Genomic DNA, 228,643 nt, shown 5'->3' with positions numbered 1-228,643 from the left:
GGCAGGCCATCAGGACTTGTCGGCGTTGGCGCTCGCGGAATGGGGTCATCGGGACGTTCCTTTTGAACGCGCACGCGAATTGCTTGATGGCCTGCTCGACTGGCGTGCTCTCAAGCCGTGGTCGTACCGCAAAGCGCTTGGCTATCTGTTGCGGTCACAAGAGGATTTCCGCGAAGTTTTCCAGCTTCGAAAGTTCGCCTCCAAACATGCTGACTGGAAGCCATTTCTTGCACATCTTCTGGGCTTTGATGCCAAGCTTATCGCTGACCATTATGCGAAAGAGTACGAACTTGCCAAGAAGCAGGAGATAGCGCAAACCATAAAAAATGAACTGGGAGGTTCGGTCGAGGACATCAGCAAAATTGAAGGCATTCTTCTGCTTAAGCAAAAGGACGCAGAGAAGAAACAGGTGCTGCTGGATGCTTTCGATTTTCGTGCCCAGGACAAGGATCGCACCAAGAAGGTGGTTGATGAAGTCGATGAGCGAATCGCTGCGCTGAATTCGGAACGCTACTCCTTAAGTCAAAACAGGAAGAAGGTGCAGGCATCGTTGCAGGAAGATCAAATCCTTTTCAGTCCCGATGAGGCGCAGAGGTTGTTTGGCGAAGCCGGCGTGCTGTTCCAAGGGCAGATCAAGAAGGATTTTCAGCAGTTGATCGCTTTCAATAGGGCCATCACAGATGAGCGCCGTGGCTATCTCAAAGAAGAATTTGCGGAAATCGAAGGAGAGTTGAAACGGGTGAACGCAGAGTTGAATGTGCTGGGGAAGAAGCGTTCGGAAATGCTCTCCTTTCTGAGCGGAACGGATGTTTTCACCAAGTACAAACAACTATCGGATGAGATGGTGACGTTACGCGCGGACATCACATCATTGGAGCACCAGAAAGGCCATTTGCATCGGCTTCAGGAGTTGCGTACAGAAATTCGGTCCCTAGCGGAAGAGCGTGACCATTTGCAGGCACGGATTGAAGCCGACGTGGACAAGCAAAACTCCGATCAGGCAAGCCTGTTCTCCACGATCCGCGTTTTCTTCAGCGAGATTGTTGAAGAAGTCATTGATCGCAAGGCGCTGTTGAGTGTGGCGATCAACCAAGCAGGTCATCTGGACTTCAAAGCGGAAATTCTCGATGGATCGGGTAATGCCACCAGTGCTGACTTGGGGCATACATACCGCAAGCTGCTGTGCGTTGCCTTCGACATGGCCGTGCTGCGAGCGCACTTGGGCGAGAAGTTTCCGCGCTTTGTCTATCACGACGGAGTGTTGGAGTCGCTGGACGACCGAAAGAAAGAGAACTTGCTGACAGTTGTGCGTCGCTATGCAGATTTAGGGTTGCAGCCGGTCATCACGCTGATTGACTCCGATTTGCCAGTACGAGCAGAAGATGATGCCCCTGTTTTTACAGCGGGTGAAATCGTCGCCACGCTACATGATGAGGGGGATCACGGCCGAATCTTCAAGATGAGAGGTTGGTAATTCAATCCTCATTGGTTCACGTGATCATTCAGGGCATCCTCCTGGCATTCAACGTGATGGCTTGTGCGCGTTAGAGCGTGTTCTGAACTTTGAGCGCCGCAATATTAATGAGGCTAGGGTGCTGTGATGCCCCGCAAGGCGATGCCGCGTTGGGCGCTGGTTTGGAAGTAGGAGCCATACACGTGCAAGCTTGGCTCTCAAACGGCACGCCAACGATGGGCTTGGCCGGCCGGATTTTGAAGGATAGGCGGTGACGCGATGAAGCTAAATAAGGCTTGGTGGGAGCATCTTGCGCCGAAGTCGATGATTGGACGGCGGCGCGAGGTTGAGCAGCTGCTTGAAGACTTCGTGCGGTCCTCCGAATACGGGCGGGAATGGGCGCGGGTGGCTGCGAATCCCCACGGCGTGTTTAGGCTCAAGCCAGGCCAACTGATACCCGTGGTGCGCATGATTTTCATGGGCGACCGTCCGGGATTCATCTCTCCGTTCCGGAAGCTCATGGATGGGCACAGAACCGTGGACCGCAAGCCAGAGTACGGTCTCGGCGCCCTAGGCGAAGGCGAGTTAGCTATTCAGCCTACGATTTCGGTGGAAGTCGTTACTGACCCTGCGTACCTGGCTGCGGCCATGCGCGGAGCTACGCAGATTGACGAAAGCACCATCAGGAGCCCTAGCCTTGTATTTTCGGTGCCCGCGCACTTCCTGCTGTCGCCCAAGCACTACCCCGAACGCGCATATGTCCTCTACCAGCACATCTTCGGCGCTGGTGCGTCGTACCCCGACGACGGGTCCTTTTATGTGGGTGTGTCCACCCGTAGCTGGCAAAAGCGCTGGTCCGAGCACCGTCGTGCGATTGAGACGGGCAGTCCATTGCTTTTCCATCGCCGATTTCGAGAAGAGCAAGAGGGTGGGCGTCTCACGTACGTGCACCACAAGGTGATGGCTATCACCGACGATGTGGAGCAGCTCTACGAGGCGGAAGAGTTCCTGGTGGAAGGGCATTGGGATGACGAACGCCGGCTCAACATGGTGCCGGGCGGAAAGAGCGGCCTGCGCTACCTGCGCGAAAACGGATTGCTTTCAAAAGGCGTCGTTCCTCTGCCCGATGACCGCGACAAGATTCTGCGCAAGTGGCTGAATGACCATCCCCGCTTGGGATTACCGGCGCCATGGGTCGCCGAAAAGTGGAAGGACAACGACTGGGCGATAGCGCAGATTTGCGGGCGGGACGGGCGCTTATCCGTGGTCCAAGTCAAGGCAATACGCGAGCTCGCCAACAACCACACGCCCGAGGAAATTTACGTGCGCATCGGGGCGAAAGACGTGGACCAAGTGAAAAGAGTCTTGGATGGAAAAACCTACGCACGAATAGCCTGATCTCCCAAGTGCTATACCCAGCCACCACGGTTCTCGCTGGCGGCTTTTCCGATGCTTAAAGCGTTCAATACAATCAGCCAATTAGAGCGTTTTCTGAACTTTAAGCGCCGCAATAGCAGTGAGGCTAGAGTGCGGTGTTGCGCCGCAAGCCCTACCCGACGGACGTCAGCGGCGAAGAATGGCTTCGCTGGCTATCACCTGCTGGCAGTGCAACTTACGCCGGCCGAAGAGCACGCGCGTGCCCAAGTCGACCTCCTCTGCGCCGCAGTGCAGCAGGCCACGGGACACACAGTCGAGCTGGCATGGCCCGACCGAAGCTCACCGGAGAGAAAGCGCGAGAGGCCGCAAAGGAACATGACATCACACTGCAGATCGTGAAGCTGCCTAAAGCGAAGAAAGGCTTCGTACTGCTGCCCAGGCGCTGGGTGGTCTAGCGTAGCTTTGGTTGGCCGGCGCGCTTTCGACGACTGTCTCGGAACTATGAACGGCTGCCCGAGATGCTCAGCGGACTGCCGCTTCCTCGTCTTTGCCGTGCGCATGCTGCCCAATGCCGCACGACTGCTGGCTTCTGCCAGTAGTTCATAACAGGCTCTAGCTCGTGTAGAGCCGCCATTACTTTGCGTAGTTGAGTGCTCATACCTCCAGAAATCTTATAAAGTGTTACAAACACGTTTGCTTCGGTCCCGCCGAGCAAGTCTTCCAAGATGGTCACAAGGACGGTCTATGGCCGCAAAGGATGAGCAAATGATTGGTCGTGGGTCTGAATGGCGTCGCTGGGAACCGCACATCCATGCGCCAGGAACCGTCCTAAACAATCAGTTCGGCGGCGACTCCCCTTGGGATGCCTATCTCAAAAAACTTGAGACAGTCACGCCGAAAATTGAGGCGTTGGCGGTGACCGACTATTATCTTACTGACACTTACGAAGAGGTAATAAGGCAAAAGGCGGCTGGCCGTTTACAAGATGTACAACTCATTTTCCCCAACGTCGAATTGCGTTTAGATGTCGCTGCAAAGTCTGGCTTCGTCAACGTGCATCTCCTAGTCAGCCCTGAAGATCCGAACCACGTCGCAGAACTGCACCGCATCCTTCAGCGCCTTCAGTTCCAGGCGCATGGCGATACCTTCAACTGCACCCGCCTGGATCTGATTTCCCTCGGCAGAAAAGCCGACACTAGCATCCTCGATGATCGCGCTGCGCTTTCGCATGGCGCCACGCAGTTCAAGGTGAATTTTGACCAGCTTCGCCGCGTTATGCGAGAGAGCGATTGGGCGAAGACCAACATCCTCATCGCGGTTGCAGGCGCGACGGGCGACGGAACTTCGGGGTTACGCCAAGCCGCAGACGCAACCATGCGTCAGGAGATCGAAAAGTTCGCCCACATCATCTTCTCAAGTAGTACAGCACAGCGCGAATTCTGGTCTGGCCGTAAGGGCGTGACGCTCGACCAACTCAAGGAGCGTTATGGCGGCTGCAAGCCCTGTCTCCACGGCAGCGATGCCCACGACCAGAAAACCGTAGGCCAGCCGGTCGAAGAGCGTTATTCGTGGATCAAGGGCGGTCTAGAGTTCGACGCCCTGCGCCAGGCTTGTATCGACCCCGAAGGTCGTGCTTATGTCGGCAGCGAATCGCCGTCCACGGCCATGCCTTCCCAAGTAATCTCGAACATAGTTATCGGAGATGCCAGTTGGGCATCAACTCCGGACATACCACTTAATCCTGGGCTCGTCGCAATCATCGGCGCGCGCGGCTCAGGCAAGACCGCGCTTGCTGACATGATTGCCGCAGGCTGTGACGCAATCACACCAGCCGCTTGGAGTGCGAGCGCAAATATCAGCCCGTCATTTCTCGTCCGTGCCCGCCAGTTGCTTGGCCATGCGACTGCAACGCTGACATGGGGTGGAGGTGCTTCAGTCACACGCTTCCTCGACGGTCGCGATGCAAACGGTCATCTAGCCTTTCCCCGAGCGCGCTACTTGTCGCAGCAATTCGTAGAGGAGCTTTGCTCCTCTGCTGGCGTCTCCGATGGACTCATCGCGGAGATAGAGCGTGTGATCTTTGATGCCCACCCGCAAGATGATCTTGACGGCGCTATCGACTTTGCCGAATTGAGGGATTTTCGCACCGCCCGTTTCCAGCAGGCCCGAGAACGCGAGGCTGAGGCAATCGCCGATTTATCCGAGCGCATTGCCACGGAGATTGAAAAGGAAGCTGCTGCCACAGGCCTAGCGCTGCAAGTCACGCAGAAGACCGGCCAGATCAAAAGCTACAACGAAGATCTCGCCAAGCTTGTCGTAAAGGGAACTGAGGCGCAGGCCAATCGCCACACCCAGCTCGGACAGGCCGTGCAGACGTTGCGCGGAACGATCCAAGCCTACGGCAATCAGCGCCGGACATTCGTTGCGCTGCAGGATGAGGTCGTAAGCACTCGCAATACCAAGGCCCCCGAGCTGCTGCGCCAAGCCAAGGAGCGACACGTTCACAGCGGCCTCAATCAGCAGCAATGGGATGATTTTCTGCTGATCTACAAAGGCGATGTCGATACGAGTTTGACCAGCTATGTCACATGGTCCGATCAGCAAATCGCTGCACTCACAGGTCCGGCCATTTCGGCCAGCGACCCAAACACGCCGCTGTTCGCAGACACTGCTGACCTCTCTAAATTAACCCTCAATACGCTGTTGGCTGAAATGGCCCGGCTGGAGGTGCTGGTAAGCGCCGACAATGTCATTCGTGGTCAGTACTCCACCCTGTCAAAGCGCATCGCCCAAGAGAACGCCGCGCTCCTTAGCCTTCAAACACGCCTAGCCGACGCTCAAGGTGCTGGCGCGCGTCGTAAGGAACTCCAGAGCGAGCGGGAAGCGGCTTATGGCCGAGTATTTCAGGCGATCATCAACGAGCAGAATTCGCTAGCTGATCTTTATGGACCCCTGATGGCGCGCTTGAATGCGTCCACCGGCACACTTCGCAAGCTCGGGTTCTCGGTTCGCCGCGTCGTTGACGTTGCCGCCTGGGGAACTGTAGCTGAAGAAGACCTTCTCGACCGACGGAAGGCAGGGCCATTCCAAGGCCGCGGCGCGTTAATCGCTCTGGCGGACACAACCCTACGATCAGCCTGGGAAACAGGTTCGGCTGCCGACGTGCAGGCAGCGATGACGAATTTCATTTCGCAATACATGCGCGACCTTCTGAGCCAGGCCCCCTTTGGCCAGAATCAACAAGCAGAGTTTCGTAGCTGGTTGAAGCAGTTCGCTCACTGGCTTTTCGCCACCGACCACATCTCGGTGCGATACGAAATAGTCTATGACGGAATGGATATCCGAAAGCTGTCGCCTGGAACACGGGGCATCGTACTGCTTCTTCTCTACTTGGCACTGGACGATGCTGACGATCGGCCACTTATCATCGATCAGCCAGAGGAGAACTTGGACCCCAAATCTGTGTTCGAGGAGTTGGTCGCTTTGTTTGTCGCGGCTAAGGCCAAACGCCAGGTGATCATGGTCACGCACAATGCCAATCTCGTCATCAACACCGATGCGGACCAGATCATTGTCGCCGACGCTGGCCCTCATCCTGCTGGTGGGTTGCCCCCACTCAAATACACATCTGGCGGCCTTGAGAACACTGCTATTCGCAAGGCGGTTTGCGACATCCTGGAGGGCGGCGAAGAGGCCTTCCGCGAACGCGCACGTCGATTGAGGGTCAGGCTGGATCGCTAACTACTGCAGCACTGAACGCTCGATGCGTAGATTGATTGCCCGATGTTTGGGAACGAGCATCGGTTTTTCTCACCTTGATGCGTTGCACCGGTATGGACGCAAATTGCACTTGGGTGCGATCCCATCGACCAACGGAAGGATGCAATAGCTCCGATGACGGCCTCCGCTCCTATAGACACTACTGGCCTGCTCACCATATTGGGAGTCATCGCCGCCGTGTGGGCGCTTATCTCTCCCACTAACCGGCTCCGGCTTCGCTTCTGCACGACATGGGTGGATTGGGTCGTGGGTGGATCGGTGTTTTTTCTTGTCCACTACCTGATGTACGCCCCGGTCTTGGAGCAACTTGGGCTGTACTACAGCGTAGGGCCTTGGAAATGGGGGCTCGACAGTTCGAGTGCGGTGTATCTGCTGCTGCTCTCGGTGGCCCTGTACTTCTTTTGGCGAACACGCTTTCCGACGCTGGCCCGGGGGCGAGTGCACGTCTTTCGTGAATTGATCGAAAACTTGCACCTCACCAAGCGCTATGACGAACTGGTATTGCTGGTCGAACCCCAACTGCCCACTCTTATTTCCCTAACCCGGCAACAGTCTTGGCTGGTGCGCTGGATCGACAACGGGGGTAATTCCAAGGATGAACTGGCGGCACTCTTGCGCGGGGAGCCCCCCAAACCTTCTTCAGCATGGCGCAAGCATTGGCGCCGTTCTCTGCACACATTGAAATCCAGATGTGCAGAGCGAGACCAGGCCAGCTTACAAGCCCGGGAGATCCTGTTGAATCTGGTCACCTCGCCTGAATTAACCGTTCACCTGGCGCAGGCACACCCACATTTCTGCCTCAAGCTTCTGGAAGCGGACGAAGCGATACGTTCTGACTTTATTGCGCAGTACATCGACGCGCTGCTGGACGCCACGGGAAGCCGCCTCTACGTTGAGCTGAAGAACAATCAGAATCTCAATGGCGGAAGCCGTCTTTACCTGCCGGAAAGCAATCGGCTGCTTCGCTTCTTCTTCGCAGATGCAGCGACGGCGGTGACGAACGGCCTGGAAGCTGCCATAGGCGAGTCCGTATGCCGCCGATTGGACGAAGACAAGCATTTGGCCAGAAAACTCAACGAACCGCTGGGCTCCTACCAAGAGGTGGGGCGGTTTCGCTGTCCGATCAATTCAGGCATCACTCTCTTTGAAATCATGGTGCACGAAGGCATCCACCAAGGGTTGCAAGACCATATGTGGCTGCACTACTTCGGGCACTTCGCCGAGAAGATCCTCAAGCAGATGCCTGGCGTCCCCGACGAAGAGGCCTATCTGGAGTGGCCAACGCCGTTTCACTACCTTCTCGGCCGCCTGGTTGGCGTCGCTACGGATTGGGCTGAGCAGTGCGCGCGCATAGATGACTCCGAAATTCCACAGGCAACCCGTTGTGCCGTTGATTTCGATCGCTACTACATCTCCAAGCAAGCCACCAAGGTAATCGGGGCGATGCTGCAAGGCATCATTCCGAGTGAGAAGCTGTCGGCGTCATTCAAGAAACATCTGCTGGAAATCGCCATTCGCAGCTATGTAAAGCTACAGAGCGATCCGAGGATGGCCGATGTAGCAGCGTCATTCCTGAAGGCCGTGATCGTTGGATCGGATTTGCCTACAAAGGACGCTTACCGGCAGGAGCTTAGTAATGTATTCGGAAATCTGGATCACGTTCTGCGGGACAACGCGTCCACCTTCAAATCTGCGCTGGACGCCTCGCTGCCTTGACGCTTCGCCGCACAGGGGCGGTCATCGCGGCTGACTCACTTATTCGGCATGCCGGACGTTGGCAGTGGCTACGACTTGATTAAGGCCATAGCCCCTTCGTTCATCGCCCTCGTCAATGAGCCGCATCATGGCTTCGCGCAGTTCGCTCGACACAGGTGTGCCGACGTCCGTGTCGCGAAAGTAGCGCATCACAGTGCCCGCGACGATGTCGGCCAGCTGCACGCCGATGGCCTCATGCGACTGCGCAAACTCGATGCTGGCTTCCTCCTCGAACCGGTAGTCAGACTGCGGGGTGTAGGGCAGATCCACGGAGTGGCTCAGGTTTTCGGCCGTCATTTTTCCCTGGCGCAGAATGTTCTCCACCTCCAATTGCTGGTCGTGTACCAAGCGGATGCCGGCCAAGCGCCTGCTGTAATAGCGATTCATCCTGGCGTAGATGCTCGTGAATGACGTCAGGTTCGGCAACATCCAGACCTGTTTCGCATGTTTGTTAAGGTCGGGGGGCGGAAGAAACCGCGACCAAGCCTCGCCACCGTTAACACGTTGCTCGTCGTATTCGGCTTCAGCCTCCTGCACCATGTGGGCAATGCCTTCCGCGATTTGCACGGCCGATCCGGTATAGCCCAGATCTGTGGCCATGTCGCGCAGCACGGCGAATGAGGCGCGGAGCGTCCCGTCACCCGGCGCCAGGCACGAGGCGACGAACGTATCGAGGACGCGTTCGGACGCGTGAAAGTACAGGAAGTCTGCCACCGTGTTCTTGATGAAGTGGAACTTCACCGACTCGGTATAGCCAAGGCATGCTGGCAAGAGTTGGAACGAGGTGATGCTGGTGCAGATAAAGAAGCGCTTGTCGACCACCTCGATGAAAAGCGGAGCGCGTTGATCGAGCAATCCATTGATGACTTCGGCCGAGAATCTTGGCTTGGCTGTCAGCGACTTGGACTTGAGTTCGCCAGCAGGAATGCGGTGACGGCCTCGCAGCTCATTGATGCGATCTTCCCAGTCATGACCGTCCTCAAGACTAATGCCGGCTAGGGCAAAGTAAGGCTGGCCCTTGAAATCGTAAGCATTGCCGCTGTTGATCATGTCCCCGCTGTGGCCGCTTTCATCGATATAGACGGTGGTCATTTTTCGATGCTATCCCTGGAATGATTCATCTTCGAATGTATAGCGCATTCTGAGCGCGCGCTCGACCTAATGTTAAGGGGCGGGCGCGTTTGCGCCTTTCCTGGGGCTGGCGGCCTTTGGTGTCTTCCTGCCACTTCTGCAGAACGTCAATGTCCCGTAGCAGTTGGAAGAACGACTCTTTGATCACAGTGTGCCAAATGGCCTGCTGATCCGTTGATTCATGGCGTCTCCGGCCCAGAAGCATGGCCGGTCGCGCTGTCGTGCTGCGCATCGAGCCTAGCTGCGCGAGTCTCGCCCCTGACGGGCTTCCATCGTTCCCTCGCTCCGCTCGGCTGACGCCTTCGGCCCGGATTGCTAGATCCGGGCCTGCGCGCTTGCGCTTGCGTGCGGTCTGCACATCGCTGCGGCCGTTGCCGTGTCCAGCCGTCTCTCCTGACTCCATCACCTTGCTCGCGACTGTAGCCCGTGGCCGCGTGCCATCAAGGCGCGCCAGGCCGTGTCCTCGGCTACGCCTGCGGGCCGCACCTACCTGACGCTTGTCTCCTTGACGGCCCACGTCCGTGGGCTCCTGACCGTCGCGGGCGATGAACTCAGGAAAGACGGTGGCAACAGGGCCAACCGGGTTCCTCGTGCCAACCGCACCGAACAGCCGAAAGGCTGGGCTCCGAATCTAGGAATCCGGTGTGCGGTTTGAACAGAAAACCTTTTTTTGTCAGGAGAAAGACCATGCAACTCGCATCCCGTTTCGCTTCCCGTTCCCCTTCGCTGCGCAGCGATTACCCGCTGACCGATGACCAAATTCATCGCGTGGCCCCGTCCATCTTCGCGGACGCGCCCCACGAAAGCCGTTCGCAGCGGTACGCCTACATCCCCACCGCCGCCGTGCTGGCCGAGCTTCGCAAAGAAGGTTTCCAGCCTTTCATGGTGACGCAAACCCGCGTGCGCGACGAAGGCAAGCGCGAGCACACCAAACACATGCTGCGCCTGCGGCACGCCAGCCAGATCAACGGCACGGAAGCCAATGAAATCGTGTTGCTGAATTCGCACGATGGCACGAGCAGCTATCAGATGCTGGCCGGAATGTTCCGCTTCGTTTGCAGCAATGGCCTCGTTTGCGGCGACACCGTGGCCGATGTGCGCGTCCCCCACAAAGGCGACGTTTCCGGGCACGTCATTGAAGGTGCTTACGAAGTCTTGCGCGGCTTCGACCGGGTGAAGGATTCCCGCGATGCCATGCGCGCTATCACGCTGGACGAAGGCGAAGCCGAAGTGTTCGCCCGTTCCGCGCTGGCCCTCAAGTATGACCCTACCGACAACAAGCCCGCGCCCATCACTGAATCTCAAATCCTGATGCCGCGCCGGTTCGACGACCGCCGCCCGGACTTGTGGAGCGTGTTCAACCGCACGCAAGAAAACTTGACCAAAGGCGGATTGCATGGCCGCAGCGCCAACGGACGCCGCCAGCAAACGCGCCCGGTGCAGGGCATTGATTCCGATGTGCGCCTGAATCGCGCCCTCTGGATGCTGGCCGATGGCCTGCGCCAGTTGAAAGCCTGACCGTTCCCCCCGCCGGAGGGGCGGTTCCCCTCCATTCCCTTGTTTCACTCGATTGGAGATTCACCATGAACGCCGTTACCACTTCCGAAGCCCGCGCCATCCAAGCCCCCGCGCTGGAAACCGCCGACCCGACCAAGAACCTGATTCTGGTTCCGCTGTCGCGGCTGGTGTTGCGTCCCACTGGCCGCAACGTGCGCAAGACCCCGCGCATGTCGATTCCCGAACTCGCTGCCAGCGTCCAGCGTGTCGGCCTGCTGCAAAACCTCATCGTGATTGCCGCCGCTGACGGTGAGCATTACGAAGTCGTGGCAGGTGGCCGTCGCCTCGCTGCGTTGAAGCTGCTGGCGAAGAAACACCGCATCAGCAGGGAATGGGAAGTGCCTTGCCTGCTGGTGGCCGATGGCACCGCTCGCACCGCCAGTCTCACCGAGAACGTGCAGCGTGAAGCCATGCACCCCGCCGACCAGTTCGAGGCATTCGCCGCGCTGGTGATGGAGGGCCGCAGCATCGAGGACATTGCAGCGGATTTCAGCGTCACGCCGCTGGTGGTGCAGCGCCGCTTGAAGCTGGCCAACGTCTCGCCGCGCCTGCTGGCGGACTACCGCGCCGATGCCGTCGCGCTCGATCAGTTGATGGCCCTTGCCATCACCGACGACCACGCCGCACAGGAAAGCGCCTTCTACGACGCGCCGACATGGCAGCGCCAGCCGTCCGCGCTACGCGACCGTCTGACCGAGCGTGAAATCGACGCCCATCGGCATCCGCTGGTGCGCTTCGTCGGGCTGGACACCTACGACGCCGCAGGCGGAGGCATTCGCCGCGACCTGTTCGCAGAAGGCGATGCGGGCGTGTATCTGACCGATGCCGCGCTGCTGGAACGGCTGGCGCAAGACAAGCTGGCAGGCATCGCCGCCGAGGTAAAGGCCGAGGGATGGGCATGGGTTGATGGCTCGCCCGGTATGACCCATGCCGACCTGCACACCTTCCAACGCGCCCCGAGGGAACGACGCGAAGCGCACAAGCGCGAAGCCGCACGCATCGAGAAGCTGCAAGCCAAGCTGCACGAACTGGCCGAAGCCGTGGATGCCGCGCTGGACGCCGAAGACGAGGAAAAGGTCGATTCCCTGCAGGAGGAAGGCGAACGCCTGGGCGAGCAGTTGCAGGCACTGGAAGATGGCTTGCTGGACTACGGCGCGAACGTGAAGGCCGCAGCCGGGGCCATCGTCACCATCGACCGCAATGGCGAGGCCATCATTCATCGCGGCCTGATGCGTGAAGCCGAAGCCAAGGCACTGCGCACGCTGGAACGGCTGCGGCAGGGTTTTGGCAGCGAAGGCGAAGCCGGGAACGACGACGAAGACGAGGAAGCCGACGATGCGCCCAAGACTGCCGCCATGTCCGACCGGCTGGCGCAGCGGTTGAGCGCCCACCGCACGGCGGCGCTGCAAATCGAAGTCGCCCGGCATCCGCAAGCCGCGCTGGCTGCCGTGGTGCATGGCATGGTGCAGAGCGTTTTGCAGGAACACCGTTACGGCCACGACCTGCCGCTGGGCGTGAGCCTGAAAGTGCAAGACCGGCTGGAAGGCATGGCCCCGGACTGGCCCGAATCGCCCGCCGCTGTGGCGCTGCGCGAACTGCAACAGGTGGCGGGTGAAGTCTTGCCGCAGGACAGCGCCGAACTGTTCGCCGTGCTGCTGGCGAAGTCGCAAGATGAACTGGTGCGGCTGCTGGCCGTGTGCGTGGCTTCGACGGTGGACGTGGTAACCCCTCGCGCCACGCAGCACCAGCCCGGCGCGGAACTGGCGCAGGCCGTGGGGCTGGATATGGCGGCATGGTGGCAGCCGACCGCCGAGGGCTATTTCCAGCATGTGCCGAAGGCCGCGATTCTGGACGCCGTGGGCGCGTTCGCCCCGGCCCACGTCACCCGGCTGGCGAAGTTGAAGAAGGGCGACATTGCCAGCGAAGCCGAACGGCTTTCCGATGGCACTGGCTGGATGCCCGCCATCTTCCGGGCCAATGCCCCGCAGCAGGACGCGCAGGACGTGGTGGCGGATAAAGAAGACGAAGCGCCAGAGGACGCCGCCGCCGTGGCGGATGAGCAGCCGCAGGCCGAGCCATTGGCCGCGTGACCCTGCACCGAAGATAGCGCCCCGGTTCCGGCCGGGGCGCTTCGTTCCGAGGATTCCACCATGAGCCGCAACATCACGAGCCGCCCACGCATGGCGGCGACCTATGCCCCCGACACGGTGCGCGCCCGCCGCTGGCATGGCGATGGCGACGTGCGCGGCTACCGCGCGCCTCGCGGCTGGACGGCCCGCGCCGACCTGACCGACTTGCACCCCATCACAGGCCGCGCCTTACCGTATGCCGTGTGGTGGATCATCGAGACGAAGGAATAACCCCCAATTCGCGCCAGCCCCAGACCGTTCCGGCCTGGGGCTGGTGGTCAAAAATCCGGGCGCGGCGGTGGCCGCGCCCGGTGTCAAAGCCCAAGAGCCAAAATCGCCACGCCGCCGCCTTCGACTAGGCGGCGGCGTGGCCGCGTGCAAGTCTACTTGTCCGCGAGGAACGACCAAGGCCAGCAATGCGGTGGCGCTGCGCGCCGCGATATGCAGGAAGCGCCCCGCCGCAATGGCGGGACGCGGGACTGCTACGCCGTGGCCTGCTGCGACAGGTTGCACGAAAGCGTGCCGTCCTCGATGCTGGCGGTTCAGCACAACCACGTCACGAAGGACGGTTCACGGACACACCGACCGGCCTTGCTATGGAGCTTCCACACCACGCCTCAAGCTCGCCGTCCAAGGCTGCGGCAGGGGCGCTTCCGCCTGGTCATATTGACCTGGGCCGCGTCAGGGCGCGAGCCGGTGCAGCCGTCATGCGGGGATGCCGAGTCGGCCATCTCTCCTTGGCGGGACGGTCGGCCCCTGCGTCCTTGTCTCGTTGTGAATCCTGGCGATGGCACGGCTGTGCCTTGGGCTTCATGGCCGCAACCTTCCAGCGAAAACAATTTCCCCTGCGCTGCGCGCATTCCTCGCGGGACAAATTCTTTTCGCTTCCAGGCCCTCCACGTTGTTGCGGCCGCAAGCGGTGCGGCCAGCCCATCCCCCGCCGGACGGATCACAACAAGGACGCGATGGGCGCGACCTTGGTTAACCCGCAGGAGAAATCATCATGGCAAACATCGGCACCTTCACCGCAGAGAAAGACGGCTTCACCGGCACGCTCCGCACCCTGACCTTGAACGTCAAGGTCAAGCTGGTTCCCAACGACAAGGGTGACAACGAAAGCGCCCCGACTTCCGCGTACAGACGGCGGGCCACGACATCGGCGCGGGGTGGCGCAAGGTCAGCAAGGCCGAACGGCCCTACGTGTCCGTGACCCTGGACGATCCTTCGTTCCCGGCGACGGTCTATGCCCGCCTGATCGAAGGCGAGGACGGCACGCACGACCTGATCTGGTCGCGCAGCAAGCCCCAGGCGGCCTGACGGCCGCTCGCAGCGCCGCACGCACGGGCGTCGGCAATCACTCCGCGCCTGGTACGTCCAGGGCCGGTATTGCATCGGTGACAGCCGGATGGCTCGAAGCCCGTGACAGCATGCACAGGATGGCGTGTCGGCGCTGCACGCGCCGCCGGGCTTTCGGGCTGCGCCCCGTGCCGGCACGCCGTCACGGCCATGCGGCGTCAATCCCTCACGCCTTCGCGCCTGCGGCGCTGCGCGCCGCCGCTTGCAGGGCAATCCGCGCGATACGCCTACGGCGCGTCGCGCTCCTTCAATACAGCCTCCAGTTCCTGCCGCACCTGCGCCAGAAGCTGATCGGTCTTGCGCGTGCTGTCGCCGGCATAGGCCAGCGTCAGCAGCGTGAGCGGATGCACGTCCATGACCTCGCACAGCTCGGTCAGCTTGTGCATGGTCGGGCTTTTCAGGTCGCGCTCCAGCAAACTCAGGTAGGTACGGCTGGAGACGTCGGAGAACGCTTCCTGGCTCAAGCCGCGCGCTTTCCTGACCGTCCGTATTGCCGTTGCCAATGAGTGTTTCGCTGCCACCTATGGTTTTCCTTAGAAAACCAAGATGACATCCGATTGCGCACTATAGGGCTACAAACTATAGTGCGCATTTTGTGCCATCCTACGCTTTCGTGCCTTTACGGAAATCCGCATCTGCGGATGGCTCCAAATTCAGGGAATCGGATCCGTGTCTTTCCCGCTTTCTACAATTCCGCTTGTGCGCTTCCGTTCTTCTACGGATGCGATGGATTGCGTATCGGTGCTTGCACACGGATGCACGGACACGGTTCGGCGGTTCTGCGTTTCGGCACAAAAGCGCATCTGCGCGTCCTCGGTTTCGTGGGGATTCCGACCATGACTCTGCCGCTTGTCACCGCCGATGAACACGCCCGGCTGCTGGCCCACGGCGCGGCGCGCGCTGCCGGCCAGCACCTCGACCCGCTGCCCGTGGTGCGGCTATTCACCCCGGACGCGCACGCGACATGGCTGCTGGTGTCGCTCGATCCTGCGGATGGCGACACGGCTTACGGTCTGATCGACCTCGGCATCGGGATGCCGGCGCTGGGCACGATCAAGCTGTCGGACCTGGCCGGCATCGTCGGCCCGCGCAAGCTGCCGGTGCGGCGGGATCGGTATTTCCAAGCAGCACGCCCGCTGTCGGAGTACGTCCGGCTGGCCCAGGAGAACGGCTCGATCACGGACTGAGCGAACCATGCGCGGCCTGCCGCGACAGGTCGGCGCAGCCCGTCCAGCCGGGGCGCATTGTGACTATTTCGGTCTTAGTCGAGACCGTGCGGGTCTGATTCCGCACTCTTGCACCGAAGCGGTGCGACTGTGTTGGAAACAGTCATGGTCTTCGGCGCGGACTTCGGCACGGTGTCTGATGCTGACCGTCAATTCCTGGCGGTGCAGCCGTCGTATTAAGACGATTTTCGCAATGCACCGGAGCCGATCAGTCTTGACGCTAGCAGCAACACCTTATCCGACCATGATGACGCTTTGATGTTGAAACGATAGCTCCCCGTACATCGAAAACCGTGTCGACGTTCCTGCTGACCTTCAGGAGGCACCGTCATGGCCGAGCCGAGCGTTGAACACTGGTATCCGACTGCCGCGTATCTCTACACGCTGCACCTTGATGACCCCGCGCTGGCCTGGGAGTACCTGCGCCGCCATCCCGACTACCGGCGTGACTGGCTGCGCTGGCGCCGCCGACCGGATGTGGCGCACCGCTGGGGCCTGCGCCTGCTGGAAGACCCGGCACTGGACGCGCGCGACGCGCACCCCGCCTGGTTTCCCGACCACGATGCGGTGGTGCAGCTTTATCCCGATACCGACCCGCCGCCCGATGCCTGTGCCTTCGAGTTCTGGCGCATCCCCGGCCGCAAGCAACTGATCCACGATGGCAAGCGCCTGGTGCTGGTGTCGCGCTGGCCCGGCCGCTACATGCGGCTCGCGCTGGTGCCAGGCCTGGAAGACGGCATGGCCTACCTCTACGCCACGCGCGCTTGCACCACGCCCTGCGCACGCTATCGAGCGCTTGCGGCCGGACTGGACGCCCTGGCCGTGGCGACAGCTGCCGCGCCTGCTGCGGCGGCCCGCTCCCGGCCCACGCCCGCCGCGCTGTTGGAACTGCACACGCTTCAGGCGCTCGACGCGACCCTGGCGGGCGCGTCCTTGCGCAAGGTGGCCGAAGGGTTGTTCGGCGCGGAGGCCATCGCGGCCGACTGGCACAAGGACAGCGCCTTGCGCGCTCGCGTGCGGCGGCTGGTGCGCCGTGGCGATGCGCTGATGCGCGGCGGCTACCGCCGCCTGGCACAGCTTCCGCCGTTCCCGCTGCACTAGCGGAGATAAGAAGGGGGACGTTTCGCGTCCCTTGCAGAACGTCCCTTAGCAAGAAGCCTAGCTTTCTTGAAAGTGCCTCCATCCGGCCGCGTGGTGTGGCCGGGCTTGATGGAGGACCACCCCATGCGACCTGCTCCCTTGCGGCCTGCTGCCGCCGCCGTCGCTGCACCCGTGCAGCCCCAACGCTACCTGACCAACGACGAGGCCGCCGAGTATCTGCGCCTCAGCCCTCGCACGCTGGAGAAGCAGCGCGTGATCGGCGGCGGACCGAAGTTCCGCAAGTTCGGCCGGCGCGTCATGTATGCGGTGGCCGACCTCGATGCCTGGGCCGATTCGCGCAGCTACGAGGCCACGTCCGATCCTGAATACGCCGAGAACCATTCGGCCGACAGCCGTGCGCGCTGATCGGCGCATCGCCGGTGGCCATCGCCATGTCCAGCCCGCCAGGGCAAGCCTTGCCGCAGCGCGAACAGCTCGACCTGTTCCGCGCGCTGCCGGGCGACATGGCGCCGCGCGACAGCCAGGACTTGATGGCCTTTCCGTTCTTCTCGCTCGCCAAGTCGCGGCGCACCGCGCCGATCGACTTCCGAGCGGGCGGCATCACCATCCGGGTGGAGGGCACCGCCGAACATGGCATCGCCACCATCTGGGATGCCGACGTGTTGATTTGGGCCGCCTCGCAGATCGTGGAAGCGCGCGACGCGGGCATTCGCCCGTCGCGCTGGATACGCGCCACGCCCTACGAGATCCTGCGCTTTATTGGACGAGGGACATCTCTCAACGACTACCTGCGCCTGAAAGCCGCGCTGGATCGCCTGCAATCGACCAGCGTGGCCACGTCCATCCGCGAAACCACAGGAAGGCGCTTGCATCGCTTCTCGTGGATCAACGAGTGGAAGGAACTGGCCGACGCCAGCGGCGTGCCGCTGGGCCTCGAATTGATCCTGCCGGATTGGTTCTATGCCGGCGTGGTGGACGCCGCTTTGGTGCTGACCATCGACCCCGCGTACTTCCGCCTCAAAGGCGGCATCGAACGCTGGCTGTACCGCCTCGTGCGCAAGCACGGCGGCAAGCAGCCGGACGGCTGGCAGTTCGACTTCCGGCACCTGCACCGCAAGTCGGGCAGCGCGGCGCGCTTCTCGGACTTCGCCTACGACCTGCGCGTCCTGGTGGCGCGGCAGTCGCTGCCCGGCTACGTCCTCGGCATCGATGCGATGCCGGAGGAAGGATTGGAACTGCTGACCTTTCGGCCCGTGCTGCATACGGCACGGGGATAACTGCGGCAAAGCCTGTGGACGGCCTCGTGCTATCAGGAGTACCGGGTATCGTGCTATCAGGAGTACGCCTATCGTGCTATCAGGAGTACGAAAACGCCGGAAAGCCAATAACGGCGCGGGTTTGCGCCCTCTCTAACTTACCTAACTATAAATCTCTAACTTTTAGTAGAAGCGCGCCGATTCGGTGGACAACCACCGAACGGCACGGCGAACAGCGTTTCGCACGGCAGGCAAAGCCTGGCTTTCCAGCATGGAGGGCCACGCAATGATCGTCGCGCTGCTCAACCAAAAAGGCGGCGTCGGCAAGACCACGCTCGCCACGCACATCGCCGGCGAACTGGCGATGCGCGGGCAGTCGGTCATCCTGCTGGATGCCGACCCGCAGGGTTCATCGCTGGACTGGACGCAACGCAGAAGCCAGCAAGGCTTGCCACGGCTGTTCAGCGCCGTGGGCCTGGCCCGAGAAACGCTGCATCAGGAAGCGCCAGAACTCGCCCGCCGCGCAGATCACGTCATCATCGACGGGCCGCCCAGGATCGCCGCCTTGGCGCGCTCCGCGCTGCTGGCGGCCGAGCGCGTGCTGATCCCGGTGCAGCCCAGCCCCTACGACCTCTGGGCCAGTGCCGAGATGGTGGCGCTGATCCGTGAAGCACAGGTGTTCCGGCCTGCGCTGCGCGCGGCCTTCGTCATCAACCGCCGCGTCAGCACCACGGTGATCGGCCGGGAGGCGCGGCAGTCGCTGGCCGAACAGCCGCTGCCGGCGCTGCGCTCGGAAGTGCGTCAGCGCATCGTGTTCGCCGACAGCGTGGCCGCTGGCCGGCTCGCACGCGAGACGGCGCCCGACAGCGCCGCCGCGCGCGAGATCGCCGCACTGGTGGACGAGCTGCTGCGGTGGCCGACATGACAGCGAAGCCACCACGCAGCAAGCGCGTCGGCATCGGCGCACGTCCGCCTGCGAATCCGCACGCCGAAGCGTGGATTCGCCAGGGCGCCGCCGATGCGCTCAACAAGGGCGACCTCTACACCGCACGCCTCACGCTCGATGTGACGCCCGCGATGCGTGCTCGCATCAAGGTGTCGGCCTTCACGCGAGGCGTGACGGTGGCCGAACTGCTGCGCGCTTTGCTGGAGCGGGAGTTTCCCGAGCACCGCATGGAGAACACACCATGAACGCATCCACTGCACCCACCGCGAACGCGGCCACGGCTGCCGCATCGCCTCCGGCCGCGCCGTCGCTCGCGGTACTCGCCGGCCAGGACGGCAACGTGCCGCTGACGCGCGTATCGCTGGCCTACATCGAACTGCGCTTCAAGCTTTACCTGCGCTTCGGCGAACCGGCGCGCACGCTGCAGCTCGACCGCTGGCGGCGCTGCGCGGTGTTCCTGCCACGTGCGATGTTCTGCCGCGTGCGCTGGCAGGCCAACGACTACGGCACGATCCGCTGGCAGCTCATGGTGATGCAGGCTGGCACGCCGCTGGATGCCTTGCAGCGCATCCCCGGCGTGCGGCCTAGCGCGCGCCTGCTGCTGCATGCTGAAGGCGAGAACTCGGTGCGCGCCGTGCTGGAACGCATCGACGCCATCGAGGCGCTGGGCATCGCCCCGTCTGCCGTCTCGCCCGCGCACTGGCGCACGCTGGGCAACCGGCTCGCGGCGCGCCTGCCGCTGCCCGAATACACCGCCGAGCGGCACGCCGCCTGGCTCGCCGGGAAGGTGCTGCCATGACGACCGTTTCCACTTCGTCCGCGTCGCCGCGTCCTCGCTCGCGCCTGCGCGCTCGCATCGTGCTCGCGGGCCTGACCGCCTGCGGCCTCGCTGCGCTGGCCTGGGCGGCTTTCGTGTCGCCGCTGCCGCGCCTGACGTACAACCCATCCGACAGCGTGGCGGTCGGCTGGTATCGCATCGAACCGTTCGACCCGCGCACCGCCTCGCTGCCACGTCCGTTGTCCGTGGACAGCATCGTGCTGGTGCCGCTGCCAGCCGAGGCTGCCGCACTGGCTGCGCAGCGCGGCTACCTGCCGACGCGCGTTCTGCTGCTCAAACGTGTAGGCGCAGTCGCACCGCAACACGTTTGCATCGTCGCTGGTCAGGTACGCATCGACGGCGTGCCTTCGGCCGCCGTGCTGGCTGCCGACCGGCTGGGCCGGCCGCTGCCATCCTGGCCGCAATGCCGCCGCCTTGCGCCTGGCGAACTGTTCCTGTTGAGCGTGACGAATCCGGCATCGTTCGACAGCCGCTATTTCGGGCCGGTCAGCGCATCCACCGTGATCGGCGTCGCGCATCCGGTCTGGCTGGAGGCACGCCCATAATGGCCGCTGATTCGCTGCACGTTGTCGCGCAACCCATCGTGCCATCGGGCGTGTCGTTCCGACTGCTGCTGCCGTGTCGTCGCGCGTGCAGTGCGAGCGCATCTGCGCTGCACTTCGCGCAACACCCGGCGCAGCCATCCAACGTGCAGGCGTCTTGCCTTGAACACGCCCGGCCTATGGCCGTCGCCGCGTTCGCCGGCGGGCTGGCTGCGGGTGCAGCAGCGCCGCCAGGCCGCCGACGCCCGGAGCGACAGCGAGGGGCGAAGGCGGAAGGCAAGACAAAAGGGTTCGGCACTCTGCCGCCCGCAAAGCCAGTCTGCACATGGGGGTGGCGCGGCACGGAGCGGCTTCGCCGTCGTGCCGCGTGGGGCGCGAGGCCCGCGCCAATGCAGGCATGCCCGCGTGCTTCGCACGACAGGACACGCCAGAGCTTGCGGGGAGCGCAGCCATGACCGACCGCCGCGACGACGATTTCCGGGTGCGCCCCAGTGCCCCGAAGAACCGGGGCAAAGGCCAGGGCCAGAGCTTCGTTTCCAAGGTGCTCAAGCAGGCTGGCAAGGCCAGCGGCGGCAAGTCCTCGATGCGCCATTCCGTAGCCGGGGCCAGCGGCGCACGCGCTGGCCAGCGTCCCGGCTCGCGCCTGGGGCGCGGCCATACGGCGGCGCGCTTCGCTGGGGCGAAGCTGACGCCCATGTCTCGGCGCGTGACGATCAAGACCCTGCTGGTCAATCAACGCAATGCCAGCCCGCAATCGCTCGCCAAGCATCTGCGCTACATCGAGCGCGACGGCGCCGGCCGCGATGGCGATCCTGGGCGGGCCTACGGGCCGCAGACCGACGAAGCCGACCTTGACGCTTTCAAAGAGAGGGCCGCCGACGACCGGCATCATTTCCGCTTCATCGTCTCACCGGAAGACGGCGCCGAGCTGGACGACCTGCGCACCTACACCCGGCATTTTGTGAACCGCATGGAAGCCGACCTGGGCACACGGCTGGATTGGGTGGCAGTCGATCACTGGAACACCGACAACCCGCACACGCATTTGATCGTCCGCGGGCGTGACGACACGGGCAAAGACCTCATCATCGCGGGCGACTACATCGCCCACGGCTTCCGGCATCGGGCCGCCGAACTGGCGACCGAATGGCTGGGGCCGCGCACCGAACTGGAGATCCAGCAGACCTTGCAGCGCGAAGTGGAACAGGAGCGGTGGACGAGCCTCGACCGCACGTTGCAACGCGAGGCCGGCGAGGATGGTTGGGTGCAGATCGAACGCTTCAACGAACCCCGGCTGCAACGCCAACGCCTGCTGCTGATCGGCCGGCTGCAACGCTTGCAGCGGCTTGGCCTGGCCGACGAGGTGCAGCCCGGCATCTGGGCCGTGCATGCGGACGCGGAGAAGACCTTGCACGCCTTGGGCGAGCGTGGCGACATCATCCGTAGCATGCAGCGGGCGATGAGCGGCCAGCCGCGAGAACTGGCGGTGTTCGAGCCGGGCGATAGCCGCACCATCATCGGCCGCGTTGCGGCGAAAGGGCTGGTCGACGAGCTGCACGACCGTGGCTATCTGGTCATTGATGGCGTGGACGGCAAGGCCCACTACGTTGCCTTGAGCGCCCGCGACGAGTTGGCGAACTATCCCACCGGAGCCGTGATGGAGGTACGCGGTTCTGCCGAGGTGCGGGCGGCCGACAAGAACATTGCCGCGCTAGCGAGCGATGGCCTGTACCGCACCGATCATCACCTGGCGATCGAACAGGGTCGGGCCAAGGCCGGCCGCGATCCACAGGAAGTCGTCGCGGCCCATATCCGCCGGCTGGAAGCCCTGCGCCGCGCCGGCATCGTGGAGCGCGTGGCCGAAGGGCTATGGAAGGTGCCGGACGACCTGGCCGAGCGTGGCCGCCAGTACGACGCGCAACGCCTGGGCGGCCTGGCGGTGGAGCTGAAATCGCACCTACCCATCGAGCGACAGGCCCGCGTGATCGGGGCTACCTGGCTCGATCAGCAGTTGATCGGTGGAGGCAGGGGGCTGGGACACCTGGGTTTTGGGGCCGAGGTCAAGGACGCGTTGCGCAAGCGCGCCGACTTCCTCAAAGAACAGGGGCTAGTCCAGCGGCGGGGGCAGCGCGTAATCCTCGCCCGCAACCTGCTGGGGACGCTGCGTAATCGGGAACTTGCGCAGGCCGCCAAGGACATTGCCGCAGAAACCGGCTTGGAGCATCGCTCTGTGACGGACGGGCAGCGCGTGGCTGGCATCTACCGGCGCCCCATCATGCTCGCCAGCGGGCGCTATGCGATGTTGGACGATGGCATGGGATTCAGCTTGGTGCCGTGGAAGCCGGTGATCGAACAGCGGCTTGGGCTGCAGCTCGCCGCGACGGTGCGCGGCGGCGCCGTGTCGTGGGAAATTGGAAGGCTGCAAGGGCTACAAATGTAGTGTAGGCGCCTTCGTGCGCCGCTATGCCCTAAACCATGGCGACCCCCTTGTAGCTAGGGAGGCTCATACCTTCGGCGCATCGCTAGTTGACACGAGACGCCCCGGTGCGATAATGCCTACTTAGACGACACCTGTTGTTTATCTTGGCTAGGCCCTAGGACACCATGAAAAAAAACTCTACTTGCACCACCAAGGGCGCAGGGAAAGCACTGTCCGAGGATGCTCGAATCGAGCGCACTCGAACGCAGCTAACGGAAGCAGTGCTTGCCCTTGCCAGCGAACGCGATATCACGACAGCTTCGGTCGCCGAACTGACCCGTCGAGCAGGCATCAATAGAGCGACGTTCTACGATCACGCAAGTTCACCAGTCGAGTTCCTGACTGGTGTGCTGTCCGCTGATCTCGATGATCTGCGTGATGAAGCAATGGAGATTGCACCAATCTCTCTTGTGCGCGATCGCAGTCGTCGAGTTCTTCGCAAGATGATCGATCACGTCCTTCGTTACGAGAATGTATATGGAGAAGGGCACGCATCCTCTACATACGCACTTCGCGTAGTCCTTGCGGAGCACGTCGAGAAATCCGTGCATGTCATATTGCAGGGGGGAGTTGGCAATCCTCCTGACAAGAGCCGCGAAGCGCTTTCAATTTACGCAGCGTTCCTCGCTCATGGTGTCGCTGGAGCCTTTGACTCCTGGCTAAAACAGCCGTCTCCCCGCGACGCCGAAAAATTCATCTTCCTTATCGAAGCACTGTACCCCTCTTGGTACTGGGAAGGTTCGCTTTCGTGACATCGAAAAGAAAGTTGGAATTTATGTCCATCAAAATTACCGGAGAAATCATCATGAAGGCTGCCGTACTCAACGCTAACGATGGGGTGTTTTCCGTCGAGGACATAGAGATAGACCACCCTAAGGGGCGCGAAGTGTTGGTGGAAGTCAAGGCCTCTGGCCTATGCCACTCGGATCTGCACTTGGCAGAACATGATTATGGCTATCCCTTGCCGGCAGTCCTCGGTCACGAGCTTGCAGGAGTCGTCAAAGAAATTGGCCCTGATGTCAGGGAGTTCGCAGTCGGCGATCACGTTGTTGGATCGTTGATTCAGTATTGCGGGCATTGTGAGGCTTGCCTCGATGGTCGTACCTATCAGTGTGCGCACCCGGAAGAGACCTTGCGCGGCATCAACGAGGAACAGCGCCTTACCCGCGATGGAAAGCCGGTTACTCCGATGTTTGGCACGGCGGCCTTCGCGGAATACTCGTTGGTTCACGAGAACCAATTGGCAAAAGTTCCGAAGGAACTGCCGTTCCCGCAGGCGTCAATTCTCGGTTGTGCCTGCGTGACTGGTGCAGGTGCCGCCATCAATACGGCGGCAGTCAAACCGGGCGACACCGTGGCTGTGATCGGCGTCGGGGGCGTCGGCCTGAATGTCATATCAGGCGCAAAGCTGGCCGGCGCGGAGCGAATCATTGCTATTGACACCCAGCCTCTTAAAGAATCGCTTGCGCGCCAGTTCGGCGCAACAGATTTCGTTCTCGCAACCGATGGCGATCCCGTTGAAACAGTGCGCGCACTGACCAATGGTGGGGTCGATCACGCGTTCGAGGTGATTGGACTCAAGTCGACCACCGAGCAATCCATCAAGATGCTCCGCAAAGGCGGCGGTGCCTACTTGATCGGAATGCACAAGCCCAACTCGCCAATCAATGTTGATGCCTTGATGGATCTCTTGGTCAATCAAGTGTCCATCCAGGGCGTGTATATGGGATCAACAAACATCAAGCGCGACATCCCAATGTATGCCTCTCTCTATTTGCAAGGACGATTCAATCTCGACGACCTGATTTCCCGAGAAATAAGCATCAATGAAATCAATGATGCTTATCAAGAGTTAAAGCGCGGCGTCGTTGCACGCAGTGTTATCACTCGTTTTTGATACCAACTTTCCTTTGAGAAGAAATGCCATGACTAACAAATACAAAATCCTAGTCGATGGAAAGCTTGTGGATGGACCATCCAGTATCGACGTGATTAATCCGGCGAGTGGAAAAGTTTTCGCAACTTGTGCACGCGCGGATGAACAGCTACTCAATCAGGCTGTAAGTGCAGCCAAACGGGCCTTTTCGAGCTGGTCGACGTTGAAACAGGAGGAAAGGAAGATCTACTTGAACAAGCTGGCTGATGCGCTGCAAGCGCGTCAACAAGAGCTCACGGAACTACTCACACGCGAACAGGGCAAGCCCCTTTCTCAAGCCGGCTACGAAGTCGCAGGGTCGATAGCGATTCTGCGCTTCTATGCGAGCTTCGACTTGCCCCTCCATATCCGCAAAGAAGCCGAAGACGGCAGGATTCTTGAGCAGCGGATCCCCTTGGGCGTTGTTGCGGCCATAACGCCTTGGAATTTCCCCCTGGCACTGCTTTTCATCAAAATCGGACCGGCGCTCAGCGCAGGCAATACAATGGTCGCAAAGCCTGCCCCGACTACACCGTTGACTACGGCGTTGTTGGGTGAGATCGCCGCCAACATCCTTCCTCCTGGGGTGCTGAATGTAATTGTGGATGCCAATGATCTTGGCAGCCTGCTCACCAGTCACCCGGACGTGGCAAAGGTCGCTTTCACCGGCTCGACCGCGACGGGCAAGCGAGTAATGGAAAGCGCCGCGGCGACGGTGAAGCGATTAACGTTGGAGCTGGGCGGTAACGATGCGGCCATCATTCTCGATGATGCCGACGTGAAGGAAGTTGCCCCCAAGGTCTTCAACGCAGCGATGCTCAACGCTGGTCAAGTTTGCTTGGCCGCCAAGCGCATCTATGCCCCTCGTTCGCTGCATGATGCGCTGTGCAGCGAGCTTGCCAAGTTGGCTAATGAGGCCGTCGTCGGCGACGGGTTCAATCCGGACACGCAGATTGGCCCACTGCAAAATCGGCAGCAATTCGAGAAGGTTCTGGCGCTCATTGAAGATGCGCGTAGCCACGGAACGGTGATTGCGGGAGGCGCGGCCTTGCCGCGGGATGGATTTTTCATTCAACCCACTGTAGTGCGCGATCTTCACGACGATGTCCGCTTGGTGCGGGAAGAACAGTTTGGCCCTGTCATCCCCATCCTGTCCTATGAAACGGAAGATGAGGTCGTCCGGCGCGTCAACGATTCGGAGTATGGCTTGGGGTGCACGATCTGGACCAGCAATGCGGAACGAGGCGCCCGACTCGCCTTGCGTGTTGAGTCGGGCACGGTTTGGGTAAACAAGCACTTTGACATCCCGCTCGACGTTCCGTATGGGGGCGCCAAGGAATCGGGTATCGGCCTCGAATCGGGAATTGAAGGGATTGAAGCTTTTACCCAGGTGAAAATCATCAATATCGCGAACAAAATCGCGTCCTGAATGCCGTTTCGGCGCAGGGATGATGGTTTGCGACTCCCTAAATCTGATTGGCTCCTCTTAAGGCCCCATTGCAGCTATGCATCCGCTGAGATCGGTGTATAGATTGCAGCGAATCCTAAGCGAGGTTTCCTGTTTTAGAGAGTCAACCCGAAATAACGTATCGGCCTGCAGGTTTGCACCTGCCGTTAGGAATGTAGATGAAAGAAAACGAAATCAGGCACCGTATCGTTATTGTGGGCGGTGGCGTTGCTGGTATGGAAATTGCCACTGCACTGGCTCGAAAGGGAAAGAATCGCAGAAATTTTCCCTCAGTCACGCTCGTGGATCGTGAGTGGGCACATGTATGGAAGCCGATGCTACACACGATTGCAGCTGGCACGCGCGACATTTCACAACAGCAAACGCCGTATATCGCTCATGGCAGTTACGTTGGATTCTCCTTTGAGCCGGGAGATTTGCTTGGAATCGATCGCGAAGCGCGCGCGATCCGGCTCGCTGCACTCTATGCGCCTGACGGACGACTATTGATCCCTGAACGTGGATTGGCTTACGACACCTTAGTGTTATCACTTGGCAGTCAAGCCAACGACTTTGGTACGCCAGGAGTGGAAGCCCACTGCCGCAAGATAGATTCCCGTCAGCAGGCAGAGGCTTTCAATCAGGAAATCAGATTTCGCATCCTCCAATGCCTCGCGCAAGACTTGCAACTGTCAATTGGCATCGTAGGGGGCGGCGCAACTGGCGTAGAACTGGCAGCAGAATTAGTACAGCTCACCGAATCCTCCGTCGCATACGGCGCAAGCGATCTGGCATCACGACTAGCGATCACGCTGATAGAAAGCGGGCCACGTCTCTTGCCCGCATTTCCCGAAGACATTTCCGTCTCCACTCGTGCGCGTCTGGAAGCACTCGGGGTTCGTGTCGTGACTAATGCGCATGTCAAGTCTGTCGATGACCAAGGCTTTGCAATGGATGACGGGACAAGACTGGAAGCTTCTCTGAAAGTGTGGGCGGCAGGAGTAAAAGCTCCGGATTTTCTGTGGGGTTTAGGTGGACTTGAATCCAATCGAGCCAACCAAGTTCTAGTCGAGCCATCGCTGCAATCTACTGTGGATTCCAATATCTATGCGCTCGGCGATTGTGCAAGTTTGACGCTTACCGGTGCCATTCGTGCCTTGCCACCTACGGCTCAGATCGCCCATCAGCAGGCCTTGCACTTGATTCGCTATCTCCCTATTGCAATTCTGCATAAGGCCAGTATTCCACCATTCCAGCCCCAAGTCCTTGGCTCTCTAGTTTCGCTAGGAGAATACGGAGCTTTCGGGTCTTTGGGGAAGTTCGGCTTCTTCAAGGGGACGACTATACGCGGACGACTAGCTCAGTTCGGCCACGTCATGTTGTACCGGAGCCATCAAGCGCGGCTCCACGGAATCCTGCGCGGTAGCCTTCTATGGTTCGTTGATAGATTAAATGCCCGTCTGCGCGCTCCGATACGCCTGGACTAAGTAGTCATGTGTCTCAGGGCTCCCTTTGGGAATTGAGTTAACAGAAGCAATATCGAGTCAATATTTCAGGAGCGCATCATGAAGTTCAATCGTTTAGGAAATACCGGATTGTTCGTATCAGAGCTTGGCCTTGGCACTATGACATTCGGCGAAAACCGGGACTACCCGCTGCTCGGTGGAGTGGGGCAACAGGAAGCCAACGCGTTTGTTTCGCACGCCCTTGAGAGCGGAGTTAATCTCTTTGATACAGCCGATGGGTATTCCCTCGGAAGTTCTGAGCAAATCCTTGGGAAAGCTCTTCGCAATTCTGGCGTGCAACGCGAAAGCTATCTGATCGCTACCAAAGCATTTTTGGCGATGGGTAGTGGGCCAAACGATGCAGGTTCTTCGCGGGGCCATCTGCTCAATGCTGCAAAAGGAAGCCTTAAACGGCTGGGGGTTGACTATATTGACATTTATCAACTGCATGGATTTGATCCGGCCACACCGATCGAAGAATCATTGCGAGCGATTGATGATCTCGTCCGTCAAGGCCTTGTCCGCTATGTGGGCGTATCGAATTGGGCTGCATGGCAAATTGCTAAAGCACTTGGAATTTCGGAGCGTTTAGGACTCACTCGCTTCTCATCGCTTCAAGCCTACTACTCGGTAGTCGGGCGAGATTTAGAGCAGGAAATTGCTCCCATGTTGCTGAGTGAAGGCGTCGGGCTGATCGTGTGGAGTCCGCTCGCGGGCGGGTTCCTCAGTGGGAAAAGGCAGCGGGACATGCCTGAACCCGAAGGTAGCCGCCGATCAGCAATGCAATTTCCCCCGATAGATGGGACGCGTGGTTTTGAAACGCTGGACGTGCTTCGTTCTATTGCCGACGCACATGACGCGTCAGTAGCCCAGATTTCACTTGCATGGCTGCTAAGCCAGAGGGCGGTTTCGTCTGTTCTGATCGGGGCAAAACGCATGGATCAATTGGAAGATAACCTCAAAGCAGCTGAGTTGCAGTTGACGCAACATGAGTTGAATTTAATCGCTAGAGTTAGCGGCTTGCCCGCCAATTACCCCAGATGGATGCTCGATTTCCAAGGGGCTGAGAGAAATAGCCTCCTCGTTCAATCCAATTGGTGAGATTTTGCATTAAATCGGGATGCACTGCCAGAGCATCGAAAGCGTCACAATCGACTGCTGGCTGAGTGGAACTTTGCGACAGTGGTTGGAGCCATTTTCGTAAATTGGATAAAAGGTGAATCGGCGATATGGAAATACGACACCTTCGCTGTTTCCTGGCTGTCGCCGAAGAGCTCCACTTCGCCCGTGCTGCGGAGCGACTGCACATTGAGCAATCACCCCTTTCACGAGCCATCAAGGAGCTAGAGGAGGACTTGGGCGCACAGCTCTTTGTTCGCACGACGCGCAGAACCCGTCTCACCCGCGCCGGCATGCTGTTTTTGGAGCACGTCCCCCGTGTCTTCGCTGCCTTGGAGCAGGCGCGCGGCAGTGTGCGAGCCGCTGTCAATGGTTTTCACAGTCAGTTGCGGGTAGCGCTTTCGGATGGCATTCCACCGTCTCGGTTTTCGACCTTCCTGGCGTTGTGCCGCCAGGAAGAACCGGAGATCGAGATACGTCTATCCGAGGTTCCACTGGCACAGCAGATCAAAGGGCTGCACGACGATTTGTATGACGTAGGTTTCGCGAGATCAGATGAAGTCGGCGACGGAATCATCGCCGAAGCAATCTGGAAGGATCCCTTGATGGTGGCAGTGCCTGCCCGTCATCCTCTGCTAACGTACAAGCGCATTCCATTGGAAGAAATACTGCGTTATCCGCTGGTACTTGGCGATCTTCATGCGTGCGAAGGCTGCTCGCGGCAGATTGAACGGGTGCTGCGGAAAGTTGATCAAGAGCCATTGATTGCTGAACGGGTTGCATCCATTGACCTGATGATGGCGCTGGTGGCGGCGGGTTTCGCCTTGGGCCTGGCTGGGGCTTCGCAGATCGCTACCAGCCGCGAATCGGGCGTCGTGGCCCGTCCGCTAGCATCTCGCGTTCCACCGTTGACGACATATCTGCTGCGCCCGGCAGGCGATCCCTCGGAAACCCTGGCTCGCTTCATCGACCGTGTGCAGGCCATCGAATCGCCCGAAGGCAGCAGGCCCCTGCCGGGCCTTGATGCCGACACCCCGGAGGAACCCGAGCCATGATGAAGAGCATCCCCTTCCTGCTGGTCGCGGTGCTGACCGCCTGCGGTCAATCGGAGACGCCCAAGCAGGCTGACGTGCCGACCGTGGAGGAACTGGCTGCCGATCCGGCACGGTTAAAAGAGTTGCGCCAGCAGTGCAAGGCCGATCGCGCCAGACTGGGCGACGTGTTGTGCAACCGGGTAGCCGAGGCCACACGCAAGCGGTTCTATGGCGATGGCACGGTGCCCTATACGCCGCCGGAGAGTCCGCCCAAGTTTTGATCGTAGGCACTTCACTACGACTCTTCCGATTTCTTGCTCGACACGCCGCAACGCGCCATCGCTTGCGGCGTTTTTACTGCCTGCGCTCGTGCGCGAAATCTCACTTTTTTATCGACCTTTCTCCCGATAACGGTCTTTGACCGGCACCGACCCAGCACCGATTCTCGCGTCATGCGGCACGTCCTTGTGCCGCGTGTGAACGAGGAATCAGCGCAGAGGAAATCGGAGGCCAGTCAATGCAAGCTCAGGGCGTGTTGTTCGGACAGATCGCGGTTGTTTTCAGCATCGTGATCGCCGGTGTGTGGAGTGCAACGCAATGGACAGCCGCCGCGCTGGCCTACCAACTACGCCTTGGCTCGCCCTGGTTCGATTTCTTCGGTACGCCGGTCTATCACCCGTGGCGGCTGTTCGAGTGGTGGTTCTTCTTCGATGCCTACGCGCCGCACGTCTTCGACGTAGGCGGCGCCATTGCGGGCGGCAGCGGCCTGGTCGCCGTAGTGGTCGCCATCGCCATGTCGGTGTGGCGCTCGCGGCAATCGCGGCTGGTGACGACCTACGGCTCGGCACGATGGGCCAACACCGCCGACATTCGCAAGGCCGGGCTGATGCAGTCGGTCGGCGTCTTTCTCGGTCTGCATGACGGACAGTACCTGCGTCATGAAGGCCCGGAACACGTCCTGACGTTCGCGCCCACGCGCTCGGGCAAAGGCGTGGGCCTGGTGGTGCCGACCTTGCTGTCCTGGCCTGCATCGGCAGTGATCCACGACATCAAGGGTGAGAACTGGCAGATCACCGCCGGCTGGCGCTCGCGCTTCTCGCATTGCCTGCTGTTCAACCCCACCGATGCTAGTTCGGCCGCGTACAACCCGCTGCTGGAAGTGCGGCGCGGCGCGCATGAAGTGCGCGACGTGCAGAACATCGCCGACATTCTCGTTGACCCCGAAGGCGCACTGGAGAAGCGCAATCACTGGGAGAAGACTTCGCACGCGCTGCTGGTCGGCGCCATTCTGCATGTGCTCTACGCGGGCGAGGACAAGACGCTGCGTGGCGTCGCCAACTTCCTCAGCGACCCGGCGTGCCCGTTCGAGCTGACGCTGCATCGGATGATGACGACGAAGCACCTGGGCGATGCACCGCACCCGGTTGTCGCGTCCGCCGCGCGTGAAGTGCTCAACAAGAGCGACAACGAGCGGTCTGGCGTGCTCTCCACCGCGATGAGCTTCCTGGGCTTGTACCGCGACCCCACGGTGGCCGAAGTCACTTCACGCTGCGACTGGCGTATCGCCGACCTGATTGCGTCCGAGCATCCCGTTTCGCTGTACCTGATGGTGCCGCCTTCGGACATAAGCCGCACCAAGCCGTTGATCCGGCTCATCTTGAACCAGATCGGGCGACGCCTCACCGAATCGCTCGATGGCAGCGATGGCATCGAACGCCGTCACAAGCTGTTGTTGATGCTTGATGAGTTTCCGGCGCTGGGCCGTCTGGACTTCTTCGAGACGGCCCTGGCCTTCATGGCGGGCTACGGCATCCGCAGCTTCCTCATCGCGCAGTCGCTCAACCAGATCGACAAAGCGTATGGGCAGAACCATTCGATTCTGGACAACTGCCATGTCCGGGTGACGTTCGCTACCAACGACGAACGCACGGCCAAACGCATTTCCGAAACGCTGGGCACCGCCACCGAACTGCGCGCGCAGCGCAACTACGCCGGCCACCGGCTCGCGCCGTGGCTCGGGCATCTCATGGTGTCGCGGCAGGAGACGGCCCGACCGCTGCTGACGCCGGGCGAAGTGATGCAACTCCCACCCGATGAATCGGTGGTGATGGTGTCCAGCGTCGCGCCGATCAAGGCCAAGAAGCTGCGCTACTACGCCGACGCCAATTTCAAGCAGCGCGAGTTGCCGCCGCCCGCGCTGGCGGCCGGGCAGTACGCCGACCTGCCACCGGCCCGCGCCGACGACTGGAGCGGCCTGGCGATCCCGGCCGTGCCCGCCGCATCAGCCACGGCCTCCGCCGATGACCTGGGCGGCACCGACGACGGCGGTCCGCGCCGCCAACCCGAACTCTCCGAATCCTTCGCCTACGCCCCCGAGCTGGATGCGCCCGATGACCTGGCGCTGCTCGATGACGACGACGACCTGCCGCTGCCGCTTCCAGGCCAGCTTGACCCGGCCATGCAGCGCACGGCGCGGCTGGCCTCCCTCGACCCCAACGACGGAATCGACTTATGAGCCAATACCGCCTCAATCTTTTTATCCAACACGAGCACGCCAAGCGGCTGGAAGAACTGGCCACCAAGAAAGGCGTCTCGAAATCCAGCATCGTCGCGGCGGCGCTCGCGTCCTGGCTGTCGCCGGACGCGAGCGACCAGCGCGAAGCCGCCATTGCCAAGCGGCTGGATCGCCTGTCGCGGCAGGCCGAACGCCTGGAGCGCGACCAGAACATCCAGATCGAAACGCTGGCGCTGTTCATCCGCTACTTCCTGACCGTCAGCACGCCGGTGCCCGAGGCGCATCAGGACGCGGCCCGTGCCCACGGCAAGGCGCGTTTCGAGCAGTTCATCGAGCAACTCGGCAGGCACCTGCTGCGCGGCCGCAGTCTGGTGCGCGACGTGGTGGAAGAACTGCACCCGGACACCGCGCGCATGGATGACGCGGCGGCGCTGGCCGAAGCCCATGAACGTGCTGCGGAGCGTGCCTCATGAGCGCCATTCCACAGATCCCACCCGAACCACGCTCGTCGGCCACCACTTCACAGGATCGCCGCATCCAGATGCTGCGCACGGCAATGGGGCCGTTGATCGCCGCCGCGCTGGAAGACCCTGACGTGGTGGAAATCATGCTCAACCCCGATCACACCCTATGGGTCGATCGGCTGTCGTCAGGCCGCGCACCGCTAGGCGTGGAACTGTCCGAGGCCGATGGCGAACGCATCATTCGTCTTGTCGCGGCCCACGTCGGCGCGGAAGTCCATCGCGGTCAGCCGCTCTTGACCGCCGAATTGCCCGAGACGGGCGAACGCTTCGAGGGCATCTTGCCGCCGGCAGCGCCGGGGCCGGCGTTCGCGCTGCGCAAGCGGGCCGTGAGCATCATCGGCTTGAATCGCTATGTGGCCGACGGCATCCTGACTGCCGGCCAGGCGGACTTCCTGCGCCGCGCCGTGCGCGAGCGCCAGAACATCCTGATCGCCGGCGGCACCAGCACTGGCAAGACCACGCTCGCCAACGCGCTGCTGGCCGAGATCGCCGCCACGGGCGACCGCGTGCTGGTGCTCGAAGACACCATCGAGCTGCAATGCGCCGCCCGCGACCATGTGCCGCTGCGCACGCGCGCAGGCGTGGTGTCGATGCAGGAGCTGGTGCGCGCCACGATGCGCCTGCGCCCCGACCGCGTGATCGTCGGCGAGGTGCGCGGCGGCGAGGCGCTTGATCTCATCAAGGTGTGGGGCACCGGCCACCCCGGCGGCATCGCCACGATTCACGCCGGTTCCGCCTTGGGCGCGCTGCTGCGCCTGGAGCAACTGATTCTCGAAGTGGCGGTGAATCCGCCGCGCGCGTTGATCGTCGAGGCCATCAACGTCGTCATCCACATCGCCGGGCGTGGCCGTAAGCGCCACGTCGAAAGCATCGCACGTGTCGTCGGTTTCGACGGCGCGGGCTATCGCATGGCGGATGCGCTGGAAACGCCGTTTCCCGAGCTGCCGCCAGTTCCTTCCCCGTCCCCTGAACCCTCTGGAGAACTGCCATGACGCAGATGCACATTCATGCTTTCCGCATTTCGGTAAATCCGGCTTCGGCCTTCGCACGCCTGCGGCGCCTGGCCGCGCCGGCGCAGCACGGCCTGCTGCTGGCCGCCGTCATGCTGATGACAGCTGGCACCGCGCAGGCCGCCGGTTCATCGATGCCCTGGGAGGGGCCACTGACCTCCATCCTCGAATCCATCCAGGGGCCGGTGGCACGCATCGTCGCGGTCATCATCATCATTTCCACCGGCCTGGCGCTGGCCTTCGGCGATACCAGCGGCGGGTTCCGCAAGCTGATCCAGATCGTGTTCGGTCTGTCCATCGCGTTCGCGGCGTCCTCGTTTTTCTTGTCGTTCTTCTCGTTCTCCGGCGGGGCGGTCGTATGAGCACCGCCAATGAAGGGGCGCCGGGCTTCGCGTCTGGCTTCGAGATCCCGCTGCATCGCTCGCTGACCGAGCCGATCCTGCTGGGCGGTGCGCCGCGCACGGTGGCGATCGCCAACGGCACGCTGGCTGCCGCCGTCGGGCTGGGCCTGCAACTGTGGATTCCCGGTGTAGTGCTCTGGATCGTCGGCCATTCGCTGGCGGTCTGGGGGGCGCGCGTCGATCCGCAGTTCATGCAGGTCTTCGCCCGGCACATCAAGCACAAACCGCTGCTGGACGTGTAGGGGGACGCCGCCATGCTGAACCTTGCCGAATACCGCCAGCGCCCAGCCTTGCTTGCCGACTGGCTGCCTTGGGCCGGCCTGATCGCGCCGGGCATCGTCTTGAACAAGGACGGCAGTTTCCAGCGCACGGCGCGCTTTCGTGGGCCTGATCTGGACAGCGCGACGCAGGGCGAACTGATCGCCACGTCGGCGCGGCTCAACAACGCGCTGCGCCGGCTAGGTTCGGGCTGGGCCTTGTTCATTGAGGCCGAGCGCCGACCGGCGGCGGACTACCCACACTCCGACTTTCCCGAACCGCTGTCCTGGCTCGTGGACGAGGAACGCCGCGCCGCCTTCGAGGAATTGGGGCATCACTTCGAGAGCGCCTATCACCTGACGCTGGCTTACCTGCCGCCCGAGGAATCCCGCGCCCGCGCGGCCAAGCTGCTCTATGAGAACTCGCCGGGCGACGGCGTGGACTGGCGCGGCCGGCTCGATGCCTTCGTAGCGGAAACCGATCGTGTCTTCGACTTGCTCGATGGCGTGATGCCGGAAATCGCCTGGCTCGATGACGCCGAGACGCTGACCTACCTGCACGCCACGGTGTCCACGCGGCGCTACCGCGTGGGCGTACCCGAAGTACCGTTCCATATCGACGCACTGCTGGCCGACTCCGCGCTGGTCGGTGGCCTGGCGCCGACGCTGGGTGACCAACACCTGCGCGTGGTGTCGGTGCGGGGCTTTCCGACTTCCACCTGGCCGGGCCTGCTGGACGACCTCAACCGCCTGGGCTTCGCCTACCGCTGGAGCACGCGCTTTCTCTGCCTCGACAAAGCCGAAGCGGAAAAGGAACTCGGCCGCCTGCGCCGCCAATGGTTCGCCAAGCGCAAGAACGTCATCGCGCTGCTGCGCGAGACGATCTTTCAGCAGGAATCGCCCCTGGTGGATACCGACGCCAGCAACAAGGCTGCCGACGCAGATGCCGCCATGCAGGAGCTGGGTGGCGATCAGGTGGCCTTCGGTCACTTCACTGCAACGGTGACGGTACTCGACGCCGACCCGGCCGCGGCCGACGAAAAGCTGCGCATGGTGGAGCGCGTCATCCAGGGCCGGGGTTTCGTGACCATCCCCGAGACTTTGAACGCCGTGGATGCGTGGCTGTCGTCCATCCCCGGCAACGCCTACGCGAACGTGCGCCAGCCCATCGTCTCGACGCTGAATCTGGCGCACATGATGCCGCTGTCCGCCGTATGGGCCGGGCCGGAGAAGAACGACCATCTGGACGGCCCGCCGTTGATCGTCACCCGCACCGATGGCGCCACGCCGTTCCGGCTGGTGACGCACATCGGCGACGTGGGGCACACGTTGGTCGCTGGGCCGACCGGCATGGGCAAGTCGGTGTTGCTTGCCATTCTGGTGCAGCAATTCCGCCGCTATCGCGGCTCGCGCGTGTTCGCCTTCGATATGGGCCGCTCGATGCGCGCCACCATCCTGGGCCTGGGCGGCGAGCACTACGACCTGGGTGCCGATGGCGGCATTGCCTTCCAGCCGCTCGCGCGTATCGACCGGGAAAGCTATCGCTCCTGGGCGGCGGAATGGGTGGAGGGCCGCCTGCTGCACGAAGGTGTCACGGTCGGCCCCGACGAGAAGGCGGTCATCTGGTCGGCTCTGGGGAGCCTGGCCGGCGCACCGGTGGAACAACGCACGCTCACCGGGCTGTCCGTGCTGCTGCAATCGAACGCGCTGCGGCAGGCACTCGCGCCCTACGTGCTCGGCGGCGCGCACGGCAAGCTGCTGGACGCGGACACCGATCGCCTCGGCCTCGGGGACGTGCAGGGCTTCGAGATGGAAGAACTGATGCACAGCCCCGCCGCCGTGCAAGCGGTGCTGCGCTACCTGTTCGCCCGCTTCGATGAGCGTTTCGACGGTGCGCCGACGCTGCTGATTCTGGATGAGGCGTGGCTGTTCCTCGATGAGCCGTCTTTCGCCGCGCGCATTCGCCAATGGTTGAAGACGCTGCGCAAGAAAAACGTGTCCGTGATCTTCGCCACGCAGAGTCTGGCAGACATTAAGGACTCGACCATCGCGCCCGCGATCATCGAAAGCTGCGCCAGCCGGATTTTCTTACCCAATCCGCAGGCCACTGAGCCGCAGATTCGCACGATCTACGAGGGCTTCGGCCTCAACAGCCGGCAAATCGAAATCGTCGCCACCGCCCAGCCCAAGCGCGACTACTACTACCAATCGCGCCTGGGCAATCGCCTGTTCGACCTCGACCTGGGGCCGGTCGCGCTCGCCTTCGCGGGCGCATCCACTCCGCAAGACCAACGCGACATGGATCGCGTGCTGACGCAGGCCGGCGCTCCCGGCTTCGCCGGCGCGTGGCTGCGCCATCGCGGCCTCGATTGGGCCGCCGACCTGCTGCCGTCCTCACCGGCGGCGACTTCTTTCCTCGCTTCTCAACCGCTGGAGGTTTCGCCATGAAGACCCGTGCCCTTTCCGTATCCCTGGCCGCTGTGCTGTCGGTGACACTGCTGACCGCGCAGCCCGCATCGGCGGTCACGTTCATCGACCCCGCCAACCTTGTGCAGAACACGCTGACGGCAATCCGCACGATGGAGCAGATCAACAACCAGATCAATCAGCTGCAGAACGAAGCGCAGATGTTGATAAACCAGGCCCGCAATCTGACGAGCCTCGATTTCAACATCGTCAACCGCCTGCGCTCCACGCTCGCTACCACCGAACGCCTGATCGCCGAGGCGCAGGGACTGGCCTACGACGTGCAGAGCATGGATGCCACGTTTGCCCGTCTGTACCCGGAGCAGTACGCCGCCACCGTCAGCGGCGACCGCATGGCGCAGGACGCCCGCGAGCGTTGGAAGAACACCCTCGACGGCCTGCACACCGCGATGCGGATGCAGGCGCAGGTATCGCAGAACCTGACGCAAGACGAAAGCGCACTGGCCGACCTCGTGAGCCAGAGCCAGTCGGCCACCGGCGCCTTGCAGGCGCAACAGGCGACCAACCAGCTTCTTGCCTTGCAGGCCAAGCAGTCCATCCAGTCCCAGCAGCTCCAGATCACGCAAGACCGCGCGGCGTCGCTGGAACTGGCGCGGCAGGCGGCGGCCACCGAGCGCGCCCGCGAAGTGCGGCGGCGCTTCCTCGGCAGCGGCACGCCGTACACGCCGCAGTCCATCAATTTCTACAACAACTGACGGAGGCGGCCATGCGATGCGCTCCCGTCCTGTCGGTTTCGCTGCTGGCCCTGCTGCTGACCGCTTGCGGCCAGCACTCGGCCGAGAACCTGGCCGACGCTTTGACCGTAGATCCTGCGCGGCTCAAGGCGTTGCGTACGCAGTGCGCGGATGGCCGTCAGGCCGTGGGTGAAGACGACTGCCGCGCCGCCGCGGAAGCCTTCCGGCGGCGCTTCTTCTCCGGCCAGGCCGGGCCTGACGAATACCGGACGCTGGCCGAGCTGCCGCCGATTCCGGCGAGCTTCGATGAACCCATTGAAGAGGACACCCCATGAACGACGTGACCATCATCGACCGCTTCCTCGATACGTTCTCGCGTTACATCGACTCGGGGTTCGGCCTGCTGCAAGGCGAAGTGGCGTTTCTCACCGCCACGCTGATCGTCATCGACATGACGATCGCGGGCCTGTATTGGGCCATGAGCCACGCCACCGGCCAGGGCGAGGACGTGATCGCCAAGCTGCTGCGCAAGGTGCTCTACGTCGGTGCCTTCGCCTACATCATCGGCAACTTCAACTGGCTGGCTGGCATCGTCTTTCGCTCGTTCGCCGGGCTTGGCCTGACGGCCACCGGCTCGACCATGACGATGGACAACTTCCTGCAACCGGGGCGGCTGGCCAAGACCGGCATCGACGCCGGTGCGCCGATCCTCGACCAGATTGGCGACATGGCGGGCTTCCCCGAAGTGTTCGTGAACATCGACCCCATCGTGGTGATGTTCCTCGCCTGGCTCACCGTCATCCTGTGTTTCTTCGTGCTGGCGATCCAGCTTTTCATCACGCTGATCGAGTTCAAGCTGACCACGCTCGCGGGCTTCGTGCTGGTGCCGTTCGCCTTGTGGAACAAGACCTCGTTTCTTGCCGAAAAGGTGCTCGGCAACGTGGTGTCGTCGGGCATCAAGGTCTTGGTGCTGGCCGTCATCGTCGGCATTGGCTCGGGCCTGTTCGCGGAGTTCCAGGTTCATCCCGACGAGCCTTCCATCGACCACGCCCTTGTCGTGATGCTGGCCTCGCTCGCGTTGCTGGCGCTGGGCATCTTCGGCCCCGGCATCGCCACGGGTCTGGTGTCCGGTGCGCCGCAGCTTGGCGCAGGCGCGATGGCCGGTGCCGCTGTCGGTGCCGCCGGCACGGCCGTTGCCATCGGTGCCGCCGCAACCGGCGTGGGCGGTGCCGTGGTCGCCGGCGCACGCATGGCGCCTGCGGCCGCCAAGCTGGCCGGGGCCGGTGCGCGTGCCGCCACTTCGGCCGCCGGCAGCGCACGCTCGGCATTCCAGGCCGGTTCCGCCGCTGCAGGCGGCGGGGCCAAGGGCGCGATGGCCGGCTTGGGCAATGTCGCCAAGACCGGCGCGCAGGCTGCCGGGCGTAGCGCCGCATCCGGTGCGTCCGGCGCTGCGCAGAAGATGACTAGCTCTTTCCGCGCTGGATGGAACGGCACAGAGGCCGGTGGCGGCGCTGCGCCCGGTACGGCTGGCTCCGGCCAGGCGTCCGCTGGCGATGCCGCCAGCTCGCAGAAGCAAGAGCAGCCCGCATGGGCCAAGCGGATGCACCGCCGCCAGCAGATCACCCATGCCGCGACCACTGCCGCCCACACGCTGCGCGGTGGCGATGGCGGCGGCTCCGGGCAAGGCCCGAGCCTGCGCGGCTCCGACGACTAAAGCGATTCACAAGGAGAACTGACCATGCGATTCAAACGACCGCAGGTGCGCTATGCCGATACGCCGCAGCCTGCCACTCCGTATCAAGCCGCCGCCCAGGTGTGGGACGAGCGCATCGGCTCATCGCGCGTACAGGCCAAGAACTGGCGGCTGATGGCCTTCGGCTGCCTCACGCTCGCGCTGCTGATGGCCGGCGGTTTGGTGTGGCGCTCGGCGCAGTCCATCGTGACCCCATACGTCATCGAAGTCGATCAGTCCGGCCAGGTGCGTACCGTGGGCGAGGCCGCCACGCCGTACCGGCCTGCCGATGCGCAGATCGCGCATCACCTGGCGCGCTTCGTGACGCTGGTGCGCTCGCTGTCCATCGATCCCATCGTGGTGCGGCAGAACTGGCTCGATGCCTATGACTACACCACCGACAGGGGCGCAGCCGTGCTCAACGACTACGCGAGTAAGAACGATCCATTCGCCCGTGTCGGCCGCGAGTCGGTGACGGTGCAGATCACCAGTGTTACCCGCGCCAGCGATGCCTCGTTCAACGTCCGTTGGACGGAACAGCGGTTCGTCAACGGCGCACCCGCCGGCACCGAACGCTGGAACGCCGTGCTTTCAACCGTTTTGCAAACCCCGCGCACCGAACAGCGCCTGCGCAAGAACCCGCTGGGGATCTACGTCAACGGCCTATCGTGGAGCCGCGAACTGGATTCTTCCGAAGGAGCCAAGCCATGAACCTGCCTTTACGCTTTTACGCTTTCGCGCTGATGCTTGCGGCCCTGTCGGGCTGCGCCTCGCAGGGCAAGCCGCCGCCGACCATCTCGCTCGATGAGCCGGTGCAGGCGCAGCCGCTGCCTGAGCCGCCCAAGCCGGTCGAAGTCGTCGCCGTGCCCGAGCCGCTGGCGCTGCCGGCACAGTTGAAGCCGCTGCCGGAGGTGGACGAGGCAGCGACCGTGCCGGAGCCGACCGACGAGAAGGTGCGCGTCTCGCGCGCCAATGCAGAAGCGCGCATCGCGCCGACCCGCGAGGGCTACGTCAATGCGATCCAAGTGTGGCCGTACAGCGACGGAGCGTTGTATCAGGTCTATGCGGCACCGGGGCGCGTCACCGTGGTTTCGCTCCAGCCTGGCGAGGAACTGGTGACGGTCGCCGCTGGCGACACCGTGCGCTGGATTGTCGGCGACACGTCCAGCGGCAGCGGCGAGGCGCTGCGCGTCAATGTGCTGCTCAAGCCCACTCGCTCGGGCCTGAAGACCAATCTGGTCATCACCACCAGCCGCAGGACGTACCTGCTGGAACTGACTTCCACGGAAAAGGCATGGATGGCGTCGGTGTCATGGGACTACCCGAAAGACCGGATGCTGGCCTTGCAGCGCCAGTCGCAGGCGGCCAGTGCCGCCGCGCCGGTCGATACCGGCCTAGCGCTGGAGAAGATCCGTTTCCGCTACGCGATCAGCGGCAGCAATCCGCCGTGGAAGCCGCAGCGAGCCTTCGACGATGGCGAGAAAGTCTATATCCAGTTCCCGCCGGGTATCGCCCAAGGCGAACTGCCGCCGCTGTTCGTCATCGGCGCGCAGGGTGACGGCCAGCTCGTCAACTACCGCTTCCGCTCGCCGTACTACATCGTGGATCGACTCTTTGGCGCGGCCGAACTGCGCCTGGGCGGCGATGGTGGTGACGTGGTGCGGATCGAGCGCACCGACGGCGTTGCGCGGAGGAACTGACCATGAGCCAGGACGACACTCCCGACCTCGCCGCGCCACAGGCGGCGGGCAAGATCACACCCGAAGCGGTGGCGCTGCGCGCCCAGCCGCGCCCGGTCACGCGCCTGAACCGGCGCACGCTGGCCATCATCGCCGGCGGCCTGTCGGTCGCCGTGCTCGGCGCATTGATGTGGTCGCTGCAACCGCAGCGGCGCGGTGCTGGCGAGCAGACCGAGCTTTACAACGTCGATCGGGTCTCCAAGTCCGAAGGGCTGGATGCGCTGCCGGCGGACTACTCCAAGCTGCCGCGGGCCTTGCCGCCCACGGTGCCCGAACTGGGGCCGCCGCTGCCGGGTGATCTTGGCCCGGCCATCGTCAAGTCGCAGCAGCCGGTGACGGCCACCTATGCGGCCCCTGGCAACGACCCGAACGATGCGCTGCGCAAGGAAGCCGAAGCGGCTGCGGCATCGTCCGTGTTCTTCCGCTCTGGCACGCACAAGGCCGCGCCGGTGGCGCAGTCGCAGGCTACCGCTGCGCTGGGCTTCGCCGCTAATGCGGCGTTCGACCCGATGGCGGCCGGGCCGGCCTCCGCGGCGGCGCAGCCCGCCGACCCGACGACGGTACAGAACCGGCAAGACCAGAAAGAGGCGTTCCAAAAAGCTGGAACCACGGAAACCCGTAATTCCGGCAACCTGACCCTGCCGGCTTCGCCGTATCAGGTCATGGCCGGAACGGTCATCGCCGGTGCGCTGGTGACGGGTATCAAGTCCGACTTGCCGGGCGATGTGATCGCTACGGTGACGGAGCCTGTCTATGACACGGCCACCGGGCGCTTCCTGCTGATCCCGCAAGGTTCGCGCATCCTGGGCCGCTACAACAGCCAGGTCAGCTACGGACAAAGCCGCGTGCAGGTGGTGTGGAACCGGATCATCCTGCCCGACACGTCTTCGCTGACGCTCGACAACCTGGTCGGAGCCGACCCAGCTGGCTATGCCGGGCTGGAAGATGACGTGGACTACCATTGGGGCCGCATCTTCGCTGGCGCGGCGCTGACCACTCTGCTGGGCGTCGGCGCCGAGCTGGCCGCGCCCGAGAACCGCCAGGACGGCGACCGCATCATCATCGCCGGGCGCGACAGCGCGCAGGACAGCATCAATCAGGTCGGCCAGGAGATGACCCGGCGCAACATGAACATCCAGCCGACGCTGACCGAGCGGCCGGGCCTACCGGTTCGCGTCATCGCCAACCGCGATCTGGTGCTGCGGCCTTATCAGCCGTTGTTCTTCAACAAGGGGATTTCACGATGACGACGCGCAACCTGCGGCTCGGGCCGCTCCCAAAAACGGAATCCACGAAGCTGACCTTTGCCTGCCCGGCCAGCCTGAAAGCAGACCTCGACCGCTACGCCGCAGTACACGCGCAGGCGTATGGCGAGGCGGTCGATGCCGTGACGCTGATCCCGCACATGCTGGAGGCGTTCATCGCGGGCGATCGGGGATTCAGGAAAGGAGGGACGAACAAGGCGCCGCTGCCGAAGCCGAGTTGACGATGCGGGCGCATCCACCATCAGCTCACAAGCGAAAGCGCAGCCCACCGGCTGCGCTTTCGTTTTGAGAGGCCGCATGCGACAAGCCACGGCACTGATGACAGTGCGACCTTGCCCGCTGCGCCGCCCTTGGGCTTGCTACCGCGAAGCGCCTATGCGGCACCTAACCAGAAAAGCATCAAGAGCACTCGATGGCCGAAATCTGGCCTAACTTGTTGCTCCGTAAGACCTTTCGCACCGCCGCGTGCTCTCATCAAAGGCTTGACAGCGGACATTTTTTATGCCTGCCGCAGTGCGCGCGTCGCCCGCAGTGCGGTGTCTACGAGATGCGCCAGATCGGATGCGCCCAAGGCGCGCGTCGCCAGCCTGGCGTGCGTTTGTTTGCCCATCTCCGCTTCCGCGAGATCGCCTGTGACCTGGCCGTCGGTGCGTCGTGCAGATGCTATGCTTTGTGCACGATGGCGAGCGACGCCAGGAGCCAGTGGGGGCCCGGATGAGTTGCGACAGCGCCGCATCCAACGTACGCGGGACAATTCCGATGGTTGGTGTGGTCGCCCCCAAGCCTAGCGAGCTGGCGGTGCTGACTGCGGCGGAGCTGCGCCTGTTCTCCGAGTTCGGCCGCACGCGGACGGTGCGTGCCGGCGACGTGCTGTTCCGGCGCGGCGACGGCGGCAGCGCCATGTTCGTGATCAGCAGCGGCGTGATCGATCTGGATTTCGGCGAGGACCTGGTGGTCAAGCATCTCGGACATGGCGAGTTCTTCGGCGAACTCGGGCTGTTGATCGGCAGCCACATGCGCAGCGCCGATGCGATCGCCGCCAGCGACGGCGTGCTGGTGGAACTGGACCACGACGACTTCCAGCGCCTGGTGGAGCGCGACCCGGGCCTGGTCGCCTACTTCCTGCGCCGTACCATCATGCGCGTGGTGATGAACGAGCAGACCCTGATCCGCCAGTTGCGCCGCCGCAACCACGATCTGGAAGCGGCGCTGGACAATCTCTACGCCACCACCCACCAGCTCAGCCAGACCGAAGAACTGGTGCGCACCGACGAGCTGACCGGCCTGCACAACCGCCGCGGCCTGATCCTGCGCCTGCAGGAGTGCCGCCGCGACGGCCGCTCGCCGGGACCGGGCCTGCTGCTGATCGACTGCGACCGCTTCAAGCACATCAACGACGAACACGGCCACCTGGTCGGCGACCGCGTGCTGCAGAACGTCGCCAACATCCTGCGTTCCGTCGCCGGCGAGGACGACATCGCCTGCCGTCTGGGCGGCGACGAGTTCTGCCTGCTGGTGGCGACCGGCAACGCGGAAGACCTGCGCCGCATCGGCGAGTTCGTGATCGCCACGGTGCAGAACCTGCTCGGCGTGCCGCATCCCTCGCCGCATATCTGTCCGGTCAGCATCGGCATCAGCCGGGTCGATCCGCAGTCCGACTGGAACGACTGGTACGCCAATGCCGACGCCGCGTTGTACGAGGCCAAGCGTCTCGGCGGCAACCGGCTGTACTGGCACGACGTCGCCTCCGCCCCCTACTGACGCGCGCGCGTCCTCGAGCCGCCATGAACGACGCCCACCAGCCCCAGCCCGAGGTCCCGCAGCTCCGCACCCTGCTGCTGACCGACCTGTGCGATTCGGTGGCGCTGGTGGAGCGGCTCGGCGACGCCAACGCCGCCGAACTGTTCAAGCTGCACGACTCGCTGGTGCTGGAACTGCAGCAGCGTTGGCGCGGGCGCCTGATCGACCGCTCCGACGGCCTGCTGCTGCTGTTCGAACGCCCGATCGACGGCCTCGGCTTCGCCCTGGACTACAGCCGCGGCCTGCACGCGCTGGGCGCGCAGCGCAAGCTGGAGCTGAAGGTGCGCGCCGGCCTGCACGTCGGCGAGGTGCTGACCTGGCGCAACAGCGATGCCGCCGTGCAGGTCGGCGCCAAGCCGCTGGAAGTGGAGGGCCTGGCCAAGCCGACCGCGGCGCGGCTGATGACCCTGGCGCGGCCCGGGCAGATCCTGCTGTCGGCGGTGGCCGAGTCGCTGACCCACCGCGCCGCGCGCGAACTGGGCGAGCGCGGCGAACGCCTGCTGTGGAAGTCGCACGGCCGCTGGCGCTTCAAGGGCGTGCCGACGCCGCAGGAGATCTACGAAGTCGGCGAAATCGGCAACACCCCCCTGCGCGCGCCGAAGCCGACGCCGAAGGCGTGGCGCGACATCCCGCTGTGGCGCCGCCCGGCGGCGCTGGTGGCGGAGGCGATGCTGACCCTGACGGTGGTCGCCGCGCTGCTGTTCTTCGGCCGTCCGGAGCCGGCGATCGCGTTCGCCGAACGCGACTGGATCGTGGTCGGCGACCTGCGCAACCTCACCGGCAACGCGACGCTCGACGCCTCGCTCGACCAGGCGTTCCGGATCAGCCTGGAGCAATCGCGCTACGTCAACCTGCTCAGCGATCTCAAGGTGCGCGACACCCTGGGCCGGATGAAGCGCAGCCCCGACAGCAAGATCGACCGCGCGCTCGCCTCGGAGATCGCGCTGCGCGACGGCGCGCGCGCGGTGATCCTGCCGACCGTCGCCGAAGTGGGCGGGCGCATCCGCGTCACCGTGGAAGTGGTCGATCCGGCGACGCAGGCGACGGTGTATACCGAGACCCAGACCGGGCGCGGGCTCGAATCGGTGCTGGCGTCGGTGGACACGGTCAGCGGCCAGTTGCGGCGCCAACTCGGCGAAGCCATCCAATCGGTCGATCAGGCGTCCAAGCCGTTGCCGCAGGTGACGACGTCCAACCTGGACGCGTTGCGTTCCTATGCATTGGGCATGGAGGCGACCGCGACGGGCAGCTGGAAACAGGCGGAGCAGAATTTCCGCGTGGCGATCGAGCTGGATCCGCAGTTTGCGCTGGCCTATATCGGTATCGCCCGCGTGCTTGCGGCGACGTCCGACCGCGCCGCGGCGGTGCCGTATCTGCAGAAGGCACAGGAGTACGCGGCCCGGTTGCCGGCGCGCGACCGGCTCTATCTTGCGGCATGGGCAGACGAACTCAAGGACAGTCCAGCTGCACTGGGCGGGTGGCAGCAGTTGGTGCATCTGTATCCCGACAGCTTCGCCGGGCACGGCAATGCGTTCTGGCACCTGTTCCAGGCCAACCGCTTTGCCGACGCATTGCCGCATGCCGTTGCCGCCGACACCGCGCAGGATCCGTATCGGTCGATCGCCATCGACGACATCGGCCGCATCTATCTGGTGCAGGGAAAGCTGGAGCAGGCCAAGGCCCAGTTCACCCAGATCGCACTGCAGGACAAGAGCGGTCCCGGCCGGCGCCTGGCCAACGTGCTGGCGCTGCAGGGCAACTACGCCGAGGCCGAGGCGCGGCTGCGCGCCATTCCCAAGAGCGACTATGCCAACGACGACATGGTGCCGCGCCTGGACCTGATCGCGCTGAAGGTGGACCAGGGCAAGTGGGACGAGGTCGCCGCCGAGCTGGACGATGCGCTCAAGGCCAGCCGCGCGGCCAACGATTTCACCCAGGCCCAGTTCGGCTTCTTGCAGCTATCGATCCAGGCGTTGACGCAGCAGTCCGGCAAGGTGCTGCCGCGGCTGCGGCAATGGCAGAACGCCCAACTGCAAAGACAGGAGCGGGCGCTTCCTGGCGAGCCGTATGCCAGCGATCGCGCCGCGCTGATCCTTGCCGCCGCCTATCTGGCGCAGCGCCTCGGCGATGACGCGTTGTCGGTGCGTGCGCTGAAGGTCGCTGGCCCGTGGGTGGAGGTCTCGGCGGATCCTGCCCTGGGCAAGCTGCTGCGCATCGTGCAGGCCGGGCAGTACCGCTTGCGCGGCGACTACGCGCAGGCGCTCGCCTTGCTGGCGCCGCGCGAGGACGACCTGCTGCAGGCACGGGTGGCGCTGTATCACACCCTGCGGGCGGCCGGCGAGCATCGCCAGGCGCTGGCGCAGGCGGATTGGATCGGCGCGCATCGAGGCCTTGCCTATGGCGAGGCCTCGGTGTCGCAGTCCTTGCAGACCTTGAATGTCGCCGACACGCGCATGGCCGATCGCTGGGCGGCGCAAGCCCTGTCGGATCTGGACAGGACCCCGGATGCGCGGCGACGGCTCGACGCGCTGTTCGCCGCCTGGCCCAGCGCCGCGATGCCGGCTTACTTGAGGGAGACGGTCGAGGCGACCTTGCCGGCTTCGAAACAGAAAATGACGTGATGGTTGCCGTCCACCGTCAGGTGGCTGACCAGCTCCTTGCGCGCCTTGGCGATTTCTTCCTTCGACGCCAGCTCCTGCGAGGTCATGCAGAAGAACGGCGCGCCCTGCTTGGGCGGCGCCGGGTCCGCAGCCAGGGCATGGTCGGCCGGCTCGTAGCCGAGGCTGGCCAGCGCGGCGACCGGATTGTCCTGGAAGCTGGCGCGGAAAGCGTCGTCGGTGCTGAGCAGCTCCAGCAGGCGATCGGCGATGTCGGCGGGCAACGGGTCGTGAGGGGCGCTAGTCATGGCAATGTCATCTCGCAGGGAAGGGGGGTGTTCGGCGTAGCGCGTCAGGCGCAGCCACTATATCTATCGGCATAATCCCCTGCCAGGTTGAGTAGGTCTTTCCGCATGCGCGTGCGCCGCTGTTTTCATCTGTTCCTCGAGCCGCGCGAGGTCAGCCGCTTCGATATGGCTTCGCTGCTGGCCGGAGGCAATGGCCTGGCGCGCGAACGCCAATGGGTGGCCCTGGCCCCGCATCTGGAGCAGGAATTGGAAGTCGATGCACTGGAGCGCGAGCTGCTGGGCGCGCTCAGTGCAGGCGATTGGACTGACGTGCAGGCCTTGCCGCCGCATTGCGCCGGCGCCAGCGCGCGCCTGCTCGAGGTCGGCCTGCTGCTGCGCGACGACGATGCGCCAGGTGGTTTCGGCGAGCGCGATGCCGCCATGCGCGACGCCTATTGGTGGGGTCCCGCCGCGCTGGCGCACCGGTTCGGGCGTTGGCAGGGCAGCGACAGCGTCGTGGCGATGGAGGCCAATGGGCTGACCACGATCGCCGGCCTGTGCGAAAAGCTCGGCCCGCCGCCTGCGGAGGTGGGCGCGCGCTGCGCGCCGGCCGCGCGCCTGCCGCTGCCGCGCGAGCAGGAAGATGACTTCGATGCGCTGCTCGCACGGCGCGCCACCTGCCGCAATTTCGATACCGCACGGCCGTTGCCGCTGGCCGCGTTCGCGCAGCTGATGCAGCGCGTGTTCGCGGCACGCACCAGAGTGGAGGCCGACGGCATGGCCGCGTTCCTGAAGAAGAACGTGCCCTCTGGCGGCGGCCTGCATGCCACCGAGGCCTATCTGATCGTGCAGCGCGTGGAGGGTCTCGCGCCGGGCCTGTATCACTATCATCCGGTCGATCATGCCTTGGAGCCGTTGCCCGCCCCGGATACCGCATTGGATGCGTTGGCACGGACCGCAGTGGCCGGCCAGCACTGGTTCGCCGATGCGCCGGTGCTGGTGGTGATGGCGCCGCGTTACGCGCGCATGAACTGGAAGTATCGCCACCATCCCAAGGCCTACCGCGCCTTGCTGCTGGATATCGGGCACCTGTCGCAGCTGCTGTACCTGTGCGCGACGCAGGCGCAGTGGGGCGCGTTCGTGACCTCGGCGATCAACGAGGTGGATATCGAGCGCGCGTTCGGCATGGACCCGTTGCGCGAAGGGCCGCTTGCGGTCTGCGGCTTCGGTTGGCGCGCGCCGGCGTTGACCACCGCCGAGTTCGATCCGGCCGGCGCGGTCTGGCAGGCGAGCGCCTGATACGGGTCCGCGTGTGGCGGACGGCGACATGGGGATGTTGCTGCGAGTGCGAATGACATGGCGGTCGCACTGCTGCCGCCGTGCCTAGGCGACTCTTGCCTGTCGCCTGTCGCCTGTCGCCTGTCGCCTGTCGCCTCGCGCTCAGTGCGCCTCGCTGCGCGGCGCTCCGGTCGCGGCCACCGTCGCCTCGTCGGGCGCGGTCGATGTTGCCGGCTTATCGCGATGCTCGAGCAAATCCAATCGCTTGCCGCCGGGCAGCCGATAGTCCAGCTGCTGCTCCAACGCATCCAGCGCGGCGACCTGCACGCAGAGCGCGTCGGCCCTGGCTTCCAGCGCCTTGCCGCGGGCGTCCATGCGCCGCTCCAGGTCCTTCTCCATCGCCGCGGTGCGTTTTTCGATGGCGTCGGCGCGACCGGTGAATACCGCGAACATCACCCCGCGGGTCAGCGCGCTGGCCATTTCCTCGGCGGCGGCACTGACGTCGGCTTCGAACGCCTTGTCGAACAACTCCTGCTGCCAACGGCCCCGGCCGAGCGTGCGGTCCAGATGGGCGAGGGCGGCGTCGCGATGCACCTCCAGCTTGCGCGCCTTGCTGCGGCTGCCGGTGATGGCTTCGACCACGCCGCCGAAGGCGTCGAAGGTGATGCCGACCGTCTCGCGGGCGATGCCGGCGACCTCGGGCATCAGCGCCTGCGCGCCGCGTTCCATCTGCCGCAGGCGTTGCGCATCGGCGTTGCCGAGCGCTTGCGCGACGCCGTCCACCTGCAGCCGTCCGTCGTGCAGGAACACCGTCTTCGGCATGCCGTCGCTACGGGTCAGCATGACGCCGGTACGGTCGACGATGACGTCGTAGGGCGTGGAGAAGCCGCATTGCTGCGAAGAGAACTGCGGGCCGGCGGCGGCGCTCGCGGCGGCGCCGAGCAGGCAGAGCGTGCACACGGAGGGCAATAGACGCATGGCGGCGGTTCCTTTGAACGTGGCAGCAGCATCGGCGCTGGGCCGTGCCGTGTCGTCTGCGGGAAGTCAGGGTGCGGGAAGTCATGCCTGCCCGGCGCGCCGTGCCTGCAAGGAGCGCGTGGAATCAGCCCGATGCTGCGGGCATCCGCCATTGCGCGTGCAGCGGACCATCCCGGCCAGCGACCGGATCGCGAGGCGGCAATGGCAGTTGCGCGATGCGGCGGATCATCTCGGGCGTGGGCGGCTGCCGGCAGATGTCCCAGTCCTGGCCGTCGGGATACGCGCCGACGACCAGGAAATCGGCGCTGGAGGCGATGCAGCAATGGCCGGTGCCCGCCGGCAGCAGCAAGGCGTCGCCGGCCGCCAGCGTGGTCTCCGGCCCGCCCGGGCCGCCGACGACAAGCCGCGCGCTGCCGCGGGCGACGCCCAGGACCTCATGCGCGGTGGAGTGATAGTGGTGATAGTCGTAGATGCCGTCGCGCCATTGCGGCGGCCAGCCGTGCTCGGCGAAGCGGCGTTCGAAGCCCTCGGCACCGCCGTCGGGATCGACCTCGCGGTACAGCAGCACCGGCAGGGACGGATGATTGGGTACCCAGTCGTGCGGCGGCAGAAGCCAGTGTTCCAGGTGCATCGTCGGATCCTCGCGGCATGCAACAACGGCGCAGCGGCGCTGAACGCCACGAGCATGCTAACCAGGCCGTGTCGCGGTCGCGTCATCGCCCGGCGCGGCGATGGCGCGGCTCACAATCTCCTCACTATTTGCGCGCAGAATGTGGCAATCGGATTGCACGACGTGGAGCGCCGGCGGATGAACGATTTACGCATCGACCAGATCGACGGCGCCTTGTCCGCGCTGGACCAGGCCGACCCGCACCTCAAGGCGGCCCTGTGGCAGTGGGCGTATCTGGAGATGCTGCACGAAACCCTGAGCGCGATGCATCAGTTGTCGCACCGGGTCGGCGTGGCCGAACTGGTCGCCGACGCCTGGTTGGCGCCGGTGGACGTGATCGCGCTGGAACAGCCGTTCCTGGATCGCGCCACGCTGGCCGACCCGCGCGTGCAGGCGTTCGCGTTGGCGCTGGGCGAGGCGTCCTCGCGGCAGTCGCGCGCCGCGTTGTGGCGCAGCGGCTACGCCAGCGCGGTGCAGGCCACGCTGCAGGGCATGCAGGCGTTGGCGGGCAAGCATCGGATCGATGCGCAGGTCGCGGCGCAGTTGTCGCCAGCCTAGTGGTGCCGCGCGCCGACGCGGCGCACAGCCAGTCGTGGTCGCCACCAGCAGGTTGCACCATCAGCCGCTCCCAACCCGTGCTCGATGCATCGCTAACGCACTGGACACGTCGCGTTCACCCTGCGGCAACGCCGCCGCCGACAGCCTTGTGCGCATGGCCGACCCCCACCGCCATCCGTCTCCGCAATCGCATCCCGCGCAGCAGACGCCGCAGGCGCCAGGCGCCACTCCCGCCGATGCGCCAGGCATCTCCGAGGCAGGAGCCTGGTGGCGGCAATTGCGCGCCAGCAGGGCATTGCGCGTGTTGGGCGCCCTGCTGCTGGCGGCATTGCTGATCGCTGCCCTGCTGGTCTGGCATGCGCATGCTTGATCGCGCCCCTTCCTGCTCCCGCGGAGTGTCGCCCATGGCCTTTTTCGTCGTCCGTGACCACGTGCGCCTCCACAGTGTGCGGACGCATCCACCAGGCGGGCACGAGGCCGCGACGCATGCCTGGGTCGCCGCCGAGGTCGCGCGGCTGATGCGCTTGCCGCTAGGCGAGACAACGATGGGCCGCGGCTTCTACGTGCCCGACGACACCTTGACCGCCGAACAGGCGCTGCAACTGGGCGTGCGCGATGCCAGCGGCCTGCTCGGCGGCGTGGTGCCGCATGCGTTCGTCGCCACCAAGGCGATCAGCCATCCGCTGGTCGCGCCCGACGCGGCCGCGCCGCAGGGCTGGAGCCGCGCGCTCGGCGCCGCACTGGGCGAGGCGACGGTGCCCGGCTATACCGCGTTCGCCGTTGCCGACGCGCGCGAGGCGTATGCGCGCCTGCGCCGCGGCGGCCAGGTGCGATTGAAGCTGCCCCATGGCATCGGCGGACAGGGCCAATCGCTGCTGCACGATGCGCACGCGCTGGATACGGCCCTGGAGGCGGTGGCGCCCGCGGATCTGGTGCAGCAGGGCGTCGTGCTGGAGCGGCAACTGGACCGCTCGACCACCTTCAGCGTCGGCGAGGTGGAGTGCGCCGGAATGACCATCGCCTACTACGGCACCCAGTCCGTCACCCGCGACGGTGCCGGTCGCGAGACCTATGGCGGTTCGCAGCTGTTCGTGATCCGCGGCACGCTGGACGCCCTGCTCGAACGCGAGCTGCCGCCACCGCAGCGCGAGGCGGTCTTGAAGGCGCGCCACTACGACCGCTGCGTTGCCGAGGCCTATCCCGATTTCTACGCATCGCGCCGCAACTACGACGTGATCGATGGCGTCGCGCAGGACGGCACCCGCATGTGCGGCGTGCTCGAGCAGTCCTGGCGCATCGGCGGCGCGACGCCGGCGGAACTGGCCGCGGTCGATGCATTCCAGCGCGAACCGGCGCTGCACGCGGTGATTGCGACCACCGTCGAACGCTATGGCGACGCCGCGCTGCCGGCCGGCGCGCAGGCGTATTACGCGGGCGAGGATCCGCGTGTCGGCCGGCTGACCAAGTACCGCTACGTGAACGTTGCAGACTGACGATGGAAACCAAACTCTCCAGCATCGATATCGCGGTGGATGGCGACGCATTGAGCGGCACGCTGTTGACCCCGACCAACGGCATGCCCGGGGTGCTGTTCGTGCACGGCTGGGGCGGCAACCAGCATCACAACCTGGTACGCGCACGCGAAGCGGTCGGCCTGGGTTGCGTCTGCCTGACCTTCGATCTGCGCGGCCACGAAGGCATGGCGTCGATGCGCGAGACGGTGACACGCGCGCAGAATCTGGACGACATCAAGGCCGCCTACGACCGCCTGGTGGCGTCGCCGCAGGTGGACCCGGAGTCGATCGCGGTGGTGGGCCTGAGCTACGGCGGCTACCTCGCCTCGCTGCTGACCCTGGAGCGGCCGGTGGAATGGCTGGCGCTGCGGTCGCCGGCGCTGTACAAGGACGCGCACTGGGACGGACCGAAGGTGGCGCTGAACCAGGATCCGGACCTGATGCCGTACCGGCGCCGCACGGTGGTGCCGGCGGACAACATCGCCCTGGCCGCGTGCCAGCGCTTCCGTGGCGACGTGCTGCTGGTGGAGGCCGAGCAGGACGTGATCGTGCCCGGCCAGGTGCTCAAGAACTACGCCGCGGCGTTTTCCAATGCGCGTTCGCTGACCTCGCGGGTGATCAAGGGCGCCGATCATGCGCTGACCCAAAAGGAGCACCAGCTCGAATACACCCGTTACCTGATCGACTGGCTGACCGAGATGGTGGTCGGGCGCCGCGTGGCGCTGGCCAAGAACGTGGTCGAGCGGCGCAAGCAGAGCCTCAAGCACACCCAGGGCGATGCGGCGACCTCGCCCGGACAGGGTTCGAAGGAGTTCCACGGCCAGATCGAGGCCAAGGAGCGCACGTCCGACGCGACGCCATCGCGATAACGAGCGCAGGCGCGGCGCAGTGGCGCCGTAACGGATACGCGACAGCAACGTGCAGGCGTTGCTGCCCGCAGCGCGCTACCGCCACCTCCAGGCCGTCCGCCGCCGTCAGTGGCTGCTGGCGGATTGCTCCAGGTGGTGCCAGGCGTGGCGTACCAGCCAGCGCGCTTCGTCCCACGGCACCGACAGCGATGGCGCCAACAGGTGGTAGGACTCCTGCAGCACGCGATACAGCTGCGCCTCGGTGGCGCGCGGATACGCCAGATAGACGTCGTAGCCCATCTTCAGCAGCAACGAATAATCGGAAAAGCCATGCTGGCCGAGACGTCCACTGGCATGGGCATCCTGCCAGTAGGCCATTTCGGCATTCAGATCGATGGCGGGACGCGTGCGGGCAGGACGAGCGAGAGCGGAAGCGGTCTGCATGGGTAGGGCTCCTCTCGGGTACTACCCCCTGTCGGTCCGATCCTAGCGGATATTTCCGGCAGATTCCGCAACACGGCGGCAGATTGCGGACGAATCGCTGAATCGATCAGGCTGGTGAGCGCCAGCAACGCTTTGGAAGCGTTTGCAGTGCGGCGATACGCAGCGCGCAGCGACCGTCCTGGCGCATTGCGCTGTGGCTTCCATGCCGGATGCGACGCGCACTGGCGTCGCACGCCCTGCATATATCCGATTCGCCGCCATGCGCTGGCTGGCCAGGCGCTGCGGAGGCGTGCGCCTGGAACTGCGCGCTGCACCGCCGCGGTGATTCCGGCAACGATGCAGCGCCCGGGTTGCGACGGCAGCACACGCTGGACATGCGCCAGCCGGTCCACGGCGTCTACTACCGCAACACCGCGGTCCCGGCGCATCGCATCGTTCCTGGACCATCTGGCCGACGCGCTGGGGCCGACGCCGTTCGCTGCGTGACGCATGCGTGCGCGCGCGCGCATCGGTGAGCGGGGCGAGACGATCGCCGATGCGGGGTTCGTTGGCAGCGTGTGCCACGATGCCGTGAAGATGCGCAGCCGGAATCGGTCACGCATGCACATCGTGCAGACGCCGCCGCCAATAACCTGACTACATCCGAACGACGCCGTGTGCCGCGCCCATGCGCGAAACCGCGGCCGCGGTTCGCCGCCGTGCCGAGCACCGGCACTGGACATCCGTTTGTATATGTAACTATGATTGTTACATGAAACGAAACACACAGCTTTCCGATGTGCTGCACCTGCTGGTCCACATGGCCCAGCACGGCGAGCCGATGACGTCCGAGCAGATGGCGGCCTGCCTGCAAAGCCACGCGGTGGTGGTGCGGCGCTTGCTGGCGCGGCTGCGCGACGCGCAACTGGTCGACTCCAGCCGCGGCCATGGCGGCGGCTGGCAGCTAGCGCGCACGCCGGAGGCGATCAGCCTTTACGACGTGTATGTCGCCTTGGGCGAGCCGCTCTTGCTCGGCCACGGCGTGCGCGGCCCGCATCCGGGGTGCGCGATCGAGCGCGCGGTCAACGACGCGCTCGACGACGGCTATCGGCAGGCACAGGCGGCGCTGGCCGCGCAGCTGCAGGCATTGACGCTGCGCAAGCTGGGCCAGCGCGTGCAACGCAAACTCAAACAGGAGCAGAAGACCCATGCAGCATGATGCCGTGATCGTCGGGGGCAGTTTCGCCGGCCTGTCTGCCGCACTGATGCTGGCGCGTGGGCATCGCAAGGTGCTGGTGGTCGATGCGGGCTTGCCGCGCAACCGCTACGCCCCGCACTCGCATGGCCTGCTGGCGCTGGACGGCATGCCGGGCAGCGCGGTGCTGGCGCAGGCCAGGGCACAGCTGCTGGCCTATCCGACCGTCGAATGGTGGGAAGGCCAGGTCGAAGATGCGAAGGCGCTGCCCGGCGGCTGGGAGGTGGCCTTGGCAGATGGCCGGCAGGCGCACGCGCGCGGTCTGGTGCTGGCGACCGGCGTCGCCGATCAGTTGCCGGAACTGCCTGGCGTGGCGGAGCGCTGGGGGCATAGCGTCATGCACTGCCCGTACTGCCACGGCTACGAACTGGGCCGGCAGGCGCGCATCGGCGTGCTCGGCAACGGCACCACGGGCTCGGCGGAGCAGGCGCTGATGCTGGCCGACTGGGGCCAGGTGACGCTGTTCGCGCAGGGCATGCCGCTGGACGACGCCGAGCTGATGGCCAAGCTGGCCAGGCGTGGCGTGCAGGTGGAGACGCGCCAGGCGGTCGCACTGGAAGGCGAGGGCACCGCGATCGACGGCATGCGCGTGGCCGATGGCGAGCGCGTGGCGATCCAGGCGCTGTTCCTGGCCGCACCGATGGCCATGGCCACGCCGCTGGCCGAGCGCCTGGGTTGCGCCTTCGACGACGGGCCGCTCGGGCCGTATCTGCGCGTGGACGAGAAAAAGTCGACCAGCCTGCCGCGGGTGTATGCGGCCGGCGACGCCGCGCGCATGTTCGGCAACGCGACCCTGGCCTCGGCCGACGGCGTGCTCGCCGGCATCGGTCTGCATCACACGCTGATCGCCGAAGACAGCCAGTTGGATACGGCGAGCAGCGGATAAAAAAAGGCCGTCCGCGAACGGACGGCCTGCGCCTGCCGGTGCCGCCGCGATCGCCGCGACGGCCTCAGCCCTTCACGCACAGCACCTGGCGCAGCGTGTGCACCACTTCCACCAGGTCGCGCTGCGCGGCCATCACCGCATCGATCGACTTGTAGGCCGCCGGCGATTCGTCGATGACCGCCGCGTCCTTGCGGCACTCCACGTGCGCGGTGGCCTCGCGGTGCTGGGCCAGGGTGATCTGCTGGCGTGCGGCGGTACGGCTCAGCACCCGGCCGGCGCCGTGGCTGCAGCTGTGGAAGCTGTCGCCATTGCCTAGCCCGCGCACGATGAAGCTCTTCGCGCCCATGCTTCCGGGGATGATGCCCAACTCGCCGGCACGTGCGCTGACCGCACCCTTGCGCGTGACCAGCAGTTCCTCGCCGGCGTGCGTCTCCTTCTGCACGTAGTTGTGGTGGCAGTTCACTGCCAGCTTTTCCAGCTGGAACTTCGGCAAGCGGTGGCGCATCTCCGCCAGCACCCGCGCCATCATCGCCTCGCGGTTCTCGCGGGCGTAGTCCTGCGCCCACGACACCGCTTCCACGTAGTCGTCGAACAACGGCTCGCCTTGCATGAAGAACGCCAGGTCCTTGTCCGGCAGGTGGAAGCCGAGCACGCGGTGCGCCAGCTGCTCGCGCGCCTGTTCGATGAAGTAGCTGCCGATCAGGTTACCGGTGCCGCGCGAGCCGCTGTGCAGCATCACCCACACCGCATCGCTTTCGTCCAGGCACACCTCGATGAAGTGGTTGCCGCCGCCGAGCGTGCCGATCTGGCAATTCAGCTTGTCGGTGCGGATCCGGCGATGCCTGGCCTTGATCATGTCCAGGCGCTCGACCAACCCCGACTGCGCGATGCGCGTGGCGATGCTGTCGGGCAGCTTGCGGTGCTCGCCGCCGCGGCCGTTGCCGACCGGCACGCTGCGCTCGATGCTCGAGCGCAACTGCGCCAGGTTGTCGGGCAGGTCGGATGCGCGCAGCGTGGTACGCACCGCGGCCATGCCGCAGCCGATGTCCACGCCGACCGCCGCCGGGATGATCGCGCCTCGGGTCGGGATCACCGAGCCCACGGTCGCGCCCTTGCCCAGGTGCACGTCGGGCATCACCGCCACCCACGGCCCGACGAACGGGATCGCGGCGATGTTGCGCAGCTGTTCGTGGGCCTGCGCTTCCAGCGGCACGCCGCGCACCCAGCCCTTGATCGGGGTGGTGCCCTCGGCATGCAGCAATTCGTAGTTTTGCGTACTCATGGTGTCATTCCTTCGAAGCCGTGCGCGGCGATTCCCTCCGCCGCGCAAGGCGGTGTCACTTCATCGTCACCAACTGCTTCAGCACGCCATCCAGGCCGCCGAACACGGTGAGCTTGTCGATCTTCTCGGTGACCTTCTCCAGCGCCTCCAGCTCCTTCAGCCGCATCAGCACCGGGTTGTCCTCGATCAGCTTGGCGGTGTTGAGCAGCGAACGCGTGGCGTTGGCCTCCTCGCGCCGGCGGATCACGTTGGCCTGCGCCGACTTCTCCGCCTGCACCACCGCGTTGAGGATCTCCTTCATCTCGCCGGGCAGGATCACATCCTTGACGCCCACGCCCAGCACCTCGATGCCGAAGCCGGCGACCTGCTCGCGCACGTAGCCGAAGATGTCCGCGTCCAGCGAGGCCTTGTCGCCAAGCAGCTCGTCCAGCGTCTTGGCCGAAACCGCGCGGCGCAAACCGTACTGCAGCTCGCGATACAGCTGGTCGCCGTACTTGGCCACCCGCGTCCGCGCCGCAACCGGGTCGGCGACGCGCATGCTCGCGGCAAGGTTGACGCGCAGGCTGACCTTGTCGCGGGTCAACAGCTCCTGCCCGGAAACCTCCACCGACTGGATTCGCAGCTCGATCACCTCCGCAACGATGTTCTTGCGGAAGTTCCAGAACGCGTAGTGGCCCGGCGTCAACGTCTGCTGCAGGCGTCCATCGACGAACACCAGTCCCGCCGACTCGGCCGGAACGTCCAGCGCGACCGCAAAGCGCGACAGCATGCCGAGCTGGCGCAGGCGCTGGGCGACATCCGACGGCACCGCCAGGCTCTCGCCCAGCGGCAGGCGCATCACGTCCACCGAAACCAGCCCACGCCAGTACAGCCGGCGCGTGCCGGGCGGCAGCACGTCCTCGAGCTTGCCCTGCTTGAACACCAGGCCCACCTCGTCGCTGCCCAGGTCGGCCAGCACGAACAGTTCGTGCAACTGTGCTCCCAGGCGCGCGATCAGCGCGTCGACGTCGTTGCCGGCGTAGTCGGGTACGGCGATATTGAAGGTCTTCACCTCGATACGCCGCGCTGGGTCGAACAGGCGGTAGACGCCGGGCGCGAGCACGCGCTCGAAACGCCGGTTGCGATACATCAGGCCGCGCTCGCTATCGCCGATCACGACCCGCTTGATCCAGAACATGGCACGTTCTCCTTGTGTGTGGCTCTGGTGATCCGGTCCTGTGAATGAAGTCGCCGCGCCGGACCGACGAGCGCGAGGACGTCGCGTTGCGCACGCCGTCGGCGACGCAACGCTGGAATGGATGCAAGTGCGCGCACGGCGTCGCTGCGGCGGCCGACGGGCGCTGTCGGTGCGGAGGCCGGCGCAGGCGAGCGCATCGCGTTGCATTGCGATGCGATCGTTTGCGCCGGCACGCACGTCCAGGGCGGCGCGGCGGCGGCAGCGACGCTGCGGTGCACGCGGTACGCAGCGCCGGTGGCGATGCGTGCAGCGCGTCCCGCGCGGCGCGACTTGCTGGGCTTGCGCCCGGTATTGCACATGACGTGAAAGGTCATGGTTCTCGGAGCGGGAATCGAACCCGCGACAGTCGGATTAAGGTTCCGATGCTCTACCAGCTGAGCTATCCAAAGCGACGTGCCGGAGTCGAACCGGCGACCAGTGGACGCGCCACCGCTCTACCTCTGAGCTAACGTCTGGTGGAAACTGCACATCCCGGCCGCAGGCATACGCGACGGCAGTGCCGTGCGCACCGGACGGGAATCGCATCCCGTACCGCTAGCGACCATTAAGTACAGTTTCCCGATTGACGCCTCTTTCGAAGCGGCAATTCCTGCGTCGATCCTTTCCCCGCCGCCCGCGTCCGGCACCTGGACGCAGCGCTTGCGCGCCTCGCGAGCGAAACTTCCCTGTTTCCGGGCAGTCCATGCCCGGGTGCCTGGGTTTGGGATCGACAAAATACGTTGCGAACGCACAAAGCAAACGCCCCCGGTGCGGTGTCCGAGGGCGTTCGCGTTCCTCGGAGATCGATGCAACCGATCTCCGCAGGGGAAGATCAGTCGATCAGGGGGTATGGCCCAGCCGCAGCGCGTCGCCGCACAGCGCACGTGGCGACGCTGCGCGCGTTTCGCGCTGCAGGTTGGGCACAAGGGCGTTGAAGTGGCGGGGATTCATGGTCGTCGGTTGGGTTGTTGCCGAACACGTCGGCTGATGGGCGCGCACATTACCTGCGTTATTTTCATTGCGCAAGAGGTTTCTGCAATTATTTTCATTATCTCGGCATCGCACCGGCGGACGTGCCGAAGCGATGCCATCGCGATCGATCAACGTCGCGGCAGATATGCCGGCACCGTGCGCAGCAAGCGTTCCACCAACGCCGGCGCCATGAACGCGTAGTCGTCGGGAATCCCGAGACACACCACGCGCTTGCCGCGCAGGTGGCGCTTGAACGTCGCCGACAGCTTGCTGCGGTGCCGGCGTTCCATCACAAAGATCAGATCGGCCCAGGCGAGCAGTTCGGGCGTCAGTGGCGTGTCGGCGTCGGCCTGGATGCCGGCCGATGCGGTCTCGATGCCCGGCCAATCGGCGAACACCTGCTCGGCGGTTGGGCTGCGCAGCCGGTTGCGGGCGCACACGAACAGGACGTTGCGGATGGGCGACATGGCCTGCGCCGCGATGCTGGGATACGCGATGGTAAACGTCCAATGACGCAAGCGGCGACATGTTGCCGCTTGCGTGCATCGTCAGCGTGGGCTCTGCACGCAGGAGGCTGGGTGGCATGGCCAGCATCCAGACTGGCTGGATCGATCGACTGGGGCCGTTGTGGCGTGCGCCGTCGTGTCGCCGCGCCTGCGGGATAAGACGTCACTCGGAAATGCGCCCGACCATGGCGAATCGCTCGCTGCGATGCGCTCGCCCTGCCGATGAAGATGTCGCCTCGAAAGACAACGCGGCGGTCGCGAACCGCCGCATGCTCACTCCACGCCGGCCTGCTCCTCGAGCATCGCGCGCAGCGCCGCTTCGATGCCGATCTCGCCCTCGCGCGACTCCGCATGCGTGTCGCCGCCCTGCGCGAAATCGATCCAGCCGGCGTTGAAGCCGTCCAGCATCTGCATGCGCGGCAACGGATGCTGCATGCCCTGGGCACGGAACAGGTCTTCCCAGGTGTCGCGCGGCACGGTCTGGGCGGTCACGTCGCGGCCGAGCAGGCGGCCGAATGCGGTGGCGATGTCGTCCGGGCTGGTCCGCTGCGGGCCTTCCAGTTGCACGATGCGATGCCCTTCCCATTGCTCCTGCAGCATGACGGCGGCGGTGCGGCCCACGTCATGGATCGAGACCATCGCGATGGCGCGCGACGCCGGCTGCAGATAGCTGGCGATGGCGCCGCTGCGGGCGGCGTCGATGTCCCAGCGTGCGTTCTCCATGAACCAGGCCGCGCGCAGGAAGGCCGTCGGCATCTGCAGCGTGGCGAACTGTTGCTCCATGATGCGCAGCTGGTTGAGCAGGTTGGGGCGCTCTGCGTCGGCACCGACGGTGGACAGTGCCACCACCTTTTCCGGTCGTGCCTGTTCCAGCGCTTCGCGCAGCGCGGCGATGATGCGGCGCGCGGCCGGAAACCCCGGTTCGGGGTCGAAGGCCGGCGGCAGCAGGATGAAGACGCCTTCGGTGCCGCTGAAGGCGCGGACCAGGGCCGGCACGTCGGTCAGTTCGGCCAGTGCCACCGTGCAGCCTTGTGCGGCCCATCGCTCGCCCTTTGCGGCATCGCGCAACACGGCACGCACTTGGTGGCCCGCCGCTAATAGGCTGCGTGCCAGCGTGCCACCGACCTGCCCGGTGATTCCGGTGATTGCGTACATGTGCGTTCCTTTCGTGGGTGCCCGCCGCGGTAGCAGACGTGGCACGCATTCTGGGCGTCGTCGGCGCCGCTTCCGATATCATCGGTGTCAGTTCATTGATGACGCAGGGTCAGTAATCCCATGAGCGGAATCTGGCATGACCTTTGACGAACGCCTGGCCAACGGCATCGGCGTGCTGTGCGCCATCGTCGACAGCGGCAGCTTCGCCGCCGCATCCGAGCGGCTGGACATGACGCCTTCCGGGGTCAGTCGTGCGGTTGCGCGGCTGGAGGCACGGCTGGGCATCCGCTTGTTCGATCGCACCACGCGCGCGATCGCGCTCACCGACGAGGGCCGTCGCTTCCACGGCGAAGTGGCGCCCTTGCTGGCGGCGCTGGAAGAGGCGGCCGCCTCGGCGCAGCAAGGAGCGAACGTCGTGCGCGGCCGATTGCGGGTCAACGTCGATCCGTTCTTCTCGCGCCTGGTGCTGGGCCCGCGGCTTGGCACCTTCCTGCAGGCGCATCCGGACCTGAAACTGGAGCTGATCACGCGCGACGAACCCGGCGACATGGTGGCCGACGGCTACGACCTGGTGCTGCGCTTCGGCCATCCGCCGCCGTCGACGCTGGTGGCGCGCAAGCTGATGGACTGCCGCGTCGTCACCATCGCCGCACCCGCTTATATTCAGCGCCATGGCCGGCCGGCATCGCCGCAGGAACTGCAGGATCGGCGCCACACCTGCATCCTGTTCCGCGACGCGCACACCGGGCGGCCCTTCACCTGGGAGTTCGTGCGCGGCAGGAAACGCATCGAACTGGACATGGCGGGGCAGCTGACCGTCAACGATGCCGGCTCGCTCTACAGCGTGTGCCTTGCCGGCTACGGCGTGGCGCAGGTGTTCGATCTGGGCCTGCGGCCGATGCTCGACGACGGCCGGCTGATCGACCTGTTCCCCGACTGGCCCGACGAGCGATTCCCGCTGTATGCGCTGTACGCATCGCGCCAGCACCTGCCGGCGAAGGTACGCGCCTTCCTCGATTTCGTGCTGGCGCTGCTGCACTAGGCAACGGCGCTTGGCGATGTTGGCCGTGCGTCGGCGCGGCGACGTGCCGGCCCGACGCGAAACCCGTGCAATGCGCTCACGCCGCACGCCCCGTTGTGGTGGAGGTTGCATGCTGCGGGCCTTGCGCATTCCCCCTGCGGCAAGAGCGCTAGACTCCGCTGGCGGCCGACAGGCGCGCCCCCTCATTCGACATCGCCGCCATGCCCTTCCTCGAACTTCCCACGCACCGCCTGCACTACCGCGTCGACGGCAGCGAAGGCCGTCCCTGGCTGACCTTCTGCAACTCGCTGGGCACCGATCTGCACATGTGGGACGGGCAGATCGATGCGTTGGCGCCGTACTACCGGGTGCTGCGCTACGACCGCCGCGGCCATGGCGCCTCGAGCGCGGTGCCGGGACCGTACCGGGTCGAGGACCTGGCCGGGGATGTGCTGGCGTTGCTCGATGCGCTGTCGGTCGAGCGCACGCACTTCTGCGGCCTGTCGATCGGCGGGTTGACCGGGCAATGGCTGGGATTGCATGCCGGCGAGCGCCTGCAGACGCTGACCGTATGCGCGACCGCGGCCAGGATCGGTACCGAGGACAGCTGGCGGGCGCGCATCGCGCAAGTTCGCGCCGAGGGACTGGCGGGGCTGCTGGACGGCACCCGCGAGCGCTGGTTCACGCCGGCCTTCGCCGCCATGCAGCCGGCGGCGGTCGAGGCGATCCTGGCGACGTTCCTGGGTACCGATGCGCAGGCCTACCTGGCCTGCTGCGAGGCGGTGGCCGGCGCCGATTTCCGCGGTGCGCTGGGCGGGATCGCCACGCCGCTGCTGGCGCTGGCCGGGCACGACGATCCGGTGTGCCCGCCCGACGGCCTGCAGGCGATCGCCACGCAGGCGATGCGCGGAAGCCTCGCCCAGGTGCACGGCCGGCACCTGTGCAACCTGGAGTCGCCGCACGCCTTCAACGACGCGTTGCTGCGCTTCCTGCTGCAATAACGGGCTCGGGCTGCAGAGACAGTCGCCGCATGGTCGTGACCCCGCAGCACAGCTTCTCAAATCCCTAATCCCTAATCCCTAATCCCTAATCCCTAATCCCGGCTCTCGTCCAGCTGCACCACCAGCTTGCCGAAGTTGCCGCCGCCGAGCATGTCGATGAAGGCCTGCGGCGCGTTCTCCAGCCCATGCACGACGTGTTCGCGGTAGCGCACGCGGCCGTCGGCCAGCCACGCGCCCATCTCGCGCAGGAACTCCGGGTAGAGCTTGACGAAATCGCCGACGATGAAGCCGCGCACGGTCAGCCGCTGGCGCAGCACCTGGTTCATCAGCGCCGGCACGCGGTCCGGTGCCGCCGGCAATTCGCCGCGCGTGTTGTAGGTGGCGATGGTGCCGCACACCGGCACCCGCGCGAAGTCGTTGAGCAACGGCAGCACCGCATCGAACACGTGCCCGCCGACGTTCTCGAAGTAGACGTCGATGCCATCCTTCGCGGCGCCACGCAGCTGCTCGGCGAAATCCGGGGCGCGATGGTCCAACGCTACGTCCAGGCCCAGTTCCTCGCGCAGGTAGCGGCATTTTTCGGCGCCGCCGGCGATGGCGATCACCTTCGCGCCGCGCAACCTGGCGATCTGCGCCACGGTGGCGCCGACCGGGCCGGTGGCGGCGGCGACCGCCACGGTCTCGCCGCTCTGCGGCTTGCCGATCTCGTGCAGGCCGGCGTAGGCGGTGAAGCCGGGCATGCCGTAGACACCGAGCGCGGTGCTCGGCGGCAGCGGCGACTGCGGATCGAGCTTGCGCCTCAGACCGGCGCCGTCGGCCACCAGGTGCGTCTGCCAGCCGCCGCTCTGCACCAGCACCAGGTCGCCGGGCTTGAGGTCGGGATGGTGCGATTCCAGCACTTCGGCGACGGTGCTGCCGACCATCACCTGGTCCAGCTGCACGGGCGGCGCGTAGGACGGCGCATCGCTCATGCGCCCGCGCATGTACGGATCCAGCGACAGCCAGCGGTTGCGCAGCAGCACCTGGCCAGGGCCGGGCACGGCCAGCGGCGCCTGTTCGAGACGGAAATTCTGCGCGCTCGGCGCACCCTGCGGACGCGAGGCGAGCACTACGCGGGTGGTGTGGGAAACGGAACTCATGGGGTTTCCTTGCTGGCGGCATCCAGTTGCGCGACGTCGTCGGCCGACAGCTGCAGGCGGGCGGCGGCCAGCAGTTGCTGCAACTGCTCGACACTGGTCGCGCTGGCGATCGGCGCGGTGATGCCGGGACGCGCGATCAGCCACGCCAGGGCCACCTGGGTCGGCGTGGCCGAATGCTTGCCGGCGACGTCGTCGAGCGCGACCAGGATGCGCAGGCCGCGTGCGTTGAGGTAGCGCGCGATCACGCTGTCGCCGCGCGCCGGGCTCTTGGCGGCATCGGCGGAACTGCGGTACTTGCCACTGAGGAAACCGCGGGCCAGCGCGTAGTAGCAGATCACGCCCAGGCCCTGTTCGCGCACCAGCGGCTCCAGGCCGTTTTCGTAGCCGCCGCGGTCGTACAGGTTGTACTCGGGCTGCAGCGTCTCGTAGCGCGGCAGTCCGTACTGCGCCGAGACCTTCAGCGCCTCGGCCAGGCGGTCGGCGCTGTAGTTGGAGGCGCCGATCGCGCGCACCTTGCCTTGCTCGATCAGCCGTCCGAACGCGGCCAGTGAGGCTTCCAGCGGCACCGATTCGTCGTCCTCGTGCGCCTGGTACAGGTCGATCACGTCGGTCTGCAGGCGTTGCAGCGACTCCTCCACCGCCGCGGCGATGTTGTCGGCGGCCAGGCCCGGGCGCTCGGCCCACTTGCCGACCTTGGTCGCGATCAGCACCTTGTCGCGCTTGCCGCTGCGCTTGAGCCACTGGCCGATGATGGTTTCCGATTCGCCGCCGCGGTTGCCGGGCACCCACGCCGCATACGCATCGGCGGTGTCGATCAGGTTGCAGCCCGCCTCGACGAAGGCATCGAGCAGCGCGAAGGAGGTCTTGGCGTCGGCGCTCCAGCCGAACACATTGCCGCCGAAGGCGAGCGGTGCCGCGTGCAGGCCGGAACGGCCGAGTTCGCGCGTGTGCAGCATGGGGGGATGCTCCGCTGTGAGGAAGAGCGACAGGATAGTCGCCCAAGGTTTCGGGATCGGGGCGATGGTGGCGAAAACAGCGTTCCGCTGGCGTGATTCGCGCTAACGCGAAGGCAACATTCAGGCATGCGCGCATGCGTGCTAGGCTCGCGCCACATCTCCAGCGGACGCACGCCCATGACTCTTCGAACGACGCTTGCCTGTGCTTGTACCCTGGCCATTGCCGCGGCGCTGGCGATCCCGGCCGCGCAGGCGATCAAGCCTGCCGACAGCGCCACCCTGCCGGCGCCGGATGCCGCGCTGCAGGCGGCGATCAATGGCAGCTGGCGCGACCGCACCTATGTCGCGCGCGACGCCTACCGGCATCCGGGGCAGACCCTGGCGTTCTTCGGCATCAAGCCGACGCAGACGGTGATCGAGATCACTCCCGGCGGCGGCTGGTATTCGGAAATCCTGGCGCCGTACCTGCGCGAACGCGGCCAGTACATCGCCGCGGTGGTGGATCCGGCGGCGGTGCCCGAAGGCCGCGGCCGCGACTACCAGCAGAAGGCGCGCACGGGGCTGGAACAGAAGTTCGCCGCCGCGCCGGCGCAGTACGGCAAGGCCAAGCTGGTCGGCTATTCGCCGACCGCGCCGGTGTTCGGCCCGGCCGCATCGGCCGACCTGGTGCTGACCTTCCGCAACGTGCACAACTGGCGCACCTCCGGCCAGGCGGAAGGCATGTTCAAGGGCTTCTACCAGGTGCTCAAGCCCGGCGGCGTGCTCGGCGTGGTCGAACACCGCGCCAAGGCCGACGTGCCGGCTGACGACAAGAGCGGCTACGTCGGCCAGGCGCAGGTGATCGCGATGGCCGAGGCGGCCGGCTTCAAGCTGGCCGGCAAGAGCGAGGTCAACGCCAACCCGCGCGACACCAAGGACTATCCGGGCGGCGTGTGGACGCTGCCGCCGAGCAACAGCCACGAGGCCGCCGACGAGGCCAAGTACAAGGCGATCGGCGAGAGCGACCGGATGACGCTGAAGTTCGTCAAGTCCTGAGCGACGGCCGCGGTCGGCGGGAAAAGGGATCCGGCGTGGGAGAATGTCCCCGCGCCGCATGTGCCGTCGATGTGCGGCCAATCCCGAATCCCTTCATCCGCAATCCTCGCTTTAATGCTGATCGCGTTCAACAAGCCGTTCAATGTGCTGTGCCAGTTCACCGACCGCAGCGAACCGCCGCGGCGCACGCTGGCCGGGTTCGGCCTGCCCGCCGACGTGTACGCGGCGGGCAGGCTGGACTACGACAGCGAGGGCCTGCTGCTGCTGACCGACGACGGCGCGTTGGCGCACCGCTACACCGATCCGCGGCACAAGCAACCGAAAACGTATTGGGTGCAGGTGGAAGGCGCGCCGCAGCCCGAGCAGCTGCAGCGCCTGCGCGACGGCGTGGTGTTGAACGACGGGCCGACCGCGCCGGCCCAGGCCAGCGTGCTGGAGACGGCGCCGGAACTGTGGCCGCGCGACCCGCCGGTGCGGTTCCGCAAGACGGTGCCAGACGCATGGCTGCAGATCGTGCTGCGCGAAGGGCGCAACCGCCAGGTCCGGCGCATGACCGCGGCCGTCGGTTTGCCGACCCTGCGCCTGGTGCGCGCGGCGATCGGCACGCACCGGCTGGATGGGCTGGCGCCGGGTGCATGGCGCAGGCTGTAGCGCTGCCGGTTGCCGCGTACTGTTGGGTGAACGCCATGGTGGCCCGCCGCATGCGCAATGCATGCGGAATGTTGGCGTAGCAGCCGCTCTGGATGGCGTTGGACTATCGGTTGCGACGGGCGAAGCGCTTTGTCCGGATCGACGAGCGGTGCCGTGACCGGTGGAGTCGACGCATCGGCTGCGCCGGTGTTGCGCGGTTGTGGGTGGCTCGGCCATCGGCCGCGACCGGTGACGCGATGGGGCTGCCGGACGGAACTGGTCGCGGCTGAAGCCGCTCCTACAGGTGCACGGTGCGGTCTGCTGTACGCAGCTTTCTGCGGGCCGCTCGCATGCTGGGCTGCCTGGGAACGCGCATAAAAAAAGCGACCGGGTTTTCGCCCGGTCGCCATGTTCGTTATCGCGCTACGGCGATACCGCAGAATCTAGTCTTCGCTGCCTTCCTGTGCGGCCGCGGCGCGACGCGACACCCGGCTCGCCGCCGTACGGCGTGCGCCGGCATTGCCGCGCTTGCTGGCTTCGATGCGCTGCGAATCGCCTTCGATCGCGCCGTTGCGGTCGCGCTGGCGCTTGCGGTAGATCGCGTAGCCGAGCAGGCCGGCGCCCAGCGCCGCGGCGGCGATCGCGATGACCGGGTTGCGCCGCACCACGGTGCGCGCGACCTTGGTGCCGGTCTTCACCGCACCCATCGCCGCGCCGGTCTTGAGCGCGCCCATCGCGGCGCCGGACTGCAGCCACCTGTTCGCCTGCGGGCCGATGTGGCGCAGGCTGTCGCCGGCATGGCTGGCGAGATCGAGTGCGCGGTCGGTAATGATGGTCAGCTTGCTCATGGGCGTCCCTACTGGCAGGAATAAGGACTGCAGTGTCCCTTGCGCCCCGTATAGATGGCGTTAGCGCATCGCCGCGGAATCGTCTGGCGGCTGAACATGGCCGGTGCAGGACGGCGGGAGCGGGCGCGCCGCGCTGGCGGGCGGCGTCCGAAGTGGCCAGCCCGGGCAGGTGCCGAGGGCGGCCGGTGACGGGCACGATGATGCTGGTCGCGTGTCACGCACCCCGTCTGGATGACGCGCGTGTTCGCCCGCCGCAGGCCAGGCGTGCCGGTCCGGCCGTCGTCCACGTTCGGCGCAGCCGCCAATCCCGTGCGCAGCGCCGCCTCAGGTGCCGCGCGGTTTGGCGCGATGGCTGGCGGTGGCGGTCCATGGGTCGTCCGGCCACGGATGGCGCGGGTAGCGGCCCTTCATCTCCTTCTTCACTTCCGGATAGGTGCTGGACCAGAAGTTGCGCAGGTCCTGAGTGACCTGCAGCGGGCGCCCGCCGGGCGAGAGCAGGTGCAGCACCAGCGGCACGCGGCCGTCGGCGATGCGCGGGGTGTCGGCCAGGCCGAACAGTTCCTGCAGCTTCACCGCCAGCACCGGCGGCAACGGCTGGCCGTCGTGGTCGAGCGCGTAGTCGATGCGCCGTTCCATGCCCGAGGGCACCGTGATCCGGGTCGGCGCATGCCGATCGAGCGCCTGCCGCCGGTCCCATGGCAGCAGCGATTTGAGCGCTTCGCCCAGCTCGTCCTCGCCGAGCGCGTCGAGCCGGGTCTTGCCGGCGAAGGCCGGGCGCAGCCAACGGTCCAGGTCGTCCAGCAGCGCCGCGTCGCCGAGATCGGGCAGGGCCAGCTCGGGCATCCACACGCGCAGTCCGGTTGCGCGTGCGCGCCACTGCGTCAGCGCCTCGCTCCAGGGCAGCGCCGCCAGCCCGAGTTCGCGCACCGCCTCGGTCAGCGCCGCCGCCGCATGCGCCGGATCGACGCGGCCGGCGGGGCGGCTGTCGAGCACGATGCGGTCGAAGCGGGTTTCGCGCAGCGCGCTCAGCGCGCGCCGCTCGGCGTCCCAGCGCACCACGTCCTGCTGCACGAAGCGCTGCGGGAAATCGGCGCGCAGCCGCGTCTCGTCCACCGGCGCGGCACGCAGCAGCAGCGCGTCCTTGGCCTCGTAGCGCAGTTCGGTGGCGACCAGCCACGGCTCGCCGCGCAGGTCGCTGTTGTCGAACAGGCGCGCGCTGCGGCCGTTGGCCAGCAGGTAGCGCAGGGGATCGGCGGGATGGCGGGTGGCGATGCGGTCGGGGAAGGCGTGGGCGAGCAGGTCGCCGAGCGCGTGCGCTTCCACGCTGTCCGGCGGCGCGGTGTCGTTGCGCAGGCGCCGCCGCCATTGTTTGGCGGCCGCATCGATCGCGGCCAGGCCGCCGCGGTTGGCGTCGTGCGGGGCGCGGCCGCGGCGGAACGCGGCCAGTGCGCGCCAGCGCGCCGCCAGCGCGTCGCCGCCCTGGCGCAGCGGATCGCGCGCCTCGACCAGCGCGGCCAGGTCGCAGGCCAGTGCCTGCGCGCGCGCGTCCGGCGCGGCCAGCAGCATCGCCGCCAGGCGCGGATGCGTGCCCAGCGCAAGCATGCGCCGGCCGCTCGCGGTGATCGCATGGTTCTCGCTCAAGGCGCCGAGCCGGTGCAGCAGTTCGCGCGCGGCGGCCAGCGCGCCGGCCGGCGGCGGATCGACGAAGCGCAGCGCGTCGCTGCCCCAGGCCGCCAGTTCCAGCGCCAATCCGGCCAGTTCCACCTGCAGCATTTCCGCGCGTCGCTGCGCCTCCAGGCGCTGCGACTGCGGCCACAGCCGGTACGCCCAGCCCGAAGCGACGCGGCCGGCGCGGCCGGCACGCTGGTCGGCCGAGGCCTGGGCGATGGCGGTCACGTCCAGACGCGAGAAACCGCTGTTGGGGTCGTAGTGCGGCTCGCGCGCCAGCCCGGCGTCGATCACCACGCGCACGCCGGGCAGGGTGACCGAGGATTCGGCCACGTTGGTGGTCAGCACCACGCGGCGGCGGCCCTGCGGATCGGGCTGCAGCACCTTGGCCTGCTGCTCGACCGGCAACTCGCCATGCAACGGCAAGATGTCCACGCCGCCACTCCCTTCTCCCCCCGGGAGAAGGTGGCGCGCAGCGCCGGATGAGGGTACGGCAGAGGCGGTGCTTGAGGGCACCCCCAAACCCATCCCAGACCCCTCCAGCGCCGCCTGCACCCGCGCGATCTCGCGCTGCCCGGGCAGAAACACCAGCACGTCGCCGGGATGCTGCTGCAGCGCGTGTTCCACCGCGCGGCGGCTCTGCGCCTCCAGCGATTCCTCGCGCCGCGCCGGAAAATGCGCGATCTCCACCGGATAGCTGCGGCCGGCGCTGGACAACCTGGGCGCCTCCAGAAACTGCGCCAGGCGTTCGCCGTCCAGCGTCGCCGACATCACCACGATGCGCAGGTCCTCGCGCACCTGCGCCTGCACGTCCAGCGCCAGCGCCAGGCCCAGGTCGGCGGCCAGGTGGCGTTCGTGGAATTCGTCGAACAGCAGCGCGCCGACGCCGTCGAGCATCGGGTCGTCCTGGATCATCCGGGTCAGGATGCCTTCGGTGACCACCTCGATGCGGGTGCGCGCGGACACCTTGTTCTCGAAGCGGATGCGGTAGCCCACGGTCTCGCCCGGCGCCTCGCCGCGCTGCCGGGCCATGAACGTGGCGGCGCTGCGCGCGGCGACCCGGCGCGGCTCCAGCATCACGATGCGGCGGCCCTGCAGCCACGGCGCCTCCAGCAGCGCCGGCGGCACCTGGGTGGTCTTGCCGGCGCCGGGCGGGGCCTCCAGCACCAGCCGCGGATGCGCGGCGAGGCTGTCGCGGATCTGCGGCAGCAGCGGATCGATCGGAAAAACGGGAGAGGCCATCGGCCAAGGATACGGATCGGCCCGCCGCGTGTAGAGTGCAGTGCCGCTTACAATCGGCGGCCGTCCCCACCGCCTGCCGCTCCATGTCCCTGATCGATATCGGCGCCAACCTCACCCACGACTCCTTCGATCGCGACCGCGACGCGGTGCTGCAGCGCGCCCGCGATGCCGGCGTGACGCAGATGGTGGTCACCGGCGCCAGCCGCGAGCACTCGCCGCTGGCGCTGCAGTTGGCGCAGCGGCACCCCGGCTTCCTGTACGCCACCGCCGGCGTGCACCCGCACCATGCGTTGGAATACACCGCCGAATGCGATGCGGAGATGCGCGCGCTGCATGCGCATCCGCAGGTGGTGGCGGTGGGCGAATGCGGGCTGGACTATTTCCGCGATCTCGCTCCGCGCCCGGCGCAGCACCGCGCGTTCGAACGCCAGCTGCAGCTGGCCGCCGAGACCGGCAAGCCGCTGTTCCTGCACCAGCGCGACGCGCACGCCGACTTCCTGGCGCTGATGCGTCAGTTCGACGGCAAGCTCGGCCCGGCGGTGGTGCACTGCTTCACCGGTACCCGCGAGGAACTGTTCGACTACCTGGACCGCGACTGGCACATCGGCATCACCGGCTGGCTGTGCGACGAGCGCCGCGGCGCGCACCTGCGCGAGCTGGTCGGCAACATCCCGGCCTCGCGGCTGATGATCGAGACCGACGCGCCGTATCTGCTGCCGCGCACGCTCAAGCCGCTGCCCAAGGACCGCCGCAACGAGCCGGCGTTCCTGGCCCACATCGTCGAGGAACTGGCGCGCGACCGCGGCGAGGCCCTGGCCACGACCGCCGCGGCGAGCACCGCCACCGCCCGCGCGTTCTTCGCCCTGCCCGCCGCCGCCTGACGCCGGTGGCGGTGCCGGCCGTCCCACGCTGGACTTGTTAGTACAATCGCCCGGCACCGATCCGGCTGCACCGTCTACGGAAAGCCCTGCATGCCTGTTCGCCCGTTCTCGATCGTGGTGCTCTGTTCCGGCGCGTTGCTGGCCCTGGCCGGCTGCGGCAAGCCCGCCGAACCGGAGCCCGATGCAGACGCCTCGGCGCTGGCGGTCACCCTGGTGCGCGCCGAGCCGCGTTCGATCCAGCGCACCGTGCTGGTGTCCGGCCCGGTCTCGGCGTACGAGGAAATGCAGCTGGGCGTGGAGATCAGCGGCGCGCGCGTGACCGCGCTCAACGTCGACGTCGGCCAGGCGGTGCGCCGCGGCCAGGTGCTGCTGGAACTGGACCATCGCACCCTGGACAGCGACCTGCAGCAGGCCCGCGCCGGCCTGGCCGAGGCCGACGCCAGCGTGGCGCTGGCGCAGGCCAACCTGTCGCGCGCGGAGAAGCTGGTCAAGGGCAAGTACATCAGCGCCTCGCAGCTGGACGAGCTGCGCGCCGCGCGCACCCAGGCCGAGGCGCAGCGCAACACCGCGCGCGCCGCGCGCGATGCGGCGCAGCTGCGTCGCGACTTCGCCGAACTGCGCGCGCCCGCCGACGGCATCGTCTCCAAGCGGCTGGTGCAGCCCGGGCAGGTGGTCGCGTCCGGGACCGAACTGCTGCGCCTGATCCGCGACGGGCGCCTGGAATGGCGCGCCGAACTGCCCGAGGCCGAGCTGGCGCTGGTCGCGCCGGGCGCCAGCGTGACCCTGCCGGCCGCCGCCGGCAGCGTCGCCGGGCGCATCCGCGCGGTCAGCCCGGGCGTGGACAGCCAGACCCGCACCGGCACCATCTATGCCGACCTGCCCGAGCCCGGGCCGCTCAAGCCCGGGACCTACGTCGAGGGCCGCATCGTGGTCGGCGCCGGTCCGGCGCTGATGGTGCCGGCCGCCGCGGTGGTGCAGCGCGACGGCCATCCGTACGTGTTCGCGGTCGACAAGCAGATCGCGCGCCGCCTGCGCGTGCGCACCGGCGCCACCGTCGATGGCCGCATCGAGATCGTCGAAGGGCTCAAGGCCGGCGACGCGGTGGTCGAGCAGGGCGCCGGCTTCCTCGGCGACGGCGACCGGGTGCGGGTGGTGGCGAACGCGGCCGCGGCCGCGGCGAAGCCGGCGCCATGAACTTCTCCGCCTGGGCGATCAAGCGCCCGCTGCCGGCGCTGATGGTGTTCCTGGTGCTGTGCGTGGCCGGCCTGTGGGGGTTCCACAAGCTGCCGGTGGCGCGCTTCCCGGACATCGCCTTCCCGATGACCACGGTGACCATCACCCAGCCCGGCGCATCGCCGAGCCAGCTGGAGACCGAGGTCACGCGCCGGATCGAGGATTCGGTGGCGACCATCCCCAACGTCAAGCGGGTGATGTCCACCGTCAACGAAGGCGTCAGCGTCACCACCATCGAGTTCTTCCTCAGCGCCGACCTGGCCACCGCGCTGGACGACACCCGCGACGCGGTCACCAAGATCCGCACCGACCTGCCGCAGGACATCCAGGAACCAGTGGTGTCCAAGGTCGATATCGGCGGCTCGCTGATGACCTATGCGGTGGTCGCGCCGGCGATGACGCCCGACGAGCTCAGCTGGTTCGTCGACCGCGAGGTCAGCAAGGCGATGTACGGCGTGCCGGGCGTGGCCCAGGTGACCCGCGTCGGCGGCGTCGAGCGGCAGGTGCGGGTGGACCTGGACCCCAACGCGCTGCAGGCCTTCGGCGTCACCGCCGGCGACGTGTCGCAGCAGCTGGCGCGGATCCAGGTCGAACGCGCCGGCGGCAAGGCCGAACTGGACGGCAGCCAGCAGGTGATCCGCACCGTGGGCACCATCGCCGACGCCGCGGCGCTGCGCGACTACAGCATCAGCGTGGCCGACGGCCGCGCGGTGCGCCTGTCGGCGCTGGCCAGGATCAGCGATGCCGCCGCCGACCCGACCCAGGCCGCGCTGCTGGACGGCAAGCCGGTGGTGGCGTTCTCGATGTCGCGCACCCGCGGCTCCAGCGAGGTCGACGTGGCCAAGGGCGTGGAGGCGGCGCTGGAGACGCTCAAGGCGGCGCATCCGGGCGTGGGCTTCAAGCTGGTCACCACGGTGATCGACGAGACCCTGCGCTCGTACGACTCGTCGATGACGATGCTGTGGGAAGGCGCGCTGCTGGCGCTGCTGGTGGTGTGGCTGTTCCTGCGCGACTGGCGCGCGACCTGGGTGTCGGCGGTGGCGTTGCCGCTGTCGATCATTCCCACCTTCGCGGTGATGTACTGGTTCGGCTTCAGCCTCAACCTGATCACGCTGCTGGCGCTGAGCGTGGTGGTCGGCATCCTGGTCGACGATGCGATCGTGGAGATCGAGAACATCGTGCGCCACCTGCGCATGGGCAAGCCGCCGCTGGAAGCCGCGCGCGACGCCGCCGCCGAGATCGGCACCGCGGTGATCGCCACCTCGCTGACGCTGGCGGCGGTGTTCGTGCCGGTGGCGTTCATGCCCGGCATCGCCGGCAAGTTCTTCCGCGAGTTCGGCTGGACCGCGGCCACCGCGGTGCTGTTCTCGCTGCTGGTGGCGCGCCTGCTGACGCCGATGATGGCCGCCTACACGCTCAAGGCGCATCCGGAAACGCACCGCGAGTCGCGGCTGATGACCTGGTACCTGGGCTGGGTGGACGCGGCGCTGCGCCATCGCGCGCGCACGCTGTGGATCGCCACCGGGCTGTTCATGGCGTCGCTGGCGATCGTGCCACTGATCCCCACCACCTTCATCCCCACCTCCGACCTGGGCCGCAGCAACCTGAGCCTGGAACTGCCGCCGGGTACCACGCTGCAGCAGACCTTGGCGGTGGCCGAACGCGCCCGCGCGCAGCTGCGCGGCATTCCGGAGCTCAAGCAGGTGTACACCTCGGTGGGCGCGGTGCTGGACGTGGGCGATCCGTCCAAGTCCGGCGTCGGCGAGCCGCGCAAGGCCATGCTGATCCTCGACTGGGGTCCGGCCGAGGACCGCGACCGCGACCAGAAGACGCTCGAACGGCTGGTGCGCACGCAGCTGGCGAACCTGGCCGGGGTGCGGGTGAGCTACCTCAGCTCCGAAGCCGGCGAAATGATGCAGCTGGTGCTGGCCGGCGACGATCCGCAGCGCCTGCAGGACGCGTCGATCGCGCTGGAGCGTGACCTGCGCACGATCCGCGGGCTCGGCAGCGTGACCTCCTCGGCGTCGCTGCTGCGCCCGGAAATTGTGATCGCGCCGGACTCCGCGCGCGCGGCCGACCTGGGCGTGGCCACCGCCGCCATCGCCGAGGCCGCGCGCATCGCCACCGCCGGCGACTACGAACAGCGCCTGGCCAAGCTCAACCTGCCCGAGCGGCAGGTGCCGATCCGGGTCGGCTTCGCCGAGGCGCAGCTGGCCAATCCAGCGCTGATCGGCCAGTTGCGCGTGAACGGCCGCTATGGCCCGGTGCCGCTGGCGGCGGTGGCCGACATCAGCGCCGGCAGCGGTCCTGCGCAGATCTCGCGCTACCAGCGGCAGCGCAACGTCACCCTCAGCGCCGAGCTCAACGGCCGTCCGCTGGGCGAGGTGATGGACGAAGTGCAGGGGCTGCCCAGCGTGCAGAAGCTGCCCGACGGGGTCAGCTTCCTCAACACCGGCGATGCCGAGGTGTTCGTCGAACTGTTCGTCGGCTTCCTGCTGGCGATGGCCGCGGGCCTGGTGTGCATCTACATGGTGCTGCTGTTGCTGTTCAACCACGCGCTGATGCCGCTGACCATCCTCACCGCGGTGCCGCTGTGCGCAGGCGGCGCGTTCGGCGCGCTGCTGCTGACCCAGAATCTGCTGTCGCTGCCGGCGCTAATCGGCCTGCTGATGCTGATCGGCATCGCCAGCAAGAATTCGATCCTGCTGGTGGACTACGCGGTGATTGCCGAGGACGAACACGGCCTGAGCCAGCACGACGCGCTGATCGACGCCTGCCGCAAGCGCGCCCAGCCGGTGATCATGACCACGCTGGCGATGGGCGCGGGCATGATGCCGATCGCGCTGGGCTGGGCCGGCGATTCCAGCTTCCGCGCGCCGATGGCGATCGCGGTGATCGGCGGGCTGATCACCTCCACGCTGCTGAGCCTGATCGTGATCCCGGCCGCGTTCACGGTGCTCGACGACCTGGGCGAATGGATGACGCGGCGCCTGCGCCGCACGCCGGCGCCGGCCGACTAGCGCGCCGCGCCGCTCACTCGACCTGCTTGTCCTCGCGCTTGGCCTCGGCCATCGCTTCCGGCTCCAGCTCCTCGGCGCTGCGGTTGAGCTTGACGAACACGCCCCAGGCGATCAGCAGCAACGCCGCGCATAGGCCGACCGCGGTGGCATAGGGCAGCTTGGCCGGGTCGTCGTGCATCAGTTCGAAGATCGATACCAGCGTCTCGATCGCCAGGGCGATGACGATGACCACGAAGAACCGCGACAGGTAGCGTCGGACCCGGGTCGGCCCGCTGACCTTGACGTCGCGCTGCACTTCTTCCTCGAAGATGGTCTGGCCCAGTTCCAGCGTCACCAGCGCCACGGTCAGCAGGCCGATCGCCTCCAGCACCACGTTGAAGCGGTCGCGCACCACCAGGTCGCCGCCGGGGGTGAGGCCGTGCCAGAGCTCCAGCACCGCCATCGACACCAGCCCGGTGGCGCACAGCAGGAACAGCAGGATGATCACGATGTGGCCGCCGCGGAATATCTTTTCCATGAATTTCATGCGCTAGGCCGTGGTGAGGTCGCCGAGCATAGGCGGGCCGGGCGTCAGCGGCGCGCGAAGATGTTGCGGCGGGGATGGCGTCTTGGGCGCGCCGGTAGCGCCGTGCAGGAGGTTCTGGCTGGCCGGAGCCATCGGTGCCGACGCGGTCTGGTGGCGGGAGGTTCGTCGCTTCGTTCGTCGCGACTGAAGTCGCTCCCACAAGGGAGCGGTCACCCGAGGCGCATCAGCGCTCCGCCAGCCCGGCCTGGTAGGCCTGCAGATGGCAGTATGCGGCCGTCAGCCACGGCGCCGCATGGCCGGCGGCGCGAGCGCGCGCCAGCATGTCGCCGACGATGTGCTGCGCTTCCACCTGCTGCCCGGCTTCCAGGTCGCGCAGCATCGAGGCCTTCGTCGGCGAGCCGGGTTGGGTCAGCAACTGCAGCGCGCTGGCCTGGGCCGTGTCGGGAATCGGCTCGCCCGCCGCGGCCGCCACCGCCAGGCATTCGGCGTACAGCCCGCGCATCAGCGCCTGGCCGTCGTCGCCGGCGACGATCCTGCCGACCGGCGCGCGCATCAGGCAGGTGCCGGCGGCCAGCGCAGTCAGGAAGGTGTACTTGACCCATTGCTCCTGCGCGATCCGCGGCGCGGCGACATGTTCGATGCCGGCCGCCGCGCAGGCAGCGGCGAGCGCGCGCACCCGCGCGCTGTCTGCGCCGCGTCCGTCGCGTTCGCCGAAGGTCAGCGAGGCTGGCTTGCCCAGGTGCTGGACCACGCCGTCCGCGTCCAGCGTGGCGCTGATGAAGCACAGCCCGCCGAGCACGCGCTCGCCACCGAAGCGCGCGTCCAGCACGGGGTAATGGCGCAGCCCGTTGAGGATCGGCAGCAGCGTGGTGGCCGCGCCCATCGCCGGCGCCACCGCGTCCAGCGCGCTGTCCAGGTCGTAGGCCTTGCAGCTGAGCACCACCAGGTCGAACGGCTGCGCGGCGGGCAGCGTGTCGGCGGTCAGGGTGGCCACCGCGATGTCTGCATCGCCACGCGGGCTGCGGATGCGCAGTCCGTCGCGCCGCAGCCGCTCGGCGCGCGCCGGGCGCACCAGGAAACTTACATCGACGCCGGCCTGGGCCAGGCGTCCGCCGAAGTAACCGCCGGTCGCGCCGGCGCCGAGGATCAGGATGCGCATCTGGAAATGCCTTCTGCTGGAGGGGGAATCGGCTGGCGGGCGGCGTCAGTCCTTGGCTGCCTGCTTGGGCAACGGGCCGATCAACGCCTCGATCTCCACGCGCACTTCGGCGCATTGCGCGAGGTAGTGCGCCTGGCGCTGTGCCAGGTCCTGCGCGTCGCCCCGCGCGTCGAGGTTGGCCATCAGCTGGCTGAAATCGTCGAAGCCTGTCTGCATCGCGGCCTCGTGCCGGGCCGCGTCGAAGTCCACGCCGGCCGCCAGCGCGCGCTCGCGCGCGGCGCGTTGCAGGGCATCGACGAGGCGCACGATTCCGTCCTGTGGCAGGTCGCAATACAGTGACTGTGCGAGTTGCACGCCGTCCGCCTGGCCCTGCTGGTACAGCGCGGTGACCGCTGGCAGCGCCGGTTCCTCGCTGGCATCGGCGGGCGCCACCATCGCGGTCGCGCTGTACAGCAGCCACAGCAGCACGAGGGCGCGGCGCATGCTCAACTGCGCAATCCCACCCCGCGCTTCAGCAGCCACAGCGCCAGTGCGCTGAGCACTGCGACGAAGCCCAGCATCAGCGCGTAGGCCACCCACACCGGCACGTCGCTGCTGCCGAGCAGGCCGTAGCGGAAGGCGTTGACCATGTAGAAGATCGGGTTGGCGTGGGTGGCGGCCTCGGCCCAGCCGGGCAGCAGCTTCACCGAATAGAACACGCCGCCCAGGTAGGTCAGAGGGGTCAGAATGAAGGTCGGCACGATGGCGACGTCGTCGAACTTCTTCGCGTACACCGCGTTGATGAAGCCGGCCAGCGAGAAGATCGTGGCGCCCAGCAGGACCGTGGTCAGCGTCACCAGCGGGTGCGGGATGCGCACCGGGGTGAAGAACATGGCGATGATCAGCACCAGCACGCCGACCATCAGCCCGCGCAGCACCGCGCCGGCGACGTAGCCCCACAGGATCACCCAGTTCGGCATCGGGCTGACCAGCAGTTCCTCGACGTGGCGGCCGAACTTGGCGCCGAAGAAGCTGGAGCTGATGTTGCCGTAGCTGTTCTGGATCACGCTCATCATCACCAGGCCGGGGACGATGAACTGCATGTAGCTGTAGCCGCCCATGTCGCCCACGCGCGAGCCGATCAGCCCGCCGAAGATCAGGAAGTACAGGGTCATGGTGATCGCCGGCGGCACCAGGGTCTGGCCCCAGATGCGCAGGATGCGCTTGACCTCGCGGCGCACGACGGTGCCCAGCGCGACCCAGTTGCGCTGGGTCGGCGTGGCCTCGGGGGGGAGCGGTTGCGGAGTGCTTGTGGTGTTCATCGTCGTCCAGCGAAAGAGGGGTCAGGCGGCGGGGGGCTGCTTCGGCGAATCTGCATCCGCCGGGTCCGCAGGGCGTGCGGCCGCCGCAGGCTGGCCGTCCCGGTTGTCGCCGGTGAGGCGCACGAACAGTTCCTCCAGGCGGTTGCTCTTGGTGCGCATCGAACGCACGCGGATGCCGGCGGCGCCGAGCGCGGCGAACACGCGGTTGAGGTCCATCGCCCGCGGCATGTCCAGGTCCAGCGTGTGCGCGTCCTGCGCCAGCAGGATGGTGCCTTCGATCGCCGGCAGCTGCGCCGGCAGTGCGCCGTCGATGTCCAGCAGGAAGCCTTCCACGTCGAGTTTGGCCAGCAGTTCGCGCATCGGGCCCTGCTCGACGATGCGGCCGCGGTCGATGATCGCCAGGTTGCGGCACAGGCTCTCCGCTTCCTCCAGGTAGTGCGTGGTGAGGATGATGGTGGTGCCGGCGGCGTTGATCTCGCGCAGCACGCGCCACATGTCGCGGCGGATCTCGATGTCCACGCCGGCGGTGGGCTCGTCCAGGATCAGCAGGCGCGGCTGGGTCATCATCGCGCGGGCGATCATCAGCCGCCGCTTCATGCCGCCGGACAGGGTGCGGCTCATCACCTGCGCCTTCTCCCACAGGTGCGCACGCTTGAGCTCCACTTCGGCCTGGCGCTCGGCCTGGGCGCGCGGCATGCCGTAGAAGCCGGCGTAGTTGACCAGGATGTCGAAGGGCTTCTCGAACAGGTTGAAGTTGATCTCCTGCGGGACCAGGCCGAGCAGCCGCATCGCCGCGCTGCGCTGGGTGCTCAGGTCGGTGCCGAACACCTCGACCTGGCCGGCGCTGAGGTTCACCAGTGAGCTGATGATGCCGATCAGAGTGGACTTGCCGGCGCCGTTGGGCCCGAGCAGGGCGAAGAAGTCGCCGGGCAGCACGTCCAGCGACACGCCGTGCAGCGCCTGCACGCCGTTGTCGTAGGTCTTGCGCAGTTCGCGCACGCGCAGCGCGGGCACCGGCATGGGGGAAGGGAGCGGGGAGGCGGGATTCAAGGCGGACCTTTCGCGCCCTGTCGACGGCGCTGGAGAAATGCAGCCGCTATTATAGAAGACCTCGTGGGCCCGGCCCCGGCCATAGACTGTTGCATCTCCGTGCCTGTCCAATTCCCGCTGAAACTGGTCGACCGCTACATGCTGGCCCCGGCCGTGGGCCATTACCGCTTCGTCCGCGACGACGGCCAGCCGCTGCCGTTCGTGCCCGGCCAGTTCGTGCAGGTGCATTTCCACTACGCCGACGGCACCGCGACCAAGCGCAGCTACTCGCTGGCCACCCGCCACGACCCGGCGCAGCCGGCCGACGCGACGGTTGAGATCGCGGTCAGCTTCGTCGCCGGCGGCGCGGCCACGGCGCTGTTCGAAGGCCTGGAGATCGGCGGGCAGGTCTGCGCCAGCGGCCCGTACGGCCGCTTCTGTCTGAACCACGGCGACAGCAACCGCCGCTACCTGCTGATCGCCACCGGCACCGGCGTCACCCCGTACCGGTCGATGCTGCCGTTGCTGGAAGCGGCGATGGCCGAGCGCGGCGTGGAAGTGGTGCTGCTGCTGGGCGCGCGCACGCCCGCCGAGCTGCTCTACGGCGACGAATTCCGCGCCTTCGCCGACGCGCATCCGGGGTTCCGCTTCGTGCCGTGCTTCTCGCGCGAGCTGCCGGAGGCGCCGCATGCGGACGTGCGCCACGGCTACGTGCAGCAGTTCCTGGGCGAGTTCGCGCCGCAGGCCGACGGCGACGTCGCCTACCTGTGCGGCAACCCGAACATGGTCGACGCCTGCTTCGATGCGCTGAAGGAGGCCGGCCTGCCGGTACAGCACATCCGCCGCGAGAAGTACGTCAGCAGCAAGTAGCGCCGAACCCGCCGTCGCCGGCCGTGCGCCGGCGCTCGGCTGCTCGCTTCCGGCCCGCGCCCGGCATCGCCCCGGGCGCTGCATCGCTCGCCCGGCATGGGGGCCTGCACCCCGGCTACGCGGCCGAGGTCAGGCGCTGCCGGGTCTCCTTCAGGTCCTTGCCCGGCGGCATGCCGAACATGCGGCCGTATTCGCGGGTGAACTGGGGAACGCTTTCGTATCCCACCGCCGAGGCCGCCCGGCCGATCGTCGCGCCTTCCGCCAACAGCAGGCGCCTGGCCTCGATCAGGCGCAGCTGTTTCTGGAACTGCAGCGGGGTCAGCGAGGTGATCGCGCGGAAGTGCACATGGAACGTGGAAAGGCTCATCCCCGCCGCGTCCGCCAGCTGCTCGACGCGCAACGGCCTGGCGAAGTCCGAGCGGATCCTGGCCACCGCGCGGCCCACCCGCCGGGCATGGCTGTCGGTGACGCCCAGCGCGCGCATCGCGCCGCCGTGCCGGCCCGACAGCAGCCAGTAGTGCAGCTCGCGCAGCAGCTGCGGGCCCAGCACGGGAACCGACATGGGGCGGTCCAGCAGGCGGATGAGCCGGTCCGCGGTATCGGCGACTTCCGCCTCGGTCGGGTCGACCCGCACCGGCGCTCCTATCGCGAAGGGAGCCGCGCCCATCTCGGCCACCAGCGAGGCGATCGTGGCCGGATCCAGCTCGACCACGCAAGCGTAGTAGGGCGCGGCGAGCGAAGCGCGGGTGATCTGGCTGACCGTGGGCACTTCCGCGGTGATCAGCAGGGATTCGCCGGCACCGAAGTCGTAGCTGCTGCTGCCCATCGCGACCTGCTTCCTGCCCTGCAGCACCAGCGCCACCAGCGGCCTGCAGATGGCGTACTGCAATGGCGTCGGCCGGGTCTCGCGCAGGATCGCAAGCCCAGGCAGGGGCGTGCGCGCGACTCCGGTCGCGTCGACGTTCGCATCGGCGTAGCGACGCGCGGTTTCCAAAAGATTCGCAGGCATGCGCGGATCCTAGCGCGTAGCCGTGGTGGTCACAGTCGGGTTGGATGATTTGGCAAGAGAGTCGGACGAATAGGCGGAAATCTGCCGCGTCAGACCAGACAAAACTGGCCACATGGAATGCGCTGGGCAGAAATCGGGATGAATAGGCAAGAGATGGGCAGGATCGGGAAACCGCACGGGGGCGTTCCGAGCGATCGTCTCTCCACCCGCAATATCCACCCCGCTGGAGACTCCCATGCCCTCGATCTCGCTCATCACTGGTGCCAACCGCGGCCTCGGCCGCAATACCGCCCTCAGCATCGCCCGCCGTGGCGGCGATGTCCTGCTCACCTACCGCAACGGCGCCGACCAGGCCAAGGCCGTCGTCGCCGAGATCGAAGCGATGGGCCGCAAGGCGGTGGCCTTGCCGCTGGACGTGAGCGACGTGGCGTCCTTCGGCGCCTTCGCCGACGCCGTGCGCAGCGCCCTGTCCATCACCTGGTCCCGCACCGGCTTCGACCACCTGCTCAACAATGCCGGTCATGGCGAGATGGCCATGCTCGCAGAGACGACCGAAGCCCAGTTCGACGCGCTGTTCGCGACCCACGTCAAGGGTGTGTACTTCCTGACCCAGGCGCTGCTGCCGTTGATCGCCGATGGCGGCCGCATCGTGAACTTCTCCTCCGGCCTGACCCGTGTATCGATGCCGGGCTTCTCCGCCTATGCCGCCGCCAAGGGCGCCGTCGAGATCCTGTCGGTCTACATGGCCAAGGAACTCGGCGGCCGCGGCATCGCGGTGAACACCGTGGCCCCGGGCGCGATCGAAACCGACTTCCTGGGCGGCGCCGTGCGCGACCTGCCCGATCTGAACAAGCAGTTCGCCGCCATGACCGCCCTGGGGCGCGTGGGCGTGCCCGACGACATCGGTCCGATGGTCGCCAGCCTGTTGAGCTCGGACAACCGCTGGGTCAACGCGCAACGGATCGAGGTCTCCGGCGGGCAGGCCATCTGACCTGCGGGGTCGACCTGGGCGGCAGCAACTAGTCACTTCGTGGCAGCGGCGCAGCTGGTGGCTGGCGAACGAACCGCTGGTATGCCAGGGATGGTTCGTTGCGCCCAGCTCGGCACGGCGGCGCCATCGTGCCGACGACCCGGACGTGCTGCCTAATCCGGAACCTTTACGGAGGAGAGCATTCCCAGAACCTCGTCGTAGCTGCCGTTCGCCTCGGCCTGCCGAAGAAACTTCGCGCGCTCCACGATGATCTCCTTGGGCGTGGGTTCTGCATGCAGAAGCGCCAGAGCCTCATCGAGGAATTCGTCCAGGGGCATGGCGTGCTCGTCGTTGCCCTGGCCAAACAGCTTGGTGCGCACGCCGGGAGGCGCCAGCTCGACGACCTGCACCTTGGTGCCGGCCAATTGAACACGCAGACTCTCGGTAAACGAATGCACGGCGGCTTTGGTGGCACTGTACGTCATGGCTGCCGGGAACGGAACGAACGCCAGTGCGGAGCTGACGTTGATGATGACGCTGTCGTTGTTGCTGGCAAGTTGCGGCAAGAACGCATAGGTCATGCGGATGGTGCCGAGAAGGTTGATGGCGATCGCCTCTTCGGCGGCCTTCAGGGACTCCGCCTTGAAGACGTTCTCGCTCGGCATGATGCCGGCATTGTTGATGACGACATTGAGGCCGGGATAGCGTTCGGCCGCCAGGCGGCTCGCTGCCACGACGGACGCCGCGTCCGCAACGTCGAGTTCGATCGCCTCGATGCCCGGATGCTCGGCGGTGATCTGGTCCAGCAGCGCCTTCTTGCGCCCCGAGACGATGACGGTGTTTCCGGCCTGTTGCAGTCGCAGTGCCAGCCCGAGCCCGATTCCAGAGGTGGAGCCGGTGATGAGAATCGTATTGCCTGTGTTCTTCACGGACGTGTCCTGGTTGCGGAAGGGGTAGAATCAAAAACGGACAGCAATCCGTTTCCAGATACGTTGGCGGACAGTTGTCCGTTTGTCAACGGAATCGTGAAGGGAACAGGTGTGGAAAAGCCAAAGCGGTCTGATGCAATGCAGAATCGGGAGCGCATCCTGTCGGTCGCGCTCGCGGAATTGGTCCGTTCGGCCGATGTTCCCCTCAGCACGATCGCCAAGAAGGCGGGCGTCGGGCAGGGGACCTTCTACCGCCACTTCCCCACGCGGGAGGCATTGGTGATCGAGGTCTATCGCCATGAAATGCTGCAGGTCACCGGGTTCGCCGAGCACTTGCTGAAGACGCTCCCCGCTGAGCGGGCGCTACGCGAGTGGATGAACCGCCTGGCCGAGTACGCGATCACCAAGGCAGGCCTGGCTGGCGCACTGCGCGACGTTGCGAATACGAAGGAGTGCGCGGGCAACGAGGGCTATGCTCCCGTGATCGCTGCCGCTCAGATGCTGCTCGATGCGAACGAGGAAGCCGGAACGATCCGGCCGGGAATCACCGCGGACAAGTTTTTCCTGGCGATCGCGGGTATCTGGCAGATCGACCCTGCCGAGGACTGGCAGCCACGTCTGACCTGGCTCATGGATACGGTCATGGAGGGACTGTGCGCAGGCGCGCCAAGGCGGGCGTCGGCCGGCAAGGCATAGCGGCTTCAGCGCAGCGCGCGCTATGACGTCTTCGCTGTTCTTCAGATGCCTTGCTTGGGCTCGCCCGCATTTCATAGGCTTGCCGAGATGGAGCCGGTGCTCGATCCGGGTGATCGATTGCGTGGAATTCAGCGTGTTCCCATTGCGAGGTCTCGTCTAGCGCGGATGCTGTCGTTGCTGCATCCGATGGCGACGGCCCTATTGCTCGACCAGCGTAGCCCCATTGAAATGAGCTGTGGCAGTTCCGCGACGGCACCGACGCTGTGGGTCTACATGAGCTCGAAAGCCATGAGCTTGCACGTCGCGTTGTACCGATACGTGATTGCTTGGTAACCTGGGGAAGTACTGCCTTGTCCGTCTTGTATGGTGGCTTTGACCTGCAGGTTGTTGAGCTTCGCTGCCAGGACTGCGGCATACATCGCCTTGCCGCCATCCGCTGTGGTGTCGATCCAGATCATATTATAATCGCAGGAGCAGCCGGAGATGGCGCCGGTCATGTACAGGCCCGCAACTCCTTGCGAAGGAATTAATGTCCCTGCCTTCCCTTCGACATTGCATACCGCCGCGGACGCCGATATCGATAAGGCGCAGAGCAGCGTGCCGATAAAGAATCGTTTCATGTATTTCTCCCTGTGATCATTGGAAGTTCATCCCCAGATGGACTGCGTGCTCACAGCAACCTGGATTGTTGGCAATGCTGCGGTTATGCCGAGTCGCTGCTCTATGCCTGACGCTTCGAATGAACTCCGTAGGTCGCTGTTCGTCAACAAGTCATAGCGGTCTGCGCCCACGCAATTGGCCATCTTTCCGGCTAGAGGCGTCGCCGCAAAGGTCGCTGACAAGCGCCTTGATGCCCATTCCCAGCAGTCGTTCACCGTAGGCCGTCTCGATGCTGGCATATTGCGCATTCGCAACTTCAGAGGCCATCCAAAAGCCTTTGAAGATATCTCAAATTTCGATCCCCTTTTGCATATTGCCGGAAATCTCGATACTCGTTGCGCTTCGCACAAAAGCGAGCCCGGAGAAGATATTTTCTTCGATCTGAAGTGCAATTTGCCCCGTCCCAAGACTAACCCAGCGTGCGGTGGTGCGCTAGATCAGGTGCAGTTGAGGAACTATCGACCTTTCAAAGAGGGACGGAGTTGCGGGAGAGCTTGTGTCGCCATCTGGCAGGTCGGGCGACCAGTACGGCCGAGCATGATTGGAGAATGCGGGGATCTGCGGTGGCTGCCGGGCGGACTTTCGAGTCGAGTGGGCAAATCGGCGAACGGCGTACTGGCAGGTACATCTGCCTGAAAGGCGATGCGGAGAACCCGAGCGCGTCGATGCGCTCCAGCCTGTAAAGGATGCTTGACATCCCCTCAGGCTGCGCGCATCCTCCTGTAAAGCGTGCTTGACAGGGGTTGTCATGGAGAACAGCGGGGTGGTGGTGGATCGCTACCGCCGGGGGCCGGCTCGGGTTGCAGTCGGGGTGCGGGCATGAACCGCTGCAAGCGCAGCGCGATCATCGTGCTGTGCGTGAGCGTGGTGATGCTCGCGGCCACGTCGTCGCTGCGGCTGTTGCGCGGCGACGATTACTTTCGCGGGTTGTGGCTCGGTCTGTGCATCGGCGGCATCTTCCTGGCGCTGATGCTGTGGTGGTCGTCGGGCAGCATGCGCGACAGCGCGGTGCCGGCGCTGGCGCGCCGCTACTACCGTGAACTGGGTCCGCCGATGCTGATCTACGTCGCGGTGATGCTGTGCTGGAGGCGCCTGCTCAGCAGCGTGGAGACCGACTGGGCGCGGGTGTTGATCGCGCTGCTGCCGGCGCTGCTGGTGGCGCTGGTGATCCGCGCGGTGACGCGCTTCGTGCGCGACTCCGACGAGATGCAACGGCGCATCGAACTGGAGTCCATCGCCATCGCCGCCGCGCTGGTCAGTGGCGGCTACATGACCGCCGGATTCCTGCAGGCGGCGGGCACGATCGCGGTGCCGGCAACGGTGGCGATGATGTGGGTGTTCCCGCTGCTGTGCGCGACCTACGGCATCGCCAAAGGCGTGAATGCGCGCCGCTACCAATGAACAGCCGCATCCGCGAGCTGCGCGAAGCGCAGGGATGGTCGCAAGGCGAACTGGGCGAGCGGCTGGGCGTGTCGCGGCAGACCATCAACGCGCTGGAAACCGGCAAGTACGATCCGAGCCTGCCGCTGGCGTTTCGTATCGCGCGATTGTTCGCGCACAGCATCGAGCAGGTGTTCCTGTTCGACGATCCCGAGTAGTCCCTCCGACCTGCCATCGGTCACCTACGACGCCATGCTCCGGCATGGCATCCTGCACCCCATGAACTCAAGGATGCGAACCATGCCACACCCATGCAGAGCGCTTGCCGTCGTTGCGACGACCTTGCTGCTCGCCGCCTGCCAGGCCGGACAAGGACCGGCGCCACAGAATGCGGGGCGCAGCTACGGCACGTTGCGCTTCCATCCCTGCACGCTGACCAGTCCGGTCGCGGCCAACAACGTCGAAGCGCAATGCACGCGCATGCCGGTGCCGGAGAATCCGGCGGCGCCCGGCGGGCGCAAGATCGAACTCAACATCGCCTGGCTGCCGGTCGGCGGCCAGGGCAGCAGCGAGCCGGACCCGGTGTTCTTCCTCGCCGGCGGCCCGGGCCAGGCGGCGACCGACGTGGCCAGCATCGTCGACCTGGCCTTGCGCGATACCCGCAAGCGCCGCGACGTGTTCCTGATCGACCAGCGCGGCACCGGCCAATCCAATCCGTTGACCTGCCTGGGCGCGGACGGCAAGGAAATGCAGCTGGCCGACCTGACCGGTGTGCCCACCGCGGCGGAGCTGGCCGATTACGCCAGGCGTTGCGCGCAGTCGCTGCAGGGCCGCGCCGATCCGCGCTACTACACCACCACCCAGGCCATCGCCGACCTGGATGCGGTGCGCGCCGCGCTCGGCGCGGACAAGCTCAACCTGATCGGCGGCTCCTACGGCACCCGCGTGGCCCAGCAGTATGCGACGCGTTATGCGGCGCACACCCGCAGCGTGGTGATCGACGGCGTGGCGCCGAACGACCTGGTGGTCGGCGGCGAGTTCGCCACCACCTTCGAGGACGCGATCAAGCTGCAGTCCGAGCAGTGCAAGGCCACTCCGGCCTGCGCCAAGCGCTTTCCTGCCGATACCCGCGCGCAGTTGCGCACGGTGGTGGAACGGCTGCGGCAGGCGCCGGTGGAGGTGGACTATCGCGACCCGGCCAGCGGCGAGAGCAAGCACGACCGGGTCACCGCCGACACCGTCACCAGCCTCGCGTTCTCGTTCTCGTATGCGCCGCAGACCGCCTCGCTGCTGCCGCTGGTGCTGGACGAGGCCGCGCACGAACGCTACGCGCCGCTGATGTCGCTGGCGCAGATGATGGGCAAGCAGATGGACGGGCAAATGAATCGCGGCATGCAATGGTCGGTGATCTGCGCCGAGGACGCCGACCGCTACAGCGCGCCTGCCGCCGGCGGCGATACCCTGCTCGGCCCGGAGGTGGCGCAGATGTTCTTCGCCGCCTGCCCGGTGTGGCCGACCGGCACGCGTCCGACCGATTTCACCGCGCCGTTCAAGTCCAGCTTGCCGGTGCTGCTGACCTCCGGGGAACTGGATCCGGTGACCCCGCCGCGCTACGCCGCGCGCGTGCTGCAGGGGCTGCCCAACGGCCGCCACCTGGTGGTGCGCGGGCAGGGCCACGGCACCATGACCCTGGGCTGCATGCCCAAGCTGCTGGGCCAGTTCTTCGAGAACGCCGATGCCAAGCAACTCGATGCCACCTGCCTGGACGCGATGAGCGGCGTGCCGGCCTTCACTTCATTCAACGGATGGGAACCATGAGCCGCGCAGCGTTTCGCAGGGAGGACCGCGCATGATCGTCGCCGACAATCTGCACAAGGCGTTCAAGACCAAGACCGGCACCGTGCAGGCGGTGCAAGGGGTCAGCTTCGAAGCGGCCGACGGCCAGATCACCGGCCTGCTCGGTCCCAACGGCGCCGGCAAGACCACCACCTTGCGCATGCTGTACACGCTGATGACGCCCGACCAGGGCCAGGTGCGGGTGGACGGCATCGACGTCGGCGCCGATCCGTTGGCGGTGCGCCGCGCGCTGGGCGTGCTGCCCGACGCGCGTGGCGTGTACAAGCGGCTGACCGCGCGCGAGAACATCGCCTACTTCGGCGAACTGCACGGGCTGTCGGCGGCGCGCATCGCCGAACGCACCCGGGTGCTGGCCACGGCGCTGGACATGGACGACATTCTCGATCGCCAGACCGAGGGCTTCAGCCAGGGCCAGCGCACCAAGACCGCGATCGCGCGCGCGCTGGTCCACGACCCGCGCAATGTGATCCTCGACGAGCCGACAAACGGCCTGGACGTGATGACCACCCGCGCGATGCGCGGCTTCCTGCGCGGGCTGCGCGCCGAAGGGCGCTGCGTGATCTTCTCCAGCCACATCATGCAGGAGGTGGCGGCGCTGTGCGATCGCATCGTCATCGTCGCCAAGGGCACGGTGGTGGCGGCCGGCACCGCCGACGAACTGCGCGCCCTGACCGGCGAGGACAACCTGGAAGACGCCTTCGTCAAGGCGATCGGCAGCGACGAGGGACTGCACGCATGAGCCTGTTTCGAACCGTTTTCACCGTGATGCGCAAGGAATTACGCGACCTCGGGCGCGACCGCCGCACCCTGGCGCTGGCCTTGCTGCTCGGCCCGCTGCTGTACCCGGCGCTGATCCTGGGCATGGGCGCGCTGGCCGAGAGCCGGGTCAGGACCCAGATCGACAAGCCGCTGGACATTCCGGTGATCGGCCGCGAGCACGCACCGAACCTGGTCGCGTTCCTCGCCGCGCAGGGCCTAAACGCGGTCGCCCCGCCCAAGGATCTGACCGCGGCGATCCGCAACCAGGACATCGACCTGGCGCTGCGCATCGGCGACGACTACGCACAGGCTTGGCGCGAGGGCCGCCCGGCGCTGGTGGAGATCGTGAAGGACAGCACCCGCCGCGATGCGGATATTCCGGCCACGCGGGTGCAGGCGGCGCTGAGCATGTACAGCCAGCAGGTCGGTGCGCTGCGCCTGCTGGCGCGCGGCGTCGACGCGCAGGTGGCGCGGCCGCTGGACATCGCCACCCAGGACCTGGCCACGGCCGAGGCCAAGCGTGGCGCGCTGCTGTCGATCCTGCTGCCGGTGCTGCTGACCATCACCTCGTTCATCGGCGGCGCCTACCTGATCCTCGACGCCACCGCCGGCGAACGCGAGCGGCAATCGCTGGAACCGCTGCTGGCCACGCCGGCGTCGCGCGGGGCCATCGTCAGCGGCAAGATCGCCGCCGCCTGCGTGGTCGGGCTGGCCTCGCTGCTGCTGACCCTGCTCGCGTTCAAGCTCAGCGCGCAGTTCGCCAGCGGCATCGGCCGCCAGCTCAACGTCAGCTTCGTGGCGATGCTGCAGATGCTGTTCGTGCTGCTGCCGATGCTGTTCATCGGCACTTCGCTGCTGACCGTGCTGGCGGCGGCGGCCAAGAGCATGAAGGAGGCGCAGAGCCACATGACCTGGCTGATGCTGCTGCCGATGCTGCCCGGCTACGCGTTGATGGTGTATCCGCTGAAGACCACCCTGTGGCAGTTCGCGGTGCCGTTCCTGGCGCAGAACCAGATGCTGCTGAAGATCATCCGCCGCGAACCGATCGACCTGCAGATCTGGGCGGTGTACCTGGCCGCAGGCTTCGGCCTGGCCGCGGTGTTGTGGCTGGCCGCGGTGCGCCGCTACCGGCAGGAGCGCCTGGCGATCTCGGGCTGAGATCGCCGCGTGTCCGCGCCCGCGGCGTGCGGGTGCGCAATGCGGATCGGCCTGGCCGGGGCGCATGCTGGCCGGAACCTGCGCGGCGCTGCACGCCCTGCTACCGAACGCGGCAGCGCATGCCGTGCAGGCCGGCTAGCGCGGGGCCGGTTCGGCCAGCGGCAGCGCCTCGGTGAGCAGGGCCTGCAGCACGCGGCCGGGTTCTTCCACCATCGGCAGGTGCGCCGAGTGCTCGAGCCAGACCGCACGCTTGCGCGGTGCCTGCACCTGCTGCAACCAGCGCGCGGTCAACGCCGACGGGGTGGTGTAGTCCTGCCGCCCGAGCAGCATGATCACCGGCACCTGCAGCGTGTGCAGCGAGGCGAAGCTGACGTCGGACAACTGCGGGAACAGCGTGGCGATGGTGAACGCGCTGCCCTGGTCCCACGCCTGGATGTCGGCCGGGGTGTATTCGGGCGACAGGCGCGGGGCGCGGAAATAGAAATCCGCATCCCGGCGCCCGGCCGCCAGGCCGCCGTAGTGGATCGACCACTTGCGTTGCGTGCTCATCTTGTCGATGTCGAACGCGCCATCGCCGGGGTAGGGATGCAGCGCTTCCAGTTCGGCCACCGCGGCGGCGTTGCCGTCGCGGCGCGCCTGCTCCAGCACCCAGTCGTAGCCGGCGCGTTCGTTGGCGCGGAAGTCGATCACCTGGCCCATGCCGATGTAGGCGTACAGCAGGTCCGGGCGCTGCGCCGCCACCTCCAGCCCGACGATCGAGCCCCAGCTGTGGCCGAGCACGAACACCTTCGCCTTGCCGTAGCGCCGGCGCAACTGTTCGATCAGCGCGATCGCATCGTCGCGGTAGCGCGCCGGGGTCAGGGTCGGCGCCAGCGTCTTGGGATCGTTGAGCGGGTAGGAGCGCCCGGCGCCGCGCTGGTCCCACTGCACGACGGTGAAGAAATCCTCCCACGGCCGCTGGAACGACCATGCCACCGGCATCTCGACCGCGCCCGGGCCGCCATGGATGAACAGCAGCAGCGGGTTGGCCCGATCGGCGCCGCGCACGTTGACCACCTGGCGGGTGCCGCCGAGTTCGACCTCGAAGGTTTCCTGCACGCCGTCCGGGGTCACGATCCTGCCGATGTCGGCGACGATCTCGCGTGCCGGCGCATAGCGGTCCTCCGGCGGCGGCGTGCCCGCCTGGGCGGCGGCGGCGACAAGCAAGCACAACGGCAACAGGACGCGCGGGCGCATGGCGATCTCCGATTGGCGATGGAAGGCCGATCCTAGAAGGCGGCCGCGCGCCTGTCATAGGCCACTCGGCCTACTGACCGACGTCGCCCGCGGCAGCCGTGTCCGCGCCCACAAAAAAGCCCGGATCGCGCCGGGCTTTCCTGGTGCCGCATGCGTGTCCGTCAGCCGCCCGGATTGAACGCCAGCGTCCGCCGCGTGGTGACCGGCGCGCTGACCGGTTCGAAGCGCCAGCGCTTGGTCGCGTTCAACGCCTCGCGGTCGAACACCCGCGGCGGGGTGGCGCGCAGCACGCGCGCGTTGGTGACCGAGCCGTCGGTGCCGACGGTGATCTCCACCAGCACTTCGCCGGCGGTGCCCGAGCGCAAGGCTTCCGGCGGGTAGCGCGGCGCCGGCGTGCTGATCGCGCGCAACGATTGCGTGCTGGCCGCGGCGGCCGGTGGCGTCGCGGCAGGTTGCGCGGCCGCGGCGGGTGCCGGCGTCGGCGCACTGCGCGCCGCAGCGGCCTGGCGCTCGGCCTCCTGGCGCGCCGTCTCGCGGCGCGCGGCTTCCTGTTGCGCGGCGATCTGCTGCGCGGCCTGCGCCTCGCTGGCCTGCTGCTGCGCCTGCTTCTGCTGCTCGGCCAGGAGCTTGGCCTTCTGCTCGGCGTCCTTCTTGACCTTGTCGCTCTCTTCCTGGGTGCGCTGCGCCACCGACTGCACGCCGTTGCTCACGCCCTGCTTCAGCCGCGGCAATGCCGGCGCCTGGCTGTCCATCTTCTCGATCAGCGCGACCAGCCGCTGCGCTTCCGGGAAGTCCTCGCGGTTGATGCTCTGCTCGGCGGCGATCAGCGTGTACGGCATCAGGTCGGTCAGCGCGCTCTTCACCCCGGCGTCGTCCGGCTGCTTGTCGCGCAGCGCCAGGTAGTACTCGACGGCATTGTTGCCGGCCGGCGCGTACATGCGGTTCTCGCGCAGCGCCTGGCTGGCCGACTCGTGCAGCTGCTCGGTGCCCATCGACTGCACCTTGGCCGAGACCGGCGGCGCGGCCGGCGCCACCGTGGCGGGTGCGGCCGCCGGCGCGGCGGTCGGGGTGGTCTCTTCCTGCTTGGAACAGGCCGCCGCCAGTGCGGCAAGCAGCAGGACCGGCGCCACGCGGCGCGCCTTTGCGAATGTCGTTACATGCAACATGCTTCCCCCTAGTCCCCGGTGATGGCAATGAATACGCAGCGATGGTGCTTCCCGCGCGGCCGGACCGGCTCCCCCCGTCCCTGCCAGTGCACCCATCCCCCAATCTAGCATCCACGTCCGCCGCGTGCTTGACGGCCCCGTGCCGGCGGCCGGACCGGCGTGCGTCAGTGCGCCGGTTTCGCCGGCGCCGACATCAGCCGGTCGGTCCAGGCGATGCCGATCGCCGACAGGATGAAGATGCCGTGGATGATGGTCTGCCACAGCACGCCGGTCGCGGTCAGTGTGGCGCAGGTCTTCAGGCCCACGGTGGCGGTGGCGGCGCTGGCCAGCTGCTCCGGCGAGCACATCGGCATGCCGTCCAGCGCGCCGACCGCGATGAAGGTCTTGAGCAGGTGGATCGAGGAAATGCCGATGATCGACAGCGCCAGCTTCACCTTCAGCACACTCGCGTTGACGTGGCTCAGCCACTCCGGCTGGTCCGGATGGCCCTCCAGGCCCAGTCGCGAGACGAAGGTCTCGTAGCCGCCGACGATCACCATCACCAGCAGGTTGGAGATCATCACCACGTCGATCAGGCCGAGCACGATCAGCATGATCTGCTGCTCGCCCAGGCTCGGCGCCTCGTGGATCAGGTGCCACAGCTCCTTGCCGAACAGGAACACGTACACGCCCTGGGCGACGATCAGGCCCAGGTACAGCGGCAGCTGCAGCCAGCGCGAGGCGAAGATCAGGCTGGACAGCGGATTGAGGCGGGGCGGCGGGCTCATGGCGTGATATCGGATGCTGCGTTGCAGGAAGGGCGCAGGGTACCGGCCCGCCGGGATGCTGCCAAGCGCAGGGCGCGGCTACACTGGGCGCCCCGTTCCCGGACCGCCGCCATGATCGATCTGTACTACTGGCCCACGCCCAACGGCCACAAGGTCACCTTGCTGCTCGAGGAGGCCGGGCTGGACTACACCGTCAAGCCGGTCAACATCGGCGCCGGCGACCAGTTCAAGCCGGAGTTCCTGGCGATCTCGCCGAACAACAAGATGCCGGCGATCGTCGACCACGCGCCGGCCGACGGCGGTGCGCCGCAGAGCGTGTTCGAGTCCGGCGCGATCCTGCTGTACCTGGCCGAGAAGACCGGGCGTTTCCTGCCGGCCGATCCGCGCGGGCGCATCGTCGCGCTGGAATGGCTGTTCTGGCAGATGGCCGGGCTCGGCCCGATGAGCGGGCAGATGGGCCACTTCAGCGTCTATGCGCCGGAAAAGATCGGCTATGCCATCGACCGCTACAGCAATGAAGTGCGGCGCCTGCACGGCGTGCTCGACAAGCGCCTGGCGCGCAGCGAATACCTGGCCGGCGCCGACTACGGCATCGCCGACATGGCCAGCTATCCGTGGATCGAGGTGTACAACGGGCTCAAGCCCGACTACGCCGCGTTCCCGCACCTCAAGCGCTGGCACGACGCGATCGGCGCGCGCCCGGCCACGCAACGCGCCTACGCGCTGAAGGACCAGGTCAACCCGGACGCCGGCAAGCCGCTCAGCGACGAAGAGCGCAAGCAGCTGTTCGGGCAGCGCTGAGCCGGCCCGCGTCACGTCTCTCAACCCCGGGCGCGCATCCTCCTGCGCCCGGTGCTCCGCCAGGAACCTTCATGCGCTCTCTGTTCGCCGCTCTCGCCCTCATGCTCGCCACTCCCCTCGTTCCCGCGCACGCCGAAAAACTGACCCTGGAGGCCATCACCGGCAGCAAGCCGTTGTCCGGCCCCACCTTGATGAAGCCGAAGGTCGCGCCCGACGGCTCGCGGGTGACCTTCCTGCGCGGCAAGGACAGCGACCGCAACCAGCTGGACCTGTGGGAATACGACATCGCCAGCGGCCAGACCCGGCTGCTGGTGGATTCGAAGGTGGTGCTGCCGGGCACCGAGACGCTGAGCGACGAAGAGAAGGCGCGGCGCGAACGCCAGCGCATTTCTGCCTATTCGGGCATCGTCGACTATCAGTGGGCGCCGGATGCGCAGGCGCTGCTGTTCCCGCTCGGCGGCGAGCTGTACCTGTACGACCTGCGCAAGAGCGGCCGCGCCGCGGTGCGCAAGCTGACCGATGGCGAGGGCTTCGCCACCGACCCGAAGATCTCGCCGAAGGGCGGCTACGTGAGCTTCGTGCGCGCGCGCAACCTGTGGGTGATCGAGCTGGCCAGCGGCCAGCAGCATCAGCTGACCCGCGACGGCAGCGACACCATCGGCAACGGCGTGGCCGAGTTCGTCGCCGACGAGGAGATGGACCGCCACACCGGCTACTGGTGGGCGCCGGACGATTCGGCGATCGCCTTCGCCCGCATCGACGAGTCCGGCGTGCCGGTGCAGAAGCGTCCGGAGGTGTATGCCGACCACACCGAGGTGATCGACCAGCGCTATCCGCAGGCCGGGCAGCCCAACGTCAGGATCCAGCTGGGCACGATCGCGCCGCGCGCCGACGCGCAACCGCAGTGGATCGACCTGGGCAAGAATCCGGACATCTACCTGGCGCGGGTGGACTGGCGCGATGCGCAGCGGCTGACCTTCCAGCGCCAGTCGCGCGACCAGAAGCGGCTCGAACTGGTCGAAGCGACGCTGGCCGGCGGCAAGCAGCGCGTGCTGGTCACCGAGACCAGCAAGACCTGGGTGCCGCTCAACAACGACCTGCATTTCCTCAAGGACGGCCGCTTCGTCTGGGGCTCGGAGCGCAGCGGCTACGAGCACCTGTACCTGGCCTCGGAAGACGGCCGCAAGCTGCTTCCGCTGACCCACGGCGACTGGATCGTCGACGAGCTGCTGGCGGTGGACGAGGGCGCCGGCAAGGTCTACTTCTCCGCGACCAAGGAGTCGCCGACCCAGACCCACATCTACGCGGTGCCGTTGACCGGCGGCGCGATCGAGAGGCTGTCCAAGCCCAACGGCACGCATGCGGCCAGCTTCGCCAAGAACGCCAGCGTCTACGTCGACAGCTGGTCCAACACCGCCACCCCGCCGCAGATCGAGCTGTTCCGCGCCAATGGCGAAAAGATCGCCACGCTGCTGGCCAACGACCTGGCCGATCCGCAGCATCCCTACGCGAAATACCGCGATGCGCAGCGCCCGGTGGAATTCGGCAGCCTGACCGCGGCCGACGGCAAGACGCCGCTGCACTACCGGCTGACCAAGCCCGCCGGGTTCGACCCGGGCAAGCGCTATCCGGTGGTGGTCTACGTCTACGGCGGCCCGGCCGCGCAGACCGTGGTCGATGGCTGGCCCAGCCGCGGCGATGCGCTGTTCGACCAGTACCTGGCCCAGCACGGCTACGTCGTGTTCTCGGTCGACAACCGCGGCACCCCGCGCCGCGGCCGCGACTTCGGCGGCGCGCTGTACCAGCGCCAGGGCACGGTGGAAGTGGACGACCAGCTGCGCGGCGTCGCCTGGCTGAAGGCGCAGCCGTGGGTGGATGGCGCGCGCATCGGCGTGTACGGCTGGTCCAACGGCGGCTACATGACCCTGATGCTGCTGGCCAAGCACAGCGAGGCCTATGCCTGCGGCGTGGCCGGCGCACCGGTCACCGACTGGGGCCTGTACGACAGCCACTACACCGAGCGCTACATGAACCTGCCCGCGGCCAATCCCGTCGGCTACCGCGACGGCCGCGTGGCCGCGCACCTGGACGGCCTGAACTCGCCTCTGCTGCTGGTCCACGGCATGGCCGACGACAACGTGCTGTTCACCAACTCCACCTCGCTGATGAGCGAGCTGCAGAAGCGCGGCAAGCTGTTCGAACTGATGACCTATCCTGGGGCCAAGCACAGCCTGTCCGGCAGCAATGCGCTGCACCGCTACCGCACCACCGAAGCGTTCCTGGCGCGTTGCCTGAAGCCCTGATCGCACACCTCACGTCGCCTCTCTCCGAAAAGGAATTCCCCGCATGTCCACGCCTCCGCCGCTTCCCGAGACGTCCTCCGCGCCGCCACCGCCACCGTCGCAGCCGCAGCCGCAGCCGCAGCAGCTACCGGCCAAGCGCGGTTGGTGGGCGCGGCACTGGAAATGGGCGGTGCCCTTGCTGGCGTTGCTGCTCGGCGCGATGCTGCTGGGCTCGATCGCCATGTTCGTGGCCGGCATCGCGAGCGTCACCAAATCGTCCGAGCCCTACCAGGTCGGCCTGAAGGCGGCGCAGCACGATCCGCGGGTGATCGAGGCGTTGGGCGCGCCGGTCGAGGACGGCATCATGCCCAGCGGCAGCATTTCCACCAGCAACGGCACCGGCAGCGCCAACTTCAGCGTTTCGCTGCACGGCGCGCGCGGCAACGGCACCCTGTACATCGAGGCCGAGCGCCATGCCGGCGAATGGCACTACACCACGCTGCAGGTGCTGCCCGATGCCGGCGAAGCGATTCCGCTGCTCGACGAGTCGGACATGGACGAGCCCGGCGAGACCGGCGTCGAGTCCGACCCGGAGATGGACGCCGCCGACGAAACGCAGGCCGAGGCCGACCCGGTTGTCCCGGCGGAGGCCGACAGCACGCAGTAGGCATGCGGGGGAATGCACCGCGGATTGCCGGCAGTCTGGCTGATGGCGGTGGTGTATTGCACGATGTCGCCCACTTCGGTGCGTGCAGCGGCAGGCGCCGCGAAGTCGCCTGCCGAAGCGGTCGGACAATAGCGCTAGGTACCAGCACGAACCTTGGCGCATTGCTGCGTCGCAGTAGCGCAAGCGGCGCGTCGAACCGCTGCGCTGCGGTGCTCATCGATCGGGCCGCCCAGCTCGGGAGCGGAGTCGGCCACCGAGCTGGCGCCGATCTCGATGTCCTGGAACGGCGCCCGCCGCGTCCGTTTGCGAGTGCCTCGTCCCGGATCGGCACCGCCATGACCTACGGCAGGTTGCTGGCCGAGCGTGCGCCGCGTACGGTCGCCGCATCGTCCCGTTGGAGAAGCACCCGATGAAGCCACTCGTCCTCGCCATCGCGCTGGCCCTGGCCGCGCCGCTGCCCGTGCTGGCGCAGACCGCCCCGGCAAAGGCCCAGGCCGCCAGCCCGGCATGGGTGACGCGCAGCAACGACTTCGCGCAGATCCTGCTGCAGGCGCAGGCCCCGTTCCAGCCGGAGGAAGTGAGCTTCTTCGGCGTGCCCGGCTACGACGACAAGGTCGCCGACCTCGGTCCGGACAACGCCCGCCGCTATCGCGACGCGATCGCCCAGGCCCGGCGCGCGCTGCAGGAGAAACTGGAGCTCGAGCGCGATCCCAACGTGCGCCAGGACCTGGCGATCATGCTCCACGCCGCCGACCAGGCCATCGAGGGCAGCGCGTTGAACGAGCGGCTGCTGCTGCCATGGAACGATGCGCCGCAGATGGTGTTCGGCGGGATCAACAACCTGCTGTCCGAGCAGGTGCCGGCGGCGCGCCGGGCCAAGGCCCTGGACCGGTTGCAGCGCTACGTCGGCCTGCTGCCCGGCAGCACCTCCTCGCTGCTGCTGGCGCGCCAGCGCTACGAGGAAAAGCGCGCCGACGGCGCACTGTTGCCGCCGACCCGGCGCGAGGTCGAGCAGGCGCTGAGCAACGTGGACACCTACGCCAAGGGCATCCGCGAACTGTTCGCGACCTACAAGATCGACGGCGCCGAACCGGCGCTCGCGGCGATGGACAAACAGTTCAAGGACTACGCCGCGTGGACGCGCAAGGTGGTGCTGCCGAAGGCGCGCGAGGACGCGCGCCTGCCGCCGGAGCTGTACGCCTTCCAGCTCAAGCAGGTCGGCATCGACATCGCGCCGCAGCTGCTGATGCAGCGCGCGCAGCTGGAATTCATGGAGACCCGCGCGGCGATGCAGCAGTTGGCGCCGCTGGTGGCCAAGGCCAAGGGCCTGAAGGTCGACGATGCCAGCGACTACCGCGCGGTGATTCGCGCGCTCAAGCGCGACACCATCGCCAACGACGAGCTGGAGACCCACTACCGCGGCGTCATCGAAAAGATCGACCCGATCATCCGCCAGCAGCGCATCGTCGACGTGCCACAGCGGCCGATGCAGATGCGGCTGGGTTCGGCCGCCGAGAGTGCGGCGCAGCCGGCGCCGCATTTCCGCCCGGCGCCGCTGGTCGGCAACACCGGCGAGCAGGGCACCTTCGTGCTGCCGCTGGGCAATCCGGATAGCGCCGGCAAGGGCGAGCACTACGACGACTTCAACTTCGGCTCGGCGGCGTGGACGCTGAGCGCGCACGAAGGCCGGCCCGGCCACGAACTGCAGTTCACCGCGATGGTCGAGCGCGGCGTGTCGCTGGCGCGCAGCATGTTCGCGTTCAATTCGGTCAACGTCGAAGGTTGGGCGCTGTACGCCGAGGCCGAACTGGTGCCGTACGAACCGCTGGACGGCCAGCTGATCGCCCTGCAGTTCCGCCTGCTGCGCGCCGCCCGCGCGATGCTCGATCCGATGCTCAACCTGGGCCTGATCGACCGCGAGCGCGCGCGCCTGGTGCTGGAGAACGACGTCGGCCTGTCGCCGGCGATGGCGCGGCAGGAACTGGACCGCTACATGATGCGCGCGCCCGGCCAGGCCGGCAGCTACTTCTACGGCTACAGCCGCATCATGGAACTGCGCATGCGCACCGAACTGGCGCTGGGCGCGAAGTTCGACCGGCTCAAGTTCAACAACTTCCTGCTCGACCAGGGCCTGCTGCCGCCGGACCAACTGGCGACGGCGGTGGACGAGGTGTTCGTGCCGGCGCAGCGGAAGTGATCACGTGATCAGGGCGTGCCGCTGCGGCGACCGCAGCGGCACGCATGATGCAAGCGGATCAGTGATCGTACGGGGTGCTTTCCGGGCGCCCATTCCCCATCCAGTCGCTCGCCTTGCCGCCGCCAATGGGGCAGATGCGCATGTACTCGCCGACGGCGTCGACGGCAGTCTGTGTCCATACTTGGAAACACACATTGCCAACGCAGCACGGGCCGGTCGAGGTTGGCCAGGGGCAATAGCCAGGCACAGCCATCCATATCCCAGCCCTTGGAGTGACAGGAATCCAGTTCTTGTCCCTGCCCTTGCAGCCCTGCGTGCAGAACACGAACGGGTCGTTGTCCCGGCACGACAGCTCTTCGTATACAGGGACTGCGCTGGCAACGCCCTGCAGCCCGAAGAATGCGACCAATATCCATATCCAGCGCTTCATAACGAGTCCTTCTGTCAAAGACGGTCCAATCCGGGCGCTCAGACTAATGACGTGGCATTACCCTTGCGGGTCCGCCGCCAAGGCAGACCCGGTCCCTCAACTCCCCGGAGTCGGAATACTATAACCCGGCCAATGGCTTGCAAGGTCCCGGTGGCCACCGTTGGTCGTTTGGTGCCCCCTGGCTCGGCCAGAGCGCGATCAGGCCACTCGCCGGCTTTGCCGGAGGGGTGTCGGCTTCTGGCATTGCCGACCGTGGTGGGGCCAGGCCGTAGCGACGCCGTGCCGGCGTCTGCCTGCCGGGGCGATCAGTGTTCCTGCGGGGGCAATGGCTGCTGCGGCGGCGCAGCCGGCACCTGCGCGCCCGGCGGCACCCAAATCGCCATGCCGGCGGCGCGCTTCTGGGTGGTCGGGATGCCGATGCCCAGGCCGCCACCGACGTGGCCGCCGTAGCTGCCGGCGCCGACCGACATGCCGCCGCCCGAGCGTTGCGAGGCCACGCCCATCAGCACCACGCCGTTGGCGCCGAGCTTGGCCGCTTCGCGCTTGAGCCGCGCCATGGCGGCGTCGGTCTGGCCCTGGGTGCCGAACCCGGCCGCGCTGGAGGATTCGAGCTGGGCGATGTCGACCGCGCCGACGGGCGGGGTCGAATAGATCTGGACCAGGGCCGGGTCGATCGGCGGACGCGGCGCGCCGACCATCACCTTGGAGGAACTGGCGCAGCCGGCCAGCGCGAACAGCAGCGCCAGCGGCAACAGCGGTCGGACGTTCATGGCATTACCCCCGCGGATCGGATACGAGGCGATGATAGGCGGGATCGGTGAACCGCGACGTACCCGCCGTCGCCATGCCACCGTGGCACGCCTGCCGTGAGCCCCATGCCAAGAGTTGGCTTGCGCCGACAGGGGTGCGCGCTATGGTGCGCACTGGCATTCAGCGAAGGGCGACGGCATGGGCTTGATCAGTCTGTTGTGGGGCATCGTGGCGTTGCTGTGGATGATCCTGGCCTTCATCCCGCTGCTGGGGTGGGGCAACTGGTTCGTGATCCCGTTCGCCGCGGTCGGGGCGATCATCGCCGCGATCGGCCTGCTGTTCACCTCGGCGCCGAAGCGCGGCCGGGCCAAGACCGGGCTGATCCTCAACGGCCTGGTGATCGTGGTCGGGGTGATCCGCTTGAGCCTGGGCGGCGGGGTCATCTGACCCAACCGGCGTGCCGGCACGCGTGCCGCCGCCGCATTTTCGCATGCCCTTGACCGTGTCCTGACAGGCACCGTACCGGCGCCGTGCTGTGCTCGCTACGACCCAGTCTTGAGCAGGAGCGGAGCATGGCGCGCAACGGGGCGGACATCCTGATCGACACGCTGATCGGCTTCGGCGTGGACACGATCTTCGGCATGCCGGGCGACGGCATCAATGCACTGATGGAAGCGATCCGGGTGCGCGCGTCGCGGGTGCGTTTCGTGCAGATGCGCCATGAGGAATCGGCGGCCTTCGCGGCCACCGCCCATGCCAAGGTCAGCGGCAGGCTGGGCTGCTGCCTGGCCACCACCGGCCCGGGCGGGATACACCTGCTGAACGGACTCTACGACGCCAAGCTCGACCGCGCGCCGGTGATCGCGATCACCGGGTCGCCGTACCACGACTTGGCCGACACCTTCACCCAGCAGGACGTGGACCACAGCAAGCTGTTCATGGACGTGGCGGCGTACTCGGCCCGGGTGATGGGCGCCGGGCAGGTCGAGAACGTGGCCAGCCTGGCCTGCCGGCATGCGCTGGCGCTGCGCGGCGTCGCCCACCTGGCGATGCCGATCGACGTGCAGGACGAGCCGGAATCGGCCGACGTCGCCTCCAGCCGCAACCTGCCGCACCACGCCTCGCTGCTGCCGGCGGCCGGCCACGGCTGCGCCGATGCGGACGCCATCGCGCGCGCCGCGGCGCTGTTGAACGCGGCGCAACGGGTGACCATTCTGGCCGGGCAAGGCGCGCTGGGCGCGGTCGAGGCGTTGACCGAGACCGCCGAGCTGCTCGGCGCGCCGATCGTCAAGGCGCTGCTCGGCAAGGGTCTGCTGGCCGACGACCACCCGCTCACCACCGGCGGCATCGGCCTGCTCGGGACCCGGCCCAGCCAGGAGGCGATGGAGGGCTGCGATGCGCTGCTGATCGTCGGCTCGACCTTTCCCTACATCGAGTACTACCCCAAGCCCGGCCAGGCGCGCGGTGTGCAACTGGATTGCGACGCCACCCGCATCGGCCTGCGCTTCCCGGCCGAGGTGGGCCTGGTCGGCGATGCGCGCAGCACCCTGCAGGCGCTCAACGCGCACCTGCGGCGCAAGCAGGACCGCCGCTTCCTGCAGCAGGCGCAGGACGGCGCGCGGCAATGGTGGGACCTGTTGCGCAGCAGCGTCGAACGCCAGGCGATCCCGATGCCGCCGGGCCGGATCGTGCGCGAGATGGGCGACCGCCTGGACGAGGACGCCATCGTGGTGTGGGACTGCGGCCACAACACCGGGCTGATGGCGCGCTACGTGCAGGCGAAGGCGCGCCAGACCTACATCGGTTCCGGGCTGCTGGCGTCGATGGCCTGCGCCGTGCCCTACGCGATCGCCGCGGCGCTGGCGCATCCGGGCCGGCAGGTGGTCGCCTTCACCGGCGATGGCGGCCTGAGCATGCTGATGGGCGAACTGGTCACCATCGTCCGCTACCGCCTGCCGATCAAGCTGGTGGTGATCAAGAACAACACGCTGGGCCAGATCAAATGGGAGCAGATGATGTTCCTGGGCAATCCGGAGACGGAGTGCGACCTCACCCCGATCGACTTCGCGCTGGTGGCGCAGGCCTGCGGCATCGCCAGCTGGCGGGTCGAGGATCCGGCGCAGTGCGCCGAGGTGGTGCAGGCGGCGCTGGCCGCGCCCGGGCCCGCGTTGATCGAGGCATCCGTGGATCCCAACGAGCCGCTGCTGCCGCCCAAGCGCGTGGAGCAGTACGTGCAGCACCTGCAGCAGGCCTTGCAGCGGGGCACGCCGGGCGCGCAGGAACTGCGCGAAGCGCTGGCGCGCGAGCCGGCGCGCACGATGCTGCAGGACTGAGCGGCGCGACTGACGGGCTACCCGGCGGATCCGGCATCGGTTCGAAGCACCTGCGCCGATTCCACCGCGCCGAGATGCCGAGATGCGGCGTGTGTTGCCGCGCCATGCCGCCTGTGCGGCTTCGCAGCCGCGCCGACCTAGTGCTGTGCTGCGATGCCGGCAACTGCGCGGCCAAATGACGACGACGTCCCGGGCGCGCTATGTGTTCGAGAACGCCGAGCCACTGCGGCGCGCAAGCGGTTCCGGCGGACGCTGCGTCCCGTGCCGCCGGCTACGGGGCGTCGGCACCGGGCGTAGAATGACGCGCTGTCGATGTGGCGCACGACATCGCCGAAAGGCGGCCGCCAGCGTCCGTCCCGGCCGAGGCGGCGCATCCGGTCGCCGGCTGGCCGCGGCGCCTGTCTCCTTGCAGAGGAACCGTTATGCCCCATCCCCACTACCGCCCCCGGCGCATGCGCCGCGACGACTTCTCGCGCCGGCTGATGCGCGAGAACACCCTGACCGCCGACGACCTGATCTGGCCGGTGTTCGTGCACGAGCTGTCCGGGCGCGCGCCGATCGCGTCGATGCCCGGGGTGGAGCGGCTGTCGCTGGACGAGTTGCTGAAGGATGCCGAGAGCGCGCTGGAACTGGGCATTCCGGTGATCGACCTGTTCCCGGTGATCGACCCGTCCGGCAAGAGCCTGGACGCGGCCGAGGCCTGGAACGAGAACGGCCTGGCGCAGCGCGCGGTGCGTGCGCTGAAGGCGCGCTTCCCCGAGCTGGGGGTGATGACCGACGTGGCGCTGGACCCGTACACCACCCACGGCCAGGACGGCATCATCGACGCGCACGGCTACGTGCTCAACGACATCACCGTCGAGGCGCTGGTCAAGCAGTCGTTGTCGCATGCGCAGGCCGGCGTGGACATCGTCTCGCCTTCGGACATGATGGATGGGCGCATCGGCGCGATCCGCCGCGCGCTGGATGCCGACGAGCACCTGCACGTGCGCATCATGGCCTACTCGGCCAAGTACGCTTCGGCGTTCTATGGCCCGTTCCGCGACGCGGTCGGCAGCGCCGGCAATCTGGGCAAGGCCGACAAGAGCACCTACCAGATGGACCCGGCCAACGGCGAGGAGGCCCTGCGCGAGATCGCGCTGGACCTGGAGGAAGGCGCGGACATGGTCATGGTCAAGCCCGGCATGCCGTACCTAGACGTGGTGCGGCGGGTGAAGGACGAGTTCCGCGTGCCGACCTTCGCCTACCAGGTCAGCGGCGAGTACGCGATGCTCAAGGCCGCCGCCGCCAACGGTTGGCTGGACGAGCGCAAGTGCGTGCTGGAATCGCTGATGGCGTTCAAGCGCGCCGGCGCCGACGGCGTGTTGACCTATTTCGCGCCGCAGGTGGCGCGCTGGCTGCGCGAGGCGCGCTGAAGCGTTCGCGTCTTGCGATTCAGAGGATGCCGCTTTGTTGTAGGAGCGGCTTCAGCCGCGACAGGACGCTACCGGTAGCATTCTGTCGCGGCTGAAGCCGCTCCTACAAAGGCAGGATGCGCGCAGGGAAAGACCTGCAGGCATAGGCGCTGCACTTATGACGTGGACGCTGACTGCGCCAGCGGCATGGATGTCGCTGCCGGCAGGCAGCCCAAACCGATCAGCGTCGCTTCCATCGCTTCGTCCAGCGGCGTGTGCGGCTCTTCGCCGAGCGCCTGCAGCAGGCGCGCGTTGCGCATGCGCAGCGGATGGCGCCACAGCGGGCGCATCTCGCGCAGTTCACGCGCCAGCGGCCAGAAGGGCGCGGCCAGGGTCAGCAGCCACCACGGAAAGCGGCGGGTCTTCGGTTGCGGCATGCCGTGGCGGCGCACCACACGCGCGATCGCCGCGGCCATCTGGGTGCCGTCGGCGTCCCAGTGTCCGTCCATGTGCAGGCGCGCGAATGCCGGGAGCGCGTCGCGCTGCTGCAACAGCCGGAGCATGGTCCGCGCCACGTCCGGCACGTAGGCCCATTGGTGGCCGACACCGGGATCTCCCGGCAGCGTCACCATGGCGATCGGGCAGCCCGGTTTCACCAGTCCCTGCGCGAGCCAACTGTTGCCCACGCGCGGGCCGAAGAAGTCGCCCGCGCGCACCACGATGACCCGCGCGCCGTGCGCGGTCGCGGCCTGCAGGCGCCGCTCCAGCTCGACCCGGATCGCGCCCTTGCGCGTGGCCGGCGTCTGCGGCGCGTCTTCGTCCGGCGCCGGGTAGGCGTCCAGGCCGTAGTTGTAGACCGTGCCCGGCAGCACGATGGTCGCGCCTTCGGCGCAGGCCGCGGCGATGGTGTTGTCGATCATCGGCAACACCAGTTCGGCCCAGCGCCGGTAGCCGGGCGGATTGACCGCGTGCACGATCGCGGCGCAGCCGCGCGCGGCCTGCAGCACGTCCTCGCGGCACATCGCGTCGCCGCGCAGCCAGTGGATGCCGTCGCGGGTTTCGCCGGCGGCCGGGACCGCGCGCTGCAGGGCGCGCACCTGCCAGCCGGCGTCGCGCAGTTGGCGCGCCAGTTCGCCGCCGATGCCGCCGGTGGCGCCCAAGACCAGGGCGGTGGAGGTCGTTGTCATGCGGATGCTCCATTGCAGGGATGGCGGCCAGTCTGGCCGCGGCCGCGTTGCAAAGGAATTGGCGAACATGGTCGATCGGCTATACATTTATGTATGGATAGCGCAATCGGTTGGGAGTTGTATCGGACGTTCCTCGCGGTGCTGGAGGAGGGGTCGCTGTCGGCGGCGGCGCGTGCGCTGGCGCTGACCCAGCCCACGGTCGGCCGGCATGTGGCGGCGCTGGAGAAGGCGTTGGCCGTGCCGTTGTTCGTGCGCTCGCAGACCGGGCTGCTGCCGACCGATGCGGCGCTGGCGCTGCGCGGCCATGCGCAGTCGATGGCCAGCATCGCCGCGTCGCTGCAGCGTGCGGCGGGCCGTCATGGCGAGGCGGTGCAGGGCACGGTGCGGATCGCCGCCAGCGAGGTGATCGGCGCGGAAGTGCTGCCGCCGGTATTGGCCGGCTTGCGCCGCGCGCATCCGCAGTTGCGGCTCGAGCTGGTGCTGAGCAACCGCGTACAGGACCTGCTGCATCGCGAAGCCGACGTGGCGGTGCGCATGACCCGGCCGCAACAGGATCTGCTGGTCGCCCGCCGCATCGGCGAGGTAGCGCTCGGCCTGTACGCCCATCGGGACTACCTGGCCCGGCACGGAACGCCGCAAGGCCTGGACGAACTCGTGCAGCACGCGCTGGTCGGCTTCGATGCGGAGACGCCGTTCCTGCGCGCGGCGCGCGCGGCGCTGCCGCTGTGGCGCCGCGAGGCGTTCGCGCTGCGTGCCGACAGCGACCTGGCGCAGCTGGCCTTGATCCGCGCCGGCTGCGGCATCGGCTTCTTCCAGATGCCCCTGGCGCGGCGCACGCCGAGCCTGGTGCCGGTGCTGCCGCAGCAGGTGCGCCTGGGCCTGGAGACCTGGATCACCATGCACCAGGACCTGCGCGGGAGCGCCGCCTGCAGCGCGGTGTTCGCGGCGCTGGCGGACGCCATGACCGCGCACGTGAGTTGAGCGACGTACGCGGTCATCTTCGGATGTTCGATCGACGGTGCCGCCGCAGATATCGCGGCAGCATCGATAACCGCTCAGCCGATCACGATGCTATTGCCGAATCCCGAATCCCGAATCCCGAATCCCGGCTTTCAAGGCAACGTCAACGCGATCGGCGTGGACTTCATCGCCGCGGCGATCGCCGGGAACGGGTCGACGCTGGCCATCGTGATCACGTCGTCGATCGACACCACGTCGCAGGTGATGCTGTCGTCGTTCACGCACAGGTACGCGGCCGCGCCCACGCCCGGCTCGTACACCGCCTTCCATACGTAGTCCGCCACTTCCACCTTGTCGGTGCCGATCGTCGTCACGTTGTCGTCGAAGGCCGGGCCGGTCACCACGTAGATCTCGCCGCGCTGCTTGGCCAGTTGCCGCACCTGCTCCTCGATACGCGCCCACTCGCCGGTGTTGAGCTTGTGGTCCTGCGGGACCACGTTGGCCATCGAGAAGGTCTCCTTCTCCGAACTTTCGGTCGAGGCGTCGCCGGCCGGGGTCATGTGGCCACGGTCGAAGCCGGTGTTGGTGTAGTCCGAGCTCTTGGAGCGGTCGGCGGCGGGGATGGCGGTTTCCTCGTGGAACGAACCGACCCGGCCGATCGCCTCGGCGCCGGCGACCTGCTGGTCGGTCAGGTGCTCGGCCGAGTACAGCGGACCCTTGGTCACGCCCGAGGCCAGGATCGCGTATTCGGTATGGCAGACCTCGGTGGTGCGCGCGCTCAGCGGGGTGTCCACGCTCGGTGGCTTGCCGCCGGCGTACAGCGTGGCGCAACTAGTGGCGGCCATCGCCGTCTGGGCCGTGAACAACGCAAGCAGCACCAGACAACCTCGCAGGGAGAAGGACATCGCGTACCTCGCTAGCCAGGGGGGAGCGAAGAAAGTGGCGAAGGGCCATGTCGCTGCGGTGACCGCTGGATGTGGCGCGCATGTCACCCAGGGCTGGCAGTCACGTTTGTGGAGGGTCCGGCGAGGCACCGGCGCAATTCGATTCGATAAGCGTTCTCATCTACAATGCGCGGCCGCCTTCGACCGTGCCTGTTCCGTGACCAAGAAGCTGTTGTTCCAGCTGCACTGGCTGCTCGGCATCAGCGCCGGACTGGTGCTGTCGGTGATGGGCCTGAGCGGGGCCACGCTGGCGTTCGAGGACGAGATCGTGCGCTGGGCCAACCCGCCGCTGGCCGAGGCGGCCGCGCGCCACGCCGCCGGCGAATCGCCGCTGCCGCTGGCCGAACTGGCGCGGCGGCTGGACCTGGGCGGTGCGCACCGCACCACGCGCCTGCTGATCGACCCGACCGGCACGCGCCCGTCCAACGTACGCCTGGCCGGCGGCGACGGCGGGCGCCTGTATTTCGATCCCTATACCGGGCAGACCGTGGCGGAGCCGCGCTTGACCGGCTTCTTCGCCTTCGTCGAGGACCTGCATCGGCGTTTGGCCGCCGGCGAGCGCGGCAAGGCCGTCACCGGCGCCTGCGCGATCGTGCTGCTGTTCTTCTGCCTGTCCGGGCTGTACCTGCGCTGGCCGCGGCAATGGTGGAGCTGGCGCGCGTGGTGGGCGGTGGAATGGAAGCGGCAGGGACGCGGCTTCCTGTGGAGCCTGCATTCGGTGATCGGCACCTGGTGCCTGGCCATCTACCTGCTGATCGCGCTGACCGGGTTGTACTGGTCCTACGACTGGTACCGGCAAGGGCTGGTGGCGGTGCTCGGCGGCGAGCGCGCGGAAAGCGGCGGCGGCCGTGGCGGCAAGCCGCCGGCGGTGGACTATGCGCGGCTGCAGGCCGCGCTCGATGCGCTGCCCGGCGTGCGCCGCGCCTACCTGGACCTGCGCCTGCCCGGGCGTCCCGGCCAGCCGGCGATCGCGCGCTACCTGGCGGAAGATCCGGTGCACAGCCGCGCCTTCGACGGCGTGGAGATCGATCCGCGCAGCGGGCGCGTCGTGCGCCGCCTGGACTATCGACAGCAGCCGCTGGGTCGACAGTTGCTGAGCAGCGTCTTCGCCCTGCACAGCGGCAGCTTCTTCGGCCTGCCCGGGCGCGTGCTGGTGCTGCTGGCCAGCCTGTGCATGCCGCTGTTTTTCGTCACCGGCTGGTTGCTGTACCTGGACCGGCGGCGCAAGAAGCGCGCGCTGCGCAGTGCGCGGAGCGGCCTGGGGCCGACTGCGCCGGCGGCCGCCGAGCCGTGGCTGGTCGGATTCGCCAGCCAGAGCGGATTCGCCGAGCGCCTGGCCTGGCAGGCCGCCGGACAGCTGCAGGCGGCCGGCGTACCGGTGCAGGTGCAATCGCTGGCGCAACTGGATACGGCGCAACTGCTGCGCGCGCGGCGTGCGCTGTTCGTGGTCAGCACCTTCGGCGACGGCGAGGCGCCGGACCCGGCGCGCGCGTTCGAGAAGAAGGTGCTGCGCCAGGCGCAGGCGCTGCCCGAGCTCGGCTATGCGCTGCTGGCGCTGGGCGATCGCCAGTACGCGCGCTTCTGCGGATTTTCGCGGCGGCTGGAGCAGTGGCTGGCCGCGCAGGGCGCGCAGGCGCTGTTCCCGGCGGTGGAGGTGGACAACGCCGACCCGCAGGCGCTGGCGCAATGGCAGCGGCAGTTGTCCGCGGTCACCGGCGTGGCCGCGGCGGCGCCGGAACTGCAGGCGCCGCCGTCGCTGGAGTGGCGATTGGCCGGGCGCGCGCTGCTCAATCCCGGCAGCGCCGGCGCGCCGGTGTGGCGCATCGATCTGGCGCCGCCGGCGCAGGCGCAATGGCAGGCGGGCGACATTCTGGAAGTGCAGCCATGCCATGCCGCGGACGCCGTGCGCACCTGGCTGGACGCGCATGGCCTGGCGGCGGACACGCCGCTGCGCGCCGGTGGCGTGTCGCTGCCGTTGCAGGCGGCGCTGGCCGATCGCGACCTGGCGCCCCCTGGGGACGCGCACGATCTGCAGGCCTGGCTCGATGCGCTGCCGCAGCTGCCGCTGCGCGAATACTCGATCGCCTCGGTGCCGGCCGACGGCCTGCTGCAACTGGTGGTGCGCCTGACCCGGCGCGACGACGGCAGCGCCGGCCTGGGCTCGGGTTGGCTGTGTCTGCATGCGCCGCTGGGCACCGCGGTGCAGGCACGGGTGCGCGCCAATCCCGGTTTCCGCCGGCACGGCGATGCGCCGCTGCTGCTGATCGGCAACGGCACCGGCATCGCCGGCCTGCGCAGCCTGCTGCGCGAAGCCGAGGTTGCCGGCGCGCATGGGCATTGGTTGCTGTTCGGCGAGCGCAACGCCGCGCACGATGCGCTGTTCGGCGCGGAACTGCGCGCCTGGCACGACAGTGGTCATCTGCAGCGCCTGGACCTGGCGTTCTCGCGCGACCAGCCGGGCAAGGTCTACGTGCAGGATCGCCTGCGCGACGCCGCCGACGAGGTGCGCGCCTGGATCGCGCGCGGCGCCACGCTGCACGTCTGCGGCAGCCTGGACAGCATGGCGCGCGGCGTGGATACGGCCTTGCGCGACATCCTCGGCGAGGATGCGCTGGATACGCTCAGCGCGGCCGGGCGTTATCGGCGCGATGTGTATTGAGGTCTGATGCGGGTGGAGCGATTCGGGGAGAGTTATCGGCCCCGGATCGAATCCGGTGGCGTTGTCTTCATCGCTGCGTCTGTCGCGGCTGAAGCCGCTCCTACAAGGGCAGAAGGCGCAGCTCGCTTTTTTGTAGGAGCGGCTTCAGCCGCGACCAACTGCATCAACGATCATTGCAGCGACCGTTCCAGCAGCGCTTGCAGACAGGCATGCGTCACCGATCTTCGGCATTCGCACGTCCGGCAGCGCAGCCGTCGCCGTCAGCGCGCACCCGCACAATCGTCGCTGCCGCTCGCCGCCGGGGCCTTCATCCGGTACACGTCGCGCTGGCCGGCCTTCGGTGCGCGCGCACTGCCGACGACCAGCAACTCGCTCGGTTTGGAGGCGTCCAGTACCGCGCCGCGCGTGTCGCCGTCGGCACCGTTGAACGACAGCGCCAGCGGCTGCGGCTGCACGTAGCGCCCAGCGGCGCACTGCGCCAGCCACACCTGCGCGCCTTGCGCTTTGCGCGCCCGCGCGAACACCAGCGCGCGGCCGTCGCCCAGCCAGGCGGCATCGGTTTCGTCGTCGGCGCTGTCGATCCCATCCAGCGCCTGCAACTGGCCGAAGACCTGGCCTTGCAGCCGCGCCACGAACAGGTCCATGCCGCCGGCACCGCCATGCCCGTCGCTGGCGAACAGCAGCCGGGTGCCGTCCAGCGACAGCGCCGGCGTGCGTTCGTCGCCGCGTGAATTCACCGCCGCGCCCAGGTTCTGCGGCGGGCCGTAGCGGCCGTCGGCCAGCACCGGCGCGCGGTACAGATCGCCGCCGCCATGGCCGCCGGCGCGGTCGGAGGCGAAATACAGCCAGCGCCCGTCGGCGCTGAAGAACGGGTCGGTGTCGGCGCCGGGCGTGTTCAGCGGCGCCGGCAGCGGCTGCGCGTCGGCCCAGCGCCCGTCGCGCAGCGTGGCCTGCCACAGGTCGCCGCCACTGGGCCCGCCGGCGCGGTCGGCACTGGCCCAGACGATGCGCTGGCCATCCACGGAAACGCTGGCACGGGTCTCGTCGGCCTTGGTCGAGACCACGCCCATGCCCTCGATGCCGAACTCGGAAAGCGCGAACGCCGACGGCGCGCAGAGTAAACTCGCGGCCAGCGCGAGCGGCAGGGCGGGGGTCCGCATGTCGGATTCCTTCGGATGTCGCGACCAGTCTAAAACAACCAACGAGCGTTCCATGCCCACATCCCGTTATGCCGTGTTCGGCCATCCCGTCACCCATTCGCTGTCGCCGCGCATCCATGCCGACTTCGCCAAGCAGGCCGGTATCGCCCTGCAGTACGACGCGATCGACGCCATGCCGGACGGCTTTGCGGCGGCGCTGGCGGCGTTTGCCGCGGAGGGCGGGGTGGGCGCCAACGTGACCTTGCCGCTGAAGGAAGCCGCCTACGCGCACAGCGTGATCCACAGCGAACGTGCGCAGCGCGCCGGGGCGGTCAACACGCTCAGCTACCGCGACGGGCAGTGGCACGGCGACAACACCGACGGCGCCGGCCTGGTGCGCGACCTGACCGGGCGCAACGGCCTGGACCTGCGCGGTCGCCGCGCGCTGCTGCTCGGCGCCGGCGGCGCCGCGCGCGGGGTGGCGCCGGCGCTGCTGGACGCCGGCGTGCAGCAGCTGATGATCGTCAACCGCTCGCCCGAACGTGCCGATGCGCTGGTCGATGCGCTGGGCGAACCGGCGCGCGCCATGTCCCGCTACTGGGAAGACCTGCGCGAACTGGGCGACTTCGAACTGATCGTCAACGCCACCGCCGCCGGCCGCGACGAGGCGGCGGGATTCTCGCTGCCGCTGTCGCTGGTCAACAGCATGACCCTGGCGGTGGACCTGAACTACGGCGAGATCGCGATCCCGTTCCTGGCGTGGGCGCGCGCGGCCAACTGCCGCGATACCGTCGACGGCCTGGGCATGCTGGTCGAGCAGGCGGCCGAGAGCTTCGAGCGCTGGCACGGCGTGCGTCCGGACACCGATCCGGTCTACGCCGCGCTGCGCGCGCGCGATGCGGTGCTGGTGAGCGCCGACTGACCCGAGCGCTCCGGCGCTTTCTTTCAGCTTCCACGGAGATCGCATGGACAATGGATTCCTGCTTCAGTTGTTGACCACGGTGGGCTTCCAGCTGCCGATCCTGATCGTGCTCGGCGTCGGAGTGGTGCTGTTGTCCACGCGCCGCCCCGGCCGTGCACGCACGCTCGGCCTGTGGGGCTTGAGCCTGCTGCTGGTCGGCGGGCTATGCGGCTCGGTGACCTCGCTGTTGCCGATATGGATCGTGTCCCAGGGCGGAACGTTCACCAGCTACGCGGCCTGGTACGGCATCCTGCAGGCCGTGTTCACCATCCTGCACGCAGTGGCGATGCTGCTGGTGGTGCTGGCGCTGCGGTTCGCTCTGCCGCGCTAGAACCTATTCCGCGCCGGCTGGCGGGTCCGGGCGCGGTGTCGTCCGGCACCCGCCGCGCCGGTGCCGACGCGGCGCAACCGAAGGAGACGGCAATGCTGGCGACTGCGATCCAGCCGCTGCTGGAGGTCAAGATGGTGACCGGCGGGATCGGCCTGCTGGCGCGCTTCCTGCTGCCGCTGATCGGCCTGCTGCTGCTCGCGCGCCTGGCGCCTGGCCGCGCACGCACGCTGGCGCAGGCCGGATTGGCGGTGCTGATGGCGAACGCGGTGCTGCCGCGCGCGCTGAACGCGGCGGTGGGCTGGACGCAACTGATGTCCGATCGGCTCACCGAGCCGTACGCATGGACCTACGCGTCGATCCGCCTGCTGGAAGATGCGCTGTACGTGCTCGGCGTGGCGCTGTTGTTGCAGGCCTTGCGGCGCGCGTTGCCGCACAAGCCTTCCGCGCCGCGTTAAGGTCCGCGCCCGCGCCGGTGTCAATCCGTGCGACCGGACGTGAGAAAATGCGCGGATGAACGACACCTCCACGCCGGCCGCGCAGTCCGCGCCCGGCAAGCCCCAGCGCGAGCTGACCGAGCCGCTGAAGCTCGCCATCCGCGACGCCTACACCAAGCTGCAGGCCAACACCCCCGGGTTCCGCGTGCGCCGCGCGCAGAGCCAGATGATCGGGGTGGTGTCGCGCGCGCTGGGCACCAGCGGCGGCGTCGGCGTGGCCGAGGCGCCCACCGGCGTCGGCAAGAGCCTGGGCTACCTCACCGCCGGCGTACCGATCGCGCTGGCCAGCAAGAAGAAGCTGGTGATCAGCACCGGCACCGTGGCGCTGCAATCGCAATTGGTGGAACGCGACATTCCCGCCTTCCTCAAGGCCACCGGCATCGAGGCGACGGTGGCGCTGGCCAAGGGCCGCACCCGCTACCTGTGCGCGCGCAACGTGGCCGAGCTGCATGGCGAAGCCGCGCAGGACAGCATGTTCGAGGACGAGGCGCCGCTGTACGATCGCCCGCTGAGCCCGGCCGAGGCCGAGCAGGCGCGCGGCCTGGCCAAGGCCTACGCCGACAAGACCTGGAACGGCGACCTGGACACCGCGCCGGAGCCGATCCCGCCGTCGCTGCGCGCGCGCATCACCACCAATGCCGCCGGCTGCGCCGGACGCCGCTGCTCGTTCGCGGTGCAATGCCCGGTGCTGAAAGCGCGCAGCGACGTGCGCGACGCGCAGATCGTGGTCACCAACCACGCCTTGCTGCTATCTGCGCTGGCGCTGGGCGACAGCGACAACGGCCAGCCGCTGATCGCGCCGCCGGCGGACATGCTGCTGGTGCTCGACGAGGGCCACCACATCGCCGGCGTCGCCATCGACCAGGGCGCGGCCAACCTGGCCTTGGACGACATGGCGCGGCGCACCGGCCGCCTGCAGTCGCTGGTCGGCGCGGCCTACCGGCTGGCCGACAAGGACACCATCGGCAACCAGTTGCCGAACGAGGCGATCGAACTGGCCACCCAGGTCAGCAAGGGCTTGAAGGCATTCCGCGCCGAGATCGAACGCGCCTGGGTGCCGGATCCAGGCCAGGAGGAACCGATGTGGCGCGCGCCCAACGGGCGCCTGCCCGAGGACTGGAAGCCGTTCATCGACGCGCAGGCGCAGGACACCGCCGCACTGCTCAACTGGGTGCAGGCCGCGCATCAGCTGGTGGCCAAATCCAAACAGGAGGACGCGGCCAAGGAGCGCCTGCAGCGCAGCCTGGGCATGGCCCTGGAGATGGTCGAGCAGCAGTACGCACTGTGGCTGGGCTGGCGCCGCGAGGACCAGGATGGGCAGGCGCCGATGGCGCGCTGGATCACCGCCTCGCGCGATGCCGACCTGGTCTGCCATTGCTCGCCGGTGTCGGCCGCGCAGGTGCTGCGCGCGCTGCTGTGGAGCGAAGTGGACTCGGCGGTGCTGACCTCGGCCACGCTGACCGGCGGCGGCGATTTCCAGGCGCTGGCGATCGACAACGGCCTGCCCGCGCATGCCGAGATGGTGTCGCTGTCCTCGCCGTTCGACCTGCCCAACCAGGCCGAACTGATCGTGCCGAAATTCCCGGTCGCGCCGGACGACCGCGAGGGCCATCCACGCGAGGTCGCGCGCTATCTGGTCAAGGAACTGGACTGGGGCAAGGGCTCAATCGTGCTGTTCACTTCGCGCTGGAAGATGCTCAAGGTCGCCGACCTGCTGCCGGTTGCGCAGCGCAACCGGGTGCTGGTGCAGGGCGAGGGTTCCAAGTCGCAGATGATCGGCGAGCATATGCGCCGCATCGGTGCCGGCGAGGGCTCGGTGCTGTTCGGGTTGAATTCGTTCGGCGAAGGCCTGGACCTGCCGGGCGACGCCTGCACCACCGTGGTCATCACCCAGGTGCCGTTCGCGGTGCCGACCGACCCGCAGACCGCCACGCTCGGCGAGTGGTTCGAAAGCCGCGGCCTCAACGCCTTCAACCTGATCGCGGTACCGCACGCGCTGCGTACCCTGACCCAGTTCGCCGGCCGCCTGATCCGCAGCTCCAGCGACCACGGCCGGGTCATCATCCTCGACTCGCGCTTGCTGACCAAACGCTACGGCAAGCGCATCATCGATGCGTTGCCGCCGTTCAAGCGGGTGATCGGCTAGCGCCACGCTGTCTACATTTTGATGTCGCTTGCCTCGCCTCGCGCCGCTTGTGCGAGGCGCTCATGGCACGAAGTGCAAAGCGCAACGCACATGTGCGAGGACCGCAGTCACAACAGCATGCAGGCATCCGTCGCGCCTATCGCAGCCATAGCAACTAACGAATTCTCAGCCTGCAGCGCCACCGCCATGCTTCAGCTCCCTCAACACGAGCTGACGCCATGCGCCCTGGAACACTGTTGGTGCTCGCCCTGCTGTCGCAGACCCTGATCGTTCCCGCCGGGTTCGCGCAGTCCACGCTCACGCGCGACAACGGTGCGCCGGTGGGCGACAACCAGAACTCGCAGACCGCCGGCGCCACCGGTCCGACCCTGCTGCAGGATGTGCAGCTGATCCAGAAGCTGCAGCGCTTCGATCGCGAGCGCATCCCCGAGCGCGTGGTGCACGCGCGCGGCACCGGCGTGCATGGCGCGTTCACCGCCAGCGCCGACATCTCCGACCTGACCAAGGCCAAGGTGTTCACTGCCGGCGCGAAGACGCCGGTGTTCGTGCGGTTCTCCTCGGTGGTGCACGGCAACCATTCGCCGGAGACGCTGCGCGATCCGCACGGCTTCGCCACCAAGTTCTACACCAGCGAAGGCAACTGGGACCTGGTCGGCAACAACTTCCCGACCTTCTTCATCCGCGATGCGATCAAGTTCCCCGACATGGTGCATGCGTTCAAGCCGGATCCGCGGACCAATCTCGACGACGATGCGCGCCGCTTCGATTTCTTCTCGCACGTGCCCGAAGCCACGCGCACGCTGACCCTGCTGTACTCCAACGAAGGCACGCCGGCCGGCTACCGCTTCATGGACGGCAACGGCGTGCACGCCTACAAACTGGTCAACGCGCAAGGCGAGGTGCACTACGTCAAGTTCCATTGGAAGTCGCTGCAAGGCCTGAAGAACCTGGACCCGAAGCAGGTGGCGCAGGTGCAGGGCAAGGACTATAGCCACCTGACCAACGATCTGGTCGGCGCGATCAAGCAGGGCGACTATCCGAAGTGGGACCTGTACATCCAGGTGCTGAAGCCGGAAGACCTGGCCAAGTTCGACTTCGATCCGCTGGATGCGACCAAGATCTGGCCGGACGTGCCCGAGCGCAAGATCGGACAGATGGTGCTGAACAAGAACGTGGACAACTTCTTCCAGGAGACCGAGCAGGTGGCGATGGCGCCGGCCAACCTGGTGCCGGGCATCGAACCCTCGGAAGACCGCCTGCTGCAGGGGCGCATCTTCTCCTATGCCGATACCCAGTTGTACCGGGTCGGTACCAATGGCCTGAGTCTGCCGGTGAACCGGCCACTGGTGACGGTCAACAACGGCAATCAGGACGGCGCGATGAACTCCGGCGCCACCGCGAGCGGCGTCAACTACGAGCCCAGCCGGCTCGCCCCGCGCCCGCAGGATCCGAACGCGCGCTACAGCCAGCTGCCGCTGTCCGGCACCACGCAGCAGGCGAAGATCACCCGCGAGCAGAACTTCAAGCAGGCCGGCGAACTGTTCCGCAGCTACAGCAAGAAGGAGCAGCAGGACCTGATCCAGAGCTTCGGCGAATCGCTGGCCGGCACCGACGACGCCAGCAAGCACATCATGCTGTCGTTCCTGTACAAAGCCGATCCGGCCTACGGCAGCGGCGTCGCCCGCGTCGCCAAGGGCGACCTGGCGCGGGTCAAGCAGCTGGCCGCGCAACTGCGGGATTGACCGTTCACTGCGCAGCGCGGCGGCGCCTCCCCCACGCCGCGCTGCGCCTTCTTTCCGGAGACCGAGCATGCGTCGCTTCTTTCTTCTCGTCCTGAGCCTGGCCGCCGCCTCGGCGACCGCCGCGCCCGCTGATCCGGCCAAGATCCAGGCGCAACTACGCGACTACTTCTTCGATGCCGCGCGCGAAGGCCGCCAGGACATGCTGGCCGAGTTCATCCAGGCGCACTACGACCTCAATGCCCGCGACGACAAGGGCTATACCGCGCTGATCCTGGCTGCCTACCACGGCCAGCAGCCGGCGGTGGAGCAATTGCTGCGCGCGGGCGCCGATCCGTGCGCACAGGACAAGCGCGGCAACACCGCACTGATGGGCGCGATCTTCAAGGGCGAACTGGCAATCGCCAAGCGGCTGATGCAGGCCGATTGCGCGCCCGACCAACGCAACAACGCCGGCCAGACCGCGGCGATGTACGCGGCGTTGTTCCAGCGTACCGAAGTGCTGAAAGACCTCGCCGCCAAGGGCGCCGATTTGCAGGCCAAGGACGCGCAGGGCAACGACGTGGCCAAGCTGCAACGCGGCGAATTCGCGCAGGCGCCGCTGCGCTGAGCGTGTGGCCGCACCGATGGCGCTGCAATATGGTCTAGCTCAACCTGCTGGCCACAGCGCAGCGAAGATGCACACGTTCATCGCCAGATTGAAGCTCGCATGCGCCGCCATCGCCGGCAATAGCGAACCGCTGCGATGGCGCAGCCGGGCGAACATCAGCGCCACGCAGAACATCAGCGCCACCCATAGCGCACCGGACATCGGCAGCAGGCGGATGCCGGTGGCGGTCGCCAGCAATCCGTGATGGCAAAGGTGCACCAGGCCGAACAGCGAAGCTTCGATCCAGGTGCTGGCACGGAGCGAGAACCGCTCCTCCAGCGCGCGTTGCAGCAGGCCGCGAAAGAAGATCTCTTCGCCGATCGGGCTGAACACCAGCGCCGGCACGGTGGCCACGAGGAACAGCTGCGCCGTGGTGAGGCCCTGGTGGGGAATCGTGTCGCGATAGTTGCGCGCAATGCTGACGAACCAGTTGTCCTCGCTGCTGCCGAACGCGATCGTGCCGAGCGCGAAGCATGCCAAGGCCGCCAGCGCGCCCAGCGCGATCGACGTTGCGAACCAGACATGCCGTATCGGCCGCACCAATCCGATCTGCTGGCGTCCCAGACGGGAGAGCAGCAGCCACGGACTCGCCGCCATGCATACGAAGCTGAGCGGCAGCAGCCAGCGCCAGTGCGCCGGCGCCAGCGTTCCTGCCGCACGCATCGCGGCGAAGACGAGCGCCAATGCCACAGCAATGGGCAATCCGCGCGCGCTGAAGAACTTCCACGAGAGACGCAAGGTCAGGGACATGGGCCGATGTCGGTCGCTCGATGTGGGGATGCACGTACCGCAGGCTACTGTTCAGGCGCTCGGCCGCGCAAGCGTGCGACCGCTGCAGGAGGCTGCAACGAACGTAGGTGAGCGCCAGTCGCGCCAGGCGTTACCGGCGGCGCCTGTGGCAAGCGCTGGTCGAGGCCAGCCGGTGTCCTTCCCAGCCACGTCGCCAACGGCGGATGCCTGCGATGAAGCTGGCTAACGCGCGGATGTCGCCGGCATCCAGCGCAGCGTGGTCGCCCAGAACAGCAGCGCCGCCGCGCTGGTCGCCGCTCCCAGTATGCACACGCCCGTCCATCCGGCATGCGCATAGGTGGCGGTGGCGGCGATCGCGCCCAGGCCGCTGCCCAGCGCGTAGAACAGCATGTAGCCGGCGACGCGCCGGCTGTGCGCCGACGTGTCGCCGCGGAAGATCAGGCTCTGGTTGATGACGTGGATCGCCTGGCCGGCCATGTCCAACACTACGATGCCGAGCACCAGCGCCGCCAGCGAGCGCATGCCCAGCGCCAGCGGCAGCCACGACGCCAGCAGCAGCGCCAGCATCAGCCCGCTGCAGCGCTGCGCCCAGCCACGGTCGGCCCAGCGCCCGGCACGCGCTGCGGCGAGCGCGCCGACCGCCCCGACCAGGCCGAATGCGCCGATCGTGGCATGCGAGTAGGCATACGGCGCTGCGCTCAGCGGCAGCACCAGTGCGGTCCAGAAGATCGAGAAGCTGGCGAACATCAGCAGCGCGATGCCGCCGCGGATCTGCAGCACCCGTTCGTGCGCCAGCATGCGCAGCATCGAGCGCAGCAGGGCCGCATAGCCGGGCGGCCGTTGCGGCGCGGGCAGGGCGGGCAACGCATGCCGCAACCACAACAGCAGCACCAGGGTCAGCGCGGCGGATGCGGCATAGACGCCGCGCCAGCCGGCCAGATCGGCGATCACGCCAGCCAGCACCCGCGCCAACAGCAGCCCGATCACCACGCCGGCCTGGGCGGCGCCGACCACCCGGCCACGTTCGGCCGCCGCGGCGCTGGCCGCGGCATAGGCGATCAGGCCCTGGGTCATCGCCGTGCCCAGCAAGCCCAGGGCGAGCATTCCTGCCAGCAGTGCCGGTAGCGTCGGCGCCGCGGCCACCGCCAGCAGCGCGGCCAGCAATGCGCCGCCTTGCCACAGCATCAGCGGGCGCCGCGCGTGGCGATCGCCCAGCGGCACCACCAGCAACAGCGCCAGTGCGCAACCGGCCTGGGTCGCGCCGATCACGCCGCCGGCAGCGCCCTGGCCGATGCCGAATTCCGCCGCCAGCGCATCGAGCAGCGGCTGCGCGAAATAGACGTTGGCCACGCTGGCGCCGCTGGCGCAGGCGAACAGCGCCACTTGCGCGCGGCTCAGCCTGGGCGGCTCGGGCTTGAGCTCGGAATCGGATACGGTCGGCATGGCTCGTGCGTCGCTAACTAGTTTCGATTAAAAACCAGTAACAGCGTGTCGCCTTTGGTTTTAAAATGCAACCGATAGCGCACTCGGCGAAGGAGAGACGGCATGGCCAGACGCAGCAAGCACTCCACCCAGCCGTGCCCGGTGGCGCGTTCGGTGGATCTGATCGGCGAGCGCTGGGCGCTGCTGATCCTGCGCGATGCCTTCGACGGGATCAGCCGCTTCGGCGATTTCCAGCGCAGTCTGGGCATGGCGCGCAACATCCTGGCCGATCGCCTGCGACTGCTGGTCGAGGCGCAGATCCTGGCGCTGCGGCCGGCCGCCGACGGCAGCGCCTACCAGGAATACGCGCTCACCGAGAAAGGCGAGCAGCTGTTCCCGCTGCTGCTGGCGTTGCGGCAATGGGGCGAGCGGCATCTGTTCGCGTCGGGCGAGGCGCATTCGCGCCTGCTCGATCGGCGTACCGGCAAGCCGCTGCCGGCGATGCTGCCGCGCGATGCCGCCGGCCGCGCGCTCAAGCCGCGGCAGACGACGGTACGCAAGGTCGACGCGCCCGCCGACGGCGCATGAGCGCGGCGCCGGCGCCTGGCGCGTGGAGCGTGAGGACAGGATCGAGGCGCAATCCGCGCCGACATGGCGCCGGCACCCCTGATCGGCGAAAATGTCGCCTGGCCCGCCCATCCCGGTCGGTCGCAACGTCCCTAGCGCTGCCGCCTCCCGTTCGCCGCAAGCGCCCGGCGCGCCGCATCGCTGTTTCTACCGCTGTCTTTCGTCGGCGTTCTGCCGCGCCTTTCGCCACGGCTCGCCGCCGCTCATCCCGGATCCGTCTTGAACACCACCGCCTCGCCCCCCGCCACCGACGACCTGCCCCTGACCGAACGCCTGCGCGTCGCCCTGGACCTGCTCGAAGCCATCGACGCCGACCGCAGCGTGCTCGATGCATTGCCCGAGGCCGACCGCGTGCGCCTGCACCAGGTGGTGGCGAAGGTCTATCACCCGGAACCCAAGGCGCGCCGGCAGTTGCTCAAGCAGCAGGCGCGCGAACGCCACCAGGAAAAGGTGCGCAAGGCCGAGGCGCTGCTCGAGCAGACCGGCATCCGCGCGCTGCGGCGCAAGCCGGTGTTCAGTACGCCGAACTACTTCCCGCCGCATGCCGCCGGCCTGCACGACGCCGGCAACGCTGCGGCCGAAGAACCTGCGGCGCCGCATTCGCCCGAGTTGCGCCACTGCTACGTGTGCAAGCAGAAGTTCACCAAGTTGCACCATTTCTACGACCAGATGTGCCCGGCCTGCGCCGAGCTGAACTACTTCAAGCGTACCGAGACCGCCGATCTGCGCGGGCGCGTGGCGCTGCTGACCGGCGGCCGGGTCAAGATCGGCTACCAGGCCGGACTGAAGCTGTTGCGCGCCGGCGCCGAGTTGATCGTGACCACGCGCTTCCCGCGCGATTCGGCCGCGCGCTACGCGCAGGAGCCGGACTTCGCCGAATGGGGCCACCGCCTGCAGGTGTTCGGCCTGGACCTGCGCCACACGCCCAGCGTCGAGGCGTTCTGCAGCCAGCTGCTGGCCACGCGCGAGCGGCTGGACTTCATCGTCAACAACGCCTGCCAGACCGTGCGCCGGCCGCCGCAGTTCTACGCGCACATGATGGCCGGCGAAACCGCCGCGCTGCACGAACTGCCCGAGCACGTGCGCCGCCTGGTCGGCCACTACGAGGGCTTGCGCAGCCCGGAACTGCTGCCTGCGGCGTCGGCGACCACGTTGGCGGCGGGTCAGGGCCACGGCATCAGCGGTGCCGATGGCCTGACTCGCGCCGCCGAACTGTCGCAAGTGCCGCTGCTGGCCGACGAGCTGCTCGGCCAGCAGCATCTGTTCCCGGAAGGCCGGCTGGACCAAGACCTGCAGCAGGTGGACCTGCGCGGGCGCAACTCGTGGCGCCTGCTGATGGCCGAAGTGCCGTCGGTGGAGCTGCTGGAGACGCAGCTGGTCAACGCCATCGCGCCGTTCATCATCAACGCGCGGCTCAAGCCGCTGATGCTGCGCACGCCCGAACGCGACAAGCACATCGTCAACGTGTCGGCGATGGAAGGGCAGTTCTACCGCAACTTCAAGACCACCCGGCATCCGCACACCAACATGGCCAAGGCCGCGTTGAACATGATGACCCGGACCTCGGCAGCCGATTACCAGAACGACGGCATCCACATGAACAGCGTGGACACCGGCTGGGTGACCGACGAGGATCCGGCCGAGATCGCCGCGCGCAAGGTGCAGGAAGAGCGCTTCCATCCGCCGCTGGACATCGTCGACGGCGCCGCGCGCATCGTCGACCCGATCATCCACGGCTTCAACACCGGCGAGCACGTGTGGGGGCAGTTCCTGAAGGACTACGCGCCGACGGATTGGTGAGTGGGCGGGGAGGCCATGCGTCGCCGGCCCCGCTGGAAACCGCTGGAAACCGCTGCGCGAATCAGCCCTGCCGGCGCAGCCGGTGTGCCTTGAACAGGGTTCCAAGCCAGGTGGCCAGCCGGCCGGTCATCCAGCGCAGACCGAGAAACCAGAGGCAGGCAGGCCACACCAGCACGGTGATCGCGAGCGTCAACAGCCAGAGATCGAATGCCGTGATCGTGCCGGCCACGTAGCAATCCCCGCGAGGCGGGCAGCCCAACTCCGCGTACAAGCGCTCGATCCTGTCGGAGAGCGCCAACGGAACGTAGGCCAGCGCGAGCCACCACAAGGATTGGACGATGCGCTTGAGAATGGCCATCTGCGCCTCAACCGGATTGGTCGGAGCCGACCGTGGAGGCGGCCTGGTCGCGTTCGCGGCCCCAGAATTCCACCATGATGGTCATGGCGGTCCACACGATCAGCGTGGGTTGGACCTTGCCGGGGATGACATCGTGCCCTCTGAGCATGAGGTCGGCCATCCGGGGAAGCGTCAGCACGAGCACGACCGTATAGATCGCATAGACCACCCTGTGCCGGCTGCTGGAGATGAAGAGAATGGAAATGACGATGCCGGCGAGCATGGTCAGCACCACGCCGAACTGCCAGTCGTTGAGCTTCTCGGTACCGGCGAGGACCAACCCCAGCACGGCCCCGAAGAACATGTTCATGCCGTTGAGGTTTGCCTGATATTCGTCCTTGGACATTTTTCCAAGGCCCATCTTGCCGAAGCTACCGCCGAACTTTTTCCACATAAGGCATCCCCGTTTTTCCGCGCGATGTACGTCGTCCATTCCCATTGCATCGGGCGCCTTGGTAGTGCCTTGCGCCCCCGCGCGGCCTCTGCCCTGTTTCCCGTCCCCGTAGCGCCGGTCAAGCCCATGGCCCGCGACCAACTCTAGCGGAGATTGGCGATGCCGGCAGCAGCGATCGCCGCCGGCGCAATTGGGGGCGGCATGGCGCCATGCATCGGCGGGCGCGAGCGCGGCCGTGGAGCGAGATGGCGCCAGACGTTCTTGGCCATCGCCAAAGCCGCGATCGGCTGTCGCATCGTGCGGATCGCGTGATCGCCGGTGAGCGCCCGATCTGGGCGCCGGGTATCCGCGAAAGTGGCAACGCGTCACCAACCACTGCGGCCGTGGCTGCCGTGTCCTCTGCGCGCTGCAGCGCGGTCCAGCGCTTACATGCCAGTTCCATGCTTGCATGACGCCTGCAGCCGTCTCACACCAAGTTCAACAGCTCGCCGCGGACGCCGTCGGCCTGCAGATGCAGATAGCCGACGCTGATCGGCAGACTGAAACGGCGCGGGCCAGCGCTGCCGGGATTGATGTACAGCACGCCGTCGCGGGTCCGCAGCAAGGGTTTGTGCGAATGCCCGCTGACCACCACGTCCACGCCCGCCGGTTCGCGCGCCAGCGTCTTCAGGTCGTGCAGCACGTGCAGGCGCACGCCTGCGATCTCGACGTCCAGGACGTCGGGCAGCGCCTGTGCCCATGGCGCGGTATCGATGTTGCCGCGGATTGCGTGTAGCGGCGCGATCGCGCGCAAGGCGTCGAGGATGTCCGGCTTGCCGACGTCGCCGGCGTGCACGATCGCGTCGCAGCCCTGCATCGCCGCCAGCGCCTGTGGCCGCAGCAGGCCGTGGGTGTCGGAGATCAGGCCGATCCGCAATGGCTGGGTTGGGTGCATGGGCGCTGTCCGTAACGGAGAGGTGTCATTAGCCTAACCGGGCAGTGCATAAAGGCATGTCGTCAGAAGATCGCTTTCGACAGCTGCTGCTCAAGCGTAGGCGCACGGTCGAATCGTTGCGAGCGACCTTCCGATCCGCATCGGCTGGGTGGCGCCTGCGTTCAACGCTGTTGCTGCGGACGGACTGCACCGCGGCTGCGACGAACGACTCTTGCCACGCCGGCGATGGCGAATATCAGGCCCATGCCTCCCATGACCACGGGCACGCCCCACAGCGCACCCGGATCATCGATCACGGCGCTGCCCGACGGCCACTCGGGCAGGTAACGCACCCGCACCGTCTGACCTGGCCGATGGATGGAGATGAAGCCGCCCTGGGGATAGGATATTTTTTCGCCAGCACCTGTCGTGAAGGCGATCTCAGGATGCGCGCCGCCGGCGTTCAAGCGGCTGACGACGCCATCGGCGGTCTGTGCGCGAGCGAGGAATTCGTGCCGGTCAAGCGCGAGACCGGCCGCAACACCCAGTAAGACGAGCCCGAGCAGCGCGAACAGCAGGCCCAGCAATATGTTCCCGATACGGGACGCGGCGTCGTCGGACATGGGTTCGGTGTTCGTCCATGAAGAAGGGCGGGCAGGATAACGAAGAAGCCTCGCTGGCGCATTCCCGACGCCACCTCGAGTCGTTCCTTCGACCAGGCAGCCGGGAGCGCTATCGCTCCGACCATCATTGTGAAACGCTGCCGAATGGCGTTCGATTGTGGAGCGAACGAATCCAGGAAGCTGCCCGACAACCCGAGCGATGCACCGATTCTCGCACTCGCTTCAAAGCGCCGCTGAGCGGTATGCGGGTGTCAGGGCGTCGAATTGAGGACGGCCTCAAGACGATGGCCGTCGGGATCGACGACGAACGCGGCGTAGTAGCTGTCCCCGTAGTCCGGACGCAGCCCGGGAGCGCCATTGTCCTGGCCGCCGTTTTGCAGCGCCGCCGCATGAAAGGCGTCGACGGCAGCATGGCTGGCGGCAGCGAAGGCGAGATGGAATCCAGGGCCGGGTGCGCACGCGTTCGCGCCCCTGAGCTTGATCGCCAACCGGTCGCCGCCGCCGGGCAGGCCGTAGCCCACCGCTTGATCGTCGTCTCCCGGGGTCAGGTCTTCCCACACGCGCACGTAGCCGAGCGGCAGAAGCGCCGCGTCGTAGAAGCGCGCCGAGCGCTCGATGTCGGAAACGCCAAGGGAAATGTGGTGGAGCATAGGGATGGATGTCTCTCGAGGACTGGGCGATTGGGAGGGCCGGCCGGACGACCTGGCTCTGCGCCGGCCATGGCGCCGGCGAAGGCGCCTGGATTGCGGCTCATTCCGCGCAGCCGGCCAGCGTCGTATTGAAAGCGAATTGCTCCGCGACATCGATCAGTCTACGGGAGCTGGATTCGACGGACCCTTCCTCGGTCGAAAGAAACGGAAAGAAGTTGAAGCATTGGGCTCCATCGGCTTGCTTCACGTCGGCTTCCCAGCCGTGCCAGCGCAAGCCTTCGTAGAACAGGTCCAGGCGGTCGCTGAGCGCCCAGCAGAGGAAGTCGCTGTAGCCGATGTCCATGGCCTCCCATCGCAGCGTATCGGGCGCAAGGTAGTACATCGCGCCCAGATCGCTCCCGAGGCTGCCGCCGTTCAACGAGAAGAAGCCGCCCACCACGTCGTCCGCGACCAGCAGGTGACCCGAAGACCGGTCGGCGTTCCACCCGACGATGTCGCGCGGCAATTTCGGATGTCCCGAACCGAGGATGCGCAGCCAACCGTGATCGATCAACAGCCCGCCGGTCTCGTACGCGATGGCGCCCATGGGCGAGCGCGTGGTGACCTGGAGGCCGACCAGGGCCTCGCCGCGCTGCTGCGAAGGCGGAAGGACCTCGAACGGACGGCTAGCTTCGGAAAGCCATTGCCTGACCAGCGGCATCGCTGCGTCGTCGCCATCGAGCAGTTCTTGAAGCGTTCGCATGAATATCCGATCTGTATGGAGCCGACCCGCGAAGTGGGATCGGCTTGAATGAGTCGTTGTTCGCGAGCAAGGCGGCCATGAGCCAAGACGCTGCGACCGGGGGAAGATCCATGCGATCGTAACGTCCTCGAGGGCGATCGAAGAGCGCCCTCTGTCGCCCGGTCGGTGGCTGGCTGCAACTCCCACTGCTTGGGGTGATCCAGGATCGATCAGGACTCGACCACGTAGGCGTTCAACTCGGCCATCAGGCCGTCCTCGAAGCGCCACACGTCGCAGTACGCATGCTCGACTTCTTGCCCGCTCGATCCCTTCAAGGCGATCACGCCGATCGCCGCAAGGAACTGACCTTCCGCGATCATCCGATGAACCCGGAACACGGGCGGTTGCTTATAGGCCTCTGCCATCCATTGGCGCACGGCGTTCTTGCCCCTGAGCGTCCGGTCGCCGATGAAGTTCCATACCGTGTCTTCCGTGCAGTGGCGCAGGAAGCCTTCGAAATCGCCGCGGGAAATGGCTTCGTTGGCCTTCTCCAGCGTCTGTTTGTGCAGGTTCCCTCGTCTGCCAGGTGCTCGCACAGTAGCTGTCCGGGCGTTGCGAGTTCGTCATGAAGTCTCGCCACGTGAGGCGCGCCGCGAACGGTGCCGGCGTGACGCAGTCGAATGCCAGGTCCAGGTCTTGGGCAGCCACACCTGCTCGGCAAGTTCTCGGCTGCGGGCTCGGGTCGAACGACGTGCCAGGGGCACAAAAAAGCCGCTAGTCCGGCAGGAGCGCGCCATTGCGGGCGATCTTTGCACCACAAGACGGACACGACCAGCCCCCGAGCATCGCTTCCCGGGTGCTTGAAGGCTTGCGGAAGCGAGGCAACGCCGTGTTGCATCTAGGGCAGAACTTGCGAGGTAGCAATAAGCCGAGCAGCAAGACGGCCAGTCCGCTAGCCAGGCCGGCAACAATCACTATCGCGATCAAGACTTCCATGAATCCTCCTGGCGCCAAGGCCGAATCGGCTGCACCGTGAAGCGGCGCCAGCTGGAACGAGTCGTTAGGCCTCAATCTGCAGGCCCACAGCAATGGAGGCCTCTCGAAGAGAGGTCTCCCAAAGTACGAAGCCAGCGGTCTCAGGAGACCACAAAGGGCGCAGTGGGTCCGGGTCAACGCACCAGCGGCGAAATAGAACCAGGAGTTGCCGAACGGTATCGGCACTTATCGGATGCGCCAATTCCAAGTCCAAGGTGGTGCCTTTGCCCCGAATATCCTTGTACTCAGGTAGCGAGCCTAGCCATCCAAAGAACTGCTCCTCGTCCTCAGGAGCGAAGAATGTCGGGCCCTCGAAGGAGATGATCACGGTGTTCAATTCTTGATCCAAAGCGTTTTCGACTTGAACGAGTTCCTGGGCCACATCATCAAAATACGAACCAGCAGATAACTGCGGCAACACACAAAGCAATTGCCCCCAACCAGCGTGGATGAAAGGACAAGGTCGTGGTAGTGGATGCTGGAAGGATGCCTGACTCGAGCTCCGAGATGATACGGGAGAGCATTTCATCTTGGAACTTCCGGTACTCCGGGTCTTTGATGCGGATGTCCGCATCGTGCAGGTAGTGTATGGCCCGGGATGGGAGCGGAATGCACAACGTCTCGGAGAACTTCCGCGCTGAAGTATCCCAGGCGCGGACTTCGGAGGCGTTGGTCGGAGAGGTTCGCGTCATCAACATCATCTCGAATGACGATTGCGCCTGCATTGAATGACACGACGAGCAGCGTCAGCACCAAGAGCCGGGACATATGCGATTCCTTTGGAGTGGCCACGTCTGAACTAAGCCGAGCCGCGAAACGGCTTTGCTTGAACAAATGGCTTAGGCCGTCGCTACGCGTCCTGGCCGCCAACCAAGGAGGCGGGCAGGCAAGAACAGGATGGCCTGTAGGAACGCGAACATGGCAGAGAACGTGATCCCCACAAGGCGGAACGGCAGGGTGAGCAACCACACGATGGGCCACAGGACCAAGGCCAGCAAGGCCAGCGGCCAGCACAGCACAAACAGAAGGCACCAGACAACGATGGCAATTAGCGCTTTCACGACGCGGCTCCTTGGCCGGTGAGCGGAATCGCAAGGATTGCAGTCCCATGGCAGTGGGGCGACTGGCGTGCGACGAACTGGCCAAAAGGGCGGGTAAAACGCCAAATACAGTGTACCGCCCACCGGGCCCTGGTGGCACGCCGCTGCGGGTCCGCTTGACCGACTGGTTAGGCGTCGACTTTAGTTGTTCAGCTGAATATCTATGGCAGTTTCTGAGTCAAGCCATTGAGTGCAGTCGTTACTGCCCCGGACTGTGACCGTCTTGCCTGATGTGATTGCCGCGAGAAGTACTGCTGTCTGGATCTTTGCCGCCGGCCAGGCGTTATTGATTACCCACCGATCAATGTATGTGTTGCAGGAAGGCTTCCCTGTCTTGGTACCTCCTTGCAAAACGAAGAACATGAGTCCGGCTGATGTGGCGCTGGATCCAAATTGGCCGTGATCGATTCTGACCGTGCCAGTCTGCTCCCCGGCATTTGCTTGGGCGGTTGCAAGGGTCAGCAGCGTAAGGGCAAGAAGTAGCGCGCGCATGGTTTCTCCCAGGTTGATAGGAAAGGGTATTGACGGGGTGGGCAAAGAGTAGCGAGTGCGAGGCCTAACTACTATTCGAAGACAAAACGTCGCGTAATCCCGGTGTGTAGTCCGGGATTTCCGATAGCGATATGGCCGAGAGGCCCCCTTGTAGCAACGATCTTCCCCGATGGTGGGGTGTATTCCTGTGCGTAACCATGCCGCATTCCAGTTGCGGGAGCCATGGTATGGGACGCTATCACTCCGACGGGGCGCTTTCAACGCGAGGCGCGGCATCGTGCCGGCGTGCGGTCGATGGGCCTGAGGGGGCGGCATTCCCGGACCCTCGGGCGCCACGCCTCCTCGACCGGCTGCGTGCGCGTATCCGGCGCCTGGGGATGGCCAAGCGCACCGAGGAGGCGTACGTCGGTTGGGTGCGCCGTTTCATTCTGGCCAACGGCAAGCGCCATCCCGATGTCTTGGGCGAGCAGGACGTGGAGCGGTTCCTGACCGCGCTGGCGGTACGCGATCGCGTGGCGCCGTCCACTCAGAACCAGGCGCTGGCGGCGTTGTTGTTCCTGTATCGCGAGGTGCTGGGGCAGGAGCTGCAGTGGATGGAGCGGATCCAGCGGGCCAAGCGTCCGCAGCGGCTGCCTACCGTGCTGACGCGGGATGAAGTGGCGGGCGTGCTGGCGCAGATGCATGAACGCCATGGCCTGATGGCGTCGTTGCTGTACGGCACCGGGATGCGATTGATGGAATGCGTACGCCTGCGCATCAAGGACATGGACTTCGCCAGGGGTGATATCGTCGTGCGCGATGGCAAGGGCGGCAAGGATCGGCGCACGACGCTGCCGCTGTCCTTGCGCGAGGCATTGCTGGCGCAGCTGGAGCGCGCGCGCCGGGTGCACACGCGCGATGTTGCGGCGGCGGCGGCGGCGGCGGTGAGGTGTGGCTGCCGGATGCGCTGGCACGCAAGTTCCCGAACGCGTCGCGGGAGGTCGGCGGCAGTCAGTCTCTGTTTCCGCGCCGCGATGCAGCGTGACCCGCGTAGCGGCGCGATCCGGCGCCATCATATGGACGAGAAAGGGCTGCAGCGTGCGGTCAAGGCCGCGTGTCGCGCGGCGGGGCTGACCAAGCCCGCCAGCTGCCACACCCTGCGGCATTCGTTCGCCACGCACCTGCTGGTGGCCGGCCACGATATCCGCACCGTGCAGGAGCTGCTGAGCCACAAGGATGTGGCCACCACGCAGATCTACACGCATGTGCTTGGGCGCGGGCCTCGGCGGTGCGCAGCCCGCTGGATGGGCTGGGCGTCGGCGGTGAGTGACGCTGCCGCCAAGAAAAGCAACCCGGCTGTGGGCGTTTGTGGTCAGGCGTCGGGGCTGATGGCCCGAGGCCACCCAGAGTCCCTCCCGCAGCGCAATGCCAGGACATTATGAAGACCGCGAAATCCGCGGCCTTCATGGCAACGCCTCAGCCGTCCAGCATTGCCTTGTCGCGCACCGCGCCCTTGTCCGCGCTGGTGGCCAGCAGCGCGTACGCCTTCAGTGCGGTGGTGACCTTGCGTGGGCGCACTTCGACCGGCTTCCAGCCTTGGGCGTCCTGTGCGGCGCGGCGGGCGGCCAGTTCGGCATCGTCGACCAGCAGGTTGATGCTGCGGTTGGGGATGTCGATCAGGATCTTGTCGCCGTCGCGGACCAGGCCGATGGCGCCGCCGGCGGCGGCTTCCGGGGAGGCGTGGCCGATCGACAGGCCGGAGGTGCCGCCGGAAAAGCGGCCGTCGGTGAGCAGGGCGCATTGCTTGCCCAGGCCCTTGGATTTCAGGTACGAGGTCGGATACAGCATCTCCTGCATGCCGGGGCCGCCCTTGGGGCCTTCGTAGCGGATCACCACCACGTCGCCGGCCTTCACTTCGTCGGCGAGGATGCCCTTGACCGCCGAATCCTGGCTCTCGAACACCTTGGCGTTGCCTTCGAACACGTGGATCGATTCGTCCACGCCGGCGGTCTTGACCACGCAGCCGTCGAGGGCGATGTTGCCGTACAGCACCGCCAGTCCGCCTTCCTGCGAGTAGGCATGGGCGACGTCGCGGATGCAGCCGGCTTGGCGGTCGGCGTCCAGCGTCGGCCAGCGCGTGGCCTGGCTGAAGGCGATCTGGGTCGGGATGCCGGCCGGGCCGGCCTTGTAGAAGGTGTGCACGGCGTCGTCGTCGGTCTGGGTAATGTCCCATTGCGCGATGGCGTCGCCGAGGGTGCGGCTGTGCACGGTGGCCTGGTCGGTGTGCAGCAGGCCGCCGCGCGCCAGTTCGCCGAGGATGGAGAGGATGCCGCCGGCGCGGTGCACGTCTTCGATGTGGTACTTCTGGATGTTCGGCGCGACCTTGCACAGCTGCGGCACGTGCCGCGACAGGCGATCGATGTCGCGCAGGGTGAACGGCACTTCGCCTTCCTGCGCGGCGGCGAGCAGGTGCAGGATGGTGTTGGTGGAGCCGCCCATCGCGATGTCCAGGGTCATCGCGTTCTCGAACGCGGCGAAGGTGGCGATGCCGCGCGGCAGCGCGGTCGGGTCTTCGGCGCCGTACCAGCGGTGGCACAGTTCGACCGCGGTGCGCCCGGCCTTCAGGAACAGCTGCTCGCGGTCGGCATGGGTGGCGACCACGGTGCCGTTGCCGGGCAGCGCCAGGCCCAGCGCTTCGGTCAGGCAGTTCATCGAGTTGGCGGTGAACATGCCCGAGCACGAGCCGCAGGTGGGGCAGGCGCTGCGTTCGAACGCGGCGACCTTTTCGTCGGAGGCGTTGGGATCGGCGGCGATCACCATCGCGTCGATCAGGTCCAGGTTGTGGTCGGCGAGCTTGGTCTTGCCGGCCTCCATCGGCCCGCCGGACACGAACACGGTGGGGATGTTGAGGCGCAGCGCGGCCATCAGCATGCCGGGGGTGATCTTGTCGCAGTTGGAGATGCACACCAGCGCGTCGGCGCAGTGCGCGTTGACCATGTACTCCACCGAGTCGGCGATGATCTCGCGGCTGGGCAGCGAGTACAGCATGCCGTCGTGGCCCATGGCGATGCCGTCGTCCACGGCGATGGTGTCGAATTCCTTGGCCACGCCGCCGACGCGTTCGATCTCGCGCGCGACCAGTTGGCCGAGATCCTTCAGGTGCACGTGGCCGGGCACGAACTGGGTGAAGGAGTTGGCGATGGCGATGATCGGCTTGTGGAAGTCGGCGTCCTGCATGCCGGTGGCGCGCCACAGCGCGCGCGCGCCGGCCATGTTGCGGCCGTGGGTGGAGGTCTTGGAGCGATAGTCGGGCATGTGGGGGTGTCGTGCGGTCGGAAGGCGGGCGGAATGCTGGCGGAAGTGGTCGGCCCGGCAGGGCGCAAAGGGTTGCATTCGCAACCTTTTGCGCCGGGCGCAAGGCCATTGGCCACGTTATCACGCGGTCTGCACGGCTGCCTTGCCGGCGCTGAACCGGCATGGTGCTACATCGTGTGGAAGACGCCACGGCACCTGGCCGACGGTGAGGCGATGCGGATGAATGGGCATGCGCGGTGCCGGCGATTTCCGTCTTCGGCCGGAAGCAGGCATCATCGCATTCTGAGGTCCGGGAGGAGACGATGAAACGATCCAAGAAGGCCGCGCTGTTGCTGATGGGCACCGCGCCGCTGCTGTTCACCGCCTGCGAGCGCGAGGCCAAGACCCAGGAGGGGCTGTATACCTCGGTGGAAGCCTGCGCGGCGCAGACCCACGACATCACCACCTGCCGCGAGGCGTTCAAGCAGGCGCAGCAGCAGTCGGCCGAGCAGGGACCCAAGTACGCCAGCCGCGAGCAGTGCGCGCAGGAGTATTCGGCCGAGCGTTGCGTGGAACAGCGCGACCATCAGGGGCATTCGTTCATCGGCCCGCTGATGACTGGCTTCTTCCTGTCGCAGATGCTCAACGGCAACCGCATGGCCGGCTTCAACGCCGCGCCCGCGTACCAGGACCGGCAGAGCCAGTGGCAGCGCCCGGCGACCGGCGCCGGTGCCGGTGCGGCGACCAGCCTGCGCGGCAACCAGACCATGACCCATATCGGCGCCACGCCGAACCGCGCGGTCACCGTCAGCCGCGGCGGCTTCGGCAGCTCCAGCGGCGCGCGCGGCAGTTTCGGCGGCTGATCGCCGCGCTCACGTCGCACCAGCCAAGGAAGCACATGCAACGCATCGCGATCGTCGAACGCGGCGACTGGCGCGCGCAGGCCGCCGAGTGCGGCTTCCGTTTCCACACCATCGGCGGGGAGCGCTATTGGGACGAACGCGCCTACTACGCGTTCACCCTGCGCCAGATCGAGCGCGATCTGGAGGATCCCAGCGCCGAGCTGCACCAGATGGCGATGGGGCTGGTGGACGAGATCGTCGCCAGCGAGGCGCTGATGCAGCGGCTGGCGATTCCGCCGGTATTCCGCGACTGGATCGCCGAGAGCTGGCGGCGCCGCGATCCGCACCTGTACGGGCGCCTGGACCTGGCTTACGACGGCACCGGCCCGGCCAAGCTGTACGAACTGAACTACGACACGCCGACCTCGCTGTTCGAATCGGCGTTCTTCCAGTGGCAGTGGTTGGAAGACCAGCGCGCGCAGGGCCGCCTGGCGCGCGACGCCGACCAGTTCAACTCGATCCACGAGGCCCTGGTGGCGCGTTTCGCCGAGCTGGCGGCGCAGTTGCCGCCGCCGCTGTATTTCGCCGCGGTGCGCGACTCGGAAGAGGACCAGGGCACGGTCGCCTACCTGCGCGACTGCGCGGCGCAGGCCGGACTGTTCGGCGAGGCGATCGCGATCGAGGACATCGGCCTGTCCGAGGACGGTCGCTATACCGACCTGGACGACGTGGTGATCGGCGCGCTGTTCAAGCTGTATCCGCTGGAGGACCTGTTCGCTGAGCGCTTCGGCCAGGCCTTGCCGGGGTCGGGGCTGCGCCTGCTGGAGCCGCCGTGGAAGGCGCTGCTCAGCAACAAGGGCATCCTGCCGCTGCTGTGGGAGCGCCATCATGGCCATCCCAACCTGCTGCCGGCCGCGTTCGACGACGGTGCCGCCTTGCCGCCGGGCTGGGTGCGCAAGCCGCTGCATTCGCGCGAGGGCGCCAACATCGCCCTGCACCTGGCCGACGGCCGCATGCTGCAGAGCGACGGCCCCTACCAGGGGCCATGCATCCGCCAGCAGGCGCATCCGTTGCCGGTGTTCGACGGCCGCTATCCGATGGTCGGCAGCTGGATCGTCGGCGACACCGCGTGCGGCATCGGCATCCGCGAGGACGATGGCCCGATCACCCGCGACAGCGCGCGCTTCGTGCCGCATGCGATCGTCGAGGAAGGACGGCCGGGCGTGTTGTACGCCTGAGCCTGGGACGCCGCCGCACAGGTGCGTCCGGCAACCCGCACGGCCATCGCCATCGGCGAACGACGCGACCACGCTGATGGCGATCATGGGCCGAGCGCCCGCTGCGCAGCAGCCGGGCACGCTGGCTTACTCTAGCGATCCCATCCACGCAGGTGCCACGCCATGGATCGCAATTCGATCGCGCAACGGTTGCAGGAGTTGAAGGACGAGCGCCGCGCGGGTGGTGTGCAGCTGCAGCAGCTGGATGCCCGCAGGAGCGATCTGCAGGAGACGCTGACGCGGATCGATGGCGCGATCCAGATGCTGGAGGAGCTTTTGCGCGAGCAGGAAGAGCCGCCGGCTTCGGCGTAGCGGCCTTCGGCGAAGGGGTGCCGATCTCTCCCGGCGAGGCGCGCGGCGCTGTGCGCGTGCGTGCGTGCGTGCGACGGTCGCGTGTTCCGGGATGCGGATCGCATCGCGCCGTGCCGATCGCTGCATCGAATGTGGCGTCCAGGCAAAAAAAGACCGGCGGGCATCGCTGCCCGCCGGTCCGTTGCCATCCTGGCGTGAAGCCTTACTGCACGCAGTTGGTGATCGTCGACTGCACCGAGGTACGGAACGTGGCGACGCCGTCCAGGTAAGCGAAGCCGTTCGGCAGCACCGGGCGCGTGGTGGTGTTGTAGAACTGGCCGTACAGGTCCTTCAGCGCCTGGATGTGCGCGGCGCTGCCGTTGCCGTTGACGTAGCCGGCCAGGTAGGTGATCGCGGCGATCGGGTACGCATTGGCGATCGCTGCCGAGGGGCTGACCAGGCGCACGCAGTTCTTGACCGCGGTCGAGCCGCTGCCCGGAACCAGGTTGACGGTGGCGCCGTCGAGCACGCGACCGGCCAGCAACCCGGTGGTCGGGTTGATGCTGATCGGGGTCGGCACGCCGGACGCGTTCTTGCCGAACAGCGCCGGGTCGAAACCGTTGACTGTGGCGTAGTCGGCTGCCTGGGCGACCACTTCGCCGATATCGGCATAGCCCAGCGCATCGGCGTTGGCGGTGCTCAGTACCGCCGCGACCACGCCGGCGTTGCCGCTGGCGCTGACGCCGCGCGTGCCATAGACGGCGCTCGCGCCGCCGGGCAGGGCAGCCGTGAAGCTCTGGTTCGGGGTGAAGACGAAGCCGGACGGGACGTTGGCGGTGCCGTTGCAGCGCGCGGCCAGGAAGCTGGTGAAGGCGAAGCTGGTGCCGCTGCCATCGGTGCGGTAGACGATCTTGATCGGACCGGCGGAGCCGGTCACGCCCGGGATCGACGACCAGTTGCTGACCTGGCCGGAATAGATCTGGCAGACCTGAGCGGTGGTCAGCGCGACGTTGTCGACCGAGTCGTTGTGCGGCAGGGCGATGGCGCCGGCGATGGTCGGGATCTGCACCAGGCCCACGCGCGCCGCGGCGTTGGCGCCGCCCAGGAACGTGCTGTAGTCGTTGGTGCTCAGCGGCGAGTCGGTGCCGATGAAGTCCGGGGTGTTGCTGGTGCTGGTCGGCGCGCTGAAGCCCACCGGGGTGGCGCTGAAGTCGCGGCAGCTCTGGTTGGCGATCGCGCCGTTGAGCGCGGTCTTGCCCAGGCCGCTGCCGGTCTGGCAGTACGACACGTTGTTGGTGGTGTTGGTCTTGTAGGTGCCGAACACCGAGCCGGCGGCGATGCCGGAGACGGTGAAGCCGGTGCCGGGGGTGTTGCCGGCATTGGTGGACAGGCGCGCGTCCGGGTTCGGGGTCAGGTAGCCGGTGCCGACGTACGGCTGCGCCGGGAAGGTGGCGCCGCCGCCGTACAGGTTCTCGGCCGCCATGGCCGAACCGCTGGACAGGGCCGCGACCGCAACGGCGATCGCGCTGAAACGGGAAATGTTGAGGTTGAGCACTTGCTTCTCTCCTTGGTGAGAAAACGACGGATAGGATCCGGGGAATTTCTTGACCTGTAGCGTGCTTGCGCCACAGTGGTGGCGCAGGAGAAAGGTTGCGCTCGAACAATGATATTGAAGAGACATTCGCAGGTACTTTTCTTTACCTGTGATGCGTAGCTTGAAACAAATTGATTTTGGTGGCCGTTGACATAATGCGTGCACGGCAAAATAACGTTCTAGCTGAATTTCCGCAGGCCGTATTTCCGTTGTCTACATAATGCGACGGAGATTATCGGTTCGGACATGGGTCGGCTGCGGATCCGGCCCATGTCGTCGCAATGTCATGGGCCGGGCTGGCAGCGCGGGTCGTCCATGGCGCAATCGCCGAGACCGATGACCTGCACGGTGATGACCGACGGCGCCTCGCGCGGCGGGGTGTTGCCGCGCGAGGCCATGTCGCCGACCGCGTCGGATACCGCGGCCGCGGCGTTGGATGCCGCGCTCAGCGCGCCGCCATCGACGCTGCGTGCGCTGCCGACGCCGACCGTATCGCCCTGCACCTGGATGTTGTCGGCATTGGCCACGAACTGCGACGCCACGATCAGGTTGCCGCTGACGCGGATGCCGGCGTCGCCCGCATCCACCGTGCCGCGTGGCGCGACCAGCACCACGTCGCCCTGCGGATCGGCCGCGTCCACGCGCAAGGTGGCGATGCCGGCGCCGCTGACCTGGCCGCGCGCGTTGAGGGTGCAGTAGTAGTCCAGGTCGCACTGATAGCTGACTCGCGACTTCTCCGAACTGGTCTTGGCGCCCTTGCCGGCGTTGATGTCGCCGTTGGAGCTCCACATCGCCAGGTCGCCGCCGCGCTGGGTGAAGATGCGGCTCTGCGCGAGCAGCACGCTGGCATCGGTGAACACGCCGATGTCGCCTTGGCCCAGCGCCAGGATGCCCTGCTGGGCCGGGCCGATCAGCACGTTGCCCTGCGTATCGAACACCGCTGGCGGCGCCAGCGCGCTGCCCACCTGCATGCCGCCGCCCGGCCCGAGCACGCGGATATCGCCACCGTTCCCGGTCTGCAGGGTCGAGCCGCGCATGTCCAGGGCGCCGGTGCTCACCCGCGTCGCCGCGCCGTTGGCACCGCCTTGCAGGTTGTTGGCGGTATAGCCCAGTCGCGCCGGATACAGGGTTTCGATCGCCTGGTAGCCGCGTGCGTATTGCTGGTAGTCGGCACTGGCGGGGTCGGCGTAGCCTTCGCCGACCTGCTTGAGCACGTCCAGGAACACGCGTTCAACCAGCAGGCGCCGATCCTCGCCAGGCAGTTGCTGGAACGCGGCCCATGCCTGTGCGACCGGCAGTTCGCTCAGGGGTGCCAGGCCGGCCCGCTCGCGTGCGTCGTTGCTCCGCTGCAGCACGAACTCCGCCAACCAGCGGCGGTAAGCGTCCTGGCTTTGCGCGCCGGCCGGATCCAGGTACAGCGCCGCGAACGCATCGGCGGCGTCGCCAGGGGCCACGCCGAAGCGTGCGACCAGCGTGGCGCCGGTCGTGGGCAAGCCGGGATTGTTGCTGTTGCCGATGGTGCGGATGCCGCCGTCCAGGGCATCGATGTTCCTTCCTCGTGTGGCGGCCAACGCCTCGTTGGCCGAGGTCAGCGGCCCCAGGTTGCGACCGGCCTGCACTTCGAACGTGCCTGGCCCGCCCAGTTCCAGCCATCCCCAGCGCGCGACGTAGCCGGGATCCAGCGGTGCGCCCTGGATTGGCGTGTAGTACAGGTCGCGTCCGGCCACCACCCGGGTGACGTCGCCGGCCCGGTAGTTCTGCGCACGCAGGTCGAGGTTGACGATATCGCGCCCGGCGCGGATGCGTGCCGGCTTGGGCAGATCGAGCGTCAGCGGATTGAGCCGATAGCCATCGGCGGCGAAGCCGCTGACGATGTCGCCGTCCAGGCTGTACAGCAACGCCGGTGCACTGTCGTTGCGATGCAGGTTCAACAACTGGTTGCGGTCGGGCACGCTCAGGTCGTTGCCTGCATAGGCGCCGGGTGCATCGAGCATCCACAGCGAGGTGCCGGGCAGCACGCTGTCGTTGAACAGCGCGATGTCGTCGCGTGCGAGCAACGCCAACTGCCCGCTGGCCGACGGGAACAGGCGCGCGGCGCCTTCGATCTGGACGGCGCCATGCTGCGCGATCGCTTCCAGCCGCGCCGGCAGCACGTTGTCGAACACCTGCTGGCTCAGCGAGACGCTGTCGGGCAACGGACGGTTGTTGTCGCGCTCGCCGAAGCCGAACAGCAGGCCCGGCAATTTCAGCGTCTTCAGCCGGATGTCGCCGTCCAGCGCGGCGATCTGCACACTGGAGTCGGTGCTGTAGTCCTGGCTGATGCGGTCGGTTGCCAGAAGCGCGGGAATGCCGCCTTCGTTGGGAATCACGTAGGTCGGGTTGACGATCGCGCCGATCGCCGCGTCACCGCGCGTCTGGATCGACCACTGCGCATCCTGCAACGCGAAGACCGGGTCCACCGCGCTTTCGACCTGACGCAGTTGGCCGCCACCGTCGTAGCCCTGCGCCTGCAGATCGAAGGCGCTGCCGAGGCGCCCGCCGGCGCGCAGATGGCCTTCGCCGGCGGCGACGAAATAGTCGCCGCCAAGCACATCGCGTCCGGCATTCACGCTCAGGTTGCCGCCGCCGAAGACGCGGCGGCCCTGCTCGCCTTCGATGTAGTTGGTCGGCAGCGATACCGACAGTTCGCGGATATCGCGTCCGGCATCCACGGCGACGTCGCCGCCGCTGCTCATCACGCCCTGGGCGAAGCCGCCGTAGTTGATCTGCGCGGCGATCGAGGTAAGGCCGTCGGCCCCAAGCGGATTGCCCAGCTGCATCCACGGCCACCAGTATTGGCCGACGTAGTTGCCGGCCACGCCGCTGCGGCTGCCGTCGGTGTCCACGATCTGCCGGTTGCCGACGATGTCGCGGTTGGCCTGCAGGCTCAGGTCGCCGCCGGCCTCGGCGTTGGCCTGGGCGCCGATCACCACGTCGGCGGCGCGGCTGCCCACGCTGCTGCGCGCCACGTAGGTGTCGGTGCCGATCGCGCTGCCGTCCACCGGGCGCCCAGCGGTGTAGATGCTGGCCGGTGCATCGGCATCGGCGAAGTGCAGGTCGCGTGCGGCGGCGATCTGGATGCTGCCGGTGCCGGTGCGCAGCACGGTCGGCAGCAACACGTCCTTCTGCCCTTCCTGCTGGTAGCGCTGGTGACCGTCGAGCACCACGTCCGCGTCGGCGTCCTGGCGCAGCGCATCGGGACGGATGCTGGCGAAATCGGCGCCGGCGACGATGCGGTAGCGGCTGCTGTCGCCGCCGATCAGGCTGGCGGTGGCCAGCGGCAGCGGGTTGCTGCGGCTAGCCTGCAGCGAGGATGGGGTGTTGTGGGTGTCGGCAGGCAGCAGCGCGCCGACCACGGGCAGCGACGGGGCGACATAGGCCGGCAGCGCGCCGAAGCCGGTCTGGCCCCAGAACGCGTACAGGTCCAGCACGTAGCGCTCATAGCTGGCCAGGTAGCCGGGATAGTCGGCCGGCGCAGTGGGCGACGGCGGCGGCGCTGGCTGGCCGGGGAATTGTTCCACCACGCTGCCGAGTTCCGGCGCGTACTGCAACAGGAAGCCGTCGAGCATGTTGATCGGGGTTTCCGGCGTGGCGCCCATGTCCGGCTGCGTCTTCTGGAACATCGCCAGCAGCTGCAGGTACTGCCCGTAGTACTGCTGGGCTTGCGCGTCGTCGCCGCTCTGCGCAGACGGCATGGGGACGAGCGTGTCGATGCTCACGCCGAATCCCAAATACAGTTCGCTCAGCCCCTGGTACTGGCCGGCGGCATCGTCGTAGCTGGCCTGCGGGCCGCCGCTGCCGAACGGATTGCGCAGCTGATAGAAGCCGTCGCTGAGGCTGGCCTTGATCGTCACTTCCTGTGCCGCACGCAGGGTCAGCACCGGCGCCGCGCCGTTGTAGCGGAAATCCAGCGCATCGCGCGTGGCGCCCGAACCCAGGTTCCAGCTGGTCAGCACGCTGATCGCGCCGCCGTTGATCGCCGGGTCCGGGTTGCGCAGCTCGATGCCCGGCCGTGCGCGGAAGTTGGCGATGCCGGCGAAGCGTCCGGCGAAGGCGAAGCCGGGTTGCTGCACGAAGCCCATCAGCGTGCCCGGGGCGGCGCTGGCGTCTTCGCGGTAACCGTAGAACTGGCGATGCGCGGCGTTGGCCGCGTCTGGCGTGAACAGGTGGCGGCTCAGATAGTCGGCCAACTGTGCCGGCGTGGAGGGTGCGGTCAAGGCGTTGCCGGTAGCGTCGGTCCAGCTGCCGGGCAGCAGCTGGCCCTGCGCGTCGTACCAGCCGGCCGGATCGACGATGCCGTCGAAATGCTGCGTCGGGTCGCTGCTGGCATCGGTGGTGCTCCACACCGCATAGGCTTCCAGGCCCACTTCGCGGGCGCCGGCGATGCGCGCGCCGTCGGCGATGGTCACGTTGACTTCGCCGTCGGCCAGCAGCGGTGCGCGCAATTGCACGCTGCCGCCGGACAGACCGCCGGCGCTGCCGCCGGAGACGTCGAGCAGCGCGCCGGCGCCGATCGCGATCGTGCCGGCCGCCGCGGCCTGCACGTTCTGGTAGCCGTAGTCGGCGTTGAGCGTGCCATCCTCGCGGCCGCTGCTGCCGAGCACGATGGTGCCGCCGCGCCGATCGGCGGCGCTGCCGCGCGCCAGCAACCGGCCGTTGACCGCCACGCCGTGGCGGCCCCACAGCGCGATGTCGCCGCCCTGGGTACCGGAGGCGTCGATCAGTCCGTCGATGCGCACGTTGCCGTTGCCGGCGTCGCGCAGCAGCGCATCGGCGCCGCCATCGGCGGTCAGGCTGACGCGCTGCGCCTGCAGCGAACGGCCGGCGGACAGGGTCAGATTGCCGCTGCGCGCATGGATGTCGATAGCGCCGTCGATGCCGCTGGCGGCCAGTTGCGGCGCCAATGCGTCGAGGTCGACCGCGGCGCCCGAATCCAGCGCGAAACGGCCGCCGCGGCCGCTGCCGGCGGCGCCGTCGAGCGTGCCCAGCAGGCGCGCGGCGCCCAATGGCGTGGCGATGTCGAGCGAACCGGCATCGGCGCTGCCGGCGGCGGAGAAATCCAGCAGGGTGGACGTGGCGGCATTCACTCCGCCGCGGTCGGCGCGCAGTGCGATATCGCCGCCGGCGGTGTAGGTCGGCGTATCGAAGAAGACCTGGGTGGTGCCGGACACGTCGATGCTGGCGCCGGAATCCAGACGCAGGTCGCCGCTGGTGGCATGCACGTCGACGCTGCCGGAGCGCGCGCGGATCGCGCCGTTGCCGTCGATGCTGCCGCCGACCAGGCCGATGCTGCCGCCAAGCGGTGTGGCCGTGCTCGCGGTGCCGCCGTTGCGCTGCAGGTGCAGCGCGCCCTGGGTGACCAGGCGATTGTCGGCACCAGCGTCGGCCACCAGCACGGGCGCACGCAGCGTCACCTCGCGCGTACCGAAGTCGAACTGGCCATGCCCGCGCACGAACAGCGCCTGCTCGGCATCGACCGCGACTGCACCGAAGCCGGCCAGCTGCTTGTCGCCGCTGCCGAACGCCACCTCGCGTCCCTGCAGTTGCAGCAGTCCGCTGCCGCTGCCGCTGTCGGCAGCGGCGCTGGTGCCGATCTCGTTGGACAGGGTCAGCTGGTCGGCGCGCAGCCGCACCGTGCTGCCGTCGCCGACGAAGCGCGCGGCGCTCAAGGTCAGCGCGTTGTCCACGCTCAATTCCAGGCCGCTGGCGAAGCTCATGTCGCCGTAGCTGCGCAGGCTGACCCGCTTGGCGTCGGCGAACTGCGCCAGGCTGGCCGCGCCGATCACCAGGCCGTCGGCATCGGTCGCCGCCGCGCCCGCGTCCAGGCGTACCTGGCCGGCGCTGGCGGTGATCGCATCGGCCTGCAGGCGGGCGCCGGCGGCGACCTCGGTGTCGCCGGTGGAATCCAGGTTCAGCGAGGCGCCGCCGAGCAGCTGCGCCCCGTCGCCGACACGCAGCCGGCCCTGCGCCAGCGCTGCGCCGGGAACGTTGCGGCGTTGCAGGGCCGCATCGCCGTAGCTGGACAGGCGCAGCAGCGCGCCGTCGCCGCTGGTCCCGGCTGGATCGCTGTCGCCGATCAGCAGCGTGCTGGAGCTGCGCGTGCCGCTGCCGCCCTGGGCCTGCAGCACGCCACCGTCGGCGACCTGTACGCCGCCATCCGCATTGGCCCCGGCCACCAGAATCAGTTCCGGCGCGCGCAGCGGATCGCGCGCATCGTTGTTCACCAGCACGTGTTCGGCGCCGACGTGCAGCAGTGTGCCGGCGGCGGTCTGCTCGCGGGTGCCGCCCAGCAGCAGGCTGCCGGCGTTGAGCGTATTGAGCGCGGCGACATCGACGCTGACGTAGCCGTCCAGCGCCGCCTGGCCCTGGCCGCGGACCTGCAGCGCGCGTGCGGTGATGTCGACCTGTGCGGCGGCGCCGCCGTTGGCCGCGGCGGTGGCGAGGGTGGCGCCCAGCTGCAGGCGCTGGTCCGCCGACAGCACCAGTTGCCCGCCGTCGCGCGGCAGCTGCGGCGTGGCGTTGCCCTGGCGCGTGGCCAGGCCGGCGAAGAAGCTGTTGGCGCCGGTCAGGGTGTATTCGGAGTACTGGCCCCAGGTCGCCCGCGATTGCACCTCGAACAGGCTGCTGCGCGCGTCGCGTGCGCCGCTGAGGGTATCGACGTAGTGGCCGGCGACCATCGCGGTGCCGTCGGGCGCGATCTGGTTCTGCGCCGCGGTCGCGTCCTGGCTGCCGCTGCGCGCCACGACGCGATAGGCGCCGGGCAGGGTGGCGTACTTGGCCGGCAGCAGCGTGTAGACGCCGTCGGCGAGGCCCGGCACGCCGCTCAGCTGCACCGCGCGTCCCAGCGCCGGCGCCGCGTCGCCCTGCTCGAACAGCGCGTCGGTCGCTGCGACCGGCGTCTGCAGGCCGGGAACGATCGCATAGACCTCGCGTGCGTCCGCATACAGCGGCACCTGCTGTGCGCTGCCGCTGGCGTAGCTGGTGTTGTAGCGCGACAGCACGTCGCGGCTGCCGCCGGTGCCGGGGACCCATTCGACCGCCTGCAGGTCGCCGCCACCGGACAGGTCGATCTGCGCGCCCGCGCCCAGTTCCACGTCCGCGGCCTGCAGCCGGATCTGCTTCTGCGGCGGCGCGGCGAGGTCGGCGTTGCTGGCTTGTGGGTTGACGTCGTAGCGCCACTGGCTGCCGTCGACGGTGCTGCCGTAGGGCAGCACTGCACCTTGCAGCGACACCGAGGTGACGCTGCCCGCGCCCAGGCTCACGCGGCGCGTGGGCGTCAGGGTGCGCGTGCCGAACAGCGCGCGTGCGGTGGCGTCCTCGCCGGCGGCGCCGACGCCGAGCAGCAGGCGTCCGCCTGGGGCGCGCACGGTGCCGTGCTGTTCGATCTCGGTGGCGTCCAGCGCCAGCGTGCCGCCCGCCGACAGCGGCAGCGCCGCATCGCCGCCGTGGTCGGCGATGTCGATGCGGGTGTCGGCACGCACCCCGGTCTGCGGATCGAGCGCGCCCAGTGCGCGGATCAGGAAGGTCTCGCCGCTGGCCGGGTACAACTGCGCGGCGCGGAATTCCAGGTCGCCGGCAGTGAGCAGTTCGCCGGCGCGCGGCAGTGGCGTGGTGGTGCCTTGGAAGGCGTAGGCCGCGGGCGTATGCAGGCGCAGGTCGCCCTGGCTGTGGAATTGCGCCAGGCCCACGCCATTCAGCGCGAACTGGCCGCCCAGGTCGATGTGCTGGGCCTGCACCGTCAACCTGGCGGCGCCGGGCGCCGGCGGTTCGACCAGGCTCGCATCGGCGGTGGCCGGACGCCAGCCGTTGAGGCCGACATAGGCGGCCGACAGCGTCACCTGACCGCTGTCGGCGAGCGCGCCGAAGCTGCCGGCCTGCGGCGCCAGCAGCGCATAGGACGGGGCGTTGAACACCAGCGCACGCGCCAGCGACAGGTCCACATCGCCGCTGAAGCCGATCGGGACCAGCGGCGGGGTGGCGTCGCTGCCGCTGGGGTTCTGCACGCCGGCGTAGAGGGTCTGGACGCCGCTGTCGGCCAGCCGGTCGGCGGCGAAGTACAGCAGCCCCGACGGCGCGGCCAACGCCGGTTCCAGCGCCTGGCCCGGCTGTGCGCCGGCCGGCAGATGGCTGTCGCTCTGGGTGAAGATCAGGCCCTTGGCGGCGAATCCGTTCGGAGTGCGACTGCCGACCTGGCTGAGGGGCAGCAGCGCGAGGGTGCCGCCCTGCGCCTGCGCGGCACCGCCGTGGGCCTGGATGCGGCCGTCGAAGAACAGCCCGGCGCTGGCCGCCAGGGTCAGGCGCCCGCCGTCGCTCCACACGGTCTGTGCTTGCAGGCTCGGCGTGGCGCCGCCGAACAGGCCGGCGCCGGTGGGCAGGTCGAACACCGCCGAGGCGCCGGAAAGATCCAGTTGCGCGCCGGCCTCCACGACCACGTAGCCGCCGTCGTTGCTGAGGGTGACGGTGCCGCCGTCGAGCACGCGCCCGCCGCGCGGCATCACCGGTCCGCGTTCGCTGGGCTGCAGCGTGGGCGCTGGATCGGACAGGACGATACCGGACACGTCCACGCGGCTGTCCGCGCCCAGCCATACCGACTTGCCGGCATCGGCGTAGGCGCGGCCGTTGTCCCCGCCGGGTGGCGGGGCCAGCCCCGACTGCTGGGTGGTATCGCCGGACAGCACGACCTCGCCGCCGCGCGCGCTGATCTGGCCGAAGACGTTGACCTGCCCGCGCGAGCCCAGCCGTACCGCCGCACCCGGATCCAGCGTCAGCTGCGCGCCTTGCGCCAGTTCCAGCGTGCCCGAGGCGGCGCTGTGGACGGGATTGCCGGCAACGCGGCCGAGATAGTCGCCGGCGCGCAGGGCGAAGTCGGTGGCCGGTCGATAGAACGGATCCAGCTGGCCCAGGCGCACGTAGCCGTTGCCGCCATCGCGCAGTCCAGCCAGCACGTCGGTGCCGCTGGACGCGGCGCGCAGCGCCTGCACGTCGGGCAGCAGGTTGCGCTGGCTGACGCGCACTTGGGTGCCGGCGGCGATGCCGGCGTCGCGTTCGGCGGCCAGGTCGTAGCTGCCGAATCCGTGCGCGGCGAAGAACGCCGGGTCCAGTTGCAGGATGCGCGCATCGGCCGGCGCGTCGCCGCCGATCTGCACGCCCAGCGCGCGCAGCGTCAGCGTGCCGCCGCCGGCAAAGCTGTCGGCCTGCAGGCTGGCCGGATCGAACTGAAGGCGTCCGGCGCCCTCGGCCGGCGTCAGATCCACTACGTAGGTCGGGTCGGCGGTGCTGTCATTGGATGGGCGCAGGTAGGTCTGCAGGCCGATGTCGCCACCGCGGCCCAGCGGGCGCCCGTCGCGCATCGCCAGTTCGCCGTCGGCATCGACGTAGCCGCCGCTGTTGGCGCGCAGCGACGCACCCGCTGCGATCAGGATCGAACCGGTGTTGTCGTGGCGGATGCCGTCGGCATCGGTGTCCACGCGTTGCTGCGTGCGCAGCGACAGCGTGCCGCCGTCGATGAAGGCTTGGCCTTGCGGGGTCTGGGTCAGGCGGCGGTCGTCGTTGACCCACCGTCCGCTTACGTCCAGCAGCGCGCCGCCGCCGACCAGCAGGTCGCCGCGACCGAACGCCAGCAGCGCGTCCTGGCCGGGAGCGGCTATCCGCAGGTCGCCTCCCCTGCTGTCCAACGCGATATCGCCAGCGCGCGCGATCAGCGTGCCTTGCACGTCGACGCGTCCGCCATCGAGCGCGATGCTGCCGCCGTCGGCGACCTGCAGGCGCGCGTCCGCGGCGACCTCGATGACGCCGTTGGCGGTCTTTACGCCGACCGAGGCCAGGCCGGCCTCCTGCACCCAGCGCGCGGACAACTGCGACCAGTAACCGGGATGGCGCGGATCCTGCGGCGCCAGGCCGGCGTCGGCCAATTCCTCCACCGACGTGTCCAGGTCCGGCCCGGCCGTCACCGGGGTATCGGCAACGATCTGCCAGCTGCGCCCATCGCCGCCGTCGAGGTGCAACGCGCCGCCACGCGCCGGCGCGGCGGACGACACCTGGTAGCGGCCGGACACCGCCTGCGCCGACAGCGCGCCGCCGAGCACCAGCGCGCCCAGCGTCTCGCGGCCCTGCACGTTGTCGTAGTGGCGGTCCAGCGTGATGTTCAGGCTGCCCGCGTCACCGCCTTCCAGGTAGTCGCTCTCGTAGTAGCGGCGGCTGCCGAGCAGGGGATTGCTGTAGCGCTCGGTCACGCCCCAGCGCGCATGGTGGTGGGTTTGATCGCCGGCGATGCCCACGTAGGTCAGCGACGGATCGGCGCTGGCCAGGTCGTACAGACGGCCGTTGCTGCCGAGCAGCCGCGGCGTCTCCACCATGCCGCCGCGCACGTGCAGGTAGCCGCCGTCCAGGTCCAGCCGTGCACCCGGATTGAGCACCACGTCGCTACCGCTGAGGTTGATCGTGCCGCCGTCCAGCAGCATGTCGTCGATGGTGCGCGGCACCTGGTCGACATAGCCCTGCGCGTTGAGCAGCGGGCTGCCCACCCAGGCCACGCCGTCGGCGCGGATGCCGCTGGCGCGACGGTCGAACTGCAGCGCCTGGCGGGCCAATGCGCCGTCGCGCTGCAGCGGCGAGTCGGCCAGTTCGTTCTGGCCCACGCGCGGGATCTTGACCAGGTTGCTGGACATGTCGCGCTGCACGTCGGCCAGGCCGGATACGCTCAACTGCGCGCCGTTTTCCACCAGGATGCGGTCGTTGAGCAGCGTGCGGCCACGGTCGGGCGCATCGTTACGGCTCAGCCCGGTCACGTTCATCGTCGCGCCCGGCGCCAGCACCTGCGTATCGGTGCCGATCCGCACCTGCGCGCCGGCCAGGGTCAGCGATGGCGCGACGAAGGCCTGGTCGGCGCTGGCGCCGGAGGTGGTGGTCTCGCCGTCGCGTTCGGGCAGCACCGCGGTGAGCGCGCCGGCCGCCAGCTCCAGGCGCCCGCCCAGATAGGGCATCGCGCCGTCGTTGCCGGTGTAGTTGCCGTTCTGGTCGATCGCCAGCAGCGATACGTTGCCCGGACGGCTGATGCTGGTGGTGGCGCTGACCACGCCGCGCTGGCGCACGTCGTAGCCGACCAGGGTCGCATCGCCGCGGCTTGCGGCGACCACGCCGCTGTTGTCCAGTGAGCCGATCTGGCCCATTGCCGCGCCGGGCAGCGAGAAACCGCTGAAGCCCACCGGCAGCACGTTGCCGGCGGCGCTGGGCAACGCCGTGCTCTGCCGCAGCCCCAGCACCGCCGCCAGCATCACCTGCCCGTCCTGCGCGGTCACCGTGCCGGCGTTGCCGACGTTCGGCGCGGCGATCAGGGTGTAGCCCTGGCTGCCGCTGGCGATGCGCGCGCCGCTGTCGATCTGGATGTCGCCAGGCGGTTGCCCGGCGGCCATGCCGTCCAGTCCGGTCAGCACCACGCCGCTCTGGCCGGCGACGCCGAACAGGCCGCGGGCGAGGAAGGTCTGGTCGCTGAGCGCGCGGTTGGCGTCGAACAGGTCCAGCGAGGACACCAGCAGCGAATGCGCGTTGACTTGGCTGGCGCCGCCGAACAGCACGCCGTTGCGGTTGAGCAGATACACCTGGCCCGGCGCCTGGATGCTACCCAGGATCTTGCTCGGCGCCGCGCTCGGGTCGTTGACCCGGTTCAGCGCGATCCACTGCGCCGCGTCGCTGCCGCCGGCGGACTGGTCGAACTGCAGGCGGGTGCGGCTGCCGACGTTGAACGTTTCCCAGTTGAGGATCGCCTTCTTCTGGGTCTGCTGGATGGTGACCTGGGTGTCGCCGCCGACCACCTGCTGGGTCGGCGCGCGTGCGCCCAGCCAGACGTTGCGCTGGCCAAGGCGCGGGTCGTCGCTGCGCACCGCGCCCGGATCGATGATCGCGCCGTCAGGCAGTTGCAGGCCGCCCTTGCCGAGGCCGTCCGGCACCATGCCGGCCTGCGATGCCTGCGCCGCGGCGCGCGCGGCGGCCTGCATCGCGTCCAGGCTCTGCCGGGCCTGCGCGGCGCGCTGGAAGGCCTGCAGCGATTTCTGCGCCAGGGCGCTGGCCGCCGCCGACTGCAATCCCTGTTGCTGCGCGGCCGCCGCTGCCTGCGCGCCCGGATCGGCGCCACGGCGCACGAACGGACTGGTCTGCGCCTGGCTGCGGCCGACCAGGGCGGCCGAGATCGCCAGGCTCAGCACCAGCAGGCGAAGGGGACGGCGGAGGCGGTTGCGACGGCGGCGACGGTTGCGGGGCATGGCGGCGATCTCGGTAGCGGCGCGTCAGCGCGCCGGAGCGAACGGAGTGGGGAGGTAGTGCGGCTGCGGCCGCTGCGGGGTCAGCGAACGCCCGTAGGCGTTGCCGTAGCGCTGGCGCAGCGCGGCCGGCGTGGGCTGCCCGCGTTGCAGCGGATCCAGCGCGGTCGCGGCGGCGGCCAGCGGCGGGGCGCTCGGGCGGGCGTTGGCGGCGGCTTCGCGCAACGCCTGGTTGAGGCAGTCCAGGTGGCCGGCGACGTCCTCGCCGACCCGCACCTGCACGCACGGCGCGATCGCCGGCGGCGTGGCGAGCGCGGTGTCAGTGCCGACGGTCGGCGCGGCCAGCGCCAGCCACGCCAGCGCGACGCTGGCGCGGCTCATTGCGCAGCGTCCTGCGGCGTGGTGGCCACAGCCGCGGTGGTGGAGCAGGCCTGGGTCTGCGCGTGCTGCTCGGCCAGGCGGTCTTCCAGCGCACGCACGCGGTTCTCGCGCGTCACCCTGGCCATGCCGAACAGCTCGCGGCCGTGGCTGCGCACGAAGCGCACGAAGGCCGGATCGCGGTACAGCGCGGCCAGTTCGCGCGCGGTGGCGTACAACGCGTCGCTGCCGGTGGCGCATTGCGCCATCCGCGCGCGCTGGCGCTGCAGTTCCGCGTCCAGCGTCGCCCGTGCCTGCGCCTGCTGGGTTGCGGCCTGCGCGGCGTTGACCTGCGCCTGCTGCTGTTCGCGTCGCTGCGCGAGCGCGGCATCGCGTTCGCGCTGCGCCTGCAGCAGCTGCCGCTGCAACGCGGCCTCGCGGCCGGGGTCGGCAGTTGCGGCACGCGGCGCTGGCGCGGCACGCAGCGCGTCGCGCTCGCGTTCGGCGGCGGCGGTCGCCAGCTGCTGCTGGACCAGCGCGGCCTCGGCCTGTCGCAGCCGCGCGCCGGTGTCGCGCAGCGCTTCGCGCAGCCGCGTCTCGGTGCTGTCCTGCGCGTGCAGCGGGGCGATGGCGAGCAGCGTCGCGGCGAGCATGCCGCAGGCCAGGCGGGAGGGAAGGCGGCGCATGCTCAGAACTCCGTGCCGAGGTCGAGCTGCAGCAGGTCCACCGCGAACGGCGCGCCGGAGATCTCGTTGGCGCTGAGCCAGCGCAGGCCGACCCAGGTGTTGCGCGCCAGCGCGTAGTTGCCGCCGACGATGAAGCCGCGCGCATTGGTGCCGCCGAGATGGAAATCCGAATCGGTGAAGCCGTCCGGCACCGCATCCGATTCCAGGTACTTGTAGCCGACGCTGACGTTCCAGTCGCCCGGCTGCACCGGCTTGGGCTGGCCGACGGTGAAATTGAGGTAGTAGCCCATGTCGCCGCCGTCGAACACGCCCTGGTCGCCGAGGTTGTTGACCGGGCCCAGCGAGCGCACGCGTGTGGCGTTGTAGCGGGTGTTCTTGACCACGTCGGCCTCGAGCAGCAGTGTCACCGGCGCGAACTGGTCCAGCTGCAGCTGCGCGTGCAGGTCGGCGACGCCGAACTTGCTGGCGTAGCCGTAGTACTGCAGCTGCGGGCCATTGGGATTGGCCGGATCGGCGACGATGTCGCGCAGCGCGAACAAGGTATTGCCGAACTGCTGGAACTGCGGCCGCGAACCATCGGTGTCGCAGCTGTCGGCCGAGGTCGGCGCCAGGCACGGCGACGAGCGCTTGCCCTCGAACTGGTCGTACTGGAAGTAGCCCAGGCCCACGCGCAGCGCCATGTCGTCGGCGAAGCGCCAGCGCGCGCCCAGCTGCGCGCCGTACATCCACTTGTCGCGGCTGCGGGTCTTGCTGGTGCTGGTGGAGCCGAAATCGAACTCGGTGTTGTAGACCGGGAACAGGCCGGCGCTGATCCACGGCGCGAAGTCGGCATCGTCGTCGTCGGCGGCCAAGTCGTAGCGCGCGGCCACGCCGTCGAAGTTCAGGTCGTTGTCGAACACCAGTTCGCTGCTCCAGAACGGATTGGCGAAGCGGCCGAAGGTCAGGGTCAACGCGTCGATCGGGGTCAGCTGCAGCGCGGCGCGGTCCAGCCACAGCGAGTACTTGGACAGGTTGCCGCCGCCGCCCAGGGTCTGGTTGGTGGACACCGGGCTGCGGTCGCTGCCGGTGGCTAGGCGCAAGTCGGCCTGCACCCAGTCGGCGATCTGCGCGCTCACCCCGAGCCGCGCACGCACGCGCATGCGGCTGCGGTTGCGCGTGGTGTTGACGAACGGCGCGTTGTTGGCGCCGACCACGTCGAAGCCGGAGCCGGCGTTGATGTCGCCGAAGTCGGGGAAGAACGCGTAGTTGTCGTCGGCGTTGAACACGCCTTCGCCGCGCACGCGCAGATCGCCGTACACGCGCACGCGCTGGGTCCATTCCGGCAGCGCGCCGGGCGTGGCCCAGCCTTCGGACTTGGCCTGCGCGGTGACTTCGGCGCGCAGTTCGTCCTTGATCTGCTGGCGCACCGGTTCGGGCACGTACTGCACCACCACCGCGCCGGGCTGGGTCTGGTACGGCGCCGCGCCGGCCGCCGCCGGGGCCGGCGCAGCAGCGGCCGTGGCGGAGGCTTCGCGGATCAGGTCGTCGGCCTGGGCGCGGGTCATCACGCCCTTGGCGACCAGCAGGTCGATCAGCCGCAGCGTCACCTGCGGGTTGATCTGCGCCGGATCGATCGCGGTCGCGGCGGACTGGGCCATGGCCGCGCCCGGCGCCAGCAGCAGCGCCAGCAGGGCCAGGCGCAACCGGGACGGACGGTGGAGAGGAAACGGAGTGGTCATGCTGGGGTCCTTGGTACGAAACGCGGCGTCAGCCCGGCGCCAGGGCGCCGATGCGCAACTGGATGGGTTGGGGAAGGGAGGCGGGCGGCGGTTGCGGCAGCGGTTGGTCCTGCAGCGCGCGCACGATCGCCGCGTCCAGTTCCGGCTTGCCGGCCGAGCTCAGGATCTGCAGGCGGCCGATGCTGCCGTCCGGGTTCAGCCACAGCGCCACGGTCGCGCTGTAGCGGCCCTTGCGGGTGCGCTCGTCGCGCTGCAACAGCTGCTGCACCGCGCGCTGCACGCTGGCCGCATAGCCGCCGAACGGGCTGCCGCCACCGCCCTTGCCGCCGATGCGGGTGCCGCCGCCATCGCCGGCCTGCAGGCCGAAGGCGTTGTCGCCGGGGCCGGCCGGCGCGGTCAGCGGATCGCCCGGCGGCGTCGCTTCGGCGTCCGGCTTCGGTTGCGGGGTCGGCTCGGCCGCCTGCATCGGCTGCGGCTGTTCCTGCGGCTTGGGCGGCTGCGGATCGGGCTTGGGCGGCGGCGGAGGCGGTGGCGGCGGCAGCATCACCTGGGTGATGCGCGGCGGCTGCGCGCGCGCCGGCGTCGCCTGCTGCGGGCGCAGCAGCAGCGTGGCCAGCCAGCCGAGCACCAGCAGCGCCAGCACCGCGGCGCCGGCTTTCAGCCAGCGTCGCGGCGGTTCGGCGTATTGCAGGGGATCCATCGCGTCCACTCAGCCGGCCGCCTGGCGTTGTGTGGCCAGGCCGATCGAGGCGATGCCGAGCCGGCTGCACAGGTCCAGCACCGCCATCACCTTCTCGTACTGCACGGTGCGATCGCCGCGCAGCATCACCGGCAACTCGGCGTCGCTGGCCAGCGCGTTGCGCAGCTGCTGTTCCAGTTCGCTCATGCTCACCGGCACCGCGTCCAGGCTGACCTGGCCGTTGTTGTCGATCGCGATGACCTTGGTCTTGGGCTCGGACAACGGCTTGGCCGCGCTGGCCTTGGGCAGTTCCACCTTGATGCCCTGCACCGCGGCGGTGGTCATGATGATGAAGATCACCAGCAGCACGTACGCCAGGTCCAGCATCGGCGTGATGTTGATGTCGTCGTAGGGCTTCTTGCCTTGGACCTTCATCGGCTCAGCCTCCCGCGCGCGCCGGCGCGTCGCCGGCATAGTCTTCGGCGATGCGTTTTTCCAGTTCGTCGACGAACACCTGCATGTCCGCCGAGACCGCTTCGGCCTGGCTGAGCAGGTAGTTGTAGCCGAACAGCGCCGGGATCGCGACGGCCAGGCCGGCCACCGTGGCCAGCAGCGCGGCGGCGATGCCGGGGGCGATCGCGTTGATGTTGACGTCGCCGGCGGCGGCCACCGCGGCGAAGGTGATCATGACCCCGACCACGGTGCCGAGCAGGCCCAGGAACGGGCCGCCGGAGATGGCGATGGTCAGCAGCACCATGCCCTTGTGGATGCGCTGGCCTTCGCGCACCGCGGCCGCATCCAGCGCCGAGCGGATCGCCGCGATCGATTGCGTGCGCACCACGTTGGTCCCGCTGGCCTGCAGACGCTCGCGCAGTTCCTGCTGGCCGACCTGCAGCAGCCGCGCCAGGTTGGAACGCACGCCGGCCGACGTGCCGAGCTGCTGCCAGTGCGGCGCGTGCAGCGGATGCGCGGCCACCTGCTGGCGGTAGGCGTGGAGGAAGCGCGCATTGGCACCGGCAGTGGCGTTGAGGTACAGGCCCTTGCGCACCATCACCCACCAGCTGATCAGCGCCATCACCGCCAGGATCCCGATTACCGCCCATGCATCCGGGGTCAGCGCGGCGATCAGGATGCCGAAGTAGTTGTGGCCGCCATCGCCCGACTGCTGTTCGACCGGATCGAAGCGCGCCAACCGCGCATCCACGCCCTGGCTGCGCGCCGCCGCTTCGATCGCGCCGACCGGGCGCGCGTTCTTGGCCACTTCGACTTCGTCCAGCAGGCCGATGAAGTTCGGCCGCGCCGCGCCCGGCTCGCCGCCGAGCAGCAGGCCGCCGTTGCTGGCCGGCAACGCCACCGCGGTCTCGCCGGCGGGCTGGCCGTTGACGAACAGGGTGGCGGTCTTGCCGTCGCTGCGCAGCGCCACATGCGCCCAGGCGTCGGCCGGCAGCGCGGTGGTGGCGGCGATCTGCGCGGCCGGCGCCGCCGCGCCGAACTCGGCCAGCACGCGGCCTTCCTGCAGGCGCAGGGTCAGCGCGCCGGGCAGCGTCAGCAGCACGCCGGAGGCGTTGGCGCTGGCCGGCTTGGCCCACAGCGACACGGTGGTCGGCTGCGCCGCCGGCCAGTTCAGCGATGCCGAGGCCGGCACCGTCACCGGCGCGCGTCCGTCCAGGCGCAGGCCGGCGCCGATCAGCGCGGCGTCGGCCAGGTCCAGCGGCGGCGCGGCGTTGTTGGCGTAGGCGGTGCTGTCGGCGGCGGCCGCCTGCGCGTTGGCGAAGTGGTAGACCGCGACCGTATCGGCGTCGTAGCTGCCCTTCGCATCGCCGCCGCCGCTGGCCTCGGGATTGCCGAAGTAGACGTACAGCGGCGTGCTGGCGTTGGCCGGCAACTCGGGCAGGTCGACCCAGGCCAGCGCCACCTGGTCGACCAGCCCGTCGTACTTCTCGAAGTGGTACTTCAGCGGCGTGCGGTCGTCGCCGGCGACGAAGCGCACGTCGCTGCCGTCGGCCTTGGCGTCGGCGAAGTTGAAGTTGCCCGAATGCAGGCGCACCAGCACCTGCGCGCGCCCGGACGGCTGGCTCAGCGCCGCGCCGGTGGAGGTGGTGTCCAGGGTCAGCTTGGCCCGGTAGTTCCACTTGCCGTCCCACCAGGTCGCGGCCGAAGCCGGGAGCGCCGACAGCAGCAACGCGGCCGCCAGCATGAAGCGCAATCCATATACCGCCATCTTTCGTTCTCCGAGCGTCGACCCGAATGCATCGCTGCATCCGTCATGAGTGGTGGATTAGTTGGAACCGGTGGATCCGGCCACGCCGGCGTACTGCGTCCCGATCGGCGCGCGTCCCGGACCGTGGTGCTTGACGTCGATGGCGGTGCCCGCGTGCGGCCTGCCCATGACGACACCGAACCGGCTGCCGAGCGTGGCGCCGTAGCGCGCGTTGCCGACGATCGAGCGGGAAATTGCGGAGGTCTTCATAACTAAATTTCCTTGGCAGAGAAGCCGGATTCAGAACTCGCCCCACACCCGGAACAGCACGTTCAGATCGTCCTGTTTCGGCGCGTTGTCGCCGCCAGGCCGCGACAGCGGCGCGGCGAGATCGACCGAGCCGTTGAAGTGATCGAAGAATTGCGCGGTCGCGCCGATGCCGACGCTCACCAGCGTCTCGCTCGGGGTCTGCTCGGGCAGCGGCTTGTGGATGCGCACGTATCCGCCGTCGACGAAGGCGCGCGCGCGCGCCTCCTGCGCGGCGGCACCAAACCAGCTGGCGAACGAGGGGCTGCGCAGTTCCAGCTGTGCGGTCACGCCGTAGTCGCCCAGCGCTTCGCTTTCCTTATAGCCGCGCACCGTGTCCATGCCGCCGATGCTCATTTCCTCGTTGCTGATCAACGGTTCGGCGGCCAGCTGCGTCTGCGCGCGGCCGAACAGCTGGACGTCCTTGCCCAACGTGCGCGTATGCGAGCCTTCCAGGCGCACGTGGAAGAAGTTCGGGCGCGCGTTGTAGCGCTTGTAGTCGAAGCTGCCCGGCGCGGAAGGATTGCAATGGTCGTTGCCGCAGCGGTCGGCACCGGCGCCGAGACCGCCGGGATTGGCGGTCAAGGTGGCGCCGAAACTGCTGTGCGTGCGCTCGCCCGCCCAGTCGGCGTTGTAGGCGAGATTGAGCGGGTAGTACTTGATCGGCGAGGAGTCCACGCTCGCGCCGAAATTGGACTCTTCCTTGAAGTCCTTGTAGTCGATGCCCAGGCTCAGCGAGTGGAAGAACCCGGCTTGCGCCGGCAGTGCCCGGATCGCGCGCAGGCCGGCCAGGGTGCCGTTGCCGATCACGTTGAAATCGCTGATCACCGCGATGTCGCTGTCGCTGCGCACCGCATAGGCGAGCAGCGACCACGGCGAATCGGTGAGGCGCGCCAGGTAGGACAGCGACAGCACCTTGGCGTCGGAGGTGCGCTCCGGCGCCGTCTGCGCCGAGAGGCTGACGCTGTGGCCGCGCTGCCACAGGTTGTCGTAGCGCAGCGTGGCGTTCAGGCGCAGGTCGCTGGTGTTGGCGCTGCTGCGATTGTTCAGTTCCACCGAGCCATGCAGGGGCAGGTTGTCGTCCACCTTCAGATCGACGTCCACCGTGTTCGGCCCGACGCCGGGCTTGATGTCCGGCGTCACCCGCCGATCGGGCAACTGGTTCAGCGCGACGATGTCGCGTTGCACGTCCTTGAAGTTGGGCACCGTGCCTTCCTTCAACGACGGCGCGCCACGCTCGACCGCATCCGGAGAAAAATAGCTGGCGCCGTTCACGCGCAGCCGGCCGATGCGCTGCTCGCTCACCTGCAGGGTGACCAGGCCGTTGCCCGCATCCTGTTCGGGCACGCTCACCGCGACCGTGGCCAGCCCCTTGTTGGCGTACAGCGTCTGCAACGCGGCGCGCGCCGCCTCCACGTCGGCCTCGCTGCGCTGCGGGCCGAGGAACGGATACACCACGCGCTCGATGTCCGCCGCGCTCAGTTCGGTATTGCCGACGACCTGGTAGGCCATCACGTCGAAACGCGCCGCCGGCACGTCCGCGGCGAAGGCGCACGGCGCGCCGCACACGGCCAAGCCGAGCGCTGCGAAGATTCGCAACTCCATCTGAAAATATCCCCTGACTTCGGCGCGCGGCGTGCTGCCGCTTATGAAGACCGCTGCAATGCGGCGAGGACCTTAGGAGCGATAAATGACTATCCGCGAACGCTTTTATGACGGCGGCTGTAAAGTTTCTGCCACAACTGCCAAGAAAATGGCGACGCGTGAAATATAAATGCGCAGTGCATCAACGCGCGGACCACGCAGCGCGAAGCGCGGCATGGCCGAGCGCCTGTTTCATCCGGTCATAAACGCCTCAGCCGGCAGCGCAGCGCTGTTGCGGCGCCGCGCAGACTTGTCTACGGGATCGTCCGCGCGGCGAGCGCGGGACTACAGCAATCCGTCGCGCTTGACCGCGAGATAGCGCTCCACCAGCGCGCCCGGCAGTTCCTCGCCGGTGACGTCGAGCACCATCACGCCGTGGCTGCGCAGCGCCTCGTGGGCGTCGCCGCGTTGCTGCAGGTAGCGCGCCACCGCGCCGGCCTGCACCGCCTGCTGCAGGTCGCCGACCTCCTGCGCCAGCGCCTGGTCCAGCTCGCGCTCGCGCAGGCTGGCCACGCACACCAGGTGGCGGCGCTGCAGCAGCCGCACCGCGGCGAGCAGGTCTTCGATGTCCTCGTCGCGCACGTTGCTGACCAGCATCACCAGCGAACGCCGGCGCTGGCGCAGCGACAGTTCGGTGGCCGCGGCCAGGTAGTCGGTGGCCACCGCCTGCGGCTGCAGGTCGTAGCTGGCGCGCAGCAGCGCATCGACGGTGCCCATGCCGCGCTGCGGCGCGACCCAGCGCGCGTCGCCGCCGCTGGCCATCAGCCCCACCGCATCGCCCTGGCGCAGCGCCAGGTACGACACCACCAGCGCGGCGTTGAGCACGTGGTCGAAATGCGACAGGCCGCTTTCGCTGGCCATCATCCGCCGCCCGGTGTCGATCAGCATCAGCAGCTGCTGGTTCTTCTCGTCCTGGTATTCGCGCGAGATCAGCTTGCGCGCGCGCGAGGTGGCCTTCCAGTCGATCTGGCGCAGGCTGTCGCCGACGCGGTATTCGCGCATCTGGTGGAAGTCGGTGCCTTCGCCGCGGCGCCGTTTCAGGTGCGCGCCGACCAGCCGCGACGCCTGTTCGGCGCTGAACAGGGCGAAACGGGTCAGCGGCGCGAAGTTCGGGTACACGCGCACCGTCTGCACCGCGCCGGCGACGCGCCGCTGCCGCCACAGGCGCCAGGCCGAGTGCAGGCGCAGGTGCGTGCCGGGGAACTCGAAGCGGCCGCGCGCGGTGGGGCGCAGCCGGTAGGTGAGGTGGGTTTCGCTGGCGGCGGGCACGCGCACCCGCCGCGGCATGCCCTGCATCCACCAGCCGCCGGGCACCAGGTCGAACACGTCCAGCGTCTGCCGCTGCGCGCTGTCGATGCGCAGCCCGGCCTTGCGCTCCACGCCCAGCGGCAAGGCCTCGGGCAGCGTGCGGCGCAGCTGCGGGGTCGGCCGGCGCCACAGCCGCCACGCATCGATCGCCGCGATCACGCCGATCGCCGCGCCCAGCGCCTGCCACGGCCACAGCGGCAGGAACTGCAGCGCCGCGGCCAGGCCGCACAGCGCCCACAGGCCGAGCAGGACCAGCAGGGGCGGGGCGGGTCTCATGGGGACGTCGGGACCAGGGACCGGGGACCGGGGACCCGGTGGTCATGGGGCGGACGCGGGGTCGGGCTGCGGTGGCTGCAAGCCAGGATCCAGGTATCCGCAGCGCCGATGCCGCGCTTGTCCGGGTCCCCGGTCCCCGGTCCCCGGTCCCGCTTCCCAAGCAGCCTCATTTCCGCGGCGCCTCCACCTTCGCCAGCAACGCGCCCAGCGCGTCGTCGGCGCTCTGGCCTTCGATCTGCAGTTCCGGGGCCAGGGCGATGCGGTGGCGCAGCGCCGGCTTGGCGATGTCGCGGATGTCGTCGGGGGTGACGAAGTCGCGGCCGGACAGCACCGCCTGTGCGCGCGCGGCGCGGATCAGGGCGATGCTGCCGCGCGGGCCGGCGCCGAGCGCGATGCCCGGCCAGCTGCGGGTGGCGGCAACGATGCGCACCGCGTAGTCGATCACCTGCGGGTCCACCGCGATCGCCGCGGTGCCCAGCTGCATCGCCACCACGTCGTCGGCGCTGAGCACGCGCGGCACCTGCGACAGGTCGAAGTCGCCGGCGCTGCGCCCGGTGGTGACCGCTTCCACCATCCGCTTCTCGTCCTCCAGTTGCGGATAGTCGATCAGGATCTTCAGCAGGAAGCGGTCCAGCTGCGCTTCCGGCAGCGGATAGGTGCCTTCCTGCTCGACCGGGTTCTGCGTGGCCAGGGCCAGGAACGGCGGCGCCAGCGGGAAGGCCTTGCCCTCGATGGTGACCTGGCCTTCCTGCATCACTTCCAGCAGCGCCGACTGGGTCTTGGCCGGGGCGCGGTTGATCTCGTCGGCGAGCAGCAGGTGAGTGAACACCGGGCCGCGGCGGATCTTGAAGCTCTCGGTCTTGGGGTCGTACACGGCATGGCCGCTGACGTCGCTGGGCATCAGGTCGGGGGTGAACTGCACGCGCGCGTAGTTCAGTTCCAGCGCCTGCGCCAGCGCGCGCACCAGCAGGGTCTTGCCCAGCCCGGGCACGCCTTCGATCAGCACGTGGCCGCCGGCCAGCAGCGCGATCAGGATCTGCTCGAGCACCTCCGGCTGGCCGATGAAGGCCTGGCCGACCGCGTCGCGGATCGCCTCGACGCGTTCGATCAGGGCGGGGCCGGTGAGGGGGGCGACGGATTCGGCGGGGGCGGTGGTCATAACTGGTTTCTCATCTGGACGAGGAGGCGAATGCGATCGCGGAAGGCGGCGTGTTGTTTGGGCGCGGGCGGCTGCAACGCCTGTTCGACCTGGGCCGGCGACAGCTGCAGGCGCTCGGCGATGGCGGCGGCCTGGGCCGGGCCCTCCAGCGCGGCGGCGAGCGGCGCGCGCCGGCGCAGCCGCGCCAGGAACGCCTGGCGCATCGCCGCGTACAGCAGCGATGCCTTGCCGTAGCGGAACAGGTGCTCGCCGCTGGCGCGGACGTGTTCCAGCAGCGAGCGGCGGTCGCCGGCGGGCGCTGCCCGCAGCGGGCCGAAGCGTTGCGTGCGCGACCACAGCCAGGCCAGCAGCATCAGCAGCGCCGGCAGCCAGGCCGGCCAGCCGCGGGTGAACAAGGTGGCCCACAGCGACGGCAGTTCCGCCGCGTAGACCAGGTGCACGGTGCCCAGGCCATAGTTCGGCGCCAGGATCTGCCGGGCCAGCAGGCGATGCGGCACGTCGCGCAGGCCGCCGCGCGGCGGGGTCGGCGCCGCGTCCGCTGCGTCGTCGTCCAGGCGGTTGTCGCCATTGCTGCCGTTCTGCAGGAAATCCATTTCCGCCAGCACGTCGACGCTGCCGTCGCCGTGCGGCAGGCGCGCGTAGGCATAGTCCTCGCTGCCGCCCCACCAGTTGATCGCCGCATCCTCATCGATCTGGAAGCGCCGGCCGTTGCAGAACTCGTCGTGCTGCGGCTGGCCGGGGATGGCCAGATGCAGGCAGCCGCCCGGCTCGCCCTCTTCGAGCTCGACGCCCAGCGCGTCGAGGATCGGCGGCTTGCTCGCTTCGTCATCGGCCGACGGCGTGCGCAGGATCAGGTGCCCGCCGCGCTCGACCCAGGCCAGCAGCGCATCGCTGTCGGCCTTGCTCAAGGTGCGCGGGTCGCCGAGCAGCAGCACGCTGTCGTGCGGCTGCAGTTGCATCGCCGCCAGGTCCAGGCGCTGCCGCGACTCGGCGCGCACGCCGTCGGCGCGCAAGGTCTGGCGCAACGCGTACAGCGGGTTGTACGCGGCCTCGCCGCGCGGCGGCAGCACGAGCTGGCGCTCGGCGCGTTCGTAGCGGCCCAGGAACCAGGCGCTGAGCACCCCGACCACGATCAGGCCGAGCAGGAAGATCAGCGCATTGCGCGTGCCGCTGTTCATGCGCGCCACCGGTATTGCTGCTGCAGTTCGTCGAGCAGCGCGTCGAAGGCGGCATCGTCGGGCAGGCGGCCGGCGTAGGCGGCGTACTGCCAGGTGCGGACCATGCGCGCGAACAGGCCGCGGTCCGCTTCCTCGGGCAGGCGCCTGGATGCGCGCAGGCACTGCGCCTCGGTGGCGCCCGGCGGCAACACCAGGTTGGCGCGTTCGCACACGGTCTGCACGCTGGCCCGGTACAGCAGCGCCAGCGCGTTGCGTTGCTGGCCTTCGCGCCACAGGCGGCGCGCGCGGGTCGGCACGTCGTCGGGCAGCGGCTCCGGCGCCAGCACCGGCGCATGCGCTACCGGCGCCTCGGCCGGCGCACGCCGGCGCACGCCGCCGCGCATCCACGGCAGCCAGTGCTTGACGGTCAGCAGCAGCACCAGCACCAGGACGCCGGCCAGCAGCCACATGCCCCATTCGCCGATGAACGCGAACACCCGGCCCACGCTGGCGGCCAAGGCCGCGATCGCGCCGGGGTTGGCCTTGGCGTCGGGCTTCTTTTCCTTCTGTTCCTCGTCGCGGTCGCGCTTCTTCCAGTAACCGATGCTGCGCTTGCCGGACAGCAGCGCATCCTCGTAGGCGCGGTCGGCGGCGCGATCGAAGCGCGCGTCGGCGGCGGGGACGGTGTCGAAGATGTCGTCGAGCGCCACCGGCTCGGCGGCGTCTTCGTCTTCGTCATCGCTATCGTCCTGGGTCTTGGCCGGATCGCCCATCGCGGTGCCGTCGTCCGCGGCGTCGGCGGCGTCGTGCGGGGCTTCCGTCGCAGGGTCGGAGGACGGCGCATGCGGGTCGGCCGCGACCGGAGCGTCGCTGCCCGGCGCTGCGGTTTGCGCGCGCAGCGCGGCACCCGGCGCAGCGAGCAGGACCACGGCCAGCAGGAGCAGCGGCGCGGCGCCGCTGAGCCGCTCGCGCAGCCGGCGCAGCGCCATCTCCACGTCCCAGGCCTCCAGCTCGGTGCGGCGGTTGAGGTACAGGCCGAAGCCGGCGCCGACGAAGAACGGCTCGATCAGCGTCATCGCCAGCCAGCCGAACAGGTTCAGGCCGATGTCGGCCCAGGCCGGGTTCTCTTCGCCGATCAGCGCCCAGGCCGCGCGCAGCGTTTCCGGCAGCAGGTCCACCGGCACGAACATCAGGATCGCGGCGATGCAGGCCAGGCACAGCATCAGTTCGAAATGCCAGCACACGCTGGCCAGCAGCAGCGCATGCCCGTAGACCGCGCCGCCCAGGGTGCGGCGCCGCTGCCGCTGCTGTTCGGGACTGGCTCCTTCGAGCAGTTCCAGCGGCAGGAACACGGTGCGCGCCGGACTCAGCCGGCGCCAGGTCAGGTAGCCGAACATCGGACCCCAGCCCCAACGCCATTGCGCGCGCAGCGTGTCGCGCACGCGCGGCACGTCGCCGAACACGCCGCGCGAGATCACGAACAGCGGGATCCGGTCCAGCACCGGTTTCAGCCACCACAGCAGCAGCCCGGCCAGCCAGATCTGGTCGATCGCCCAGGCGCCGAGATTGAGCAGCGCGAACAACGGCAGGGTGAACAGCAGCCACGGCTTCCAGATCGCGCCGGCATGGCGGCGCACCAGCGCGCTGCCCAGCTCCATCGCCTCCCAGGCCGAGCGCGCGCGCAGCACCACGTCCAGGCGCTCAATCCGCATCGCCGGCCTCCGCGATGCCGCGTCCGCCGCGCCACAGCCACACCAGCACCAGCGTCCACAATGCGCCGGATACGCTGTATTTCACCGCCGCCGGCAACGACCCGATCGAGGACCAGAACGCTTCGATGAAGGCGGCGACCAGCAGCATGAACGCCACGCCCAGGCATAGCCTGGCGCCGATCACGCCACCTTCGACCAGCGCGTCGATGCGCCGGCGCCGGCCCGGCGCCAGCAGTTTCAGGCCCAACTGCAGGCCGGCGCCGCCGGCGATCACGATCGCGGTCAGCTCGAACGGCGCATGCCCGGCGACGAAGCGCCAGAACGTGACCCCATAGCCGATCTGGTGCAGGTGCCCGGCCACCGCGCCGATGGTGATGCCGTTGAACAGCAGCACCAGTACCGTGCCCAGCCCGGCCAGCAGGCCGCTGGCGAAGGTGCGCAGGCCGATGCTGATGTTGTTCATGATGTAGTGGCCGAACATCTGCCAGTCGTCGCCGCTGTCACGGCCGAGCTTGTGCGCGGCCGCGGCCGGGTCGTACATCCGCTCCATCTGCGCGACCTGCATCGGATCCATCAGCCCGTGGATCAGTTCCGGCCGGTACTGCAGCAGCACGAAGATGGTGACCAGCGGCACCACGAACAGCGCGGTGGCCGCGGCCATGTAGCCGGCCTGGCTGCGCACCAGCTGCGGGAAATCGGCGAACAGGAACTCGGCCGCGCGCCGCCAGCGCGGCCGCGGCGGCCGGTACAGTTCGGTGTGGCCCTGCTGCATCAGCTGCTGCAGGCGCGCGGTGACCAGCGGGCTGTAGCCGCGCTTGCGGGCCAGCGCCAGCTGCTGGCACAGCCGACGGTAGCGCGCCGGCACGTCCTCGTCGGCGAGCCGCGCCGCGTCCGCGGCGTGGTCGGGCGCATCCGCGGCGCGCTTGCGCCCATGCGTCTGCAGCCAGGTCTCGAAGGCCTCCCACTCGTGCTGGTGGCGGGCGATGAACTGCTCCTGCCTCATCGCCGCCCCAGCAACCAGTTGGCCATCGCGTACAGGCGCAGCACGCCGGCCTGGCCGGGGGTCTCGGTCAGCGGCAGCGCCAGCGTCGCCAGTTCCAGCTGCCGCGCCGGCGCCAGCCGCGGCGCGCGTTCGGCGAAGGCGATCAACGCCGCCTGCTCGGCCGGCAGCAGGCTGCGCGGCGGCGCGACCGCGCTGGCGATCGGCGGCAAGGCCGCTTCGTGGCGCGGCGGCTGGTGGATCACCAGGGTGCCGGCGACCATGTCGCCCAGGCGCCGCGCATGCACGTCGAACAGGCAGGCGATCAGGCCGATGGCGTAGCCGAACGGCAGCATGTCCACGGTGCGCAGCAGGTTGCGGGTGATCGCCGCCATCCATCCGGCCGGCGCGCCGTCGCGCGAGACCACGCGCAGGCCGAGCGCCTTCTTGCCCAGGGTCTGCCCCAGCCAGCCTTCGAGCACGATCGGGTAGGCCCAGAACACCAGGAACATCGCCACCAGGTACAGGCCCTGGCCGAAGCCGCCGAGCGCGCCGAGCAGCATGCCCATCAGGGTCAGCACGCCGAACCGCACCGCCAGGTCGATCAGCCAGGCCAGCGCGCGCGGCACCGCGCCGGCGGCCGGCAGGTGCAGCGGCACGCCTTCGGGCGTGATCACTTCACGGTAGGTGTCGAGCATGCCGCTCATCGCCGGGTCGCGGCGCGGCGCGTGTGCGCGCCTGCGATGTAGGGTGGCCGTTCTTCCGTCCGGCCGGCTGCCTGTGGCGGCATGCGTGATCTCGACTGCGTCCTGCTCCGAACCGAGACTTTAGCCGGCGCGGCGCCAATTGCCCAGCCGGCGCGCCGTTGTCGCGCTGCTGCCGGCGCGACGGCGTGGCGCTGGCGCAGGACGCGGCACTGGTCGGGCGATCGGCGCTGCGCGGCCGGCTCAGCGCACCGTGCCGCCGTCGCGCTTGCGCCCGGAGAACAGCTTGCCGATCCCGCCGGCCAGCGCGATCAGCGCCAGCGCCACCAGCTTCCAGGCCTTGGCCAGCACCAGACCGAGCTTGGCGAACAGGCCGGCCTTGGCCGCCAGGCCGCCGCCGATCAGCGTGGCCAGGCCGTAGCTGGCGATCTTGTCGGTGGACGGATTGTGGTCGGCGTAGCGCGCGCCGCTGTCGAACTCGGCCATCGGCAGCAGCTGCTGCATGCCCTCGCGCACCTGCGCCAGTTCGTCCATGCCGGCGATCGCGTTGAGGCTCAGGTAGCCGTGGCGGCCGAGCACGCGGATGTCGTAGTTGAGGGTGTGACCCTCGTTGCCCTGGAACGCCAGTTCGCGCGCCCAGTACAGCTTCTTGTTGGCCGCGTCGTAGCGCGGCGGCACCGCCCAGCCCACCAGGTCCACGGTCTCGTAGCCGGCTTCCTTGCGCTGCGTGTTCTCCTCGCGGGTTTCCTTCTGCATGTCCGCGAGCATGTCCTTGTAGTCGATCTTGCTGGCGTCCTCGTCGGACACGTAGCCGTCGTCGGCATAGGTGACCGCCACCGCCCAGCTGCCCTGCTCGTCGAGCGCGGGCTGGCGCGGCACGATCAGGCCCAGCACGGTGTCGTCGGGCGGATTGCCCCAGTACGTCTCCAGCACCCGGCGCGCGTCGTCCTTGCCGAGATAGCGGAAGTCGTGGTTCAGGTCGAAATGGACCTTGGCCTGCGGCACTTCGATGTGGCCGTCCTGGAACTGCAGCGAGGCGACGAACTGCTCGGCGGTCATGCCGTCCTCGCCGTCCTCGGCCATGGCCGGCCCGGCGCCGGCGCCGAGCGCAAGCAGGAAAGCGGCCAGCAGGCCGCGCAGCGAAAGCGTCTTGGTCATCGTCGAATCCGTTCGGTGGCGTCCCCACGCCCCAGGCGCGCAGTGTCGCGCAAAGCGCCGCGTCCGACAATCGCCCTCTAGCCGGCGGCGCTGCCCAGGTAGCGGTCCTTCAGCCGCACGTAGTGCTGGGCGGAGTAGTGCAGGCTCTCGACCTCCTTGTCGCTGAGCGTGCGCGCCAGCCGCGCCGGGTTGCCCAGCCACAGTTCGCGCTCGCCGACGGTCTTGCCCGGCCCGACCACCGCGCCGGCGCCGACGAAGCCGTATTTCTTCACCGTGGCGCCGTCGAGGATGCACGCGCCCATGCCGATCAGGCACAGGTCCTCGATGGTGCAGGCATGGATGATGGTGCCGTGGCCCACGGTCACGTCGGCGCCGATCAGGGTCGGATGGCCGGCCTTGTTGAACGGGCTGTGGTGGCTGACGTGGATGATGGTGCCGTCCTGGATGTTGCTGCGCGCGCCGATGCGCACGTGGTTGACGTCGCCGCGGATCACCGTGCCCGGCCACACCGACACGTCCTCGTCCAGGACCACGTCGCCGATGATGGTGCAGGCCGGGTCCACGTAGACGCGGGCGCCGAGCTGCGGCGTCTTGTCCAGGAACGGACGCAAGGGATTCACGAGGGCCTCCAGACGGAAAAAGCGACGGCGATGTCGCGCGCGCCGATGATAGCGTGCGCGGCCTCGCCGCCGCCCCGGGTGCTGCGCGACCGCCCGCAGGCGGCCGTGGCTACTTCTTCTTTTCCTTCTTGGCCGCCCGCTTTTCCTTCAGCGTCTTGGTCGGCTGCTTCTTGTCGCTCTTTTTCTGGTCCAGGCCCTTGCTCATGACACCCTCTGCCGTGTTGATACGTGGAATACGGCCGCGACGGCCGCCATCGGCGGGTGCGGCGCCGCTACTTTACTCCGCCAGCGTAGACAGCGGCGCGGCGGCGGCCGGGCGCCGAGGCGCGGTTGCGCCATAATCCGGTTTTCCCCCCAAGGTGCCCCGCGTCCGATGAAAACCCCCCAGGGCCTGCAGCCGCTGATCGAGGATGGCGTCATCGACAGCGTGCTGCGTCCGCTCAAGAGTGGCAAGGAGGCCGCCGTGTACGTGGTCCAGGCCGGCGACGAGGTGCTGTGCGCCAAGGTCTACAAGGACATGGCGCAGCGCAGCTTCCAGGCGCGCGTGCAGTACCAGGAGGGCCGCAAGGTGCGCGGCAGCCGCCAGGCGCGGGCGATGGGCAAGGCGACCAAGTTCGGCCGCCGCGAGCAGGAGGCGGCGTGGAAGGACACCGAGGCCAACACCCTGTACCAGCTGGTGGACGCCGGCGTGCACGTGCCGCAACCGCGCGGGTATTTCCACGGCGTGCTGCTGATGGACCTGGTCACCGATGCCGACGGGCAGAGCGCGCCGCGGCTGGGCGAGGTGGAGCTGGAGCCGGAGCAGGCGCGCGCGTTCCATGCGCAGCTGATCGGCGACGTGGTGAAGATGCTGTGCCTGGGCCTGGTGCACGGCGACCTGTCCGAATACAACGTGCTGGTCGCCGCCGACGGCCCGATCGTGATCGATTTCCCGCAGGTGGTCAGCGCCGCCGGCAACAACGCCGCGCGCGACATGCTGCTGCGCGACGTGCACAACCTGCGCGACTGCCTGGGCCGCTTCGCCCCCGAGCTCAACGAAACCCATTACGGCGAGGAGATGTGGGCGCTGTACGAGAAGGGCGAGCTACGTCCGGACAGCGCGCTCACCGGCCGCTTCGTGTTCGACACCCGCCGCGCCGACGTGCGTGCGGTGCGCGATTCGATCGAGGACGCGCGCCAGGAAGCGATCATCCGCCAGCAGGGCCGCGAGGCCGCGGCGGACGAGGACTGAGCGCACGCGGCGGTGCGCCATGACAGGGCGCGCTGCAGAGAACGTGTTCTCGCCAAAGCGCGCCGCTCGCCACCGTGCGCTGCCTGGCGCAGCGGTGGCCGATGACGATGGTCATCACATGTATGCCATCTCCGGCAGCTGGATGGCACGGCCGGCGTGCAAGCGGTGCGGTTGGTGGCGCACTTTTCGCCTCATGTTGCTGATCGTGATCGACAGGAGAGACTTCGGCCTTGGCGCTTTCAAGTGCGGCAGCTCCTCCGCTTCGTTGGTCGTAGCTGAAGTCGTTTCCACAAGGGCTTGCGGCAACGCGTTCGGTGTAATGCGGGAGGGGTTTCAGCCCCGACGCGCTTCGTTGCCGCAAATCCACCACTTCGCTCGTCGCGGCTGAAGCCGCTCCTACAGGAGCTTGCGGTCAATTAACCGCGTGCACTGTGGGAGGGGTTTCAGTCCCGACACGTTCCAGTTGCCGCAAACCCACCACTTCGCCCGTCGCGGCTGAAGCCGCTCCTACAGGGGCATGCGATGTACCCGACGCTAAGCGGAGGCATCGGCGCGGATCAGTTGGCGGAACAGCGCATCCAGCGCCCGCGGATCGCCGCTGCCAGCCGCCAGGCGCGGCGCGGCGCCGCCCATGCGCGCCAGCTCGGCGTCCAGAAAGTCGCTGATCGCCGGGACCCGCGGACCGTCCTCGATCTCCGCGGCGGCGCGTTTCTTCTCCAGCAAGGCATCGATCGCTTCGCGCAGCGACCCCGACGGCAGCAGCGCCTCCAGCAGCAGCTCGAAGGCCATCGGCGGCATTCCGTGCCCGCGTTCGATCCATTGGCAGGCCAGCACCGGGCGCAGCACGTACAGATATTTCTTGGTGCGGATGCGTTCGCCGCGCAGATAGCCGCGGTAGTTGCTCTTGGCCATGTTGAAGTAGTGCCACCAGGTACCCAGCGGCGAATAGAACGCGTGCGCCATCTGCAACAGCCCGGCGACGGCGACGGGATCCTGACGGTAGACCAGCGGCGACTGCAGCCATTCCAGCAGCGTCGGATTGGACTTGGACACCAGCCGCAGCGCCTTGCGCAGGTCCCAGCCGCTGACGTCCAGGTCGGCGTCGATCGGCAGTTCGATCACGTCGCGCTGCGGCTCGCCCGGTCCGGTGCGTTCGTTGACGGTCAGATACCACTTCGGCCGATGCACATAGACGAAGCGCGCGTCGTAGTCGCTGTCGGGCGAGGAAAACCCCCAGCTGCGGCTGCCGGACTCGCAGGCCAGCAGGATGCGTACATCGTGAATTCGCTCAATGCCGTCGAGGGCGTCCAGCACGGCGGCGCGCTTGTCCGGCGCGAGCGGGTGGATCTCCATGGCCTGTCGTCCTTGTAGGGGCGGGACAGGATGCCGCGCAGCCGCCGCTTACGCCACTCGGCTGCGCCGCGCGCGCTCCAGGTGCACCAGCAGCAGCGAGATCGCCGCCGGGGTCATGCCGGGGATGCGCTGCGCCTGGCCCACGCTCTGCGGGCGCACGCGCTCGAGCTTCTGCTGCACCTCGGCCGACAGCCCGCGCACCTGCGCGTAGTCGAAGGTCTCGGGGATCGGCGTGTCCTCGTGGCGTTGCTGGCGCGCGATCTCATCGCGCTGGCGGTCCAGGTAGCCGGCGTACTTGATGCCGATCTCGACCTGTTCGGCGACCTGCGCGTCGTCCACGCCCGGGCCCAGCGACGGCACCCGCATCAGCGCGGCATAGTCCAATTCCGGGCGCTTGATCAGGTCCAGCACGGTGGTCTCGCGGCTGACCGCCACCCCCAGCGTCGCCGCGACCTCGCGGCCCAGCGCGTTGCCCGGCGTGGCCCACAGCGCGCGCAGCCGTTCATTCTCGCGCGCCACTGCCTCCTGCTTGGCCTGGAAGCGCACCCAGCGCGTCTCTCCGACCAGGCCCAGCTCGCGGCCGATGCCGGTCAGGCGCGCATCGGCGTTGTCCTCGCGCAGCTGCAGCCGGTACTCGGCGCGGCTGGTGAACATGCGGTACGGCTCGGTGGTGCCGTGGGTGATCAGGTCGTCGATCAGCACGCCGATGTAGGCCTGGTCGCGGCGCGGCGACCACGGCTCCAGCCCGCGCACCTGGCGTGCGGCGTTGAGCCCGGCGATCAGTCCCTGCGCGGCGGCTTCCTCGTAGCCGGTGGTGCCGTTGATCTGGCCGGCGAAGAACAGCCCGGGCATCGCCTTGGTCTCCAGCGAGGCCTTCAGCCCGCGCGGGTCGAAGAAGTCGTATTCGATCGCATAGCCGGGGCGAGTGATGTGCGCACGCTCGAAGCCGCGGATCGAGCGCACCAGTTCCAGCTGCACGTCGAACGGCAGCGAGGTGGAGATGCCGTTGGGATAGATCTCGGCCACGTCCAGGCCTTCGGGCTCGACGAAGATCTGGTGGCTGGCCTTCTCGGCGAAGCGCACCACCTTGTCCTCGATCGACGGGCAGTAGCGCGGGCCGATGCCCTCGATCTGGCCGGTGTACAGCGGCGAGCGGTCCAGCGCGCCGCGGATGATGGCGTGGGTGCGCTCGGTGGTGTGGGTGATCCAGCACGAGACCTGGCGCGGATGCTGGGCGACGTCGCCGACGAAGGACATCACCGGCAGCGGATCGTCGCCGGGCTGCTCCTCCATCGCCGCGTAGTCCAGGCTGCGCCCGTCGATGCGCGGCGGGGTGCCGGTCTTGAGCCGGTCCACGCCGAAGCGGCCGTCGCGCAGCGCCTGCGCCAGCGCGGTGGCCGGCGGGTCGCCGGCGCGGCCGCCGGCGTACTGGGTCTGGCCGATGTGGATCTTGCCGGCCAGGAAGGTGCCGGCGGTCAGCACCACCGCCGCCGCCTCGAAGCGCAGGCCGGTCTGGGTGACCACGCCGCGCACGCGCTCGCCGGCCACGATCAGCTCGTCCACGGCGGCCTGGAACAGGGTCAGGTTCGGCTGCGCCTCGACCAGGCGCCGGATCGCGCCGCGGTACAGGTTGCGGTCGGCCTGGCAGCGGGTGGCGCGCACCGCCGGACCCTTGGATGCATTGAGCGTGCGCCACTGGATGCCGGCCAGATCGGCGGCATGCGCCATCGCCCCGCCGAGCGCGTCGATCTCCTTGACCAGATGGCCCTTGCCGATGCCGCCGATGGCCGGGTTGCAGCTCATCGCGCCCACCGTTTCCACGTTATGGGTCAGCAACAGGGTGCGCGCGCCGGCGCGCGCGGCTGCCAGCGCCGCCTCGGTGCCGGCGTGGCCGCCGCCGATCACGATGACGTCGTAGCGGTAGAAGGAATCGCTCATCGGGAACTCGTCAGCCGGGCCGCGGTGGCCGGAATGGGGGCGCTCGCAGGATCGCGAACGCCGGAAAGCGGGAATTTTAGCGGTTGCATCACAGTTTGCGGATTCGGCCCTAAAGTTGGCACGGCATCTGCAGATAACCCTACTGCACCCAACGTGGCATTGCGTCAGGGGCGTACGACTGGAATTGGAACAGGGGCCAGTCACGCGCACGTTGGGGGAGCTGGGGGCCGGTAGTCGGGGGACTGCCGGCCCTTTTTTATGTCCGCGATTCGGCCCCGAAGCCAGCAACCGCAAGGCCCGAACGCGAAAAGCCCCGGCGAACCGGGGCTTTTCGTTTTAGGCGCCGACGCCCGACAGGGCCGGAACAGGGGGGATCCAGATTTCCCTGTCGGACATCGACATAGACGGTGGGGCGATCCCTAGCGGGTCATAAAGCGACGCAGGCGGTCACCCCGTACGACGTAGAGTGCGTCTTGTGCCTGCGTGAAATCAAGCACTTTCTTAGGGCTCTAATGTGCGCCGCGTCCCATTGCTGCGACCCAGATTGCCGGGTCGCGGCGCAGCCGGACGTGGTGCCGCGGCCGGGCGCGGCGCGGCCGCCGGGCGGGGCTGCATCGACTGCGGGCGCGGAGCGGCACTGGCCGCGTCCGGACGGCGCAGCCGGTCCATGTCGCGCCACGGCGCCTTGCCCCGGTCGCGCCCGCCGATGACGGGCGGCGGCGGACGGTCCGGCGGGCGGCCATTGTCGTCGGGCCGCGGGCGCGGCGGCGGACGGTGGCGCGGCGGGCCGTAGTAGTCGCGGTCGCGGTAGTAGTACGGGCCGCCATAGCCGTAGTAGCCATAGCCGTAGTAGCCGGCACCGTAGCCGTAGGGCACGGCGCCGTAGGGGTAGTAACCGTTGGAATAGCCGGCCGGATACCGGTACTCGACCGAAGGCGAGCCGCGGTAATAGCCGCCCTGGTCGCTGCCGGCGTAGTCGTAGGTGGCGCAGCCGCCCAGCGTGGCCAGCAGTCCAGCGGCCCAGATCAGGCGCATGTTCATGGCGATTCCTCTCCCAGAGGCTGACTGACAGGTTCTGCGCGTTGCATTGAATGCCCCCTTAACCCGCTTCGTCGTTGATTGAACGCTTAAGTCGCGCGCAACGGCTGCGCTGCGCCGGTAGATGTGGCGGCGCGAGCCTATGCCGATACGTTAACCTTTCACGCATGTTCTCATCTTCACTGCCCGTTTTCGCCGATGTGACGGCCGCGGCCGCGCGTCTGGCGCCGCATGCCCGGGTGACCCCGGTCCTGCGTTCGCAAGCGCTGGACGCCCTGACCGGCGCGACCCTGCACTTCAAGGCCGAGCACCTGCAGCGCGGCGGCGCGTTCAAGTTCCGCGGCGCCTGCAACGCGGTATGGGCATTGAGCGAGGCGCAGGCCGCGCGCGGCGTAGTCACCCATTCCTCCGGCAATCACGGCGCGGCGCTGGCGCAGGCCGCGCGCACCCGCGGCATCGGCTGCCATGTGGTGGTGCCGGAGGGCGCGGTCGCGACCAAGCTGGCCAATATCGCCCGGCACGGCGCCACCCTGTGGCAGTGCGAGGCCACGATCGCCGCGCGCGAGGCACTGTGCGCGCAGGTGCAGCAGCAGACCGGCGCGACCCTGGTGCATCCCTATACCGACCCCGCGGTGATCGCCGGCCAGGGCACGGCGGCGCTGGAACTGCTCGGTGCCAGCGGCCCGCTGGACCTGCTGGTGGTGCCGGTCGGTGGCGGCGGCCTGGCCGCCGGCAGCCGCCTGGCGCTGTCGGCACTGGCGCCGCAGGCGCAGCTGCTGTTGGCCGAGCCGGCCGGCGCCGCCGACACCGCGCGTTCGCTGGCGGCCGGCGAACGTCACGTGGATTTCGTCCCCGACACTCTCTGCGACGGCCTGCGCGGCACCCTGGGCGCGCCCAACTTCGCGCTGCTGCACGGCCACGCCGAGGCGATCGTGGTCGAGGACGCCGCGACGGTGGCGGCGATGCGGTTGCTGTGGCAGGTGCTCAAGCAGGTGGTGGAGCCTTCCTCGGCGATCGCGCTGGCGGCGGTGCTGGCGCAGCCGGAGCGCTTCGCCGGGCGCCGGGTCGGGGTGATCCTGTCCGGCGGCAACGTCGACCTGGACGCCTTGCCGTGGGGGACGGCTTGAAGCCGCGGCGACGGCGCGGCTGGCTGGGCTGGATCGGACGGCTCGGCGCCGTGCTGAGCCTGTGGCTGCTGGGTGTGGCGATCTACATCGTGTGGGTCGGCGACCGCGACCAGGCGGCGCCGGCCGACGCGATCATCGTGCTCGGCGCGGCCGCCTACGACGCCAAGCCCTCGCCGGTGTTCGAAGAGCGCATCCGCCACGGCCTGGACCTGTACCAGCGCGGCTACGCGCCGACCCTGATCTTCACCGGCGGCTTCGGCGGCAACGGCGCGCGCTTCGCCGAATCACAGGTGGCGCGCCGCTACGCGCTGCGCCACGACGTGCCGGACGACGCGATCCTGATCGAGACCGTCTCGCGCACCACCCGCCAGAACCTGATCCAGGCGCGCGAACTGATGCGCGCCCACGGCCTGCACCGGGCGATCGTGGTCAGCGACCCGCTGCACATGGCGCGCGCGCTGCGCCTGTGCCGGGAGCTGCAGATCGACGCGCTGGCGTCCTCGACGCCGAGCACCCGCTTCCGCAGCTTCCAGACCCGCTGGCGTTTCCTGGTGCAGGAGGTCTACTTCTTCCACCGCGACCTGGTGGCACCGGGCGCCTGAGCACGCCCGGCCGCCGTATCATGGGCCTTCCGCATGGCAGAAGGTGGTGGCGATGAAGATCGACGGGACCCGTGAACAAGACCGCGCCATCGAACTGGTGCTGTCCTACTACGATGCGTTCAACCGCGGCGACTGGGCGGCCATGCTCGACAAGCTGACTGACGACGTCGCGCACGACCTCAACCAGGGTGCACGCGAGATCGGTAAGGACACCTTCGCCGCGTTCCTGCAGCGGATGAACGCCAGCTACCGTGAACAGCTGCGCGACATCGTGGTGCTGGGCGGGCAGGACGGCCGCCGCGCCGCCGCCGAGTACGTGGTGCACGGCGAATACCACCACACCGACGAAGGCCTGCCGCCGGCGCGCGGGCAGACCTACGTGCTGCCGGGCGGCGCGTTCTTCGACATCCGCGACGGCAAGATCGCCCGGGTCAGCAACTACTACAACCTGCAGGACTGGATCGAGCAGGTTTCGGCCTAAGCGGTCGCACGCGCGAGCGCATGCTGCAGCCAAGCTACGGCCGCCTGGCTGTTGTAGGAGCGGCTTCAGCCGCGACAGGCATTACTGGTAACGCCCGTCGCGGCTAAAGCCGCTACTACAGGTAGCGCATCCGGTTCTCGGCTCTTCCGAGTCCCGAGTCCCCAGTCCCGAGTCCCGAGTCCCGCAGCGATACGTCGCCTCAATCGCCGCGGCGGCGGATCGGGATCGCCGACACCGGCACCGCGGCGATCTCGCTGCCGCCCTCGCGGATCGGCGCGCCCGGCGGCGGCGCCCAGGCGTGGGCATAGATCACTTCCCAACTGCTCGGCAGCTTGCCGTCGGCGTTGCGCAGCGCCTCGTAGGCGGCGCTGGCAGCGGCGAAGCGGCCGCGGCCGGTCAGCGTGTGGCGGCGCGCGTGCAGGGCGTTGGTCGCCCCGATCGCGCGCAGTTCGCGCATCAGCGCGCCGAGGTCGGGATAGGTGAGGGTGAACAGGTCGCGGTCCAGCACCGGATCGCGGAAGCCGGACAGCATCAGCGCATCGCCGAACTGCGCGATCGGCGCGAAGCGGCTCACGTGCGGCGCTTCGCGGTCGGCCTGGGCGAACGCCTCGCGCAGTTCGATCAGCGTGTCCGGGCCGAAGCTGGAGCACAGCAGCAGGCCGCCGGGCTTGAGCACGCGGCGGAACCCGGCGAACACCGCCGGCAGGTCCTCGACCCACTGCAGACACAGGTTGCTGAAGATCACGTCGACGCTGTGCTCGGCCAGCGGCAGCGCGCGCGCATCGGCGCAGATCCTGCCGAACGGCTTCCACCAGCCGGCCTGGCGCTTGGCCTGGTGCAGCATCGGCAGCGCCTGGTCGAGCGCGATCACCTGCGCGCGCGGCCAGCGCTTCTTCATCGTCGCGGAGGCATGCGCCGGACCGCTGCCCACGTCCAGCACCACCTGCGGGACGCGATCGCCGAGGTAGTCCAGCGATTCCAGCAGGCGCTTCTCGACCTCGTGCTGCAGGGCCGCGGCGGCGTCGTAGCTGGCGGCGGCGCGCGAGAACGCGCGGCGGATGTGGTGGGCGTCGAACGAAGAGGAATCCATCGGCGCATTATCGCCGGCCGCAGCGCGCAGCGGCCAGTCGCATTGCCGCACCCTGCGCAGTCATCGGCTCCATGCCGGCATTGCGACCAATCCGCCGATCGCGAACGACTAAGTCCCGAGTCCCAAGTCCCGAGTCCTGGCCCTCAGAACGTCCCCGGATAGGCGCCGCCGTCGAGCAACAGGTTCTGCCCGCTGAGGTAGCCGGCCTGCGCGCTGCACAGGAACGCGCAGGCCGCGCCGAACTCGTCCGCGGTGCCGAAGCGCCCGGCCGGGATCTGCTGGCGTTTCTGCGCGGCCAGCGTGTCCACGTCGGTGCCGCTCTGTTGCGCGGCATGGGCGAAGTTGCCGCGCAGCCGGTCGGTGTCGAACTGCCCCGGCAACAGGTTGTTGATGGTGACGTTGTGCGAGACGGTGCGCCGCGCCAAGCCGGCGACGAAGCCGGTGAGCCCGGCGCGCGCGCCGTTGGACAGGCCCAGGCTGTCGATCGGCGCCTTCACCGCCGAAGACGTGATGTTGACGATGCGGCCGAAGCCGCGCGCCTGCATCGCATCGACGGTGGCGCGGATCAGCGCGATCGGCGCCAGCATGTTGGCGTCCAGCGCACGCAGCCAGTCCTCGCGTTCCCAGTCGCGGAAGTCGCCGGGCGGCGGGCCGCCGGCATTGTTGACCAGGATGTCGACCTGCGGGCACGCCGCCAGTGCGGCGGCGCGGCCGCGCTCGGTGGCGATATCCGCGGCCACCGCGATCACCTCGCCAGCGCCGGGCAGCGCGCGCAGGCCGGCTGCCGCCGCATCCAGCGCGGCCTGCCCACGCGCCACGATGACCACGTTGACGCCTTCGCCAGCCAGCGCCCGCGCGCACCCCAGGCCCAGGCCCTTGCTCGCGGCGCAGACCAGCGCCCATTTGCCGGCGATGCCGAGGTCCATGCAGACGCTCCAATCGAAGGAAACCACGATGATCGGGCATCGGCGTGGCGGCGGCCAGCGCGGTGGTGTGCCGAAGACTAGGCCCGCTGTTGCACGCGGCGCGTAAGTGCTTGGCCTATAGCGGATTGCACGACGACCGCGGCCCGAAGCAGGGGCTGCGGCCGCCGTGTCGTCAGTCGTCGATCCTGATGCGCCGCCAGGCAGTGGATCAGTCGATTCGCAAGCGCCGCGTCCAGCTGGCGCCGTCGAACTCCATGACGTCCTTGGGCCCGATGGACCACATGATCCCGTCGGCCGCGCTCAGGTGATAGCAGGTCCGCGGCGCGTCGTCGCCGAAATCGACGGGGATGAGCTTGCCGTCCTCGAGTCGATAGACGAGGTGGCTGGAAGACACATACAGCTGCCCATCGAACACTTCCATGCCCCAGAGGTCTTCTTTGGTGCTTCCGTGGTCGATCGCTTCCCACTGGTCATCGTGCCCCCGGAGCAACCTGCCGAGTTGGCCGCATGCATAGGCGAAACCGTCCGGTGCGCAGCGGACCTTGTACAGCGCCAGCTCGGTCGGGCTCTTCTGCTGGGTGAAGACCGAGCCGTCGTACTTCCAGATCTCGCCCTCCCAGCCGACGGTATAGATTTCGTGCTCGCTGAACCCGTCGATCGACTCGAAACTCGTGTCGGTGATCGGTGTGTTGCCGACCTGGGCGCTGTGGTCGATGCATCGCCACTGGTCTTCGCCATCGCGAACGTAGGCTTGCCGGCAGGTTCCTACGGCGTAGGCCCGGCCTTTGGCGATGCCACGGATTTCGCGAAGCGGCCCGCGTTTCTTCGGGTCGACGCCGCAGCTTGCGATGGGCGCTTCTTCCTTTATGACGCCGCCGCCAACGGCTCGTACGGACCCATGGGTGCCCAGCGTCAGGTAACGTTCGGCCGGCACATGGCACACGGTTCCGGAACAGGCAAGCCATGGCACCGTACCGGCGCCCCAAGTGCCACGATCCAGGCCGAACAGTATCGACCCTGTGTAACCCTCGCTGATGGAGAGGTCGTTCGTGGTGATCAAATAGCTGAGGTCCGAATAGCGAACGACGCCAGTAGCAATGCTGAGCCCGCTGAATCGTGGGTCTCGAGGGTCCATGCGGCTCTCCTTGTGTGAAAAATAACGGCCGCACGCGCTAGCGAACGTATCGGCCACAGCCTTCCGCGCTGATGTGGATCGCCGGTCATGGACATGTCGGCGTTGATCGGTTAGTGCTTGCAACGTCCTTTGCTTTGTTGTGACGCCAGTGCAACTGGGCCTTCCATGCACGCGTGCGTACAAGTTTATAACCTTCGCTTCGATCGCGATACGCGCGGTGTTCCAAAACTGCCTGCCGTCTGCAAGCGCTCAGGCGTACAAGCGTCGTCGACCAAGCGCGAGACGTGGCAGCCCATACATTCGAATGCGGACTCTGCTTGGGCGCGGCGAATGGCAGCGCTCAGATCGATCGCGTGCGGCCACGCAGTGGCGGCGATGGGGCTTCTCGCGATGAACCGGATCCCGGCGCGGCGACTTCGATCGTTATCGAGCCGCCCGGTCGGTCGCGCGGCTCCTGATGGCCTGCGCTCCGGATGGAGTAGCACTCGCCGGTCGGGGTGCATCGCGTGGCTCCGCAGTCATCCGCTGAAGCCAAGTTGGATGCGTACTGCCTAAGGCAGCGCGGCGAGGAACTCGCGCAACGCGGTGGCGACTTCGTCGGCATGGCCCAGGAACGGCGCGTGGCCGCCGCCGGCGATGTGCAACGTCTGCGCATGCGGCGCCAGCGCCGCGGCGTCGTCCATGCCGGCGGGCGAGACCAGCCGGTCGCGCTGGCCGCTGATCCACAGGCTGGGCACGCGCAGGCCCGGCAGCGCGCGGCGCAGGTCGGTGCGCTCGAGCAGCGTCAGCCCGGCCTGCAATGCCTGCGCATCGGGTTCGCCGCGTGCGGCGAGCGTCTCGCGCAGCGTGCGCAGTTCGGCGCGCGCGTGCGCCGAGCCCAGTGTGTCCAGCGCCAGGAAGCGGTCCAACGTGCCGCGGTAGTCTTCGGCCAGGTCGCGGCCGAACTGCGCGAACACCTGCGGTTCCACCGCATGCGGCCAGTCGCTGCCGCGCACGAAACGCGGCGTCGCCGCGAGCATCGCCAGGCCGCGCACCTGCGGCTGGGTGGCTGCGGCGTGCAGCGCGAACAGCCCGCCCAGCGACCAGCCCAGCCATGCCGCCGGCGGCGTCGCCGCGGCGATCGCGTTGACCACGTGCGGCAGCGCCAGCGGGGTGTCGTCGCCGCGGCTGTGGCCGTGGCCCGGCAGGTCCACCAGGTGCATGCGGAACTGCGCCGACAGGCGTTCGACCAGCGGCGCGAAGATGCCGCCATGCAGCGCCCAGCCGTGGATCAGAACCAGATCGGGGCCGTGCCCCAGCGTCTCGATATGCATCGTCGATCGTGTGCCGAAAGGAAAGAAAATCGCGCTGCCGCGGTCAGCGTGCCGCGCGCAGCGCCAGCAGCTGCGGCAGCAGCAACCGCCACTGCTGCCGCGGATACCCGCGCGTGCGCCAGGCTGGCCAGCGCTGCACACCTTCGCGCCGCTGGATCGCCGTGCTCAATCCGTCGCTGTCGAACCCCTGCCAGACACCGGCCACGCTCAGCAGGTTCGGCGCCAGGCGCGGATGCACGTCGTGCAGCAGCATCCGTTGCAACGTGTCCGGCGGAAAGGGCGAGGCGGCAAGCACGGCGGCGATATGCGCGTGCCGCGCGGCGACGTCGTCGTCCAGATACAGCTCCGACAGTGCGTCCCGCACCTCGCGGCGTGCCGCAAGGTCGCCGTCGCTCACGCCGGGCCGCTCACGCCGGCAGGCCGACCGGATGCACGGCCAGGCGGTCGCGGGCCAGCGCCAGCGCGTCCAGCAATGCCTGCACCTGTGCCGGCGTGTGCAGCGCCGACAGCGTCACCCGCAGCCGCGACTTGCCTTCCGGGACGGTCGGCGGACGGATCGCCGAGACCAGGAAACCGGCCTGCTCCAATGCCGCCGACAGCGCCAGGGCGCTGGCCTCGTCGCCGCACAGCAGCGGCTGGATCGGCGTGTCCGAAGCCATCAGTTCCAATCCGTGGCGGCGCGCGCCGCCGCGGAACACTGCGATGGTCTCGGCCAGGCGCTCGCGCCGCCACTGGTCGCGCCGCGCCAGCTTCACCGCGGCCAGCGAGGCGGCGGCCTGCGCCGGCGGCAGCGCGGTGGTGTACAGATACGGCCGCGCGGTTTCGGCGAGATGCCGGATCAACGCCTCGTCGCCCACCACCAGCGCGCCGTAGCCGCCCAGCGCCTTGCCCAGGGTCACCAGCTGCAGCGGCACGTCGGCCACGCCGAGGCCGGCCTCGGCCACGCAACCGCGGCCATGCGGGCCGACCACGCCGACGCCGTGCGCATCGTCCACGTACATCAGCGCCTGCTGCATGCGTGCGACCAGGGTCAGCGAGCGCAGCGGGGCGATGTCGCCGTCCATGCTGAACACGCCGTCGGTGGCCAGCATCGCCGCGCCTTCGGCGGCGTGCTTGAGCTGGCGCATCGCGCCCTCCGCATCCAGGTGCGGATAGCGGCGCAGGCGGCAGCCGGCCAGGCGGGTGGCGTCGAGCAGGCTGGCGTGGTTGAGCCGGTCCTGCACGCACACGTCGTCCTCTTCGCTCAGCAGCGCCTGCTGCACCGCCAGGTTGGCGAGGAAGCCGCTGCCGAACAGCAGCGCGCGCGGGTAGCCGAGCCAGTCGGCGACCTCGCGCTCCAGGCTGTCGTGCAGCGCATGGTGGCCGCAGACCAGATGCGAGGCGGTGGCGCCGACGCCCTCGCGCGCGGCCGCGTCCTGCAGCGCGGCCAGCACTTCGAACTGCTGCGCCAGGCCCAGGTAGTCGTTGCTGCAGAAGCCGGTCAGCCAGCGTCCGTCGAGTTCCACGCGGACGCCGTCGCGGCGGCCGACGCTGCGGCGCACGCGGATGCGGCCCTGCGCCTCGCGCAGCTTGCGCAAGGACTGGATGCGGTCGTGCAGATCGGGACGGGCCATGGGCGGCGAGGGCATGGGGGGTCTGGCCGGCTAGCGTAGCGCGTCCCCGGCCGCGCCGGGGGTGCGGGCGATGGACGGCCGGATCGGCGGATGGACGCGCGGGTCGGCGCGGCGCGAGACGCTGCAGGTCGGGCCGAGCTCAGACCAGCGCCGCGGCGATCGCCGGCCTGCCCGGCGCCGGTGCGGTGATGTCCGCATGCACGGTGCCGGGATGGTCGTGCGCGTTGGCGTCCACCGTCACCTGCATCGGCGACAGCCCGAGCCGCGCGAACAAGGCCTGGTCGCGCGCGGTGTCAGGGTTGCCGGTGGTCAGCAGTTTTTCGCCGTAGAAGATCGAGTTGGCGCCGGCGCAGAAGCACAGCGCCTGCAGTTCGTCGCTCATGCTCTCGCGGCCGGCCGACAGCCGCACCATCGCCTGCGGCATGGCGATGCGTGCCACGGCGATGGTGCGCACGAACTCGAACGGATCCAGTTCGACGGTGCCGTGCAGCGGGGTACCGGCGACCTGGACCAGGCGGTTGATCGGCACCGAGTCCGGGTGCACCGGCAGGTTGGCCAGCGCCTGCAGCAGGCCGGCACGCTGCTCGCGCGATTCGCCCATGCCGACGATGCCGCCGCAGCAGGTCTTCATGCCGGCATCGCGCACGTGGGCGAGCGTGTCCAGGCGGTCCTGGTACTGGCGGGTGTGGATGATCGTGTCGTAGAAGTCCGGCGCGGTGTCCAGATTGTGGTTGTAGTAGTCCAGCCCGGCCGACTTCAGCGCCTGCGCCTGCTTGCCGTCGAGCATGCCCAGGGTGGCGCAGGTCTCCAGGCCCAGCGCCTTCACTTCGCGGATCATCGCCGCGACCTTGGGGATGTCGCGGTCCTTCGGCGAGCGCCACGCCGCGCCCATGCAGAAGCGCGACGCGCCGGCGGCCTTGGCCTGGCGTGCCTTGGCCAGCACTGCCTCGGTGCTCATCAGTTTCTGCGCGTCCACGCCGGTGTCGTAGCGCTGCGCCTGCGGGCAATAGGCGCAGTCCTCCGGGCAGCCGCCGGTCTTCACCGACAGCAGCGTGGAGACCTGCACCTGCGCCGGGTCGAAATGCTCGCGATGGACCGCCGCGGCACGGTGCAGCAGCTCCGGGAACGGCAGATCGAACAGGGCGAGCAATTCCTGGCGTTGCCAGTCGTGTCGGACGACAGCGGACATGGGAGTTTCCTGACGGTAAGCGGCTGGGAAAGCGGGCAGTCTGGTAAGCATGGACATTGCTGTCAACTTTCATGGCTCTGACAAGGTTGACGGATGGTGGCGGCGATTGCAGCGCTGCATGCTGCCGGAGCGTTGCCTGATCTGTGCCGAGCCCGGCATCGCCGGCCTGGACCTGTGCCCGGCCTGCCGCGACGCGCTGCCCTGGAACGCCAGCGCCTGCCAAGCCTGCGCGCTGCCGCTGCCGGCGCTGGACGCCGCCCAGCGCTGCGGCGCCTGCCAACGCAAGCCGTCGCCGCTGGCCCTGGTCGCCAGCGCCTGCGTCTACGCCGCACCGGTCGATGGCCTGCTGCGCCGCTTCAAGTTCCACCAGGACCTGGCCGCCGGGCGCCTGCTGGCGGCGCTGCTGCAGGCGCGCTGTGCCGGGTTGCCGCGCCCGCAGGCGCTGTTGCCGGTGCCGCTGCATGCGGCGCGGCTGCGCCAGCGCGGCTACGACCAGGCCCTGGAACTGGCACGGCCACTGGCGCGCGCGCTGGGCCTGCCGCTGTGCGACGGCCTGCAGCGCGTGCGCGCGACGGCGCCGCAGTCCGAGCTCGATGCCCGCGCGCGCCGCCGCAACCTGCGCCATGCGTTTGCGGTGCGGGCGCCATTGCCGGCGCACGTGGCGCTGATCGACGACGTGATGACCACCGGCGCGACCCTGCACGCCGCGGCGCAGGCGCTGCGCCGGGCTGGCGTGACCAGGGTCGATGCGTGGGTGGTGGCGCGGGTGCCGTGAGCGCGCTGGTGGCTTGCGTGCCGCGGCGGCGATGGGCACTGCGACGGCAACGGCGTGGTAGCTCATCTGGGCATGCGTATGGACATGCGTGTCTGGCGCTGGCCGTGGTCGCGCGATCTGTAACGCATGCAGGGGCAGTTGCTGTTGTGGTTGCCCGGATCAGGCAGCGGCAGCGAGGACATGGCTGATCGGGTGTCCAGCGGACTTTGCGCCTGGCCGTGCCGCGCAGATGCCACGACCCGACGCAATCGGCCGCTGGCGCACGGGTTCCGCAGCGCGATACATGGCACGTTCTTCTGCGTGACGCGGCTGGGGCAGCGGTCTGCGCCAGGCCACAACGGCTTGTTCTTCTATGATGTCGCCAAACGAACTGCGGGAGATGGCGATGCGCTTGAGAACTTTGGGACTGTCGTTGGCGTTGTGCGTGTTCGGCGCGAGCGGGTGCAGCTACGCGCCTTCGCCCGATAGCGCCGACGCGAATGCGAGCGCGAGTGCGGTGAAGGCGAAGATCGAATGGCGCCTGGCCAGCCATGCGCCGCAGGCCGGCTATGCCGAGGCCGCGTATCAGGGGCGGCCGGTGTATCTGGCGCCGCAGGCATTGCTGGCGGTCGATGGCGCCGCCACTGTCGCGCGCGTGGACGGCGACGATGGCCGGCCTGCGCTCGATCTGAAGTTCCCCGGGCACGACGGGCGCCTGACCCAGGCGACCGAGCAGAACATCGGCAAGCCGATCGCGCTGCTCGCCGATGGTCAGGTGCTCACGGTGGCGACGGTGATGTCGCCGCTTCCTGGCGACAGCCTGCGGATCAGCGGGCTGGAAAACGTGCAGGAGCAGCAGCGGGTGTTCGCGCTGTTGACGCATGCGCCGGCGGCGGAAACGCCCGCCGGCAGCGGCAAGCCCTAGGGCTTGCCCGCGCGACCGGGATCGGCTGCGGCGCGACGACGGCCTTGAGGTCGGCGCTGGGCGCGCGTCTCGCCTCGGCGCTACGGCGCGCGCAGCGCCAACGCCGCGACGATGCCGGCGAAGATCGCCAGGCCGACCCAGTTGTTGTGCATGAAGGCGCGGAAGCAGGGCGCGCGTTCGCGGGTTCGCGCGATGCGGAATTCGTCGGCGACCAACAGCGCGGCCACGCCCAGGCCGGCCCAGTACCAGATCCCCAGCGCGCCGCGGGTGCCGACGAAGGCCAGCGCGACGAACATCAGCGCATACAGGATGCCCTGCGCGACCAGGTCCAGATCGCCGAACAGGATCGCGGTGGACTTGGAACCGGCGCGCAGGTCGTCCTCGCGGTCGACCATCGCGTACCAGGTGTCGTAGGCGGTGGCCCACAGGATGTTGGCCGCGTACAGCAGCCAGCCCAGCGCCGGCACCTCGCCGCGGATCGCCGCGAACGCCATCGGGATGCCCCAGCCGAAAGCCATGCCAAGATAGACCTGCGGCAGGTAGGTATAGCGCTTCAGGTAGGGATAGCTGGCGGCCAGGAACAGCCCGACCACGCTCAGGCCGATGGTCAGCGCGTTCATCGTCAGCACCAGCGCGAAGGCGGCGAGCATCAGCAGCGCGAACACCGCCAGCGCCTCGCGTCCGCTGACCGCACCGGTGGCCAGCGGGCGCATGCGGGTCCGTTCGACCTGCGGATCCAGCCAGCGGTCGGCGTAGTCGTTGATCACGCAGCCGGCCGAGCGGGTCAGCCAGACCCCGGCGGTGAATACGAACAGCGTCCACAGCGGCGGCATCCCGTCGGCGGCCAGCCACAGCGCCCACCAGGTCGGCCACAGCAGCAGCAGCGCGCCGATCGGACGGTCGCCGCGCAGCAGTTTCCAGTACTGGCCCAGGCGCGCGCGCGGCGGCAGCGCGGCGGGCGTTTCGTAGCGTTCGTAACCCATCGCACAAGGGTAGCAGCCGGGCTTGCTCGGCGGCAGCAGGCGCCGCCCGCGACGGCCGTGAGGGCCTGCGTATTTGCGTTGTGACGGACGGATTCGGGCGCAGGGGCCGGTTAAGCGGACTTGTAGAGTGGAGTCCGACGCCGACTGCCGATCCCCCGCCCTCCCGCCACCGCACCGCATCGCCACCGCCACCGCATCGCCACCGCCACCGCCACCGCCACCGCCACGCCGAAGCCGAAGCCGAAGCCGAGGCCGGTCGCCGCAGTGGCAGCAGCGCAGGCGGTATACGAATGCCGGACCGACCGCGGCGGCATGCGATCGGCATGGGGGAGACGCGGCGCGCGGTTTGCCGTTAGAATGCGCGTCCGTTGCGCCCGTAGCTCAGCCGGATAGAGTAGTGGCTTCCGAAGCCATTGGTCGGGGGTTCGAATCCCTCCGGGCGCACCACATCCTCCCCAGCCTGCATGGCCTCTTCGACCGCGAATCCTGCCGCTGGTGGACACCGCCTTCGGCGTTGCGGCGATCGACGGCCTGTGGCGTATGACGCCGCTGCCCGTACTCGTACTGCTCGGGATGCCGAACTGGCACCCTCTGCGTTGAAAGGCTGGCGCGTACCGCGCGTCTCTCCGCGCGCACCGCATCATCGTCCGTCGTGCCTAGAATTCCTTCCCGCCGCTGGCCTGCATCGCCTTTGGCGTTGCGGCGACGACCGGCGGTGGGTGGGGCGCGTGCCGCCGCCGCTCCCCTGGGATGGCGGGCTGGATTCGCTGGGCTGCATCGCCAGAGCATGCGGCGCGCGCAGCAAGGCGGCCTCCTTCATGCCGGCGCCACCGCTGGGACTGGCGGCCGTGGTTTCTGCGCTCGCGGCGCTCCAGTGACGGGCAACTTTGGCATCCTCTCCGGTGCCGTGTCATCGAGGTCGCGATGAATGGCGTGGTGCGGGCTTCGTTACGGCGGCGCCTTGCCGGAGGCCGCCGGTGATCGATCCGCGCACCCCGCTCGGCAAGCCTGCGGTCCACTTGCTGGGCGACGACGATGCGCTGGCCTACCTGCGGCTCGGCGACGGTGCTCCGGTGGTGCTGGTGCACGGCGCGCTGTGCGACTACCGCTACTGGGTGCCGCAGCTACGCGGCTTGTCCGAGCGCTTCGAGCTCGCCGCGCTGAGCCTGGGCCAGTATTTCCCGCAGTTGCCATCGTCGCTGCGGCATCGCTTCGGCTGGCGTTGGCATGCGCAACAGGTCGCCGCGTTCATCGCCGGCTACGGCCGGCCGGTGCATCTGGTCGGTCACTCGCGCGGTGCTGCGGTGGCCTGGCAGGCCGCACTGCAGCAGCCGGCCGCGGTTGCCAGCCTGAGCCTGTTCGACCCGGGCGGCCCGCAGCCGCAGGGCCTGCCCGAAGACGTGGTGGCGATCCGCGCGCGGGCGATCGCGCTGCTGCGCGACGGGCAGGTCGACGCGGGACTGGAATGCTTCGTCGATTCGGTCAGCCAGCCGGGCGCCTGGGCACGCAGCAGCGCGTCGTTCCGGCAGATGGTGCGCGACAACGCGCAGACCCTGGTGCCGCAGATCGGCGACGCGCTGCCGGCCTACCAGGCGGAGCAGGCCGCGCGCCTGTCGATGCCGGTACTGCTGGTCGCAGGCGAACTGAGTCCCGCCCAATACCGCGACAATGCTGCGGCGCTGGCCGGATGGCTGCCCGACGCGCGCCACCACGTACTCGCCGGCGCCTCGCACGGCATGACCTTCACCCACGCACGACGTTGCAACGCGTTGCTGGCCGAGTTCGTGGAGTCGGCGTTGGGCTGAGTCGTATCGATGGAAGACCCAGGCGATTTCTCCCATCGCACGGCGGTCTTTCTGGCAGCAAGTTTGGATAAGAAGAGCGATCGAAGCCATCTAAGTGGAATTGATCACGGAGTTGCAGCAAATGGAAATGCAGCATTTTCGTGGCTTGAAATTGAAGCCGAGCGCGCGCGTGGCCCGTCAGGTGAAGCGCGCGTCTTCGGCGACAGCACCCTGCAAGCGATAACGCGTCACGAGGCTCTAGCCTGCTGCAACGGCAGCTTGGGCATTTGCACCCCGATCCAGTTGCCGATAGCTGATCGCTTCGGTCAGGTGCGCGGTGACGATGGTGTCGCTTCCGTCCAGGTCGGCGATGGTGCGCGCCACGCGCAGGATGCGGTGCAGCGAGCGTGCCGACAGCCGCAGGCGGTCGATGGCGTGTTCCAGCAGCGCTTCATCGCGCGGTTGCAGGCGGCAGTCGCGCAAGGTCTCGCTGTGGCCGAGATGGCCGTTGGCGCGGCCAGCGCGCGCCAGCTGGCGTTGTCGTGCCTGCTCCACCCGCGCACGCACGGCGGCGCTGCTTTCGCCTGGTGCGGCATCGGCCCGCAGCGCCTGCGGCGGTAGCCGCGGCACGTCCACGTGCAGGTCGATGCGGTCTAGCAAGGGGCCGGAGATGCGCGCGCGGTAGCGGCGGATGCCGTCGTCGCTGCAGCGGCAACGGCCGCTGGCATCGCCGGCCCAGCCGCAGGGGCAGGGGTTCATCGCCGCGACCAGCTGGAAGCGCGCTGGGAATTCGGCGCTGCGTGCGGCGCGCGACACCGTGACCGTTCCCGATTCCAGCGGCTCGCGCAGCACCTCCAGCGCGTGCCGGTTCCATTCGGGCAGCTCGTCCAGGAACAGCACGCCATGGTGCGCCAGTGAAATCTCGCCCGGGCGCGGATGCGTGCCGCCGCCGACCAGCGACACCGCGCTGGCGGTGTGGTGCGGAGACCGGTATGGACGTTGCCGCCAGCGCGCCGGATCCAGGCCGCGGCCGCTGACCGAGGCGATCGCCGCCGCTTCCAGCGCCTCGGCCTCGCTGGTTTCGGGCAGGATCCCGGGCAGGCGCGAGGCCAGCAGGGTCTTGCCGCAGCCCGGGCTGCCGATCAGCAGCAGGTGGTGATGGCCGGCGGCGGCGATCTCCAGCGCCCGCCGCGCCTGCGCTTGCCCGCGCACGTCGCTCAGGTCGGGGAACGGCGTGGCCGCGGCCGGCAGGGCTTCGGCCGCCGGCAATGTCTTGGTGCCGTTCAACAGGGCGCACACTTCAAGCAGGGTACGCGCGGTGAACGCCTGCACGTGCTGCGCCAGCGCCGCCTCGGGGCCATTGCCGGCCGGCACGATCAGGATGCGCCCGGCCTGCGCGGCGGCCAGCGCCGCCGGCAGCACGCCGTCGACCGGGCGCAGTTCGCCGGTCAGCGCCAGTTCGCCCAGAAACTCGTAGGTGCCCAGCACCTGCGGGTCCAGTTGCCCGGCGGCGGCAAGGATGCCCAGGGCGATCGGCAGGTCGAAGCGGCCGCCTTCCTTGGGCAGGTCGGCAGGGGCCAGGTTGACGGTGATGCGCCGTGCCGGGAACTCGTACTGCGCGCACAGGATGGCGGCGCGTACGCGGTCGCGCGATTCGCGCACCGCAGCCTCGGGCAGGCCGACGATCTGCGTCGCCGGCAGCCCGCCGGATAGATGGACCTCGACCCGAACCGGAGGCGCAAGCACCCCCGCGCGGGCACGGCTGTGCACCAGCGCCAGGCTCATGGTGGCGGGTGGTTCAGGCTTGCGTGGAGGGCGCGTCGCCGCTGCGCGCGGCTTCCAGCACGGCGACGCTGCGTTCCAGCGTTTCCAGCTTCTCGCGGGTGCGCAACAGCACCGCGCGCTGGACTTCGAATTCTTCGCGGGTGACCAGGTCGAGCTTGCCCAGCCCGGCCTGCAGCGCGCTCTTGAAGGTGCTCTGCAGTTCGTCGCGGGATTCGCGCAGGCCCGGCGGCACCAGATCGCTGAGGCGGCGGGCGAGGTCGTCGAGGTGGTTGAGGTCGATCATGGCTGTGCTCCGGCAGGTAGCGCCAGACTGCGGCACCCTGCGGTTCGGGGCCATCGGTGTCCGGCGCGGCGCGCTGTCGGAAAATTCCGGCGATGGGGCGCACGGCCATTTGAACCCGGCGGCCGGGCATCGCGCAACCGCGTTATCCTGACGCCATTGTGATTGGAGAAAGCCGCATGAAGATGATCATGGCCGTCATCAAGCCGTTCAAGCTCGACGACGTGCGCGAGGCGCTCGCCGCGCAGGGCGTGGCCGGCATCACCGTCACCGAGGTCAAGGGCTTCGGCCGGCAGAAGGGCCACACCGAGCTGTACCGCGGCGCCGAGTACGTGGTCGATTTCCTGCCCAAGGTGAAGCTGGAAGTGGCGGTCAGCGAGGACCAAGTCGAGCGCGTGCTCGAGGCGATCGTCAAGGCCGCCGGCACCGGCAAGATCGGCGACGGCAAGGTGTTCGTCTACGACCTGGGCACGGTGGTGCGGATCCGCACCGGCGAACTGGATGCCGACGCGCTGTAGCGCGGGCTGGGTGCCGCAGCCCGCCATCCGCGAAGCTGCCTGCATCGCGAATGGCGCCACTGCGGTTTCGGCGCGGCCTGCGACGCCGGCGGAGACACGTTGCCTTTAGCGCGGATCGATGCCGCACTCCGCCTGAAGCGCATCGCCCATGCCGGCACCGCACGCCCGGGGCGAGGCGTTGCCCACACCGACTCCGGTCGGCGGGAGCGCGCTGCGCTCCCGCCAGGGACTCATCCGCCCAGCGCTTCGGCCACGAACGGCGGCAGCACCTGGGTGCCGGTGTGCAGGTGCGCGCTGTAGTAGCGGGTGGCGAACGGCTTGGCCGCCGCGTCGGCTTCGCGGAACTCGAAGCCGCCGTGCTTGCGCGCCAGGGTCACGCTCCACCAGCCGGTCGGGTAGCACGGCTGCGGGAACGGCACGGTGTGGAAGCTGGCGAAGCCGGCCTTGCCCATCTCCGCGCGCATTTCCTTGATCAGGTCCAGCAGCGCCAACGGCGATTCGGACTGCTGCACCAGGATGCCGTCGTCCTTCAGCGCCTTGAAGCAGCTGGCGTAGAACGCCTTGTTGAACAGGCCTTCAGCTGGGCCGACCGGATCGGTGGAGTCGACGATGACGATGTCCACGCTGCCGGCCGGGCAATTGGCCATGTAGGCGATGCCGTCGTCGAACAGCAGCTCGGCGCGCGGGTCGGCGTTGGATTCGCACAGTTCCGGGAAGTACTTCTCGGCCATGCGCGTGACCTGCTCGTCGATGTCGCACTGGGTGGCGCTTTCCACGCCCGGGTGCTTGAGCACCTCGCGCAGCGTGCCGCAGTCGCCGCCACCGATGATCACCACGCGCTTGGGCGCGGCGTGGGTGAACAGCGCCGGGTGGCTGATCATCTCGTGATAGAAGAAGTTGTCGCGCGTGGTCAACATCACGGCGCCGTCGATCACCATCAACTTGCCCCAGTCGGTGGTGTCGTAGATCTCGATCTTCTGGAACGGCGACTGCACCTCGTCCAGCTTGCCGGTGATGCGGTAGCCGATGGCCGAGCCGGTGGGCTGGAAGTGTTCGATGTACCAGTTGTCGTTGGCGCTCATGCAGGAGATTCCTAGGAAATCAAGAAAGAAGACGGACTCATCCTTCTCCCACCGGGAGAAGGTGGCGCGAAGCGCCGGATGAGGGTGGGGCGCAGCCTCGTGCAGTCAGACCGCACGTTGCCAGACCCAAATCCTTCGCGGAATGAGGGTAGGCGAGCCTCGCGCGCCCGAACCGCGCGGCACGGCGCCCAAACCCCCATCCAACCCTGCTCCGCCGGGGAGAGGCGCGTCAGGTCGGCGCGGATTGTAACGGAGCCCACGCGTAGCAGGCGTTACAATCCACGCCCTTTTCCCCGCCGAGCCGCCACGATGAGCGATTGGTCCCTCGACCAAGCCCGCAAGACCTATTCGATCCCGCACTGGGCCGATGGGTATTTCGACGTGGATCCGGCCGGGCGGGTGATCGTGCGCCCGCAAGGCGCCGACGGCGTGGCGATCGCGCTGCCCGAGGTGGTGGACGCCGCGCGCGCGGCCGGCGCCAAGCTGCCGATGCTGGTGCGCTTCCCGGACATCCTCGGCGAGCGCCTGGGCAAGCTGCAGGCCGCCTTCGCCCAGGCCCAGGCCGACTGGGACTACGCCGGCGGCTACACCGCGGTGTACCCGATCAAGGTCAACCAGCACCGCGGCGTGGCCGGCACCCTGGCCAGCCACAAGGGCGAGGGGTTCGGCCTGGAAGCGGGCAGCAAGCCGGAACTGATGGCGGTGCTGGCGTTGTCGCGGCCCGGCGGGCTGATCGTCTGCAACGGCTACAAGGACCGCGAATACATCCGCCTGGCGCTGATCGGGCGCAAGCTCGGGCTGCAGACCTTCATCGTCATCGAGAAGCCGTCCGAGCTGGGCCTGGTGATCGAGGAGGCCAAGGCGCTGGGGGTCAAGCCAGGCCTGGGCGTGCGCATGCGCCTGGCCTCGCTGGGCGCCGGCAAGTGGCAGAACAGCGGCGGCGACAAGGCCAAGTTCGGGCTCTCGCCACGGCAGGTGCTGGATCTGTGGAAGCAGCTGCGCGACAGCGAGTACGCCGATGCGCTGAACCTGCTGCACTTCCACATGGGCTCGCAGATCTCCAACGTGCGCGACATCGCCAACGGCATGCGCGAGGCCACGCGCTATTTCGTCGAGCTGTCCAAGCTGGGCGCGAAGATCAGCCACGTCGACGTCGGCGGCGGCCTGGGCATCGACTACGAGGGCACCCGTTCGCGCAGCTACTGCTCGATCAACTACGGCCTGCATTCGTACGCCAGCAACATCGTGCAGCCGCTGGCCGAGGCCTGCGAGCAGTACGGCCTTGCGCCGCCGCGCATCGTCACCGAATGCGGCCGCGCGATGACCGCGCACCATGCGGTGCTGATCGCCAACGTCTCGGAAGTGGAGCAGGCGCCGGAAGGGCGCGTGCCCGACGCGCACGCCGACGAGCCGGCGGCGATCCGCCACCTGCGCGAGATCCACGACGAACTGGACGTGCGCCCGGCGGTGGAGCTGTTCCAGGAAGCGCAGCACTTCCATGCCGAAGGCCTGTCCAGCTACGCGCTGGGCCAGATCGACCTGCCGCAGCGCGCGCGCATCGATGATCTGTTTTATGCGATCGCCCACGCGGTGCGGCAGCGCCTGAGCAGCGAGGAAAAGAGCCACCGTCCGGTGCTGGACGAACTCAACGAGCGGCTGGTGGACAAGTACTTCGTCAATTTCAGCGTGTTCGAATCGATCCCCGACGTGTGGGCGATCGACCAGGTGTTCCCGATCCTGCCGATCGAGCGGCTGAACGAGGCGCCGGCGCGGCGCGGCGTGATCTGCGACATGACCTGCGATTCGGACGGCATGGTCAAGACCTACGTCGAAAACGAGAGCCTGGACAGCTCGCTTCCGCTGCACGAACTGCGCGCGGGCGAGAGCTACCGGCTCGGCTTCTTCCTGGTCGGCGCCTACCAGGAGATCCTCGGCGACATCCACAACCTGTTCGGCGACACCGACGCGATCGAAGTCAGCGCCGACGGCGACGGCTACCGCATCGCCCAGCAGCGCCGCGGCGACACCACCGACGTGATGCTGGACTACGTCGGCTATGGCCTGGACGACCTGCGCGCCACCTACGCCGAGCGCGTGGCTGCCGCGCAGTTGCCGGCGGAGCAGGCGCAGGCCTTGTCGGCGGCGCTGGAAGCGGGACTGACCGGCTACACCTACCTGTCGGACGAGCCGCTGGGCTGAGCCCCGGCACGCGCTCCCTCGCCCATGGGCGAGGCGAGCGCGATGCGGTGGCGCGCTCGCCGCGTTATCCGAACGCACGCACGAACGCATCGGGCACAACCATGTGGCCGGAGTGCAGCGCGCGGGCGCGACGCTCCCGATCTTCATTGCAGTCGCCGCCCGTTTCGGCCTCTCGTGGCTGCGAACCGTTGCCGCAGCCGCCTGACCCGTCGCCATGCTCCCGACCGATGCCGGCCGACGACGCGCCGCCGATGGACGGGGGTCGGCACGCGCCCGTAAGCTGAGCGCCCCTTTCATCACCCCGCGACGCGATGCGCTATCCCGGACTGGATCTGTTGCGCGCGCTGGCGATCGTGTGGGTGATGCTGTTCCACTCGTTCGTGGTCGGCGGCCTGGGGCCGGACTGGGCCTGGTTGTCGCGTTACGGCTGGATGGGCGTGGACCTGTTCTTCGTGCTCAGCGGCTTCCTGATCGGCGGCCAGGTGCTGGCGCCGCTGGCGCGTGGCGCGCCGCTGCGCTACGGCGATTTCTACCTGCGCCGCGCGTTCCGCATCCTGCCGGCCTTCGCCGTGGTGCTGGCGCTGTACCTGGCCTGGCCCGGGTTCCGCGAAGCGCCGGGCATCGCGCCGTGGTGGATGTTCGCCAGTTTCACCTTGAATCTCGGCATCGACTACGGCAACCAGCAGGCGTTCTCGCACGCCTGGTCGCTGTGCGTGGAGGAGCATTTCTACCTGGTGTTCCCGCTGCTGGCGGCGCTGTCGATGCGGCGGCCGTCGGCGCCGCGCTTCGTCGCGCTGTGCAGCGCCGTGGTGCTGGCCGGCATCGCGCTGCGCACGGCGACCTGGCTGCACGACAGCGCGCTGGACCGCGTCGGCGACGGGCTGCAACGCAACTGGTTCATCGAGGACCTCTACTACCCGACCTGGAACCGGCTCGACGGCCTGCTGGCCGGTGTGGTGCTGGCCGTGCTCAAGGTGTTCCGGCCGCAGCACTGGCAGCGGCTGCAGCGCCACGCGAACGCGGTGGCGCTGGCCGGGTTGGTGGTCTGCGCGTCGGCGATGTGGCTGTTCCGCGAACGCACCGGCCTGCTCGGCAACGCGATCGGCTGGCCGCTGCTGTCGCTGGGGCTGGCGCTGCTGGTCTGCGCCGGCGCCTCGCTGCACGGCGTGCTCGGCCGCCGCGCGGTGCCGGGCGCGGCCTGGCTGGCGGCGATCTCCTACAGCCTGTACCTGACCCACAAGGCCGTGTTCCATCTCACCCAGGTCTGGTTCGGCGCCGTGCTCGACGGGCGCGGGTTGCTCGCGTTCGCAACGTATGCGGGCATGGCGCTGCTGGCCGCCGCGCTGCTGCACTACGCGGTGGAGCAGCCGTTCCTGCGCCTGCGCGAACGCCTGCAGCGCAGGCCTGCCGAGGTGCCGGTGGCTGCTTAGGCCGCATTGTCGTTTGCGCGCAGGCGCGGTGCTGGCCGCTCGTGCGCCGTACTGCGGTACGGGCTCACCCCGGATCGGCGTGCGCCACGCGCGCCTCGTGCAGGCGCTGCTGCAGGATCTCCGCCAGGCGCGCCACCGCCGGTGCCGGCTCTGCGTCGGCGCGATGCAGGTTCAGGCCCAGCACCGGCATCAGCGGCAGGCCGCCTGCCCCCGGCGGCAGTAGCGTCAGCGATTCGGGCAGGCCGGCCGGCGTGCGCAAGGTCAGTCCCAGCCCGGCGCGGACCGCGGCCCACACGCCGCCCAGACTCGCGCTGGTGAAGGCGATGCGCCACGGGATGCCGGCCCGGTCCAGCGCCGTGGTCGCGGCCGTGCGCAGCAGGCACGGCGCGTCCAGCATCACCAGCGGCAACGGCGTGTCGCTGTTCCAGCCGGCCGCATCCGGGGGCGGGGCATCCGCCGCCGCGATCCAGCGCATCGGCCAGGCGGCCTGCGGCTGGCGATGCGCCGACGCCGTTCCCGCGTCCCAGACCAATGCGAGGTCCAACTGGCCGGATTCGATCCGGGCCAGCAGTTCCTGATGGCGCGCGATGCGCGCTTCGATGCGCACCTTGGGGTGGGCGCGGGCGAAACGGCCCAGCACGTCGGGCAACATGCGTTCGCCGAAATCCTCCTGCAGTCCGAGCCGGACCCAGCCCTGCAGGACGGAGCCGTGCAGCGCAGCGGCGGCCTCGTCGTTGAGATCCAGCAGGCGCCGTGCATAGCCCAGCAGGATCTCGCCGGCGTCGGTCAGCGCCAGCCCGCGGCCACTGCGGCGCAGCAGCGCCTGGCCGGCCTGTTCTTCCAGCTTCTTCAACTGCGCGCTGATCGCGGACGTGGAGCGCCCTTGCCGATCCGCCGCCTTGGCGAAGCTGCCCAGTTCGATGCCGGCGACGAAGCTGCGCAGCGCATCGAGATCGAAGGTGATGCGGCGCATGGTGTCGATCCTGTTTTATCGAATTGTTACTGCTGAATTTCCCGATTTTCAGGACCATCTTCGGCCGCTAGCCTGTCCGCAGTCAATCCGAGCGCGAGGCGCCCATGTCCGATCTTCCTACCTCCAGCCAGGCCCTGTTCGGCGACATCGCGCCGAAGTTCGCGCAGCTGACCGACGAGGTGCTGTTCGCCGACCTGTGGCAGCGCCCCGCGCTGTCGCCGCGCGAACGCAGCCTGGTCACGGTGGCGGCGCTGGTCGCGCTGTACCGGCCGCAGCAGTTGCCGTTCCACTTGAGCCGCGCGCTGGACAACGGCCTGCGCCGCGACGAACTGGCCGAAGCGATCACCCATCTGGCGTTCTACGCCGGCTGGCCGTGCGCCGCCGCGGCGCTGCCGCTGCTGCGTGCCGCGACCGCGTCGGCAGCGCCGGCCGCCTGATTCCCCAAACAGGAGACATCCCATGCCCTACGCCCGCATCTCGCTGCATCGCGGAACTTCGCCCGACTATCTGCGCGCCCTCTCCGCCAGCGTCTACCAGGCCATGCACGAGGCGTTCGACGTGCCCGCCGGCGATTGCTTCCAGGTCATCCACCAGCACGATCCGGGGGAACTTGTGTTCGACCGCCATTACCTGGGCGGACCGCGCTCGGATGCCTTCGTGCTGATCGCGATCACCGCAGGGCGGCCGCGCAGCGACGCCTGCAAGCGCGCGTTCTACCGGCGCCTGGTGGAGCTGCTGGCGATCGCGCCGGGCATCGCAGCGGAAGACGTGATGGTGAACATCGTCACCACCGAAGCGCAGGACTGGTCCTTCGGCGGCGGCCGTGCCGGGATCGTGGCAGCGGAGAACGACGCATGATCGCCATGCAGTACAGCATCGCGTTGCCGGCCGACTACGACATGGCCATCATCCAGCGCCGCATCGCCGACAAGGGACCGCTGCTGGACGGCCTGCCGGGACTGGCGTTCAAGGCCTACCTCAGTGCCGATCGCGGCGATCGCGCGCTGTCCAGCTACAGCAACCTGTATGCGCCGTTCTATCTGTGGCGCGATGCCGAGGCGATGCGCGATTTCCTCGCCGGCGCCGCGTTCCGCGCGCTGACCGCGTCGTTCGGACGGCCTGCGGTACAACTGTGGACGGTGTGCGCTGCGCATCTGCACGCAGACCTGCGCGGCGCCCGCTACGCCCGGCGCGAGATCGCCGCGATCTCCGAGGCCGACGCGCTCGAAACGCTGGGCGAACGCGAGTCAGAGCGGGCGAGGGGCGATCTTGCCGCAGGCGCGCTGGCCACGGTGAGCGCCTACGAGCCGCACGGCTGGAACCTGCTGCGCCTGCGGCTTTGGCGCGATCTGCCGCCGCCGTCGCCGGACGTCGGTCAAGCCTATGCCGTGGGCCACGTGTCCATGCCGGCAAGCGGCGATTGAGCTAACAGCACCCCGCTTTGCCTGTTTGCTTTTACCATTCCCGATTCCCCCCACTTCCCATTCCCGGCCCCCAATGACCCAGACCGCCCTGATCACCGGTGCCACCTCCGGTTTCGGCGCCGCCGCCGTGCGCCGCTTCGTCGCCGCCGGCTGGCGCGTGATCGCCACCGGCCGCCGCGCCGAGCGCCTGCAGCCGCTGCTCGCCGAGTTCGGCGCCGAGCGCGTGCACGTGGCGGCGTTCGACATCCGCGACGAAGCCGCGCTCGACGCGATGCTCGCCGAGTTGCCGGACGCGTTTCGCGGCATCGACCTGCTGGTCAACAACGCAGGCCTGGCGCAGGGCACCGCGCCGGCGCAGGCGGCGCTGCTGGACGACTGGCGCACGATGATCGACACCAACATCACCGCGCTGGTGACCCTGACCCATCGCCTGCTGCCGACGCTGATCCAGCGCCGCGGCGCGATCATCAACATCAGTTCGGTGGCCGCGCTGTACCCGTATCCGGGCGGCAATGCCTATGGCGGCACCAAGGCCTTCGTCAGCCAGTTCTCGCTGGGCCTGCGCTCGGACCTGCACGGCACCGGCGTGCGCGTGACCGCGATCGAGCCGGGCATGGCCGAGACCGAGTTCACCCTGGTCCGCACCCATGGCGACCAGGGCGCGTCGGACAAGCTGTACCACGGCGCGCAGCCGATGACCGCCGAGGACATCGCCGAGCAGATCTTCTGGGTCGCCACGCTGCCGCCGCACCTGAACATCAATCGGCTGGAAATCATGCCGGTGACGCAGTCCTTCGCCGGCTACCAGGTGGCTAGGAGCCGGGATTAGGGATTAGGGATTAGGGATTAGGGATTAGAAAAAGCGAAAGCGGCGCCGATGCGTGCGCCTGCCGACGGCCGTCGCAGCCAGGCGGCCGTCAGTTGCGCTCGCGACAGGCGAGGCAATTCACGGATGTCGTAAGCCAACGAGTCGCAAGGAATGTGGGAGACGTTGCTTCTCCCGAATCCCGAATCCCCAATCCCGGCTTTACTGCGCCTTGATCGCGATCGCCGGCAGGCCGCTGCCGGTCAGCTTCTGCTTGGCCTCGGCCAGTTCGCTGGCGGTGCCGTACGGGCCCATGCGCACGCGGTAGACGGTCTTGCCGCTGATCTGCGCCGACTCCACGCGCGCCGACAGGCCCAGCATCGCCAGCTTGGCCTTGGTCGATTCGGCATCGCCGGAGGCGCCGAACGAGCCGGCCTGCAGGATGTAGCGGGTGTTGTCCGGCGCCGCGGCGACAGCGGTTGCGGCGGGCGCCGTGGCGGCCGCGGACGGCTTGGCCGACGTGGCGGCGGTGCTGGCCGGCGCGCTCGCCGCTGCGGTTTCCGGCAGCGGGGTCGGATTGGCCAGTGCTGCCGTGCTCGCCGGTGCCGTGGCGGTCGCCGCGGTTGCCGTCGCCGGCGTGGCGGCCGCCTGCGGCGCGCGGGCCTTGCGGTTGGCTTCGGCGCGTGCGCTGGCCGCCAGTTCGGCGTCGGACATCTGCACTTCCTTGCCGGGCAACAGGGTGTAGAAGTCGTACTGGGTCTGCGCGTCCTTCTTGGCGTCGGGCTTGGTGCTGCCGGCCGCCGTCGCCGCCGGCTTGGGCAGTTCCGGTGCCGCGTCGACGTCGGCATCGGCCACCGGCGCCGGCTGCGCGTCCGGGTTGGCGCGCGGGCCGCCCACGCGCAGGAAGCCGTCGCCGTCCTTCTTGAACAGGCCGGGCGCGGCCAGGAACACCACTGCCGCGATCGCCACGCCGGCGATCAGCCACACCCATCCAGGCGTGCCGTTGCCGCTGTTGCGTCGCGCCTGCGTCTTACCGCGTCGTGCTGCCATCTACCGCTTCTCCACTCACATTTTTTCCGGGGCCGACACGCCCAGGAGGTTCAGGCCATTCGCCAGTACTTGCTGCGCCGCCACCGCCAGGGTCAACTTGGCGTTGCGCTCGCTCGCATCGTCCACCAGCACCGGGGTGCCGTGGTACCAGGTGTGGAACGCGGTCGCCAGTTCGCGCAGGTATTGCGCGATCAGGTGCGGCTCCAGCACATGCCCCGCATTCTCCACCACTTCCGGGTAGCGCGAGAGTTCCAGCATCAATTCCAGCGAGGTCGCATCGTTCAGCCGGTTCAGCTGGCCCAGGCCGTCGGCCTGGTCGTAGTCCAGCTTCTTCTCCTGCGCCTGGCGCAGCAGGCTGCACACGCGGGCATGCGCGTACTGCACGTAGAACACCGGATTGTCGTTGCTCTGCTGGCGCGCCAGGTCGATGTCGAAGGTCAGCTGCGAATCGGGCTTGCGCGCGATCAGGAACCAGCGCGTGGCGTCGCGGCCGGCTTCCTCGATCAGGTCGCGCAGGGTCAGGTAGCTGCCGGCGCGCTTGGACAGCTTCACTTCCTCGCCGCCGCGCATCACCGTGACCATCTGGTGCAGCACGTATTCCGGCCAACCCTTGGGGATGCCCAGGTCCATCGCCTGCAGGCCGGCGCGCACCCGCGCCAGCGAGCCGTGGTGGTCGGCGCCCAGCTCGGTGATCGCGCGCACGTAGCCGCGCTGCCACTTGGTCAGGTGATAGGCCACGTCCGGCACGAAGTAGGTGTAGCTGCCGTCGGACTTGCGCATCACCCGGTCCTTGTCGTCGCCGAAATCGGTCGATTTCAGCCACAGCGCGCCGCCTTCCTCGTAGGTGTGGCCGGAGGCGATCAGCTTCTGCACCGCCTCCTCGACCTTGCCGTCGCGGTACAGCGAGCTTTCCAGGAAGTAGATGTCGAAATCGACGCCGAACGCGGCCAGGTCGTGGTTCTGCTCGTTGCGCAGATAGGCCACGGCGAAGCGGCGGATCGCCTCCAGATCGTCCGGGTCCTTGGCACCGGTGACCAGATGGCCTTCCAGGTCCACCGAATCGCCGGCCAGGTAGGCGTTGGCCACGTCCTGGATGTAGTCGCCGCGGTAGCCTTCTTCCGGCCAGTCGGGGCTGTCGGGGGTCTTGCCCTGCGCGCGCGCCTGCACCGAGCGCGCCAGGTTCTCGATCTGGCCGCCGCCGTCGTTGTAGTAGAACTCGCGCTTGGCGTTCCAGCCGTTGGCGTCGAGCAGCCGCGCCAGGCAGTCGCCGATCGCCGCGGCGCGGCCGTGGCCCACGTGCAGCGGGCCGGTCGGGTTGGCCGAGACGTATTCCACGCCCACGGTGCGGCCGTTGCCGACCAGGCTGCGGCCGTAGTCCTCGCCCTGCTTGATCACCGCCAGCACTTCGCGCTGGTAGGCGCCGGGCCCGAGGTGGAAATTGATGAAGCCAGGGCCGGCGATCTCGACCCGGGTCACGTCGTCGTTGGCCGGCAACGCGGCGACCAGCTGCTGGGCCAGCGCGCGCGGATTGCCGCGCGCGGCCTTGGCCAGCAGCATCGCGACGTTGGTGGCGAAGTCGCCGTGCTCGCGGGTCTTGGGCCGCTCGACCACGAAGTCCGGCGGCAAGGTGTCGGCCGGCAGGGTGCCATTGGCGCGCAAGGCTTCGATGCCTTGACCGATCAGGGCGCGGAGTTGGGATTTCACGTGATCTCTGCTTGAAGCGCGGAACCGGCGATTTTACCCGACCCGCCGCCTCCCGGGCCGCGCCGGGTTCAGCCCGACCTCAGGCCGTCCGGCGACGGCGGGATTCGGGACCGGGTGTTCGGGCCCTGGAGCCCGACGGCCGCAGCGCTTTGGCGACTTCCAGGCCCGGCTCAGGCCCAGCCGCGCGCCGCCATCGACACCGGCGCGCCGTCGCCGACGATGAAGTGGTCCAGCAGGCGGATGTCCACCAGCCCCAGCGCCTGCTTCAGGCGCTGGGTGACGGCGTAGTCGGCGGGCGAGGGTTCCCGGTTCCCGGAGGGATGGTTGTGGCCGATGATCACCGCTGCCGCGTTGTGCGTCAGCGCGCGCCGCACCACTTCGCGCGGATGCACCTCGGCGCCGTCCAGGGTGCCGTGGAACAGCTCCTCGAACGCCAGCGAGCGGTGCTGCGTGTCCAGGAACAGCACCGCGAACACCTCGTGCGGCCACGCACGCAACCGCTGCGCGAAGTAGCGGCCGGCCGTGGCCGGGTCGGTCAGGGTGGTGCCGCGTTCCAGTTCGGCGGCCAGGTGGCGCTGGCCGAGTTCCAGCGCGGCCGCCAGCTGGCAGGCCCGCGCCGGGCCCAGTCCCGGCAGCCTGACCAGTTCGCCGGGCGGACGATCGAGCAGCGCGCGCAGCGGGCCGTGCCGCTGCAGCAGGTCGCGCGAGGTGCGGACCGCGTCGCTGCCGGCCAGGCCGGAGCCGAGGAAGATCGCCAGCAGTTCGGCGTCGGAGAGGGCCCGGGTGCCGCGTGCCAGCAGCTTCTCCCGGGGGCGTTCGTCGCAGGGCCAGTCGGATATGTGCATATCGCCAGATTGGCGGGCGATATGGCGCAACGGTATCAGGGCCGCAAAGGGCCATCGGGTAAGCTAATCGTTCTTGCATGGGTAGGACATTCCCGACGTGACCGGTACTTTCGAGGGGCCCCTGCAGGGGCGGCGTGTGCTGTTGTGCGTGGGCGGCGGCATCGCCGCCTACAAGGCGCTGGAACTGGTGCGGCGGCTGCGCGAGGCGGGTGCCGAGGTGCAGGTGGCGATGACCGCCGGCGCGCAGCAGTTCGTGACGCCGCTGAGCTTCCAGGCACTGTCCGCGCAGCCGACCCGCACCAGCCTGTGGGACAGCGCCGCCGAGCAGGCGATGGGCCACCTGGAGCTGGCGCGCTGGGCCGACCACGTGCTGGTGGCGCCGGCCACCGCCGACCTGCTGGCGCGGCTCGCCCACGGCCTGGCCGACGATCTGGTGACCACGCTGTGCCTGGCCAGCGCCGCGCCGCTGACCGTGTGCCCGGCGATGAACCACCGCATGTGGCTGCATCCGGCCACCCAGGCCAATGTCGCCACGCTGCGCCAGCGCGGCGCCGGCGTGATCGGACCGAACGACGGCCCGCTGGCCGAAGGCGAGTCCGGTCCTGGGCGCCTGGCCGAGCCGGAGCAGATCGTCGCCGCGCTGGCCGGCGGCCGCGCCGCGCCCGCGCATGCCCCCGCGGCCGCTGCGGTGCCCGCGACGGCCGCTTCCGGCGCGCTGCACGGCCTGCGCCTGCTGATCAGCGCCGGCCCCACCTACGAGGACCTGGACCCGGTGCGTTACCTCGGCAATCGCAGCAGCGGCAAGATGGGCTATGCCCTGGCCGCCGCCGCCGCGCGTCAGGGCGCCACGGTGGTCCTGGTCAGCGGCCCGGTGCACCTGCCCACGCCCGACGGCGTGCAGCGCGTCGACGTGCGCTCGGCCGCGCAGATGCGCGAAGCGGTGCTGGGCGCGCTGCCGGCCGACATCTACATCGGCACCGCCGCGGTCGCCGACTACACGCCCAAGCAGGTCGCCGCGCAGAAGATCAAGAAGAGCGGCGAGATGCTGACCCTGGAACTGGTGCGCACCCCGGACATCCTGGCCGAGGTCGCCGCGCAGACCCAGGCGCTGAAACTGGTGGTCGGCTTCGCCGCCGAGACCCACGACATCGAGCGCTACGCGCGTGGCAAACTCACTGACAAGCACCTGGACCTGATCATCGCCAACCAGGTGGGCGTGGCCGGCAACGGCTTCGAGAGCGACCAGAATGCCGCCACCGCCTATTGGCAGGAGGGCGCACGGAGCTTCCCGGCCGTGTCCAAGGCGCAACTGGCCGAACAATTGCTGGCCCTGATCGCGGAGCGACTGCACGCATGACCACCCCGACGCCGCACCCGCTGCAGGTCAAACTGCTCGACCCGCGCTTCGGCGACAGCTGGCCGCTGCCGGACTACGCCACCGAAGCCAGCGCCGGGCTCGACCTGCGCGCGGCCACCGAGGCGCCGCTGACCCTGGCGCCGGGCGATACCGCGCTGATCCCCAGCGGACTGTCCATCTACATCGCCGATCCGCAGCTGTGCGCGGTGGTCCTGCCGCGGTCCGGGCTGGGCCATCGCCACGGCATCGTGCTCGGCAACGGCACCGGCCTGATCGACGCCGACTACCAGGGACCGCTGCTGATCAGCGTCTGGAACCGCGGCCGCGAGCCGTTCACCATCGCCCCCGGCGACCGCATCGCACAGCTGGTGGTGATGCCGGTCGTGCGCGTAGCCCTGCAGGTGGTGGATACTTTCGCCGACAGCGCCAGGGGAACGGGTGGATTCGGCCATACCGGAGTGCGCTGACAGGGGATCGTCTGCATGAGCGAGGCAACACAACGGCGGCCGGCGCCGGACGGTTTGCGCAAGGCGGCACCGCTGCTGGCGCTGCTGCTGGCCATCCTGGCCGCGTGGTTCGGCTGGAGCGGCGCCCAGCAATGGCGCCAAGCGCATAGCGCCACAGCGCTGGAGCAGGCGCGCGACGCGGTGCTGGCGCAGACGTCGCAGGCGCTGGCGGCGGCCGGCAAGCGCTTCTCTGAGCAACTGCGGCAGCCCGCGGCGCAGGCCGCCCTGGCGCGCGGCGACGCGGCCGCGGCGGCGCAAGCGCTGCGCGAAGGCTGGAAGGAAGCGGAAGACGCGCAGGTGCTGGCCGGCGACCTGAGCGCCGGCTACGCCGACGTGGAACGCTTCGGCTACGGCCGCCTGGCGCTGCTGGAGAAGGCGCTGCTGACCGACGCGGTCGCCAGCGCGGTGGTGCGCGACGGCGGCGGGGCGCGGTTGGGACTGGCGGCGCCGGTGACCCTGGACACGGGCCCAGGCGTGGCCTACCTGCGCCTGCCGCTGCACGTGCTGACCGCGCCGGTGGCGCAGGCCACGGTCCCGGCCAGCGGCTACCTGGCGTTGCGCCAGGGCAGCTACGACGTGATCGGCGCCGGCGATAGCGGCCTGGCCGACCACGGCGACGCGTTGTCGCGCCCGATCGGCAAGACCGGGCTGCGGGTGGTCGCGGCATTGCCCGACGCCGAGGCCGGCCCGCTCGGCCTGGACGCGCTGCCATGCTTGATCGTCGCCGGCCTGCTCGGCTTTCTGACCCTGGCGGTGCTGCTGGCCGCGCGCGGCCGCCTGCCGCGGCCCAGCCGCGCCAAGGCCGACGCCGCGGGCGCCGCGCAGGAGCCCACCCTGCGCCAGAGCCTGCAGCAGCAGGAGCCGCCGCCGGCACCGCCGTTGCCCGAGGGCGAGGCCGCGCCGGCGAGGCTGGCCCCGGCGCAGACGGTGCCGGCCGCCATCTTCCGCGCCTACGACATCCGCGGCGTGGTCGGCCGCGATCTCAGCCCGCAGGTCGCCGCGCTGATCGGCCAGGCGATCGGCGCAGTGATGCAGGAGCAGGGGCTGAACGAGGTGGTGGTCGGCCGCGACGGCCGCCTGTCCGGCCCGGAACTGTCGGCGGCGCTGATCGAAGGCCTGCGCCGCGCCGGCTGCCACGTCACCGACATCGGCCTGGCGCCGACCCCGGTGGTGTACTTCGCCAGCTTCCATCTGCGCGCCGGCAGCTGCGTGGCGGTGACCGGCAGCCACAACCCGCCGGACTACAACGGCTTCAAGATCGTGGTCGGCGGCGAGACCCTGTCCGGCGCGGCGATCACCGACCTGTACGCGCGGATCAGCGAAGGCCGCCTGCCGACCGCCGCCGAACCGGGGCGGCTGGAGCAGCGCGACGTCGGCGACGACTACATCCAGCGCATCGCCGACGATGTGCAACTGGACCGCCCGCTCAAGGTGGTGGCCGATGCCGGCAACGGCGTGGGCGGCGAACTGGCGCCGCGGCTGCTGGAGGCGATCGGCGCGGAAGTGATCCCGCTGTATTGCGATGTCGACGGCACCTTCCCCAACCACCACCCCGATCCCAGCGAGCCGCACAACCTGGAAGACCTGATCCAGACGGTGAAGCGCTTCGACGCCGACCTGGGCATCGCCTTCGACGGCGATGCCGACCGGCTCGGCGTGGTCACCAAGGAAGGCACGGTGATCTATCCCGACCGCCTGCTGATGCTGTTCGCCGCCGACGTGCTGCAGCGCAACCCCGGCGCGCTGGTGATCTACGACGTCAAGTGCACCGGCAAGCTGTCGGACTACGTGCTGCGCAACGGCGGCAGCCCGATGGTGTGGAAGACCGGGCATTCGCTGATCAAGGCGAAGATGCGCGAGACCGATGCCGAGCTGGCCGGCGAGATGAGCGGGCACTTCTTCTTCAAGGAGCGCTGGTACGGTTTCGACGACGGCCTGTACGCGGCGGCGCGGCTGCTGGAGATCCTGGCGCAGCGCGAGGAGAGCCCGTCCGAGGTGCTGGCCGAGCTGCCCGACAGCGTGTCCACGCCGGAGATCAAGCTGCCGCTGGACGGGCACGACGCGCATGCGCTGGTCGCGCAGCTGGTCGTCGCGGCGCAGCAGGACGACTCGCCGTTCGCGGGCGCGCGGCTGCTCACCATCGACGGCCTGCGTGCGGACTTCCCCGACGGCTGGGGCCTGGTGCGCGCGTCCAACACCACCCCGGTGCTGGTGCTGCGGTTCGAGGCCGACAGCAGCGCCGCGCTGGAGCGGATCAAGGACCTGTTCCGCAGCCAACTGCAGGCGCTGCTGCCGTCGCTGGCGCCGGGATTCTGAGGCGCGTCCGGCCCGGCGTGCCGCCGCCCGCGGCGGCGACGAGTGACGGCAGCCACGCGTAGTTCCTGTAGAAGGGGCTTTCGGCCCCGACTGCATTCAGAGCCGCCGGGGCCGGCGGGCTTCATTCGTCGCGACTGAAGTCGCTCCCACAAGACGCGTGAGCAGCCGGCTGGGTGGACTGTGAAAGGGGCTTCAGCCCCGACTGCATCCCGGGGGCCGCCCCAAGCCTCCTGGCTTCATTTCGTCGCGACTGAAGTCGCTCCCACAGGCGCGTGAGCAGCCGCTGGTGCACTGTGGGAGGGGCTTCAGCTCCGACTGCATCTGGGCGTCGCTCCAAGTTTGCTGGATTCATTCGTCGCGACCGAAGTCGCTCCCACAAGACGCGTGAGCAGCGGGCTGGGTGCATGTGGGAGGGGCTTTAGCCCCGACTGCATCCTGTGGGCTGCCCAAGCCTGTGGGCTTCGTTCGTCGCGACTGAAGTCGCTCCCACAAGACGCGTGAGCAGCGGGCCAGTTGCACTTGGGGCTTCAGCGCCCGACATTCCTGCCGCCGCGGCAATGCGTAGTCGCCCGGCTGCCTCCGGCCGGGCGCTGCGCTCAGCCGCCGGTCGTCGTCGCGGCCGTGCCCGGCCGCTTTGCCGCGCGATAGCGTTGCAGCGTGTCGTCGATTTCCTGGTCCAGGCCGAGCCGCTGCTGCTCGAAGTTCTTCTGCATGCGCAGCTGCCACAGCAGCGCACGATGCCGCTGCTGCACGTCCTCGGCAATCTTGCCGGCCACTTTCTGCCCGGCCAGCTCGCGCGTGCCGGCGTTGGCGAGCACGCCGACCAGGCCCTCGCGCAGGCTGTTGACGTTGTAGCGCGCGGTGTTGATGTTGTTGTCGACGATGCCGATGCGCTCGGAGAACACCCGGCGCAGTTCCTCCTCGGTCTGGAACGACAGCAGCATCGCCTGGTCGGTGCGCTTGCGCGTCTCCAGCGCCGCCTGGTCGGCGCGCTGCTGCGCGGCATCGGCGGCGGCCGCGGCGCGTTCCTCGGCGCTCAGCGCGCGACCGACCGCGCCGCTGCGCAGCCCGCTCTTGGCGTTGAATTCGTCGCGCGCCTGGTTCACCGCTTCCGGCGGCAGCGCATCGCTGCACACGCGCTGCCCGCCCTGGTTCCAGCAGTACAGTTTCTTGGACGGCGCCGGCTGCGCCGCGGCCGGCAGCGCAAGCAGCACGAGCAGGGCCGGCAAGGCGCGGCCCCAGCGTTGTTGGATCGGCATCGTGGCAGCCCCCTGCTGTCAGCCTGACGGATCGCAGCCGTAGCGTGCCCGGTAGGCCAGCAGCGGTTCGCGGAAGCCGACAAGGTCCGCGTTTCCATCGATGAATGCAAGCAGGTCGCCCAGGTGCGCGACCGACACCACAGGAATGCCGGCCTCGGCCGCCACCGCCTGCGCCGCCGAGCGCCGGTCGTGCTCGCCGGCGATCTCCTGCCGGTCCAGCGCGACCAGAATTCCCGCCGGGATGCCGCCCGCTTCGCGGATGATGGCCAGCGCCTCGCGGATCGCGGTGCCGGCGGTGATCACGTCGTCGACGATCAGCACCCGGCGCCCGGCCAGCGGCGCGCCGATCAGGCTGCCGCCCTCGCCATGCGCCTTGGCTTCCTTGCGGTTGAACGCCAGCGGCAGGTTGCGGTCGCGCTGCGCGTACTCGCAGGCCAGCGCGGTCGCCAGCGGGATGCCCTTGTAGGCCGGGCCGAACAGCAGGTCGAAATCGAGTCCGGCCGCGTCGGCCGCATCGGCGTAGCACGCCGTCAGGCGCACCATCGTGGCGCCGGAATCGAAGCGCCCGGCATTGAAGAAATAGGGGCTCAGGCGCCCGGACTTCAGCGTGAACTCGCCGAAGCGCAGCGCTTGCGCGTCCAGGGCCAGTTGCAGGAAGCGTTGCCGGTAGTCGGTCATTGGAGTGCAGGGATTCGCGATTGGGGATGACGGGATTCGTGAAAGCATAGCTGGTCGCGGCCGTGCAGCGTCCACGCATGGGGTACGCTTTCACGAATCCCCAATCCCCCCATCCCGAATCCTGGTTCTTCCATGCGCATCATCAGCTTCAACGCCAACGGCCTGCGCTCGGCCGCCACCAAGGGCTTCTTCGAGTGGTTCTCCGGCCAGCACGCCGACGTGCTGTGCGTGCAGGAGACCAAGGCGCAGGAGCATCAGCTGGCCGGGCCGGCGTTCCTGCCGGACGGTTACCGGGCCTGGTTCCGCGATGCCAGCACCAAGAAGGGCTACAGCGGCGTGGCCATCTACAGCAAGCGCGAGCCCGACGAGGTGCGCACCGCGCTGGGCTGGCCGGAGTTCGACGAGGAGGGTCGCTACCTGGAGGCGCGCTTCGGCAACCTGAGCGTGGTCTCGTTCTACATCCCCTCCGGCTCGTCGGGCGAACTGCGCCAGGGCTACAAGTTCCAGGTCATGGACTGGCTGCGGCCGATCCTCGTGGAGTGGCTGAACAGCGGCCGCGACTACGTGCTGTGCGGCGACTGGAACATCGTGCGCTCGGCGCTGGACATCAAGAACTGGAAGTCCAACCAGAAGAATTCCGGCTGCCTGCCGCCGGAGCGCGACTGGCTCAACGGCCTGTGCGCCGACCGTGCCGAGGAGGCCGACCCGGCCGGCGGCCGCGGCTGGGTCGACGCCTACCGCGCGCTGCACCCGGACGGCCAGGACTACACCTGGTGGAGCAACCGCGGCGCCGCGCGCGCCAACGACGTCGGTTGGCGCATCGACTACCAGTTCGTGACCCCGTCGCTGCGCGAGCGCCTGCAGGGCTGCTCGATCTACACCGCGCAGCGCTTCTCCGACCATGCGCCGTTCGTGGTGGACTACCGCGAATGAGCGTCGCCGCCAAGCCCCGCCAGTCCTGGAAGCAGGTGCTGACCAATCTTCGTCAGCGCAAGGTACTGGCGATGCTGCTGCTGGGCTTCAGTTCCGGATTGCCGCTGTACCTGGTCGGCAACACGCTTGGCTTCTGGATGCGGAAGGAAGGCGCGGACCTGAGCACGATCGGCTTCCTCTCCTGGGTCGGGCTGGCCTATTCGCTGAAATTCCTGTGGGCACCGATCGTAGACAAGACCGACGTGCCCATGCTCGGCAGGCTCGGTCGCCGGCGCGGCTGGATGTTGCTGTCGCAGATCGTGGTGGCGGTGGGTCTGGTCGGCATGGCGCTGATCCAGCCCAAGGGCGGGAATCTGCTGTTCCTGGGGCTTGCCTGGGAGCACATCGTCGTGTTCGGCGTGATGGCGATCCTGGTCGCCTTCGCTGCCTCGACCCAGGACATCGTGATCGATGCCTGGCGTATCGAGATCGCCGACAACAGCGAACAGCTCGGCCTGCTGACCTCTTCATCGGCGCTGGGCTATCGCACCGCGCTGCTGGTCACCGACGCGCTGATCCTGATGATCGCAGCGCGGGTAGGCTGGCAGGTGTCCTACGAGGTCATGGCGGCGCTGATGGCGGTGGGCGTGGCCGCCGTGTTGATGGCGCGCGAGCCGGCGCGCGAGGTTGCCGCCGTGCAGGCGCAAACGGCGCGGCTGTGGACGCCGCGGGGCTTGTTCGACGCGGTGCTCGGTCCGTTTGTTGCCTTTTTCCGGGAACACCGCAGCGCCGCTATCCTGATCCTGCTATCGATCAGTGTTTATCGCCTGGCGGACTTTGTGATGGGCCCTATGGCCAATCCGTTCTACGTCGACCTCGGCCTGTCCGAAGACACCGTCGGCGCCGTGCGTGGCTCGGTGGGCCTGGTGGCGACGTTCTTCGGCATCGCCGCTGCCGGCCTGGTCTCGGTCCGCTGGGGCGTGCTGGCCGCGTTGCTGGCTGGTGCCGTCCTGGGCCCGTGTTCGAACCTGGCCTTTGCCTGGCTGGCCTACGACGGGGCGGACCTGCCCCGCTTCGCGACGGCGATGGCGATCGACAATTTCGCCAATGGTTTCGCCGGCACGGCGTTGATCGCCTACATGTCCAGCCTGACCAGCATTGGCTACACCGCCACTCAGTACGCATTGCTCAGCTCGTTCTACGCCATGCCCGGCAAGGCCCTGAAAGGCTTCTCCGGCTGGTCGGTGCAGACGCTGGCGCAAGGGCGCACGCTGCTGGAAGGGTACGCGCTGTTCTTCATCGGGACCGCGCTGATGGCGATTCCCGTGGTGATCCTGTGCACGGTGCTGATATTCCAGCAGCGCCGCCGCGCGGCCGCTGCGCCTTCCTGACGCTTGCAGATGGTCGGCGCTGCCCGGGAACGCTGCAGCGTCCCCGAGGCAGGCATCGGCACGCCGGTGATTGAAAGCCTCCAGCGAGTTGCGGATGATGGGCGCGGCGCATGGGGTGCGCCGCCGTCCGCTGGGGAGTCCGCATGACCGATCTGCTGTTGCGCGACATCGACCCCATCCTGGTCGATCGGATCCGCCGCATCGCCGTGGCCCGTGGCTGGACCCAGCACCAGACCGTGCTCAGCCTGATCGAGCAGGGCCTGTTCGCCAGCGAGCACGAAGTGCGCAGCGGCTTCGAGAACCCCGAAGTGGATGTGCTGTCCGAGGCCATCGCCGCGCTGCGCGAGCTGCCGGCGGGCAGCGGATTCTGAGCCGCGCGCCGCGGCCATCGGCGCAGACCGAGCCGCTGCCGCGCAGCGCCCCGCTCACGCCAGGTGGATGGCGCCCAGGATGCGCGGCCCGCGCGCGCCGCTGACCGACGGCAGGTTGCCGGGCCGCCCGGCCAGGGTCTGCCGCGCCAGCCAGGCGAAGCCCATCGCCTCCACGTAGTCAGGATCCAGGCCCATCGCCTGGGTCGACAGCACCTGCACGCCGGGCAGCCGCGCCTGCAGCCGCGCCAGCAACAGCGGGTTGTGCACGCCGCCGCCGCACACCAGCAGCTGCCGGGTCGCCGGCTGTTGCGCCAGCAGCGCATCGGCGACGGTGGCCGCGGTCAGTTCCAGCAGGGTCGCCTGCACCGCCGCGGCCGGGTGCGCGGCCGGCGCCAGCTGCGCGTCCACCCAGCGCAGGTGGAACTGCTCGCGCCCGGTGCTCTTGGGCGGGGCCAGCGCGAACCAGGGATCGCCCAGCAAGCGCTGCAACAGGCCCTCGTCGACCTGGCCGCTGGCGGCGAAGGCGCCGCCGGCGTCGTAGGGCTGGCCCAGGTGGCGCTGGCACCACGCGTCGAGCAGCGCGTTGGCCGGGCCGGTGTCGAAGCCGCGGACGTCGCCGTGCGCCGGCAACAGGGTCAGGTTGCCGATGCCGCCCAGGTTCAGCACCGCCCGGTCCTCGTGCGCCGCGCCGAGCATCGCCGCATGGAAGGCCGGCATCAGCGGCGCGCCATGGCCGCCGGCGGCGACGTCGCGGCGGCGGAAATCGCACACCGTGGCGATGCCGGTCAGCTCGGCGATGCGGTTGCCGTCGCCCAGTTGCCAGGTGAAAGCAGGATCGGCCAGCGGCCGGTGGCGCACGGTCTGCCCATGCGAGCCGATCGCACGGACCGCGGCGGGCGCGATCCCTGCTTCCTCGAGCAGGCGCAGCGCGGCCTCGGCGAAGGCGATCGCCACTTCGGCATCGAGCCGGCCCAGCGTGTCCAGCGAATCGATGTCGCCGCCTTCGCCCAGCGCGATCAACGCCTCGCGCTGGCGCGGCGTCCAGGCATAGGTGCGGCCCAGGCGCAGCTGCGTTCGGCCATCGGCACCGAAGTGCACCAGCGCGGCGTCGATGCCATCGGCACTGGTGCCGGACATCAGGCCCAGGAACAGGGCGTCGTCGTCGATGGCGGTCGGTTCGGGCATGGCAGGGCCTGGGCAGCGGTCAGCGCCGCAGCGTGGGCGAGGGGCGGCGGCGCGTCAATCGGCGCCGGCCCCGGACGCGACGTGCGGCTCAGCCGGCGTCGTTGGACGCCGGCTTGGCCGAGGCGACGGTTTTCTTCTTCTTCGGCGATGCATCGTTCTTCGCCGGCGTCGCGTCGGCGTAGATCAGCTTCTCCACGCGCTGGATGCGGGCCAGCGCCGGCGAGGTTTGCGCACGGAACGCGGCCAGCTCCGCACCGGCCAGCGGCGTGGGCGGCGGCATCGTCACCGACGCCGGGTTGCGCTGCACCCCGTCCACGCGGAATTCGTAGTGCAGGTGCGGACCGGTGGCCATGCCGGTCATGCCGACGAAGCCGATCACCGTGCCTTGGTTGATGCGCTGGCCGGCCCTGATGCCGCCGAAGCGCGACATGTGCCCGTACAGCGTGCTGTAGCCCTTGCCGTGGTCCAGGATCACCACGTTGCCGTAGCCGCGCTGGGTGCCGACGTACTGCACCTTGGCATCGCCGGCGGCCATGATCGGGGTGCCGGACGGCGCTGCGTAGTCGATGCCCTTGTGCATGCGCATGGTGCCCAGCACCGGATGCTTGCGCGCGCCGAAGGTCGAGCTGATGCGGCTGTAGGACACCGGCATGCGGATGAAGCTCTTCTTCAGCGGCCGCCCGGTGACGTCGAAGTATTCGGCCGGCTTGCCGTTCTGCTCGAAGCGGAAGCCGCTGTAGGTCTTGCCGCGGGTGGTGAAGGTCGCAGCGAGGATCTTGCTGGTGTCGATCCGCTCGCCTTCGCGCCAGGTCTCGTCCATCACCACGCTGAAGCGGTCGCCCGGCTGCAGGTCCTTGTCGAAGTCGATGTCGTACTTGAAGATCTCGTCGGTCATCGTCGCGATCGCCGACGGCGACAGCCCGGCCCTGCGCGCGGCCACATACAGCGAACTGGTGATTTCGCCGCTGATGACCGCAGTGCGAGTGCTGGTCTCGCGCTCGGTCACCTTCTCGCGGATGTCATCGCCGAGCAGCGACAGTTCCACCCGGTGAGTGGCGTCGCGGTCGAAGCGGATGCCGCGCAGGCTGCCGGCCACCGGCAGGTCGAAGCCGATCTCGGCGCCCGGGCGCAGCTTGGTCAGCGCCTCGCGGGTGCCCGGGTGATCCAGCACCTGGTGCATCACCGTGGCCGGGATGTCGAGCTGCTCGAATACCGCGCCCAGGGTCTGCCCGGGCTGGATGCGCACCACCTGCCAGCTGTCGCCGGCCACGCCCTGCTGCTGGGCCAGCGAGATCGGCGGCAACGGCAGCGGCAGCGTCGCGTGCGTGGTCTGCAGCGGCACGTCGATGGCATTGGAGAAGCCGGGCACGATCGTGGCCACCAGCGCGCCGATGGTGGCGAACAGGCTGGCGTGGATCCAGTGGCGGCGCGTCCAGCGGCCGGTGGGGAAGTGCTGGGTCAGCTGCCGATGCAGTGCGGTGTCGTGGAGGACATGGAGACGTTGCTGGAAGCGCTGCTTGCGCGCGCGTTCCTGATCGCTTTCGCTGTTCTGCATCAAGGCATCCTCGTGAGCCCGAAGCGCGAGCTCAAAACTCGGCTACCATAAACATCGATCAACAGCGCGTCAAACCATTGAGCCGGCTCAAGTTTTCGCCGGCCGCGCGGTTAACTCGCACTTAACGCCATTCATGTTTGTCCGGATGCAACCCGTCGGAGTTCCGTTTTGTCCACGATTGAAGAGTCTCTTGCCCTGATCGGCCGCGGTGCCGACGAAATCCTCAAGCGCGAAGAGCTGGAAGCGCGTTTGCGCACCGGCCGCCCGCTGCGCGTGAAGGCCGGTTTCGACCCGACCGCGCCGGACCTGCACATCGGCCACACCGTATTGCTGAACAAGATGCGCCAGTTTCAGCAGCTCGGCCATCAGGTGATCTTCCTGATCGGCGACTTCACCGGGATGATCGGCGACCCCACCGGCAAGAACGTCACCCGCAAACCGCTCACCCGCGAGGACGTGCTCGCCAACGCGCGCACCTACGAGGAGCAGGTGTTCAAGGTGCTGGACCGCGAGCGCACCGAAGTGCGCTTCAATTCCGAATGGTTCGGGCAGATGAGCGCCGCCGACATGATCCGCTTGGCCGGCCAGCACACGGTGGCGCGCATGCTCGAGCGCGACGACTTCGCCAAGCGCTACGCCGCGCAGCAATCCATCGCCATCCACGAATTCCTGTATCCGCTGGTGCAGGGCTACGACTCGGTAGCCCTGAAGGCCGACGTCGAGTTGGGCGGCACCGACCAGAAGTTCAACCTGCTGATGGGGCGCGGCCTGCAGGAGCACTACGGGCAGCCGGCGCAGATCGTGCTGACCATGCCGCTGCTGGAGGGCTTGGACGGGGTCAACAAGATGTCCAAGTCGCTGGGCAACTACATCGGCATCAGCGAACCGCCGATCGACATCGTCACCAAGACCATGAAGATCGGCGACGAGCTGATGTGGCGCTGGATCGAACTGCTGTCCTTCGAGATCGGCCTGAACGAGGCGCAGGAGCTGCAACAGCAGGTGCAGGCCGGCAGCCTGCACCCGCGCGAAGTGAAGCTGCGCCTGGCGCGCGAACTGACCACGCGCTTCCACGACGCGGCAGCGGCCGAACAGGCCATCGTCGGCTGGCACGCGGTGGTGACCGGGCAGGGCGACACCAGCGCACTGCCGCTGCAGCAAGTGACGGTGCCGGCAGAAGGGCTGCGGATCGCCGCGTTGCTGACCGCCGCTGGGCTGACTGCCAGCAACTCCGAGGCCAGCCGCAAGCTGAAGGAACGCGCAGTGCGCGTCGCCGGTGAAGTGGTCGAGGATCCGCAGCAGAACTTCGCGCCCGGATTCGAAGGTGTTCTGCAGGTGGGCAAGCGGACCTTCGCCCGCGTGAGCCTGGTCTCGGCTTAAATACGCGGCCAAGCGCCGGCTGTCGGAGGCGCTGCCGAGTGGCTTCCAAGCGGGATCTGCGGTATGCGATGCGATCTACTGCGTGGAGTGGATCGCATAAAGCGCGTCTGGCGACGGCGCAGTGAAAAAATCTTTCACACCCCCTTCCCAAGCGCCGCGTTTGCAGCCATACTTTCCCTCCCCCGACGCAATGCCTTGCGGCAGCGCAACAGCAACGCGGAAGGGACGTCAGAAACCTCCTCAAAAAGGTATTGACGGCAACAAAAAAGCCGCTATGATGGGCGGCTCGGTTCAGCGGAAAGCCTTCGGGTTTGGGTTGAACCGGCGGCAAGATCTCGGAAACGAGGTGTTGACGGAAAGAAAAAGTCCGCTATAATGGGCGGCTCGCTACGACGGAAACGTCGCAGTGACAAGGGAAAGGCGCTGAGGCCGGCCCCAAAGTTCTTTGACAGTGTGCGCAGGTAACTTGTGAGGGCGCCTGCAGGTGGAAGTATGTCCATCTTGCAGACGTTCGAATCAAGAGCAACAAATCAATTGCTAAGCAAGCGATACGTAAGCTTGGTTTGAACTCTGCATATCAAAGTATTGGCCTTCGGGCCTGTAATTTTAAGTGAAGAGTTTGATCCTGGCTCAGAGTGAACGCTGGCGGCAGGCCTAACACATGCAAGTCGAACGGCAGCACAGTGGTAGCAATACCATGGGTGGCGAGTGGCGGACGGGTGAGGAATACATCGGAATCTACCTTTTCGTGGGGGATAACGTAGGGAAACTTACGCTAATACCGCATACGACCTTAGGGTGAAAGCGGAGGACCTTCGGGCTTCGCGCGGATAGATGAGCCGATGTCGGATTAGCTAGTTGGCGGGGTAAAGGCCCACCAAGGCGACGATCCGTAGCTGGTCTGAGAGGATGATCAGCCACACTGGAACTGAGACACGGTCCAGACTCCTACGGGAGGCAGCAGTGGGGAATATTGGACAATGGGCGCAAGCCTGATCCAGCCATGCCGCGTGGGTGAAGAAGGCCTTCGGGTTGTAAAGCCCTTTTGTTGGGAAAGAAAAGCAGTCGGTTAATACCCGATTGTTCTGACGGTACCCAAAGAATAAGCACCGGCTAACTTCGTGCCAGCAGCCGCGGTAATACGAAGGGTGCAAGCGTTACTCGGAATTACTGGGCGTAAAGCGTGCGTAGGTGGTTGTTTAAGTCCGTTGTGAAAGCCCTGGGCTCAACCTGGGAATTGCAGTGGATACTGGGCAACTAGAGTGTGGTAGAGGATGGCGGAATTCCCGGTGTAGCAGTGAAATGCGTAGAGATCGGGAGGAACATCTGTGGCGAAGGCGGCCATCTGGACCAACACTGACACTGAGGCACGAAAGCGTGGGGAGCAAACAGGATTAGATACCCTGGTAGTCCACGCCCTAAACGATGCGAACTGGATGTTGGGTGCAACTTGGCACGCAGTATCGAAGCTAACGCGTTAAGTTCGCCGCCTGGGGAGTACGGTCGCAAGACTGAAACTCAAAGGAATTGACGGGGGCCCGCACAAGCGGTGGAGTATGTGGTTTAATTCGATGCAACGCGAAGAACCTTACCTGGTCTTGACATCCACGGAACTTTCCAGAGATGGATTGGTGCCTTCGGGAACCGTGAGACAGGTGCTGCATGGCTGTCGTCAGCTCGTGTCGTGAGATGTTGGGTTAAGTCCCGCAACGAGCGCAACCCTTGTCCTTAGTTGCCAGCACGTAATGGTGGGAACTCTAAGGAGACCGCCGGTGACAAACCGGAGGAAGGTGGGGATGACGTCAAGTCATCATGGCCCTTACGACCAGGGCTACACACGTACTACAATGGTGAGGACAGAGGGCTGCAAGCTCGCGAGAGTAAGCCAATCCCAGAAACCTCATCTCAGTCCGGATTGGAGTCTGCAACTCGACTCCATGAAGTCGGAATCGCTAGTAATCGCAGATCAGCATTGCTGCGGTGAATACGTTCCCGGGCCTTGTACACACCGCCCGTCACACCATGGGAGTTTGTTGCACCAGAAGCAGGTAGCTTAACCTTCGGGAGGGCGCTTGCCACGGTGTGGCCGATGACTGGGGTGAAGTCGTAACAAGGTAGCCGTATCGGAAGGTGCGGCTGGATCACCTCCTTTTGAGCAAGACAACTACGCCTACAGGCGTCCTCACAAGTAACCTGCATTCAGAGAGTTCCGCCACAGGGCGGGGCACCCCGATTTCGGGGCCATAGCTCAGCTGGGAGAGCACCTGCTTTGCAAGCAGGGGGTCGTCGGTTCGATCCCGACTGGCTCCACCAGATTTGCAGATCCCTCTGCAAGAGCCCGCGCATCCATGTGCGGACTGTCTAGGGGAACTGCAGGAGCAAAGACTTTGGGTCTGTAGCTCAGGTGGTTAGAGCGCACCCCTGATAAGGGTGAGGTCGGTGGTTCGAGTCCTCCCAGACCCACCACTCTGAATGTAATAAGCACACTAAGAATTTAAGATGCGCCAGCACTGAGGCTGGGGTATGTTCTTTTAAAATTTGTGACGTAGCGAGCGTTTGAGATCAAACTATCTTGACGTGTCGTTGTGGCTAAGGCGGGGACCTCGAGTCCCTAGAAATTGAGTCGTTATAGTTCGCGTCCGGGCTTTGTACCCCCGGACTCAGCATGACCTTGAGGCAACTTGAGGTTATATGGTCAAGCGAATAAGCGCACACGGTGGATGCCTTGGCGGTCAGAGGCGATGAAGGACGTGGCAGCCTGCGAAAAGTGTCGGGGAGCTGGCAACAAGCTTTGATCCGGCAATGTCCGAATGGGGAAACCCACTGCTTCGGCAGTATCCTGCAGTGAATACATAGCTGCTGGAAGCGAACCCGGTGAACTGAAATATCTAAGTAACCGGAGGAAAAGAAATCAACCGAGATTCCCTAAGTAGTGACGAGCGAACGGGGACTAGCCCTTAAGCTGGTATGGTTCTAGAAAAACAACCTGGAAAGGTTGGCCATAGAAGGTGATAGCCCTGTATTTAAAAGGGCCATTCCAGTGAAGACGAGTAGGGCGGGGCACGTGAAACCCTGTCTGAATATGGGGGGACCATCCTCCAAGGCTAAATACTCCTGACCGACCGATAGTGAACCAGTACCGTGAGGGAAAGGCGAAAAGAACCCCGGAGAGGGGAGTGAAATAGATCCTGAAACCGTGTGCGTACAAGCAGTAGGAGCTCGCAAGAGTGACTGCGTACCTTTTGTATAATGGGTCAGCGACTTACTGTTCGTGGCAAGCTTAACCGTATAGGGGAGGCGAAGGGAAACCGAGTCTGATAAGGGCGCATAGTCGCGGGCAGTAGACCCGAAACCGGGTGATCTAGTCATGCCCAGGGTGAAGGTCAGGTAACACTGACTGGAGGCCCGAACCCACTCCCGTTGCAAAGGTAGGGGATGAGGTGTGATTAGGAGTGAAAAGCTAATCGAACCCGGAGATAGCTGGTTCTCCTCGAAAGCTATTTAGGTAGCGCCTCGGACGAATACTGCTGGGGGTAGAGCACTGTTATGGCTAGGGGGTCATCGCGACTTACCAAACCATTGCAAACTCCGAATACCAGTACGTACTATCCGGGAGACACACGGCGGGTGCTAACGTCCGTCGTGAAAAGGGAAACAACCCAGACCCACAGCTAAGGTCCCAAATTCACTGCTAAGTGGAAAACGATGTGGAAAGGCACAGACAGCCAGGAGGTTGGCTTAGAAGCAGCCACCCTTTAAAGAAAGCGTAATAGCTCACTGGTCGAGTCGGTCTGCGCGGAAGATTTAACGGGGCTAAGCAGTGAACCGAAGCTTGGGGTGCATCGCGATAAGCGATGCGCGGTAGAGGAGCGTTCCGTAAGCCGTTGAAGGTGGATTGAGAAGTCCGCTGGAGGTATCGGAAGTGCGAATGCTGACATGAGTAACGATAATGCGGGTGAAAAACCCGCACGCCGAAAGCCCAAGGTTTCCTTGCGCAACGTTAATCGGCGCAGGGTGAGTCGGCCCCTAAGGCGAGGGCGAAAGCCGTAGTCGATGGGAAGCAGGTTAATATTCCTGCACCTCGCGTAAGTGCGATGGAGGGACGGAGAAGGTTAGGTGTACCGGGCGTTGGTTGTCCCGGGGAAAGGCGGTAGGTTTGGATCTTTGGCAAATCCGGGATCCTTTAAGACCGAGCACCGAGACGAGTCTTTTAGACGAAGTCACTGATACCACGCTTCCAGGAAAAGCTCCTAAGCTTCAGCTTACGCAGACCGTACCGTAAACCGACACAGGTGGGTAGGATGAGAATTCTCAGGCGCTTGAGAGAACTCGGGTGAAGGAACTAGGCAACATGGCACCGTAACTTCGGGAGAAGGTGCACCCTTTTTGGTGGCTCATGCGAGCTATAGCTGAAGAGGGTCGCAGAAACCAGGCCGCTGCGACTGTTTATCAAAAACACAGCACTCTGCAAACACGAAAGTGGACGTATAGGGTGTGACGCCTGCCCGGTGCTGGAAGGTTAATTGATGGGGTCAGCCGCAAGGCGAAGCTCTTGATCGAAGCCCCAGTAAACGGCGGCCGTAACTATAACGGTCCTAAGGTAGCGAAATTCCTTGTCGGGTAAGTTCCGACCTGCACGAATGGCGTAACGACAGCGGCGCTGTCTCCACCCGAGACTCAGTGAAATTGAAATCGCTGTGAAGATGCAGCGTTCCCGTGGCAAGACGGAAAGACCCCGTGAACCTTTACTATAGCTTTACACTGAACGTTGAGTTCGTCTGTGTAGGATAGGTGGGAGGCTATGAAACTGTGGCGCTAGCTGCAGTGGAGCCAACCTTGAAATACCACCCTGTCGTGCTTGACGTTCTAACCTAGGTCCGTAATCCGGATCGGGGACCGTGTATGGTGGGTAGTTTGACTGGGGCGGTCTCCTCCTAAAGAGTAACGGAGGAGCACGAAGGTACGCTCAGCGCGGTCGGACATCGCGCACTGTGTGCAAAGGCATAAGCGTGCTTGACTGCAAGATCGACGGATCAAGCAGGTACGAAAGTAGGTCTTAGTGATCCGGTGGTTCTGTATGGAAGGGCCATCGCTCAACGGATAAAAGGTACTCCGGGGATAACAGGCTGATACCGCCCAAGAGTTCATATCGACGGCGGTGTTTGGCACCTCGATGTCGGCTCATCACATCCTGGGGCTGTAGTCGGTCCCAAGGGTATGGCTGTTCGCCATTTAAAGTGGTACGCGAGCTGGGTTCAGAACGTCGTGAGACAGTTCGGTCCCTATCTGCCATGGGCGTTGGAAGTTTGAGAGGGGCTGCTCCTAGTACGAGAGGACCGGAGTGGACGAACCTCTGGTGTTCCGGTTGTCACGCCAGTGGCATTGCCGGGTAGCTATGTTCGGAAGCGATAACCGCTGAAAGCATCTAAGCGGGAAGCGCGCCTCAAGATGAGACTTCCCGGGGCACAAGCCCCCTTAAGGAACCATGTAGACTACGTGGTTGATAGGTCAGGTGTGTAAGTGCAGCAATGCATTGAGCTAACTGATACTAATGATCCGTGCGGCTTGACCATATAACCTCAAGGTGCTTCCAAGCATCCCTTAGCACGACACACGTCGATAGCTATCCAATCGCTCGCTACGTCACACCCTATGAGAGGCTGGCGCCAGTTGCCGTCTTCGACACCGCACATCCGTGCCACGTCCGAAGCTAGCAACCCGGCGACACTCCAACCGTCTCCCTGGTGAAATTAGCGCTGTGGAACCACCCGATCCCATCCCGAACTCGGAAGTGAAACGCAGCTGCGCCGATGGTAGTGTGGCTCAAGCCATGCGAGAGTAGGTCATCGCCAGGGGCTTTACCCCAAATCCCCGTCCGCAAGGACGGGGATTTTTTATTGCCTGCGAGAAAGCAGCAACACCTCAGTCGTTCTGCGCGCTCACCACGCTGCCGTCCGTCGGGTCCGCGTACACCTCCACCCGCTGACCCGTCGACGTCTGCGCCTGCGCTTCCCACAACCCGTCGTCGTACTTGAGGTCGTGTACCTGCGAGTACCCCGACGCCGTCAGCGCCGCGCGTACCTCCGCCTCGCTCAGCTTCGACGGCACCCCTTCCGCATACACCCGGCCACCGCGCGCGCCCACCCGCACGTCGCCGCGCTGGCCGTCGCCGCTCGTCGCTTCCGTCTTCCACAGCCCGTCTTCGAACTTGAGCCGGTCCAGCTTGGTGTAACCCTGCTCGCTCAGCAGCGCGCGGACCTGCGCCTGCGTCAGGGGGGGGCGCTGCCCTGCGCCGCCGCCGGCGCTTGCGCGTAGGCGCTGCCGGCCAGCGGCCGTTGCCGGCGTGGCGGAGCGCCACGCCGCTCTGGGCGATCGTGCGCCAGCGTCCTTTAGTTCGTTGGCCTACCGGCCAGGATGATTCGCTCCGTTCCACTGACGATGCGTGCTTTTCATGCGCGGCGACTTAGACTTTCCGCCTGCCATCCAGCTTTGACGTGCGTTGTCGCTCCGACCGCACCTGGGCCTACCAGGCCGCATCCTCCTTTCCCCCCGTTACGAGAGAACCCTCATGAGCCAAGCCAATGGATACGCCGCACGGGCGTCCGATCAGCCGCTGACCCCTTACGCGTTCGAACGCCGTGCGACCGGGCCGCAGGATGTCAGCATTGAGATCCTCTACTGCGGCGTCTGCCATTCCGACCTGCATACGGCACGCAACGAATGGCAGAACACCCAATACCCGTCCGTGCCGGGACATGAAATCGTCGGACGCGTGACCGCGGTCGGCGACCAGGTCGAGGCCTTCAAGGTCGGCGACCTGGCCGGCGTCGGGTGCATGGTCGATAGCTGCCGGCATTGCGCGTCCTGCGCGGACGGCGAAGAGCAGTATTGCGAGAACGGCTTCGTCGGTACCTACAACGGCCCGATGTTCGGTGGCGAGAACACCTATGGCGGTTACTCCGACCATATCGTGGTCGACCAGAAATACGTGCTGCAGATCCGTCATGCCGAAAAGGACCTCGCCGCGGTGGCACCGCTGCTGTGCGCCGGCATCACCACCTATTCCCCGTTGAACCACTGGAAGGTGGGACCGGGCAAGAAGGTCGGCATCGTCGGGCTGGGCGGTCTTGGCCACATGGGCGTGAAGATCGCGCACGCGATGGGCGCGCATGTGGTGCTGTTCACGACGTCGGCGAGCAAGAAGGAAGACGCGCTGCGCCTTGGCGCCGACGAAGTGGTGGTGTCCAAGCTGCCGGAGGAGATGGCGGCGCACAACAACAGCTTCGACTTCATCCTCAATACCGTCGCCGCGTCGCACGATCTGGATGCCTTCCTGACCCTGCTCAAGCGCGACGGCACCATGACCCTAGTCGGTGCACCCGCCGAGCCGCATCCGTCGCCGACCGTGTTCAACCTGATCATGAAGCGTCGGCAGCTGGCAGGCTCGTTGATCGGCGGCATCCGCGAGACCCAGGAGATGCTCGACTTCTGCGCGAAGCACGGCATCGTGTCCGACATCGAGACGATCGAGATGGCGCAGATCAACGAAGCCTACGAGCGCATGCTCAAGGGCGACGTGAAGTACCGTTTCGTCATCGACATGGCCAGCCTGGAGAAAGCCAAGCAGGCGGCCTGACCCCATCGCATGGCGCCCGCCGAACGCGCGGCCCGCCATGCGATGACGATGCCGAAGTTCGACGAAGCGCCCGGGCACACAAGCCCGGGCGCTTTTTGCTTTATGCGTGCGATGCGGAGCGACACCGCGCTGGCGATTTGCTCTGACACTCGAAGTGGATCGTCACGTTGCGCACGCAGATCGCGTCGGGCTGGCGAAGTTGGCCAGCGAGGCGCCGGGATTGGCGTGCAGGAAGCGCACGTTGCCGCGGCGCATTTGCACCTGCATGCAGGCGCAGTCGCGGCGGGCTTGTCGGTACCGCCGGTCGCGACAGAAATAGCAGCTCGCCACACGTCGGCGACACAATAGCTGGCAGCATCATGCGGAAACCGTGCAGGGTGGGTTGAAACGACAACGGCGCCGCAGCGCCGTTGTCGTGACCGTTGCCGAGAGGCGTCAGCCGATCATTTGCCCGGTGCGGCCGGCGCCGGCTTGGCGCCGCCCATCATGCTGTCGCGGGCCGCCTTGAACGGGTTGTCCGGATACCAGTTCGGCCAAGCATCGCCTGCGGCGAGTTCCTTGCCGACGCCGTAGACGGCCTGCAGGTCGTCCATCACCCCTTCGAGCTTCCAGGTGGCCGGATCGTACTGGTCGGCTGCCGTGTGGTAACGGTGCTTGCCGTAGTCCTCGGCGGCGCGCTTGCCGGCATCGATGCCGCCGTCGATCAGGTCTTCGCCGCCGTCGATGTACAGCGCCGGCACGCCGGCCTTGGCGAAGTTGAAGTGATCGGAGCGGAAGTAGAAGCCGCCCTGCGGCGAGGATTCGGCATGCAGCACGCGGCCTTGCGCAGCGGCGATCGGCTTGAGCAGGTCCTCCAGTTCGGAACTGCCGAAACCGTTGACCACCAGGTCCTTGGCGCGACCGGCGACCGGCATGGCGTCGAGGTTGATGACGCCGGCGATCTTGTTCAGCGGGAAGGTCGGGTGGGCGACGTAATACTTGGAACCGAGCAGGCCCGACTCTTCCAGCGTCACCGCCAGGAACACCACCGAGCGCTCCGGCTTGGGCTGCTGGTGCGCGAACGCGTCGGCGACCTCGAGGATGCCGGCGACGCCGGTCGCGTTGTCGACCGCACCGTTGTAGATGTTGTCGCCGGGCTCGCCTTCGTGCTTGCCGAGGTGATCCCAGTGCGCCATGTACAGCACCGCCTCGTCGGCACGGCTGCCGCCGGGCAGCACGCCGACCACGTTGCGCGACTTCTTCTCGGAGATCGTGCTCTTCAGGTCCACCGACAGCTTGGCCTTCAGCGGCACCGGCTTGAAGCCGCGCTTGCTCGCGTCCTTGTACGCCTGCGCCAGATCCAGCCCGGCATCGGCGAACAGCTGCTTGGCGGTTTCGGTGGTGATCCAGCCCTGCGCGGGAATGCGCGGTTCCGGATCGTCCTTGGCCGGCAGGTCGTACTGCGCGCCGGACCAGGAGTTCTTCACCACGTCCCAGCCGTAACTGGCGCCGGGGGTGTCGTGCACGATCAGCGCGGCAGCCGCGCCCTTGCGCGCTGCTTCCTCGAACTTGTAGGTCCAGCGCCCGTAATAGGTCATGCGCTTGCCTTCGAACAACGAGCCGTCCTCGGTGTGGAAGCCGGGGTCGTTGACGAACATCACCACCGTCTTGCCCTTCCAGTCCTGGTCGGCGTAGTCGTTCCACTTCTGCTCCGGCGCGTCCACGCCGTAGCCGACGAACACCATGTCGCTGGCGTCGATCTTGACCTCGGTCTGGCCGGTGCGGGTGCCGATCACCATGTCGGTGCCGAATGCCAGCTCGCGCGGCTTGCCGTTCTGCTCCAGCTTCAACGTGGTGTGCGGGTCGGCTGTGGTCTCGGTCATCGCCACGTCCTGGAACCAGCTGTCGCCGTTGCCCGGCTGCAGGCCGATGCGCTGCATCTGGTCGCGGATGTAGGCGACGGTCTTGTCCTCGCCGGCGGTACCCGGACCGCGGCCTTCGAATTCATCCGAGGACAGGGTCTTGACCAGTTCGCCGAAGTCGGCCGGGGTGATCTCGGGAGTGAAGGCGTGGGCCGCCGCGGCCACAGGAGCGGGCGGCGGCGGTGCGGCATCGGCGGCTGGGGCCGGCGTTTCGCGTTTGCAGGCGGTCAGCGCAGCGGCCGCGGCCAGGCACAGCACAAGCTTGCGGGACATGGGGGCTCCTGGGGTCTGAGGAATCCCGATTCTATAGGCAAGTCCCGCGCGCGCGCCGCCGGCAGCGCAGGCCGGCGCGGTCGGATCAGTTGTCCGGTGCGGTCTCGCCGTCGAACGCCTGGGCGGTGGCGCCGGTGATCGGCCCGGTCTTGGCGCTGCGGTGCACGTACAGCGTCACCTCGCGTTCGAAACGCAGCGGGCCGTCGATCACCGCGCGCGGACCGATGATGACGCGCGGCTTGCGCGCCGGCTTGAACGACATGCTGAAGCTCGGCTTGGTGATCTCGATCCCGCCGCTGATGTGCGAGTCGTGGCCCACGGTGACGTCGCCGTTGACCGTCTCGATGCCGCCTTGCAGCTGCGTGGCGACCAGGCCGATGCTGCCGTTGACGCTCTCCACGCCGCTGTCGATACGGCCGCCGCGATCGACGAAGATGCCTCCGTTGACCGTCTCGATGGAACCGGAGATCTGCACCTGCTGGCCGACGCGGATGCCGCCGTTGACCGTGGACAGGCCCTTGGTCTGCGCGTTGTCGGCGATCTTGATGCCGCCATTGACGGTTTCCACGTCGCCGACGGTGGCGCCCGCCTCGACCTCGATGCCGCCGTTCACCGTCTCCAGGTCGCCGTATTGCTTGCCGGACTCGGCGGTGATGCTGCCGTTGACCTTGCTGATGCCTTCGGCGGCCACGGCGGGACCGGCGATCAGGGCCAGCGCCAACAGGACCGATAAATGCGTACGCTTCATCACCCACCTCCAGAACGCCGGCCAGTCGCGGCATCAATCGTGGGGCGATCACAACACGCTTCGCTACAATCCGCACCTGCCTGAAGTCATTGGACCAGCCCTTGCCCGCAACCGTCTTCGCTCCGCGCCCCGCCTCGCCCGGCATCGCAGGGCGGCGCCTGCGCGGGCCCTGGCGCGCTGCGCTGTGCCGGTTGGCGGCGGTCGCATTGCTGCTGGTCGCGGCACAGGCGCTGGCGCAGAACCCGCGCGAGGCCGAACGCCGGTTGGAGAAGGTGCGCGGCGAACTGAAGAGCGTGGCTGAGGAGCGGCGCGAGCTGGAAGGCAAGCGTGGCGACGCCGCACGCCAGTTGCGCGAGGCCGACGAAAAGGTGGCCACGACCGGACGCAGCCTGGCGCAGACCCAGCAGGCGCTGCGCCAGCACCAGCAGACCCTGGCCGAACTGGAGCGCAAGCGCGACACCCTGCGCGCCGGCCTGGTGCGGCAGCGTGCCGAACTGGCGCAGTTGCTGCGCGCGGCCTACGCGATCGGCGGCAATGCGCCGCTGAAGCTGCTGCTGGCGCAGGACCGGGTGGCCGACGCCAACCGGCTGCTGGCCTATCACCGCTATCTGCAGCGCGAGCGCGCGCAGCGCATCGCCACCCTGACCCAGGAGCTGCAGGCGCTGGAACAGGTCCAGCGTGACGTGGCGGCGCAGCGGCAACAGCTCAGCGCCGCGCAGCGCCAGCAGCAGGAACAGGCGGCGACGCTGCAGCGCGACCGCAAGCAGCGCGCCAGCCTGGTCTCGGAACTGGACCAGCGCTACCAGGACCGCAGCGAGCGCGAAAAGGCGCTGGGCCAGGACGCCAAGGCGCTGGAAACGCTGCTGGCCAACCTGCGCGCGGCGGCCGCGCGGGCCGAGGCCGAGCGCCGTGCGGCGGCCAAGCGCGCCGCGGCCGAGCAGGCCGCGCAGGCCAAGGCCGCAGCGAAGAATCCCTCGCGCGGCGGCAGCAAGGTGCCGCCCAAGGTGGTGGCGTCGGCGCCGGCGCTGAAGGTTGGCGGCCTGGGCTGGCCGCTGTCCGGCGATCTGATCGCGCGCTATGGTGGCAAGCTGCCCGACGGGCGCACCAGCAACGGTGTGTTGATCGCCGCACCGGCCGGCAGCACGATCACCGCGGTGGCCGACGGCACGGTGGTGTTCTCCGACTGGATGACCGGTTACGGCATGATCCTGATCGTGGACCACGGTAACGGCTACATGAGCCTGTACGCCCACAACGACGCGCTGCTGCGCGATCCCGGCGAGCGGGTCAAGCGCGGCGACGCGGTGGCCAAGGTCGGCAATTCCGGCGGCCAGGGGCGTCCGGCGCTGTATTTCGAATTGCGCCGGAACGGCCAGCCGGTGGATCCGTCGTCGTGGCTGCAGCGCCGCTGAGCGCCGCTGAGTGCCGCCGCGACGATCCGTTCAACGCGAATTTAGCCTGGCTTCGCGCATAATCCGGACAGCTGCGCCGTGCGCGCGCAGGCCATCCCCGAATCGGAGTGCTTCATGCGCGTAGTCCTGTCCGCTGCCTTGTTGCTTGCCCTGGCGCCGCTACCGTCGATGGCGCAGAGCGCCGGCGAGCAGACGCCTACGGCCCCCACGGCCAGCGCCGACGATCCGGACGCCACCGAATCGGCCACCTCGCGCGTGCCGCTGGACGAGATCCGCCGCTACGTGGCGGTGTACAACGCGGTGAAGGAAGCCTACGTCGATCCGGTCGACGACAAAAAATTGATGCAGTCGGCGATCCGCGGCCTGCTGCTGGACCTGGATCCGCACAGCACCTATTTCAGCAAGGAAGACGCCGAGGCCTTCGACGAACAGGCCACCGGCGCCTACGACGGCATCGGCGTGGAATTGCTGCAGCTGCCGGACAACACGCTCAAGGTGGTCTCGCCGATCGACGACACTCCGGCCGCGCGCGCCGGCGTGCGCTCGGGCGACATCATCGTCGCCATCGACGGCAAGCCGATCAGCGCGGTCAAGGCGATGGAGCCGTTGCGCGGCGAATCCGGCAGCAAGGTGGTGCTGACCATCGTCCGCGAGAAGCTGGACAAGCCGTTCGACGTGACCCTGACCCGGCAGACCATCCGCGTGGCCAGCGTGCGCAGCCGCATGCTCGAGCCGGGCTACGGCTACATCCGCATCAGCACCTTCCAGGCCGATACCGGCGCGGACTTCCACAAGCAGCTGCAGCAGCTGCAGACGCAGGCCGGCGGCAAGCTGCGCGGCCTGGTGCTGGACCTGCGCAGCAACCCCGGCGGTCTGCTGACTGCGGCGGTGCAGGTCGCCGATGACGTGCTCGACAAGGGCACCATCGTGACCACGCGCGGACGCATCTCGGTCAGCGATTCCAAGTTCGACGCCACGCCCGGCGACGTGCTCAACGGCGCGCCGATGGTGGCGCTGGTCGATGCCGGGTCGGCCAGCGCCTCGGAGGTGCTGGCCGGCGCGCTGCGCGACAACAAGCGCGCGCGCATCGTCGGCAGCCGCACCTTCGGCAAGGGCTCGGTGCAGACCGTGCTGCCGCTGGACAACGGCGACTCGGTCAAGCTGACCACGGCGCGCTACTACACGCCCAGCGGCAAGTCGATCCAGGCCAGCGGCATCGTGCCGGACGTGGTGCTGCGCCCGGAAGAGGGCAAGGACGACGCGGACACGCCGGCGGTGCTGGCCGACTACAGCGAAGCGACGCTGCCCGGCCACCTGCACGGCGACGACGAAGGCGCCGAAGGCTACAGCGCCGGCGACGTGCTGCCCGGCGACGCGCCGATCGCGCAGGCGCTGGCCGAGTTGAAGCAGCCGGGCGCGGTGGCCAGGGCCGCCGCGGCCAAGCCGGCCAAGGCCAAGCCGAAGGCGGCCGCGCCGACGGCAGCGAAGCCGGCGACGCTCGCGCCCAAGACGGTGGCGCCGAAGAGCGACGCGCCGAAGGCCGATACGCCGCAAGCCGAAACACCGAAGGTCGATCCGCCCAGGACCGACGCACCCAAGACCGATACGCCGGCGCCGCCTTCGGGCAGCTGACGCTGCGGTCGCAGTGTGCCGCGCCGGTCACGGCGCGGCTGCGCCTACGCGACGCAGTCCATCAATCCGGCAACGCCCTTGTAGGAGCGGCTTCAGCCGCGACCGGGCGCTACCGATAGCGCCCGGGCGCGGCTGAAGCCGCTCCTACAGGAAGCAAAGCGCGGACAGAGAGATGCGCTGCTCGCTCGCGATCAGCGACCGCCTCGGCTCAGCGCGGCTTGCCCGGCATCGGGAACGGGGTGATCACCTTTTCGCCGGTGGTCGCGTCGCGGATCGCCGACTGGCCTTTCTTCTCCACTTCCTCGATGCGCACGATGCTCTGCATCGGCAGGTGCAGCATCTTGGTGTCGCCGAATTCCTCGCGCAGGCGTTCCTCGGTCGGATCGACGACCAGGCCGTCGTGCAGGTCGAACACCAGCGCGCCGATCTCGCTGAAGCCCCACAGGTGGCTGCTGCCCACGTGCTGCGCGTACAGCTCGTATACCTTGCCGTGGTTGAGGAACGTCACTTTGTACAGGGGTTTGGCCATGCCCGAAGTATAGAGCGCGGTACCGCCGCGGCGCGGCGGATCAGAAGCCCTTGCGCTTGCGCAGGCGCCGCGCGATCGCCGCGCGCACGTACAGCCCGTACGCCATGCCGAAGGCGAAGCCGGTCAGGTGCGCCGACCAGGCGACCATGCCGAACGCCGGGCCGATGTAGGCGAACACCACCTGCAGCGCCGCCCAGGTGCCGATCAGCAGCGAGGCCGGCGCGCGCACGAATTCCAGGAACAGCCCCAGCGGCAGCACCACGCCGAGCTTGGCGCGCGGGAACAGCGCCAGGTAGGTGCCGATCAATGCCGAGACCGCGCCGCTGGCGCCGATGATGACGCGGTCCGGGGTGCCGATCGCGAACACCGCGGCCAGGTTGGAGATGGCGCCGCCGCCGAGGAACAGCAGCAGGAAACGCCACGGCCCGAGCACGCGTTCGGCCGGCAGGCCGAAGATCAGCAGGAACACCAGGTTGCCGAGCAGGTGCGACCAGTCCGCATGCAGGAACAGGGCGGTGAACAGGCGCAGCACGCTGCCGTCCTGCACCGTCGCCAGCCAGTCGCGCGGGCTGGCGACGCCGGCCGAGAGCGCGCCCCAGTCCAGCCACAGGGTCGCGCGCGCCTGGTTGGGGCGGCTGATCGACCACAGGAACGCCAGCCACATCGCCGCGAACAGCAACGGCGTGGCCCAGCGCAGCGTGGTCCGGTCGCGGGAGGGAATGGAGACGAACATGCCTGTACCGGGGAAGGCGGCCCGTAACGATACCGGCTCCATTCGGCTGAACGCACGCCTACTCCGCGCGAAGCTGAACGGGGGCTATTGTTATTGTTCGGTTAACGCGGCGGGGTATACTGCATACGGCGTCGTATGTCGGGAGGGGAATCCGGCGCGCGTTCCCGGCTGCTCAGCTGGGGGTGCGCAGGCGCGAACACAGACATTTTCGTCTTCCGGAGAGTGACAAGCCATGCAAAACGCAACCCAGTTCGTCCGTTTCACCGCCCTGGCCGTCGGCATCATCGGCGCCCTGACCATCGGTCAGGCGCACGGCGCCGCGTTCCAGCTCAAGGAAAACAGCGCCAAGGGCCTGGGCCGCGCCTTCGCTGGCTCCGGCAGCGCCCCGGACGATGCCTCGATCATCGCCAACAACCCCGCCGGCATGCGCCAGCTCGACGGCCGCCTGTTCCAGGCCGACGTCAGCGCGATCCACTTCTCGGCCAAGTACAAGGGCGAGAGCGGCACCTACGCCACCGGCGCGCCGATCTCCGGCGGCGACGGCGGTGACGCCGGCATGATCGCCCCGGTCCCGGCGATGTACTTCCACGTGCCGTTCGGCGAGAACAACAACATGCACCTCGGCACCTCGGTGACGGTGCCGTTCGGCTTCAAGACCGAATACGACCGCGACTGGGTCGGCCGCTACAACGGCGTCAAGACCGAGCTGCAGGCGATCGACTTCAACGTGGCGTTCTCGTACGACGTGAACCCGTACGTGTCGTTCGGCGCGTCGGTGTTCGCCGAGCGCCTGGACATCGAACTGACCAACGCGGTCGATTTCGGCAGCATCCTGGCTGCGCGCCGCGTGCCGGGCTTCGCGCCGGGCAGCGCCGACGGCTACTCCAACATCAAGGGCGACAGCACCGAGGTCGGCTTCACCCTGGGCGGCCTGTTCAGCATCGATGAGAACACCCACATCGGCCTGAGCTACCGTTCGCAGGTCGAGCACAAGATCACCGACGGCGACGCCAACTTCACCACCCCGGCCAATGCCGCGACGGTGCTGGGCGTCGCCGCGCCGGGTACGTTCATCGACACCAAGGGCCGCGCCACGGTCAAGCTGCCGGCCAGCGCGACCGCCAGCTTCACCCACAACATCAACGAGCAGTGGTCGGTGATGGCCGACGTCACCCGTACCGCCTGGAGCAAGTTCGACCGGGTCACGGTGGACTTCGCCTCCAACCAGCCCGACAGCGTGCTGGACTTCTCCTACCGCGACACCACTTTCGTCTCGATCGGTGCCGATTACCGCATGAGCGACACGCTGACGCTGCGTGGCGGCCTGGCCTACGACCAGACCCCGACCACCGACGATCACCGCGACGTGCGCGTGCCCGACGCGAGCCGCAAGTGGGTCTCGATGGGTCTGAGCTGGCGTCCGTCCGAGCAGGCCGAGTACAACTTCGGTTATACCCACCTGTTCACCAGCGATCCGCACATCGCCACCACCAGCGCCACCGGCAACTCGCTGGTCGGTAGCTACGACGTGAGCGGCAACGTGCTGGCGGCGTCGGTCAACTACAAGTTCTGATCGATCGCTTGCGCGACAGTGCGCGGCGCAGGCCGCGCGCCACCAAAGCCCCGCTTCGGCGGGGCTTTTTTATGCGCGTTTCCCTGTCGCTGATGCGGCTCTGCGTATATCCCGGCAAATGCTTGACAGGTGTCGCACCCGGGCGTAGAAGGCTTGTGAAGCCGATGGGGAGATGACATCGGCATGCGGCCACGGCAGTCATGCCGTCGCCATCGCCCTGCGGCCGTCGAATGGGAGAGGTTGGTAATGCACCACCGCGCATCGAACCCTTCGTCCTGTGCTGCAGCGCCGCTGCGGTCCTCCGCCGTAGCGTCGGCCTCGGTTGCCGTGCGCGTTTGCCAAGGCCTGCCGGCGTGACCGTTCGCCACAAACTGAGCGCCCTGCGCTCACGCGACAAGTGCGTCGCCGGCTACTCGCCGCCTCGACGCTAATCGTGCATCGCGGTCTGATCTGACCGACGCGTCGCGTTTGTTTCCCGTGTTCCGTTGCCCGTGCGCGCATGTCCTGCGCGCAGCGCCGCAGCGTGCGCGCCATGCATCCGCCCCGCGTCCGGTCACTACCGATGACATCCGGGTGCCGACCTGCGTCGCGCCCGGTGCCTGGCACTTTTGGCGAGGGGAAGCACATGGGCATTCGTGTTCGTTCGAACAGCAAGGTTCTGGTTGAGGCGATTGTGGCGGTACTGGGGGCGAGCGCCGCATTGACGGCGGTGGCGGGGACGGTGACCGGCCAGGTCAGCGTGCACGACGGCGGCAAACCTGCCGCGAACGCGCGGGTCAGCATCGCCGGAACCGCGTATGCGGCGGTGACCGATGCCAATGGGCGCTTCGCGATTGCCGACGTACCGGCCGGGCAATACGCGCTGGAGTCGAGCTATCCGGGTTTCAGCGCGGCGCAGACCCGCTTCGACGTCAGCGACACCGGCACCACCGCGCTCAACATCGCGCTGGACGAGGTCAAGCAGCTGAAGAACGTCACCGTCGTCGCCAATCGCTACGACGCCAGCAACCTCAAGATGAACGCGGCGAACACGGTGGACGTGCTCTCCGCCAACGACTTGCAGCACACCGCGGTGCACAACGTCGCCGAGGCGCTGGGGCTGATTTCGGGCATCAACATCACCACCACCGGTTCGGGCTATTTCGGCGGCGTGGACGGCGCGGCGCGCGGCGAGGGCATGTTCGCCTCGGTGCGCGGCTTGCCGTCGGAGTACAACGTCAACCTGATCGACGGGGTCACCGTCGCGCAGGGCATGCCCTACAGCCGCAGCGTCCAGCTCAGCCTGCTGCCGCCGTCGGGGCTGCAGACCATCGTGGTCAACAAGACCTCCACCGCCGACATGGACGGCGATGCGATCGGCGGTACCATCGATTTCCGCACGCCCACCGCGTTCGACTTCAAGCAGACCACCAGCGGCAGCGTGACCGGCAGCGGCCGCCTGGAGAGCCGCGCGCGCGACTACGGCGGCGACGGCCTGGGCGGCGGCCTGGCCGGCGAGTTCCAGCACAAGTTCGGCGACGAGCAGCAGTTCGGCTTCTACGCCAGCGCCTATTACGACTACCGCACCTCGACCAACAG

Annotated in this window: 196 protein-coding genes, 4 tRNA genes, 3 rRNA genes and 2 pseudogenes (2 of these 205 running past the window's edge); 115 read left to right on the top strand and 90 right to left on the bottom strand. The window is 67.7% G+C overall.

What is annotated here, in order from left to right; all coding sequences use genetic code 11:
• The 5 genes and pseudogenes from NUG20_RS20505 to NUG20_RS20485 form a co-directional block, all read left to right on the top strand.
• Positions 1-1,474: the 3' portion of a DUF2326 domain-containing protein gene (locus NUG20_RS20505; RefSeq protein ID WP_212583771.1), read on the top strand. 323 nt of this gene lie to the left of the window's left edge; 1,474 of the gene's 1,797 nt are visible here — the last part of the coding sequence; its start codon lies beyond the left edge, outside the window; it ends in the stop codon at positions 1,472-1,474.
• Positions 1,475-1,732: 258 nt separating this feature from the next.
• On the top strand, positions 1,733-2,851 hold the full coding sequence (locus NUG20_RS20500) for a hypothetical protein (protein ID WP_263396217.1): 1,119 nt from the start codon (positions 1,733-1,735) through the stop codon (positions 2,849-2,851).
• A 198-nt stretch (positions 2,852-3,049) separates the two neighbouring features.
• Positions 3,050-3,436 (top strand): annotated as a pseudogene (locus NUG20_RS20495) (transposase); the annotation flags it as partial.
• A gap of 159 nt (positions 3,437-3,595) precedes the next feature.
• Complete coding sequence (locus NUG20_RS20490) at positions 3,596-6,571, top strand: TrlF family AAA-like ATPase (protein WP_343237627.1); 2,976 nt, start codon at positions 3,596-3,598, stop codon at positions 6,569-6,571.
• A 153-nt stretch (positions 6,572-6,724) separates the two neighbouring features.
• Positions 6,725-8,326, top strand: coding sequence for a hypothetical protein (locus tag NUG20_RS20485; RefSeq protein ID WP_263396215.1), 1,602 nt, complete (start codon positions 6,725-6,727; stop codon positions 8,324-8,326).
• Between the two features lie 39 nt (positions 8,327-8,365).
• Here the strand turns inward: NUG20_RS20485 and NUG20_RS20480 are convergent, their stop codons facing one another.
• Complete coding sequence (locus NUG20_RS20480) at positions 8,366-9,457, bottom strand: DUF3800 domain-containing protein (RefSeq protein ID WP_263396214.1); 1,092 nt, start codon at positions 9,455-9,457, stop codon at positions 8,366-8,368.
• Between the two features lie 726 nt (positions 9,458-10,183).
• Here NUG20_RS20480 and NUG20_RS20475 point away from each other — a divergent pair.
• From NUG20_RS20475 to NUG20_RS20460, 4 genes and pseudogenes are all read left to right on the top strand, one after another.
• Entirely contained in the window at positions 10,184-11,014 is an 831-nt protein-coding gene (locus NUG20_RS20475; RefSeq protein ID WP_057418749.1) for a DUF932 domain-containing protein, read from the top strand.
• Positions 11,015-11,079: 65 nt separating this feature from the next.
• Positions 11,080-13,143 (top strand): ParB/RepB/Spo0J family partition protein, encoded by a 2,064-nt coding sequence (locus NUG20_RS20470; protein ID WP_263396213.1) that lies wholly within the window; start codon positions 11,080-11,082, stop codon positions 13,141-13,143.
• 60 nt (positions 13,144-13,203) lie between these two features.
• Positions 13,204-13,413: a hypothetical protein gene (locus NUG20_RS20465; protein ID WP_263396212.1), complete on the top strand. Its 210-nt coding sequence runs from the start codon at positions 13,204-13,206 to the stop codon at positions 13,411-13,413.
• Positions 13,414-14,185: 772 nt separating this feature from the next.
• Positions 14,186-14,499, top strand: a pseudogene (locus NUG20_RS20460) (DUF736 domain-containing protein).
• Positions 14,500-14,765: 266 nt separating this feature from the next.
• On the opposite strand, the gene NUG20_RS20455 reads toward NUG20_RS20460, so the two are convergent.
• Positions 14,766-15,059, bottom strand: a complete 294-nt coding sequence (locus NUG20_RS20455; protein ID WP_263396211.1) for a helix-turn-helix domain-containing protein — start codon at positions 15,057-15,059, stop codon at positions 14,766-14,768.
• 315 nt (positions 15,060-15,374) lie between these two features.
• Between NUG20_RS20455 and NUG20_RS20450 the strand changes: the two genes are divergently transcribed.
• The 31 genes from NUG20_RS20450 (at position 15,375) to NUG20_RS20300 (ending at position 46,971) form a co-directional block, all read left to right on the top strand.
• Entirely contained in the window at positions 15,375-15,725 is a 351-nt protein-coding gene (locus NUG20_RS20450; RefSeq protein ID WP_263396210.1) for a DUF2958 domain-containing protein, read from the top strand.
• 369 nt (positions 15,726-16,094) lie between these two features.
• The gene (locus tag NUG20_RS20445) at positions 16,095-16,865 is read left to right on the top strand and encodes a DUF2285 domain-containing protein (RefSeq protein WP_263396209.1); all 771 of its coding nucleotides are present in this window, start codon (positions 16,095-16,097) and stop codon (positions 16,863-16,865) included.
• 123 nt (positions 16,866-16,988) lie between these two features.
• Complete coding sequence (locus NUG20_RS20440; RefSeq protein WP_263396208.1) at positions 16,989-17,270, top strand: helix-turn-helix transcriptional regulator; 282 nt, start codon at positions 16,989-16,991, stop codon at positions 17,268-17,270.
• A gap of 26 nt (positions 17,271-17,296) precedes the next feature.
• Complete coding sequence (locus NUG20_RS20435; protein WP_263396207.1) at positions 17,297-18,142, top strand: replication initiator protein A; 846 nt, start codon at positions 17,297-17,299, stop codon at positions 18,140-18,142.
• Between the two features lie 265 nt (positions 18,143-18,407).
• The gene (gene parA / locus NUG20_RS20430) at positions 18,408-19,046 is read left to right on the top strand and encodes a ParA family partition ATPase (RefSeq protein WP_263396206.1); all 639 of its coding nucleotides are present in this window, start codon (positions 18,408-18,410) and stop codon (positions 19,044-19,046) included.
• Complete coding sequence (locus tag NUG20_RS20425; protein WP_263398558.1) at positions 19,043-19,312, top strand: chromosome partitioning protein ParB; 270 nt, start codon at positions 19,043-19,045, stop codon at positions 19,310-19,312. The genes parA and NUG20_RS20425 overlap by 4 nt, the downstream gene beginning before the upstream one ends.
• On the top strand, positions 19,309-19,866 hold the full coding sequence (locus tag NUG20_RS20420) for a DUF2840 domain-containing protein (RefSeq protein WP_263396205.1): 558 nt from the start codon (positions 19,309-19,311) through the stop codon (positions 19,864-19,866). The genes NUG20_RS20425 and NUG20_RS20420 overlap by 4 nt, the downstream gene beginning before the upstream one ends.
• On the top strand, positions 19,863-20,450 hold the full coding sequence (locus NUG20_RS20415; protein WP_263396204.1) for a S26 family signal peptidase: 588 nt from the start codon (positions 19,863-19,865) through the stop codon (positions 20,448-20,450). Before NUG20_RS20420 ends, NUG20_RS20415 begins: the two co-directional genes overlap by 4 nt.
• 448 nt (positions 20,451-20,898) lie before the next feature.
• Entirely contained in the window at positions 20,899-22,887 is a 1,989-nt protein-coding gene (locus NUG20_RS20410) for a relaxase/mobilization nuclease domain-containing protein (RefSeq protein ID WP_263396203.1), read from the top strand.
• 164 nt (positions 22,888-23,051) lie between these two features.
• On the top strand, positions 23,052-23,678 hold the full coding sequence (locus NUG20_RS20405) for a TetR/AcrR family transcriptional regulator (RefSeq protein WP_263396202.1): 627 nt from the start codon (positions 23,052-23,054) through the stop codon (positions 23,676-23,678).
• 23 nt (positions 23,679-23,701) lie between these two features.
• Positions 23,702-24,823 (top strand): Zn-dependent alcohol dehydrogenase, encoded by a 1,122-nt coding sequence (locus NUG20_RS20400; RefSeq protein ID WP_263396201.1) that lies wholly within the window; start codon positions 23,702-23,704, stop codon positions 24,821-24,823.
• 28 nt (positions 24,824-24,851) lie between these two features.
• Positions 24,852-26,270, top strand: coding sequence for an aldehyde dehydrogenase family protein (locus NUG20_RS20395; RefSeq protein ID WP_263396200.1), 1,419 nt, complete (start codon positions 24,852-24,854; stop codon positions 26,268-26,270).
• A 197-nt stretch (positions 26,271-26,467) separates the two neighbouring features.
• The gene (locus NUG20_RS20390) at positions 26,468-27,775 is read left to right on the top strand and encodes an NAD(P)/FAD-dependent oxidoreductase (protein WP_263396199.1); all 1,308 of its coding nucleotides are present in this window, start codon (positions 26,468-26,470) and stop codon (positions 27,773-27,775) included.
• Between the two features lie 78 nt (positions 27,776-27,853).
• Positions 27,854-28,894, top strand: coding sequence for an aldo/keto reductase (locus tag NUG20_RS20385; RefSeq protein ID WP_263396198.1), 1,041 nt, complete (start codon positions 27,854-27,856; stop codon positions 28,892-28,894).
• Positions 28,895-29,022: 128 nt separating this feature from the next.
• Positions 29,023-29,967: a LysR family transcriptional regulator gene (locus tag NUG20_RS20380; protein ID WP_263396197.1), complete on the top strand. Its 945-nt coding sequence runs from the start codon at positions 29,023-29,025 to the stop codon at positions 29,965-29,967.
• The gene (locus NUG20_RS20375; protein ID WP_263396196.1) at positions 29,964-30,227 is read left to right on the top strand and encodes an EexN family lipoprotein; all 264 of its coding nucleotides are present in this window, start codon (positions 29,964-29,966) and stop codon (positions 30,225-30,227) included. The genes NUG20_RS20380 and NUG20_RS20375 overlap by 4 nt, the downstream gene beginning before the upstream one ends.
• Before the next feature lie 236 nt (positions 30,228-30,463).
• On the top strand, positions 30,464-32,461 hold the full coding sequence (locus tag NUG20_RS20370; protein ID WP_263396195.1) for a conjugal transfer protein TraG: 1,998 nt from the start codon (positions 30,464-30,466) through the stop codon (positions 32,459-32,461).
• Positions 32,458-32,934, top strand: coding sequence for a CopG family transcriptional regulator (locus NUG20_RS20365; protein ID WP_263396194.1), 477 nt, complete (start codon positions 32,458-32,460; stop codon positions 32,932-32,934). The genes NUG20_RS20370 and NUG20_RS20365 overlap by 4 nt, the downstream gene beginning before the upstream one ends.
• Positions 32,931-33,977: a P-type conjugative transfer ATPase TrbB gene (gene trbB / locus NUG20_RS20360; protein ID WP_263396193.1), complete on the top strand. Its 1,047-nt coding sequence runs from the start codon at positions 32,931-32,933 to the stop codon at positions 33,975-33,977. Before NUG20_RS20365 ends, trbB begins: the two co-directional genes overlap by 4 nt.
• On the top strand, positions 33,974-34,357 hold the full coding sequence (locus tag NUG20_RS20355) for a TrbC/VirB2 family type IV secretion system protein (protein ID WP_263396192.1): 384 nt from the start codon (positions 33,974-33,976) through the stop codon (positions 34,355-34,357). Before trbB ends, NUG20_RS20355 begins: the two co-directional genes overlap by 4 nt.
• A complete protein-coding gene (locus NUG20_RS20350; RefSeq protein ID WP_210670257.1) occupies positions 34,354-34,638 on the top strand; it encodes a VirB3 family type IV secretion system protein in 285 nt (94 codons plus the stop codon). Before NUG20_RS20355 ends, NUG20_RS20350 begins: the two co-directional genes overlap by 4 nt.
• A gap of 12 nt (positions 34,639-34,650) precedes the next feature.
• Positions 34,651-37,101 carry a conjugal transfer protein TrbE gene (trbE, locus tag NUG20_RS20345; protein WP_263396191.1) on the top strand — a complete coding sequence of 817 codons (2,451 nt, stop codon included), beginning with the start codon at positions 34,651-34,653 and terminating at the stop codon, positions 37,099-37,101.
• Positions 37,098-37,835 carry a P-type conjugative transfer protein TrbJ gene (gene trbJ, locus NUG20_RS20340; protein ID WP_263396190.1) on the top strand — a complete coding sequence of 246 codons (738 nt, stop codon included), beginning with the start codon at positions 37,098-37,100 and terminating at the stop codon, positions 37,833-37,835. Before trbE ends, trbJ begins: the two co-directional genes overlap by 4 nt.
• A gap of 11 nt (positions 37,836-37,846) precedes the next feature.
• Positions 37,847-38,149, top strand: a complete 303-nt coding sequence (locus NUG20_RS20335; protein WP_263396189.1) for a hypothetical protein — start codon at positions 37,847-37,849, stop codon at positions 38,147-38,149.
• Positions 38,146-39,528: a P-type conjugative transfer protein TrbL gene (gene trbL / locus NUG20_RS20330; protein ID WP_263396188.1), complete on the top strand. Its 1,383-nt coding sequence runs from the start codon at positions 38,146-38,148 to the stop codon at positions 39,526-39,528. The genes NUG20_RS20335 and trbL overlap by 4 nt, the downstream gene beginning before the upstream one ends.
• A 24-nt stretch (positions 39,529-39,552) precedes the next feature.
• The gene (trbF, locus tag NUG20_RS20325) at positions 39,553-40,257 is read left to right on the top strand and encodes a conjugal transfer protein TrbF (protein ID WP_263396187.1); all 705 of its coding nucleotides are present in this window, start codon (positions 39,553-39,555) and stop codon (positions 40,255-40,257) included.
• Complete coding sequence (gene trbG, locus NUG20_RS20320) at positions 40,254-41,246, top strand: P-type conjugative transfer protein TrbG (RefSeq protein WP_263396186.1); 993 nt, start codon at positions 40,254-40,256, stop codon at positions 41,244-41,246. Before trbF ends, trbG begins: the two co-directional genes overlap by 4 nt.
• Before the next feature lie 2 nt (positions 41,247-41,248).
• Positions 41,249-42,532, top strand: coding sequence for a TraB/TrbI/VirB10 family type IV secretion system protein (locus NUG20_RS20315; RefSeq protein WP_263396185.1), 1,284 nt, complete (start codon positions 41,249-41,251; stop codon positions 42,530-42,532).
• The gene (locus tag NUG20_RS20310) at positions 42,529-42,771 is read left to right on the top strand and encodes a DUF2274 domain-containing protein (protein ID WP_263396184.1); all 243 of its coding nucleotides are present in this window, start codon (positions 42,529-42,531) and stop codon (positions 42,769-42,771) included. Before NUG20_RS20315 ends, NUG20_RS20310 begins: the two co-directional genes overlap by 4 nt.
• A 538-nt stretch (positions 42,772-43,309) precedes the next feature.
• On the top strand, positions 43,310-44,311 hold the full coding sequence (locus NUG20_RS20305; protein ID WP_263396183.1) for a GGDEF domain-containing protein: 1,002 nt from the start codon (positions 43,310-43,312) through the stop codon (positions 44,309-44,311).
• Between the two features lie 23 nt (positions 44,312-44,334).
• Positions 44,335-46,971, top strand: coding sequence for a putative peptide modification system cyclase (locus NUG20_RS20300; RefSeq protein ID WP_263396182.1), 2,637 nt, complete (start codon positions 44,335-44,337; stop codon positions 46,969-46,971).
• Here the strand turns inward: NUG20_RS20300 and NUG20_RS20295 are convergent.
• Positions 46,914-47,255, bottom strand: a complete 342-nt coding sequence (locus NUG20_RS20295; RefSeq protein ID WP_263396181.1) for an NHLP-related RiPP peptide — start codon at positions 47,253-47,255, stop codon at positions 46,914-46,916. The two genes, NUG20_RS20300 and NUG20_RS20295, sit on opposite strands and share 58 nt — an antisense overlap.
• A gap of 105 nt (positions 47,256-47,360) precedes the next feature.
• Between NUG20_RS20295 and NUG20_RS20290 the strand changes: the two genes are divergently transcribed.
• Positions 47,361-48,533: a putative peptide maturation dehydrogenase gene (locus tag NUG20_RS20290; protein ID WP_263396180.1), complete on the top strand. Its 1,173-nt coding sequence runs from the start codon at positions 47,361-47,363 to the stop codon at positions 48,531-48,533.
• A gap of 141 nt (positions 48,534-48,674) precedes the next feature.
• Here NUG20_RS20290 and NUG20_RS20285 read toward each other — a convergent pair whose 3' ends face one another.
• The gene (locus tag NUG20_RS20285) at positions 48,675-49,490 is read right to left on the bottom strand and encodes a DUF2884 family protein (RefSeq protein ID WP_263396179.1); all 816 of its coding nucleotides are present in this window, start codon (positions 49,488-49,490) and stop codon (positions 48,675-48,677) included.
• 124 nt (positions 49,491-49,614) lie between these two features.
• Positions 49,615-50,121, bottom strand: coding sequence for a cupin domain-containing protein (locus tag NUG20_RS20280; protein WP_263396178.1), 507 nt, complete (start codon positions 50,119-50,121; stop codon positions 49,615-49,617).
• A 177-nt stretch (positions 50,122-50,298) separates the two neighbouring features.
• On the opposite strand from NUG20_RS20280, the gene NUG20_RS20275 reads away from it, so the two are divergent.
• From NUG20_RS20275 to NUG20_RS20260, 4 genes are all read left to right on the top strand, one after another.
• Entirely contained in the window at positions 50,299-50,718 is a 420-nt protein-coding gene (locus tag NUG20_RS20275) for a hypothetical protein (protein ID WP_263396177.1), read from the top strand.
• A gap of 154 nt (positions 50,719-50,872) precedes the next feature.
• A complete protein-coding gene (locus NUG20_RS20270; RefSeq protein ID WP_263396176.1) occupies positions 50,873-51,088 on the top strand; it encodes a hypothetical protein in 216 nt (71 codons plus the stop codon).
• 34 nt (positions 51,089-51,122) lie between these two features.
• Positions 51,123-52,211 carry a DUF3182 family protein gene (locus NUG20_RS20265; protein ID WP_263396175.1) on the top strand — a complete coding sequence of 363 codons (1,089 nt, stop codon included), beginning with the start codon at positions 51,123-51,125 and terminating at the stop codon, positions 52,209-52,211.
• A 2-nt stretch (positions 52,212-52,213) separates the two neighbouring features.
• Positions 52,214-53,101, top strand: coding sequence for an alpha/beta hydrolase family protein (locus NUG20_RS20260; protein ID WP_263396174.1), 888 nt, complete (start codon positions 52,214-52,216; stop codon positions 53,099-53,101).
• Between the two features lie 105 nt (positions 53,102-53,206).
• Here the strand turns inward: NUG20_RS20260 and NUG20_RS20255 are convergent, their stop codons facing one another.
• Positions 53,207-53,524 carry a hypothetical protein gene (locus tag NUG20_RS20255; protein WP_309919294.1) on the bottom strand — a complete coding sequence of 106 codons (318 nt, stop codon included), beginning with the start codon at positions 53,522-53,524 and terminating at the stop codon, positions 53,207-53,209.
• Between the two features lie 667 nt (positions 53,525-54,191).
• On the opposite strand from NUG20_RS20255, the gene NUG20_RS20250 reads away from it, so the two are divergent.
• Positions 54,192-54,722, top strand: coding sequence for an Rrf2 family transcriptional regulator (locus tag NUG20_RS20250; RefSeq protein ID WP_317852728.1), 531 nt, complete (start codon positions 54,192-54,194; stop codon positions 54,720-54,722).
• Positions 54,712-55,644, top strand: coding sequence for an NAD(P)/FAD-dependent oxidoreductase (locus NUG20_RS20245; RefSeq protein ID WP_263396172.1), 933 nt, complete (start codon positions 54,712-54,714; stop codon positions 55,642-55,644). The genes NUG20_RS20250 and NUG20_RS20245 overlap by 11 nt, the downstream gene beginning before the upstream one ends.
• Before the next feature lie 64 nt (positions 55,645-55,708).
• Here the strand turns inward: NUG20_RS20245 and NUG20_RS20240 are convergent, their stop codons facing one another.
• The 5 genes from NUG20_RS20240 to NUG20_RS20220 form a co-directional block, all read right to left on the bottom strand.
• A complete protein-coding gene (locus NUG20_RS20240) occupies positions 55,709-56,926 on the bottom strand; it encodes an RtcB family protein (protein WP_263396171.1) in 1,218 nt (405 codons plus the stop codon).
• A gap of 55 nt (positions 56,927-56,981) precedes the next feature.
• On the bottom strand, positions 56,982-58,103 hold the full coding sequence (locus NUG20_RS20235; protein WP_263396170.1) for a slipin family protein: 1,122 nt from the start codon (positions 58,101-58,103) through the stop codon (positions 56,982-56,984).
• 373 nt (positions 58,104-58,476) lie between these two features.
• Positions 58,477-58,552: transfer RNA gene (locus tag NUG20_RS20230), tRNA-Lys, on the bottom strand.
• A 690-nt stretch (positions 58,553-59,242) separates the two neighbouring features.
• Entirely contained in the window at positions 59,243-59,581 is a 339-nt protein-coding gene (locus NUG20_RS20225) for a low molecular weight protein tyrosine phosphatase family protein (RefSeq protein ID WP_263396169.1), read from the bottom strand.
• Positions 59,582-59,893: 312 nt separating this feature from the next.
• On the bottom strand, positions 59,894-60,775 hold the full coding sequence (locus NUG20_RS20220; protein ID WP_263396168.1) for an NmrA family NAD(P)-binding protein: 882 nt from the start codon (positions 60,773-60,775) through the stop codon (positions 59,894-59,896).
• 136 nt (positions 60,776-60,911) lie between these two features.
• Between NUG20_RS20220 and NUG20_RS20215 the strand changes: the two genes are divergently transcribed.
• Positions 60,912-61,817 (top strand): LysR family transcriptional regulator, encoded by a 906-nt coding sequence (locus NUG20_RS20215; RefSeq protein WP_263396167.1) that lies wholly within the window; start codon positions 60,912-60,914, stop codon positions 61,815-61,817.
• Between the two features lie 200 nt (positions 61,818-62,017).
• On the top strand, positions 62,018-62,797 hold the full coding sequence (gene pcaD / locus NUG20_RS20210; protein WP_263396166.1) for a 3-oxoadipate enol-lactonase: 780 nt from the start codon (positions 62,018-62,020) through the stop codon (positions 62,795-62,797).
• A gap of 92 nt (positions 62,798-62,889) precedes the next feature.
• Here pcaD and NUG20_RS20205 read toward each other — a convergent pair whose 3' ends face one another.
• Both NUG20_RS20205 and NUG20_RS20200 read right to left on the bottom strand, forming a co-directional pair.
• Positions 62,890-63,936, bottom strand: a complete 1,047-nt coding sequence (locus tag NUG20_RS20205; protein WP_263396165.1) for an NADPH-dependent curcumin/dihydrocurcumin reductase — start codon at positions 63,934-63,936, stop codon at positions 62,890-62,892.
• A complete protein-coding gene (locus tag NUG20_RS20200; RefSeq protein WP_263396164.1) occupies positions 63,933-64,892 on the bottom strand; it encodes an aldo/keto reductase in 960 nt (319 codons plus the stop codon). Before NUG20_RS20200 ends, NUG20_RS20205 begins: the two co-directional genes overlap by 4 nt.
• Before the next feature lie 177 nt (positions 64,893-65,069).
• Here NUG20_RS20200 and NUG20_RS20195 point away from each other — a divergent pair, with 177 nt between their 5' ends.
• Both NUG20_RS20195 and NUG20_RS20190 read left to right on the top strand, forming a co-directional pair.
• On the top strand, positions 65,070-65,927 hold the full coding sequence (locus tag NUG20_RS20195) for a class I SAM-dependent methyltransferase (protein ID WP_263396163.1): 858 nt from the start codon (positions 65,070-65,072) through the stop codon (positions 65,925-65,927).
• A gap of 114 nt (positions 65,928-66,041) precedes the next feature.
• Positions 66,042-66,578 carry a pseudouridine synthase gene (locus NUG20_RS20190; protein ID WP_263396162.1) on the top strand — a complete coding sequence of 179 codons (537 nt, stop codon included), beginning with the start codon at positions 66,042-66,044 and terminating at the stop codon, positions 66,576-66,578.
• A 422-nt stretch (positions 66,579-67,000) separates the two neighbouring features.
• Here the strand turns inward: NUG20_RS20190 and NUG20_RS20185 are convergent, their stop codons facing one another.
• Together NUG20_RS20185 and hrpB are read right to left on the bottom strand one after the other, a co-directional pair.
• Entirely contained in the window at positions 67,001-67,405 is a 405-nt protein-coding gene (locus NUG20_RS20185) for a hypothetical protein (RefSeq protein ID WP_263396161.1), read from the bottom strand.
• A 324-nt stretch (positions 67,406-67,729) separates the two neighbouring features.
• Complete coding sequence (gene hrpB / locus NUG20_RS20180; protein WP_263396160.1) at positions 67,730-70,315, bottom strand: ATP-dependent helicase HrpB; 2,586 nt, start codon at positions 70,313-70,315, stop codon at positions 67,730-67,732.
• Between the two features lie 83 nt (positions 70,316-70,398).
• Here hrpB and NUG20_RS20175 point away from each other — a divergent pair, with 83 nt between their 5' ends.
• The 3 genes from NUG20_RS20175 (at position 70,399) to NUG20_RS20165 (ending at position 75,449) form a co-directional block, all read left to right on the top strand.
• Positions 70,399-71,196, top strand: a complete 798-nt coding sequence (locus tag NUG20_RS20175; RefSeq protein WP_263396159.1) for a TatD family hydrolase — start codon at positions 70,399-70,401, stop codon at positions 71,194-71,196.
• 90 nt (positions 71,197-71,286) lie between these two features.
• On the top strand, positions 71,287-72,390 hold the full coding sequence (locus tag NUG20_RS20170; RefSeq protein WP_263396158.1) for an efflux RND transporter periplasmic adaptor subunit: 1,104 nt from the start codon (positions 71,287-71,289) through the stop codon (positions 72,388-72,390).
• The gene (locus NUG20_RS20165; protein WP_263396157.1) at positions 72,387-75,449 is read left to right on the top strand and encodes an efflux RND transporter permease subunit; all 3,063 of its coding nucleotides are present in this window, start codon (positions 72,387-72,389) and stop codon (positions 75,447-75,449) included. Before NUG20_RS20170 ends, NUG20_RS20165 begins: the two co-directional genes overlap by 4 nt.
• A 13-nt stretch (positions 75,450-75,462) precedes the next feature.
• On the opposite strand, the gene NUG20_RS20160 is transcribed toward NUG20_RS20165, so the two are convergent.
• From NUG20_RS20160 to NUG20_RS20140, 5 genes are all read right to left on the bottom strand, one after another.
• Positions 75,463-75,975 (bottom strand): hypothetical protein, encoded by a 513-nt coding sequence (locus NUG20_RS20160; protein ID WP_263396156.1) that lies wholly within the window; start codon positions 75,973-75,975, stop codon positions 75,463-75,465.
• A 223-nt stretch (positions 75,976-76,198) separates the two neighbouring features.
• Positions 76,199-77,134, bottom strand: a complete 936-nt coding sequence (gene panE / locus NUG20_RS20155; RefSeq protein ID WP_263396155.1) for a 2-dehydropantoate 2-reductase — start codon at positions 77,132-77,134, stop codon at positions 76,199-76,201.
• 45 nt (positions 77,135-77,179) lie between these two features.
• Entirely contained in the window at positions 77,180-77,617 is a 438-nt protein-coding gene (locus tag NUG20_RS20150; protein WP_263396154.1) for a hypothetical protein, read from the bottom strand.
• 2 nt (positions 77,618-77,619) lie between these two features.
• On the bottom strand, positions 77,620-78,435 hold the full coding sequence (locus NUG20_RS20145; RefSeq protein ID WP_263396153.1) for an ABC transporter permease: 816 nt from the start codon (positions 78,433-78,435) through the stop codon (positions 77,620-77,622).
• 21 nt (positions 78,436-78,456) lie between these two features.
• A complete protein-coding gene (locus NUG20_RS20140; protein ID WP_263398556.1) occupies positions 78,457-79,455 on the bottom strand; it encodes an ABC transporter ATP-binding protein in 999 nt (332 codons plus the stop codon).
• 168 nt (positions 79,456-79,623) lie between these two features.
• Between NUG20_RS20140 and NUG20_RS20135 the strand changes: the two genes are divergently transcribed.
• The gene (locus tag NUG20_RS20135) at positions 79,624-80,334 is read left to right on the top strand and encodes an FAD-binding oxidoreductase (protein WP_263398555.1); all 711 of its coding nucleotides are present in this window, start codon (positions 79,624-79,626) and stop codon (positions 80,332-80,334) included.
• A gap of 115 nt (positions 80,335-80,449) precedes the next feature.
• Here NUG20_RS20135 and NUG20_RS20130 read toward each other — a convergent pair whose 3' ends face one another.
• Positions 80,450-81,343, bottom strand: coding sequence for an AraC family transcriptional regulator (locus NUG20_RS20130; protein WP_263396152.1), 894 nt, complete (start codon positions 81,341-81,343; stop codon positions 80,450-80,452).
• A gap of 211 nt (positions 81,344-81,554) precedes the next feature.
• Here NUG20_RS20130 and NUG20_RS20125 point away from each other — a divergent pair, with 211 nt between their 5' ends.
• Positions 81,555-82,334 carry an SDR family NAD(P)-dependent oxidoreductase gene (locus tag NUG20_RS20125; RefSeq protein WP_343237626.1) on the top strand — a complete coding sequence of 260 codons (780 nt, stop codon included), beginning with the start codon at positions 81,555-81,557 and terminating at the stop codon, positions 82,332-82,334.
• A 152-nt stretch (positions 82,335-82,486) separates the two neighbouring features.
• On the opposite strand, the gene NUG20_RS20120 is transcribed toward NUG20_RS20125, so the two are convergent.
• Positions 82,487-83,242 (bottom strand): SDR family oxidoreductase, encoded by a 756-nt coding sequence (locus tag NUG20_RS20120; RefSeq protein WP_263396150.1) that lies wholly within the window; start codon positions 83,240-83,242, stop codon positions 82,487-82,489.
• 111 nt (positions 83,243-83,353) lie between these two features.
• Here NUG20_RS20120 and NUG20_RS20115 point away from each other — a divergent pair, with 111 nt between their 5' ends.
• Complete coding sequence (locus NUG20_RS20115) at positions 83,354-83,938, top strand: TetR/AcrR family transcriptional regulator (protein WP_286037999.1); 585 nt, start codon at positions 83,354-83,356, stop codon at positions 83,936-83,938.
• A gap of 269 nt (positions 83,939-84,207) precedes the next feature.
• Here NUG20_RS20115 and NUG20_RS20110 read toward each other — a convergent pair whose 3' ends face one another.
• Positions 84,208-84,558, bottom strand: a complete 351-nt coding sequence (locus NUG20_RS20110) for a hypothetical protein (protein ID WP_263396149.1) — start codon at positions 84,556-84,558, stop codon at positions 84,208-84,210.
• 859 nt (positions 84,559-85,417) lie between these two features.
• Between NUG20_RS20110 and NUG20_RS20105 the strand changes: the two genes are divergently transcribed.
• The 5 genes from NUG20_RS20105 (at position 85,418) to NUG20_RS20085 (ending at position 89,752) form a co-directional block, all read left to right on the top strand.
• Complete coding sequence (locus NUG20_RS20105; protein WP_263396148.1) at positions 85,418-85,999, top strand: hypothetical protein; 582 nt, start codon at positions 85,418-85,420, stop codon at positions 85,997-85,999.
• Positions 85,996-86,196, top strand: coding sequence for a type II toxin-antitoxin system RelB family anti-toxin (locus NUG20_RS20100; protein ID WP_263396147.1), 201 nt, complete (start codon positions 85,996-85,998; stop codon positions 86,194-86,196). The genes NUG20_RS20105 and NUG20_RS20100 overlap by 4 nt, the downstream gene beginning before the upstream one ends.
• Positions 86,197-86,278: 82 nt before the next feature.
• The gene (locus tag NUG20_RS20095; protein ID WP_263396146.1) at positions 86,279-87,796 is read left to right on the top strand and encodes an alpha/beta fold hydrolase; all 1,518 of its coding nucleotides are present in this window, start codon (positions 86,279-86,281) and stop codon (positions 87,794-87,796) included.
• 31 nt (positions 87,797-87,827) lie between these two features.
• Positions 87,828-88,574, top strand: a complete 747-nt coding sequence (locus tag NUG20_RS20090; protein WP_263396145.1) for an ABC transporter ATP-binding protein — start codon at positions 87,828-87,830, stop codon at positions 88,572-88,574.
• Positions 88,571-89,752, top strand: a complete 1,182-nt coding sequence (locus NUG20_RS20085; protein WP_263396144.1) for an ABC transporter permease — start codon at positions 88,571-88,573, stop codon at positions 89,750-89,752. The genes NUG20_RS20090 and NUG20_RS20085 overlap by 4 nt, the downstream gene beginning before the upstream one ends.
• A gap of 135 nt (positions 89,753-89,887) precedes the next feature.
• Here NUG20_RS20085 and NUG20_RS20080 read toward each other — a convergent pair whose 3' ends face one another.
• The 3 genes from NUG20_RS20080 to NUG20_RS20070 all read right to left on the bottom strand — a co-directional run bounded on the left by NUG20_RS20080 (position 89,888) and on the right by NUG20_RS20070 (position 92,921).
• Positions 89,888-90,988: an alpha/beta fold hydrolase gene (locus NUG20_RS20080; protein ID WP_263396143.1), complete on the bottom strand. Its 1,101-nt coding sequence runs from the start codon at positions 90,986-90,988 to the stop codon at positions 89,888-89,890.
• Between the two features lie 161 nt (positions 90,989-91,149).
• Positions 91,150-92,154, bottom strand: a complete 1,005-nt coding sequence (locus NUG20_RS20075; RefSeq protein WP_263396142.1) for an energy transducer TonB — start codon at positions 92,152-92,154, stop codon at positions 91,150-91,152.
• Positions 92,155-92,318: 164 nt separating this feature from the next.
• Positions 92,319-92,921: a TIGR00645 family protein gene (locus NUG20_RS20070; protein WP_263396141.1), complete on the bottom strand. Its 603-nt coding sequence runs from the start codon at positions 92,919-92,921 to the stop codon at positions 92,319-92,321.
• Positions 92,922-93,032: 111 nt separating this feature from the next.
• Here NUG20_RS20070 and NUG20_RS20065 point away from each other — a divergent pair, with 111 nt between their 5' ends.
• From NUG20_RS20065 to NUG20_RS20050, 4 genes are all read left to right on the top strand, one after another.
• Entirely contained in the window at positions 93,033-93,722 is a 690-nt protein-coding gene (locus NUG20_RS20065) for a glutathione S-transferase N-terminal domain-containing protein (protein ID WP_263396140.1), read from the top strand.
• 71 nt (positions 93,723-93,793) lie between these two features.
• Complete coding sequence (locus tag NUG20_RS20060) at positions 93,794-96,025, top strand: dipeptidyl aminopeptidase 4 (RefSeq protein ID WP_263396139.1); 2,232 nt, start codon at positions 93,794-93,796, stop codon at positions 96,023-96,025.
• Positions 96,026-96,068: 43 nt separating this feature from the next.
• Entirely contained in the window at positions 96,069-96,671 is a 603-nt protein-coding gene (locus tag NUG20_RS20055; protein ID WP_263396138.1) for a cytochrome c oxidase assembly factor 1 family protein, read from the top strand.
• Between the two features lie 409 nt (positions 96,672-97,080).
• A complete protein-coding gene (locus tag NUG20_RS20050) occupies positions 97,081-98,868 on the top strand; it encodes a DUF885 domain-containing protein (protein ID WP_263396137.1) in 1,788 nt (595 codons plus the stop codon).
• A gap of 58 nt (positions 98,869-98,926) precedes the next feature.
• On the opposite strand, the gene NUG20_RS20045 is transcribed toward NUG20_RS20050, so the two are convergent.
• Both NUG20_RS20045 and NUG20_RS20040 read right to left on the bottom strand, forming a co-directional pair.
• Entirely contained in the window at positions 98,927-99,298 is a 372-nt protein-coding gene (locus NUG20_RS20045) for a hypothetical protein (protein ID WP_263396136.1), read from the bottom strand.
• 305 nt (positions 99,299-99,603) lie between these two features.
• Entirely contained in the window at positions 99,604-100,068 is a 465-nt protein-coding gene (locus NUG20_RS20040) for a YbjQ family protein (protein WP_263396135.1), read from the bottom strand.
• A 178-nt stretch (positions 100,069-100,246) separates the two neighbouring features.
• Here NUG20_RS20040 and NUG20_RS20035 point away from each other — a divergent pair, with 178 nt between their 5' ends.
• From NUG20_RS20035 to hemB, 3 genes are all read left to right on the top strand, one after another.
• A complete protein-coding gene (locus tag NUG20_RS20035) occupies positions 100,247-100,495 on the top strand; it encodes a hypothetical protein (protein WP_263111980.1) in 249 nt (82 codons plus the stop codon).
• Between the two features lie 125 nt (positions 100,496-100,620).
• Complete coding sequence (locus tag NUG20_RS20030) at positions 100,621-102,381, top strand: thiamine pyrophosphate-dependent enzyme (protein ID WP_263396134.1); 1,761 nt, start codon at positions 100,621-100,623, stop codon at positions 102,379-102,381.
• 422 nt (positions 102,382-102,803) lie between these two features.
• On the top strand, positions 102,804-103,796 hold the full coding sequence (gene hemB, locus NUG20_RS20025) for a porphobilinogen synthase (protein ID WP_263396133.1): 993 nt from the start codon (positions 102,804-102,806) through the stop codon (positions 103,794-103,796).
• Positions 103,797-103,951: 155 nt separating this feature from the next.
• Here hemB and NUG20_RS20020 read toward each other — a convergent pair whose 3' ends face one another.
• Entirely contained in the window at positions 103,952-104,962 is a 1,011-nt protein-coding gene (locus NUG20_RS20020) for an NAD-dependent epimerase/dehydratase family protein (RefSeq protein WP_263396132.1), read from the bottom strand.
• Between the two features lie 93 nt (positions 104,963-105,055).
• Here NUG20_RS20020 and NUG20_RS20015 point away from each other — a divergent pair, with 93 nt between their 5' ends.
• Positions 105,056-105,943 (top strand): LysR substrate-binding domain-containing protein, encoded by an 888-nt coding sequence (locus tag NUG20_RS20015; protein WP_263396131.1) that lies wholly within the window; start codon positions 105,056-105,058, stop codon positions 105,941-105,943.
• Between the two features lie 131 nt (positions 105,944-106,074).
• Here the strand turns inward: NUG20_RS20015 and NUG20_RS20010 are convergent, their stop codons facing one another.
• On the bottom strand, positions 106,075-106,827 hold the full coding sequence (locus NUG20_RS20010) for a DNA/RNA non-specific endonuclease (RefSeq protein ID WP_263396130.1): 753 nt from the start codon (positions 106,825-106,827) through the stop codon (positions 106,075-106,077).
• Positions 106,828-107,023: 196 nt separating this feature from the next.
• On the opposite strand from NUG20_RS20010, the gene NUG20_RS20005 reads away from it, so the two are divergent.
• The gene (locus tag NUG20_RS20005) at positions 107,024-109,525 is read left to right on the top strand and encodes a PepSY domain-containing protein (protein WP_263396129.1); all 2,502 of its coding nucleotides are present in this window, start codon (positions 107,024-107,026) and stop codon (positions 109,523-109,525) included.
• Positions 109,526-109,785: 260 nt separating this feature from the next.
• On the opposite strand, the gene NUG20_RS20000 is transcribed toward NUG20_RS20005, so the two are convergent.
• Positions 109,786-110,685, bottom strand: a complete 900-nt coding sequence (locus tag NUG20_RS20000; protein ID WP_263396128.1) for a TolB family protein — start codon at positions 110,683-110,685, stop codon at positions 109,786-109,788.
• A 52-nt stretch (positions 110,686-110,737) separates the two neighbouring features.
• Between NUG20_RS20000 and aroE the strand changes: the two genes are divergently transcribed.
• The 6 genes from aroE (at position 110,738) to NUG20_RS19970 (ending at position 116,945) form a co-directional block, all read left to right on the top strand.
• Positions 110,738-111,586, top strand: coding sequence for a shikimate dehydrogenase (gene aroE / locus NUG20_RS19995; RefSeq protein ID WP_263396127.1), 849 nt, complete (start codon positions 110,738-110,740; stop codon positions 111,584-111,586).
• Positions 111,587-111,629: 43 nt separating this feature from the next.
• Complete coding sequence (locus NUG20_RS19990; RefSeq protein WP_263396126.1) at positions 111,630-111,956, top strand: hypothetical protein; 327 nt, start codon at positions 111,630-111,632, stop codon at positions 111,954-111,956.
• A gap of 92 nt (positions 111,957-112,048) precedes the next feature.
• A complete protein-coding gene (locus NUG20_RS19985; RefSeq protein ID WP_263396125.1) occupies positions 112,049-112,411 on the top strand; it encodes a hypothetical protein in 363 nt (120 codons plus the stop codon).
• A gap of 55 nt (positions 112,412-112,466) precedes the next feature.
• Positions 112,467-114,596, top strand: a complete 2,130-nt coding sequence (gene dinG / locus NUG20_RS19980) for an ATP-dependent DNA helicase DinG (RefSeq protein WP_263396124.1) — start codon at positions 112,467-112,469, stop codon at positions 114,594-114,596.
• Between the two features lie 218 nt (positions 114,597-114,814).
• Positions 114,815-116,338, top strand: coding sequence for a catalase KatB (gene katB, locus NUG20_RS19975; protein ID WP_263396123.1), 1,524 nt, complete (start codon positions 114,815-114,817; stop codon positions 116,336-116,338).
• A gap of 67 nt (positions 116,339-116,405) precedes the next feature.
• Positions 116,406-116,945, top strand: a complete 540-nt coding sequence (locus NUG20_RS19970; RefSeq protein WP_263396122.1) for an ankyrin repeat domain-containing protein — start codon at positions 116,406-116,408, stop codon at positions 116,943-116,945.
• A 39-nt stretch (positions 116,946-116,984) separates the two neighbouring features.
• Here the strand turns inward: NUG20_RS19970 and NUG20_RS19965 are convergent, their stop codons facing one another.
• Entirely contained in the window at positions 116,985-117,734 is a 750-nt protein-coding gene (locus tag NUG20_RS19965) for a CPBP family intramembrane glutamic endopeptidase (RefSeq protein WP_263396121.1), read from the bottom strand.
• A gap of 222 nt (positions 117,735-117,956) precedes the next feature.
• Positions 117,957-119,177 carry an MFS transporter gene (locus NUG20_RS19960; RefSeq protein WP_263396120.1) on the bottom strand — a complete coding sequence of 407 codons (1,221 nt, stop codon included), beginning with the start codon at positions 119,175-119,177 and terminating at the stop codon, positions 117,957-117,959.
• 102 nt (positions 119,178-119,279) lie between these two features.
• Here NUG20_RS19960 and NUG20_RS19955 point away from each other — a divergent pair, with 102 nt between their 5' ends.
• Positions 119,280-119,744, top strand: coding sequence for a winged helix-turn-helix transcriptional regulator (locus NUG20_RS19955; RefSeq protein ID WP_263396119.1), 465 nt, complete (start codon positions 119,280-119,282; stop codon positions 119,742-119,744).
• A 258-nt stretch (positions 119,745-120,002) separates the two neighbouring features.
• On the top strand, positions 120,003-121,583 hold the full coding sequence (locus NUG20_RS19950; protein ID WP_263396118.1) for an SDR family NAD(P)-dependent oxidoreductase: 1,581 nt from the start codon (positions 120,003-120,005) through the stop codon (positions 121,581-121,583).
• 61 nt (positions 121,584-121,644) lie between these two features.
• On the opposite strand, the gene NUG20_RS19945 is transcribed toward NUG20_RS19950, so the two are convergent.
• The 11 genes from NUG20_RS19945 to NUG20_RS19895 all read right to left on the bottom strand — a co-directional run bounded on the left by NUG20_RS19945 (position 121,645) and on the right by NUG20_RS19895 (position 127,908).
• Entirely contained in the window at positions 121,645-121,941 is a 297-nt protein-coding gene (locus NUG20_RS19945) for a hypothetical protein (protein WP_263396117.1), read from the bottom strand.
• 7 nt (positions 121,942-121,948) lie between these two features.
• Entirely contained in the window at positions 121,949-122,413 is a 465-nt protein-coding gene (locus NUG20_RS19940; protein ID WP_263396116.1) for a hypothetical protein, read from the bottom strand.
• Between the two features lie 427 nt (positions 122,414-122,840).
• Complete coding sequence (locus NUG20_RS19935) at positions 122,841-123,308, bottom strand: metallophosphoesterase family protein (RefSeq protein ID WP_263396115.1); 468 nt, start codon at positions 123,306-123,308, stop codon at positions 122,841-122,843.
• A 161-nt stretch (positions 123,309-123,469) separates the two neighbouring features.
• Positions 123,470-123,910: a DUF3592 domain-containing protein gene (locus NUG20_RS19930; protein ID WP_263396114.1), complete on the bottom strand. Its 441-nt coding sequence runs from the start codon at positions 123,908-123,910 to the stop codon at positions 123,470-123,472.
• A 251-nt stretch (positions 123,911-124,161) separates the two neighbouring features.
• Complete coding sequence (locus NUG20_RS19925; RefSeq protein ID WP_263396113.1) at positions 124,162-124,560, bottom strand: VOC family protein; 399 nt, start codon at positions 124,558-124,560, stop codon at positions 124,162-124,164.
• A 100-nt stretch (positions 124,561-124,660) separates the two neighbouring features.
• Positions 124,661-125,302 (bottom strand): DUF2625 domain-containing protein, encoded by a 642-nt coding sequence (locus NUG20_RS19920; protein WP_263396112.1) that lies wholly within the window; start codon positions 125,300-125,302, stop codon positions 124,661-124,663.
• A 209-nt stretch (positions 125,303-125,511) separates the two neighbouring features.
• Positions 125,512-125,877: a nuclear transport factor 2 family protein gene (locus tag NUG20_RS19915; protein WP_263396111.1), complete on the bottom strand. Its 366-nt coding sequence runs from the start codon at positions 125,875-125,877 to the stop codon at positions 125,512-125,514.
• Positions 125,878-126,055: 178 nt separating this feature from the next.
• A complete protein-coding gene (locus NUG20_RS19910) occupies positions 126,056-126,277 on the bottom strand; it encodes a hypothetical protein (RefSeq protein ID WP_263396110.1) in 222 nt (73 codons plus the stop codon).
• Positions 126,278-126,341: 64 nt separating this feature from the next.
• Positions 126,342-126,845 carry a hypothetical protein gene (locus tag NUG20_RS19905; protein WP_263396109.1) on the bottom strand — a complete coding sequence of 168 codons (504 nt, stop codon included), beginning with the start codon at positions 126,843-126,845 and terminating at the stop codon, positions 126,342-126,344.
• A gap of 310 nt (positions 126,846-127,155) precedes the next feature.
• Positions 127,156-127,377, bottom strand: coding sequence for a hypothetical protein (locus NUG20_RS19900; protein ID WP_263396108.1), 222 nt, complete (start codon positions 127,375-127,377; stop codon positions 127,156-127,158).
• A gap of 180 nt (positions 127,378-127,557) precedes the next feature.
• Positions 127,558-127,908 (bottom strand): hypothetical protein, encoded by a 351-nt coding sequence (locus NUG20_RS19895; RefSeq protein ID WP_263396107.1) that lies wholly within the window; start codon positions 127,906-127,908, stop codon positions 127,558-127,560.
• Positions 127,909-128,285: 377 nt separating this feature from the next.
• On the opposite strand from NUG20_RS19895, the gene NUG20_RS19890 reads away from it, so the two are divergent.
• Positions 128,286-129,329 carry an integron integrase gene (locus NUG20_RS19890; protein ID WP_263396106.1) on the top strand — a complete coding sequence of 348 codons (1,044 nt, stop codon included), beginning with the start codon at positions 128,286-128,288 and terminating at the stop codon, positions 129,327-129,329.
• 34 nt (positions 129,330-129,363) lie between these two features.
• On the opposite strand, the gene ilvD is transcribed toward NUG20_RS19890, so the two are convergent.
• Positions 129,364-131,202 (bottom strand): dihydroxy-acid dehydratase, encoded by a 1,839-nt coding sequence (gene ilvD, locus NUG20_RS19885; RefSeq protein WP_263396105.1) that lies wholly within the window; start codon positions 131,200-131,202, stop codon positions 129,364-129,366.
• 302 nt (positions 131,203-131,504) lie between these two features.
• On the opposite strand from ilvD, the gene NUG20_RS19880 reads away from it, so the two are divergent.
• The 3 genes from NUG20_RS19880 (at position 131,505) to NUG20_RS19870 (ending at position 133,612) form a co-directional block, all read left to right on the top strand.
• Positions 131,505-132,044, top strand: coding sequence for a DUF1190 domain-containing protein (locus NUG20_RS19880; RefSeq protein ID WP_263396104.1), 540 nt, complete (start codon positions 131,505-131,507; stop codon positions 132,042-132,044).
• Between the two features lie 35 nt (positions 132,045-132,079).
• Positions 132,080-133,261 (top strand): glutathionylspermidine synthase family protein, encoded by a 1,182-nt coding sequence (locus NUG20_RS19875; protein WP_263396103.1) that lies wholly within the window; start codon positions 132,080-132,082, stop codon positions 133,259-133,261.
• A 162-nt stretch (positions 133,262-133,423) separates the two neighbouring features.
• A complete protein-coding gene (locus NUG20_RS19870) occupies positions 133,424-133,612 on the top strand; it encodes a hypothetical protein (RefSeq protein ID WP_263396102.1) in 189 nt (62 codons plus the stop codon).
• Between the two features lie 202 nt (positions 133,613-133,814).
• Here NUG20_RS19870 and NUG20_RS19865 read toward each other — a convergent pair whose 3' ends face one another.
• The 18 genes from NUG20_RS19865 to NUG20_RS19780 all read right to left on the bottom strand — a co-directional run bounded on the left by NUG20_RS19865 (position 133,815) and on the right by NUG20_RS19780 (position 164,141).
• Positions 133,815-135,146, bottom strand: coding sequence for a substrate-binding domain-containing protein (locus NUG20_RS19865; RefSeq protein ID WP_263396101.1), 1,332 nt, complete (start codon positions 135,144-135,146; stop codon positions 133,815-133,817).
• A gap of 323 nt (positions 135,147-135,469) precedes the next feature.
• Positions 135,470-147,481: a filamentous hemagglutinin family protein gene (locus NUG20_RS19860; protein WP_263396100.1), complete on the bottom strand. Its 12,012-nt coding sequence runs from the start codon at positions 147,479-147,481 to the stop codon at positions 135,470-135,472.
• 24 nt (positions 147,482-147,505) lie between these two features.
• Positions 147,506-147,859, bottom strand: coding sequence for a hypothetical protein (locus NUG20_RS19855; RefSeq protein ID WP_263396099.1), 354 nt, complete (start codon positions 147,857-147,859; stop codon positions 147,506-147,508).
• The gene (locus NUG20_RS19850) at positions 147,856-148,521 is read right to left on the bottom strand and encodes a hypothetical protein (protein ID WP_263396098.1); all 666 of its coding nucleotides are present in this window, start codon (positions 148,519-148,521) and stop codon (positions 147,856-147,858) included. Before NUG20_RS19850 ends, NUG20_RS19855 begins: the two co-directional genes overlap by 4 nt.
• A 2-nt stretch (positions 148,522-148,523) precedes the next feature.
• A complete protein-coding gene (locus NUG20_RS19845) occupies positions 148,524-150,239 on the bottom strand; it encodes a putative porin (RefSeq protein WP_263396097.1) in 1,716 nt (571 codons plus the stop codon).
• A 28-nt stretch (positions 150,240-150,267) separates the two neighbouring features.
• Entirely contained in the window at positions 150,268-150,939 is a 672-nt protein-coding gene (locus NUG20_RS19840; RefSeq protein ID WP_263396096.1) for a TonB family protein, read from the bottom strand.
• Positions 150,940-150,948: 9 nt separating this feature from the next.
• Positions 150,949-151,353 (bottom strand): ExbD/TolR family protein, encoded by a 405-nt coding sequence (locus NUG20_RS19835; protein ID WP_206232898.1) that lies wholly within the window; start codon positions 151,351-151,353, stop codon positions 150,949-150,951.
• 4 nt (positions 151,354-151,357) lie between these two features.
• Complete coding sequence (locus NUG20_RS19830) at positions 151,358-153,139, bottom strand: DUF2341 domain-containing protein (RefSeq protein WP_263396095.1); 1,782 nt, start codon at positions 153,137-153,139, stop codon at positions 151,358-151,360.
• 57 nt (positions 153,140-153,196) lie between these two features.
• A complete protein-coding gene (locus NUG20_RS19825; RefSeq protein ID WP_263396094.1) occupies positions 153,197-153,388 on the bottom strand; it encodes a hypothetical protein in 192 nt (63 codons plus the stop codon).
• Between the two features lie 30 nt (positions 153,389-153,418).
• Positions 153,419-155,029, bottom strand: a complete 1,611-nt coding sequence (locus tag NUG20_RS19820) for a ShlB/FhaC/HecB family hemolysin secretion/activation protein (protein ID WP_263396093.1) — start codon at positions 155,027-155,029, stop codon at positions 153,419-153,421.
• 324 nt (positions 155,030-155,353) lie between these two features.
• The gene (locus NUG20_RS19815) at positions 155,354-156,652 is read right to left on the bottom strand and encodes a DUF58 domain-containing protein (protein ID WP_263396092.1); all 1,299 of its coding nucleotides are present in this window, start codon (positions 156,650-156,652) and stop codon (positions 155,354-155,356) included.
• A 166-nt stretch (positions 156,653-156,818) separates the two neighbouring features.
• A complete protein-coding gene (locus NUG20_RS19810; protein WP_263396091.1) occupies positions 156,819-157,811 on the bottom strand; it encodes an AAA family ATPase in 993 nt (330 codons plus the stop codon).
• Complete coding sequence (locus NUG20_RS19805) at positions 157,808-158,989, bottom strand: DUF4350 domain-containing protein (protein ID WP_263396090.1); 1,182 nt, start codon at positions 158,987-158,989, stop codon at positions 157,808-157,810. Before NUG20_RS19805 ends, NUG20_RS19810 begins: the two co-directional genes overlap by 4 nt.
• A complete protein-coding gene (locus NUG20_RS19800; protein WP_263396089.1) occupies positions 158,986-160,680 on the bottom strand; it encodes a DUF4129 domain-containing protein in 1,695 nt (564 codons plus the stop codon). Before NUG20_RS19800 ends, NUG20_RS19805 begins: the two co-directional genes overlap by 4 nt.
• Positions 160,670-161,683: a stage II sporulation protein M gene (locus NUG20_RS19795; protein ID WP_263396088.1), complete on the bottom strand. Its 1,014-nt coding sequence runs from the start codon at positions 161,681-161,683 to the stop codon at positions 160,670-160,672. Before NUG20_RS19795 ends, NUG20_RS19800 begins: the two co-directional genes overlap by 11 nt.
• Entirely contained in the window at positions 161,680-162,366 is a 687-nt protein-coding gene (locus tag NUG20_RS19790; RefSeq protein ID WP_263396087.1) for an RDD family protein, read from the bottom strand. The genes NUG20_RS19795 and NUG20_RS19790 overlap by 4 nt, the downstream gene beginning before the upstream one ends.
• 240 nt (positions 162,367-162,606) lie before the next feature.
• Complete coding sequence (locus NUG20_RS19785) at positions 162,607-163,521, bottom strand: DUF2167 domain-containing protein (protein ID WP_263396086.1); 915 nt, start codon at positions 163,519-163,521, stop codon at positions 162,607-162,609.
• Between the two features lie 77 nt (positions 163,522-163,598).
• Positions 163,599-164,141 (bottom strand): gamma carbonic anhydrase family protein, encoded by a 543-nt coding sequence (locus NUG20_RS19780; protein WP_263396085.1) that lies wholly within the window; start codon positions 164,139-164,141, stop codon positions 163,599-163,601.
• Between the two features lie 373 nt (positions 164,142-164,514).
• Here NUG20_RS19780 and NUG20_RS19775 point away from each other — a divergent pair, with 373 nt between their 5' ends.
• Complete coding sequence (locus tag NUG20_RS19775; RefSeq protein WP_263112047.1) at positions 164,515-165,372, top strand: PA4780 family RIO1-like protein kinase; 858 nt, start codon at positions 164,515-164,517, stop codon at positions 165,370-165,372.
• A 534-nt stretch (positions 165,373-165,906) separates the two neighbouring features.
• Here NUG20_RS19775 and NUG20_RS19770 read toward each other — a convergent pair.
• From NUG20_RS19770 to NUG20_RS19760, 3 genes are all read right to left on the bottom strand, one after another.
• Complete coding sequence (locus NUG20_RS19770; protein ID WP_263396084.1) at positions 165,907-166,725, bottom strand: nucleotidyltransferase domain-containing protein; 819 nt, start codon at positions 166,723-166,725, stop codon at positions 165,907-165,909.
• Positions 166,726-166,773: 48 nt separating this feature from the next.
• The gene (gene mnmG, locus NUG20_RS19765) at positions 166,774-168,663 is read right to left on the bottom strand and encodes a tRNA uridine-5-carboxymethylaminomethyl(34) synthesis enzyme MnmG (RefSeq protein ID WP_263396083.1); all 1,890 of its coding nucleotides are present in this window, start codon (positions 168,661-168,663) and stop codon (positions 166,774-166,776) included.
• 501 nt (positions 168,664-169,164) lie between these two features.
• On the bottom strand, positions 169,165-169,704 hold the full coding sequence (locus NUG20_RS19760; RefSeq protein WP_263396082.1) for a hypothetical protein: 540 nt from the start codon (positions 169,702-169,704) through the stop codon (positions 169,165-169,167).
• A gap of 164 nt (positions 169,705-169,868) precedes the next feature.
• On the opposite strand from NUG20_RS19760, the gene NUG20_RS19755 reads away from it, so the two are divergent.
• From NUG20_RS19755 to NUG20_RS19745, 3 genes are read left to right on the top strand one after another with little or no spacing between them, the layout of a single operon-like run.
• Positions 169,869-170,828 carry a pyridoxal-phosphate dependent enzyme gene (locus NUG20_RS19755; protein WP_263396081.1) on the top strand — a complete coding sequence of 320 codons (960 nt, stop codon included), beginning with the start codon at positions 169,869-169,871 and terminating at the stop codon, positions 170,826-170,828.
• A gap of 23 nt (positions 170,829-170,851) precedes the next feature.
• On the top strand, positions 170,852-171,430 hold the full coding sequence (locus NUG20_RS19750; protein WP_263398553.1) for a YdcF family protein: 579 nt from the start codon (positions 170,852-170,854) through the stop codon (positions 171,428-171,430).
• 52 nt (positions 171,431-171,482) lie between these two features.
• Complete coding sequence (locus tag NUG20_RS19745; RefSeq protein ID WP_263396080.1) at positions 171,483-171,911, top strand: ketosteroid isomerase-related protein; 429 nt, start codon at positions 171,483-171,485, stop codon at positions 171,909-171,911.
• Positions 171,912-172,110: 199 nt separating this feature from the next.
• On the opposite strand, the gene bioC is transcribed toward NUG20_RS19745, so the two are convergent.
• The 7 genes from bioC to bioB form a co-directional block, all read right to left on the bottom strand.
• The gene (gene bioC / locus NUG20_RS19740; RefSeq protein WP_263396079.1) at positions 172,111-173,001 is read right to left on the bottom strand and encodes a malonyl-ACP O-methyltransferase BioC; all 891 of its coding nucleotides are present in this window, start codon (positions 172,999-173,001) and stop codon (positions 172,111-172,113) included.
• A gap of 143 nt (positions 173,002-173,144) precedes the next feature.
• Positions 173,145-173,927: an SDR family oxidoreductase gene (locus NUG20_RS19735; RefSeq protein ID WP_263396078.1), complete on the bottom strand. Its 783-nt coding sequence runs from the start codon at positions 173,925-173,927 to the stop codon at positions 173,145-173,147.
• A gap of 208 nt (positions 173,928-174,135) precedes the next feature.
• The gene (locus NUG20_RS19730) at positions 174,136-175,062 is read right to left on the bottom strand and encodes a hypothetical protein (protein WP_263396077.1); all 927 of its coding nucleotides are present in this window, start codon (positions 175,060-175,062) and stop codon (positions 174,136-174,138) included.
• A 551-nt stretch (positions 175,063-175,613) separates the two neighbouring features.
• Entirely contained in the window at positions 175,614-176,375 is a 762-nt protein-coding gene (gene bioH / locus NUG20_RS19725) for a pimeloyl-ACP methyl ester esterase BioH (protein ID WP_263396076.1), read from the bottom strand.
• 43 nt (positions 176,376-176,418) lie between these two features.
• On the bottom strand, positions 176,419-176,772 hold the full coding sequence (locus tag NUG20_RS19720) for a DUF7079 family protein (RefSeq protein ID WP_263396075.1): 354 nt from the start codon (positions 176,770-176,772) through the stop codon (positions 176,419-176,421).
• A 10-nt stretch (positions 176,773-176,782) separates the two neighbouring features.
• Entirely contained in the window at positions 176,783-177,988 is a 1,206-nt protein-coding gene (gene bioF, locus NUG20_RS19715) for an 8-amino-7-oxononanoate synthase (protein ID WP_263398552.1), read from the bottom strand.
• 139 nt (positions 177,989-178,127) lie between these two features.
• Complete coding sequence (gene bioB, locus NUG20_RS19710) at positions 178,128-179,177, bottom strand: biotin synthase BioB (RefSeq protein ID WP_263396074.1); 1,050 nt, start codon at positions 179,175-179,177, stop codon at positions 178,128-178,130.
• 49 nt (positions 179,178-179,226) lie between these two features.
• On the opposite strand from bioB, the gene NUG20_RS19705 reads away from it, so the two are divergent.
• Entirely contained in the window at positions 179,227-179,952 is a 726-nt protein-coding gene (locus tag NUG20_RS19705) for a ComF family protein (protein ID WP_263396073.1), read from the top strand.
• A gap of 379 nt (positions 179,953-180,331) precedes the next feature.
• Positions 180,332-180,856, top strand: coding sequence for a SecDF P1 head subdomain-containing protein (locus NUG20_RS19700; protein ID WP_263396072.1), 525 nt, complete (start codon positions 180,332-180,334; stop codon positions 180,854-180,856).
• An 80-nt stretch (positions 180,857-180,936) separates the two neighbouring features.
• On the opposite strand, the gene ubiA is transcribed toward NUG20_RS19700, so the two are convergent.
• Complete coding sequence (ubiA, locus tag NUG20_RS19695) at positions 180,937-181,839, bottom strand: 4-hydroxybenzoate octaprenyltransferase (RefSeq protein ID WP_263396071.1); 903 nt, start codon at positions 181,837-181,839, stop codon at positions 180,937-180,939.
• 370 nt (positions 181,840-182,209) lie between these two features.
• On the opposite strand from ubiA, the gene NUG20_RS19690 reads away from it, so the two are divergent.
• Positions 182,210-182,286: transfer RNA gene (locus tag NUG20_RS19690), tRNA-Arg, on the top strand.
• 530 nt (positions 182,287-182,816) lie between these two features.
• The gene (locus NUG20_RS19685) at positions 182,817-183,644 is read left to right on the top strand and encodes an alpha/beta fold hydrolase (RefSeq protein ID WP_263396070.1); all 828 of its coding nucleotides are present in this window, start codon (positions 182,817-182,819) and stop codon (positions 183,642-183,644) included.
• Between the two features lie 237 nt (positions 183,645-183,881).
• Here the strand turns inward: NUG20_RS19685 and NUG20_RS19680 are convergent, their stop codons facing one another.
• Both NUG20_RS19680 and NUG20_RS19675 read right to left on the bottom strand, forming a co-directional pair.
• Complete coding sequence (locus NUG20_RS19680) at positions 183,882-185,408, bottom strand: YifB family Mg chelatase-like AAA ATPase (protein WP_263396069.1); 1,527 nt, start codon at positions 185,406-185,408, stop codon at positions 183,882-183,884.
• Between the two features lie 13 nt (positions 185,409-185,421).
• Entirely contained in the window at positions 185,422-185,691 is a 270-nt protein-coding gene (locus NUG20_RS19675) for a ubiquinone biosynthesis accessory factor UbiK (protein WP_263396068.1), read from the bottom strand.
• Between the two features lie 176 nt (positions 185,692-185,867).
• Between NUG20_RS19675 and NUG20_RS19670 the strand changes: the two genes are divergently transcribed.
• A complete protein-coding gene (locus NUG20_RS19670; protein ID WP_263396067.1) occupies positions 185,868-186,206 on the top strand; it encodes a P-II family nitrogen regulator in 339 nt (112 codons plus the stop codon).
• 230 nt (positions 186,207-186,436) lie between these two features.
• Here the strand turns inward: NUG20_RS19670 and speE are convergent, their stop codons facing one another.
• Positions 186,437-187,288: a polyamine aminopropyltransferase gene (gene speE / locus NUG20_RS19665; protein ID WP_263396066.1), complete on the bottom strand. Its 852-nt coding sequence runs from the start codon at positions 187,286-187,288 to the stop codon at positions 186,437-186,439.
• 309 nt (positions 187,289-187,597) lie between these two features.
• On the opposite strand from speE, the gene speA reads away from it, so the two are divergent.
• Positions 187,598-189,487, top strand: coding sequence for an arginine decarboxylase (speA, locus tag NUG20_RS19660; protein WP_263396065.1), 1,890 nt, complete (start codon positions 187,598-187,600; stop codon positions 189,485-189,487).
• Positions 189,488-189,798: 311 nt separating this feature from the next.
• Positions 189,799-190,917 carry an acyltransferase family protein gene (locus NUG20_RS19655; protein ID WP_263396064.1) on the top strand — a complete coding sequence of 373 codons (1,119 nt, stop codon included), beginning with the start codon at positions 189,799-189,801 and terminating at the stop codon, positions 190,915-190,917.
• 64 nt (positions 190,918-190,981) lie between these two features.
• Here the strand turns inward: NUG20_RS19655 and NUG20_RS19650 are convergent, their stop codons facing one another.
• On the bottom strand, positions 190,982-191,890 hold the full coding sequence (locus NUG20_RS19650; RefSeq protein ID WP_263396063.1) for a LysR substrate-binding domain-containing protein: 909 nt from the start codon (positions 191,888-191,890) through the stop codon (positions 190,982-190,984).
• Between the two features lie 104 nt (positions 191,891-191,994).
• Between NUG20_RS19650 and NUG20_RS19645 the strand changes: the two genes are divergently transcribed.
• From NUG20_RS19645 to NUG20_RS19630, 4 genes are all read left to right on the top strand, one after another.
• Entirely contained in the window at positions 191,995-192,327 is a 333-nt protein-coding gene (locus tag NUG20_RS19645; RefSeq protein ID WP_263396062.1) for a carboxymuconolactone decarboxylase family protein, read from the top strand.
• A gap of 22 nt (positions 192,328-192,349) precedes the next feature.
• Positions 192,350-192,748, top strand: coding sequence for a tautomerase family protein (locus NUG20_RS19640; RefSeq protein ID WP_263396061.1), 399 nt, complete (start codon positions 192,350-192,352; stop codon positions 192,746-192,748).
• Positions 192,745-193,314: a DUF4865 family protein gene (locus NUG20_RS19635; protein WP_263396060.1), complete on the top strand. Its 570-nt coding sequence runs from the start codon at positions 192,745-192,747 to the stop codon at positions 193,312-193,314. Before NUG20_RS19640 ends, NUG20_RS19635 begins: the two co-directional genes overlap by 4 nt.
• A gap of 73 nt (positions 193,315-193,387) precedes the next feature.
• Entirely contained in the window at positions 193,388-194,143 is a 756-nt protein-coding gene (locus tag NUG20_RS19630) for an SDR family NAD(P)-dependent oxidoreductase (protein WP_263396059.1), read from the top strand.
• 198 nt (positions 194,144-194,341) lie between these two features.
• Here the strand turns inward: NUG20_RS19630 and NUG20_RS19625 are convergent, their stop codons facing one another.
• From NUG20_RS19625 to radC, 3 genes are all read right to left on the bottom strand, one after another.
• On the bottom strand, positions 194,342-195,169 hold the full coding sequence (locus tag NUG20_RS19625) for an SPOR domain-containing protein (protein ID WP_263396058.1): 828 nt from the start codon (positions 195,167-195,169) through the stop codon (positions 194,342-194,344).
• Positions 195,170-195,184: 15 nt separating this feature from the next.
• Entirely contained in the window at positions 195,185-196,873 is a 1,689-nt protein-coding gene (argS, locus tag NUG20_RS19620) for an arginine--tRNA ligase (RefSeq protein WP_263396057.1), read from the bottom strand.
• 170 nt (positions 196,874-197,043) lie between these two features.
• Entirely contained in the window at positions 197,044-197,718 is a 675-nt protein-coding gene (radC, locus tag NUG20_RS19615) for a RadC family protein (RefSeq protein WP_263396056.1), read from the bottom strand.
• A 97-nt stretch (positions 197,719-197,815) separates the two neighbouring features.
• Here radC and coaBC point away from each other — a divergent pair, with 97 nt between their 5' ends.
• The 3 genes from coaBC to NUG20_RS19600 are packed head-to-tail and all read left to right on the top strand — an operon-like array spanning position 197,816 to position 201,897.
• Positions 197,816-199,075, top strand: a complete 1,260-nt coding sequence (coaBC, locus tag NUG20_RS19610) for a bifunctional phosphopantothenoylcysteine decarboxylase/phosphopantothenate--cysteine ligase CoaBC (RefSeq protein ID WP_263396055.1) — start codon at positions 197,816-197,818, stop codon at positions 199,073-199,075.
• Positions 199,072-199,542 carry a dUTP diphosphatase gene (dut, locus tag NUG20_RS19605; RefSeq protein WP_263396054.1) on the top strand — a complete coding sequence of 157 codons (471 nt, stop codon included), beginning with the start codon at positions 199,072-199,074 and terminating at the stop codon, positions 199,540-199,542. The genes coaBC and dut overlap by 4 nt, the downstream gene beginning before the upstream one ends.
• A gap of 15 nt (positions 199,543-199,557) precedes the next feature.
• The gene (locus NUG20_RS19600) at positions 199,558-201,897 is read left to right on the top strand and encodes a phosphomannomutase/phosphoglucomutase (RefSeq protein WP_263396053.1); all 2,340 of its coding nucleotides are present in this window, start codon (positions 199,558-199,560) and stop codon (positions 201,895-201,897) included.
• Between the two features lie 596 nt (positions 201,898-202,493).
• Here the strand turns inward: NUG20_RS19600 and NUG20_RS19595 are convergent.
• Together NUG20_RS19595 and pyrE are read right to left on the bottom strand one after the other, a co-directional pair.
• The gene (locus NUG20_RS19595; RefSeq protein ID WP_263396052.1) at positions 202,494-203,156 is read right to left on the bottom strand and encodes a hypothetical protein; all 663 of its coding nucleotides are present in this window, start codon (positions 203,154-203,156) and stop codon (positions 202,494-202,496) included.
• Between the two features lie 18 nt (positions 203,157-203,174).
• The gene (gene pyrE, locus NUG20_RS19590) at positions 203,175-203,834 is read right to left on the bottom strand and encodes an orotate phosphoribosyltransferase (protein ID WP_263396051.1); all 660 of its coding nucleotides are present in this window, start codon (positions 203,832-203,834) and stop codon (positions 203,175-203,177) included.
• 132 nt (positions 203,835-203,966) lie between these two features.
• On the opposite strand from pyrE, the gene NUG20_RS19585 reads away from it, so the two are divergent.
• The 3 genes from NUG20_RS19585 to NUG20_RS19575 all read left to right on the top strand — a co-directional run bounded on the left by NUG20_RS19585 (position 203,967) and on the right by NUG20_RS19575 (position 206,508).
• Positions 203,967-204,767, top strand: coding sequence for an exodeoxyribonuclease III (locus tag NUG20_RS19585; protein ID WP_263396050.1), 801 nt, complete (start codon positions 203,967-203,969; stop codon positions 204,765-204,767).
• Positions 204,764-206,137, top strand: a complete 1,374-nt coding sequence (locus NUG20_RS19580; protein ID WP_263396049.1) for an AmpG family muropeptide MFS transporter — start codon at positions 204,764-204,766, stop codon at positions 206,135-206,137. The genes NUG20_RS19585 and NUG20_RS19580 overlap by 4 nt, the downstream gene beginning before the upstream one ends.
• 143 nt (positions 206,138-206,280) lie before the next feature.
• On the top strand, positions 206,281-206,508 hold the full coding sequence (locus NUG20_RS19575) for a hypothetical protein (RefSeq protein ID WP_263396048.1): 228 nt from the start codon (positions 206,281-206,283) through the stop codon (positions 206,506-206,508).
• 54 nt (positions 206,509-206,562) lie between these two features.
• Here NUG20_RS19575 and NUG20_RS19570 read toward each other — a convergent pair whose 3' ends face one another.
• Positions 206,563-207,693 carry an anhydro-N-acetylmuramic acid kinase gene (locus NUG20_RS19570; protein ID WP_263396047.1) on the bottom strand — a complete coding sequence of 377 codons (1,131 nt, stop codon included), beginning with the start codon at positions 207,691-207,693 and terminating at the stop codon, positions 206,563-206,565.
• Positions 207,694-207,781: 88 nt separating this feature from the next.
• Entirely contained in the window at positions 207,782-209,248 is a 1,467-nt protein-coding gene (locus NUG20_RS19565; RefSeq protein ID WP_263396046.1) for a M23 family metallopeptidase, read from the bottom strand.
• Between the two features lie 168 nt (positions 209,249-209,416).
• On the opposite strand from NUG20_RS19565, the gene tyrS reads away from it, so the two are divergent.
• The 6 genes from tyrS to rrf all read left to right on the top strand — a co-directional run bounded on the left by tyrS (position 209,417) and on the right by rrf (position 216,483).
• Entirely contained in the window at positions 209,417-210,628 is a 1,212-nt protein-coding gene (gene tyrS / locus NUG20_RS19560; protein ID WP_263396045.1) for a tyrosine--tRNA ligase, read from the top strand.
• 607 nt (positions 210,629-211,235) lie between these two features.
• Positions 211,236-212,780 (top strand): 16S ribosomal RNA (locus NUG20_RS19555).
• 85 nt (positions 212,781-212,865) lie between these two features.
• Positions 212,866-212,941 (top strand) — tRNA-Ala (locus tag NUG20_RS19550).
• Positions 212,942-213,017: 76 nt separating this feature from the next.
• A tRNA-Ile gene (locus tag NUG20_RS19545) sits at positions 213,018-213,094 on the top strand.
• Between the two features lie 227 nt (positions 213,095-213,321).
• Positions 213,322-216,201, top strand: a 23S ribosomal RNA gene (locus NUG20_RS19540).
• 167 nt (positions 216,202-216,368) lie between these two features.
• Positions 216,369-216,483, top strand: a 5S ribosomal RNA gene (gene rrf / locus NUG20_RS19535).
• Together the 16S, 23S and 5S rRNA genes with 2 tRNA genes alongside form the textbook arrangement of a ribosomal RNA operon.
• Before the next feature lie 67 nt (positions 216,484-216,550).
• On the opposite strand, the gene NUG20_RS19530 is transcribed toward rrf, so the two are convergent.
• The gene (locus NUG20_RS19530) at positions 216,551-216,736 is read right to left on the bottom strand and encodes a PepSY domain-containing protein (protein WP_263396044.1); all 186 of its coding nucleotides are present in this window, start codon (positions 216,734-216,736) and stop codon (positions 216,551-216,553) included.
• 460 nt (positions 216,737-217,196) lie between these two features.
• On the opposite strand from NUG20_RS19530, the gene NUG20_RS19525 reads away from it, so the two are divergent.
• Positions 217,197-218,264, top strand: coding sequence for an NAD(P)-dependent alcohol dehydrogenase (locus NUG20_RS19525; protein ID WP_263396043.1), 1,068 nt, complete (start codon positions 217,197-217,199; stop codon positions 218,262-218,264).
• A 443-nt stretch (positions 218,265-218,707) separates the two neighbouring features.
• Here the strand turns inward: NUG20_RS19525 and NUG20_RS19520 are convergent, their stop codons facing one another.
• Positions 218,708-220,438: a M28 family metallopeptidase gene (locus tag NUG20_RS19520; RefSeq protein WP_263396042.1), complete on the bottom strand. Its 1,731-nt coding sequence runs from the start codon at positions 220,436-220,438 to the stop codon at positions 218,708-218,710.
• Positions 220,439-220,523: 85 nt separating this feature from the next.
• Positions 220,524-221,186 (bottom strand): DUF4097 family beta strand repeat-containing protein, encoded by a 663-nt coding sequence (locus NUG20_RS19515; protein ID WP_263396041.1) that lies wholly within the window; start codon positions 221,184-221,186, stop codon positions 220,524-220,526.
• Positions 221,187-221,377: 191 nt separating this feature from the next.
• Here NUG20_RS19515 and NUG20_RS19510 point away from each other — a divergent pair, with 191 nt between their 5' ends.
• Both NUG20_RS19510 and NUG20_RS19505 read left to right on the top strand, forming a co-directional pair.
• The gene (locus tag NUG20_RS19510) at positions 221,378-222,598 is read left to right on the top strand and encodes a murein hydrolase activator EnvC family protein (protein WP_263398551.1); all 1,221 of its coding nucleotides are present in this window, start codon (positions 221,378-221,380) and stop codon (positions 222,596-222,598) included.
• A gap of 114 nt (positions 222,599-222,712) precedes the next feature.
• Complete coding sequence (locus NUG20_RS19505) at positions 222,713-224,230, top strand: S41 family peptidase (protein WP_263396040.1); 1,518 nt, start codon at positions 222,713-222,715, stop codon at positions 224,228-224,230.
• 208 nt (positions 224,231-224,438) lie between these two features.
• Here the strand turns inward: NUG20_RS19505 and NUG20_RS19500 are convergent, their stop codons facing one another.
• Together NUG20_RS19500 and NUG20_RS19495 are read right to left on the bottom strand one after the other, a co-directional pair.
• Positions 224,439-224,759, bottom strand: coding sequence for a DUF1820 family protein (locus tag NUG20_RS19500; protein WP_263396039.1), 321 nt, complete (start codon positions 224,757-224,759; stop codon positions 224,439-224,441).
• Between the two features lie 40 nt (positions 224,760-224,799).
• Positions 224,800-225,492, bottom strand: a complete 693-nt coding sequence (locus NUG20_RS19495) for a rhomboid family intramembrane serine protease (protein WP_145708760.1) — start codon at positions 225,490-225,492, stop codon at positions 224,800-224,802.
• A 232-nt stretch (positions 225,493-225,724) separates the two neighbouring features.
• Here NUG20_RS19495 and NUG20_RS19490 point away from each other — a divergent pair, with 232 nt between their 5' ends.
• Together NUG20_RS19490 and NUG20_RS19485 are read left to right on the top strand one after the other, a co-directional pair.
• A complete protein-coding gene (locus tag NUG20_RS19490; RefSeq protein WP_263396038.1) occupies positions 225,725-227,065 on the top strand; it encodes an outer membrane protein transport protein in 1,341 nt (446 codons plus the stop codon).
• 625 nt (positions 227,066-227,690) lie between these two features.
• Positions 227,691-228,643, top strand: partial view of a TonB-dependent receptor gene (locus NUG20_RS19485; protein WP_263396037.1) — the 5' portion only. 2,020 nt of this gene lie beyond the right edge of the window; only the first 953 of its 2,973 coding nucleotides appear in the window; the start codon lies at positions 227,691-227,693; its stop codon lies off the right edge, out of view.

Origin of the sequence: Xanthomonas sp. CFBP 8443 (genome assembly GCF_025666195.1) — a bacterium.
Taxonomy (GTDB): Bacteria; Pseudomonadota; Gammaproteobacteria; order Xanthomonadales; family Xanthomonadaceae; genus Xanthomonas_A.
Note: the sequence above shows the minus strand (reverse complement) of the source record. Positions and strands in the feature narration are given on the sequence as shown.

Coding starts and splice junctions, on each gene's coding strand:
- NUG20_RS20500 (WP_263396217.1), top strand. CDS start 1,733: ATGAAGCTAAATAAGGCTTGGTGGGAGCATCTTGCGCCGAAGTCGATG.
- NUG20_RS20490 (WP_343237627.1), top strand. CDS start 3,596: ATGATTGGTCGTGGGTCTGAATGGCGTCGCTGGGAACCGCACATCCAT.
- NUG20_RS20485 (WP_263396215.1), top strand. CDS start 6,725: ATGACGGCCTCCGCTCCTATAGACACTACTGGCCTGCTCACCATATTG.
- NUG20_RS20480 (WP_263396214.1), bottom strand. CDS start 9,457: ATGACCACCGTCTATATCGATGAAAGCGGCCACAGCGGGGACATGATC.
- NUG20_RS20475 (WP_057418749.1), top strand. CDS start 10,184: ATGCAACTCGCATCCCGTTTCGCTTCCCGTTCCCCTTCGCTGCGCAGC.
- NUG20_RS20470 (WP_263396213.1), top strand. CDS start 11,080: ATGAACGCCGTTACCACTTCCGAAGCCCGCGCCATCCAAGCCCCCGCG.
- NUG20_RS20465 (WP_263396212.1), top strand. CDS start 13,204: ATGAGCCGCAACATCACGAGCCGCCCACGCATGGCGGCGACCTATGCC.
- NUG20_RS20450 (WP_263396210.1), top strand. CDS start 15,375: ATGACTCTGCCGCTTGTCACCGCCGATGAACACGCCCGGCTGCTGGCC.
- NUG20_RS20445 (WP_263396209.1), top strand. CDS start 16,095: ATGGCCGAGCCGAGCGTTGAACACTGGTATCCGACTGCCGCGTATCTC.
- NUG20_RS20440 (WP_263396208.1), top strand. CDS start 16,989: ATGCGACCTGCTCCCTTGCGGCCTGCTGCCGCCGCCGTCGCTGCACCC.
- NUG20_RS20435 (WP_263396207.1), top strand. CDS start 17,297: ATGTCCAGCCCGCCAGGGCAAGCCTTGCCGCAGCGCGAACAGCTCGAC.
- parA (WP_263396206.1), top strand. CDS start 18,408: ATGATCGTCGCGCTGCTCAACCAAAAAGGCGGCGTCGGCAAGACCACG.
- NUG20_RS20425 (WP_263398558.1), top strand. CDS start 19,043: ATGACAGCGAAGCCACCACGCAGCAAGCGCGTCGGCATCGGCGCACGT.
- NUG20_RS20420 (WP_263396205.1), top strand. CDS start 19,309: ATGAACGCATCCACTGCACCCACCGCGAACGCGGCCACGGCTGCCGCA.
- NUG20_RS20415 (WP_263396204.1), top strand. CDS start 19,863: ATGACGACCGTTTCCACTTCGTCCGCGTCGCCGCGTCCTCGCTCGCGC.
- NUG20_RS20410 (WP_263396203.1), top strand. CDS start 20,899: ATGACCGACCGCCGCGACGACGATTTCCGGGTGCGCCCCAGTGCCCCG.
- NUG20_RS20405 (WP_263396202.1), top strand. CDS start 23,052: ATGAAAAAAAACTCTACTTGCACCACCAAGGGCGCAGGGAAAGCACTG.
- NUG20_RS20400 (WP_263396201.1), top strand. CDS start 23,702: ATGTCCATCAAAATTACCGGAGAAATCATCATGAAGGCTGCCGTACTC.
- NUG20_RS20395 (WP_263396200.1), top strand. CDS start 24,852: ATGACTAACAAATACAAAATCCTAGTCGATGGAAAGCTTGTGGATGGA.
- NUG20_RS20390 (WP_263396199.1), top strand. CDS start 26,468: ATGAAAGAAAACGAAATCAGGCACCGTATCGTTATTGTGGGCGGTGGC.
- NUG20_RS20385 (WP_263396198.1), top strand. CDS start 27,854: ATGAAGTTCAATCGTTTAGGAAATACCGGATTGTTCGTATCAGAGCTT.
- NUG20_RS20380 (WP_263396197.1), top strand. CDS start 29,023: ATGGAAATACGACACCTTCGCTGTTTCCTGGCTGTCGCCGAAGAGCTC.
- NUG20_RS20375 (WP_263396196.1), top strand. CDS start 29,964: ATGATGAAGAGCATCCCCTTCCTGCTGGTCGCGGTGCTGACCGCCTGC.
- NUG20_RS20370 (WP_263396195.1), top strand. CDS start 30,464: ATGCAAGCTCAGGGCGTGTTGTTCGGACAGATCGCGGTTGTTTTCAGC.
- NUG20_RS20365 (WP_263396194.1), top strand. CDS start 32,458: ATGAGCCAATACCGCCTCAATCTTTTTATCCAACACGAGCACGCCAAG.
- trbB (WP_263396193.1), top strand. CDS start 32,931: ATGAGCGCCATTCCACAGATCCCACCCGAACCACGCTCGTCGGCCACC.
- NUG20_RS20355 (WP_263396192.1), top strand. CDS start 33,974: ATGACGCAGATGCACATTCATGCTTTCCGCATTTCGGTAAATCCGGCT.
- NUG20_RS20350 (WP_210670257.1), top strand. CDS start 34,354: ATGAGCACCGCCAATGAAGGGGCGCCGGGCTTCGCGTCTGGCTTCGAG.
- trbE (WP_263396191.1), top strand. CDS start 34,651: ATGCTGAACCTTGCCGAATACCGCCAGCGCCCAGCCTTGCTTGCCGAC.
- trbJ (WP_263396190.1), top strand. CDS start 37,098: ATGAAGACCCGTGCCCTTTCCGTATCCCTGGCCGCTGTGCTGTCGGTG.
- NUG20_RS20335 (WP_263396189.1), top strand. CDS start 37,847: ATGCGATGCGCTCCCGTCCTGTCGGTTTCGCTGCTGGCCCTGCTGCTG.
- trbL (WP_263396188.1), top strand. CDS start 38,146: ATGAACGACGTGACCATCATCGACCGCTTCCTCGATACGTTCTCGCGT.
- trbF (WP_263396187.1), top strand. CDS start 39,553: ATGCGATTCAAACGACCGCAGGTGCGCTATGCCGATACGCCGCAGCCT.
- trbG (WP_263396186.1), top strand. CDS start 40,254: ATGAACCTGCCTTTACGCTTTTACGCTTTCGCGCTGATGCTTGCGGCC.
- NUG20_RS20315 (WP_263396185.1), top strand. CDS start 41,249: ATGAGCCAGGACGACACTCCCGACCTCGCCGCGCCACAGGCGGCGGGC.
- NUG20_RS20310 (WP_263396184.1), top strand. CDS start 42,529: ATGACGACGCGCAACCTGCGGCTCGGGCCGCTCCCAAAAACGGAATCC.
- NUG20_RS20305 (WP_263396183.1), top strand. CDS start 43,310: ATGGTTGGTGTGGTCGCCCCCAAGCCTAGCGAGCTGGCGGTGCTGACT.
- NUG20_RS20300 (WP_263396182.1), top strand. CDS start 44,335: ATGAACGACGCCCACCAGCCCCAGCCCGAGGTCCCGCAGCTCCGCACC.
- NUG20_RS20295 (WP_263396181.1), bottom strand. CDS start 47,255: ATGACTAGCGCCCCTCACGACCCGTTGCCCGCCGACATCGCCGATCGC.
- NUG20_RS20290 (WP_263396180.1), top strand. CDS start 47,361: ATGCGCGTGCGCCGCTGTTTTCATCTGTTCCTCGAGCCGCGCGAGGTC.
- NUG20_RS20285 (WP_263396179.1), bottom strand. CDS start 49,490: ATGCGTCTATTGCCCTCCGTGTGCACGCTCTGCCTGCTCGGCGCCGCC.
- NUG20_RS20280 (WP_263396178.1), bottom strand. CDS start 50,121: ATGCACCTGGAACACTGGCTTCTGCCGCCGCACGACTGGGTACCCAAT.
- NUG20_RS20275 (WP_263396177.1), top strand. CDS start 50,299: ATGAACGATTTACGCATCGACCAGATCGACGGCGCCTTGTCCGCGCTG.
- NUG20_RS20270 (WP_263396176.1), top strand. CDS start 50,873: ATGGCCGACCCCCACCGCCATCCGTCTCCGCAATCGCATCCCGCGCAG.
- NUG20_RS20265 (WP_263396175.1), top strand. CDS start 51,123: ATGGCCTTTTTCGTCGTCCGTGACCACGTGCGCCTCCACAGTGTGCGG.
- NUG20_RS20260 (WP_263396174.1), top strand. CDS start 52,214: ATGGAAACCAAACTCTCCAGCATCGATATCGCGGTGGATGGCGACGCA.
- NUG20_RS20255 (WP_309919294.1), bottom strand. CDS start 53,524: ATGCAGACCGCTTCCGCTCTCGCTCGTCCTGCCCGCACGCGTCCCGCC.
- NUG20_RS20250 (WP_317852728.1), top strand. CDS start 54,192: ATGCGCGAAACCGCGGCCGCGGTTCGCCGCCGTGCCGAGCACCGGCAC.
- NUG20_RS20245 (WP_263396172.1), top strand. CDS start 54,712: ATGCAGCATGATGCCGTGATCGTCGGGGGCAGTTTCGCCGGCCTGTCT.
- NUG20_RS20240 (WP_263396171.1), bottom strand. CDS start 56,926: ATGAGTACGCAAAACTACGAATTGCTGCATGCCGAGGGCACCACCCCG.
- NUG20_RS20235 (WP_263396170.1), bottom strand. CDS start 58,103: ATGTTCTGGATCAAGCGGGTCGTGATCGGCGATAGCGAGCGCGGCCTG.
- NUG20_RS20225 (WP_263396169.1), bottom strand. CDS start 59,581: ATGTCGCCCATCCGCAACGTCCTGTTCGTGTGCGCCCGCAACCGGCTG.
- NUG20_RS20220 (WP_263396168.1), bottom strand. CDS start 60,775: ATGTACGCAATCACCGGAATCACCGGGCAGGTCGGTGGCACGCTGGCA.
- NUG20_RS20215 (WP_263396167.1), top strand. CDS start 60,912: ATGACCTTTGACGAACGCCTGGCCAACGGCATCGGCGTGCTGTGCGCC.
- pcaD (WP_263396166.1), top strand. CDS start 62,018: ATGCCCTTCCTCGAACTTCCCACGCACCGCCTGCACTACCGCGTCGAC.
- NUG20_RS20205 (WP_263396165.1), bottom strand. CDS start 63,936: ATGAGTTCCGTTTCCCACACCACCCGCGTAGTGCTCGCCTCGCGTCCG.
- NUG20_RS20200 (WP_263396164.1), bottom strand. CDS start 64,892: ATGCTGCACACGCGCGAACTCGGCCGTTCCGGCCTGCACGCGGCACCG.
- NUG20_RS20195 (WP_263396163.1), top strand. CDS start 65,070: ATGACTCTTCGAACGACGCTTGCCTGTGCTTGTACCCTGGCCATTGCC.
- NUG20_RS20190 (WP_263396162.1), top strand. CDS start 66,042: ATGCTGATCGCGTTCAACAAGCCGTTCAATGTGCTGTGCCAGTTCACC.
- NUG20_RS20185 (WP_263396161.1), bottom strand. CDS start 67,405: ATGAGCAAGCTGACCATCATTACCGACCGCGCACTCGATCTCGCCAGC.
- hrpB (WP_263396160.1), bottom strand. CDS start 70,315: ATGGCCTCTCCCGTTTTTCCGATCGATCCGCTGCTGCCGCAGATCCGC.
- NUG20_RS20175 (WP_263396159.1), top strand. CDS start 70,399: ATGTCCCTGATCGATATCGGCGCCAACCTCACCCACGACTCCTTCGAT.
- NUG20_RS20170 (WP_263396158.1), top strand. CDS start 71,287: ATGCCTGTTCGCCCGTTCTCGATCGTGGTGCTCTGTTCCGGCGCGTTG.
- NUG20_RS20165 (WP_263396157.1), top strand. CDS start 72,387: ATGAACTTCTCCGCCTGGGCGATCAAGCGCCCGCTGCCGGCGCTGATG.
- NUG20_RS20160 (WP_263396156.1), bottom strand. CDS start 75,975: ATGAAATTCATGGAAAAGATATTCCGCGGCGGCCACATCGTGATCATC.
- panE (WP_263396155.1), bottom strand. CDS start 77,134: ATGCGCATCCTGATCCTCGGCGCCGGCGCGACCGGCGGTTACTTCGGC.
- NUG20_RS20150 (WP_263396154.1), bottom strand. CDS start 77,617: ATGCGCCGCGCCCTCGTGCTGCTGTGGCTGCTGTACAGCGCGACCGCG.
- NUG20_RS20145 (WP_263396153.1), bottom strand. CDS start 78,435: ATGAACACCACAAGCACTCCGCAACCGCTCCCCCCCGAGGCCACGCCG.
- NUG20_RS20140 (WP_263398556.1), bottom strand. CDS start 79,455: ATGCCGGTGCCCGCGCTGCGCGTGCGCGAACTGCGCAAGACCTACGAC.
- NUG20_RS20135 (WP_263398555.1), top strand. CDS start 79,624: ATGCTGGCCCCGGCCGTGGGCCATTACCGCTTCGTCCGCGACGACGGC.
- NUG20_RS20130 (WP_263396152.1), bottom strand. CDS start 81,343: ATGCCTGCGAATCTTTTGGAAACCGCGCGTCGCTACGCCGATGCGAAC.
- NUG20_RS20110 (WP_263396149.1), bottom strand. CDS start 84,558: ATGAAACGATTCTTTATCGGCACGCTGCTCTGCGCCTTATCGATATCG.
- NUG20_RS20105 (WP_263396148.1), top strand. CDS start 85,418: ATGAACCGCTGCAAGCGCAGCGCGATCATCGTGCTGTGCGTGAGCGTG.
- NUG20_RS20100 (WP_263396147.1), top strand. CDS start 85,996: ATGAACAGCCGCATCCGCGAGCTGCGCGAAGCGCAGGGATGGTCGCAA.
- NUG20_RS20095 (WP_263396146.1), top strand. CDS start 86,279: ATGCCACACCCATGCAGAGCGCTTGCCGTCGTTGCGACGACCTTGCTG.
- NUG20_RS20090 (WP_263396145.1), top strand. CDS start 87,828: ATGATCGTCGCCGACAATCTGCACAAGGCGTTCAAGACCAAGACCGGC.
- NUG20_RS20085 (WP_263396144.1), top strand. CDS start 88,571: ATGAGCCTGTTTCGAACCGTTTTCACCGTGATGCGCAAGGAATTACGC.
- NUG20_RS20080 (WP_263396143.1), bottom strand. CDS start 90,988: ATGCGCCCGCGCGTCCTGTTGCCGTTGTGCTTGCTTGTCGCCGCCGCC.
- NUG20_RS20075 (WP_263396142.1), bottom strand. CDS start 92,154: ATGTTGCATGTAACGACATTCGCAAAGGCGCGCCGCGTGGCGCCGGTC.
- NUG20_RS20070 (WP_263396141.1), bottom strand. CDS start 92,921: ATGAGCCCGCCGCCCCGCCTCAATCCGCTGTCCAGCCTGATCTTCGCC.
- NUG20_RS20065 (WP_263396140.1), top strand. CDS start 93,033: ATGATCGATCTGTACTACTGGCCCACGCCCAACGGCCACAAGGTCACC.
- NUG20_RS20060 (WP_263396139.1), top strand. CDS start 93,794: ATGCGCTCTCTGTTCGCCGCTCTCGCCCTCATGCTCGCCACTCCCCTC.
- NUG20_RS20055 (WP_263396138.1), top strand. CDS start 96,069: ATGTCCACGCCTCCGCCGCTTCCCGAGACGTCCTCCGCGCCGCCACCG.
- NUG20_RS20050 (WP_263396137.1), top strand. CDS start 97,081: ATGAAGCCACTCGTCCTCGCCATCGCGCTGGCCCTGGCCGCGCCGCTG.
- NUG20_RS20045 (WP_263396136.1), bottom strand. CDS start 99,298: ATGAAGCGCTGGATATGGATATTGGTCGCATTCTTCGGGCTGCAGGGC.
- NUG20_RS20040 (WP_263396135.1), bottom strand. CDS start 100,068: ATGAACGTCCGACCGCTGTTGCCGCTGGCGCTGCTGTTCGCGCTGGCC.
- NUG20_RS20035 (WP_263111980.1), top strand. CDS start 100,247: ATGGGCTTGATCAGTCTGTTGTGGGGCATCGTGGCGTTGCTGTGGATG.
- NUG20_RS20030 (WP_263396134.1), top strand. CDS start 100,621: ATGGCGCGCAACGGGGCGGACATCCTGATCGACACGCTGATCGGCTTC.
- hemB (WP_263396133.1), top strand. CDS start 102,804: ATGCCCCATCCCCACTACCGCCCCCGGCGCATGCGCCGCGACGACTTC.
- NUG20_RS20020 (WP_263396132.1), bottom strand. CDS start 104,962: ATGACAACGACCTCCACCGCCCTGGTCTTGGGCGCCACCGGCGGCATC.
- NUG20_RS20015 (WP_263396131.1), top strand. CDS start 105,056: ATGGATAGCGCAATCGGTTGGGAGTTGTATCGGACGTTCCTCGCGGTG.
- NUG20_RS20010 (WP_263396130.1), bottom strand. CDS start 106,827: ATGTCCTTCTCCCTGCGAGGTTGTCTGGTGCTGCTTGCGTTGTTCACG.
- NUG20_RS20000 (WP_263396128.1), bottom strand. CDS start 110,685: ATGCGGACCCCCGCCCTGCCGCTCGCGCTGGCCGCGAGTTTACTCTGC.
- aroE (WP_263396127.1), top strand. CDS start 110,738: ATGCCCACATCCCGTTATGCCGTGTTCGGCCATCCCGTCACCCATTCG.
- NUG20_RS19990 (WP_263396126.1), top strand. CDS start 111,630: ATGGACAATGGATTCCTGCTTCAGTTGTTGACCACGGTGGGCTTCCAG.
- NUG20_RS19985 (WP_263396125.1), top strand. CDS start 112,049: ATGCTGGCGACTGCGATCCAGCCGCTGCTGGAGGTCAAGATGGTGACC.
- dinG (WP_263396124.1), top strand. CDS start 112,467: ATGAACGACACCTCCACGCCGGCCGCGCAGTCCGCGCCCGGCAAGCCC.
- katB (WP_263396123.1), top strand. CDS start 114,815: ATGCGCCCTGGAACACTGTTGGTGCTCGCCCTGCTGTCGCAGACCCTG.
- NUG20_RS19970 (WP_263396122.1), top strand. CDS start 116,406: ATGCGTCGCTTCTTTCTTCTCGTCCTGAGCCTGGCCGCCGCCTCGGCG.
- NUG20_RS19965 (WP_263396121.1), bottom strand. CDS start 117,734: ATGTCCCTGACCTTGCGTCTCTCGTGGAAGTTCTTCAGCGCGCGCGGA.
- NUG20_RS19960 (WP_263396120.1), bottom strand. CDS start 119,177: ATGCCGACCGTATCCGATTCCGAGCTCAAGCCCGAGCCGCCCAGGCTG.
- NUG20_RS19955 (WP_263396119.1), top strand. CDS start 119,280: ATGGCCAGACGCAGCAAGCACTCCACCCAGCCGTGCCCGGTGGCGCGT.
- NUG20_RS19945 (WP_263396117.1), bottom strand. CDS start 121,941: ATGGCCATTCTCAAGCGCATCGTCCAATCCTTGTGGTGGCTCGCGCTG.
- NUG20_RS19940 (WP_263396116.1), bottom strand. CDS start 122,413: ATGGACGACGTACATCGCGCGGAAAAACGGGGATGCCTTATGTGGAAA.
- NUG20_RS19935 (WP_263396115.1), bottom strand. CDS start 123,308: ATGCACCCAACCCAGCCATTGCGGATCGGCCTGATCTCCGACACCCAC.
- NUG20_RS19930 (WP_263396114.1), bottom strand. CDS start 123,910: ATGTCCGACGACGCCGCGTCCCGTATCGGGAACATATTGCTGGGCCTG.
- NUG20_RS19925 (WP_263396113.1), bottom strand. CDS start 124,560: ATGCTCCACCACATTTCCCTTGGCGTTTCCGACATCGAGCGCTCGGCG.
- NUG20_RS19920 (WP_263396112.1), bottom strand. CDS start 125,302: ATGCGAACGCTTCAAGAACTGCTCGATGGCGACGACGCAGCGATGCCG.
- NUG20_RS19910 (WP_263396110.1), bottom strand. CDS start 126,277: ATGGAAGTCTTGATCGCGATAGTGATTGTTGCCGGCCTGGCTAGCGGA.
- NUG20_RS19905 (WP_263396109.1), bottom strand. CDS start 126,845: ATGAAATGCTCTCCCGTATCATCTCGGAGCTCGAGTCAGGCATCCTTC.
- NUG20_RS19895 (WP_263396107.1), bottom strand. CDS start 127,908: ATGCGCGCGCTACTTCTTGCCCTTACGCTGCTGACCCTTGCAACCGCC.
- NUG20_RS19890 (WP_263396106.1), top strand. CDS start 128,286: ATGGCCAAGCGCACCGAGGAGGCGTACGTCGGTTGGGTGCGCCGTTTC.
- ilvD (WP_263396105.1), bottom strand. CDS start 131,202: ATGCCCGACTATCGCTCCAAGACCTCCACCCACGGCCGCAACATGGCC.
- NUG20_RS19880 (WP_263396104.1), top strand. CDS start 131,505: ATGAAACGATCCAAGAAGGCCGCGCTGTTGCTGATGGGCACCGCGCCG.
- NUG20_RS19875 (WP_263396103.1), top strand. CDS start 132,080: ATGCAACGCATCGCGATCGTCGAACGCGGCGACTGGCGCGCGCAGGCC.
- NUG20_RS19870 (WP_263396102.1), top strand. CDS start 133,424: ATGGATCGCAATTCGATCGCGCAACGGTTGCAGGAGTTGAAGGACGAG.
- NUG20_RS19860 (WP_263396100.1), bottom strand. CDS start 147,481: ATGCCCCGCAACCGTCGCCGCCGTCGCAACCGCCTCCGCCGTCCCCTT.
- NUG20_RS19855 (WP_263396099.1), bottom strand. CDS start 147,859: ATGAGCCGCGCCAGCGTCGCGCTGGCGTGGCTGGCGCTGGCCGCGCCG.
- NUG20_RS19850 (WP_263396098.1), bottom strand. CDS start 148,521: ATGCGCCGCCTTCCCTCCCGCCTGGCCTGCGGCATGCTCGCCGCGACG.
- NUG20_RS19845 (WP_263396097.1), bottom strand. CDS start 150,239: ATGACCACTCCGTTTCCTCTCCACCGTCCGTCCCGGTTGCGCCTGGCC.
- NUG20_RS19840 (WP_263396096.1), bottom strand. CDS start 150,939: ATGGATCCCCTGCAATACGCCGAACCGCCGCGACGCTGGCTGAAAGCC.
- NUG20_RS19835 (WP_206232898.1), bottom strand. CDS start 151,353: ATGAAGGTCCAAGGCAAGAAGCCCTACGACGACATCAACATCACGCCG.
- NUG20_RS19830 (WP_263396095.1), bottom strand. CDS start 153,139: ATGGCGGTATATGGATTGCGCTTCATGCTGGCGGCCGCGTTGCTGCTG.
- NUG20_RS19825 (WP_263396094.1), bottom strand. CDS start 153,388: ATGAAGACCTCCGCAATTTCCCGCTCGATCGTCGGCAACGCGCGCTAC.
- NUG20_RS19820 (WP_263396093.1), bottom strand. CDS start 155,029: ATGGAGTTGCGAATCTTCGCAGCGCTCGGCTTGGCCGTGTGCGGCGCG.
- NUG20_RS19815 (WP_263396092.1), bottom strand. CDS start 156,652: ATGAGACCCGCCCCGCCCCTGCTGGTCCTGCTCGGCCTGTGGGCGCTG.
- NUG20_RS19810 (WP_263396091.1), bottom strand. CDS start 157,811: ATGACCACCGCCCCCGCCGAATCCGTCGCCCCCCTCACCGGCCCCGCC.
- NUG20_RS19805 (WP_263396090.1), bottom strand. CDS start 158,989: ATGAACAGCGGCACGCGCAATGCGCTGATCTTCCTGCTCGGCCTGATC.
- NUG20_RS19800 (WP_263396089.1), bottom strand. CDS start 160,680: ATGCGGATTGAGCGCCTGGACGTGGTGCTGCGCGCGCGCTCGGCCTGG.
- NUG20_RS19795 (WP_263396088.1), bottom strand. CDS start 161,683: ATGAGGCAGGAGCAGTTCATCGCCCGCCACCAGCACGAGTGGGAGGCC.
- NUG20_RS19790 (WP_263396087.1), bottom strand. CDS start 162,366: ATGAGCGGCATGCTCGACACCTACCGTGAAGTGATCACGCCCGAAGGC.
- NUG20_RS19785 (WP_263396086.1), bottom strand. CDS start 163,521: ATGACCAAGACGCTTTCGCTGCGCGGCCTGCTGGCCGCTTTCCTGCTT.
- NUG20_RS19775 (WP_263112047.1), top strand. CDS start 164,515: ATGAAAACCCCCCAGGGCCTGCAGCCGCTGATCGAGGATGGCGTCATC.
- NUG20_RS19770 (WP_263396084.1), bottom strand. CDS start 166,725: ATGGAGATCCACCCGCTCGCGCCGGACAAGCGCGCCGCCGTGCTGGAC.
- mnmG (WP_263396083.1), bottom strand. CDS start 168,663: ATGAGCGATTCCTTCTACCGCTACGACGTCATCGTGATCGGCGGCGGC.
- NUG20_RS19760 (WP_263396082.1), bottom strand. CDS start 169,704: ATGAACATGCGCCTGATCTGGGCCGCTGGACTGCTGGCCACGCTGGGC.
- NUG20_RS19755 (WP_263396081.1), top strand. CDS start 169,869: ATGTTCTCATCTTCACTGCCCGTTTTCGCCGATGTGACGGCCGCGGCC.
- NUG20_RS19745 (WP_263396080.1), top strand. CDS start 171,483: ATGAAGATCGACGGGACCCGTGAACAAGACCGCGCCATCGAACTGGTG.
- bioC (WP_263396079.1), bottom strand. CDS start 173,001: ATGGATTCCTCTTCGTTCGACGCCCACCACATCCGCCGCGCGTTCTCG.
- NUG20_RS19735 (WP_263396078.1), bottom strand. CDS start 173,927: ATGGACCTCGGCATCGCCGGCAAATGGGCGCTGGTCTGCGCCGCGAGC.
- NUG20_RS19730 (WP_263396077.1), bottom strand. CDS start 175,062: ATGGACCCTCGAGACCCACGATTCAGCGGGCTCAGCATTGCTACTGGC.
- bioH (WP_263396076.1), bottom strand. CDS start 176,375: ATGCATATCGAGACGCTGGGGCACGGCCCCGATCTGGTTCTGATCCAC.
- bioF (WP_263398552.1), bottom strand. CDS start 177,988: ATGGCCCGTCCCGATCTGCACGACCGCATCCAGTCCTTGCGCAAGCTG.
- bioB (WP_263396074.1), bottom strand. CDS start 179,177: ATGTCCGCTGTCGTCCGACACGACTGGCAACGCCAGGAATTGCTCGCC.
- NUG20_RS19705 (WP_263396073.1), top strand. CDS start 179,227: ATGGACATTGCTGTCAACTTTCATGGCTCTGACAAGGTTGACGGATGG.
- NUG20_RS19700 (WP_263396072.1), top strand. CDS start 180,332: ATGGCGATGCGCTTGAGAACTTTGGGACTGTCGTTGGCGTTGTGCGTG.
- ubiA (WP_263396071.1), bottom strand. CDS start 181,839: ATGGGTTACGAACGCTACGAAACGCCCGCCGCGCTGCCGCCGCGCGCG.
- NUG20_RS19680 (WP_263396069.1), bottom strand. CDS start 185,408: ATGAGCCTGGCGCTGGTGCACAGCCGTGCCCGCGCGGGGGTGCTTGCG.
- NUG20_RS19675 (WP_263396068.1), bottom strand. CDS start 185,691: ATGATCGACCTCAACCACCTCGACGACCTCGCCCGCCGCCTCAGCGAT.
- NUG20_RS19670 (WP_263396067.1), top strand. CDS start 185,868: ATGAAGATGATCATGGCCGTCATCAAGCCGTTCAAGCTCGACGACGTG.
- speE (WP_263396066.1), bottom strand. CDS start 187,288: ATGAGCGCCAACGACAACTGGTACATCGAACACTTCCAGCCCACCGGC.
- speA (WP_263396065.1), top strand. CDS start 187,598: ATGAGCGATTGGTCCCTCGACCAAGCCCGCAAGACCTATTCGATCCCG.
- NUG20_RS19655 (WP_263396064.1), top strand. CDS start 189,799: ATGCGCTATCCCGGACTGGATCTGTTGCGCGCGCTGGCGATCGTGTGG.
- NUG20_RS19650 (WP_263396063.1), bottom strand. CDS start 191,890: ATGCGCCGCATCACCTTCGATCTCGATGCGCTGCGCAGCTTCGTCGCC.
- NUG20_RS19645 (WP_263396062.1), top strand. CDS start 191,995: ATGTCCGATCTTCCTACCTCCAGCCAGGCCCTGTTCGGCGACATCGCG.
- NUG20_RS19640 (WP_263396061.1), top strand. CDS start 192,350: ATGCCCTACGCCCGCATCTCGCTGCATCGCGGAACTTCGCCCGACTAT.
- NUG20_RS19635 (WP_263396060.1), top strand. CDS start 192,745: ATGATCGCCATGCAGTACAGCATCGCGTTGCCGGCCGACTACGACATG.
- NUG20_RS19630 (WP_263396059.1), top strand. CDS start 193,388: ATGACCCAGACCGCCCTGATCACCGGTGCCACCTCCGGTTTCGGCGCC.
- NUG20_RS19625 (WP_263396058.1), bottom strand. CDS start 195,169: ATGGCAGCACGACGCGGTAAGACGCAGGCGCGACGCAACAGCGGCAAC.
- radC (WP_263396056.1), bottom strand. CDS start 197,718: ATGCACATATCCGACTGGCCCTGCGACGAACGCCCCCGGGAGAAGCTG.
- dut (WP_263396054.1), top strand. CDS start 199,072: ATGACCACCCCGACGCCGCACCCGCTGCAGGTCAAACTGCTCGACCCG.
- NUG20_RS19600 (WP_263396053.1), top strand. CDS start 199,558: ATGAGCGAGGCAACACAACGGCGGCCGGCGCCGGACGGTTTGCGCAAG.
- NUG20_RS19595 (WP_263396052.1), bottom strand. CDS start 203,156: ATGCCGATCCAACAACGCTGGGGCCGCGCCTTGCCGGCCCTGCTCGTG.
- pyrE (WP_263396051.1), bottom strand. CDS start 203,834: ATGACCGACTACCGGCAACGCTTCCTGCAACTGGCCCTGGACGCGCAA.
- NUG20_RS19585 (WP_263396050.1), top strand. CDS start 203,967: ATGCGCATCATCAGCTTCAACGCCAACGGCCTGCGCTCGGCCGCCACC.
- NUG20_RS19580 (WP_263396049.1), top strand. CDS start 204,764: ATGAGCGTCGCCGCCAAGCCCCGCCAGTCCTGGAAGCAGGTGCTGACC.
- NUG20_RS19575 (WP_263396048.1), top strand. CDS start 206,281: ATGACCGATCTGCTGTTGCGCGACATCGACCCCATCCTGGTCGATCGG.
- NUG20_RS19570 (WP_263396047.1), bottom strand. CDS start 207,693: ATGCCCGAACCGACCGCCATCGACGACGACGCCCTGTTCCTGGGCCTG.
- NUG20_RS19565 (WP_263396046.1), bottom strand. CDS start 209,248: ATGCAGAACAGCGAAAGCGATCAGGAACGCGCGCGCAAGCAGCGCTTC.
- NUG20_RS19525 (WP_263396043.1), top strand. CDS start 217,197: ATGAGCCAAGCCAATGGATACGCCGCACGGGCGTCCGATCAGCCGCTG.
- NUG20_RS19520 (WP_263396042.1), bottom strand. CDS start 220,438: ATGTCCCGCAAGCTTGTGCTGTGCCTGGCCGCGGCCGCTGCGCTGACC.
- NUG20_RS19515 (WP_263396041.1), bottom strand. CDS start 221,186: ATGAAGCGTACGCATTTATCGGTCCTGTTGGCGCTGGCCCTGATCGCC.
- NUG20_RS19505 (WP_263396040.1), top strand. CDS start 222,713: ATGCGCGTAGTCCTGTCCGCTGCCTTGTTGCTTGCCCTGGCGCCGCTA.
- NUG20_RS19500 (WP_263396039.1), bottom strand. CDS start 224,759: ATGGCCAAACCCCTGTACAAAGTGACGTTCCTCAACCACGGCAAGGTA.
- NUG20_RS19495 (WP_145708760.1), bottom strand. CDS start 225,492: ATGTTCGTCTCCATTCCCTCCCGCGACCGGACCACGCTGCGCTGGGCC.
- NUG20_RS19490 (WP_263396038.1), top strand. CDS start 225,725: ATGCAAAACGCAACCCAGTTCGTCCGTTTCACCGCCCTGGCCGTCGGC.